The 227,383-nt window shown below is 68.9% G+C and carries 218 protein-coding genes, 4 pseudogenes and 1 riboswitch (2 of these 223 running past the window's edge); of the genes and pseudogenes, 133 read left to right on the forward strand and 89 right to left on the reverse strand.

Annotation, left to right across the window (positions count from 1 at the left end):
- The 5 genes from OHB23_RS05730 to OHB23_RS05750 all read right to left on the reverse strand — a co-directional run.
- On the reverse strand, positions 1 to 6 hold the 5' end (the start) of the coding sequence (locus OHB23_RS05730) for an alpha/beta fold hydrolase (protein WP_222632210.1). 852 nt of this gene lie to the left of the window's left edge; the window shows 6 of its 858 coding nt (coding positions 1-6); it begins with the start codon at positions 4 to 6; its stop codon lies off the left edge, out of view.
- Positions 3 to 608: a TetR/AcrR family transcriptional regulator gene (locus OHB23_RS05735; RefSeq protein ID WP_027506160.1), complete on the reverse strand. Its 606-nt coding sequence runs from the start codon at positions 606 to 608 to the stop codon at positions 3 to 5. Before OHB23_RS05735 ends, OHB23_RS05730 begins: the two co-directional genes overlap by 4 nt.
- Positions 605 to 2,380 (reverse strand): N-acyl-D-amino-acid deacylase family protein, encoded by a 1,776-nt coding sequence (locus tag OHB23_RS05740; RefSeq protein ID WP_328811064.1) that lies wholly within the window; start codon positions 2,378 to 2,380, stop codon positions 605 to 607. The genes OHB23_RS05735 and OHB23_RS05740 overlap by 4 nt, the downstream gene beginning before the upstream one ends.
- A gap of 131 nt (positions 2,381 to 2,511) precedes the next feature.
- Complete coding sequence (gene secA2, locus OHB23_RS05745; protein WP_328811065.1) at positions 2,512 to 4,734, reverse strand: accessory Sec system translocase SecA2; 2,223 nt, start codon at positions 4,732 to 4,734, stop codon at positions 2,512 to 2,514.
- 267 nt (positions 4,735 to 5,001) lie between these two features.
- On the reverse strand, positions 5,002 to 5,460 hold the full coding sequence (locus tag OHB23_RS05750; RefSeq protein ID WP_328811066.1) for an Lrp/AsnC family transcriptional regulator: 459 nt from the start codon (positions 5,458 to 5,460) through the stop codon (positions 5,002 to 5,004).
- A gap of 93 nt (positions 5,461 to 5,553) precedes the next feature.
- Between OHB23_RS05750 and OHB23_RS05755 the strand changes: the two genes are divergently transcribed.
- Positions 5,554 to 5,973: a rhodanese-like domain-containing protein gene (locus tag OHB23_RS05755; RefSeq protein WP_307097175.1), complete on the forward strand. Its 420-nt coding sequence runs from the start codon at positions 5,554 to 5,556 to the stop codon at positions 5,971 to 5,973.
- Here OHB23_RS05755 and OHB23_RS05760 read toward each other — a convergent pair.
- The 3 genes from OHB23_RS05760 to OHB23_RS05770 form a co-directional block, all read right to left on the reverse strand.
- Positions 5,954 to 6,760 carry an alpha/beta fold hydrolase gene (locus tag OHB23_RS05760; RefSeq protein ID WP_328811067.1) on the reverse strand — a complete coding sequence of 269 codons (807 nt, stop codon included), beginning with the start codon at positions 6,758 to 6,760 and terminating at the stop codon, positions 5,954 to 5,956. The two genes, OHB23_RS05755 and OHB23_RS05760, sit on opposite strands and share 20 nt — an antisense overlap.
- Before the next feature lie 26 nt (positions 6,761 to 6,786).
- Positions 6,787 to 8,403 carry an ABC-F family ATP-binding cassette domain-containing protein gene (locus OHB23_RS05765; RefSeq protein WP_328811068.1) on the reverse strand — a complete coding sequence of 539 codons (1,617 nt, stop codon included), beginning with the start codon at positions 8,401 to 8,403 and terminating at the stop codon, positions 6,787 to 6,789.
- A 165-nt stretch (positions 8,404 to 8,568) separates the two neighbouring features.
- Positions 8,569 to 9,246: a hypothetical protein gene (locus tag OHB23_RS05770; RefSeq protein ID WP_328811070.1), complete on the reverse strand. Its 678-nt coding sequence runs from the start codon at positions 9,244 to 9,246 to the stop codon at positions 8,569 to 8,571.
- 132 nt (positions 9,247 to 9,378) lie between these two features.
- Here OHB23_RS05770 and OHB23_RS05775 point away from each other — a divergent pair, with 132 nt between their 5' ends.
- From OHB23_RS05775 to OHB23_RS05785, 3 genes are all read left to right on the forward strand, one after another.
- Positions 9,379 to 11,280, forward strand: coding sequence for a penicillin-binding transpeptidase domain-containing protein (locus OHB23_RS05775; RefSeq protein WP_442973021.1), 1,902 nt, complete (start codon positions 9,379 to 9,381; stop codon positions 11,278 to 11,280).
- Between the two features lie 130 nt (positions 11,281 to 11,410).
- A complete protein-coding gene (locus OHB23_RS05780) occupies positions 11,411 to 13,051 on the forward strand; it encodes a penicillin-binding protein (RefSeq protein WP_328811071.1) in 1,641 nt (546 codons plus the stop codon).
- Between the two features lie 25 nt (positions 13,052 to 13,076).
- Entirely contained in the window at positions 13,077 to 13,814 is a 738-nt protein-coding gene (locus OHB23_RS05785; protein WP_027506168.1) for a sulfite exporter TauE/SafE family protein, read from the forward strand.
- A gap of 13 nt (positions 13,815 to 13,827) precedes the next feature.
- Here the strand turns inward: OHB23_RS05785 and OHB23_RS05790 are convergent, their stop codons facing one another.
- The 4 genes from OHB23_RS05790 to OHB23_RS05805 form a co-directional block, all read right to left on the reverse strand.
- Positions 13,828 to 14,226 carry a DUF3054 domain-containing protein gene (locus OHB23_RS05790; RefSeq protein WP_051613436.1) on the reverse strand — a complete coding sequence of 133 codons (399 nt, stop codon included), beginning with the start codon at positions 14,224 to 14,226 and terminating at the stop codon, positions 13,828 to 13,830.
- Between the two features lie 87 nt (positions 14,227 to 14,313).
- Positions 14,314 to 14,865 carry a YceI family protein gene (locus OHB23_RS05795; RefSeq protein WP_027506170.1) on the reverse strand — a complete coding sequence of 184 codons (552 nt, stop codon included), beginning with the start codon at positions 14,863 to 14,865 and terminating at the stop codon, positions 14,314 to 14,316.
- 63 nt (positions 14,866 to 14,928) lie between these two features.
- Positions 14,929 to 16,074 carry a lysylphosphatidylglycerol synthase transmembrane domain-containing protein gene (locus OHB23_RS05800; protein ID WP_051613437.1) on the reverse strand — a complete coding sequence of 382 codons (1,146 nt, stop codon included), beginning with the start codon at positions 16,072 to 16,074 and terminating at the stop codon, positions 14,929 to 14,931.
- A gap of 30 nt (positions 16,075 to 16,104) precedes the next feature.
- Positions 16,105 to 17,553, reverse strand: coding sequence for an adenylate/guanylate cyclase domain-containing protein (locus OHB23_RS05805; RefSeq protein WP_037186160.1), 1,449 nt, complete (start codon positions 17,551 to 17,553; stop codon positions 16,105 to 16,107).
- Positions 17,554 to 17,656: 103 nt separating this feature from the next.
- Here OHB23_RS05805 and OHB23_RS05810 point away from each other — a divergent pair, with 103 nt between their 5' ends.
- The 5 genes from OHB23_RS05810 to OHB23_RS05830 all read left to right on the forward strand — a co-directional run bounded on the left by OHB23_RS05810 (position 17,657) and on the right by OHB23_RS05830 (position 23,199).
- Positions 17,657 to 18,835: an AI-2E family transporter gene (locus tag OHB23_RS05810; protein ID WP_308123797.1), complete on the forward strand. Its 1,179-nt coding sequence runs from the start codon at positions 17,657 to 17,659 to the stop codon at positions 18,833 to 18,835.
- A complete protein-coding gene (gene macS, locus OHB23_RS05815) occupies positions 18,807 to 19,964 on the forward strand; it encodes a MacS family sensor histidine kinase (protein WP_328811072.1) in 1,158 nt (385 codons plus the stop codon). Before OHB23_RS05810 ends, macS begins: the two co-directional genes overlap by 29 nt.
- Positions 19,922 to 20,596, forward strand: a complete 675-nt coding sequence (locus tag OHB23_RS05820) for a response regulator (protein WP_027506351.1) — start codon at positions 19,922 to 19,924, stop codon at positions 20,594 to 20,596. The genes macS and OHB23_RS05820 overlap by 43 nt, the downstream gene beginning before the upstream one ends.
- A 28-nt stretch (positions 20,597 to 20,624) precedes the next feature.
- Positions 20,625 to 21,281 carry a DUF1707 SHOCT-like domain-containing protein gene (locus tag OHB23_RS05825; RefSeq protein WP_328811073.1) on the forward strand — a complete coding sequence of 219 codons (657 nt, stop codon included), beginning with the start codon at positions 20,625 to 20,627 and terminating at the stop codon, positions 21,279 to 21,281.
- A gap of 88 nt (positions 21,282 to 21,369) precedes the next feature.
- Complete coding sequence (locus OHB23_RS05830; protein ID WP_328811074.1) at positions 21,370 to 23,199, forward strand: DUF2339 domain-containing protein; 1,830 nt, start codon at positions 21,370 to 21,372, stop codon at positions 23,197 to 23,199.
- Here the strand turns inward: OHB23_RS05830 and OHB23_RS05835 are convergent.
- From OHB23_RS05835 to trmB, 3 genes and pseudogenes are all read right to left on the reverse strand, one after another.
- Positions 23,159 to 26,242 (reverse strand): MMPL family transporter, encoded by a 3,084-nt coding sequence (locus OHB23_RS05835; protein WP_442973033.1) that lies wholly within the window; start codon positions 26,240 to 26,242, stop codon positions 23,159 to 23,161. The genes OHB23_RS05830 and OHB23_RS05835 overlap by 41 nt on opposite strands.
- 57 nt (positions 26,243 to 26,299) lie before the next feature.
- Positions 26,300 to 26,992: an NYN domain-containing protein gene (locus OHB23_RS05840; protein WP_027506176.1), complete on the reverse strand. Its 693-nt coding sequence runs from the start codon at positions 26,990 to 26,992 to the stop codon at positions 26,300 to 26,302.
- Positions 26,993 to 27,060: 68 nt separating this feature from the next.
- Positions 27,061 to 27,825, reverse strand: a pseudogene (trmB, locus tag OHB23_RS05845) (tRNA (guanosine(46)-N7)-methyltransferase TrmB); the annotation flags it as partial.
- Positions 27,826 to 27,957: 132 nt separating this feature from the next.
- Between trmB and OHB23_RS05850 the strand changes: the two are divergent.
- The 5 genes from OHB23_RS05850 (at position 27,958) to OHB23_RS05870 (ending at position 32,347) form a co-directional block, all read left to right on the forward strand.
- Positions 27,958 to 28,545, forward strand: a complete 588-nt coding sequence (locus tag OHB23_RS05850; protein WP_328811076.1) for a hypothetical protein — start codon at positions 27,958 to 27,960, stop codon at positions 28,543 to 28,545.
- On the forward strand, positions 28,542 to 29,315 hold the full coding sequence (locus OHB23_RS05855) for a hypothetical protein (protein WP_328811077.1): 774 nt from the start codon (positions 28,542 to 28,544) through the stop codon (positions 29,313 to 29,315). The genes OHB23_RS05850 and OHB23_RS05855 overlap by 4 nt, the downstream gene beginning before the upstream one ends.
- Complete coding sequence (locus OHB23_RS05860) at positions 29,264 to 29,920, forward strand: hypothetical protein (RefSeq protein WP_328811078.1); 657 nt, start codon at positions 29,264 to 29,266, stop codon at positions 29,918 to 29,920. Before OHB23_RS05855 ends, OHB23_RS05860 begins: the two co-directional genes overlap by 52 nt.
- Position 29,921: 1 nt before the next feature.
- Complete coding sequence (locus OHB23_RS05865) at positions 29,922 to 30,239, forward strand: DUF6802 family protein (protein ID WP_051613439.1); 318 nt, start codon at positions 29,922 to 29,924, stop codon at positions 30,237 to 30,239.
- Positions 30,240 to 30,517: 278 nt separating this feature from the next.
- A complete protein-coding gene (locus OHB23_RS05870) occupies positions 30,518 to 32,347 on the forward strand; it encodes a phosphoenolpyruvate carboxykinase (GTP) (RefSeq protein ID WP_027506179.1) in 1,830 nt (609 codons plus the stop codon).
- A 42-nt stretch (positions 32,348 to 32,389) separates the two neighbouring features.
- Here OHB23_RS05870 and OHB23_RS05875 read toward each other — a convergent pair whose 3' ends face one another.
- The 3 genes from OHB23_RS05875 to OHB23_RS05885 are packed head-to-tail and all read right to left on the reverse strand — an operon-like array spanning position 32,390 to position 35,004.
- On the reverse strand, positions 32,390 to 33,310 hold the full coding sequence (locus OHB23_RS05875) for an ROK family protein (protein WP_222632181.1): 921 nt from the start codon (positions 33,308 to 33,310) through the stop codon (positions 32,390 to 32,392).
- A gap of 10 nt (positions 33,311 to 33,320) precedes the next feature.
- Positions 33,321 to 34,130, reverse strand: coding sequence for a class I SAM-dependent methyltransferase (locus OHB23_RS05880; protein ID WP_328811079.1), 810 nt, complete (start codon positions 34,128 to 34,130; stop codon positions 33,321 to 33,323).
- 55 nt (positions 34,131 to 34,185) lie between these two features.
- Entirely contained in the window at positions 34,186 to 35,004 is an 819-nt protein-coding gene (locus tag OHB23_RS05885; RefSeq protein ID WP_328811080.1) for a class I SAM-dependent methyltransferase, read from the reverse strand.
- 123 nt (positions 35,005 to 35,127) lie between these two features.
- On the opposite strand from OHB23_RS05885, the gene OHB23_RS05890 reads away from it, so the two are divergent.
- Positions 35,128 to 36,339 (forward strand): glycosyltransferase family 4 protein, encoded by a 1,212-nt coding sequence (locus OHB23_RS05890; RefSeq protein WP_328811081.1) that lies wholly within the window; start codon positions 35,128 to 35,130, stop codon positions 36,337 to 36,339.
- 30 nt (positions 36,340 to 36,369) lie between these two features.
- On the opposite strand, the gene OHB23_RS05895 is transcribed toward OHB23_RS05890, so the two are convergent.
- Complete coding sequence (locus OHB23_RS05895) at positions 36,370 to 38,091, reverse strand: hypothetical protein (RefSeq protein WP_328811082.1); 1,722 nt, start codon at positions 38,089 to 38,091, stop codon at positions 36,370 to 36,372.
- 6 nt (positions 38,092 to 38,097) lie between these two features.
- On the opposite strand from OHB23_RS05895, the gene OHB23_RS05900 reads away from it, so the two are divergent.
- From OHB23_RS05900 to OHB23_RS05910, 3 genes are read left to right on the forward strand one after another with little or no spacing between them, the layout of a single operon-like run.
- On the forward strand, positions 38,098 to 39,327 hold the full coding sequence (locus tag OHB23_RS05900) for a polysaccharide biosynthesis protein (protein ID WP_222637969.1): 1,230 nt from the start codon (positions 38,098 to 38,100) through the stop codon (positions 39,325 to 39,327).
- Positions 39,324 to 40,286 (forward strand): fumarylacetoacetate hydrolase family protein, encoded by a 963-nt coding sequence (locus OHB23_RS05905; protein ID WP_328811083.1) that lies wholly within the window; start codon positions 39,324 to 39,326, stop codon positions 40,284 to 40,286. The genes OHB23_RS05900 and OHB23_RS05905 overlap by 4 nt, the downstream gene beginning before the upstream one ends.
- A gap of 50 nt (positions 40,287 to 40,336) precedes the next feature.
- Positions 40,337 to 41,314, forward strand: a complete 978-nt coding sequence (locus OHB23_RS05910) for an alcohol dehydrogenase catalytic domain-containing protein (RefSeq protein WP_328811084.1) — start codon at positions 40,337 to 40,339, stop codon at positions 41,312 to 41,314.
- 17 nt (positions 41,315 to 41,331) lie between these two features.
- Here the strand turns inward: OHB23_RS05910 and OHB23_RS05915 are convergent, their stop codons facing one another.
- Positions 41,332 to 42,459, reverse strand: coding sequence for a DUF3068 domain-containing protein (locus OHB23_RS05915; RefSeq protein WP_328811085.1), 1,128 nt, complete (start codon positions 42,457 to 42,459; stop codon positions 41,332 to 41,334).
- A gap of 116 nt (positions 42,460 to 42,575) precedes the next feature.
- On the opposite strand from OHB23_RS05915, the pseudogene OHB23_RS05920 reads away from it, so the two are divergent.
- Positions 42,576 to 43,664, forward strand: a pseudogene (locus tag OHB23_RS05920) (acyltransferase family protein); the annotation flags it as partial.
- Positions 43,665 to 43,681: 17 nt separating this feature from the next.
- Here the strand turns inward: OHB23_RS05920 and OHB23_RS05925 are convergent.
- From OHB23_RS05925 to OHB23_RS05935, 3 genes are all read right to left on the reverse strand, one after another.
- Positions 43,682 to 47,995: an alpha-(1->3)-arabinofuranosyltransferase gene (locus OHB23_RS05925; RefSeq protein ID WP_328811595.1), complete on the reverse strand. Its 4,314-nt coding sequence runs from the start codon at positions 47,993 to 47,995 to the stop codon at positions 43,682 to 43,684.
- Entirely contained in the window at positions 47,992 to 48,153 is a 162-nt protein-coding gene (locus OHB23_RS05930; protein WP_285186808.1) for a DUF2613 domain-containing protein, read from the reverse strand. The genes OHB23_RS05925 and OHB23_RS05930 overlap by 4 nt, the downstream gene beginning before the upstream one ends.
- A 160-nt stretch (positions 48,154 to 48,313) precedes the next feature.
- A complete protein-coding gene (locus OHB23_RS05935) occupies positions 48,314 to 48,781 on the reverse strand; it encodes a universal stress protein (protein ID WP_328811086.1) in 468 nt (155 codons plus the stop codon).
- A gap of 85 nt (positions 48,782 to 48,866) precedes the next feature.
- On the opposite strand from OHB23_RS05935, the gene OHB23_RS05940 reads away from it, so the two are divergent.
- From OHB23_RS05940 to OHB23_RS05990, 11 genes are all read left to right on the forward strand, one after another.
- Positions 48,867 to 50,048: a glycoside hydrolase family 3 N-terminal domain-containing protein gene (locus tag OHB23_RS05940; RefSeq protein ID WP_328811087.1), complete on the forward strand. Its 1,182-nt coding sequence runs from the start codon at positions 48,867 to 48,869 to the stop codon at positions 50,046 to 50,048.
- A gap of 64 nt (positions 50,049 to 50,112) precedes the next feature.
- A complete protein-coding gene (locus OHB23_RS05945) occupies positions 50,113 to 50,697 on the forward strand; it encodes a TetR/AcrR family transcriptional regulator (protein WP_027506190.1) in 585 nt (194 codons plus the stop codon).
- Positions 50,698 to 51,140: 443 nt separating this feature from the next.
- On the forward strand, positions 51,141 to 51,935 hold the full coding sequence (locus OHB23_RS05950) for a WecB/TagA/CpsF family glycosyltransferase (protein ID WP_328811088.1): 795 nt from the start codon (positions 51,141 to 51,143) through the stop codon (positions 51,933 to 51,935).
- Complete coding sequence (locus tag OHB23_RS05955) at positions 51,932 to 52,990, forward strand: Gfo/Idh/MocA family protein (RefSeq protein WP_056441280.1); 1,059 nt, start codon at positions 51,932 to 51,934, stop codon at positions 52,988 to 52,990. The genes OHB23_RS05950 and OHB23_RS05955 overlap by 4 nt, the downstream gene beginning before the upstream one ends.
- Positions 52,987 to 54,000, forward strand: coding sequence for an SDR family NAD(P)-dependent oxidoreductase (locus OHB23_RS05960; protein ID WP_328811089.1), 1,014 nt, complete (start codon positions 52,987 to 52,989; stop codon positions 53,998 to 54,000). Before OHB23_RS05955 ends, OHB23_RS05960 begins: the two co-directional genes overlap by 4 nt.
- The gene (locus OHB23_RS05965; protein ID WP_328811090.1) at positions 53,997 to 55,130 is read left to right on the forward strand and encodes a DegT/DnrJ/EryC1/StrS family aminotransferase; all 1,134 of its coding nucleotides are present in this window, start codon (positions 53,997 to 53,999) and stop codon (positions 55,128 to 55,130) included. Before OHB23_RS05960 ends, OHB23_RS05965 begins: the two co-directional genes overlap by 4 nt.
- A gap of 7 nt (positions 55,131 to 55,137) precedes the next feature.
- On the forward strand, positions 55,138 to 56,595 hold the full coding sequence (locus OHB23_RS05970; RefSeq protein WP_328811091.1) for an oligosaccharide flippase family protein: 1,458 nt from the start codon (positions 55,138 to 55,140) through the stop codon (positions 56,593 to 56,595).
- Complete coding sequence (locus tag OHB23_RS05975) at positions 56,592 to 57,749, forward strand: DegT/DnrJ/EryC1/StrS family aminotransferase (RefSeq protein ID WP_328811092.1); 1,158 nt, start codon at positions 56,592 to 56,594, stop codon at positions 57,747 to 57,749. Before OHB23_RS05970 ends, OHB23_RS05975 begins: the two co-directional genes overlap by 4 nt.
- On the forward strand, positions 57,746 to 58,963 hold the full coding sequence (locus tag OHB23_RS05980) for a rhamnosyltransferase WsaF family glycosyltransferase (RefSeq protein ID WP_328811093.1): 1,218 nt from the start codon (positions 57,746 to 57,748) through the stop codon (positions 58,961 to 58,963). The genes OHB23_RS05975 and OHB23_RS05980 overlap by 4 nt, the downstream gene beginning before the upstream one ends.
- A complete protein-coding gene (locus tag OHB23_RS05985) occupies positions 58,960 to 60,150 on the forward strand; it encodes a glycosyltransferase (protein ID WP_328811094.1) in 1,191 nt (396 codons plus the stop codon). The genes OHB23_RS05980 and OHB23_RS05985 overlap by 4 nt, the downstream gene beginning before the upstream one ends.
- A 58-nt stretch (positions 60,151 to 60,208) precedes the next feature.
- A complete protein-coding gene (locus tag OHB23_RS05990) occupies positions 60,209 to 61,231 on the forward strand; it encodes a glycosyltransferase family 2 protein (RefSeq protein WP_328811095.1) in 1,023 nt (340 codons plus the stop codon).
- Here OHB23_RS05990 and OHB23_RS05995 read toward each other — a convergent pair.
- Entirely contained in the window at positions 61,225 to 62,439 is a 1,215-nt protein-coding gene (locus OHB23_RS05995) for a hypothetical protein (RefSeq protein WP_056441299.1), read from the reverse strand. The two genes, OHB23_RS05990 and OHB23_RS05995, sit on opposite strands and share 7 nt — an antisense overlap.
- Before the next feature lie 19 nt (positions 62,440 to 62,458).
- Positions 62,459 to 63,793 carry an O-antigen ligase family protein gene (locus OHB23_RS06000; RefSeq protein WP_328811096.1) on the reverse strand — a complete coding sequence of 445 codons (1,335 nt, stop codon included), beginning with the start codon at positions 63,791 to 63,793 and terminating at the stop codon, positions 62,459 to 62,461.
- 256 nt (positions 63,794 to 64,049) lie between these two features.
- Between OHB23_RS06000 and OHB23_RS06005 the strand changes: the two genes are divergently transcribed.
- Complete coding sequence (locus OHB23_RS06005; RefSeq protein WP_328811097.1) at positions 64,050 to 65,357, forward strand: hypothetical protein; 1,308 nt, start codon at positions 64,050 to 64,052, stop codon at positions 65,355 to 65,357.
- 17 nt (positions 65,358 to 65,374) lie between these two features.
- Positions 65,375 to 66,280, forward strand: coding sequence for a DUF6492 family protein (locus tag OHB23_RS06010; RefSeq protein WP_328811098.1), 906 nt, complete (start codon positions 65,375 to 65,377; stop codon positions 66,278 to 66,280).
- Here OHB23_RS06010 and opgC read toward each other — a convergent pair.
- The 5 genes from opgC to OHB23_RS06035 form a co-directional block, all read right to left on the reverse strand.
- Entirely contained in the window at positions 66,246 to 67,451 is a 1,206-nt protein-coding gene (gene opgC / locus OHB23_RS06015) for an OpgC domain-containing protein (RefSeq protein WP_328811099.1), read from the reverse strand. The two genes, OHB23_RS06010 and opgC, sit on opposite strands and share 35 nt — an antisense overlap.
- Positions 67,421 to 69,205 carry a glycosyltransferase family 2 protein gene (locus tag OHB23_RS06020; RefSeq protein WP_328811100.1) on the reverse strand — a complete coding sequence of 595 codons (1,785 nt, stop codon included), beginning with the start codon at positions 69,203 to 69,205 and terminating at the stop codon, positions 67,421 to 67,423. Before OHB23_RS06020 ends, opgC begins: the two co-directional genes overlap by 31 nt.
- Positions 69,202 to 69,819, reverse strand: coding sequence for an acyltransferase (locus OHB23_RS06025; protein ID WP_056441315.1), 618 nt, complete (start codon positions 69,817 to 69,819; stop codon positions 69,202 to 69,204). Before OHB23_RS06025 ends, OHB23_RS06020 begins: the two co-directional genes overlap by 4 nt.
- 221 nt (positions 69,820 to 70,040) lie before the next feature.
- Entirely contained in the window at positions 70,041 to 70,922 is an 882-nt protein-coding gene (locus OHB23_RS06030; protein ID WP_328811596.1) for a MaoC/PaaZ C-terminal domain-containing protein, read from the reverse strand.
- A 5-nt stretch (positions 70,923 to 70,927) separates the two neighbouring features.
- On the reverse strand, positions 70,928 to 72,277 hold the full coding sequence (locus OHB23_RS06035) for a 3-oxoacyl-ACP reductase (protein WP_328811101.1): 1,350 nt from the start codon (positions 72,275 to 72,277) through the stop codon (positions 70,928 to 70,930).
- A 127-nt stretch (positions 72,278 to 72,404) separates the two neighbouring features.
- On the opposite strand from OHB23_RS06035, the gene OHB23_RS06040 reads away from it, so the two are divergent.
- The 10 genes from OHB23_RS06040 (at position 72,405) to OHB23_RS06085 (ending at position 84,000) form a co-directional block, all read left to right on the forward strand.
- Complete coding sequence (locus tag OHB23_RS06040) at positions 72,405 to 73,703, forward strand: acetyl-CoA C-acetyltransferase (protein ID WP_056441321.1); 1,299 nt, start codon at positions 72,405 to 72,407, stop codon at positions 73,701 to 73,703.
- Positions 73,704 to 73,984: 281 nt separating this feature from the next.
- Positions 73,985 to 74,989 (forward strand): reverse transcriptase family protein, encoded by a 1,005-nt coding sequence (locus OHB23_RS06045; RefSeq protein ID WP_328811102.1) that lies wholly within the window; start codon positions 73,985 to 73,987, stop codon positions 74,987 to 74,989.
- Positions 74,925 to 75,257, forward strand: coding sequence for a hypothetical protein (locus OHB23_RS06050; RefSeq protein ID WP_328811103.1), 333 nt, complete (start codon positions 74,925 to 74,927; stop codon positions 75,255 to 75,257). Before OHB23_RS06045 ends, OHB23_RS06050 begins: the two co-directional genes overlap by 65 nt.
- 200 nt (positions 75,258 to 75,457) lie before the next feature.
- Positions 75,458 to 77,191 (forward strand): VanW family protein, encoded by a 1,734-nt coding sequence (locus tag OHB23_RS06055; RefSeq protein ID WP_328811104.1) that lies wholly within the window; start codon positions 75,458 to 75,460, stop codon positions 77,189 to 77,191.
- Between the two features lie 108 nt (positions 77,192 to 77,299).
- A complete protein-coding gene (locus OHB23_RS06060; protein WP_328811105.1) occupies positions 77,300 to 77,803 on the forward strand; it encodes a flavin reductase family protein in 504 nt (167 codons plus the stop codon).
- 171 nt (positions 77,804 to 77,974) lie between these two features.
- Entirely contained in the window at positions 77,975 to 79,561 is a 1,587-nt protein-coding gene (locus OHB23_RS06065; RefSeq protein WP_307097675.1) for a carboxyl transferase domain-containing protein, read from the forward strand.
- 5 nt (positions 79,562 to 79,566) lie between these two features.
- Positions 79,567 to 81,561 carry an acetyl/propionyl/methylcrotonyl-CoA carboxylase subunit alpha gene (locus OHB23_RS06070; protein ID WP_328811106.1) on the forward strand — a complete coding sequence of 665 codons (1,995 nt, stop codon included), beginning with the start codon at positions 79,567 to 79,569 and terminating at the stop codon, positions 81,559 to 81,561.
- Complete coding sequence (locus tag OHB23_RS06075; RefSeq protein ID WP_027506197.1) at positions 81,558 to 82,727, forward strand: acyl-CoA dehydrogenase family protein; 1,170 nt, start codon at positions 81,558 to 81,560, stop codon at positions 82,725 to 82,727. The genes OHB23_RS06070 and OHB23_RS06075 overlap by 4 nt, the downstream gene beginning before the upstream one ends.
- Complete coding sequence (locus OHB23_RS06080) at positions 82,724 to 83,203, forward strand: MaoC family dehydratase (protein WP_027506198.1); 480 nt, start codon at positions 82,724 to 82,726, stop codon at positions 83,201 to 83,203. The genes OHB23_RS06075 and OHB23_RS06080 overlap by 4 nt, the downstream gene beginning before the upstream one ends.
- Before the next feature lie 20 nt (positions 83,204 to 83,223).
- Positions 83,224 to 84,000, forward strand: coding sequence for an HpcH/HpaI aldolase/citrate lyase family protein (locus tag OHB23_RS06085; RefSeq protein WP_328811597.1), 777 nt, complete (start codon positions 83,224 to 83,226; stop codon positions 83,998 to 84,000).
- Here the strand turns inward: OHB23_RS06085 and OHB23_RS06090 are convergent.
- The 5 genes from OHB23_RS06090 to OHB23_RS06110 all read right to left on the reverse strand — a co-directional run bounded on the left by OHB23_RS06090 (position 83,997) and on the right by OHB23_RS06110 (position 88,936).
- Positions 83,997 to 84,467 (reverse strand): DUF4383 domain-containing protein, encoded by a 471-nt coding sequence (locus tag OHB23_RS06090; protein ID WP_222632151.1) that lies wholly within the window; start codon positions 84,465 to 84,467, stop codon positions 83,997 to 83,999. The genes OHB23_RS06085 and OHB23_RS06090 overlap by 4 nt on opposite strands.
- 181 nt (positions 84,468 to 84,648) lie before the next feature.
- The gene (locus tag OHB23_RS06095) at positions 84,649 to 86,484 is read right to left on the reverse strand and encodes an acyl-CoA dehydrogenase (RefSeq protein ID WP_027506200.1); all 1,836 of its coding nucleotides are present in this window, start codon (positions 86,482 to 86,484) and stop codon (positions 84,649 to 84,651) included.
- Positions 86,485 to 86,609: 125 nt separating this feature from the next.
- Positions 86,610 to 87,212, reverse strand: coding sequence for a class I SAM-dependent methyltransferase (locus tag OHB23_RS06100; RefSeq protein WP_222649874.1), 603 nt, complete (start codon positions 87,210 to 87,212; stop codon positions 86,610 to 86,612).
- A complete protein-coding gene (locus OHB23_RS06105) occupies positions 87,213 to 88,301 on the reverse strand; it encodes a CaiB/BaiF CoA transferase family protein (protein ID WP_328811107.1) in 1,089 nt (362 codons plus the stop codon). It abuts the gene before it with no gap.
- Between the two features lie 62 nt (positions 88,302 to 88,363).
- Positions 88,364 to 88,936 carry a DinB family protein gene (locus OHB23_RS06110; protein ID WP_222646320.1) on the reverse strand — a complete coding sequence of 191 codons (573 nt, stop codon included), beginning with the start codon at positions 88,934 to 88,936 and terminating at the stop codon, positions 88,364 to 88,366.
- Here OHB23_RS06110 and purT point away from each other — a divergent pair.
- A complete protein-coding gene (gene purT / locus OHB23_RS06115; RefSeq protein ID WP_027506204.1) occupies positions 88,935 to 90,164 on the forward strand; it encodes a formate-dependent phosphoribosylglycinamide formyltransferase in 1,230 nt (409 codons plus the stop codon). The genes OHB23_RS06110 and purT overlap by 2 nt on opposite strands.
- The gene (locus OHB23_RS06120) at positions 90,161 to 90,643 is read left to right on the forward strand and encodes a DUF456 domain-containing protein (RefSeq protein WP_027506205.1); all 483 of its coding nucleotides are present in this window, start codon (positions 90,161 to 90,163) and stop codon (positions 90,641 to 90,643) included. The genes purT and OHB23_RS06120 overlap by 4 nt, the downstream gene beginning before the upstream one ends.
- Here OHB23_RS06120 and OHB23_RS06125 read toward each other — a convergent pair.
- On the reverse strand, positions 90,640 to 91,374 hold the full coding sequence (locus OHB23_RS06125) for an amidohydrolase family protein (RefSeq protein ID WP_328811108.1): 735 nt from the start codon (positions 91,372 to 91,374) through the stop codon (positions 90,640 to 90,642). The genes OHB23_RS06120 and OHB23_RS06125 overlap by 4 nt on opposite strands.
- 77 nt (positions 91,375 to 91,451) lie before the next feature.
- Here OHB23_RS06125 and OHB23_RS06130 point away from each other — a divergent pair, with 77 nt between their 5' ends.
- Entirely contained in the window at positions 91,452 to 92,321 is an 870-nt protein-coding gene (locus OHB23_RS06130) for an SMP-30/gluconolactonase/LRE family protein (protein ID WP_027506207.1), read from the forward strand.
- A gap of 54 nt (positions 92,322 to 92,375) precedes the next feature.
- Here OHB23_RS06130 and OHB23_RS06135 read toward each other — a convergent pair whose 3' ends face one another.
- Entirely contained in the window at positions 92,376 to 93,755 is a 1,380-nt protein-coding gene (locus tag OHB23_RS06135; RefSeq protein WP_027506208.1) for an FAD-dependent oxidoreductase, read from the reverse strand.
- 267 nt (positions 93,756 to 94,022) lie between these two features.
- Here OHB23_RS06135 and OHB23_RS06140 point away from each other — a divergent pair, with 267 nt between their 5' ends.
- Both OHB23_RS06140 and OHB23_RS06145 read left to right on the forward strand, forming a co-directional pair.
- Complete coding sequence (locus tag OHB23_RS06140) at positions 94,023 to 95,102, forward strand: alkene reductase (protein WP_328811109.1); 1,080 nt, start codon at positions 94,023 to 94,025, stop codon at positions 95,100 to 95,102.
- A gap of 27 nt (positions 95,103 to 95,129) precedes the next feature.
- Positions 95,130 to 95,531 (forward strand): Rv0361 family membrane protein, encoded by a 402-nt coding sequence (locus OHB23_RS06145; RefSeq protein WP_051613444.1) that lies wholly within the window; start codon positions 95,130 to 95,132, stop codon positions 95,529 to 95,531.
- Between the two features lie 6 nt (positions 95,532 to 95,537).
- Here OHB23_RS06145 and OHB23_RS06150 read toward each other — a convergent pair whose 3' ends face one another.
- Positions 95,538 to 97,253, reverse strand: coding sequence for an MDR family MFS transporter (locus OHB23_RS06150; protein WP_328811110.1), 1,716 nt, complete (start codon positions 97,251 to 97,253; stop codon positions 95,538 to 95,540).
- An 82-nt stretch (positions 97,254 to 97,335) separates the two neighbouring features.
- On the opposite strand from OHB23_RS06150, the gene OHB23_RS06155 reads away from it, so the two are divergent.
- Positions 97,336 to 97,746, forward strand: a complete 411-nt coding sequence (locus tag OHB23_RS06155) for a rhodanese-like domain-containing protein (protein WP_056441350.1) — start codon at positions 97,336 to 97,338, stop codon at positions 97,744 to 97,746.
- On the forward strand, positions 97,746 to 98,951 hold the full coding sequence (locus tag OHB23_RS06160) for an O-succinylhomoserine sulfhydrylase (RefSeq protein WP_027506211.1): 1,206 nt from the start codon (positions 97,746 to 97,748) through the stop codon (positions 98,949 to 98,951). Before OHB23_RS06155 ends, OHB23_RS06160 begins: the two co-directional genes overlap by 1 nt.
- A gap of 72 nt (positions 98,952 to 99,023) precedes the next feature.
- Here OHB23_RS06160 and OHB23_RS06165 read toward each other — a convergent pair whose 3' ends face one another.
- Positions 99,024 to 100,109, reverse strand: a complete 1,086-nt coding sequence (locus tag OHB23_RS06165) for an isochorismate synthase (protein ID WP_328811111.1) — start codon at positions 100,107 to 100,109, stop codon at positions 99,024 to 99,026.
- On the reverse strand, positions 100,106 to 100,867 hold the full coding sequence (locus OHB23_RS06170; protein ID WP_037186095.1) for an HAD-IIA family hydrolase: 762 nt from the start codon (positions 100,865 to 100,867) through the stop codon (positions 100,106 to 100,108). Before OHB23_RS06170 ends, OHB23_RS06165 begins: the two co-directional genes overlap by 4 nt.
- A gap of 163 nt (positions 100,868 to 101,030) precedes the next feature.
- Here OHB23_RS06170 and OHB23_RS06175 point away from each other — a divergent pair, with 163 nt between their 5' ends.
- The 7 genes from OHB23_RS06175 (at position 101,031) to OHB23_RS06205 (ending at position 108,145) form a co-directional block, all read left to right on the forward strand.
- Positions 101,031 to 101,747, forward strand: a complete 717-nt coding sequence (locus tag OHB23_RS06175) for a GNAT family N-acetyltransferase (protein WP_328811112.1) — start codon at positions 101,031 to 101,033, stop codon at positions 101,745 to 101,747.
- A complete protein-coding gene (locus tag OHB23_RS06180) occupies positions 101,747 to 102,946 on the forward strand; it encodes a GNAT family N-acetyltransferase (protein WP_328811113.1) in 1,200 nt (399 codons plus the stop codon). The genes OHB23_RS06175 and OHB23_RS06180 overlap by 1 nt, the downstream gene beginning before the upstream one ends.
- 97 nt (positions 102,947 to 103,043) lie before the next feature.
- A complete protein-coding gene (locus OHB23_RS06185; RefSeq protein ID WP_328811114.1) occupies positions 103,044 to 103,955 on the forward strand; it encodes an LLM class flavin-dependent oxidoreductase in 912 nt (303 codons plus the stop codon).
- Positions 103,952 to 105,262, forward strand: coding sequence for an LLM class flavin-dependent oxidoreductase (locus OHB23_RS06190; protein WP_328811115.1), 1,311 nt, complete (start codon positions 103,952 to 103,954; stop codon positions 105,260 to 105,262). The genes OHB23_RS06185 and OHB23_RS06190 overlap by 4 nt, the downstream gene beginning before the upstream one ends.
- Positions 105,259 to 106,386, forward strand: a complete 1,128-nt coding sequence (locus OHB23_RS06195) for an LLM class flavin-dependent oxidoreductase (RefSeq protein WP_328811116.1) — start codon at positions 105,259 to 105,261, stop codon at positions 106,384 to 106,386. The genes OHB23_RS06190 and OHB23_RS06195 overlap by 4 nt, the downstream gene beginning before the upstream one ends.
- Complete coding sequence (locus tag OHB23_RS06200) at positions 106,383 to 107,177, forward strand: DUF1684 domain-containing protein (protein ID WP_328811117.1); 795 nt, start codon at positions 106,383 to 106,385, stop codon at positions 107,175 to 107,177. Before OHB23_RS06195 ends, OHB23_RS06200 begins: the two co-directional genes overlap by 4 nt.
- Entirely contained in the window at positions 107,174 to 108,145 is a 972-nt protein-coding gene (locus OHB23_RS06205; RefSeq protein ID WP_328811118.1) for an isopenicillin N synthase family dioxygenase, read from the forward strand. The genes OHB23_RS06200 and OHB23_RS06205 overlap by 4 nt, the downstream gene beginning before the upstream one ends.
- Here the strand turns inward: OHB23_RS06205 and OHB23_RS06210 are convergent.
- Both OHB23_RS06210 and OHB23_RS06215 read right to left on the reverse strand, forming a co-directional pair.
- Entirely contained in the window at positions 108,135 to 108,905 is a 771-nt protein-coding gene (locus tag OHB23_RS06210; protein WP_222646309.1) for a 2-phosphosulfolactate phosphatase, read from the reverse strand. The two genes, OHB23_RS06205 and OHB23_RS06210, sit on opposite strands and share 11 nt — an antisense overlap.
- Positions 108,902 to 109,561 carry a DUF998 domain-containing protein gene (locus OHB23_RS06215; protein WP_328811119.1) on the reverse strand — a complete coding sequence of 220 codons (660 nt, stop codon included), beginning with the start codon at positions 109,559 to 109,561 and terminating at the stop codon, positions 108,902 to 108,904. Before OHB23_RS06215 ends, OHB23_RS06210 begins: the two co-directional genes overlap by 4 nt.
- Before the next feature lie 80 nt (positions 109,562 to 109,641).
- Between OHB23_RS06215 and OHB23_RS06220 the strand changes: the two genes are divergently transcribed.
- Entirely contained in the window at positions 109,642 to 110,988 is a 1,347-nt protein-coding gene (locus OHB23_RS06220; protein WP_328811120.1) for an HNH endonuclease signature motif containing protein, read from the forward strand.
- On the opposite strand, the gene OHB23_RS06225 is transcribed toward OHB23_RS06220, so the two are convergent.
- Positions 110,970 to 112,790 carry an FAD/NAD(P)-binding protein gene (locus OHB23_RS06225; protein WP_328811121.1) on the reverse strand — a complete coding sequence of 607 codons (1,821 nt, stop codon included), beginning with the start codon at positions 112,788 to 112,790 and terminating at the stop codon, positions 110,970 to 110,972. The two genes, OHB23_RS06220 and OHB23_RS06225, sit on opposite strands and share 19 nt — an antisense overlap.
- Positions 112,791 to 113,045: 255 nt before the next feature.
- Between OHB23_RS06225 and fgd the strand changes: the two genes are divergently transcribed.
- A complete protein-coding gene (gene fgd, locus OHB23_RS06230; RefSeq protein WP_027506222.1) occupies positions 113,046 to 114,059 on the forward strand; it encodes a glucose-6-phosphate dehydrogenase (coenzyme-F420) in 1,014 nt (337 codons plus the stop codon).
- Here the strand turns inward: fgd and OHB23_RS06235 are convergent.
- Positions 114,019 to 114,486: a MarR family winged helix-turn-helix transcriptional regulator gene (locus tag OHB23_RS06235; protein ID WP_328811122.1), complete on the reverse strand. Its 468-nt coding sequence runs from the start codon at positions 114,484 to 114,486 to the stop codon at positions 114,019 to 114,021. The two genes, fgd and OHB23_RS06235, sit on opposite strands and share 41 nt — an antisense overlap.
- Entirely contained in the window at positions 114,479 to 115,885 is a 1,407-nt protein-coding gene (locus OHB23_RS06240) for a DHA2 family efflux MFS transporter permease subunit (RefSeq protein ID WP_328811598.1), read from the reverse strand. Before OHB23_RS06240 ends, OHB23_RS06235 begins: the two co-directional genes overlap by 8 nt.
- Before the next feature lie 159 nt (positions 115,886 to 116,044).
- On the opposite strand from OHB23_RS06240, the gene pta reads away from it, so the two are divergent.
- Positions 116,045 to 118,162 (forward strand): phosphate acetyltransferase, encoded by a 2,118-nt coding sequence (pta, locus tag OHB23_RS06245; RefSeq protein ID WP_328811123.1) that lies wholly within the window; start codon positions 116,045 to 116,047, stop codon positions 118,160 to 118,162.
- Positions 118,159 to 119,346, forward strand: coding sequence for an acetate kinase (locus tag OHB23_RS06250; RefSeq protein WP_328811124.1), 1,188 nt, complete (start codon positions 118,159 to 118,161; stop codon positions 119,344 to 119,346). The genes pta and OHB23_RS06250 overlap by 4 nt, the downstream gene beginning before the upstream one ends.
- Here the strand turns inward: OHB23_RS06250 and OHB23_RS06255 are convergent, their stop codons facing one another.
- From OHB23_RS06255 to OHB23_RS06265, 3 genes are read right to left on the reverse strand one after another with little or no spacing between them, the layout of a single operon-like run.
- Entirely contained in the window at positions 119,347 to 121,668 is a 2,322-nt protein-coding gene (locus OHB23_RS06255) for a serine/threonine-protein kinase (RefSeq protein WP_328811125.1), read from the reverse strand.
- Between the two features lie 2 nt (positions 121,669 to 121,670).
- The gene (locus OHB23_RS06260; protein WP_027506227.1) at positions 121,671 to 122,642 is read right to left on the reverse strand and encodes a glutamate ABC transporter substrate-binding protein; all 972 of its coding nucleotides are present in this window, start codon (positions 122,640 to 122,642) and stop codon (positions 121,671 to 121,673) included.
- On the reverse strand, positions 122,642 to 123,952 hold the full coding sequence (locus OHB23_RS06265) for a hypothetical protein (protein WP_051613449.1): 1,311 nt from the start codon (positions 123,950 to 123,952) through the stop codon (positions 122,642 to 122,644). The genes OHB23_RS06260 and OHB23_RS06265 overlap by 1 nt, the downstream gene beginning before the upstream one ends.
- A gap of 118 nt (positions 123,953 to 124,070) precedes the next feature.
- On the opposite strand from OHB23_RS06265, the gene OHB23_RS06270 reads away from it, so the two are divergent.
- The gene (locus OHB23_RS06270) at positions 124,071 to 124,763 is read left to right on the forward strand and encodes an NUDIX hydrolase (protein ID WP_056441389.1); all 693 of its coding nucleotides are present in this window, start codon (positions 124,071 to 124,073) and stop codon (positions 124,761 to 124,763) included.
- A gap of 3 nt (positions 124,764 to 124,766) precedes the next feature.
- Here the strand turns inward: OHB23_RS06270 and thiE are convergent, their stop codons facing one another.
- Positions 124,767 to 125,450 (reverse strand): thiamine phosphate synthase, encoded by a 684-nt coding sequence (thiE, locus tag OHB23_RS06275; RefSeq protein ID WP_328811126.1) that lies wholly within the window; start codon positions 125,448 to 125,450, stop codon positions 124,767 to 124,769.
- A gap of 165 nt (positions 125,451 to 125,615) precedes the next feature.
- Positions 125,616 to 125,723: riboswitch (TPP riboswitch) on the forward strand.
- Between thiE and thiO the strand changes: the two genes are divergently transcribed.
- The 7 genes from thiO to OHB23_RS06310 all read left to right on the forward strand — a co-directional run bounded on the left by thiO (position 125,716) and on the right by OHB23_RS06310 (position 131,995).
- A complete protein-coding gene (thiO, locus tag OHB23_RS06280) occupies positions 125,716 to 126,810 on the forward strand; it encodes a glycine oxidase ThiO (RefSeq protein WP_027506231.1) in 1,095 nt (364 codons plus the stop codon). Its footprint overlaps the riboswitch before it by 8 nt.
- A gap of 9 nt (positions 126,811 to 126,819) precedes the next feature.
- Positions 126,820 to 127,026, forward strand: a complete 207-nt coding sequence (thiS, locus tag OHB23_RS06285) for a sulfur carrier protein ThiS (protein ID WP_027506232.1) — start codon at positions 126,820 to 126,822, stop codon at positions 127,024 to 127,026.
- Positions 127,019 to 127,777 (forward strand): thiazole synthase, encoded by a 759-nt coding sequence (locus OHB23_RS06290; protein ID WP_027506233.1) that lies wholly within the window; start codon positions 127,019 to 127,021, stop codon positions 127,775 to 127,777. Before thiS ends, OHB23_RS06290 begins: the two co-directional genes overlap by 8 nt.
- Before the next feature lie 102 nt (positions 127,778 to 127,879).
- Positions 127,880 to 128,833: an ABC transporter ATP-binding protein gene (locus OHB23_RS06295; protein WP_222638009.1), complete on the forward strand. Its 954-nt coding sequence runs from the start codon at positions 127,880 to 127,882 to the stop codon at positions 128,831 to 128,833.
- Positions 128,830 to 129,624 carry an ABC transporter permease gene (locus OHB23_RS06300; RefSeq protein ID WP_307097280.1) on the forward strand — a complete coding sequence of 265 codons (795 nt, stop codon included), beginning with the start codon at positions 128,830 to 128,832 and terminating at the stop codon, positions 129,622 to 129,624. The genes OHB23_RS06295 and OHB23_RS06300 overlap by 4 nt, the downstream gene beginning before the upstream one ends.
- Positions 129,625 to 129,649: 25 nt before the next feature.
- Positions 129,650 to 131,134: a M28 family peptidase gene (locus OHB23_RS06305; RefSeq protein ID WP_328811127.1), complete on the forward strand. Its 1,485-nt coding sequence runs from the start codon at positions 129,650 to 129,652 to the stop codon at positions 131,132 to 131,134.
- Between the two features lie 42 nt (positions 131,135 to 131,176).
- Positions 131,177 to 131,995: an adenylate/guanylate cyclase domain-containing protein gene (locus OHB23_RS06310; protein ID WP_197027813.1), complete on the forward strand. Its 819-nt coding sequence runs from the start codon at positions 131,177 to 131,179 to the stop codon at positions 131,993 to 131,995.
- Here OHB23_RS06310 and thiD read toward each other — a convergent pair.
- Positions 131,957 to 132,811, reverse strand: coding sequence for a bifunctional hydroxymethylpyrimidine kinase/phosphomethylpyrimidine kinase (gene thiD, locus OHB23_RS06315; protein ID WP_027506237.1), 855 nt, complete (start codon positions 132,809 to 132,811; stop codon positions 131,957 to 131,959). The two genes, OHB23_RS06310 and thiD, sit on opposite strands and share 39 nt — an antisense overlap.
- A 210-nt stretch (positions 132,812 to 133,021) precedes the next feature.
- Between thiD and OHB23_RS06320 the strand changes: the two genes are divergently transcribed.
- Both OHB23_RS06320 and OHB23_RS06325 read left to right on the forward strand, forming a co-directional pair.
- Positions 133,022 to 133,348 carry a GNAT family N-acetyltransferase gene (locus OHB23_RS06320; protein ID WP_056442260.1) on the forward strand — a complete coding sequence of 109 codons (327 nt, stop codon included), beginning with the start codon at positions 133,022 to 133,024 and terminating at the stop codon, positions 133,346 to 133,348.
- Between the two features lie 87 nt (positions 133,349 to 133,435).
- Positions 133,436 to 133,816, forward strand: coding sequence for a GNAT family N-acetyltransferase (locus OHB23_RS06325; RefSeq protein WP_051613451.1), 381 nt, complete (start codon positions 133,436 to 133,438; stop codon positions 133,814 to 133,816).
- On the opposite strand, the gene OHB23_RS06330 is transcribed toward OHB23_RS06325, so the two are convergent.
- From OHB23_RS06330 to OHB23_RS06340, 3 genes and pseudogenes are all read right to left on the reverse strand, one after another.
- Positions 133,723 to 134,556 carry an exodeoxyribonuclease III gene (locus OHB23_RS06330; RefSeq protein WP_222638011.1) on the reverse strand — a complete coding sequence of 278 codons (834 nt, stop codon included), beginning with the start codon at positions 134,554 to 134,556 and terminating at the stop codon, positions 133,723 to 133,725. The genes OHB23_RS06325 and OHB23_RS06330 overlap by 94 nt on opposite strands.
- 154 nt (positions 134,557 to 134,710) lie before the next feature.
- Positions 134,711 to 135,565 (reverse strand): annotated as a pseudogene (locus OHB23_RS06335) (N-acetylglutamate synthase, CG3035 family); the annotation flags it as partial.
- Complete coding sequence (locus OHB23_RS06340) at positions 135,493 to 136,089, reverse strand: peptide deformylase (protein ID WP_027506240.1); 597 nt, start codon at positions 136,087 to 136,089, stop codon at positions 135,493 to 135,495. The pseudogene OHB23_RS06335 and the gene OHB23_RS06340, both read right to left, overlap by 73 nt.
- A gap of 271 nt (positions 136,090 to 136,360) precedes the next feature.
- Between OHB23_RS06340 and OHB23_RS06345 the strand changes: the two genes are divergently transcribed.
- The 4 genes from OHB23_RS06345 to OHB23_RS06360 all read left to right on the forward strand — a co-directional run bounded on the left by OHB23_RS06345 (position 136,361) and on the right by OHB23_RS06360 (position 139,211).
- Positions 136,361 to 136,669 (forward strand): DUF3263 domain-containing protein, encoded by a 309-nt coding sequence (locus OHB23_RS06345; protein ID WP_027506241.1) that lies wholly within the window; start codon positions 136,361 to 136,363, stop codon positions 136,667 to 136,669.
- 129 nt (positions 136,670 to 136,798) lie between these two features.
- Entirely contained in the window at positions 136,799 to 137,275 is a 477-nt protein-coding gene (locus OHB23_RS06350; RefSeq protein ID WP_222632640.1) for a LytR C-terminal domain-containing protein, read from the forward strand.
- Between the two features lie 47 nt (positions 137,276 to 137,322).
- On the forward strand, positions 137,323 to 138,054 hold the full coding sequence (gene sodC / locus OHB23_RS06355) for a superoxide dismutase[Cu-Zn] (RefSeq protein ID WP_027506243.1): 732 nt from the start codon (positions 137,323 to 137,325) through the stop codon (positions 138,052 to 138,054).
- A gap of 41 nt (positions 138,055 to 138,095) precedes the next feature.
- Positions 138,096 to 139,211: a glutamate--cysteine ligase gene (locus OHB23_RS06360; protein WP_037186102.1), complete on the forward strand. Its 1,116-nt coding sequence runs from the start codon at positions 138,096 to 138,098 to the stop codon at positions 139,209 to 139,211.
- 15 nt (positions 139,212 to 139,226) lie between these two features.
- On the opposite strand, the gene mnhG is transcribed toward OHB23_RS06360, so the two are convergent.
- From mnhG to OHB23_RS06390, 6 genes and pseudogenes are all read right to left on the reverse strand, one after another.
- On the reverse strand, positions 139,227 to 139,574 hold the full coding sequence (gene mnhG / locus OHB23_RS06365; protein ID WP_204869188.1) for a monovalent cation/H(+) antiporter subunit G: 348 nt from the start codon (positions 139,572 to 139,574) through the stop codon (positions 139,227 to 139,229).
- Positions 139,575 to 139,669: 95 nt separating this feature from the next.
- A pseudogene (locus OHB23_RS06370) lies at positions 139,670 to 139,921 on the reverse strand (monovalent cation/H+ antiporter complex subunit F); the annotation flags it as partial.
- A complete protein-coding gene (locus OHB23_RS06375; RefSeq protein ID WP_328811129.1) occupies positions 139,918 to 140,550 on the reverse strand; it encodes a Na+/H+ antiporter subunit E in 633 nt (210 codons plus the stop codon). The pseudogene OHB23_RS06370 and the gene OHB23_RS06375, both read right to left, overlap by 4 nt.
- A 5-nt stretch (positions 140,551 to 140,555) precedes the next feature.
- Positions 140,556 to 142,196, reverse strand: a complete 1,641-nt coding sequence (locus OHB23_RS06380; protein WP_328811130.1) for a Na+/H+ antiporter subunit D — start codon at positions 142,194 to 142,196, stop codon at positions 140,556 to 140,558.
- A complete protein-coding gene (locus OHB23_RS06385) occupies positions 142,193 to 142,762 on the reverse strand; it encodes a Na(+)/H(+) antiporter subunit C (RefSeq protein ID WP_328811131.1) in 570 nt (189 codons plus the stop codon). The genes OHB23_RS06380 and OHB23_RS06385 overlap by 4 nt, the downstream gene beginning before the upstream one ends.
- Positions 142,759 to 145,584, reverse strand: a complete 2,826-nt coding sequence (locus tag OHB23_RS06390) for a Na+/H+ antiporter subunit A (RefSeq protein WP_328811132.1) — start codon at positions 145,582 to 145,584, stop codon at positions 142,759 to 142,761. Before OHB23_RS06390 ends, OHB23_RS06385 begins: the two co-directional genes overlap by 4 nt.
- 135 nt (positions 145,585 to 145,719) lie before the next feature.
- Between OHB23_RS06390 and OHB23_RS06395 the strand changes: the two genes are divergently transcribed.
- Positions 145,720 to 146,130 (forward strand): NUDIX hydrolase, encoded by a 411-nt coding sequence (locus OHB23_RS06395; protein ID WP_328811133.1) that lies wholly within the window; start codon positions 145,720 to 145,722, stop codon positions 146,128 to 146,130.
- Positions 146,131 to 146,141: 11 nt separating this feature from the next.
- On the opposite strand, the gene OHB23_RS06400 is transcribed toward OHB23_RS06395, so the two are convergent.
- Both OHB23_RS06400 and OHB23_RS06405 read right to left on the reverse strand, forming a co-directional pair.
- A complete protein-coding gene (locus OHB23_RS06400) occupies positions 146,142 to 147,554 on the reverse strand; it encodes a hypothetical protein (protein ID WP_328811134.1) in 1,413 nt (470 codons plus the stop codon).
- Positions 147,551 to 148,801, reverse strand: coding sequence for a hypothetical protein (locus tag OHB23_RS06405; protein ID WP_328811135.1), 1,251 nt, complete (start codon positions 148,799 to 148,801; stop codon positions 147,551 to 147,553). Before OHB23_RS06405 ends, OHB23_RS06400 begins: the two co-directional genes overlap by 4 nt.
- 67 nt (positions 148,802 to 148,868) lie before the next feature.
- Here OHB23_RS06405 and OHB23_RS06410 point away from each other — a divergent pair, with 67 nt between their 5' ends.
- A complete protein-coding gene (locus OHB23_RS06410; protein WP_328811136.1) occupies positions 148,869 to 149,618 on the forward strand; it encodes an isocitrate lyase/PEP mutase family protein in 750 nt (249 codons plus the stop codon).
- 1 nt (position 149,619) lies between these two features.
- Here OHB23_RS06410 and OHB23_RS06415 read toward each other — a convergent pair whose 3' ends face one another.
- A complete protein-coding gene (locus OHB23_RS06415; protein ID WP_328811137.1) occupies positions 149,620 to 151,812 on the reverse strand; it encodes an AAA family ATPase in 2,193 nt (730 codons plus the stop codon).
- Positions 151,813 to 151,887: 75 nt separating this feature from the next.
- On the opposite strand from OHB23_RS06415, the gene OHB23_RS06420 reads away from it, so the two are divergent.
- The gene (locus tag OHB23_RS06420) at positions 151,888 to 152,598 is read left to right on the forward strand and encodes a type 1 glutamine amidotransferase (protein WP_328811138.1); all 711 of its coding nucleotides are present in this window, start codon (positions 151,888 to 151,890) and stop codon (positions 152,596 to 152,598) included.
- Here the strand turns inward: OHB23_RS06420 and OHB23_RS06425 are convergent.
- From OHB23_RS06425 to OHB23_RS06455, 7 genes are all read right to left on the reverse strand, one after another.
- The gene (locus OHB23_RS06425) at positions 152,595 to 153,449 is read right to left on the reverse strand and encodes a CDP-alcohol phosphatidyltransferase family protein (RefSeq protein WP_231476405.1); all 855 of its coding nucleotides are present in this window, start codon (positions 153,447 to 153,449) and stop codon (positions 152,595 to 152,597) included. The genes OHB23_RS06420 and OHB23_RS06425 overlap by 4 nt on opposite strands.
- Positions 153,450 to 153,532: 83 nt before the next feature.
- The gene (locus OHB23_RS06430) at positions 153,533 to 154,246 is read right to left on the reverse strand and encodes a phosphatidylserine decarboxylase (RefSeq protein ID WP_056441430.1); all 714 of its coding nucleotides are present in this window, start codon (positions 154,244 to 154,246) and stop codon (positions 153,533 to 153,535) included.
- A 110-nt stretch (positions 154,247 to 154,356) separates the two neighbouring features.
- Positions 154,357 to 154,629, reverse strand: a complete 273-nt coding sequence (locus tag OHB23_RS06435; RefSeq protein ID WP_027506256.1) for a GlsB/YeaQ/YmgE family stress response membrane protein — start codon at positions 154,627 to 154,629, stop codon at positions 154,357 to 154,359.
- A gap of 141 nt (positions 154,630 to 154,770) precedes the next feature.
- Positions 154,771 to 155,985, reverse strand: coding sequence for a PQQ-dependent sugar dehydrogenase (locus OHB23_RS06440; RefSeq protein ID WP_328811139.1), 1,215 nt, complete (start codon positions 155,983 to 155,985; stop codon positions 154,771 to 154,773).
- Positions 155,985 to 156,452: an SRPBCC family protein gene (locus OHB23_RS06445; RefSeq protein ID WP_328811140.1), complete on the reverse strand. Its 468-nt coding sequence runs from the start codon at positions 156,450 to 156,452 to the stop codon at positions 155,985 to 155,987. The genes OHB23_RS06440 and OHB23_RS06445 overlap by 1 nt, the downstream gene beginning before the upstream one ends.
- 43 nt (positions 156,453 to 156,495) lie before the next feature.
- On the reverse strand, positions 156,496 to 156,948 hold the full coding sequence (locus OHB23_RS06450; RefSeq protein ID WP_222646293.1) for a hypothetical protein: 453 nt from the start codon (positions 156,946 to 156,948) through the stop codon (positions 156,496 to 156,498).
- Positions 156,939 to 157,478, reverse strand: a complete 540-nt coding sequence (locus tag OHB23_RS06455) for an RNA polymerase sigma factor (protein WP_328811141.1) — start codon at positions 157,476 to 157,478, stop codon at positions 156,939 to 156,941. The genes OHB23_RS06450 and OHB23_RS06455 overlap by 10 nt, the downstream gene beginning before the upstream one ends.
- 122 nt (positions 157,479 to 157,600) lie before the next feature.
- On the opposite strand from OHB23_RS06455, the gene OHB23_RS06460 reads away from it, so the two are divergent.
- From OHB23_RS06460 to OHB23_RS06485, 6 genes are read left to right on the forward strand one after another with little or no spacing between them, the layout of a single operon-like run.
- Positions 157,601 to 158,092, forward strand: coding sequence for an Asp23/Gls24 family envelope stress response protein (locus OHB23_RS06460; RefSeq protein ID WP_328811142.1), 492 nt, complete (start codon positions 157,601 to 157,603; stop codon positions 158,090 to 158,092).
- Positions 158,089 to 158,475 (forward strand): hypothetical protein, encoded by a 387-nt coding sequence (locus tag OHB23_RS06465; protein ID WP_231476392.1) that lies wholly within the window; start codon positions 158,089 to 158,091, stop codon positions 158,473 to 158,475. The genes OHB23_RS06460 and OHB23_RS06465 overlap by 4 nt, the downstream gene beginning before the upstream one ends.
- Positions 158,472 to 158,792, forward strand: a complete 321-nt coding sequence (locus OHB23_RS06470) for a hypothetical protein (protein WP_037186113.1) — start codon at positions 158,472 to 158,474, stop codon at positions 158,790 to 158,792. The genes OHB23_RS06465 and OHB23_RS06470 overlap by 4 nt, the downstream gene beginning before the upstream one ends.
- 23 nt (positions 158,793 to 158,815) lie before the next feature.
- Complete coding sequence (locus tag OHB23_RS06475) at positions 158,816 to 158,995, forward strand: DUF2273 domain-containing protein (protein WP_027506261.1); 180 nt, start codon at positions 158,816 to 158,818, stop codon at positions 158,993 to 158,995.
- A complete protein-coding gene (locus OHB23_RS06480; RefSeq protein WP_222632056.1) occupies positions 158,988 to 159,812 on the forward strand; it encodes an Asp23/Gls24 family envelope stress response protein in 825 nt (274 codons plus the stop codon). The genes OHB23_RS06475 and OHB23_RS06480 overlap by 8 nt, the downstream gene beginning before the upstream one ends.
- On the forward strand, positions 159,809 to 160,360 hold the full coding sequence (locus tag OHB23_RS06485; RefSeq protein WP_328811143.1) for a hypothetical protein: 552 nt from the start codon (positions 159,809 to 159,811) through the stop codon (positions 160,358 to 160,360). Before OHB23_RS06480 ends, OHB23_RS06485 begins: the two co-directional genes overlap by 4 nt.
- Before the next feature lie 10 nt (positions 160,361 to 160,370).
- On the opposite strand, the gene OHB23_RS06490 is transcribed toward OHB23_RS06485, so the two are convergent.
- Positions 160,371 to 160,751: a DUF1304 domain-containing protein gene (locus tag OHB23_RS06490; RefSeq protein WP_027506264.1), complete on the reverse strand. Its 381-nt coding sequence runs from the start codon at positions 160,749 to 160,751 to the stop codon at positions 160,371 to 160,373.
- A gap of 205 nt (positions 160,752 to 160,956) precedes the next feature.
- Between OHB23_RS06490 and OHB23_RS06495 the strand changes: the two genes are divergently transcribed.
- Positions 160,957 to 161,286 (forward strand): hypothetical protein, encoded by a 330-nt coding sequence (locus OHB23_RS06495; RefSeq protein ID WP_155957051.1) that lies wholly within the window; start codon positions 160,957 to 160,959, stop codon positions 161,284 to 161,286.
- Between the two features lie 25 nt (positions 161,287 to 161,311).
- Here OHB23_RS06495 and OHB23_RS06500 read toward each other — a convergent pair whose 3' ends face one another.
- Positions 161,312 to 161,722 carry a DUF5997 family protein gene (locus tag OHB23_RS06500; RefSeq protein ID WP_056441446.1) on the reverse strand — a complete coding sequence of 137 codons (411 nt, stop codon included), beginning with the start codon at positions 161,720 to 161,722 and terminating at the stop codon, positions 161,312 to 161,314.
- Positions 161,723 to 161,932: 210 nt separating this feature from the next.
- Between OHB23_RS06500 and OHB23_RS06505 the strand changes: the two genes are divergently transcribed.
- The 8 genes from OHB23_RS06505 to OHB23_RS06540 all read left to right on the forward strand — a co-directional run bounded on the left by OHB23_RS06505 (position 161,933) and on the right by OHB23_RS06540 (position 169,714).
- Positions 161,933 to 162,859, forward strand: a complete 927-nt coding sequence (locus tag OHB23_RS06505; RefSeq protein ID WP_328811144.1) for a LysR family transcriptional regulator — start codon at positions 161,933 to 161,935, stop codon at positions 162,857 to 162,859.
- Positions 162,860 to 162,897: 38 nt separating this feature from the next.
- A complete protein-coding gene (locus tag OHB23_RS06510; protein WP_328811145.1) occupies positions 162,898 to 164,589 on the forward strand; it encodes an FAD-dependent oxidoreductase in 1,692 nt (563 codons plus the stop codon).
- A gap of 31 nt (positions 164,590 to 164,620) precedes the next feature.
- Entirely contained in the window at positions 164,621 to 166,075 is a 1,455-nt protein-coding gene (locus tag OHB23_RS06515) for an ATP-binding protein (protein WP_056441456.1), read from the forward strand.
- A complete protein-coding gene (locus tag OHB23_RS06520; protein ID WP_056441460.1) occupies positions 166,072 to 166,416 on the forward strand; it encodes a UBP-type zinc finger domain-containing protein in 345 nt (114 codons plus the stop codon). Before OHB23_RS06515 ends, OHB23_RS06520 begins: the two co-directional genes overlap by 4 nt.
- A gap of 75 nt (positions 166,417 to 166,491) precedes the next feature.
- Positions 166,492 to 167,067 (forward strand): DUF6764 family protein, encoded by a 576-nt coding sequence (locus OHB23_RS06525; protein WP_442973022.1) that lies wholly within the window; start codon positions 166,492 to 166,494, stop codon positions 167,065 to 167,067.
- 5 nt (positions 167,068 to 167,072) lie between these two features.
- Positions 167,073 to 167,960 carry a DMT family transporter gene (locus tag OHB23_RS06530; protein ID WP_328811147.1) on the forward strand — a complete coding sequence of 296 codons (888 nt, stop codon included), beginning with the start codon at positions 167,073 to 167,075 and terminating at the stop codon, positions 167,958 to 167,960.
- Between the two features lie 18 nt (positions 167,961 to 167,978).
- On the forward strand, positions 167,979 to 168,773 hold the full coding sequence (locus OHB23_RS06535; RefSeq protein WP_222632042.1) for an HAD-IIA family hydrolase: 795 nt from the start codon (positions 167,979 to 167,981) through the stop codon (positions 168,771 to 168,773).
- On the forward strand, positions 168,773 to 169,714 hold the full coding sequence (locus OHB23_RS06540) for a serine/threonine-protein kinase (RefSeq protein WP_328811148.1): 942 nt from the start codon (positions 168,773 to 168,775) through the stop codon (positions 169,712 to 169,714). Before OHB23_RS06535 ends, OHB23_RS06540 begins: the two co-directional genes overlap by 1 nt.
- Here OHB23_RS06540 and OHB23_RS06545 read toward each other — a convergent pair.
- Positions 169,711 to 171,162: an amino acid permease gene (locus OHB23_RS06545; protein ID WP_197027817.1), complete on the reverse strand. Its 1,452-nt coding sequence runs from the start codon at positions 171,160 to 171,162 to the stop codon at positions 169,711 to 169,713. The genes OHB23_RS06540 and OHB23_RS06545 overlap by 4 nt on opposite strands.
- A 403-nt stretch (positions 171,163 to 171,565) precedes the next feature.
- On the opposite strand from OHB23_RS06545, the gene groL reads away from it, so the two are divergent.
- Together groL and OHB23_RS06555 are read left to right on the forward strand one after the other, a co-directional pair.
- Positions 171,566 to 173,191 carry a chaperonin GroEL gene (groL, locus tag OHB23_RS06550; RefSeq protein WP_027506274.1) on the forward strand — a complete coding sequence of 542 codons (1,626 nt, stop codon included), beginning with the start codon at positions 171,566 to 171,568 and terminating at the stop codon, positions 173,189 to 173,191.
- Between the two features lie 99 nt (positions 173,192 to 173,290).
- On the forward strand, positions 173,291 to 173,782 hold the full coding sequence (locus OHB23_RS06555; protein WP_328811149.1) for an alpha/beta hydrolase: 492 nt from the start codon (positions 173,291 to 173,293) through the stop codon (positions 173,780 to 173,782).
- Positions 173,783 to 173,838: 56 nt separating this feature from the next.
- Here the strand turns inward: OHB23_RS06555 and OHB23_RS06560 are convergent, their stop codons facing one another.
- Positions 173,839 to 174,678 carry a DUF559 domain-containing protein gene (locus OHB23_RS06560; protein ID WP_328811150.1) on the reverse strand — a complete coding sequence of 280 codons (840 nt, stop codon included), beginning with the start codon at positions 174,676 to 174,678 and terminating at the stop codon, positions 173,839 to 173,841.
- A 169-nt stretch (positions 174,679 to 174,847) separates the two neighbouring features.
- Positions 174,848 to 175,762 (reverse strand): oxygenase MpaB family protein, encoded by a 915-nt coding sequence (locus OHB23_RS06565; RefSeq protein WP_328811151.1) that lies wholly within the window; start codon positions 175,760 to 175,762, stop codon positions 174,848 to 174,850.
- 54 nt (positions 175,763 to 175,816) lie between these two features.
- Here OHB23_RS06565 and OHB23_RS06570 point away from each other — a divergent pair, with 54 nt between their 5' ends.
- Positions 175,817 to 176,398, forward strand: a complete 582-nt coding sequence (locus tag OHB23_RS06570) for a TetR/AcrR family transcriptional regulator (protein ID WP_222638034.1) — start codon at positions 175,817 to 175,819, stop codon at positions 176,396 to 176,398.
- An 8-nt stretch (positions 176,399 to 176,406) separates the two neighbouring features.
- Entirely contained in the window at positions 176,407 to 177,306 is a 900-nt protein-coding gene (locus OHB23_RS06575; protein WP_328811152.1) for an alpha/beta fold hydrolase, read from the forward strand.
- On the opposite strand, the gene OHB23_RS06580 is transcribed toward OHB23_RS06575, so the two are convergent.
- The gene (locus tag OHB23_RS06580) at positions 177,303 to 177,623 is read right to left on the reverse strand and encodes a putative quinol monooxygenase (RefSeq protein WP_027506279.1); all 321 of its coding nucleotides are present in this window, start codon (positions 177,621 to 177,623) and stop codon (positions 177,303 to 177,305) included. The genes OHB23_RS06575 and OHB23_RS06580 overlap by 4 nt on opposite strands.
- 72 nt (positions 177,624 to 177,695) lie before the next feature.
- Here OHB23_RS06580 and ligD point away from each other — a divergent pair, with 72 nt between their 5' ends.
- The 5 genes from ligD (at position 177,696) to OHB23_RS06605 (ending at position 182,637) form a co-directional block, all read left to right on the forward strand.
- On the forward strand, positions 177,696 to 178,649 hold the full coding sequence (gene ligD / locus OHB23_RS06585) for a non-homologous end-joining DNA ligase (protein ID WP_328811153.1): 954 nt from the start codon (positions 177,696 to 177,698) through the stop codon (positions 178,647 to 178,649).
- A gap of 202 nt (positions 178,650 to 178,851) precedes the next feature.
- On the forward strand, positions 178,852 to 180,108 hold the full coding sequence (locus OHB23_RS06590; RefSeq protein WP_056442274.1) for a class I SAM-dependent methyltransferase: 1,257 nt from the start codon (positions 178,852 to 178,854) through the stop codon (positions 180,106 to 180,108).
- Entirely contained in the window at positions 180,105 to 180,914 is an 810-nt protein-coding gene (locus OHB23_RS06595) for a glucose-1-phosphate cytidylyltransferase (RefSeq protein ID WP_027506282.1), read from the forward strand. Before OHB23_RS06590 ends, OHB23_RS06595 begins: the two co-directional genes overlap by 4 nt.
- The gene (locus tag OHB23_RS06600; protein ID WP_328811154.1) at positions 180,911 to 181,594 is read left to right on the forward strand and encodes a PIG-L deacetylase family protein; all 684 of its coding nucleotides are present in this window, start codon (positions 180,911 to 180,913) and stop codon (positions 181,592 to 181,594) included. The genes OHB23_RS06595 and OHB23_RS06600 overlap by 4 nt, the downstream gene beginning before the upstream one ends.
- Positions 181,595 to 181,599: 5 nt before the next feature.
- Complete coding sequence (locus OHB23_RS06605) at positions 181,600 to 182,637, forward strand: NAD-dependent epimerase/dehydratase family protein (protein WP_328811599.1); 1,038 nt, start codon at positions 181,600 to 181,602, stop codon at positions 182,635 to 182,637.
- Between the two features lie 4 nt (positions 182,638 to 182,641).
- On the opposite strand, the gene OHB23_RS06610 is transcribed toward OHB23_RS06605, so the two are convergent.
- Entirely contained in the window at positions 182,642 to 183,205 is a 564-nt protein-coding gene (locus OHB23_RS06610) for a dTDP-4-dehydrorhamnose 3,5-epimerase family protein (protein WP_328811155.1), read from the reverse strand.
- A gap of 53 nt (positions 183,206 to 183,258) precedes the next feature.
- On the opposite strand from OHB23_RS06610, the gene OHB23_RS06615 reads away from it, so the two are divergent.
- From OHB23_RS06615 to OHB23_RS06630, 4 genes are read left to right on the forward strand one after another with little or no spacing between them, the layout of a single operon-like run.
- Positions 183,259 to 184,389 (forward strand): class I SAM-dependent methyltransferase, encoded by a 1,131-nt coding sequence (locus OHB23_RS06615; protein ID WP_328811156.1) that lies wholly within the window; start codon positions 183,259 to 183,261, stop codon positions 184,387 to 184,389.
- A complete protein-coding gene (locus OHB23_RS06620) occupies positions 184,386 to 185,219 on the forward strand; it encodes a glycosyltransferase family 2 protein (RefSeq protein ID WP_056441485.1) in 834 nt (277 codons plus the stop codon). The genes OHB23_RS06615 and OHB23_RS06620 overlap by 4 nt, the downstream gene beginning before the upstream one ends.
- Positions 185,219 to 186,475: a lipopolysaccharide biosynthesis protein gene (locus tag OHB23_RS06625; protein ID WP_328811157.1), complete on the forward strand. Its 1,257-nt coding sequence runs from the start codon at positions 185,219 to 185,221 to the stop codon at positions 186,473 to 186,475. The genes OHB23_RS06620 and OHB23_RS06625 overlap by 1 nt, the downstream gene beginning before the upstream one ends.
- Entirely contained in the window at positions 186,472 to 187,812 is a 1,341-nt protein-coding gene (locus tag OHB23_RS06630) for a glutamate-1-semialdehyde 2,1-aminomutase (protein WP_328811158.1), read from the forward strand. The genes OHB23_RS06625 and OHB23_RS06630 overlap by 4 nt, the downstream gene beginning before the upstream one ends.
- On the opposite strand, the gene OHB23_RS06635 is transcribed toward OHB23_RS06630, so the two are convergent.
- The gene (locus tag OHB23_RS06635; RefSeq protein WP_328811159.1) at positions 187,787 to 189,127 is read right to left on the reverse strand and encodes a flavin monoamine oxidase family protein; all 1,341 of its coding nucleotides are present in this window, start codon (positions 189,125 to 189,127) and stop codon (positions 187,787 to 187,789) included. The genes OHB23_RS06630 and OHB23_RS06635 overlap by 26 nt on opposite strands.
- A 34-nt stretch (positions 189,128 to 189,161) precedes the next feature.
- Entirely contained in the window at positions 189,162 to 191,054 is a 1,893-nt protein-coding gene (gene htpG, locus OHB23_RS06640) for a molecular chaperone HtpG (protein WP_442973034.1), read from the reverse strand.
- 167 nt (positions 191,055 to 191,221) lie between these two features.
- Between htpG and OHB23_RS06645 the strand changes: the two genes are divergently transcribed.
- Both OHB23_RS06645 and OHB23_RS06650 read left to right on the forward strand, forming a co-directional pair.
- Positions 191,222 to 191,518: a hypothetical protein gene (locus OHB23_RS06645; RefSeq protein WP_056441499.1), complete on the forward strand. Its 297-nt coding sequence runs from the start codon at positions 191,222 to 191,224 to the stop codon at positions 191,516 to 191,518.
- Positions 191,519 to 191,575: 57 nt separating this feature from the next.
- Positions 191,576 to 192,322, forward strand: coding sequence for a hypothetical protein (locus tag OHB23_RS06650; protein WP_328811161.1), 747 nt, complete (start codon positions 191,576 to 191,578; stop codon positions 192,320 to 192,322).
- 6 nt (positions 192,323 to 192,328) lie between these two features.
- On the opposite strand, the gene OHB23_RS06655 is transcribed toward OHB23_RS06650, so the two are convergent.
- Entirely contained in the window at positions 192,329 to 192,931 is a 603-nt protein-coding gene (locus OHB23_RS06655; RefSeq protein ID WP_328811162.1) for a hypothetical protein, read from the reverse strand.
- A gap of 78 nt (positions 192,932 to 193,009) precedes the next feature.
- On the opposite strand from OHB23_RS06655, the gene OHB23_RS06660 reads away from it, so the two are divergent.
- Positions 193,010 to 194,449: a glucose-6-phosphate dehydrogenase gene (locus OHB23_RS06660; RefSeq protein ID WP_056441505.1), complete on the forward strand. Its 1,440-nt coding sequence runs from the start codon at positions 193,010 to 193,012 to the stop codon at positions 194,447 to 194,449.
- 15 nt (positions 194,450 to 194,464) lie between these two features.
- On the opposite strand, the gene OHB23_RS06665 is transcribed toward OHB23_RS06660, so the two are convergent.
- Positions 194,465 to 194,695 (reverse strand): PspC domain-containing protein, encoded by a 231-nt coding sequence (locus OHB23_RS06665; RefSeq protein ID WP_037186123.1) that lies wholly within the window; start codon positions 194,693 to 194,695, stop codon positions 194,465 to 194,467.
- A 171-nt stretch (positions 194,696 to 194,866) separates the two neighbouring features.
- Between OHB23_RS06665 and ppk2 the strand changes: the two genes are divergently transcribed.
- The gene (gene ppk2 / locus OHB23_RS06670) at positions 194,867 to 195,733 is read left to right on the forward strand and encodes a polyphosphate kinase 2 (protein WP_027506294.1); all 867 of its coding nucleotides are present in this window, start codon (positions 194,867 to 194,869) and stop codon (positions 195,731 to 195,733) included.
- A gap of 1 nt (position 195,734) precedes the next feature.
- On the opposite strand, the gene OHB23_RS06675 is transcribed toward ppk2, so the two are convergent.
- Positions 195,735 to 197,798, reverse strand: a complete 2,064-nt coding sequence (locus OHB23_RS06675; RefSeq protein WP_328811163.1) for a prolyl oligopeptidase family serine peptidase — start codon at positions 197,796 to 197,798, stop codon at positions 195,735 to 195,737.
- 158 nt (positions 197,799 to 197,956) lie between these two features.
- On the opposite strand from OHB23_RS06675, the gene OHB23_RS06680 reads away from it, so the two are divergent.
- Genes OHB23_RS06680 through OHB23_RS06690 form a run of 3 tightly spaced genes read left to right on the forward strand, consistent with a single transcriptional unit; the run spans position 197,957 to position 200,233 of the window.
- Positions 197,957 to 198,649: a hypothetical protein gene (locus OHB23_RS06680; protein ID WP_328811164.1), complete on the forward strand. Its 693-nt coding sequence runs from the start codon at positions 197,957 to 197,959 to the stop codon at positions 198,647 to 198,649.
- A 10-nt stretch (positions 198,650 to 198,659) separates the two neighbouring features.
- Positions 198,660 to 199,277, forward strand: a complete 618-nt coding sequence (locus tag OHB23_RS06685; RefSeq protein WP_222646275.1) for a TMEM175 family protein — start codon at positions 198,660 to 198,662, stop codon at positions 199,275 to 199,277.
- Positions 199,274 to 200,233 carry a dipeptidase gene (locus tag OHB23_RS06690; RefSeq protein ID WP_027506297.1) on the forward strand — a complete coding sequence of 320 codons (960 nt, stop codon included), beginning with the start codon at positions 199,274 to 199,276 and terminating at the stop codon, positions 200,231 to 200,233. The genes OHB23_RS06685 and OHB23_RS06690 overlap by 4 nt, the downstream gene beginning before the upstream one ends.
- A 21-nt stretch (positions 200,234 to 200,254) precedes the next feature.
- Here the strand turns inward: OHB23_RS06690 and OHB23_RS06695 are convergent, their stop codons facing one another.
- On the reverse strand, positions 200,255 to 200,677 hold the full coding sequence (locus OHB23_RS06695) for a nitroreductase/quinone reductase family protein (RefSeq protein WP_027506298.1): 423 nt from the start codon (positions 200,675 to 200,677) through the stop codon (positions 200,255 to 200,257).
- Between the two features lie 179 nt (positions 200,678 to 200,856).
- On the opposite strand from OHB23_RS06695, the gene OHB23_RS06700 reads away from it, so the two are divergent.
- Both OHB23_RS06700 and lpdA read left to right on the forward strand, forming a co-directional pair.
- The gene (locus tag OHB23_RS06700; RefSeq protein WP_027506299.1) at positions 200,857 to 201,705 is read left to right on the forward strand and encodes an aldo/keto reductase; all 849 of its coding nucleotides are present in this window, start codon (positions 200,857 to 200,859) and stop codon (positions 201,703 to 201,705) included.
- A gap of 98 nt (positions 201,706 to 201,803) precedes the next feature.
- A complete protein-coding gene (gene lpdA / locus OHB23_RS06705; RefSeq protein WP_027506300.1) occupies positions 201,804 to 203,207 on the forward strand; it encodes a dihydrolipoyl dehydrogenase in 1,404 nt (467 codons plus the stop codon).
- A gap of 59 nt (positions 203,208 to 203,266) precedes the next feature.
- On the opposite strand, the gene OHB23_RS06710 is transcribed toward lpdA, so the two are convergent.
- Positions 203,267 to 203,803, reverse strand: a complete 537-nt coding sequence (locus OHB23_RS06710; protein WP_027506301.1) for a carboxymuconolactone decarboxylase family protein — start codon at positions 203,801 to 203,803, stop codon at positions 203,267 to 203,269.
- Between the two features lie 92 nt (positions 203,804 to 203,895).
- Here OHB23_RS06710 and OHB23_RS06715 point away from each other — a divergent pair, with 92 nt between their 5' ends.
- Complete coding sequence (locus OHB23_RS06715; RefSeq protein WP_027506302.1) at positions 203,896 to 204,129, forward strand: helix-turn-helix transcriptional regulator; 234 nt, start codon at positions 203,896 to 203,898, stop codon at positions 204,127 to 204,129.
- Positions 204,126 to 204,620, forward strand: a complete 495-nt coding sequence (locus OHB23_RS06720) for a hypothetical protein (RefSeq protein ID WP_027506303.1) — start codon at positions 204,126 to 204,128, stop codon at positions 204,618 to 204,620. The genes OHB23_RS06715 and OHB23_RS06720 overlap by 4 nt, the downstream gene beginning before the upstream one ends.
- A gap of 1 nt (position 204,621) precedes the next feature.
- On the opposite strand, the gene ramB is transcribed toward OHB23_RS06720, so the two are convergent.
- The gene (gene ramB, locus OHB23_RS06725) at positions 204,622 to 206,034 is read right to left on the reverse strand and encodes an acetate metabolism transcriptional regulator RamB (protein ID WP_027506304.1); all 1,413 of its coding nucleotides are present in this window, start codon (positions 206,032 to 206,034) and stop codon (positions 204,622 to 204,624) included.
- Between the two features lie 176 nt (positions 206,035 to 206,210).
- On the opposite strand from ramB, the gene OHB23_RS06730 reads away from it, so the two are divergent.
- The 12 genes from OHB23_RS06730 (at position 206,211) to OHB23_RS06785 (ending at position 217,780) form a co-directional block, all read left to right on the forward strand.
- The gene (locus OHB23_RS06730; RefSeq protein WP_037186125.1) at positions 206,211 to 206,573 is read left to right on the forward strand and encodes an SPW repeat domain-containing protein; all 363 of its coding nucleotides are present in this window, start codon (positions 206,211 to 206,213) and stop codon (positions 206,571 to 206,573) included.
- 351 nt (positions 206,574 to 206,924) lie between these two features.
- The gene (gene aceA, locus OHB23_RS06735; protein WP_027506305.1) at positions 206,925 to 208,214 is read left to right on the forward strand and encodes an isocitrate lyase; all 1,290 of its coding nucleotides are present in this window, start codon (positions 206,925 to 206,927) and stop codon (positions 208,212 to 208,214) included.
- 151 nt (positions 208,215 to 208,365) lie between these two features.
- On the forward strand, positions 208,366 to 209,250 hold the full coding sequence (locus OHB23_RS06740; protein WP_222631992.1) for a 3-hydroxybutyryl-CoA dehydrogenase: 885 nt from the start codon (positions 208,366 to 208,368) through the stop codon (positions 209,248 to 209,250).
- Positions 209,251 to 209,381: 131 nt separating this feature from the next.
- A complete protein-coding gene (locus OHB23_RS06745; protein WP_051613460.1) occupies positions 209,382 to 210,185 on the forward strand; it encodes an MlaE family ABC transporter permease in 804 nt (267 codons plus the stop codon).
- 4 nt (positions 210,186 to 210,189) lie between these two features.
- Entirely contained in the window at positions 210,190 to 211,059 is an 870-nt protein-coding gene (locus OHB23_RS06750; RefSeq protein WP_056441517.1) for an MlaE family ABC transporter permease, read from the forward strand.
- A 6-nt stretch (positions 211,060 to 211,065) separates the two neighbouring features.
- Complete coding sequence (locus OHB23_RS06755; RefSeq protein WP_056441520.1) at positions 211,066 to 212,112, forward strand: MlaD family protein; 1,047 nt, start codon at positions 211,066 to 211,068, stop codon at positions 212,110 to 212,112.
- Entirely contained in the window at positions 212,109 to 213,134 is a 1,026-nt protein-coding gene (locus OHB23_RS06760) for an MlaD family protein (protein ID WP_308123810.1), read from the forward strand. The genes OHB23_RS06755 and OHB23_RS06760 overlap by 4 nt, the downstream gene beginning before the upstream one ends.
- Complete coding sequence (locus tag OHB23_RS06765; protein WP_156380447.1) at positions 213,131 to 214,111, forward strand: MlaD family protein; 981 nt, start codon at positions 213,131 to 213,133, stop codon at positions 214,109 to 214,111. Before OHB23_RS06760 ends, OHB23_RS06765 begins: the two co-directional genes overlap by 4 nt.
- Position 214,112: 1 nt before the next feature.
- Positions 214,113 to 215,177, forward strand: coding sequence for an MCE family protein (locus tag OHB23_RS06770; RefSeq protein WP_056441526.1), 1,065 nt, complete (start codon positions 214,113 to 214,115; stop codon positions 215,175 to 215,177).
- Complete coding sequence (locus OHB23_RS06775) at positions 215,174 to 216,211, forward strand: MlaD family protein (protein ID WP_328811166.1); 1,038 nt, start codon at positions 215,174 to 215,176, stop codon at positions 216,209 to 216,211. Before OHB23_RS06770 ends, OHB23_RS06775 begins: the two co-directional genes overlap by 4 nt.
- On the forward strand, positions 216,208 to 217,158 hold the full coding sequence (locus tag OHB23_RS06780) for an MlaD family protein (RefSeq protein WP_037186130.1): 951 nt from the start codon (positions 216,208 to 216,210) through the stop codon (positions 217,156 to 217,158). The genes OHB23_RS06775 and OHB23_RS06780 overlap by 4 nt, the downstream gene beginning before the upstream one ends.
- Positions 217,159 to 217,198: 40 nt before the next feature.
- The gene (locus OHB23_RS06785) at positions 217,199 to 217,780 is read left to right on the forward strand and encodes a hypothetical protein (protein WP_051613463.1); all 582 of its coding nucleotides are present in this window, start codon (positions 217,199 to 217,201) and stop codon (positions 217,778 to 217,780) included.
- Here OHB23_RS06785 and OHB23_RS06790 read toward each other — a convergent pair.
- Positions 217,753 to 218,580, reverse strand: a complete 828-nt coding sequence (locus tag OHB23_RS06790; RefSeq protein ID WP_328811167.1) for a class I SAM-dependent methyltransferase — start codon at positions 218,578 to 218,580, stop codon at positions 217,753 to 217,755. The genes OHB23_RS06785 and OHB23_RS06790 overlap by 28 nt on opposite strands.
- A gap of 104 nt (positions 218,581 to 218,684) precedes the next feature.
- Between OHB23_RS06790 and OHB23_RS06795 the strand changes: the two genes are divergently transcribed.
- Both OHB23_RS06795 and OHB23_RS06800 read left to right on the forward strand, forming a co-directional pair.
- Entirely contained in the window at positions 218,685 to 218,945 is a 261-nt protein-coding gene (locus OHB23_RS06795; protein ID WP_328811168.1) for a hypothetical protein, read from the forward strand.
- Between the two features lie 64 nt (positions 218,946 to 219,009).
- The gene (locus tag OHB23_RS06800) at positions 219,010 to 220,050 is read left to right on the forward strand and encodes an NAD(P)-dependent alcohol dehydrogenase (RefSeq protein WP_328811169.1); all 1,041 of its coding nucleotides are present in this window, start codon (positions 219,010 to 219,012) and stop codon (positions 220,048 to 220,050) included.
- A 72-nt stretch (positions 220,051 to 220,122) separates the two neighbouring features.
- On the opposite strand, the gene OHB23_RS06805 is transcribed toward OHB23_RS06800, so the two are convergent.
- The 3 genes from OHB23_RS06805 to OHB23_RS06815 are packed head-to-tail and all read right to left on the reverse strand — an operon-like array spanning position 220,123 to position 222,239.
- The gene (locus tag OHB23_RS06805; protein WP_204869114.1) at positions 220,123 to 220,989 is read right to left on the reverse strand and encodes a PPK2 family polyphosphate kinase; all 867 of its coding nucleotides are present in this window, start codon (positions 220,987 to 220,989) and stop codon (positions 220,123 to 220,125) included.
- Positions 220,990 to 221,019: 30 nt separating this feature from the next.
- On the reverse strand, positions 221,020 to 221,811 hold the full coding sequence (locus tag OHB23_RS06810; protein WP_027506315.1) for a SigB/SigF/SigG family RNA polymerase sigma factor: 792 nt from the start codon (positions 221,809 to 221,811) through the stop codon (positions 221,020 to 221,022).
- Positions 221,808 to 222,239, reverse strand: a complete 432-nt coding sequence (locus tag OHB23_RS06815; protein ID WP_027506316.1) for an ATP-binding protein — start codon at positions 222,237 to 222,239, stop codon at positions 221,808 to 221,810. The genes OHB23_RS06810 and OHB23_RS06815 overlap by 4 nt, the downstream gene beginning before the upstream one ends.
- A 347-nt stretch (positions 222,240 to 222,586) precedes the next feature.
- Here OHB23_RS06815 and OHB23_RS06820 point away from each other — a divergent pair, with 347 nt between their 5' ends.
- The 3 genes from OHB23_RS06820 (at position 222,587) to OHB23_RS06830 (ending at position 226,476) form a co-directional block, all read left to right on the forward strand.
- Complete coding sequence (locus tag OHB23_RS06820; RefSeq protein ID WP_037186133.1) at positions 222,587 to 222,952, forward strand: STAS domain-containing protein; 366 nt, start codon at positions 222,587 to 222,589, stop codon at positions 222,950 to 222,952.
- Positions 222,953 to 223,072: 120 nt separating this feature from the next.
- The gene (locus OHB23_RS06825; RefSeq protein WP_328811170.1) at positions 223,073 to 224,107 is read left to right on the forward strand and encodes a PHP domain-containing protein; all 1,035 of its coding nucleotides are present in this window, start codon (positions 223,073 to 223,075) and stop codon (positions 224,105 to 224,107) included.
- A 119-nt stretch (positions 224,108 to 224,226) separates the two neighbouring features.
- Positions 224,227 to 226,476 carry an EAL domain-containing protein gene (locus tag OHB23_RS06830; RefSeq protein WP_328811171.1) on the forward strand — a complete coding sequence of 750 codons (2,250 nt, stop codon included), beginning with the start codon at positions 224,227 to 224,229 and terminating at the stop codon, positions 226,474 to 226,476.
- On the opposite strand, the gene OHB23_RS06835 is transcribed toward OHB23_RS06830, so the two are convergent.
- Positions 226,402 to 227,383, reverse strand: the 3' portion of a protein-coding gene (locus OHB23_RS06835; protein WP_328811172.1) for a sensor domain-containing diguanylate cyclase. It continues 50 nt past the right edge of the window; only the last 982 of its 1,032 coding nucleotides appear in the window; its start codon lies beyond the right edge, outside the window; it ends in the stop codon at positions 226,402 to 226,404. The two genes, OHB23_RS06830 and OHB23_RS06835, sit on opposite strands and share 75 nt — an antisense overlap.

Genomic DNA, 227,383 nt, shown 5'->3' on the forward strand with positions numbered 1-227,383 from the left:
GGTCATCCTGCCTCGCTCCTTCTGTACAGCGACTCTCCTCGGAGCAGTCGCGCGACGAGGTGCAGCCGCACCTCGTCCTGCTCGGGCTGCGGATGCACCACGGCGGAGAGGGCTTCCCCGTCGAGGAGGTGTACCACCGTGAAGAGCACCGTATCGAGTTCCGCCGCGGGAATCGTGCCCGCGATCGGCAGCGAGCGTCCGAGGTCGGTGATCTCCTGGTGGTAGCGCACGGTGAACGGAACGAGACGCTCCCGCAGTGCATCGTCACTCCGGGCGGCGATGAGCAGCTCGTACCAGGCACCGTTGATCGGCGCCCGGCACGCGGCGCGCAGCAACGTCAGGCAGTGCTCGACGGACGCCGAGCCGAAGCCGGACAGCCCGGCGCGGAACTCCTCGAACTGGCGCCTCCGGACCTCGTCCGCCGCGGCCACGACGAGATCGAGACGGGTGGCGAAGTGCCGGAAGAGCGCACCCGACGACACTCCCGCGCGGGTCACCACCTCGTTGACCGTCGTGGCGGCGTAACCCTTCTCGCACAGCGACGCGATGGTCGCGTCGAGGAGTCGCGCGATGGTGTCGGTGCGGCGCTCTTCCTGCGTTCGTCTCACACGGACACGGTAGTGGCCGCAGGTGTCCTCACGCCCGCTCGCAGGAATCGGCCCGCCCGCTCGGACACCCCGAACCAGGAGGCGAATCGGCCCTCGCGATACGCGACTCGTCCGCCGACGAGCGTCGCGGTGACCGCGGTGTCGTTACGGTTGACCATGCGGCTGAGACCCCCGAATTCCGGCATCGTCTCCTCGTTGTACGCGTCGACCTCGTCCGTCAGGCCGGCGGGATTCACCACGACGATGTCGGCGCGATCGCCGAGACGCAGGTGGCCGGCGTCGACGCCGTAGAAGTCGGCGAGCTCGCCGCTGAGCTTGTGAGCCGCCTGGCCGACCGTCAGGAACGACTCGCGGGCGTCGTTCACGCGCCGCAGCAGGCGGATGCCGAAGTTGTAGAACGCCATGTTGCGCAGGTGCGCCCCGGCATCGGAGAACCCCACCGTCACACCGGGCTTCGTGATCAGCTTGTCCATCTGCTTCTGGCGATGATTGGCGATGGTGGTGTGCCAGCGTAGTTTCCGGCCGTGCTCGACCACCAGGTCGAGGAAGGCGTCGACGACGTGGATCCGCTGCTCCCGTGCCAACTCTGCGATGTTCTTGCCGATGACGGACGAGTCGGGGCATTCGGTGATGATGACGTCGCCGAAGTCTCGGTGCCACACACGGGAGGAGAACTTCTTCTCGAAGTCGGCGCGGAACCAGCGTCGATACGCCTCGTCCTTCAGCAGTTCGTTGCGGCCGAGCTCCTCACGCAGGTGCAGAGCTGCTCTGCCGGAACCGAATTCCTCGAAGACGACCAGGTCGATTCCGTCGGAGTAGACGTCGAACGTCGTGGGAAGGTGCTGCCAGCGGAACTGACCCTTGCCCGGTCCGTTCACCGCAGCGGCCAGCGGACCGAAGATGTGGTGGATCCACGGCGAGGCCTTGGCGTCGGCGGCGGCCAGCAGCGAGACCTTCAGTGCGCGTCGGCCGATGCCCGTCGCGGCGCCGAGGAAGAACACCATGTCGTACTTGGTGTTCAGGTTCGGAATGCTCTGCAGCAGACGGCCGCGGCGACGCAGGATCTTGTGCAGACGCCGGAACTCCGACCACGACGCGTAGGACGACGGCAGCGAGCGCGAGCGGTATCGATCCCCGTCCAGCTTGTCCCAGGGATTGGTCATCGTGGACATGCCGAGCATGCCCGCGTCGAGTGCCTTCTCGAGAGCGTCCGCCATCTGCGCCGTCTCCTCGCGCGTCGGTCGCTGGGAGCGGTCGGTCGACCGGTCGAGTCCCATGACGTGGGCGCGCAGGTCCGAGTGCCCCACCAGCGCAGCGATGTTCGGTCCGAGCGGGAGGCGCTCGAGTGCGGCGATGTACTCCTCCGGGCCCGACCAGGTCTTGTGCGTGTCGACGGCCTTGAGCACGTGATCGCGGGGGAGGGCCTCGACGCGGCTGAACAGGTCGGCGATGTCGACGGGAGTGGAGTACAGGGTGGAGAGCGAACAGTTGCCGAGCAGCACCGTCGTCACGCCATGGCGCACAGACTCGCTCAGGCCCGGCCCCACCAGGACCTCCGCGTCGTAGTGAGTGTGCACGTCGACGAATCCCGGAATGACCCACTGGCCGGTGGCGTCGATGACCTCGGTGTCCGGTCCGACGTCGAGCGCGTCCGAGGACACGGCACGGACCACGCCGTCGACGATGCCGACATCGCGGCGAACTCCCGGCCCACCATCTCCGTCGAACACGGTCCCGCCGCTGATCACCACATCGAAGTGCGACTCGTTCATGTGACCTCCATCACTGTGCGATGGGCTCACCGTAACTTAGAGAGTGATCACTCGCAATAGTGGGACTTCGTCCCCCGTGTGCCTTTTGCGCATCTCCGGATACGCAAAGGGCGCACGGGGCCGAAGGCCACTCAGAACGCGAGTGGACGGTGCGACTCGCGAACATAGGTCCAGGTCGAAGACGGACGCACCAGCCCCGCCGACTCGAGGTCCACACCGTCGTCGGTGATCGTCGAGGTCAGGAAGGTGCGGTCGGACTCCTCGAGGGCACGGGACTGCACCTCGGCGAACGCCTCGATCGCGATGCGGTGGTACTCGTCGAGCGGGTTCTGTCGGCCGAGTGCCCGGAGATGAATGCTCTCGCGGACATCGCCGAGGTGCGCCAGGTAGTCGGACCACGCGCGGTCGAGATGGTGGAGAACGATGCGCCGGGCGGCGCGTACGCGGGCGTCGGAGTCGACGGCCTCCAGTTCCGCGGCACGCTCGGGATTGCGGGTGGCCAGCAGGTCCCACGCCTCGTCGGTGTCGAGCAACGCGGCCCGACGCGTGTCGAGGATGTCGCGGTGTTGGGCGGTCAGTTGGTTGTACCGCCAGGTGGACGCGTGGGTGTCGAGCATCGCGCCCTCCGCGACGCGCTGCGCGTGGTCGATGCGCTTGGCCGCGACCTCCGACTCGAGGAAGCCCGTGTCGTCGGGGTGGCCGGGGCGATCGCTCTTCTCCAGGTAGCGCGTCACCAGCGAGTCGTCCCAACTGGCGAAGAACACGGAGCGGCCCGGATCACCCTGTCGCCCTGCGCGTCCCCGTAGTTGGTTGTCGAGGCGCTCGGTGACGTACCGCGCGGTGCCGATCACGAGTAGGCCGCCGAGGTCGGTCACGCCGTCCCCGAGCCTGATGTCGGTGCCGCGGCCGGCGATCTGCGTCGAGACGGTCACCGCATCGCGCAGTCCGGCCCGCGCGATGATCTCGGCCTCCTCCGCGTCGTTCTTCGCGTTGAGGGCGACCACCGGCACTCCGGCGTCCTCGAGCCGGGCGGCCAGAGACTCGGACTCCTCGACGTCGTGCGTCCCCACGAGCACGGGCTGCCCCGTGGCGTGGGCTTCCAGCACCGCGGCGACGACGGCCGCGTTCTTCTCGGGAGCGGTGGCGTACACGCGGTCGACCTCGTCGACGCGGACGAGCGGCTCGTTCGGCTCGACCACCGACACCCCGAGGCCGTAGAACGTCCGAAGCTGTTCTCCTGCTGCGAGAGCCGTTCCGGTCATTCCGCACACGCGGCGGTACCGACCCATCAGGGCCTGCACGGTGATGGTGTCCAGGACCTGCCCGGTCTCCGTGCGCGCCAGGCCTTCCTTCGCTTCGACCGCGGCCTGGAGACCGTCCGGCCAACGCTGCAGCTCCGCGACACGGCCGCGGGAGGCGTTGACCAGCTGTACCCGACCGTCCCGCACGATGTAGTCGACATCCCTGCGTACCAACACCTCTGCGTGCAGGGTGAGATTGACGCGCACCAACGTGGTGCCGACGTGCTCCTCGCTGTACAGATCGATCCCGCCCAGTGCGTCCTCGAGCTTCTCGGCCCCGGCATCGGTCAGGAACACGTTGCGACGTTCGGCATCGACCTCCCAGTCGGTGTCAGCGTCGAGAGACCGCACGGCGTCGAGCACGTCGTCGGCCGACACGTCCTGATCGATCGAGCCGGCGAGAACCAAGGGCACCAGAGCTTCGTCGACGAGCACCGAGTCGGCCTCGTCGACGACGGCGACGTCCGCGGTGGGGGAGACCAGCGTGTCGACGTCGTCGACGAGGTGGTCGCGCAGTACGTCGAAGCCCACCTCGTTGACCGAGGCGTAGGTGACGTCGCACCCGTAGGCAGCGCGCCGCTCGTCCGCCGTCGACTCCGCCGTGATCCACCCGACCGTGACTCCGAGCGCGTCGTAGAACGGGCCCATCCACTCGGCGTCGCGTCGCGCGAGGAAGTCGTTGACCGACACCACGTGCACGTCCCTGCCCTGCAGCACGTAGGCGGCGGCCGCGACGGCGCCGGAGAGCGTCTTCCCCTCACCCGTTGCCATCTCGATGACGTCGCCCTCCAGCAGCCGCACGGCTCCGTAGAGCTGAGTGTCGAAGGGGCGCAGGGACAACGCACGATCGGACGCCTCGCGCGCGAGCGCGAGGAACGCGGGCACGTCGAAGGAGCCGGCTCCGCGCAGACCGTTTGCCGCGGCACGCAGACCGTCCGCGTCGAGGTCGCGGTGGCGGTCCTCGAGCGCCCGGGCGGCATCCACGGCACCTCGCGACCGCGCATGCCCCTTCGCGACCGAACGACCGAGCAGGGACCAGAACCGTGACGCCATGTTCGCCAGGCTACCGACGGGCCCGTAGGTGCGGCCGCAAGCCGTGTGCACACCCCCAGCGGTGAGCGCACACGGTCTGCGGCCGGTGGGGAGGGGTGTGCGGTCACCGGAAGGGGTGCGCACACCCATTGTCGCCGCGCGTCCGACGCGGGAACCGCCTCACCTGAGACGGACGGCTTCGAGAGGACGACGTTCACCATGGTCACCGTGGGCATCGCATGGCTGCGCGACGTGCGTTGTTCGAAGGTCCATGCCACCGACGGGCCGTCACGCAGGAGTGATGCGCCGACTCGGGAGAGGGCTCGAGTACACGACGTTGGTGGTGATGGAGCCGAGGGTGGCGAGCCGGCCGGTGACGCGTTCGAGATCCCGCATCGAGCGGGCGAGGACCTTGATGATGAAGCAGTCGTCACCCGTGACGTGATGCGCCTCGATGATCTCCGGAGTGGATGCCACCAGCGCGTCGAACGGACCGTAGTTGCCCGACGGGTACGCCAGGCGCACGAACGCAGAGACCGTGTAGCCGAGCGCCTCGGTGTCGACGGTGACGGAGTAGCCGGTGATCACGCCGATGTCGGTCAGGCGACGGACGCGGTCGGCCGTCGCGCTCGACGACAGGTTCACCACTCGGGCCAGATGTGCGACGCTCGCGCGCCCGTCGTTCTGCAGCTCGTCCAGGAGTCGCCTGTCGATCTCGTCGACCTCGGGGTGTGGGTTGCGCGGCATATCGGGCACCATACCGGCCGATCCACGCCGAACTGTTTGATTAGCCGGTGATCACCACTTCTCCGAGTCGCCCGAACAGGATTGGCTGAGGGCATGGAACAGACACCGTCCGCCGCCGACTTCTTCGCCGCGAAACTGAGGTTCGAGACCGATCCCGCCGATCTCGCCGCCGAGCGATCGCGCGGTGCCGGGCCGCTGCTGATCGACGTTCGTTCGGACGCGTCCTGGCGTGCAGGACGCATTCCCGGAGCGGTACACATCGTCGGGGCCGATCTGGGCACGCGCCTCGCCGAGGTGGAGCCGGATCGCGACGCCGACATCGTCGTCTACTGCTGGGGACCGGGATGCAACGGCAGCACCCGAGCGGCGCTGACGCTCAGTCGCCTCGGCTACTCCCGCGTGCGGGAGCTGATCGGAGGATTCGAGTACTGGGCACGGGAAGGTTTCGCCGTCGTGTCCGACACCGGCCGTACACGGCGAGCGCCCGATCCGCTCACCGCTCCGACGACGTGACCGTGTCCAGCCACCTGGACACGAGCTCGACGGCCTCCGGGGCGGCGACGGCCGTCGCGTGGTCGTATCCGCGGAGCTCTTCGTACTCGGAGCCGGCGATCAGCGATGCGGTGCAACGGGTGTCGTCGATACGCTGGACGTCGCGGGAGCCGACGTAGAACAGTGTCGGCGCCGTGATGGCGCGGACGGCGTCGTCGGCGATACCGGGATCGTCGTCCGATGCCCGGAAGTAGGCGGCCAACGCTTCGGAGTCGTTGCGCAGGAACGCGGCTCGGGTGCCGGAGTCGACCGGGAAGCCGCGGCGGTTCGCCCACTCGTCGACGAACCCGTCCATTCCCCGTTCGGCGAGGACGTCGGCGCTGCCGTCGAAGAACAGGCTGTCCAGCGCGCCCTTCTGCGGCCCCGATCCGGCTCCGCCCACGACGAGTGATGCGACACGCTGGGGAGTGCGGGTGACCAGATTGAGGCCGGACCGACCGCCGAACGAGTAGCCGACGTAGTGCGCGGCGGACACGTCCGCCGCGTCCAGGACGGCGACCAGATCCTCGCTGACACGGTCCATCGAGTAGGCCTCGACGTCGCGAGGAGCCTCGCTCCGGCCATGTCCACGCTGGTCCACGAGGATCAGGCGGTACCGGTCGCGTAGCGCACGGACGTAGCCGAAGGTGCGCCAGATCTGGTGCGACAACAGGCTGCCGTGCACCAGCATCACCGGCGGGCCGGTGGGGTCACCCGTCACCGACCAGGCGATGCGGGTGCCGTCCACCGGGTTCGTCGCGAAGTCCACGGTGCCATGGTCGCAGGTGGGCGATCTCAGGTGGACGTCGAGGTGAGCCCGTCGGCGGTCAGATCGACCCGCCGCGTGATCCCCAGCGCATCGAGGAACGCCTCGTCGTGGCTGACCACGATCAGGGCTCCCCGATACGACGACAGCGCCGTGCTCAGGTGCGTCCTCGACGCGACATCCAGGTTGTTCGTCGGTTCGTCGAGAATGAGCAGCTGCGGAGCCGGATCGGCCAGCAGCAGCATCGCCAGTGCCGCCCGCACCCGCTCCCCGCCCGACAGCGTGCGCACCACCGCGTCTGCGCGCCGACCGCGGAAGAGGAAGCGAGCGAGCCGAGTTCGGATGTCGGTGTTCGACGTGTCCGGTGCCGCGCGGCGGACGTTCTCCACCACGGACGCGTCGTTGTCGAACACGTCGAGGGATTGCGGCAGCACCGCGGTCGGCACCGACGACGCCAGAGATCTCAGGAGAGTCGTCTTGCCGACTCCGTTGTCCCCGACGAGCGCGATGCGTTCCGGGCCGACGACGGTGAGTTCGACCGTCCTGTCCGGGTACCGACCGTCCAGATCGAGCAGCATCTCGCCCGTCGACGCCACCGACTTCGACGCGTGCACCGCCGTCTCGGGCAGATCCACCACGATCTCGGTGTCGTCACGAATCATCTCGTGCGCCTCGTCGGCGCGGGCGCGGGCATCCGCCACGCGGTCCTCGTGTCCGATGCGGTACTTGGCAGCCGACTCCTGTGCGGCGCTGCGCCGGTTGTGGGCGACGATCTTCGGTACCCGCTTCTCGCGAGATGCCTTCTCTCCCATCCGTCGCCGGTGGGCCACGGTGGTCTGCGCCTCGACCAGATCCCGCTTCTGCCGGCGCAGATCCTGATCGGCCGACCGCGCCGCGGCCCGCGCCGCCTCCTGCTCGCCCTCCACGACGCTCCGGTAGTGCGTCCAGTTGCCGCCGAACATCCGGAGCGACGCGGGCGACGACCGTACCGAGTGGAGTTCGGCGATGTCGTCCATGGTGTCGAGCAGGCCCTGGTCGTGACTCGCGACGACGACGGCGCCGGAGAACTCGTCGAGTACTCGTCCCAGAGCGGATCGAGCTCGTCGGTCCAGGTTGTTCGTCGGTTCGTCGAGAAGCAGGACGGAGGGCCGCCGGATCACCTGACCGACGAGTGCGACGAGCGTCGACTCGCCCCCCGACAGGGTTCTCATCGGTCGATCGAGATCTGCTGCCGTGCCCAGACTCTCGCCGAGGCCGGCCGAGTCGAGCAACGCGAGAGTGCGCTCCTCGACGTCCCAGTCCGTACCGACGACGGTGAAGTCGTCGGGATCGGTGCTGCCGTGCTCGATGCGTGCCAGGGCCCGTCGGACGTCTCCGATGCCGAGGAGATCAGCGACGGTGTCCGAGACGTTCGTGACCACCTGCTGGGGAAGATGGCCGACGGTGCCGGTGACGCGCACGGACCCGCGCTGCGGTCGATACCGCCCGGTGATCAGGTGCAGCAGAGTGGATTTGCCCGCTCCGTTGGTGCCGACGAGGCCGGTCCGGCGCGGCATGAACGATGCGTCCAGGCCGTCGAGGACAGGCCGGCCGTCGGGCCAGGAGAAGGTGAGATCGGAGAGAACGACGGAGGGTGATTCTGACATGGAGCACCTCGAGAGGAGTGTCGTGCCACCGCGACGTGCGCGTCGGTGGGATCCGCACTACTTACGAGAGGAGCAACTGCCTGTCCGTTCGTCGGGGACGATGAACTACCAACTCTAGGTCGGTAGCGCAGAACGGTCAACAGAGATGTCGAATGCGGCTGTGAATCAGTCGGTCTCGTCGTCCTGAGTGTGAGTGTTCCGGACGTCGGGCCCCTGGGCCCGCAGGTCGTCCACCTTCGCCATGGCCTCGCGCAGTTCTGCGAGCCACGGGTCGATGTGGTCTCCGGTCAGGCGTACGGCCCAGGCGAGCGCGTCGGCGCGCGAGCGTGCGACGCCGGCGTCGACGAGGGTGTCGAGCACTTTGCGTTCGGGCTGACGCAGTCGAGTCATGACCGGCACCGCGAGGTGGGTGAAGAGGGTGGTGTCGCCGTCGATGGTGACACCCCAGGCGACCTTGCGGCCGTAGCGTGCCTCGGCCTCGTCGGCGATACGCATGCGATCGTCGCGGGTGGACTCACGGAATCGAGCGATGCGGCCCTCGACGCCGGCATCGGACTCGGGGGCGTTCAGTTCGCCGATCACGACGATCTCCTCGCGGTCGACCTCGACCGTGGCGGTGCCGTCGAACCAGTCGTCGGGCAAGCGGCCGAGGAACCACTGTTCCGCATCGCCTGCGTCGGGTACGTCTTTCTGCTGCCATCCGCCGGGCCGGCCGACGCGTTCGCCGCGCTTCGCGCCGCGACCGCGGCCGTGTCCGTGGGGTCCACCGCGCCGGGGTGCGTCACCTCGACCGAAGGGACTGGAGGGTCGTTCTCCGAAGGGGAAGGTGTCATGGGAATTCATGATGTTCTACTTTCGTCAGTGGCGCGATTACTTGATTACAACGCCGGTGATTACAAGATTACACACGTCGCGCCGAGCGTCAAGAGTTCGTCGCGTCGTGTGACCGACGGATCGGTGGGGCACTATCAGTGCGTGCCTTCGCTGATGTCTCGACCGTCCCGCCGATTCGGCCCCTCCACCAGCAGCGGACTCCGTCTCGCCGCCGCGACCATCGCGGTCGCGCTCGCCGCCACCGCGTGCAGTGCCGACGAGCCCCCGGCGTCCCGTGTGACGGCCGATCGGTTCGCCGAAGCGCTCAGCACACAGAACGTGGGCGCCGCGGCAGAGTTGACCTCGGATCCGGCGGCAGCGACCGCGGTGCTCACCCAGATGTACGACGGACTCGGCGGTGGCGGAACAGTCACGGCGACACCGCGGTTCACGGTGAGCCAGGCAGACGACGAGCAGCAGACGTTCACACTGTCCGCCTCCTGGTCCTTTGCACCGCCCGAGGATGCGGAGGCACCCGCGACCGGCACCGCATCCGCGACGGCGACCACCACGGCAGCTCCCACCACGTCGGCCCCGGCGGACGCGGAATGCGTCTGGACCTACACGACGACCGGATCCGTCGCCGACGGTGGACAGGGGCTGAAGGTCACCTGGAACCCGGGTGTCGTCGTACCGGGCCTGACTCCGGAGACGACGGTTCGGTACACGCCCGTCACCGCGTCGACCGCGCCTGGCGTCGTCGACACCTCGGGAGCGCCACTCATGTCGCAGCAGGTGGTGACGCTGGTGAATCTCGACCAGACCGCCGATCCCGGCGCCGTCGCGGCACTGGTGTCGCCGTTCGCGCCGACGGTCACGGCGGAATCCCTTCGTGACGCGCAGTCGAGCGCTCCGTCGGTGACGGCCGTGAGCCTGCGGCAGGAGGATCTCGCCCCCATCGAGTCCCTGCTCTCCGCCTTGCCCGGCGTCACTCTGGCGCCGCAGACGCGGCTCCTGACCGAGAATCGCGCACTGTCCTCTCCCGCGCTGAACGACGTGGCGCAGCTGTGGCAGGAGCAGCAGGACGCCACCGCCGGGTGGGCCGTGCAGTTGGTGGCCGCCGACGGTTCCGTCGCCCAGCGGGTGACCGGCGTCGAGGCGACCGTCGGCCCGGACATCCAGGTCACGCTCGACACACTGCTGCAGCTCAAGGCGGAGAACGCTCTCGCGTCGACAGCGAACGCCGCGGCCGTCGTGGCGATCCGGCCCTCCACCGGAGACGTCGTGGCCGTCGCGCAGAACTCGGCCGCGGACGCGCAGGGCCCGATCGCCCTCACGGGCCTGTACCCGCCGGGCTCCACCTTCAAGACCGTCACCACCTCGGCGGCATTGCAGGCGGGCACCGTCACCCCCACGACCGTGGTGCCGTGCCCCGGATCCGCGAACATCGAGGGCCGGACCATCCCCAACGACGACAACTTCGACCTCGGATCGGTTCCGCTCCAGACGGCGTTCGCGCGTTCGTGCAACACCACCATGGGTCAGCTGGCCGTCGATCTGCCCGACGACGCGCTGCAGCAGGCGGCCCTGCAGTTCGGGCTCGGCGTCGACTACCTGACACCCGGGCTCACCACCGTGACCGGCAGCGTTCCGCCCGCGACGACGCCGGCCGAGCGCGTCGAGAGCGCGATCGGGCAGGGCACCGTCACCGCGTCCCCGTTCGGCATGGCACTGGTCGCGGCGTCCATCGCGGACGGATCCACCCCGTCGCCGACCATGATCACCGGACGACCCGGTACCGCGGATCGCACCGTCGCAGCCCCGCCGGCGGAGGTGACCGACCAGCTGCGCGCCATGATGCGGGAGACGGTCACCGCGGGTACGGCGACGCAGTTGCAGGACATCGACGGACTGCTCGGTAAGACCGGCACCGCCGAGGTCGCGAGCGGCCCGGCGCACGGCTGGTTCGTCGGCATCCGCGGTGACCTGGCGTTCGCCGTGTTCGTCGAGGGCGGCGACTCCTCCGCGCCGGCGCTGACGGTGGCGGGGTCCTTCCTGCGCTGAGTGGCCTTCGGCCCTGTGCGCCTTTTGCGCACCCCTGGATACGCACAAGGCGCACGGGGTGACCGGATCGTGACCGGTCCGAGTGCTCACCGTGCTGTGTTACTGGTGTGACTCATGTGATTATTGGGGCATGGTTCTGCGTTCCAGGTACGTCGTCGCGCTGCTCGCAGTGTTCGTGTCGCTCGCGACTGTCGCCTCGTTCGTGGTGAACAAGCCTCGCAGTGAGGCGGCGGTGCTGGTGGACCGGTTCGTCGCCGCCCTCGATCAACGTGACGTGGCCGCGGCCGCCGCGCTGACCTCCTACCCCAATGCCGCGGCCCAAACGATCGGCGCCATGTTCGACTCGATGGGGCCCGGAGTCTCGACGAGCCGCATGTCGCAGTACATCGGCCTGGACGACGAGTCCGGCTTCTTCACCGTCGACTCCACCTGGTCGTTCGGCGAACCCCGCGGCCAGGACTCGCGCGAGTGGCGCGTCACCACCCAGGGGTCGACGCGCAAGCTCGGCGTCGGCTGGCGCATCTCGTGGGATCCGTCGATCCTCGCCCCGGAACTGCGTGCCGGTGGGTCCGTCCGCTACGCCCGGACCGATGCACCCGCACCGCGCGTGCTCGACGCCTCGGGCGCCGTGATGATGGCGGAACAGAACGTCGCCTCCGTGCGGCTCGATCCCTCCGCGACCTCCGACCTGGCCGACACGACGTCCCGCCTCGCCGACGTCATCGACGTCGTGGCGCCGCTGATCACGTCCGAGTCGCTCCAGGCCGACGTCGCGGCGGACCCCGGTGCCGTGATCACCGCCGTGAACCTGCGTGCCGACGACTACGCCGTGCTGGAGGACGACCTGCGTGCGATCCCCGGTGTGGTCCTCTACGCGGAACCCAAGCTCATCGCCGGTGACCGGCGGCTGACGTCGCCGGTGCTGGACTCGCTGCGGACCGTGTGGCAGGACTTCCGCGACGCCACCGCGGGCTGGGCTGTCGAGGTCGCGGACACCGACGGCGAGACCACCCGACTGGCAGGTTTCCAGGGTCCGGGATCACCCGACATCACGTCCACTCTCGACCCGGCCGTGCAGCTCGCTGCGGAGACCGCCGCCGTCAGCGTCGGGACCCCGGCCTCGATCGTGGTCATGAAGCCGTCCACCGGCGCCGTCGTCGCCACCGCGCAGAACAGTTACGCCAACGACGAGGGCACGCCGGCGTTCACCGGCCTCTACCCCGCCGGGACGCTCGTGGACGTGATCCAGGCGTCGGCCGATCGCCAGAAGATCGGATTCTCCGACGCCGCACGCCAGTTCGGCTTGGGCACCTCCTTCGACATCCCCGGTCTCGACGCCGTCACCGCCTCGCTCCCCGACGGCCAGTCGGCGGTGGACCAGTTCCGCGGTGTCAGCCGGACGTCCTCCGTCTCCGGCATGACGGTGACACCCTTCGGCCTCGCCGAGATGGCGGCGGCCGTCGCTCGCGGATCGGCACCGGCTCCGATGATCGTCGGCGGCGCACCGGCGACGGTGTCCGGTGCGGGCTCGCCCGTCGCCCCGGCCGTGCTGACCTCGCTGCGGAACACGCTGCGTGACAACGCCCGCAGCGAAGGAGTCAGCGATCCGTCGGTCACCGGGCTTGCCGGGGACAACGGAGACGATCGCTGGTTCCTCGGCACCAAGGGCGATCTGGCCTTCGCGGTCTACATCGAGGACGCCGACGGAACCGATGCCGCGGCGCGCATGACGAACATGCTGATGCGCGAGATGGCCTCGCCGTCGGAGTGATCACCGGCTTGCTACGTTTCACCCCGTGACCGTCACCGAGTTCGTCCTGCTGATCGCGGCGGGCTTCGGTGCCGGAGTCATCGGCTACATCACCGGCCTGGCGTCGCTCGTGTCGTACCCCGCGCTGCTGGCGGTTGGGCTGCCACCGGTCGCGGCCAACGTGACCAACACCGTGGCGCTCGTCGGGGCCGGTGTGGGTGCGACCGCGTCGTCGGTCAAAGAGCTTGCCAAGAGCGGGCGTTCGCTGCTCTGGCTCACCCTGTGGGCCGCGCTGGGCGGCATCGCGGGAGCCGTCGTCCTGCTGCGCGCGCCGGGGGAGACGTTCGAGGCGGTCGTGCCGATCCTGGTCGTTCTCGCATCCGTCGCCATGCTGCTGCAGCCGCGGATCCGCGTCCTCGCCGGTGACCGGACGTTCCCGGTGCTGTATCCGAGCGCGATCTTCCTCGTCGCGATCTACGGCGGCTACTTCGGCGCGGGTGCGGGCGTCATCTTCATGGCCTTGACGCTGATCTGCACGGCCGAACCCGTCTGGCGCGCAACGCTCCTGAAGAGCTACCTGCTGGGTGTGGCCAACCTGGTCGCCGCGGTGATATTCGCGTTCTCCGGCCAGGTGAACTGGCTCGCCGCACTGGCGATGGGAATCGGCACCATCGCCGGGGGAACGCTCGGCCCGCGCATCGTGAGACACCTTCCGCCGAATCCGCTCCGGATCGCCGTGGCGCTGTGCGGGTTCGGCCTCGCAGCGTGGCTGTGGCTGGGCTGAGGAACTGTGTGGGTCAGGCGCGACGACGCTGCGCGAGGCGGGCGACGAGACGCCACCCGAGCAGGAACACCGCCAGCGTCACCGTCGCGACCACGATGAAGCTGAAGGCCGTTCCCTCGCCGGACACCTGCCGCAGCACCATGCCCACGATGACGGCGCCGATCCACGCGAGCACCCCGGTGGGGACCAGGGACACCGCGACGAACTTCTCGCGGTACAGCGCGTAGGTCACCGCCCATCCCACGGCGAGGCCGACGAGGAACGGCCAGGCCGTCGACAGTGTGCCCCCGACGGTCACGCCCTCCTCGTGGCTGCCTCGGCCGATGGCGCTGAAGACGAGGACGAGAACGACGTCGATCACCGCCGGCACTGCGAGGGCCGACAGGGCGGGAGTGCGGGTGCGCGCGGGCATGCCACCAGACTACGAGGCGCCGAGACGCGGAAAGACCCGCACCGGCGCCAGCTGTGCGGGCGTCGAGCGGGTCTTTCCGGGAGGAGATCAGGCCTGGTGGCCGGCCTCGATCTCGAGCAGCAGGCCGATCTTGTCGCCGACGACGGCGCCGCCACCCTCGAGGGGCATGTCGATGCTGATGCCGAAGTCCTTGCGGTTGATCGTGGTGGTGGCCTCGAAGCCGGCGACCGGTCCGTTGCCCATGCCGGCGTTGACACCGTTGAACTCGACGTTCAGATCGATGGACTTGGTCACGCCGTGCAGCGTGAAGTCACCGGTGAGCACGAAGTCGTCGCCCTTGGCCTTGACCGAGGTGGACCGGAAGGTGGCAGTGGGGAACTTCTCGACCTCGAAGAAGTCGGCGGTCTTGAGGTGGCCGTCGCGCTGCGCGTTGTCGGTGGTGATGGAGGCGACATCGATCTCGGCGTCGATGGTGGGCGCGCCGTTCTCGTCGACCGTGATGGTGCCGGTGAAGGTCTGGAAACGGCCACGGACCTTGCTCACCATCAGGTGGCGGACGGTGAACCCGACGGTCGAGTGGGTGGCATCGATGGCCCACGTGCCGGCGGTGAGCTGGGGGACGGACACTGCTGCAGTCATGACGAACTCCTGTGTGGTTGAAGGTTCAAGCCTCACAGTACACAACCGGACCGCGGTCCGCATCTATTCCCGCGGAGGAGAATCCTTGCCGAGCGGGTGGGTGGCCGACGGCTGTTCCGTCCGCTCCCGAAGTTCCGTCCGCTCGCGCTGCTCGACGGCGAGATCGAAGTGCAGGTCCTCGTGCTGATGTTTGCGGAACAGGATCAGGAAGACGACCCAGCCGACGAGTGCCACCAGGATGAAGCTGACCAGGCGATACACCAGTGCGGACGCGACCGCTTGTGACGCGCTGATGCTGGCGGCGGTGGTGAGGGTCGCGATGAGAGTGGCGTCCACGATGACCAGACCACCGGGCGCACCGGGGATGGACCCCACCGTCTTGCTGGCCGAGAAGGCGATGAGGAGCCCGTAGATCTTCGGATCCGCGCCGATGGCGTAGCAGGCGAACCCGAGGCACGCGACGTCCGCGAGGCGGTGCACCGCGGAGAAGCCGAGCGACACCGTGCCGTCGCGGGCACCGAGGCGTACCGACTTCACCTGCTCGACGATCTCGTCCAGCCGGGCCATGCCCGTGTCGGGATCGTTGTTGCGCAGCGAGTTGTACTTCGACAGCCCCCACCGGCCGATGCCCACGATCGACTGGGGGTGGGAGCGGACGTATCGCACGCCGGCGATGAGGGCGATCACGCCGGCGACGGGGACGATCAGTGCGAGGGTGTTGGCGCTGCCGCCGACGAGGAAGGCTCCCGTCACGCCCAGGACAGCCAGCCCGAGCGCGGCGATGACGCCGGAGATGGCGAGCTGCCACGACGCGACCACCGGGCTCGCGCCCCAGCGGCGTGTCTCGCGGTACGTGAACGCTGTGGAGAAGACCTGGCCGGCCGGCAGTGTCAGCGCCATGGCGGTGCTGCCGTAGATGACGGAGAGCGAGCGTCGCTGCGATACGCGGACACCGCCCGCGCGCAGCAACTGCTTCTGGACACGCGCGAACGCGGACAGCGAGATCGCTTGCATCACGACGCAGGCCGCGGCCCATCCCCAGTGGATCTCGGTGAGGGCGCGCCACGACTCGTGCAGGCGCGGCCACAGGTAGACACCCTCACCGACCAGCAACGCCACGAGGGCGACCGCGGCCACCCAGCGCAGCCATCGCCATCTGCCACCGGCGCGGGGCGACCCAGCGGATCGGCCCTGCTCCGGAACTACCACGGCACCGAGAGTAACGAACGGTGCCGACGATCAGCGCGGATAGTCGACCGGGGAGGCCAGGTGCGTCGCGCGCCGCCGTCCGCGCAGCTGCACCTTCTCGCCCAGTTCCCACTCGGACTGCTCGTCCTCGTCGGCGAAGTACAGTGCCGACGTCGACGCGAGAACCCGACTGGGAGTGAACTTCGCGAGTTCCGTCAGGCGCGACGCCTCGTTCACGGGATCACCGATGACGGTGTACTCGAAGCGTTCCTTGGCGCCGATGTTTCCCGCCACCGCCAGTCCGGCCGACACGCCGATGCCGATGTCGAGTCCGGCGATCTCGGTGAGCTCGCTGCGCAGTTCCCGCGCTGCGGACAGTGCAGCGGTGGGTGCGTCCGGGCGATCCAGGGGCGCGCCGAAGATGGCCAGCGCCGCGTCGCCCACGAACTTGTTGACGAAGCCGTGGTGCCGGTCGACCACGTCGACGACGACGCGGAAGAAGTCGTTGAGCAGGTCGACGACCTCGCCGGGCGGACGTTCGGAGGCGGCGGCCGTCGAGCCGACCATGTCGACGAACAGCACCGCGACGAATCGGGTCTCGCCGCCGAGCTCGGTGCCGAACTTGAGGGCGCGCCGCGCGACGTCCTCACCGACGTGCTGCCCGAACAGCTCGCGCAGGACTGCACGCTCCGACGCGTCGGCCATCATCCGGTTGAAGCCGACCTGCAGACGGCCGATCTCACTGCCGTCGAACACCTCGACCTGGACCTCGGTGTGGCCCTCCTGCACCTTCTCGATGGCGCGGCGCAGCTGACGGATGGGATCGGAGATCTGGCTGGCGGTGAGCATCGACAGACAGAACGCCTGAATGATCGCCAGCACGCAGAGCAGGCTGATGGCGATGGCCAGCGAGTCGGGGGAGAAGACCAGGTCGGTGGTCAGCTGGGTCGCGCACAGCAGCAGGATTCCGACGACGGGGATCAGTGTGCCCAGGCCCCACGTCATCGCCATGCGTGTACCCACACCGGGCGTCATCGTGCGGTCGAAACTGCCCTCGCTGAGCGCCTGCGCGGCGACGGGCCGGAGGATGCGTTCGCCCAGCATGTAGGTGAAGCCGAAGGTGATCGCCGCGGACATGGCGACCGTCACCGCGACGGCCACCGCGAGCGACGGCATCTCCGACGCGGTGAGCAGCATGAAGATGACGCCGCCCACGATCCAGAGCACCAGGTGCACGATGGCCTGGCGCAGCGGTGCGTGCAGGGCGGCCATCTGCTCGGATCGACTGGGCGGTCCACCGCGGATCTGCCACCGCATGACACTGCGCAGCATGACGGCGGCGGTCGCGAGGCTGACGACGGCCGCGAAGAGCAGGTACGCCCCGAAGATGAAGACATTGCGCACCCGATCGACGACGATCGACTCGTTCTCGGGAATGGGCAGCCCGTACCGGACGAAGGCGAACACCAGGATCGCGCCGAGCAGATTGGCCAGGAGCATCGACGCGAGGTACAGCGGCCAGCGACTTCTCAGGGTCAACGAGACCGCACGTAGAAGCGTCAGCACGAGGTCAACTTACCGGGTGCTCGGTTAGGCTTCCTCGGTGACGGACGATCCGGCGGAGTCGGTACACCCTGTGGTACGTGTCGGCGCTGCGTGGACGTGGCGTCTGTTGGTGTTGTTCGCCGGTCTCGTGGTGATCGGCATGATCGTGCACCGGCTCGAGAGCGTCGTCGTCCCGGTGGCACTCGCCCTGCTGGCGTCGGCGCTGCTCTCCCCGCTCGTCGACTGGATGCAGCGGCGCGGCATCCCGCGCGTCGTCGCGGTCATCGTCTCGATCCTCGGCAGTCTCGGGCTGCTGGTGGGCATCCTGACGTTCGTCGTCGAGCAGTTCATCGAGGGCGTCCCCGCCCTCACGGATCAGTTCACCGGCAGCGTCACCCAGATCCAGGACTGGCTGACGCAGGGGCCCCTGCACTTCAGCGAGGACCAGATCCGCAGTGCCGGCGACTCGGTGGTCCGGTCGGTGCAGTCGAATCAGGAAGCTCTCACCAGTGGCGCGTTGACCACCGCGGCGGTGATCGGCGAGATGCTCACCGGGGCTCTGCTCGTGCTCTTCACCCTCATCTTCTTCCTCTACGGCGGACAGCAGATCTGGGACTTCGTGTCCCGGATCGTCCCGACGCGGGCGCGCCGCCGGGTCCGGTTGGCAGGCAGCCAGGCGTTCGGCTCGCTGGTGGGGTACGTCCGCGCCACCGTCGCGGTCGCCGCCGTGGACGCCATCGGTATCGGCACGGGACTGGCGATCCTCGGTGTCCCGCTGGCTCTTCCGCTGGCGTCACTGGTGTTCATCGGAGCGTTCATTCCCATCGTGGGTGCGGTGCTCACCGGCTTCGTCGCGGTGCTCGTCGCCCTGGTGACCAAGGGATTCATCACGGCGCTCATCGCACTCGCGATCGTCATCGCCGTGATGCAGGTCGAAGGCCATGTGCTGCAACCACTCCTGCTCGGTCGCGCAGTCCGTGTGCATCCCCTGGCCGTGGTGCTCGCCATCGCCACCGGCATCGTCATGGCGGGCATCATCGGTGGCCTGCTCTCGGTGCCGCTCGTCGCGATGGCCAACACCGCGATCCGCTCACTGCTCGCCGACGATCCCGAGGAGGCGTACGAGGAGATCGCCGACGCGGATCCGTCGGAACCGATGTTCCCGGCCGCGCCGAACAGTCCGCACCCCGAGAACCAGAAGCTGAGCCGTGGCGAGGTCGACGGTCCCGCGAGCTGACGCCACCGGTGTCGCGGAGGCACCGCTGTGGCGCGCCGCGGCAGCGTTCCGACTGGTCACCGTCCTGTACGTGGTCGGGTTCCAGTTGGTCGTCCAGGACCGGTACGACGTACCGCGCCTGAGCTGGCTGTTCGTCGTCGTCACCGTCATCTGGTCCGGAATCGCGGCCGTCGCGACCCTGACGACGCCCGCGCGGCGCCCCGTCGTCGTCGCCGACCAGATGATGACGCCGGCATTGATCTGCAGCACGCTGCTGGTGGCGAGTCCGGCATGGCGCCAGGACCACCAGGTGCTCCCGACGACGATCTGGGTGGCCAACGCCGTGATCGGTGCCGCCGTCCTGGGAGGTCCCCGAGCGGGGCTCGCCTCGGCGGCAGTGATGACCGCCGCCATCGCCGTGGTGCGCGGCACCGTCGACGGCGAGTTGTGGCGCGACTCGACCGGGCCCGTGCTGTTGTCCGTCGGTCTGGCACTGGGGCTCGCGGCGCGGACGGCGCGCCTCGCACGCAGCCGCCTGGACGAGGCGGTGGCCCTGGCCGCGGCGACCGCGGAACGCGAGCGCCTGGCCCGCGAGGTGCACGACGGTGTGCTGCAGGTGCTGGCCATGGTCAGTCGTCGCGGCCACGAGATCGGCGGCGCAGCAGCAGAACTGGCAGATCTCGCCGGCAGCCAGGAGGCTGCGCTCCGCGCCCTGCTGTCCGGGTCGGCCACCGGGCGTACCGACGGCACTGCCGACCTGGCCGCGCTGGTGCGCGCTGCGGTGGGCACGCGCGCCGTGGTCTCGGCGCCGTCCGAGGCCGTCGTTCTCCGGGCGTCGGCCGCGTCGGAGCTCGCGGCCGCGACGCTCGCCGCCGTCGACAACGCGCATCGACACGGCGGGTCCGACGTCCACGTGTTCGTGCTGGTGGAGGACTTGGGGGACGAGGTGATGGTGACGGTGCGCGACGACGGAGCAGGAATGGCACCCGGCCGTCTCGACGAGGCGCGTGCGGAGGGACGGCTCGGCGTCTCCGGCTCGATCGTGGGCCGGACGGCAGCCATCGGTGGGCGTGCGAGGGTGGACAGCAGGCCAGGAGAGGGAACGGAATGGGAACTGACGCTGCCACGGACAGCGCCGACGCCTCGGTGACGGTGATGGTCGTCGACGACCACCCGATGTGGCGTGACGGAGTGGCGCGGGACCTCGACGCGCGGGGCTTCCGTGTGGTGGCCACCGCCGACGGAGTCCGCTCGGCCACCGCGCGTGCGCGGGCGACGTCGCCGCAGGTGGTCGTCATGGACATGGACCTCGGAGACGGAACCGGAGCCGAGGGCACCGCGTCGGTGCTGGCGGTCTCGCCCGACAGTCGGGTACTGGTGCTCTCCGCGTCCGCCGAACGGGACGACGTGCTCGGCGCGGTCAAGGCTGGGGCGACCGGCTACCTCGTGAAGAGCGCCTCCATCGACGATCTGGTGTCCGCCGTACAGGCGACGAGTCGCGGCGATGCGGTGTTCACGCCCGGACTGGCCGGGCTGGTGCTCGGGGAGTACCGGCGCATGGCAGCCGCCCCCACGGCTGCGGAACCGCCTCCCGTGCTGACCGAGCGCGAGACGGAGGTGTTGCGCATGGTCGCGAAAGGGTTGAGCGCCAAGCAGATCGGCGTTCGGCTCGGTATCAGTCACCGCACCGTCGAGAACCACGTGCAGGCGACCCTGCGCAAGCTGCACCTCGCGAATCGTGTCGAACTCACCCGGTGGGCGCTCGAGCAGGGGCTGCAGTGACGGCGTCGTGTTCACTACTCTGGTCGCCATGACCGGAGACGGCACCGACCCCAGGAACATGCGCGTGAGCGACGCCGAACGAGAGCACGTGGGCGGCCTGCTCCAACGCGCCGTCGGACAGGGGATGCTGTCGCTCGGCGAGTTCACCGAGCGGATGGACTCGGTACTGGCGGCCAAGACGCGCGGTGAGCTCAACGCGGTGCTGGTCGACCTGCCGGGCATGACACTGCAGGGCGGCCCACCCCAGCAGGCCGGGCCGCTCGCCGTGGTCCCGAGCGACGCGCTGACGTCGGCACCCGGACACCCGGCCACCGACGGTGCACCCGTGGACATCCGAGCCACGATGTCGACGGTCACCCGTTCCGGTACCTGGACCGCGCCGTCGGCCATCCGGGTCGCGTCGAAGATGGCCACGGTGACCCTCGACTTCAGTTCCGCGGTTCTGACCTCGCGCGAGGTGCGGATCGACGTGGACGACTACTGCAGCACCATCACCGTCGTGGTGCCCGAGGGTGCGTCGGTGGATCTCGACGGCGTCGACACCATGGGCGGCAGTGCGATCAACAAGGTGCGCAGCCGGCCTGTCGAAGGGGGACTGCACGTCGTCGTGCGCGGACGCATCCGCTTCGGATCCGTCACGGCCAAGCACCCGTTCGGGACGTCCATCAAGCGCATGTTCGGGTAGGAACTGCACCCTCGGCTGAGTAGAACGGCGTCGGACTCGAGTAGTTTCCCGTGTTCCCCCGGTCCGCCCCGGCCAGCACGATCGAGGTATGACCACTCCCTCGATAGATCCGCGACTCGTGCACGTGCTGTCCGGTGAGGTCGCCTCCCTGCAGCAGCATCTCGCCCGCGTCGGCCACGACCTGGGTCTCCTCCGACAGCAGCTCGACGGTCCGCCGATGCAGGCCCCGCTGCAGGCGCCCCCTCAGCAGCACCCCGTCTCGAGGCCACAGGTGCAGAGTCCTCCGGTGTCGACTCCCCCGGTACGGCCGATCCCGCGCCCGATGCCCACGCCTCCCCGTGACACCACCCCGTGGTGGCAACGCGACGGTGTCGTCAGTCGTGTGCTCGCCGCCGCGGGCGCTGCGGTGACCGTCATCGGTGTCGTGATGCTGGTGGTGCTCGCGGCGCGGTCGGGCTGGTTCGGGCCCGGTCCTCGTGTCGCCGCGGGTGCGCTGCTGTCCGGAGCGCTCGTCGCCGCCGCGCACCGTGTGGTCGCCCGACCCGGTGGCCGCGTCGGCGCCGTCGCACTCGCCGCGACGGGATTCGCCGGGCTGTATCTCGACCTCGCCGCCGTCACCGCGCTGTACGGGTGGGTGCATCCCGTCGTCGGGCTCGTGGTGGGACTCGGTGTCGCCGCGCTCGGAGTCGCGGTCGCACTGCGCTGGTCGTCGCAGTCACTCGCGGTGATGGTCGTGGCCGGCATCGCGACACTGGCACCCGTCGTCACGGGCGGCATCACGCCGGCACTCCTCGCATTCCTGGTGGTCGTGCAGATCGCCGCCTCGCCGGTCGACGTCCGCGAACAGTGGGTCTGGTTGCGCGTCGTCCGCACCGTCCCGGTCGTCGGAGCGGTGCTGCTCGCCGGGCTGCTCGCCCACGTGGAGACGGTCCCGACCGCCGATCTGCTGCCGCTGCTCGTCGTCGCGGGACTGTCCTTCGGCACTTCTGTCGTCGCCTGGTGGACCACCCTCGCCCACCGCGCCGTGGACCCGGCGTCGCTCGCCTCGATCGCGGCCACCGCCGCCGCGGTCCTCGTCACCGCGACGCTGTTCTCTCGCCCCGTCGCCGGCGGCGTCGACGCTGCGGTCGCGCTCGCCCTGGTGGCGATCCTGGTCGCTCGACGCGAGCTGGTCACCACGGTTCGTCTGGTGCTCACAGCGACGGCTTCGGTGGCGGTGGCGTCGGCGCTGGTGACGGGCACGGCCGATCAGGTCCGCATTCTCGCCCTGCTGCTGGTCGCCACCACGGCGCTTCTCGTCGGCGCCCGGACCCGCTCGGGTGTGTCGGCCGCGGCCGGCGCGTTCTTCGCCCTCCTCGGAACCAGCGCACACTCGCAGATCACCTCGGTCGACTCGCTGAGCAGCCCCGTTCGTGCGCTCGACTCCGGCTGGGCCTCGGTGCCCGCGTCGGTCGCCATGATCGCGATGGCTGTGGCGGGAGTGCTCGCGGCACTGCGCACCATCGGGGACGCGACGCTCCGAACCCTCGCCGCCGGCCTGGCGGGAGTCGCCGGCCTCTTCGGTGCGACGGCGGTGTGCGTGATCACCGGCATCGAGATCGGCGGCCGCACCGGGTTCGTCGTCGGCCACGGCGCAGCGACCATCGTGTGGATGACCGTCGCCGTCGCACTGCTGATGCGTGGTCTGTCCGACGCCACCGGTGCCCGCGCGGTCCTCGCCGCAGGTCTGACCGTCGCGGCCTCGGCCATCGCCAAGCTGTTCCTGTTCGACCTCAGCGCACTCGGTGGACTGCCCCGCGCCGCAGCGTTCCTGGTGGTGGGAGTGATGCTGCTCGGTATCGGCACCCGCTACGCGAGGTCGTTCGCGGACCGCGCCGTCACTGCCGACGCTGGCGGGCCAGCAGCTCGCTCACACTGATGGCACCGGACTGACCGTGGTGACGACCACCCGACTCGTCGTCTCCGTCCCGAGCCCGCCGGCGACCCGATGTGGTCGTCGGCGGTGTCTCGTCGGGCTCGGGGACCTCGGGCGTGGAGGGGTTGTGGGTCTCGGGCTCGGGTGCCGGCCGATCCTCGCGCTCGGGCATGCGCAGACCGGCGATCCAGGAATCGACCTCGGCGCTGGTGCGCGAGCCGTTCCCGTGGGGCCCTCCGTTCCCGTTGCTGTGACCGTTCCCGTTCCCGTTCCCGTTCCCGTTCCCGTTGCCGTTGGAGTGGCCGTTCCCGTTGCTGTCGCCGTTGCGGGGCCGATCGACATCGATGCCGTCGCCCGAGACCGAGCCGTACCGGAACGACGTGGTCTCGTGCCCGTTCGAGCCGTTCGAGCCGTTCGAGCCGTTCGAGCCGTTCGAGCCGTTCGAGCCGTTCGAGCCGTTCGAGCCGTTCGAGCCGTTCGAACGCTGAGCGACCGACGGCGCGCGGAGTTCGGCGAGCCAGCTCTCGATGGGGCGCGGGGCGGGTGCGCCGTTCCGCGGTGCCGGCTCGGCCGACGTCGGCTCGGGACCGGCCGTCGGACGACTCTGCTGATCGTCGGAGGCCCGGGCGGGTCGGGTCTCTGCCGGGCGGGCGACCCGAATCTCCTCCGCGGGCGCGGGTGCGACGGGAGGTGCCGTGGGTTCGACGGCGCGGGGTGCGACGGGCTCCGGCGCGGCGGGCTGCTGCACCGGGGGTTCCTGCACAGCGGGCTTCTGCACGCGCTCGGGAGCCGGACGCGGGGCGACGGGCCGGGGACGATCGGGTGCGACGCGCTCGGGCATTGCACGAGCGGCCGACGGGCCGCTCTGCATGACCCGCGGAATCGGCTGGGTGAGCGGTTCCCGCGTCCGCGCCGGGAGCGGTGCGGACCCGATCGCGACGAGCTCGGGGACATCGGTGGGCATCATCTCGGCGTCGAGGATCGGCTCGCCGAGCCCCAGCTTCTGCTGGATGCGCTTCATCCACTGCGGCGCCCACCAGCAGTCGTCGCCGAGCAGCTTCATCGTCGCCGGGACCAGGAACATGCGGATCAACGTCGCGTCGATGATGAGCGCGGCGATCATGCCGTAGGCGATGTACTTCATCATCACCAGCTCGGAGAAGGCGAAGGCGCCCGTGACGACGATGAGGATCAGTGCGGCCGCGGTGATGATGCGACCGGTGTGCGAGGTACCGACGCGAATGGCCTCGGTCGTACTGGCTCCGCGGGCTCGTGCCTCCACCATGCGGGAGAGCAGGAACACCTCGTAGTCCGTCGACAACCCGAAGATGATCGCGATGATCAGCACCAGGACCGGGGCCATGATCGGCCCGGGAGTGAAGTTCAGCAGACCCGCGCCGTTGCCGTCGACGAAGATGAACGTGAGGATGCCGAGCGTCGCGCCGAGGCCCAGCGTGGTCATCAGGATGGCCTTGAGGGGGAGCACCAGCGACCCGAACGTGAGGAACATCAGCAGCGTCGTGACCAGCACGACGAGCGTCGCCATGAGGGGTAGTCGGTCCACGAGCGCCGCGATCGAGTCCTGCTCGATGGCGGGCGTGCCGCCGACCGACAGGGTCACCCCGTCGGGAACGTCGATGGAGCGGATGTAGTCGATGGCCGGCGACGACACGTTGCGGTCGACCAGTCCCGCCTTGAGCACGGCGACACCGTTCTCGTTACGCTCGATGGAGAACCGTTCGACGAGCCCGGGAGCGTTGGACGCCTCGCGCAGGACCGTGCCCAACTGCGGACCCTCCGCGTTCTCGAGCACGATCTTGAGCGGCTCGGTGCGGTAGGACGGGAAGTTCTCGTCGAACACGTTCTGGGCGACACGGGTGGGGTTGTCCGGCGGCAGGTACGTCTCGTTGATGCCGCCGAACTTGATGGCACCGACCGGCAGCGTGAGGATCAGCAGGCCCAGGACGATAGGCACGCACACCTTGAGCGGGTTCCGCATGACCCAGCGCGTGAGCTTGCCCCACGGCCCGGACTCGATCTCCTCGGTCGTCTTGGTCTTGCGCATGCTCTTCAGTCCGAGAGCGTCGATGCGCGGGCCGAGGATCGACAGGATCGCCGGGAGAATGGTGATGGCGGTCAGGGCCGCCAGCGCGACGGTGGCGATCGCACCGAACGCGACGGACTTGAGGAAGCCCTGCGGGAAGAGCAGCAGACCGCCGAGGCTCGCGACGATCATCGTCGCCGAGAAGACGACCGTGCGGCCCGCGGTCATGACGGAGCGTTGCACGGCCTGCTGTGTCGTGCGGCCGTCGGCCAGTTCCTCTCGGAACCGGCTGACGATGAACAGCGCGTAGTCGATGGCCAACCCGAGACCGATGAGCGAGACGACGGGCGCGACGAAGCTGTTGACCTCGACGAAATTGGTGAACAGCCGGACCATGCCGTTGGCCGCGACCACGGTGAGACCACCGATGATCAGTGGCAATGCCGCAGCCACGACGCCGCCGAACACGAAGAACAGGAGCACGCCCACCACGGGGATGGCGAGGATCTCCATGCGCTTGATGTCGCCGGCCATGGTGTCGTTCAGCGCGTTCGCGATGGGCTGGAGGCCGGCGAGCTGCACGTCGACGCCGTCGATGGCGAACGCGTCCTTCACGTCACGGAAGTTGTTGGTCAGTTCCGTGTCGTTCGCGCCGGCGATCGCGAACGTGGCGATCGCCTTCGTCTTGTCGGGCGAGGCCAGCGCGGGGAGCCGCTGCTGGAAGTAGTTGATGTTGATCTTCGAGATCTTGTCCGAGTGCGCCGCCATCATGGCGTCCTGACCAGCGGTGACGGTCTGCTGGAACGCCGGGTCGTCGACCGTCGATCCCTCGGGTGCGGTGTAGAGGGCGACGACGTCGCCGGTGCTGTCGCGACCGAAGGTGCCGTCCGCGGTGACGGCGGCGTGCACCGACTCCGAGTTCGGGTCGTCCCAGCCGCTCTGACTCAGGTGGTCGTTCAGGCTGAGTCCGTACGCGGCGAGGCCCAGCAGGAACGCGACCATCACACCGATGACGGTGAACCGTGATCGGTGAACCAGATCTCCCCAGCGAGAAAACACTCAGGACACTCCTTGACGCCCGACGAGCAGGGCGGACAGCGGACGGAACGGCTGCAGCCAGGCGCCCTCGTCCGGAAGGGACTCGAGGCTGACCCGCGGCAGTGGTTCGCGGAACACACCGGGGATGTCCTCGAGATCCAGGAACTCGAGAGTCTCCGACGTGACGGCCCAGCTGGCGTGTTCACGGAACCCGAGGATCTGAACGGGCACACCCGTTGCCGCGATGGCTTCGAGTGGGAGTCGGAAGGCCTGGCCGTCCGCGGACGCGACCACCACTCCCGCGAGACCGTGGTCCCGTGAGCGGAGCTCGATGTGATCGAGCATGTCGGAGTCGACGTCGCTGTCCTCGTCGATCTTCGGCTTGGCGAAGACCGCGAAGCCCACGTTACGCAAGGCCTCGACCCAGGGACGAACGACGTCGGCGCTGCCCTGGGCGATGTTCGTGAAGACGGTGGCCTCGGGTTCGAGGCTCGCGGTCTGGTGCGCGGAGAGCTGGGCGGTGCGGCCGAGCAGCCATCGGCCCAGCGCATCGAAGCGCGGGCGGTAGGCGGCGGTGGGTCGTCCGCCCAGGATGGCGCCGAGGCCCATGTCCAGATTGGGCGCATCCCAGACGAGCAGGACCTTCTTGGTATGGCGAGAATCACCGGCGCCGTCGAGCACGGCCGTGTCCGTGTTCTGTTCGTCCACGCTCATCGGAGTGGGTTCTCGCTCTCTCGTCGCGTGATCGTCGCCGCAGCGACGTCGGTCGCTCCGGTGGATGGCCTGCCCCAGACGAACTCGCTCGTCGGCCTGCCGACCTGCTGGGCCTTGCCCTCGAACTTCGTCACCGGACGGTCGACGGACAGGGAGGACCCCTCGACGGTACGTCGTTCGGCATCGAACGGCAGCCGCGTGAGAGCGGGCTCCGCGTCACCGACCTCCTCGATCCACTCCGCGTAGTCGGCGTGGTCGGTGGCGACGTGGAGAATGCCGCCGGGCTCGAGACGGTCCGCCACCAGGGCGAATGTGGCGGCCTTCAGCAGTCGGCGCTTGTGGTGCCGGGCCTTGGGCCAGGGGTCGGGGAAGAAGACTCGGACGCCGGCGAGCGAGCCGGGAGCGACCATGTTCTCGAGCACGTCGGCAGCGTCGCCCCGCAGAATGCGCAGGTTGGAGAGATCTTCTCGCTCGATCCCCTGGACCGTCTGCGCAATTCCCGGTCGGTAGACCTCGACGGCGACGAGGTTCACGTGCGGTTCGGCGGCCGCCATCGCGAGCGCGGCGGTGCCGGTCCCGGAGCCGATCTCGAGAACCACCGGGGCGGTCCGGCCGAACCACGACGCGGCGTCGAGCGGCTCGTCGGCCACCTCGCGGCCGATGCCGGGCCACATCCGGTCCCACGAGGCCTGCTGCGGTTCGGTGAGCGCGCCGCGTCGGGACCGGAAACTGGTCACCCGGGGATACAGCCGGGAACCGCCGGACCGGCTCTCGTCGGCACCGTCGGACAGGCCGTTCTCGGGCGCTGCGTCCACGGCACGGGGGTCGGTCATCCTGTCATTGTCTCCCATGGACGCATTTCGTGACAGCAGGGTCTCGACTTCAGGTCGAGACTCTGGCCTACCGACACCGGGATCGGCGTGTGAGAATCGCCCCGTCGCATCTGCAGAATCGGGGGATCACGGATGCCGGGGACCGAGTCGAGCGCGCTGCACCGCGCGGTGACCGAGCTGGAACGCAGCGTCGACGACGCCGCTCTGCGGCCGGTGATCGAGCGATGGCGTTCCCCGGTGCGTCTCGCCGTCGCGGGACGCCCCGGTACGGGCAAGTCCCGCGTCGTCACGGCGCTGGTCCTTCCCGAGGCGGCCGAGGTGCACGGGGTGGACGCCCCCGACCTTCCTCCTCCCGTCCTGGACCACGACGTTCTCGCGCTCGTCGTCGCTCGGACCGTGAGCGCCGCGGACCTCGAGGTGGTGGCGGCACGGCCCGGCGGTGACACCCTCGTGGTCCTCGGGCGCACCGACCTCCCGATCGACGCGGACGCCGTCGCCGCGGTGCTGCCGGACGGGATGCCCGTGATCGGCGTGGACGACGTCGACACGCTCACCCGTGCCTGGGCGACGGCGGTGTCGCGCGCGGCGAGGTGCCGCGACATCGCCCTGCTCGCCGCGGTCGAGACGGTGGCCGCTCGGAGTGCGCTCGGAAGGTCGTCGATCGAGACGTTTCTACGCGCCCCCGAGGTGGCTCACGTCCGGAGCGGTGCACGCGCGTGAGTCTCGACCTGCCCGCCGACGCGGCCCGAGTGGTGCGGACGTGGAGTCCCGACTCCCTGAGTCGGCTGGGGCGAGGACCCGCACCGGCGCGCACCGTCGCCGTTCTCGCGGCACCGGGTCTCGACCAGGAGGCGGTCGGTGCGGTGGTGACCTCCGCGGGATGGTCCGTCCGTCCCGTCTGCGCGGCCTCGGCCGTGCTCGTCCTGGTGGATCCCGCCCTGCCGCCGGGCGGTGCCCTCGTCCGGGCGGCGCGGTCGATCCCGGCCGATCTTCCGGTGGTGCTCCGGATCGCCGCCGGACCGGACGACGCGCGGCGCGTCCTCGCCCGATGGGCGGCGTCGGTCCCGCGCGCCGACGCGGTGGTGGTGTGCGGTCCCGACGACGATGCAATCGTGGACGCGCTCGCTCGGGCAGCGGACCGGGTGGACCCGGCAGAGGCGGAGCGGACGGCGGTGGACCGTGCGCTGGCCGAGGCCCGCACGGCACTGACAGCGGCGGCCCGACGCGACACGGGCAGCGCGGACCTCGCCGACGCGCGGGAACGCCGGCGCCGGGCCGCGTCGATCGCGACGGACGACGGACTGCTCCTCCGGCGGTCGCGGCCGAGCTGCGCCTCGATCTCGCCCACCGGGTCGGCGTGCATCGGCGGGAGACGGGCGCGCGGGTCGCCGCCGCCGTCGGGGACGCGAGCTTCGCCGACCTCCGACGCCTTCCGTCCGTGGTCGCCGCGGAGATCGATGCGGCGACGGGTCGGCTCGCGGACGAGGTGACCACCGCGCTGACCGCGGTCGGCGCCGTGGACTCCGCACCCCCGGTCGAACGCGCGTCGACGACCCACCAACCGCCCCCGTCGGCCGGGTGGGGAGTCGACGAGGTGGTGGCGGGTGTCGTCGGCGCCTCGGCGGGTGCCGGGGTGGGGCGGGTGGCGGTGTGGGCGGCCTCCCTCGGCGGCGCGTCGGCCGGGTTCGTGACCGTGCTCTGCGCCGCGATGATGGCCGCCGCGGTGGTGCGGACGAGGCTCCTCTCGACGCGCCGCGCGCGCCTGCGCCGATGGGCTGCGGACGTGGTGGCCGATGCCGCCTCCGGCTGGGAACGGGACACCGCGTCCCGTCTCGTGATCGCCGACTCGTGGCTGACCGCGAGACTGTCGGCGCAGGTCAGAGACGCCTCCGCCCGGCGGAACGCGCTGATCGCGGAGATCGACGGCGAGATCCGAGACATCACGTCCCGAGCTGCCTCGCGGGCGGCCGCCTATCAACGGGATCTCGACGTGCTGGACCGCGTCGCCCCCACTTTCGGGCGGCGGGGAACCGTCTCTTCGCTGGATGCGTCCAAGCACGAGGTGGGAACGACAGCGAGGAACACGGGGGACTGAGATGGCCGAGTGGTCGGGATCGTTCGACCCGGACGGGCCGGGTGTCGCGGACGACGGGTTCGACCCCGCCCTCGATCTCGACGGGGACGGCACCGCCGACACGGCGGTGTTGCACGGAGGTCTGTCCGACGTCCACGCGTCGGCATTCCATCGGAGTGCGACGGAGATGACGGTTCTCAGCGATCTCGACGGTGACGGCGACGTCGACCGTGCGACGGTCTTCGAGGCCGACGGCGACTACACCGTGTGGGTGTCCTCCACCGACCTCGCGGACGGTCCCGACGCCGTCTGGCGTGCGTCCGAGCGCGGCTCGCTGTGACGCGATAGACACCAAATGTCCTGACATAGTGCGCTTTACGGCCAGGTCACTGAATCGGTTTTGTGACGGAACGGACATGCCCCGAGTGCCCTGGCCGTTCTTCACAGCGTTAACCTCTAGGTCCAGGACACTCGGGGCCCTGCGATCTGTCGATCGAAGGTCACGGGACTACCCCGCCAACTGGGAACCCATGGTTCGCTCACGCACTTCGGTTCGGCGCCGATCGACGGACCGAGGCGGTGACGGCCACACGTTCCTGCACCACCCCAGGAGACAAGATGACCGCGACCATTCCGGGTCTCAACGGAACCGACGGCACGCCGCCCACCACGCATGCAGGCCTGCTGGCCTGGGTACGTGACGTGGCCGAGCTGACCCAGCCCGACCGGATCGTCTTCGCCGACGGTTCGGACGAGGAGTGGAACCGCCTCACCGACCAGTTGGTCGACGCGGGGACGTTCACTCGGCTGAACGCCGAGAAGAAGCCCAACTCGTTCCTGGGCAACTCCGACCCGTCCGACGTGGCGCGCGTCGAGTCGCGGACCTACATCTGCTCCACTCGGGAGATCGACGCCGGTCCCACCAACAACTGGATGGACCCGGAGGAGATGCGCGGCACGATGCGCGATCTCTACCGCGGATGCATGCGCGGTCGCACCATGTACGTCATCCCGTTCTGCATGGGCCCGCTCGAGGCCGACGACCCCAAGCTGGGTGTCGAGATCACCGACTCCGAGTACGTCGTCGTCTCCATGCGCGTCATGACGCGCATGGGCGCGAAGGTGCTCGAGAAGCTCGGGGACGACGGCTTCTTCGTCAAGGCTCTGCACTCGCTCGGAGCCCCGCTCGACGAGGGTCAGCAGGACGTCCCGTGGCCGTGCAACGACACCAAGTACATCTCGCACTTCCCCGAGGATCGCGAGATCTGGAGCTACGGCTCCGGCTACGGCGGCAACGCGCTGCTGGGCAAGAAGTGCTACTCGCTGCGTATCGCGTCGGCCATGGCCCACGACGAGGGCTGGCTGGCCGAGCACATGCTGATCCTCAAGCTCATCTCGCCGGAGGACAAGGCGTACTACATCGCCGCGGCGTTCCCGTCCGCCTGTGGCAAGACCAACCTCGCGATGATCCAGCCGACCATTCCGGGCTGGCGCGCCGAGACCATCGGTGACGACATCGCGTGGATGCGCTTCGGCAAGGACGGCCGGCTGTACGCGGTCAACCCGGAGTTCGGCTTCTTCGGTGTCGCGCCCGGTACCAACTGGGACTCGAACCCCAACGCGATGCGCACCATCGATCAGGGCAACGCCGTCTTCACCAACGTCGCGCAGACCGACGACGGCGACGTCTGGTGGGAGGGCCTCGAGGGCGACCCCCAGCACCTGATCGACTGGACCGGCAAGGACTGGACGCCGGACTCGGACAGCAATGCGGCGCACCCCAACTCGCGCTACTGCGTGCCGATGTCCCAGTGCCCGTCCATGGCGCCCGAGTGGGACGACCCGCAGGGTGTGCCGATCTCGGCGATCCTCTTCGGTGGCCGTCGCAAGACCACCGTTCCTCTGGTCACCGAGGCTCGCGACTGGCAGCACGGCGTGTTCATGGGCGCCACCGTCGGTTCCGAGCAGACAGCAGCGGCCGAGGGAACCGTCGGCACCATCCGCCGCGACCCGATGGCGATGCTGCCGTTCCTCGGATACAACGTCGGCGACTACTTCCAGCACTGGATCGACCTCGGCAAGAACGCCGACGAGTCCAAGCTCCCGAAGGTGTTCTACGTCAACTGGTTCCGCCGCGGCGACGACAAGCGCTTCCTGTGGCCCGGATTCGGTGAGAACTCCCGCGTGCTGAAGTGGATCGTCGAGCGCATCGAGCACAAGGCCGCCGGTGTCGACACGCCCATCGGTGTGGTGCCCACGGCCGACGCGCTCGACATCGACGGACTCGACGTCGCCACGGCCGATGTGGCCGAGGCGCTCGCGGTGAACGTCGACGAGTGGAAGAAGGAGATCCCGCTCATCGAGGAATGGTTCGACTTCGTCGGCGAGAAGCTCCCCACCGGCATCCAGGACGAGTTCGACGCTCTCAAGCAGCGCCTGAACTCCTGATCCACCACCACTGACGCCCGCTCCCGATCACGGGGGCGGGCGTCAGTGCTGTCTCGGGGTGACCAGTGCGGCCGCTCCTGTGAGAGTCCCGACGGCCCCGAGGGCAGCGGGGACCACCGTGAACGACTCGAGGAAGCCGAGCCGGGCGTGCAACGCGACGGTCTCGCGGATGGGGTTCCACAGCGCCGGGCCGGCCGCGCTGAAGCCACCGCCGAGGACGGCCGTCTCGATGTCGAGCAGCGCCGCGGCGGACGCGATCGCCTGTCCCAGCGCCACGCCGGCCCGCTGGAGCGCAGCGACCGCCACCGGGTCGGCGGCGCGGGCCGACTCGGCGAGGTCGATGCCGGTGGCACCATCCCAGCCGTTCTCGCGGGCCCAACGGACCGCGTTCGGGCCGCTGGCGACCGTCTCGACACAGCCGACCCCGCCGCAGGTGCAGGGTTCGATGGATCCGGGGACAACGATGTGTCCCACGTGCCCGGCGTTGCCGCTGTGGCCGCGAACGATCTCGCCGCCCAGGACCAGGCCGCCGCCGATGCCGGTCGACACCACCATGCCCAGCACGTTCTGCACGTGGCGGGCGGCCCCGAAACGATGCTCGGCCAGGGCCGCGCACGCACCGTCGAGTGCCAGGGTCACGGTGGCGTTCGGAACCACGCCGCGGACGGCCTCCACGAGCCCGAAGCCCTCGTACCACTCCGCGATGTTGATCGGCGCCACGGTGCCGGCAACGGTGTCCACGGGCCCGGCCGACGCGATACCGACGGCCCCGATGTCCTGGAACTCGACCCCTGCCGCGGACACCACCGAGAGGAGAAGCTCCTCGCACGCCGCCCAGACGTTCTCGGTGGGGGTCGGAACGACGACGGGGTCCTGCGGTCGTCCGTCGGCACCCACCACCGCGGCAGTGAACTTGGTGCCACCGATGTCGAGTGCGAGCGATGTTCTCTCGGTCGTCGTCATTCACGCCACCCTAACGGGCGAGCGTGGTCCCGAGTCCGCGGTCGGCGGCGGAGTGCGCGCGGAGCACGACCACGAGGTTGCTCACCGCCAGCTCGCGAAATCCGGGGACGCGGACACACCACCACGCCCAGCGGGGGTGGTACCGCGGGAAGGCCGCGAGGAGTTCGCCGCCCGAAGTCTCTGCAGCCCAACGCAATCCGTGCGAGGCGCGGATCGGGAACAGCGACTCTCCGAAACGGTTCTTCGGTTCGGCGCCGTGCACGCGCGCGTAGCGGCGAGCGGCGCGCTCGCCGCCGAACACGTGCCACGGTCCGGTCTCGTGCCCGCCGAACGGGCCCCACCACATCGTGTAGGACAACACCACCAGTCCGCCGGGCCGCGTCACGCGCAGCATCTCCTCGGCCATGATCCACGGGTGGCGGACATGCTCCGCGACGTTGGAGGAGAGGCAGATGTCGACGCTGTCCGAGCGGACGGGCAGCGCGGTACCGGATCCTCGGACGGACCCGCGGGCGTCGAGCCCCGCGGCGTGCATCTCCGAGGCGTCCGGTTCCACGGAGACGTAGTGGGCACCCGCTTCCGCGAAGGCGTCGGCGAAGTAGCCGGGTCCGCCGCCGACGTCGAGCACCGTCAGTCCGTCGAGAGTCGTTCCCGTGGCCCCGGTCCACAGGTCGTCGATCAGCATCGCTGTGTCGCGAGCCAGCGCCCCGTAGAAGCGCGCGGGATCGGACTGCTCGAACCGGAAGTCCGACACGAGCGAGAGTGACCGTCGAAGGGTGGCCCGTCGAGCGAGTCCGGCGGTGACGGGAGACGAGGGCACGAGTGGAGACTGTAGCGCCCGGTCGACCTGGCTCGCCGGGCTCACGGCCCGCGGGTCAGGCGGCGAAGCGCAGCACCGTGACGGAGGTGCGTCGGTTGCGGAAGAGCGGGCTGTCGGCCACCAGCGGCATGGAGTTGAACTTCCACGCGCCCTTGTGTGCAGGGAACAGGACGTCGGTCGCCGAGGCGACGCCCGGGATCTCGTCGGCGAGCGAACGCCCACGGCTCGACGTCATACTGAAGGGCATGGCCGGCATCGTGTAATGCTCGGTCAGCTTGACCCCTGCGACGGTCTTGCGAGACAACCACTCGGGAATGGAGTCGAAGATCATGCCGCCACCGGGGAAGAGCTCGGCGCACCGGGTGATCAGATCCATCGCGGTGGGTTCGTCGAAGTACATCAACAGTCCCTCTGCGGCGACGAAGACGCCCGGCTCGGGGTCGATGCCGTCGGCCCAGGTCAGATCGAACGCGGAGGCCGCGACGGGAACGATCCGGTCCTCGCGCGGCAGGACGCGGGCACGAAGCTCCATGACCGGTTCGAGGTCCACGGAGTACCACGTGGTGTCCGGCCGCCCGAGTCGCCAGTACGCCGTCTGCAGTCCCTCGCCCAGCGCGACGACGGAGGCGTGGGGCCGCGAGGCGAGGTACGCACTCACCGCGGAGTCGAAGGTGCGGGCACGCAACGCCGCGGCGGCCACGGGGGTTCCGAACTTGGACCAGTCGTACTCGATGGCGTCGCGGACGCGCAGCGCCATGGGGTCGTCGATGACCCTGTCGGGGCCGTCGGCGAAGGCGGCCCGATTGTGGAGCGTGTACAGAGTGGTGGAAGATACGCCGTCGAGAGTGTTGCCATCGATCAACCCGGACGTCATGACATGAGCCTCACTGCAGTGGGTTTTCCCGACCCGAAAAAGAAACTTACCGGTTTTTCGGGGCCGAAACAGCCATTCTGTGTCGTTCGAACGAATGAAAGACTGCCACGGGGGTGACAGCAGATGACGGAGTTACGTGAGGTGCTGCTGCTCTGTTGGCGTGACAGTGGCCATCCACAGGGCGGTGGTAGCGAGCGCTACCTCGAGCACGTGGGGGCAGGGCTGGCGTCGCGAGGCATCAAGGTCACGCTGCGCACGGCCGGTTACCCCGGCGCACCAGCGTCGGACACGATCGACGGTATGCGCGTCAGCCGCGGCGGCGGACGCCTGACGGTCTACCCGCGAGCGCTCGGAGCGCTCCTCGCCGGGCGGCTCGGCTTCGGTCCCCTGGCGGGACTGAAGCCCGACGCGGTGATCGACACGCAGAACGGCATCCCGTTCTTCGCGCGACTCGTGACGGCGGCTCCCGTCACCGTGCTGGTCCACCATTGTCACCGCGAGCAATGGCCGGTGGCCGGTGCGGTCATGGCGCGGCTGGGATGGTGGATCGAGTCCCGGCTGTCGCCGCGGGTCCATCGACGCTCGCAGTACCTGACGGTGTCGCTTCCCTCGGCGGACGAGCTGATCGCCCTCGGTGTGGACCGCGAGAGGGTGGCCGTCGTCCGCAACGGTGTCGACGACATTCCCGGTTCCGTCACGGTGGGCGATCCGGACACGCGTGCGGACGCCCCGACACTGGCCGTCCTGTCCCGGCTCGTCCCGCACAAGCAGATCGAGGACGCGATCGACGTCGTCGCTGCGCTGCGCGATGCGACGCCAGCCCTGCGCCTCGACGTCATCGGCGGTGGATGGTGGGACGACAACCTGCGCGACCACGCCCGCGCGCGTGGCGTGGCCGACGCCGTGACCTTCCACGGTCACGTGTCCGAGACCCGTAAGCACCAGATCCTGTCCCAGTCGTGGATCCACGTGCTCCCGTCTCGGAAGGAGGGGTGGGGACTCGCCGTCGTCGAGGCAGCTCAGCACGGTGTCCCCACCGTCGGCTACCGGCATTCTCGGGGGCTGACCGATTCCGTGGTGGACGGCGTCACCGGCGTCCTGGTGGGCGACGAGTGGCTCAGCCGCGATTCCGACGTCGACGAACTGACCGACGCAGTGCGGACCCTGCTGGACGACGGTGATCTCCGTCGGCAGCTCGGGGAGAAGGCGCGGCTGCGGACCCGGGAGTTCTCGTGGACGTGGTGCGCGCGAGCGGTGGAGTCGGTGCTGCGCGAGCGAGTACACGGCCGAGCGGTGTCCGGGCTGGTCGCGGGTAGGCCGGAGGCCGGTCGGTAGGTGGTCGCGGGAAGGCCGGAGGGTCCGGAGTCAGCGAGTCCGGGTGCGACGCGCTCTCGTGACGGTGACGAACGCCGCGATCAGGACGGCGGCCGCCCACAGCAGATGAGCGACGATCGCCGGCAGACGATCCGAGCGTGCACGAGGAACCGGATCAGCGAGTGAGTACAGCGTGAGATCGGCGTCCGCGTACACGGGTTCCAGGCCCGCGAGGGTGCGTGCGGAGTTCCCGCTCTCGCCCGCCGACCTCTCGACCAGGATCCACCCGACTCCGAGTGCGGCGAGGTCGCTCGCCGGGGCACCGGCCAGGAGCAGGCCTTCGACTCGCCCCGCGACGGTGTTCTCTCCCCGGACGACCGTCCCGCCCACCGGGAGATCTCCGGTGCCGAGCACGTCGGCGTCCAGCAGCCTCGGAGCGGGATCGAGGACCGGTGCCTCGCCCGACCAGTCGAACCGGCGGAAGGTACCTGTCGGCAGGACGGCCACGAGAGCGTCGGACGGTCCGACACCGTCGATCACCGAGGACCACCCGGCGGGGTAGTCGACCGGACGCAGCGCGCCCTGCACCCCCCATGCCAGATCGGGCAGGACGACGAGCAGCGCGGCGACGGCGGACACGGCTGCGAGCCGGGGACGTGTCCCGCCGCGACCGGGTCGATCGACCGCGGCGCCTGCACTCAGGGCGAGTGGCGGCATCCACAGGGCGACCCATTTCTGACCGTCCCGGAACAGCCCGGCGCCGGGTACCGACTCGGCGGCCCATCGGCCGACGTCGAGCCCGATCGGGGTGGCGGCGAGGGCGACGAGCACCACGGACACGGCGCCGGTGAGCAGGAGCGCCGCGACCACGGGCGATGCGGTCCGGCGCAGACGAGGGAGTCCGGCGGCGGCCAGGCCGAGCAGCACGGCGGTGCCGATGACGGCGAACAGGCTGGTTCGGCTGCCGGGAACCGCGTCGGCGTTCCAGATGCCGCCCAGACCGGCGAGCGCTCCGATCGTCCCGAGTCCGGGCTCGGCCCGCGCCGCGAAGGCCGCGACACCCGCCGGATCGGCGCCGGTGCCGGCCCCGGACACGGCGGTGGCCACCAGCCAGGGCAGCGACACGATCACCGTGGTGACAGCCACGACGACGAGCCGCCGTACGCGGCGTGCCCCTCCCGGTGCGGCCAGGACCACCACGGCGAGAACAGCGCAGACCAGCACGCCTGTCGGGGTCAGCCCGGCGATGCCGAGACACAGCGCGAGGGGCGCAGCGGACCGCAGGTCACCGCGGTCGCGGAGCGTCATGGTCGCGACGACCGTCCAGGGGAGAGCCGCGTAGCCGACGAGCAGGCTCCAGTGTCCCTGCAGCAGACGTTCGGCCACATAGGGGTTCCACACGGCCACCGTGGCTGCCACCAGACGCGGGCCGGTCGAGGCGCCGCCGAGCACCCGCGCCGTCATCTGCGCGGCGCCCCACCCGGCGGCGATCAGAGCGAGAGCGAGCAGTCCGACGACCAGTACACCGCCGTCGACGACCGTGGTGGCGACCGCGACGACGGCGTCCTGGGGAACCGCACGCGCCGCCGAGTCGGACAGGCCCAGGGCCGAGTCGGTGAGATACGACCGGGGCGTCGACACCGCGTCACGCAGCAGTAGGTGGCCGCCACCCGGAAGCAGCACACGCAGGAGCGGGCCGAGGACGACACCGGTGAGCACGACGGACCAGGCGAGGGACCACGCCCCGGCTGTCCTGCTCGACCCTGCGATCATGAGGGCATGATCCCTGCGCGCACCTCCACCGTGGTGGCCGGGGTGAGCATCGTGACGGCGGGGTCGATGGCGGCGAACATCGCCTCGTATCTGCTGCACCTCCCGGCCGGGCGTGTGCTCGGGCCGCAGGGCTACGGGGTCTTCGCGTCGCTGCTCGCCGCCCAGCTGGTACTCGCGGTGCCGGCGCTGGCGTTGCAGACCGTCGTGGCGCGTGACCGGGTGCGCGGTCGTTCGGTGGCTGCCTCCCGCAGGCTCGGACACCTGTACGCCGTGGTCGTCGCCGGTCTCGCCGTCGTCGCGACTCCCGTCGTGGCGGCTCTGCTCCACACCGATGTCGTGACCACGGGGGCGGCCGTCGTGACGGCGCCGTTCCTCGTGCTGCTGGCCACGGAACAGGGTCTGCTGCAGGGAGACTCGCGCTTCGGTGCCCTCGGCGGTGTGCTCGCGGCGAGCGGCCTGGCGAAGGTGGTGCCCGCCGTGACCGCCCTGGTGCTGGGCGGAGGTGTGGGACCAGCCCTGGTCGCGGGTGCGGTGGGGACCGCGGTCATGGCGCTGGCCGCGCGCATCGTCGTCGACCGCGCCGAGCAGACGGACGAGCACGACCGGCCCGCCGCGGCCGGGACCTGGCGTGACGTGCTCGCCGCATCGCAGGTCCAACTCGTGATCGTCGCGTTGTCCTCGGTCGACCTCCTGCTCGCCCGACGCGTCCTCGATCCGGAGGCCGCGGGTGTCTACGCGCTCGGCGCCGTCGCCGCGAAGGCCGCCTTCTGGCTCCCGCAGTCGGTCGGCGTGGTGCTGTACCCGAGGATGGCGGATCCGCGTCGGTCGGCGTCGGCGGTCCGCACCGCCCTGCTGGTGCTGCTCGGCGTCGGATCCGTCGTGGTGGTGGGTGCCGCGATCGTCGGGCCGATCGTTCCGCTGGTGATGGGCGCGGACTACGCGCCGGTGCAGTACCTGCTGTGGCTGTTCGCCGCGCAGGGCGCGCTGTTGGCCGTGGTGCAGTGCGGTCTCCTGGCGGCCGTGGCCCGTGGCGACACGCGCTCGGCGCTGGCGGCGTGGACCGTGCTGCTGGTCGAGGCCGTCCTCGTGCTGACGATCGTCGACAGCGCGACGGAGCTCGTCGTCGTGGCCGCGGCATGCGCTGCGGTCGCATCTGTTGTGGTCTCGACCAGCGCGCTCGGGCGTGTCCGTGTGCTTGGATCGGTGGATGACCGAATCCGGGGGGTGGGTCCGTGAGGCTGCGTAGGGGCATGACGGGGATCGACGTGCTGCACGAGACCACGGGAAAGTGGGTCGATCTGAGAGCTGCTGGTGGAGAGGAACTTCCGAGCGGAATCGTCGAGTTCCTCGGTGCCGGTGAGCGTGCTCGCGACGTGGCGCGCGATCTCGTGGACCGGGCCGTCACCGCCGGGACCGCCACTGCGTCGACGTCCTTCGCCTCCCTGCCGTTCGAGCCGCGATCGCTTCGCTGCTTCGCCGGGTGGGACCAGCACTGGCACCAGGCGGCCGAGCAGATGGTGCGGCGCAACCTGCCCGCCGTCGTGCCACTGGCGAAGGCGTTCCAGGCGATCGCGCGGAAGCCGTTCCCGCCTCTGCGGCCGGGCGCCGCGGCAGTCGAGCACCCGATCTACTACACGGGCAATCACCTCTCCGTCGTCGGCGACGGCGAACCCATGTCGTGGCCCGCGTACACCGAGTTGTTGGACTTCGAACTCGAGTTCGGCGCCCTGGTGGTCCGGCCCGTCGTCAGCGCGTCGACGGCCGAGGCGGAAGCGGCGATCGGCGGCTTCGTGGTGTTCAACGACTTCAGCGCGCGCGACGTGCAGTGGGACGAGCAGCGCAACGGTCCCTTCGGACCCGTCGTGAAGACCAAGACGTTCGGTAGTTCCATGAGTGCCGAGGTGGTCACCGCGGACGAGGTCCTGCCGCACCTGACCGATCTGCGCGGCACCGTCACCGTCAACGGCGAGGTGTGGTCGGAGACGTCGACACGAGGCGGCCGGTGGTCGCTGGTGGACGGACTCGCCTACGCCAGCAGGTCCGAGAGCATCGGCCCCGGCGAGCTGCTGACCTCGGGGACCTTGCCGTCGGGGTGCGGGATGGAACTCGACTGCTGGGTGCGGCCGGGCGACGTGGTGCGCCTCGAGGTCGAGCGCATCGGGTCGGTGACCAACACGGTGGCGGAGCCTGCCTAGCTGGGTAGCGGGCAGGCCGGAGGCCGGTCGTTCGACAGTAGTGTCGGTGCATGCGTGCACTGGTGATCGAGGAGTTCGGCCGACCGGGAACCGTGCGGGAGATCGACCGTCCCGACGCGGCTCCCGACGGTGCGGTGATCCGGGTGGCCGCCACCGGGGTGTGCCGGAGTGACTGGCATGCCTGGCAGGGACACGACGGCGACGTGCGACTGCCGTTCGTTCCGGGCCACGAGTTCGCGGGAACGGTCGTCGCCGTGGGTGCGGACGTCGACCGCGACTGGATCGGTCGTCGCGTCACCACCCCCTTCGTGTGTGCGTGTGGGTCGTGCCCGACGTGCGCTGCCGGCGACCACCAGGTGTGTCCCCGTCAGGAACAGCCCGGGTTCACCCACGACGGGTCGTACGCCGAGTTCGTCGCCGTCCGGTACGCCTCGACCAACCTGATCGCGTTGCCGGACGAGGTGTCGTTCGACGCGGCCGCCACTCTGGGATGCCGATACGCGACCGCATGGCGGGCGGTTCATCGCCGCGCCCGCGTGGTGGCAGGCGAGCGCGTCGCCGTCTACGGGTGCGGTGGGCTCGGCCTGTCCGCGGTGATCATCGCGTCCGGGGCCGGCGCGGAAGTGACGGCAGTGGATCGCTCCACCTCGGCGCTGGACCTGGCACGCCGACTGGGAGCAGCTCGGGCGGTGCAGACGCCGGTCGACGACATGCACGTCGCGCTGGAGTGCTCCGGGCATGCCGGGTTGGCGGACGAGGCGATCAGGGGTCTGCGACGGCGCGGTCGGCACGTGCAGATCGGGTTGCTTCCGGGCGGCGGGCACGTGTCGATGGACGTGGTGATCGCACGGGAGATCGACGTGCTCGGCAGCCACGGGCTGGCCGCCCACGAGTACCCCGAACTGTTGCGCACTCTCCCGCACGCCGCCGTGGAATCGATGATCGGAGGCCGCAGACGACTCGAGGACGCCCAGCTCGCGCTGGACGCCCTCGGTGAGTCTGCAGGAGTGACGCTGCTACTTCCCTGACGGGAAGGCCGGAGGCGTCAGTCCTTGCGGAGGTTGGTGCGGGGGATCTCCTCGGTACGGTCCGTCGTCCAGTCGTGGTCCGGTGCGGGTGAACCGGCGCCGGAGGTACGAGGTCCGGTCGTGGGTCCGTCGGCCACCGGACGTGTTCCGCGGGTGGTGCGGCCGCCGCGCAGGAGCAGCACGATGCCGACTGCCAGGAGGATGACGCCCAGAACGCCGGCGACGATCGGCACGGTGCGGCCGATCAGGGCGATCTGGTCCTTGCCGTCCTGTGCGCGACCGAGCTGGTAGGTGACGGTGTTGTCGTCGAAGCCGATGACGGCCTTGACGACGTCCACCTCGGGAGTTCCGGCGCGGCGTGCGTAGTACTGGTGCACGTCCTCCTGGCCCTTGACGATGACGCCGGTGACGGGCTCGACGTAGATGTCCCGGGTGTTCTCGTAGTACCGCGTCATCGTGATCGGCGTGGCGCCGCCGTCGACGCCCCACGTGCTCGCGGGGAGAGCGAGCTTGTTGGCCGGCGAGGGGACGACGGCGGACAGGTCCACCGCGGGGATGGTCTGCGTGTAGTGGTAGACCGTGACACCCTCGATCTGCGTCTCCTCGACGAAGGTCATGTCGTAGCTCTCGCGGGCCACGGTGTCGAAGAAGGGGTAGGTCTGCTTCTGCGAGTCGAACGGGAACTTGTACTGCAGTCCGGTGTGCGGCACTTCCTCGGCCGGCTTGTCGGCCTGGCTCTGGATGGATCCGACCGGGTCGACCGGCATGGAGGACACGCGGTCCAGGCTCACGCGGTCGACGGTCGCGGTGAGCAGACCGGTGTCACCCTGTCGATCGGTGCGTCGCAGCGACGAGCCGGCCTGCACGGTGATGACGTCGGAGTTCGACGGCTCCTCCGTGGTGACGAAGCGCTGGGAGATCAGGGGGACGTTCTGATCCACGATGGCGGAACCCGCTGTGAGCGAACGCGAATCGAGCACCGACCCGGTGCCGGTGGACACGCTGGTGATCTCGAGGTCCAGCGGCGTCTTCTCGAGGCGCCCGACCATGTACAGCGGGATCAGGATCGCGATGACCAGGAAGAAAGCTCCGAGCCCGATGAGGATCGGCGGGATCACACGCGTCGGTGTGGATCTGTTCGCCATACTGGAGGTCCCCTTTGTGCATGTGCACTTGTCAGTGCATACCGGCCGTGATGGGTCGAACACTAACGTATTGGGCCGCTCCGAGTTCGGGTGCGATGCGGCAGACTCTCCTGACGATGACCACTGCAGAGAAGGCCCGCGTCGATCCGCGCATCGGCGGATTCGTGCCCGCGCTCGAGGGGATGCGCGGTCTCGCGGCCGTCGGCGTGCTGCTGACCCACGTCGCGTTCCAGACGGGATCGACGGGCACACCCCTCGTGGGCCCGCTGCTCGGCCGTCTCGATCTCGCGGTGGCCGTGTTCTTCGCGCTCTCGGGGTTCCTGCTGTGGCGACCCCACGCGGCCGCCGCGCGCGGCTCGCGGCCGAGGCCGTCCGTCCGTACCTATCTGGTGCACCGCGCGGCACGCATCCTGCCCGCGTACTGGCTCGTGGTCGTCGTCGTGCTGGCCCTGCTGCCGGGTGCGGGTGGTGGCGTCCGGGTGTGGATCGCCAACCTGACCCTCGTGCAGGTGTTCGTCCCGTTGACGTTGACGCAGGGCATGACCCAGATGTGGTCGCTGTCCGTCGAGGTGGCGTTCTATCTGCTGCTCCCGTTCATCGGGGTTGCCATGGCCGCGCTCCGCGGACCCCGAGCCCGTCTGCGCACGCCGGTGCTGGTCGGGGTGTCCGCCCTGTCGCTCGGGTGGACCTTTCTCCCGATCTCCACTGCGGACGGCGTGAACATCGAGAACTGGCTGCCCGGCTACCTGGCGTGGTTCGCGGCCGGGATGGTGGTGGCCGAGGCTGCTGCCGAGCTGGCACTACGCGAGTCCCGACCTGTCTCCGACCTGCCCGCTGTCCCGCTGGTCGTCCGGATCGCGAGCCGACGATGGTTGCTCACCGGCATCGCGGCGGCGGCCTTCGCGGCGTCGTCGACACCGATCGCGGGCGCGCAGGACCTCACGACGCCGGCGGCATGGCAGTTCGCGGTCAAGGTGGCTTTGGGCGCCGTCGTCGCGTTCTGTCTCATCGCGCCCCTGGCCGTCGGAACGGGTGTCCGTACCCGGTGGCTGTCGGGTCCGTTCGCGCTGATGATCGGCCGGTGGTCCTACGGCATCTTCATCTGGCACCTCGCGGTGCTGGCCGTGGTGTTCCCCGTGCTGGGGGTGTCCCCGTTCGGCGGGCAGTTCCTCCTCGTCGCCGGTGCCACGGTCGTGTTGACGCTGCCGGTCGCCGCGGCGAGCTACGCGCTGGTGGAGGAGCCGGTCCGTGTCGCACTGCGTCGGCGGGAAGCGCGCAGGGCCGACCGGATCCGGGCGAACGAGGGAAGCGCCGCGAGCGCCACGGCGCCGACGGATGCCAGCGCTGCGAGCTGAATGACGGCCGAGTGGCCGACGTACCCGTCGGGATCACGCCAGGGGCCGGTCGACAGCATCGCCCCGGCGACACTGAGTCCGAGCCCCGCGATCGCGACGAGCACACGACCGCGGACACGGGCACCCCAGCGATGGTCGACGGCGGCGACCGCGACGGTGAGAGCCGCCAGCCAGCCGAGTGCGGCGAGCCCACCGATGACCCACACGGCGGCGAACAGCCCCGCGTGGCCGACGAGGGCGGGTTGCCAGGTGGGTGTCGGTGCCGTCGCGGGGTCCGACGGGCGGCGCCGCATCGTCATCACGGCCAGAGCCGCGAGAAGCGCCAGGCCCGCGACGATCGCCGTGCGGTACCAGGTGTCGGCGGGGAACGTCAGGGTCACCTCGCCCGAGAGGCCGGCGGGGAGAATCCACCCCTGCTGCCACCCGTTCACGATCACCGGGGTGAGCACCTCGCCGTCCGGGCGCGTTGCCACCCATCCCGGGTTGGTGCTCTCGGGCACCACGAGAATGCGCTGAGTCGAGGACCCGGTCACGACGACGCGGCGGGAGTCGGCGGTCCACTCGTCCGCGGTGACCGCCACGGGCGTGGGGCCGGCGCCCGGGAACGCAGCGAGTGGTGCCGTGCGCAGCACGACGCTGTCGACGACGAAGGCGTCGCCCGGGTCCACCGACACGGACTGCGAACCCGAGGGCAGCGGAACAGGATTGGAGACGTTCGCCGCGACGGGGACATCGCCCTCGCAGAGAGACGCACGGATCGGTGCGCCGGTGGCCAACGCCCCGGCCGTCGTCGAGACGGCGGTGCGGACGAGCTGATCCGCGATGGTCAGGGTGGGGCCGGTCGCGCACGACGTCACGATCGGGCGGTCGGGATCGAACGCCGCCCCCGCGGACGCGGTACCGGATTCGGAGAGCACCGTGATCTCGGCCAGACCGGGAGGCCGTACCTGGTCGAATCCCAGTGCCGTGCGGTCGAGTACGTCGTCCCAGTCCAGCAGCGAGACGATGATCTGGTCGGTCACCGCCGGTTCGAGGGACACTCTGGTGTCGCCGTCCGCGTCGACGTCGCGGACCTGGGGGCCGGTCCCGAGGTTCACCGCGATCCTGGTCGGATGAGACGGCAGTGCGCCGAGGCTCTGGGCGATATCGAGCCCGTCGACCGAAACAGGTTGCAGCAGTTCGAGAGTGACGGTGGGATACGTTCCGGCCCGGCCCTCGATCGAGTCCTGACTCGCGGTCCAGGACGTGCGGTCGTCGCCGTCCGTGAGGGCGAAGGTCGACCCCCGGACGTCGGTGACCTCGGCCGCACCCCGAGCCTGCGGACGTGTGGCGTCCTGCAGGAGATCCTCCAGCGCGGACGACTGACGCGAGCGCAGCCAGAGTTCGGGGGTCACCGCCGTGCCACTGGGAACCGAGAGCGTGCGCTGGAAACTGTCGAGTTCCTCGGGTTCGACGGCCACGCCACCCGCGCAGCGCACTCGATCGGGCGTGTCGACGCAGCCTGTCCGGCCCGGAAGCTCCTGTGCCAGATTCCATCCCGTCACCGTGACGCCGTCGGCCGGAGCAGGCATCTCCGTGAGGTGCCGGACGACCACCGGTGTCGGTGCATCGGGATCCGTGTAATCGGTGAGGCGAAGGTCGCTGACGCCGAACTGTGCTCCGACCGAACCGTTCTCGGTCTCGGTGGCTGTCACCCGGATCCGCGTCGTCGTGCCGGCAGGCAGTGAGACGGTCACCGGATCGCCCGGTTCGGTGATGCGTGCGGCTGCGGTCCCGTTGTCGGTCTCGATCTCGACCCATTTCACCGGTGACCCCAGAGCGCCGGGGCTGGTGCGGAAGTCGAGCAGGCCGGACTGCACCGGGCGATCGAGGTCGAGCTGGATCCACTGACCGACAGAGCTCTCGAGGCCGTTGCTCACCCAACTCGTCGCGGCGTCGCCGTCGACGGCCGCCGCCGGACCGTTGCCGGGCGAGGCGCCGCCGAACTGGGTGGCGTCCGATGCCGAGGAGGAGACGGACACCCGGGCACCGGACCACGCGCCCTCGACCAGCGGCGCACCGTCGACCGGATAGTCGGGCACGAGATTGAGTGTGCGGCGGGGATCGTCGGATGTGCGCAGGGCGCTGCTGTGATCGTCGACGGAGCCGAAGTCCACCTCGCGGTTCATCGGGGTGTCCGTCACCAGGACGTCGTCGACCGTGAGCCCGGCGGCCCGGGCGTCGCCGTCGAGAAGTACCGGTCCCGCCGGAGTCGGGTCCAGGCCGCCGCGCTCGCGGTGCTCGTTCAGGCGAGCGAGGACCTCGGGCCCGCCCTGCACTCGGGGCACGTCGTCGGCCACCACCGTGTACGGGCCGGCGACGGCGGGGGTGCCGGGAGTCGCCTCGAAAATCTCGATCGCGGGATAGGTGGGGCGCAGGTCGGAGTCGGCGACGATGCCGTCCACCCGTCCGGGCCCGATGTCGTCGCCGAAGGTCGCGACCCGCTCGAGCCCGGGCGAGTTCTCGATGCTCTGGTGCGCCAGCGAGGTCCGGGTCGAACGCGACGTCTCGGGGTCGAGATCGTTGCGCATCACGAGGTAGCGGACGTTCATCGATGCCAGCGTGTCGGCGAGCCCGTCGGACGGTCTGCCGTCCGCGAGAAGCCGCTGCACCGAATCGAGGGCGCGGATCGCGCCGGGCGGCACCAACGGGACCGCGTCACGGACGGCCCACGGCGAGGCCGCCAACGCCTGCAACGGTTCGTCCCGCGTCAGCCCCCACAGCTGAGCGGCCAGGGGCGCACCGGGAACGACGAGCGCGCGGGACTCCTCGGCTCCGGTGCCCGCGTGGTCGGCCAACCAGCCCGCCGCGTCGGACCATTCGGCCGGAACGGCCTCGTACGCGCCCCGCGGCGCGAGCCGCCCGGTCCAGGCCAGCGAGGTCGAGACGGTGAGTGCCACCAGGACGAGTGCGGCGAAAGCGACGAGGGGCTCCCGTTCCGGGTGCGACGCCGCGCGACGCCAGCGAGGCGACGGCACCGAACCCGGCAGCGGCACCTGCGCCAGCAACTGTGCGAGGCCCAGCGCCAACGGCAGTCGGATCACCGGTTCCAGCTTGTGGATGTTGCGCAGCGGCGCACCGGAGGTGTCGAGGAACAGTCGCACCTGCTCGGAGACGGGGGAGGCCAGTCCGCCGACGTACCCGGCGGTCATGCCCACGAGCCCGATCAGCAGCACCAGGGTCAGCCGACCGCGTGCCGGCATCGACCGCATGCAGAGCCCGGCCATTCCCGCCGCGGCCACGACGGCAGAGGCGATCACCGCGGCGGGTTGTGTCACCACCACAGCGCCGGCGATGCGTTCCGGCGAGACGAACGGTGTCCAGCTGCTCGTGCCGCGCAGGACCTCCACCAGCGAGGCCCACTGCGTCGTCGTGCCGGCCGACTCGATGTAGTCGAGGAACGGTGGACTGACGCCGCGCAGGATGAAGAGGGGAACCAGCCACCACGTCGTCGCGGCGACGAGACACCCGATCCACCACAGCGAGAACCGGCGCCACCGGGCGTCCGGCCTGTGCGCGAGCCACCACACGACCGCCACGAGGGTGGCTGCCGCCGTCGCCACGGCGTTCACGGCACCCATCGCCGCGACGGCCAGCGCCGAACACGCGGCGGCGCGCGGAATGCTCACGGCGCGGCCGGAGAAGACGCGGACCAGGGGAATGAGCACCCACGGCGCCAGCATCATCGGCAGCGACTCGGAACTGATCGACCCCAGGGTGGTGATCACCCGCGGAGCGAGGACGAACGCGAGCGCACCCACCACCCGCGACCCGCGGCTCCCGACCCCGAGGGCCTCGCACAAGCGCAGGACACCCCAGAACCCGAGAAAGATCAGCACCGCCCACCACAGGCGCTGCGTCACCCACCCGGGCAGCCCCAGCACGTCACCGAGGGCGAAGAACGACCCGTGCGGGAAGAAGTAGCCGTACGCCTGGTTCTGTACCTGGCCGAAGGTGGCGTCGGACGTCCACAGGTGGGACGCACGCGAGAGGAACCCCAGCGGGTTCTGCGTCAGGTCGTACTTGGTGTCGGCGACGGTCAGGCCGGGAGCCTGCAGGAACGCCAGGATCAGCGCACCGACCGCGGAGAAGAAACGCCACCGGGCCCCTACGGGCGCGGTGACGGGAGCATCGGACGTCAGCGGCTGCCGTACTCGACCTGGTTGAGGAGGGAGGACTCGGCGTTACCGGAACGATCGACCTCGGGGCGGGTGTTGGACGAGGCGGCGGCAGTGGCGCCGAACACCACGGCCACTCCCAGCACGACGCCGATGACGGCACTGATCGCTGCGGATTTCACGAGCAGAACCTATCACTTCGACCGGCCTCCGGCCTGCCCGTTCACCTCGACCGGCCTCCGGCCTGCCCGTTCACCTCGACCGGCCTCCGGCCTGCCCGTTCACCTCGACCGGCCTCCGGCCTGCCCGTTCACCTCGACCGGCCTCCGGCCTGCCCGTCACTCATCTGCCGGGCGGCACGATCAGTACAGGGCGATGGCTGTGCTTGAGCACGAGATCGGCACAGGACGACTGCAGCAGCGACCGCAGACCGGTCCGGCCGCGCGTCCCGGTGACGATGATGTCGGCGTTCACCTCGTCCGCCGTCTCGACGATGGTGGTCCAGATGGCGGAGTGCGACTCCTCGCAGCGCCCGTCGGCGTTGATGCCGGCGCGGACGGCCAGCTCGAGGCCCTCGCTGTTGGTGACCTTCGCGTCGGCGAGTGCGATGTCCTCGGTCTGCTCGTCCGGCAGCCACTCCGGCGCCATCACTCCGGACAGGCCGGACATGCGGGCCGCCTGTCGCACCATCGGTTCCCACGCGGTGAGCACGATGGCGCGTTTCGCCTGGAGGAATCTGCCGGCGTAGTCCACCGCACTGCGCGCATTGTCCGAACCGTCGTACGCGATCAACATGACGTCACACGACATGAGAGCCTCCAGGCTTGTGGCGGTGGCTGACGATCTTACCGTCGCGGTCGGGTTGCGGGGAGACTCACGCGATAACGTTTCGGGTATGTACCTGCGCCGAGTTCTGACCCTGGTCGCGACGTGCGCGATCGCCACGACGGCGTGCGGGACGGGGGACGCGGCGGCTCCCGCACCCACCACCACCGGTGCGGCCACGGCATCGCCCTCGGCTCCCTCGGCGGTCGTGTCGACGTCCGAGATGCCTGCGGTCACGCCCGATGCGTGCGCCACCGCCATCGACGCCATGACGCTGCGGCAGCGGCTCGCCCAGCTGTTGACGGTCGGGGTCACCGGGACCGAGGACGCCGTGGCGGTGGTGGGCGCCGAGCAGGTGGGTGGTGTGTTCGTGGGCAGCTGGACCGACAAGACGATGCTCACCGGCGGCGGCGTCGATCGCATGCAGTCGGCCGCCACCGTGCCCGTCATGGTGACGATCGACGAGGAGGGCGGCCGGGTGTCGCGGGCAGCCGACCTGCTCGGTTCGGTGCCCTCGGCACGCGAGACCGCCGCCACGATGACCCCCGATCAGACGTACGAGATGTGGCTCGAGCGCGGACGTGGACTGAAGGATCTCGGCATCACCGTCGACTTTGCTCCCGACGTGGACGTCAGCAGCCAGCCCGACGACTCGGTGATCGGTGACCGGTCGTACTCGGACGATCCCGCCACCGTCGTCGCGTACGCCGGAGCTGCTGCGCGCGGTCTCCGCGACGCCGGGGTGATGCCCGTGATCAAGCACTTCCCGGGGCACGGCTCCGGATCCGGCGACTCGCACACCGGCGCCGTCACGACACCGCCGCTGTCCGAACTGCAGGCCCGCGACCTGGTTCCGTTCCGCGATCTCGTGTCCACCGGAGTGGGTGCCATGGTCGGACACCTCGACGTTCCGGGCCTGACGACGGAGGGCGTGCCCGCCAGCATCAGTCCCGCCGCGATGGCGCTGCTACGTGACGGCACCGGCTACGGGGCGGCGCCGTTCACCGGCCCGATCTTCACCGACGACCTGTCCGGCATGGCGGCGATCACGTCGCGACTGGGCATCGAGGACGCGGCCCTGGCCGCTCTCGTCGCCGGGGCCGACGTCGCCCTCTGGATCACCACCGACGCGGTGCCGAGCGTCCTCGACCGTCTCGAGGCGGCCGTGGCGTCCGGGGAGTTGAGCGATGCGCGCGTGGACGACGCGGCCCGGACCGTCCTTACGGCCAAGGGAGCCCTCGGCTGCGCCTGACTTGTCCCGCGGACGGTGACGTAGAGTCGGGAGGTCGTACGGCGGACAGCTCCGGGGAGGACGCATGGCAGGCGGAACCAAGCGGTTGCCGCGCGCCGTCCGTGAGCAGCAGATGCTCGACGCCGCCATCGAGGTGTTCTCCGAGAACGGCTTTCACAGCACGTCGATGGACTCCATCGCCGCACGAGCCGAGATCTCGAAACCCATGCTGTACCTGTACTACGGCAGCAAGGACGAGCTCTTCGCCGCGTGCATCCATCGGGAGGGCCTCGAGTTCGTCGCTGCGATGACTCCCGCGGCGGACCCGACGCTCACTCCCCGCGAGCAGTTGCGCAAGGCATTGCTCGGGTTCCTCACGTTCGTGGACGAGCACCGCTCGTCGTGGATGGTGCTCTACCGGCAGGCGATCGGCCAGCAGGCCTTCGCCGGTCAGGTGCAGAGCAGCCGCGATCGGTTGATCAGCCTCACCGCGTCGCTGCTCGAGATGAGCACCAAGGACCCGCGGCCGGAACACAACTTCGGACTGATGGCCGTCGCCCTGGTCGGTGCCGGCGAGGCCGTGGCCGACAGGGTCGCCGGCGGCGAGATCGACGTGCACCAGGCGGTCGACCTTCTCGAGAGCCTCGCGTGGCGGGGGCTTCGGGCCTGACTCGAGTTCGCGGATGCGCGGGCGCAATCACGTGCGTGGTGTGTCTGCGAAATAGATTCGTACATACCGCGATACGGTGTATTTCTCATTCGAACGAATGATTTAGCGAGCAAAAAGCGATTCGTGGACTGTTTCGGCCTACAGTTCGAACCGCACAGTTCGCCGCGAGAACTGTCGTGCTGCTCGCGGCTGAGGGAATCGCTGCAGTCCTGTCGGACGCAGTTCGTCCCCGCGCTCCTGCCGCTCTGCCGCAAGTCCAGTTCGAGGCTGATCATTCGAGGAAGTTCATGAACGGTTCCACGGCGCTCGGGGCGCCGGACGATGCGTCCCTCCCGACTGAACTGCGGCTCACCCCCGCACCCGCACCGCTCCACCAGGGGCAGCGTCTCGTCCGGCCCGGTCCTCCCGGCCGGGTGAACTCGTGTCCGCAACGGACGGCACGCATGATCGTCGCAGGTACTCGCGTCGATCTGTGCGGTTCGCCGCACGTGCTCGACATGGTTCGTGACCGGCTGGCAGGCGGTAAACCGCTGGCGATCGGGTCGGTGAATCTCGACCACATCCACCACTTCGGCGGCATCGAGCGGTCGCGCCTCAACCTGCCGGACGAGCGCCCGACCCACGAGTGGCTACTTCTGGCCGACGGCCAGCCGATCGTCGACAGGGCGAACGACCTGACCGGGACCAAGTGGCCGAGGTTGACGGGATCGGATCTGCTCCCGGACATCCTGCGTGTCGCGGAGACCATGGGCAATTCCGTCGGATTCGTCGGGGGAACTCCTCGGGTGCACGAGTTGCTCGGCAAGCGGCTCCGTCGTGACTACCCGGCACTCGATGTGGTCGGGTACTGGGAACCGGACCGGACGACCGTCGAAAGTCCCACTCTCGCACGGGAGATGGCAGAGCAGGTCCGGACGGCCGGCGCCGACATCGTGGTCGTCAGTCTGGGTAAGCCGACCCAGGAACTCTGGATCGAGGAGTTCGGTGACGTGACCGGTGCGCGGTTGCTGCTCGCCTTCGGTGCCGCCGCGGACTTCATGGCCGGTGAGGTCTCACGAGCGCCGCACTTCTTCAGCGAACACGGGCTCGAATGGTTGTTCCGCCTGGCCATGGAGCCGCGGCGGCTCGCGCGTCGCTACGTCGTCCAGGGTCCGGAAGCATGGTTCCGTCTTCGCGGCGCCTACCTGGTGGCGGACTCGGATCCGTCGACTGAGAAGAAGGGCACCACGGCACGATGACGAGACGTTACGGAGTAGCTGTGATCGGCGCCGGCTACTGGGGACCGAACCTGGCCAGGAACTTTCGGGCACACCCGGCCTGGGATCTGGTCGCCGTATGCGATCGTGACGAGTCCCGAGCGCTCGCCGTGGTCGGCGAGCGGTCGACGGTGGACGTGGAGACCAGTGTCGAGGCCGTCCTGGCGCGCGCCGATGTCGACGCGGTGGCCATCGCCACACCGGCGGCGACGCACGCCAGTATCGCCCTGGCGGCTCTGGACGCGGGAAAGCATGTGCTGGTGGAGAAGCCGCTGGCCCCTGGCTCGGCGGACGCGTCCAAGATGGTGCGGACGGCGAGCGACGCCGGCCTGACCCTGATGATCGACCACACCTACTGCTACACACCGGCCGTGCAGTACATCCACGACGTGATCGCGAAGGGGATGCTCGGCCGCATCCTCTACATCGAGTCCACCAGGATCAATCTCGGACTGATTCAGCCCGACGTCGACGTGTTGTGGGACCTGGCACCGCATGATCTTTCGGTGCTCGACTACATCCTTCCGGGTGGGCTGGCCCCGACTCGGGTGTCGGCCACGGAGTCCGACCCGCTGGGGTCCGGGAAGTCGTGCGTCTCGCACCTCACCGTCGAGATCGGCGACGGTGCGTCCGCGCACATCTCCGTGAACTGGTTGTCACCGACAAAGATTCGTCAGATGGTGATCGGTGGAAGCCACCGCACCCTGGTCTGGGACGACCTCGACCCGATCCGGCGAGTGTCGCTCCACGACCGTGGGGTGACGATGGGACAGCCCAGCCAGGACGACCGTCGACGCGCCGCCGTCTCGTACCGGCTGGGCGACATCACCGTGCCGGCCCTGGCGGAGACGGAAGCCTTGCGGCTCATGGTCGGCGAGTTCGCGGCCGCGATCCGGGAGGATCGGCCCGCTCGCACCGACGGTGCCGCCGGGCTCCGCGTGCTCTCGGTGCTCGAGGCCGCGTCGCACAGCGCCGCTCACCACGGTGAGGCCGTCCGGCCCCGCCACGTCGATTCCGAGACCGGGGACATGGAATGACCGAACTGAACGGTGCCACGGCTGTCGTCACGGGCGGTGCCGGCACGATCGGATCGACCATCGTCGATCAGCTCGTCGATGCCGGGTGCTCTCGAATCATCGCGCTCGACAACCTCACGCGGGGGCGTCGCGAGAACCTGGAGCAATCGCTCGAGGATCCGCGCGTCGAACTCGTCGAAGGCGACATCCGCGATCGCGATCTCGTGAACGACGTGGTGTCGGGCGCAGATGTGGTGTTCCATCAGGCGGCAATCCGGATCACACAGTGTGCCGAGGAGCCTCGGCTCGCACTCGAGGTATTGGTCGACGGGACCTTCACCGTGTTCGAGGCCGCCGCTGCGAACGGCGTCGACAAGATCGTGTCCGCCTCCTCCGCATCGGTGTACGGCCTCGCGGAGACGTTCCCGACCGGGGAGCGTCATCATCACCACAACAACGACACCTTCTACGGCGCGGCGAAGTCTTTCGGCGAGGGCATGCTCCGGAGTTTCCGCGCCATGTACGGCACCGATCACGTGTCCCTGCGGTACTTCAACGTCTACGGACCGAGAATGGACGTCCACGGTCTGTACACCGAGGTGCTCGTTCGGTGGATGGAGCGGATCACCGACGGGCGCTCACCCCTGATCTTCGGAGACGGCACTCAGACGATGGACTTCGCGTACACCGAGGACATCGCACGCGCCAACATTGCTGCCGCATCGTCCTCGATCGTGGACGGCGTCTACAACATCGGCAGTGGTCGTGAGACGAGCCTGCGGGAGCTGGCGGAGGCGTTGCTGCGCGTCATGGGCTCGGATCTTCCGATCGAGTTCGGGCCGGCCCGGACGGTCAACGCCGTGACCCGACGATTGGCCGACACATCCTCCGCAACAGTGGATCTCGGGTACTCGGCATCGGTCGAACTGGAGGACGGTCTGCGAGCACTCGTCGACTGGTGGCGACCGCGTCGACACGCGGTGTCGGGCCTGACGGCGTCCGGTTCCGGTCTGACGGCGTCCACGACGTGACTCGGCTCGACGTCATGCGCCCCTGGCTGGGAGCCGAGGAGATCGCCGCAGTGACGGCGGCGCTCGAGTCCGGCTGGATCGCACAGGGTCCGCGTGTGGCGGAGTTCGAGGCCGCGTTCGCGCGCCGCATGGGCGTGCACCACGCAGTCGCGGTGAGCAGTTGCACGACCGGCCTGCACCTCGCTCTCGTAGTGGCGGGGATCGAACCGGGAGACGACGTCGTCGTGCCGTCGTTCTCCTTCGTCGCGACGGCGAACGCGGTGCGGTACGTCGGGGCTCGACCGGTCTTCGCCGACGTCGACCGGACGACGGGCAACATGGACGCGACCACGCTCGCGGCCGTTCTGACACCTCGGACGCGCGCGGTCGTCGCCGTCGATCAAGGCGGTGTGCCGGTGGCGATCGACCACATCCGGCAAGTCACCGACCCGCTGGGCATCGTGGTCGTCGAGGACGCCGCGTGCGGCGCCGGCGCCACCTACCGGGGTCGCCCCGTGGGTGTCGGTGCGGACATCGCGGCCTGGTCGTTCCACCCCCGCAAGATCCTCACCACCGGGGAGGGCGGGATGGTGACGACAGATCGTGCGGACTGGGCCGACCGTGCGCGGTCACTGCGTGAGCACGCCACCAGCAGATCCGCGGCGTCACGGCACGAGGACACTCTGCCCGCGGCCGAGACCTACACCGAGGTGGCCTACAACTACCGCATGACCGACCTGCAGGCCGCGGTAGGCCTGGTCCAGTTGAGCAGGCTGGACGCCGTCATCGAGCGGCGTCGCGCACTTGCGCAGCGGTACCGGGACGCGTTCGCCGGTGTGCGCGGTCTGCGATGCGTGGCCGATCCCGAGAACGGGGAGGCGAACTTCCAGTCGTTCTGGGTCGAGATCGGACCGGATGCCGCGCGCAGCCGAGACGACTATCTCCGTGATCTGGCGGCCGACGACATCTCGGCGCGCAGGGGCATCATGGCCTCCCACATGCAGCCCGCATATCAGGGCAGCGACGCGGTCGTCGGTGATCTGAGCGTGACGGAGCACCTGACCGCGTCGACGCTGATTCTGCCGCTCTTCCACGCGATGACGGACGACGAGCACCGTCGTGTGGTCACGGTGATGGCGCAGCGCCCGTGAGTGTTCCGTGACGATCACCGACGACCATTCGGTGAAGGGTGCCATCGCCTGGGGCAGTGTGGGATCGATCGGGCTTCGTCTCGGCAGCCTCGGGGTGGGCATCTTCCTGGCACGCATGTTCGTGCCCGAGGACTTCGCCGTGTTCGCGGTCGCCTTGACGGTGTCGACGGTTCTCACCTCGATCGCCGACCTGGGTCTGTCCTCGGGCCTCGTTCGGTCGAAGGACCCGCACGGCGACGCACCGACGACGGCGACCATCAGCCTCGTCGTCGGGTGCGTCTTCGCCCTGGTGCTTCTCGCCGCCGCACCTCTGATCGAGCGCACGTTCGCCGTCGAGGGCTCGGCGGCGGTCGTGGCCGTGCTCGGGCTGTCGATCCCGCTGGCATCGGCGGGCGTCGTCCCGTACGCCTTCCTGTTGCGGCGGTTCGATCAGAAGTCCCTTCTGGCCGCCGCGTCCGCCGACTTCGTCGTCAGTGCGGCGGTGACCGTCGTCCTGGTACTGGCCGATGTGGGACCGATGTCGCTGGCCATCGCCCGGATCGCGGGTCAGCTGTGTGCGACGGGCGTGCAGTTCTTTCGTGCGGACATGCTGCCGCACTTCGGGTTCGACCGGTCGAGACTGCGGCCGGCCCTGGCGTTCGGAGCTCCGATCGCTGCAGCGAACGTGCTGTCGTGGTCGGTCGTGAGCATCGACAACCTCGTGGTGGCGAGAGTCGTCGGGGACGTCGCACTCGGCTTCTACGCACTCGCCTTCAACATCTCCACCTGGCCGACCAATGCGATGGGCACCATCGTGCGCGCGGTGGCTCTACCGTGGTTCGCACGGGAGTCCGAACAGGCCGGGGGTGTGGGCGGACGGCGGGCTGCACTCGCGCGGGCCGGTGCGCTCACCTGGGCAGGCGCTCTTCCGACCGGGGTGCTGCTCGCCGTGATGGCCGCACCCGTCATCTCGGTGCTCTACGGCGACCGCTGGACCGACGCATCAGGAGCCCTGGTGGCCCTCGGAGTGTTCGCGACGCTGCGAGTCATGTTCGATCTCTTCGCGACCTACCTGCTCGCACACGGTGCATCGCGCGTGGTGCTGACGATCCAGGTGCTGTGGATCGGAATCCTGGTGCCGGCGAGCATCGTCGGTGCCCGTGTGGGGGGCATCGAGGGTGTCGGGTGGTCGCACACCGCGGTGGGCCTCGTCGTCGTCCTGCCCCTGTATCTGATCGCAGTGCACCGAGTAGGGGCGGACATCGGCGCGCTGGGTCGTGCGGCGATTCGTCCCCTGATGGCCTTCGTGCCCGCAGCGGCCGCGGCGTTCGCCGCAGTGTCCCTCATCTCGAACCCCTGGCTCGCCGTGGTCACGGGAGGCGGCGCGGCGGCGTGCGTCTACGCCGCAGCCCTGCACGGATGGGTCGTCGCCCTGATGAAAGACGAGAACACCACCGCAGCACCGAGACGAGGAGTAGTTCGATGACGACTGTCGATCAGTCGATCGCCGCAGTTCGCCCTGCAGGAGGCCCGATCCCGCTGGTGGATCTCGGCGCCCAGATCAGCGAGATCCGCGACGAGTTGTGGCCGGCGCTCCGCCGAGTCGTGGACGACACGGCGTTCATCGGTGGGTCTCCGGTCCGGGAGTTCGAGAGTGCGTACGCCGACTATCTCGGCTCCACGCACTGCATCGGAGTGGCGAACGGGACCGACGCGCTCGAGATCGCCCTCCGCAGTGTGGGGGTCGGCCCGGGCGACGAGGTGGTGGTTCCCGCGAACAGCTTCGTCGCGTCCGCCGAGGCGGTCGAGCGAATCGGTGCCGTGACGGTGTTCGCGGACGTCGATCCGGACCATCTGCTTCTCGATCCGGCATCCTGTGCGGAGGTCCTGACACCCCGCACGCGTGCGATCGTTCCCGTGCACCTGTTCGGTCAGGTGGCCCCGGTGGAGAACCTGGTGTCGTCGTGCGCGGCCGCGGGAATCTCGATCGTCGAGGACTGTGCCCAGGCGCAGGGCGCACGGCGGGGTGGACGGACGGCCGGAACGCTGGGCGACGTGTCCGCCACCAGTTTCTATCCTGGCAAGAACCTGGGTGCCGTGGGTGATGCGGGTGCCGTGGTGACGTCGAACGACGAGTTCGCTCGGACTGCGCGCATGCTCGGCGCGCACGGCAGCGTGGCGAAGTATCACCACGAGATTCTCGGTTTCAATTCCCGCCTCGACGCGGTGCAGGCGGTCGTGTTGTCGCTCAAGCTGACTCGGCTCGACGACTGGAACACCCGCCGCAGGTCCGCGGCCGCGCGGTACGAGCAGATGTTGGCCGACGTGCCCGAGGTGGTGACGCCGCAGTCGGCGTCGGGGAACGACGACGTGTGGCACCTCTACGTGGTCCGCGTCCAGGATCGGGATCGTGTCGTCACGCGTCTCGGCGAACTGGGTATCGGTGCGGGAGTGCATTATCCCGTCCCACTGCACCTCACACCCGCCCTCGCGCACCGTGGGCGTGGGGTCGGGGCGCACCCGGTGGCGGAGGCGGCTGCCGGTGAGATCCTGTCGTTGCCGCTGCACCCGCACATCACCGAACAGCAGCAACAGACGGTGGTCGCCGCACTGGTGAGTGCGATCCGGGGGTCGTCGTGACGAGGTCGTCCCGCGTCGGCAGGCTCGTGTCCTCGGGCTCGGTTCACGAGTTGACGCAGCGAGTGGTACGCCGTCTCTACGACCGGACCGGCGCTCACAGACTGGAGTTCCCGATTCGCGTCGGCGACATCGTCGACTCGTCGTCGGTGCGTCTGCCACCGCCGTCCACGAGGCAGATGTCCGACGCGCTGGTGGTCGGATGGGTGTGTTCTCCGCCGGGAGCAGCATCCGGGGGACACGCGACGATGTTCCGGATGGTGGCGGCGCTGGAGGATGCCGGACACGAGTGCCGAATTCTCCTGTACGACCCGCACGGGGTGGATCTGGCGCGGTATCGAGAGACGATCAGGGCCAGGTGGCCACATGTCCGGGCCGCGGTGGAGGACATCGACGCCGGCCTCGGTGTCGCGGACGCGTACGTCGCCACGTCCTGGCAGTCGGCGCACGTCCTCGCCGGCCGGGGTGACATCCCCGGAACGCGACTCTACTTCGTGCAGGACTACGAACCGTACTTCTACCCGCCGGGCAGCGAATACGCACTGGCGGAGGACACCTACCGCTTCGGCTTCCACCTTCTGGCGCTGGGTCACATGGTGCACGACGAGATCCGCACGAACGTGGGAGTCGACAGTTCGGTGATCGAGTTCGGTTGCGACACGGACACGTATCGGGTGCGCGGAGCGACTCCCCGTCACGGGATCGCCTTCTACTCGAGGCCGGACACGGCGCGACGAGGATCGATTCTGGCCGGCGTGGCGCTGGACGAGTTCCACGCCCGACGACCCGATCAGACCATTCACCTGATCGGCCCGCGTCCGTTGTCCATGTCTGCTCCCGCCGTCGAGCACGGTGTGCTCACCCCGGAAGAGCTCGCGGCTCTGTACAACTCGTGTGTCGGCGGAATAGGGCTCTCGTTCACGAACATCTCGCTGGTGGTGGAGGAGATGGCGATGTGCGGCGCCGTTCCCGTCGTCAACGAGTCGCCGCGAGCACGCGCTGATGTGGTGCATCCCGGTGTGGTGTGGGCGCAACCCACACCCGGTGCGCTCGCCACGGCGCTCTGCGACGTCGTCGACCACCACGACGTGACGGGAAGAGCGAGCGCCATGGGGCGCGCGCGCCGTCCGGGGTCCTGGGACCAATCCGGTCGGTCGCTGGTCACAGCACTGACGCTCGCAGTTCGGAACGAGGTCGAGAAAGTGATGACGCCGTGAGAATTCTCGTCATTCCGCACCAGATGTCCATGGGAGGCAGCCAGATCAATGCGATAGAGCTGGCCGCCAAGGTGCGCGACATGGGACACCACGTGGTGCTGTACGCACCGCACGGCGTCCTCGATCCGCTCGTCGACGAGGTCGGGGTGCCCCGCATCGTCAAACGAACCGACGCGGACCTGTCGCCAGGGTCCGTCCGGAGGCTCGTCGACATCGTCCGACGTGAACGTATCGATCTGATCCATGCGTACGAGTGGGGTCCGAGCCTGGAGGCGACGTTCGGGCCGCACCTGAGGTTCGGGGTGCCCGTACTCATGACGGTGCTGTCGATGGTCGTCGACGATTTCCTGCCCCGGCATCTGCCCATGACTCTCAGTACCCGCGAGATGGTGGACCAGAGGCGCGCGGTGCACGAGAGAGTGCTACTCACCGAGCCGCCCATCGACACGGATCTCAACACTGCCGGTGATCGTGCGGCGGCCCGCGCCGTCTTCGGATTCGAGGACGACGAGATCGTGGTGACCACGGTCTGCCGACTGACCTCCGACCTCGAGAAGCTCGAGGGCACACTCGTCGCCCTCGACGTTCTCGGCCGACTCGCGCACGATCGACGCGTGACGATGGTGATCGTGGGAGACGGTACCGGTCTCGACGAGGTCAGGCGACGAGCGGACATCGTCAATGCCGATCACGGCCGCACCGTGATCCACGTGACGGGACAGCTGCTCGATCCGCGGCCGGCGTACGACGCCGCCGACGTCATGATCGGGATGGGCAGCTCGGCCCTGAAGGGTCTCGCGTTCGGGAAGCCTCTGGTGGTGCAGGGTGAGGGCGGTTACTGGAAGCTGCTGACTCCCGACACCGTCGACGAGTTCCTCTACGCGGGATGGTTCGGCCGGGGAGGGCGCGGTGCCGCCGACTTCGAACCGGAGATCGTGCGCGTGCTCGATGACCGGGCCCTGCGCACCGAACTGGGTGTGTACGGCCTCGAACTGGCTCGGCGACGGTACTCGTTGACGGTCCTGGCGTCGGCACTCGAGTCGATGTACGAGGACGTCCTGTCGAGTGCGCCGGGGCGTGAACCACGCGCGCTCGCGCGATCGGCTCGCGAGGTTGCGAAGTTCCTCGCGTACAGGGTCGTACATCCGTCACCGGTCGCGTCGTCCGCCGACGGCCGGACCGCCTGACACCGTGCGTCGGGTCCCGTTCCCGCTCGCGAGTACCGCTGACGGTCGACGAGCGACCGTGTCGGTCGTCGTCCCCTGCTTCGACTACGCGCACTTCCTGCCGTCGGCGGTGATGTCCGTCCTCGACCAGACGGAGGTCGACGTGGAGGTCGTGATCGTCGACGATGCGTCGACGGACGACAGCCTCGCCGTGGCCACCGCTCTGGCGGAACGCTTCTCGATGGTCTCCGTCCTGGCACACACCACCAACCGCGGCCCGGTCGAGACCTTCAACGATGGTCTGGCCCGCGCACGCGGGGAGTTCCTGGTACGCCTGGACGCCGACGACATGCTGACACCCGGCTCGCTCGAGCGGTCCGCACGAGTGCTGCGGGACCGGCCCGGTGTGGGAATGGTGTATGGCCACCCCCTGCACATGTCCGGGGACGTGTGTCCGGCGCCGTCCACCCGGATCAGGGACGTGACCATCTGGTCCGACGGGGAATGGCTGCGCGACCGGTGCGTCGATGCACTCAACGTGGTGACCTCGCCGGAAGTCATGATGCGAATGTCGCTGGTGAACGAGGTCGGAGGTCAGATGCCGCTCGCCCACACCCACGACATGGAGATGTGGTTCAGACTGGCAGCGTTCGCGGACGTCGCCTACATCCGCGGTGTGGATCAGGCCTGGCATCGCGACCACCCCGCCAGTCTGTCCGCCCGCGAGGTGGATCCGATGCGCGACCTGTCGGAGCGGCGCGCGGCCTTCGACACCCTGTTCTCCGGTCCAGCAGGTGAGGTGGACGGCGCCGCGGAGATGTACGCCGCCGCTCGGAACGCTCTCGCTCGCGACGCCCTGCAGCGTGCCCGCGGGGCTTTCGACCGGCGCGCGGTCGATCTCGACCTCGTGGACCGCTGTCGAAGGTTCGCGGCCGGCGTCGACCCGGGCATCATCGGCACGACGGCGTGGGCCACCGTCGACGCGAGAGTGCGCCGCGGAGCGGGATCGGCTGTCCGCCCGTCCTACGTCGCCGACAGGGTCGCCCGCCGACTGCGGTCACAGGCCGCATGGCGGCGGTGGCACCGCGACGGCGTCTACTGACGATCGGCTTCGTCTCGCGTCCGAGCCGAGCGATCGGCCGTGTCTCCGTTCGGTCGCCCGATGCGCGGTGTGGGTCGTACGGAGCTGCCGGTCCGTGACCTGGTGACGGTCGTCGTGGTCGTCTCGTCCGGTGTCCGATGTTGCACGGTCAGAGCCGGTGTGGTGGCCGGTGTCGGCCGACGCGCGGGGATGACCGACGGCATGCTCGGTGGGCGTTGTCTCGTCGAGGTCTTCGGCTCCACGGTGGTCGCGGAGCGTGTGGTGGCGGATTCCCGTGCCGGTACGGGATTCGGTCCGGTGCCGTCGACCCGGTCGATCGGCGTGCCGGTCGGCGTCGTGGTGGGCCGACCGTGCGGCCGCGCCGGGATTCTGGTGGGCGCGGGCGTGGCCGCCGGAGTCTGCGGCCGTGGGGACGGCAGGGACGGTTCGGGAGCCGGCAGAGCCGACACCACGGGTACCGGACGCGTGACCTCCTGATCGTCCGACACGGGTGTCGCGCGACGGAGGTCGAGCGTGCTCGTCGTCCCGTCGTCCGGCCGGGTCCGAGTCGACGGCTCCACCGGGGGCTTCGACGGGGTCCGTCGACGGTCGTCCAGCGCACGGGCCACGGAGATGGCGCCGACCAGCAGCACGATGCCGCCGATTCCGGCCACCGCAGCATTGCGAAGACGGCTCGACACTCGCTCCACGGCTCCGGTGGGGATGTTGATCGGCTGGATCGTGATCATGAACTCCGGGGACGCGCCGTTCACCGACTGAGCGTCCCGTACCTGGACACTCAGCAGTTCGCCCAGTCGTGCAGCGGTCGCGACGGCCACGGCAGGGTCGGGTGCCGACGCGGTGATGGTCAGGATCTGAGCGGTGGTGGCGAGGCCCTGGCCGACAGTGAACTCGGTCGACAGCCCCTCGTTCTCGAGGATCGAACCGACGTCCTCCGACGACAGACGAGTGCGACCGACCTCGAGTACGAGTGTGGGATCGGTGGATCGGAGATACGGATTGTCAGCTCTGGCACCGAGTTCCGGGTCCGCGTCGATCGCGAGATCGCTGGGCAGCGACGGGGTGATCATCGCGTAGGACGACGATGCCTGGTACGCGCGCGGACCGAAGAAGAGCGCTCCCACGACCAGTGCACCGGCGAGCACGGCGAACGGTAGGGCGATGTACTTGTGACGCCACACGATGCGCACGACTGTCATCGGATCCATAGCGAGAGCCTTTCGGTGATCATGAGGGTGCGGCCGATCCGCGAGGTGCCGTGTTCCGAGCGATCATCCAGACCGCTCCGGACAACCCGACGAAGATCGGGAAGACGATGGTGAAGACCGGGAACGACAGCGAGTCGAACACTGCCGAACCGACGGCGGCGACGGCGCACGCGGCCCCGACGCTTGCCGCCAGCAACCGAAGCGACGGCTCACTCGACCAGAACGCCACTCCCACAGCCGCTACGACGGGCGTGAGCATGAAGAGCATCAGTGCGACCACGCCGATGAGCCCGAGTTCGATGGCACTGTTGAGGTATTCGTTGTCCAGGATCTGCAGGGCATTGGTCGGCATGTAGGTTGCCGGTCCGCTACCGAAGAACGGGTGACGTTCGATCATCGCCTGAATTCTCGGGTAGTTGTTCACGCGCGTGAGCAGCGACGGATCCGACTCGGCGTCCGCGAACAGCGTGGCCCGAAGCGTGGCGATCAGACCGGGTACGGACACGAAGAGAACCACCACGACGAAGGGGATGGCGATCGCCGACCAGCGACGCGCGAAACGGGGGAGGAACGGCACCGTGACGATCGCCCCGACGACCAGACCGAGAATGGCTGACCGCGACACCGTGATGACGGAAGCGAATGCAATTGCACCACATTGGGTCCAGTGCACCCAGGCCCGTCCGGACGGGTCGTGGAGCGCCCGCCACACCGCGAGCGGAAGGACCATCGCGAGGACGAGTCCCAGTTCGATCGGAGTGAAGGTGTTGCCGGCGACCCGAGTCAGCAGACCGCGCGCCTGGAAGGTCGTCGCTCCACCGTTGTCCGTCATCCCGACCATCAGAGTGCGGACGTGGTCGAGCGGGTCCGTCTTCATGACGAACTGGTACAGCGCGACGGCCGCACACACCGTCGCCGCGCGAACGAAGGTACGCGACAGTGTCATCGCGTGGTCGAGGGTGCGGACGGTCTCCGCGGTGACGGCGATGAGGGCCGTGATCGCGAACATCGTCAGGATCCACCGATCCGCGGACGCTCGCTGCACCTCGTCGACGTCGGACATGCGGATGTAGGACAGGACGGACGACAGCCACAGTGCTGCGAGTCCGATCCGTGCGGGGTGGCGATGAGGAATGGGGTCGTGTGCGCGCCACACCACGGCAGCGGCCCACACGACGAACATCGCGATGGCAACCAGCATCGCGGCGTATCCCACGGCCCCGATGGGTGCGAACACCATGTTGGCGGGAAGCACCAGAGCCGCCACGACGATGATCCGAAGCAACAGCGGGATCGCACCGACTGACGACTCCGAGCCGGCGCGACGTCCCGGAGGCGCTGTGCTGCTTACCATGTGGTGGTTCCTCGCGATCGGCCGCGCAGAGCGGTGAGGTCGGTCGTGCACCCCCCGATGAACCAACCGTCGTCGATAACATACCGCACGACTGCTCTTCGGGTCCGTTCCGAGGAGAAGGATCGGTCGATCGAATGACACCTTGCCCATCGGTATGGTTTCCGGGTTCGAGAGATGGAACAGTGGGCCCCACAACGAGACACCGCCGCTCGTCGGGTGTGTATTCCGGTGCTCGACTTCCGAGAGGTTCTCCGTCATGAGACGCACACGAGTCGGCACGGTTCTCGCGGTCCTGGTCCTCGCGATCAGCGGGTGCACCGCGATCGAACCGCCGGGGACGTCGGCCGCGTCTCCCACGCCCGTCTCGTCCTCGTCCGTGGTCGTGCGTCAGGTCGACGGTGGTCCCGACTTCTACTCGCGATTCACCGACTCTCTGCCCGACGACCCCGACTTCTTCCCCATGGCGGTGTGGTCCGAGTCGGTGGTCGACGACACGGGGTGGCCCGTGGAGAAGGCCGCCGGCATCAACGTGTATCTCGAGCCGACGGCGGACACGGACCTGCAACGCATCGCCGACAACGGTATGTACGCGATCACGAGCTCGAGCACACCGGAGGGCCCGGTGGCCGGCTACTTCACCGCCGACGAGGCGGACATGTGGGCGGGTCCCGGAAGTGCTGCGGCTACCGGACTCAGGCCGGGCGAAGGGGATGTCTGCGAACCGTCCGACGAGCCGTGCGGGTACTCGGTGATGGCGAAGGCCGCCGAGGACGCGCCGGACGGGGCTCTGCGTTTCACCAACTACGGCAAGGGAGTCGCGTACTGGGAGTCGGACGAGCAGGCCGGCCGCTTCGTGAACGAGTACCAGGACGTGGTGTCCGCGGACGTGTACTGGTTCACCGACCCCTCGGTGTGCGCCGGGACCGAGGGCGGCGGGCTGGTCAACGACGGCGAGACCGTTCCGGACGACAGGTGCCGTCTCGCTGCCAACTACGGGCGGACGGTGGAGCGCGTCCGGTCGCTCGTCGATCCGCCGGGAAGCCGACCGGTGTGGGGATTCGTCGAGGTGGGACATCCGTTCCGTGAGGAGTGGGCCCCCACCATCACGGTGCCGGAGATCCGAGCCGCCGTGTGGAGCAGTCTCATCGCCGGAGCCCGCGGAATCACCTACTTCGTTCACAACTTCGGGGGGCCCTGTCCCACCCAGCACGCGATTCGCGACTGCGGCAGCGAACTGAGGGAGGGAATCGAGAGAACCGGTCGGGAGGTCGCGGAACTCGCCCCGGTCCTGAACTCCCCCTCGGTGGACGGACTGGTGCACCACGACTCCCGGATCGCGACGTCGACCCGCATCCACGGTGATGCGCTCTACATTCTCGCCGGATCCACCGAGCCGGGTCCGGTCGACGCGGAGATCACCGTCGACTGCGCGGTGTCGACGGCGTCGGTGGTCGGCGAGGGTCGCGACGTCCCGATCACCGACGGCCGCATCTCGGACACGTTCGAGGACGGCAACGCCGTCCACATCTACCAGTTGCCGGGCGGCGCAGCATGTCTGACCTGACGCGGACGATCGAGATCGTGACACCGTCCTATGCACCCGATCTGGCGCTCTTCGAGGACCTGCACAGTTCGGTGGTGCGATTCACTGCCGACGAGGTTCGGCACAGGGTGATCGTGCCGCGCCGGGACGAGGCGCTGTTCACGGCGATCGGGTCCTCTCGTCTGGTGGTCTCGACCGTCGACGACGTCCTGCCGACGTCGTTCGTGTCTGTCGCCGCTGTGACCGACATGGTCCGGCGGCTCAGCCGGGTGTCGGCGATAGGAAAGATCCAACAACTGGATCTGACGCGCCCGTGGCTCCCGGTACGGGGATGGATCGTGCAACAGGTCGTGAAGATTGCCATCGCGGCGGAGTCCACGGCATCCGTGGTCCTGCTGGCGGATTCGGACCTGACGTTCGTGTCCACAGTGGCGGCGGACGACTTTCTGCGTGACGGTGTCGTCCGCCTGTACTCGAGAGCAACAGGGGTCCATGCCGGAATGGCGGATCATCTGGATTGGCATCGGTCGGCTCGCCGGTTGCTCGGCCTGGACGAGACTGTGACCCCTCCGTTGCCGGATCACATCTGTGGCCTCGTCGCGTGGGACCCACGCCTCGTGCGCTCGATGGTGGACCACATCGCCGCCGTGGGCGGTCGTCACTGGATCCGCTGTGTCACCGCGGAACGTCATGTGTCCGAGTTCATCCTGTACGGCACGTACGTCGCCGAACTCGCCGATACACGTGACCGATCGTTCCTGTCCGATGATCCGCGGTGCCTCAGCCACTGGAGCACCGACACCTTGACGGAAAGCGACGGGCTCGCGTTCGCGTCGGCGGCACGCCCGTCCGACATCGCCGTCCAGATCCAGTCCACCTCGTGCACGACGCCGGAGACGCGGCGGTATCTCACGAAGTCCGTGATCGCCCGTCTGGCTCGGTGACTCCCGCCGGCGGCACGGGCTGATCCGGCAGTGTCTGCCGTCGTGAGGTGAGATCGTCGCGCAGAGCGGACAGACCTCGTCCCACTCGTCCTCGGGCCAGCGCGACCGGATACATCGCCAGCGCGACGCCGATGCCGGCGATCTGAGCGGCAACAGTAGTCGGGTCCTCGCCGATGGCCAGCGGGAGAACCAGATTGGCCAGACACAGTGCGATGAAGCACGCGAGGCTCCGCGACCCGATGATCCGTACGGCCCGCACCGCTGCAGGGGCACGGGACACGGCCGTTCTGGCGCACTGGTAGAGCACGACGAAGGCACACCACGCGAGAACGATGCGACCGGGACCGCACTCGGCCTTCCCGAACACCACCTCCTGCACGCCGTCGTTCGGCAGGAGGACAGCGATCGCAGCCACCACCGTTCCTGTCACGATCGCAGCAGACAGGGCGCGCGGGCCACGGAGCACTGCGACGACGGTCTGCCATCGCCACCCGAGCACATAGGCGCCCGTGAACAGGAACTGCCAGCAGGCGACATCGAAGAACGCGTCACCGTACGGGCGATTGGGAAGAGCGCCGTGCGTCGACACCGACCCCGCCGTGTACACCAGAGCGCTCAGCACGAGGACGAGCACACCTCGTCTGGCAGCCAGTAACGGCGCACTGACGGCTGTGGAGAGAAGCAGCACGACGTACATGGACAGCATGTCGACGTTGCCGGGATTCACCTGCAGTGTGAGCGTCCAGAAGATCAAGCGGGACAACGACTCGGGTCCTCGATCCGGGAGTCCGTCGAGATGGGCGAGGAATCCGTCGACGATCGCGAGACCCACGATGGCGATGTGGGCGACATAGAGGAGGGCGGTGCGCTTCAGCCGTCGGGTGCGGAGTGCCGCGACACCGTTCGCCCGCGCGGTCCTCCCGTGCACCATGCCCAGGACGAGACCGGACATGAGGACGAAACCCGAGGCACCGTCCACCCAGGGTTGGAAATGCACGATTCTCCACATCGTCGACCCCGACGAGAGGTGCGTCAGAACCATGCTGAGAACGCAGAGGCCCCGGACGACGTCGATGGCATCGTCTCTACCGAGTCTCGGAGAGGGTGAGATCGCAGGCGTCGACATCGAGTACGGTTCGTTCACGTCCTGCTCGTGTCGTCGCGGGCCCATCGGGCGGACGTGCGCCGAGACGCGCGTCGGCCCAGGGCGGCGAAGAGGCAGTACACCGCCGCGTCCAGGAGTGTTCCGGGACCGTGGACGGTACCGGCGACGTGCCGGAGCGTCCCGGTCGAGCTGGTGGTGGCAGGGGCGTCGCGGTTGCCCGAGTAGTTGCGCGACAGCACGGCGATCAAGGCTGCAGGAGTGCGGGGAACGAGCACGACGACGGGATCGGTGTCCACGACGATCTTCTCGTCGGTCGCGAACGCCGCGTCCACCACGACGTCGTCGGCGACCACGTCGGGGAACCGGCCCACCCTCGCGTGACCCTCCTCGGACAGGGCATAGCAGCCCGCGCCCCAGAGGTGGGATCGGACGAGGGGGAGCGAGGACCGCGCGCGGTAGTAACGCCGGACCAGGTGGCCCGCACCCGTCGCGTCGTATCGCGACGCGGGTCGGGCAGCGAGCAGCGTGCCGTCGGCCAGGGCGGTCACCAGATCGACGACGGCCGCAGGTGTGATGACGACGTCGGCATCGAGGTACACGCGTGGCCACAGCTCGGCCACCTCGTCCGCACCGTTCATCGCCGCTGTCTTCGACGCGACGTCCAGGTCGAGAACACGGACACCCGGGCGACCTGCTGCGATGCGAGCGGTGTCGTCGGTGCAGCCGTTGCACGCGACGATCACCTCCACGACACCTCGGGCGGCGAGGTCGGCGAGTGCGTCGAGCGTCCGGGCGATGACGCGGGACTCGTTGTGCGCCGGGATGACGACCGAGCCCATGTCCCGACACTCTGTCGGACGGGGGGTCTCGGCTCGGAGGAGGTTCGACCACTCGTGGCGCCTGGCAACAGCCCGGTAGGTTGCCCTGTGCTTCGATGACCAGCAGCGCACGGCCTCACCGAACAGGGTCACCGCGTGGAACGCGGTGACGAACGACCGTGCGTGATACTTCTGGACGTAGCGAATCTTGTTGACGGTCAGAAGATCTGACAGCGCCTGTGAGCTCCCGGACCCGCCGCCGGTGTGCTCCACCCGGGCCTCGGGAACGTACAGGACGAGTCCGTGGGAACGAAGCCTGCGGAAGTAGTCGGTCTCCTCCGAGTAGAGGAAGAAGCGTTCGTCCCACGGGCCTACCGCGTCGAGCGCTCCCGCCGACATCATCATCGCCGCCCCGGTGGCCCACTCGATGGAATGGGCGCGGTCGTAGACCGCGACGTCGCGGATCGTCTCGCTCGCCCACACAGGCCTGCGAGGCAGGCGGGCGCCCAGCATCGCGTCGACGAGGGTGGCGGGCAGGCGAGGCTCACGTCGGAGAGAGAACGACAGTCGGCCGTCGACGTCGTGCAGACGCGGGACAGCGGCGACCACACCCGGTTCACGCAGGGCGGCACGCAGTGCGGTGACGCACCCCGGCTGCACGACGCAGTCGGGATTGAGGATCAGCACGGCGCGAGTGGCCCCGATGCGTGACCGCGCGACGTTGATCGCGCCCGCGTACCCCAGATTCACCTCTCCGGCGACCACGATGACGTCATCGTGGGCGGCCAGAGTCGACGCCGTGCCGTCTCCGGAGTTGTTGTCGACCACCACTACTCGTATCGACGACACCGCGGCCTCCGACCGCAGACTGTCGACGAGCGTGCTGATCGAGTCCGCATTGCGGTATGTCACGATCACGACGGCGACATCGGCCGTCGACTCGTCCGTGGTGAAGCGATCCTGTCGAACGAGGGAGTCCGGCCGTGCAGGAGGGGCGATCACGGTCGGAGTGGGGTGGCCGAGGGGTACACGCCGTCATCGCGCAGTTCGTGTGCGACCCCGCACTCACACGTGAGGTCCTCCGCGAGACGGGCACCGCATCGGCACACCCATCCGATCTGCCGGGCCGGGTTGCCGACGACGAAAGCGTGGCGCGGCACGTCGCGGTTCACCACTGCTCCGGCTCCGACGAAGGACGATTCCCCGACCGTCACCCCGCACACGACGACGACACCGGCACCCAGCGTCGCACCACGCCGGATCAGAGTGGACGACAACGATTCCCCTGATCGGCTGATGTGAGCGCGCGGGCGCAGATCGTTCGTGAAGGTGACGCCGGGACCCAGGAAGACCTCGTCCTCGACCGTCACGCCGTCGAACAGCAGGACGCGGTTCTTCACGGTGACACCGTCGCCGATCCGTACACCGCCCTCGACGAAGACGTGGTCGCAGATGTTGCAGTCCGAGCCCACGACCGCGCCCGAGAGGATGTGCGCGAAGGCCCAGACCCGGGTGCCGGGACCGACGTGCGTGCTCTCGCACAGCGCGGCAGGATGAACGTACGGTCCGGTCTCACTGTCGGCGTGCTCACGCCGGGCCCCCGTGGCGATGCCCATGTCTCCCCTGACCGCTCACGTCCTCCCCGAAACCGACCTCGATCCTGCTGGAACGGCGTGTCGCGGGTGATGAGTTCGAATCTAGAGTGGCCGAGTCGGTCTGACCAGTCGTTCATACGACTGACCGACTCAGATGTGCCCGACCGACGACCGCACCCCGCCCCGAACCCGCGGAACCGGCGAGTCGAGGAGGGGTGCGGAGGAGGAGTTACGACGAGGAGTCAGCGCAGGGTGCCCGTCAGGAACGGGTAGCCCTTCTTCGGGTGCTTCAGCGCCACGTCCCATTGCCCCGGCCCGACGCCCGTGCCCACCCGCTCGGCGTACACGTTGATCTTGGCGGGCAACACGATCGGCTTGCCGAAGCGCACCGAGTACGTGACACGGTCCTGGATCTTGCCGTCGACGGCGCTGAGTACGGCCGCCGCACTCCACATCCCGTGAGCGATGGTGCGCGGGAAGCCGAAGGCCTTGGCGCCCAGCGACGAGACGTGGATCGGGTTGCGGTCACCACTCACCGCCGCGTAGCGCGAGATGGTCTTCTGGTCCACCCGCAGAGTCGAGGTGGGCGGCGGCGGGACCTCGTCGGCCGGCGGTGCCTCGCGAGGTCCACCGGACAGCGACGTCTTCTGGAGGCTGAGGAAGGTGGACGTCTGACGCCACACCAGCTCTCGGCCCACCGACACGTCGCTGACGACGTCGACGAGCAGTCCCTTCCGGTGCTCGCGGACGATCTCCGCGTGCACCGCGATGTCGAGGGGCTCCGAGGTCCCGATGGGGCGGAAGCTCTCGATCACGTTCTCCGCGTGCACCGATCCCATGGCTGCGAACGGGAAGTCCTTGGACACCATGAGGGACATCACGGTGGGGAACACCAGGGTGAAGGGGTACGTCAGCGGCAGGGTGTCGCTGAGACGGAGGCCGGTCACCTTGGCGTACGTCGCGAGGTTGTCCCGATCGATCCGGATTCCGCCGAGGGTGTACGTCGCGTCCGGTGCCGTCGGCGTGCGCTTGCCGCCGCCGATGATCGGCAGCGAGTCGAGAGCCGCGCGGGTGTAGATGTCGCGGATCCTCGGCGGGCCGTCGAGCGGGATCACCGTGGCCACGTCGCTCACGCTCCGATCAGGGACTGGCCGCACACGCGGACGATCTGACCGGTGACGGCGTTGGAGGCCGGGCTCGCGAAGTACGCGATGGTCTCCGCGACGTCGACGGTCTGGCCGCCCTGCAGCAGCGAGCTCATCCGGCGGCCGGCCTCGCGAGTGGCGAACGGAATGGCCGCGGTCATGGCCGTCTCGATGAAGCCGGGCGCCACCGCGTTGATGGTGATGTCCTTCTTCGCCAGTTCGGGTGCCTCGGCGTGCACCAGGCCGATGACGCCGGCCTTGGACGTGCCGTAGTTTGTCTGGCCGCGGTTGCCGGCGATGCCCGCGATGGAGGACACGTCGATCACGCGGCCGCCGTCGTTCAGCGTGCCGGACGTCACCAGAGCGGTGGTGAGGCGGTGCGGCGCTGCGAGGTTGACGCCGATGACGGAGTTCCACCGGCCGTCGTCCATGTTGGCGAGGAGCTTGTCGCGCGTGATGCCGGCGTTGTGGACGACGATGTCGAGGCCGCCGCTGTGGCGCTCCTTCACGTGCTTCTCGAGCACCTCGGCGGCGTCGGGAGCCGTGACGTCGAGTGCCAGCGACGTGCCGCCGACCTTGTTGGCGGTCTGCGAGAGGGCCTCGCCGGCCGCGGGGATGTCGGCGCAGATGACGTGCGCGCCGTCGCGTGAGAGAACCTCGGCGATGGTGGCGCCGATGCCACGGGCGGCGCCGGTGACCAGAGCGACCTTGCCTTCGAGCGGCCGGTCCCACGAGGCGGGGGCCGTGGACCCGTCCTTGCCGACGGCGATGACCTGACCGGACACGAACGCGGACTTGGCCGAGAGCAGGAAGCGCAGGGTGGACTCGACACCGGACAGGTCCGGCGCGGCGTCGGGGGAGACGTAGACCAGCTGCGCGGTGCCGCCGCGGCGCAGTTCCTTGCCGACGCTGCGGGTGAAGCCCTCGAGCGCGCGCTGAGCGATGTGCTCCTCGATGTCGCCGGTCTCCTCGGGCGTGGTGCCGAGGACGACGACGCGGCTCGACGGTCCGAGGTTTCGGACCGCGGGCTGGAAGAACTGGTACAGCTGCTCGAGCTGCTCGATGTTCTCGATGCCGGTGGCGTCGAACACGAGGCCGCCCAGCTTGTCGTCGTGCGGGCTCGCGGCGGGGTAGTCCGAGAGCAGCACGCGCAGCGGCTCGACGAGGCGACCGCTGCCGCCGATCAGGACCGGGCCGGCGAGCGGAGGCTCACCCGGCTGGTAGCGACGCAGAGTCTCCGGCTTCGGCAGTCCCGCCTGCTTGGCGAGAAACGCGCCGGGAGCAGAGGAGAGGAACTGCGAGTAGAGGTCAGGGGCTCCCTTGGTGGCTGCCATGTTCCTACCTTCGTGTCGGGTATGTCGAACGGTATCGACAAGTAACTTACTCGTGAGTAAGAATAGAGTCCACGACGAAGCGGCCCCGACTGTGGCCGCGCCATCTGCGCACAGGGAGAATCGTTCGATGACCAGCAAAGAGAAGCGCCCCGTCGCGATCCTCGGTGGAAACAGAATACCGTTCGCGCGCTCGAACAAGGTGTACGCCAACGCCTCGAACCAGGACATGTTGACGGCGGCCGTCGACGGTCTCGTCTCCCGCTTCAACCTGCAGGGTGAGCGGCTCGGCCTCGTGGCCGGTGGTGCGGTGCTCAAGCACAGCCGCGACTTCAACCTCACCCGCGAGGTCGTCCTGGGCAGCGCGCTGAGCCCGTACACCCCGGCGTTCGACCTGCAGCAGGCCTGCGGCACGAGCATGCAGACGGTCATCGCCGTCGGCGATGCCATCGCGTCGGGCCGGATCGACGTGGGAATCGGCAGCGGTGTCGACACCACGTCCGACGCGCCCATCAGCGTCAACAACGAGCTGCGCGAGTTCCTGCTCACGCTCAACCGGGCGAAGAGCACCGCCGACCGCCTCAAGCTGCTCGCGGGCGTCCGCCCGTCGATGCTGGGGATCGAGATCCCGAAGAACGGCGAGCCCCGCACCGGCATGTCGATGGGCGAGCACGCCGCCGTCACGGCCAAGGAGTTCGGCGTGCGCCGCGAGGACCAGGACGCCCTCGCCGCGGCCAGCCACCAGAACATGGCGAAGGCCTACGACAGTGGCTTCTTCGACGACCTGGTCACCCCGTACCTCGGTCTGACCCGCGACGACAACCTGCGTCCGGACTCCACGGCCGAGAAGCTGGCCAAGCTGAAGCCCGTGTTCGGCACCTCGCTGGGCGACGCCACGATGACGGCCGGCAACTCGACGCCGCTCACCGACGGCGCGTCCTCCGTGCTGCTGTCCACCGACGAGTGGGCCGCGCAGCACAACCTGCCGGTGCTCGCGCACCTCGTCGACTCGGAGTTCGCGGCCGTGGACTACATCCACGGCAACGGCTCGTACAAGGACGGCCTGCTCATGGCGCCGACGTACGCCATCCCGCGTCTGCTCGAGCGCAACGGCCTGACACTGCAGGACTTCGACTACTACGAGATCCACGAGGCCTTCGCCTCCGTGGTGCTCGCGACGCTGCAGGCCTTCGAGAGCGACGAGTACTGCAAGGAGCGTCTGGGTCTCGACGGTGCGCTGGGATCGATCGATCGCAGCAAGCTGAACGTGAACGGCTCCTCGCTGGCCGCGGGTCACCCGTTCGCGGCGACCGGCGGACGCGTCGTGGCCACGCTCGCGAAGATGTTGGCGCAGAAGGGTTCCGGCCGCGGACTCATCTCCATCTGTGCCGCCGGTGGCCAGGGCATCACGGCCATCGTGGAGGCCTGAGCCTCCCGTACCGAACACGAGGACCCGGCTGCGAGGGGTGGCCGGGTCCTCTGCCGTTTCCCGGACCGAGCGGTCTGCGTCTGGCACAGTGGCGGGGTGCAGCGGTGGCGAGGCGAGAGTGGGTCCTGCGCGACCCTCCTCGAGGGCAACCCTCGGGAACATTCACGGAATCGGGCACTGCGTCCGACGCACCTCGGCACGCTCCGCGTGCTGGAGCGCGACGACGACGAGAGTCTCAGGTCGCCTCGCCCCGCCGCACGTCCCCGGACCACAGCTCGCTGATGTCCGAGTCGTTCTGGCATCACCGCACGGCGCGCATGATCGCACCGCGCCTGGTCGACATCGCGTGGAACAGCACCGAGCTCGGTGAGGTGCTGGCCCGGTTCGAGCACGTCGCGGACGTCGAGACGCTCATCACCAGGCTCCTCGAGCGGCGTAACCATGCGCCCGATTCGACGGAGGTCGCCGCCGAACTCCTCGAGGTCATCGGGTATCCCGGTGATCCGTTCGTCCTCCCCGCGCCGCCCGTCCGTCCCACTCCGGCGGTGCGCTTCGGGGTTCCCGCGTTCGCGACGACCGCCGAGCTCGCCGCGTCACTGGACGTCACCGTCTCCGAACTCGACTGGTTCGCCGACGTCGGCGGCTGGTTGCGTCGGGCGGCTCCGCCGCTGCGCCACTACCGGGCTCGTGAGGTGGCCAAGAGTCGCGGCGGGACGCGCATCCTGGAGATTCCCAAGCCGAGACTGCGCGAGATGCAGCGGCGCGTGCTCCACCGCGTCCTCGATCACGTGGTGCCGCATCCTGCCGCTCACGGTTTCCGGGCCGGTCGGAGTGCCGTGACCTTCGCGCGCCCGCACGAGGGCCGGGACGTCGTCGTCCGGGTCGATCTCGCGGACTTCTTCCCGACGGTGACGAGGCCGCGCGTGCGCGCCGTGTTCGAGGCCTGCGGGTACCCGTACCGGGTGGCGTCGGTCCTCGCCGGCGTCTGCACCACCGCGACGCCGGTCGACGAGGTCGCCGGTCTGGCCCGGACTCAGGCGGCATTGCTGCGCGTCCCGCACCTCCCGCAGGGAGCACCGACCTCGCCCGCGCTCGCCAATCTGGTGTCCCGCGGACTCGACCGGACTCGACCGTCGCGTCGCGGGCCTCGCCCGCGCCCGTGGGCTCGTCTACACCCGCTACGCCGACGACCTGGCGCTGTCGGGCCCGTCGGACACCGATGTGGGCACGATCCTCTGGGCGCTCGACCGCATCGTGCGCGACGAGGGCTTCGTGGTGAACGGTGACAAGACTCACGTCGCGCGTGCACACCGTCGGCAGACGCTGGCCGGGCTGGTGGTGAACGAGAGTGCCGCGGCGCCCCGCGACCGCTACGACGCACTCCGCGCGCTGCTCCACAACAGTGTTCGTACCGGTGCCGCTGCCCAGAATCGTGCAGGTGTACCGGACTTCCGTGCCTCGGTGTACGGGCAGATCGCCTGGATCGGCGAAAGCAGTCCTTCGCGGCGGTCACGACTTCTGGCCATGGCGGAACGAGTCGATTGGGACTCCTGACAGATTCGGGACGTTCGGTCTGATTCGAGTTGTAACGAGTGCGGTCGTCCGGCGATACTCCTCATGGCTCCGCATCGCTGCCTGACCCCCGACCCGGCAGCGGTGCGGAGCCGTCTTCGTGAGGAGTCGGGCTCCGACCCCAGTGGGTAGGCTCGAGCAGAGGGCGAACGCGCCTGTTCAGCACGACGGAAGGGAGCCGGGTGACCGAGGACGTACCGGCGCAGCACGAGCACCGGACCGCCCCCGAGGGCACGCGCTCCACCCGCCGGCGCACGATCGCGCTGTCCGCGGCCGGCGGCGTCGTCGCCGTGGCCGCGCTCCTGTACGCCGCCGACTGGTTCACCTCCACCGGTGACATCCCCCGCGGCGTGACCGTCGCGGGCGTCGAGGTCGGCGGCCGCAGTGTGGCGGAGGCGGACAACCGGCTCCGCGACGCCCTGGGTCCGCGCACCGACGCCCCGGTGGACGTGCGCGCGGACGATGTCGCCGCCACCCTCACCCCGGCCGCCGCCGGTCTCGGAATCGACTGGGCAGCAACCCTCGATCGTGCCGGCGACCAGCCTCTCTCCCCGTTCACCAGGCTCGCGTCGTTCTTCGGCACCCGCGAGATCGGTGTCGTGTCCACTGTCGACGACGCGGCACTCACCGCCGCCGTCGGATCGTTGTCCCCGCAGGTCGACCGCCCCGCGGTGGAGGGCGACGTGGTCATCGAGGCCGGCGTGCCCCGCGCCGTCGGACCCGTTCCCGGACGCACGCTCGACGTACCGGGTGCGGCGTCCGCGTTCCGCACCGACTGGGCCGAGGGCGGTCCGGTGGAGCTCCCCGTCGTCGTCGAGGACGTCGAGGTCGACGCTGCCGCGATCGACGCGGCGATCCAGGACGTGGCGACGCCCGCGGTGTCGGCGCCGGTGGTCGTGACCGGCGAGGACGGTGCGACGACGACGCTCGCACCCGATCGCGTCGGCGAGGTCCTGAGCTTCGAACCGGACGACGACGGCGGTCTGCGGCCGGTGTACGACACGAATGCCGCGATCGGCATCCTCGCGCCCGGGCTGGCGGCCACCGAGACCCGGCCCGTCGACGCGCGCTTCGACTTCTCCGGGGGCCGACCCGTGGTGGTTCCGTCCGTCGACGGCACCGAGGTGCGCTGGCCGGAGACACTGGCCACCCTGCCGGACCTGCTGGCGGCGTCCGGTGACGCGCGCACCACCGTCGCGCAGTACGGACCGCGTCCGGCGGCACTGACCACGGACGCGGCGAACGCTCTCGGAATCCGGGAAGTGATCAGCGAGTACACGACCGGCGGGTTCGAGTACGCGTCGGGTGTCAACATCGGTCTCACGGCGGACATCGTGAACGGCGCCGTGGTGAAGCCGGGCGAGACGTTCTCACTCAACGGCTACACCGGTCCCCGCGGGACGGCGCAGGGGTTCGTCGAGTCGGGCATCATCGACAACGGCCGACCCGATCGCGCCGTCGGCGGAGGCATCAGCCAGTTCGCCACCACCCTGTACAACGCCGGCTACTTCGGCGGCATGGACGACGTCGATCACACCGAACACAGCTACTACATCAGCCGCTACCCCGAGGCCCGCGAGGCGACGGTCTTCGAGGGCGCGATCGATCTGCAGTTCCGGAACCCGGCGTCGACGGGTGTGGTCGTCGAGTCGTTCGCCGACGGATCCTCCGTCACCGTGCGGTTGTGGGGCACCAAGACCGTCGAGGTGGAGTCGATCACCGGCTCCCGCAGCCGACCCACCACGCCGGACACAGTCCGGCTGCCGCGCGGAGAGCAATGTGTCGCGTCGAGCGGAGCGCCCGGCTTCACCACCAGCGACACCCGGATCATCCGCGACGCGGCGACGGGTGCGGAGATCTCGCGGAACACGCGCACGGTGCGCTACGACCCGGTGCCGATCGTCCGCTGCGAGTGAGGCCCGCCGTTGGGCTCGGCGTGATCCGAATCCAGGGGCTGTGACCTTGCCCAGTGCCGGGCCCGCGATGGTGGCGGCGGATGGCGCGCGGCCCTACCGTGGGGTTCCATGAGTCAGACCGCATCCTCCGAGCTCGACCAGGCGACCCTCCGTCAGGCGTACGGCACCTTCCCGAGTGGGGTCGTCGCCATCGCGGCTCGCATCGGCGACGTGCCGGTCGGTCTGGCCGCGAGCAGTTTCGTGTCGGTCTCCCTCGACCCGCCGCTGGTCGCGGTGTGCATCCAGACCACGTCGACCACGTGGCCCAAGTTCCGCGACGCGACGCACATCGGCATCAGCGTTCTCGGCGAGGCTCACGACGTGGCCGCGCGCAGCCTCGCGGCGAAGACGGGTGACCGGTTCGCTGGTCTGACGCTGGAGACGACGCCCGACGGGGCCATCTTCATCGACGGCGCGTCCTCGTGGCTCGACACCACGATCGAGCAGGAGCTGCCGGCGGGTGATCACGCCATCGTCCTGCTGCGCGTGCACGGTCTCGAGGTGCACTCCGACGTCGCGCCCATCGTGTTCCAGGGCAGCCGCTTCCGAAAGCTGGTCGTCGAGCAGCGCTGAGTCTCGTCCTCCGATGTCGAGCGAGAATCCGCGGATCCGCAGATTCCCGAGCGATCGGGTGGCTCCGCACGCGCGCCTGGCGATCCACGCATCCGCCGTGGACTTTCAGTTAATCATCGTTTACTGTCCTGGTTAGTGAGTGTTAACTGACGGACGGGCTGAGCGATGACGATGCTGGACGGTGCTCGAACCGAGCGCACGAGCAGGCGGGACGACCACCTCGCGCTGGTCGACGAGCTGCACCGAGCCATGGCGGCCGCTGCCCGCGGCGGCAGTGACGCCTCCCGTGAGCGCCATGTCTCCCGCGGCAAGCTGCTTCCGCGCGACCGTGTCGACACGCTGCTCGACGACGGCAGCCCGTTCCTCGAGATCGCCCCGCTGGCCGCGAACGGCATGTACGACGATGCGTGCCCGGGCGCCGGTGTGATCGCCGGAATCGGCCGGGTGTCGGGCCGCGAGGTGATGGTCGTGGCCAACGACGCCACGGTCAAGGGCGGCACGTACTACCCGATGACCGTCAAGAAGCATCTGCGCGCGCAGGAGATCGCCCTGCAGAACCGGCTGCCCTGCGTGTACCTCGTCGACTCGGGTGGCGCGTTCCTGCCGATGCAGGACGACGTGTTCCCCGACCGGGAACACTTCGGCCGGATCTTCTTCAACCAGGCGACGATGAGTGCGAAGGGCATCGCCCAGATCGCGGCGGTGATGGGGTCCTGCACCGCCGGTGGCGCGTACGTGCCCGCGATGAGCGACGAGGCGATCATCGTCCGCAACCAGGGCACCATCTTCCTGGGTGGACCGCCGCTGGTGAAGGCGGCCACCGGCGAGGTGGTCACGGCCGAGGACCTCGGTGGCGGCGACGTCCACTCCAAGATCTCGGGCGTGACGGATCACCTCGCGACCGACGATCGTGACGCGCTCCGCCGGGTCCGCGCGATCGTGGCGACCCTCGGCCCCCGCACGCCGTCGCCGTGGGAGGTACGCACACCGCTGCCTGCGAGCGATCAGTCGGAGCTGTACGACGTGGTGCCGACAGATCCGCGCACCCCGTACGACGTGCACGAGGTGATCACCCGCCTGGTGGACGGTGGGCAGTTCCAGGAGTTCAAGGCCGAGTACGGCACCACGCTGGTGACCGGGTTCGCCCACATCGACGGCCACCCGGTAGGCATCGTTGCGAACAACGGTGTGCTGTTCGGTGAGTCCGCAGTGAAGGGCGCCCACTTCATCGAGCTGTGTGACAAGCGCAGCGTCCCGTTGCTGTTCCTGCAGAACATCACCGGCTTCATGGTCGGGCGGGAGTACGAGGCGGGCGGCATCGCCAAGCACGGCGCGAAGATGGTCACCGCGGTGGCGTGTGCCCGGGTACCGAAGCTGACGGTCGTCATCGGCGGGTCCTACGGCGCGGGCAACTACTCGATGTGCGGACGCGCGTACTCGCCGCGCTTCCTGTGGATGTGGCCGAACGCGCGCATCTCCGTCATGGGCGGGGAGCAGGCGGCGTCGGTGCTCGCGACCGTGCGCAGCGATCAGCGGTCCGCGTCCGGCGAGCCGTGGACCGAGGACGAGCAGGAGCGGTTCAAGGAACCCATCCGCCGTCAGTACGAGGAGCAGGGCAACCCGTACCACTCGACGGCGCGGCTGTGGGACGACGGCATCATCGATCCGGCCGACACCAGAACTGTTCTCTCACTTGCTCTGTCGGTGTGCGCCAACGCGCCGCTCGAGCCGGTGTCCTACGGCGTCTTCAGGATGTGAGTGTGATGACCACGATCGACACGGTGCTCGTCGCGAATCGCGGTGAGATCGCCGTCCGGGTGTTCCGGACACTGCGCACCATGGGAATTCGCTCCGTCGCGGTGTACAGCGACGCGGACGCCGACGCGCTGCACGTGCGCTCCGCGGACACCGCGGTACGACTGGGTCCGGCGCCCGCACGCGAGAGCTATCTGAACATCGACAAGGTGATCGACGCGGCTCTCGCCAGCGGCGCCGACGCGATCCACCCCGGATACGGGTTCCTCTCGGAGAATGCGGCATTCGCGGCGGCGTGCGAGAAGAACGGCATCACGTTCATCGGCCCGCCGACACGTGCGATCGAGACCATGGGCGACAAGATCACGGCGAAGAAGGCGGTCTCCGCGTTCGACGTGCCGGTGGTGCCCGGTATCGCGGAACCCGGACTCACGGACGACGAACTGATCGCGGCCGCGGGCGACATCGGCTACCCCGTGCTGATCAAGCCGTCGGCCGGTGGCGGCGGCAAGGGCATGCATCTGGTCGAACGAGCCGAGGACCTGGCGGCGGCACTGGTGCGGGCCAGGCGAGAGGCGGCGTCGTCGTTCGGCGACGACACCCTCTTCCTCGAACGATTCGTGTTGCGTCCCCGGCACATCGAGGTGCAGGTGATGGCGGACGCCCACGGCCACGTGATCCATCTCGGTGAGCGCGAGTGCTCGCTGCAGCGCCGTCACCAGAAGGTGATCGAGGAGGCGCCGTCGCCGTTGCTCGACGAGGTGACGCGGGCGCGGATCGGCGAGGCCGCGTGTGCGACCGCGCGCAGTGTCGACTATGTCGGCGCCGGCACCGTCGAGTTCATCGTCTCCGCCGACGCGCCCGACGACTTCTTCTTCATGGAGATGAACACCCGTCTGCAGGTGGAGCATCCGGTGACCGAGGAGGTCACCGGCATCGATCTCGTGGAGCTGCAGATACGGACGGCAGCGGGCGACACGCTGCCGCTGCAGCAGGAGGATGTGACGTTGACCGGTCACGCGATCGAGGCGCGTGTCTACGCGGAGGATCCGGGCCATGGCTTCCTGCCCACCGGCGGCCGCGTGATCGGACTGCACGAACCGGCGGGCACCGGTGTCCGCGTGGACTCGTCGCTCGCACCGGACACGGTGGTGGGCAGCGACTACGACCCGATGCTGGCCAAGGTCATCGCGCACGGTCGGGACCGCGCCGAGGCACTGCGCATCCTGCGGCGGGCGCTCGGCGAGACGGCGGTGCTCGGCGTGGGCACCAACATCGACTTCCTCTCGTACCTGCTGGCCGATCCCGACGTCACCGCCGGCCGTCTGGACACGGGCCTGCTGGACCGGGTCGCACCCGACTACGCGGCGCCCGTCGCGACGGACGAGGTCATCGCCGCCGCAGCCGTGTTCGACTGGTGCGCAGCCTGGCCCGCGCAGGACGACGGCGCGTGGACCGTTCCGAACGGGTGGCGTCTCGGTGGTCGGAGCGCACCGACGACAGTCCTCGTCGAGGACGCCGGGCGGCAGCGCACCGTCGCGGTGACCGGGTCGCCGAGCGACGCGGCGGTGACCGTCGACGGCGGAGATGCTCGGTCGCTGACGGTGACTCTCGACGGTGCGACTCTCGTGGTCGCGATCGACGGTCGCCGGACGACGTACAGGGCTGCGCGGGACGCGGACGGGCTCTGGCTCGCGGCTTCCGGTGGTGTGTGGCATCTGCGCCCCGCCGCGGAGATCGACCTCGCCGCCGGGGGCGAGATGGAGCTCGAGGACACGGTGCGCAGCCCCATGCCGGGCACCGTGATCGCCGTCGAGGTGGCGAACGGTGACACCGTCACGGCCGGAACCGTTCTCGTGGTCGTGGAGGCCATGAAGATGGAGCACGCCCTCACTGCTCCCGCGGACGGCATCGTCGAGGTGACGGTGGCGACAGGCGACCAGGTCGCCGTGAACCAGGTACTCGCACGCATGACCACGGACCCGAAAGAGGATGCAGCATGAGCACATCGACCGTCGCGGGACACAGCCTGTTGTCCGACGAGCACCAGCAGCTGATCGCCTCGGTGCGCGACTTCGCTCGCACCGTGGTGGCGCCCGTCGCCGCGCAGCACGATCGCGACCACACGTTTCCCTACGAGGTGGTCCGCGGCATGGCGGACATGGGACTGTTCGGACTGCCGTTCCCCGAGGAGTACGGCGGCATGGGCGGCGACTACTTCGCGCTGTGCCTCGCCCTCGAGGAGCTGGGCAAGGTGGATCAGAGCGTCGCGATCACGCTCGAAGCCGGTGTCTCCCTGGGCGCGATGCCCGTGTACCGCTTCGGTACGGACGCGCAGAAGAAGGAGTGGCTCCCCAAGCTGACGTCGGGCCGGGCGCTCGGCGCGTTCGGCCTCACCGAGCCCGGTGCCGGCAGCGACGCCGGCGGTACGCGCACCACCGCGGTGCGCGACGGTGATCACTGGGTGATCAACGGGTCGAAGCAGTTCATCACGAACTCCGGCACCGACATCACCGAGCTGGTGACGGTGACCGCCGTGACCGGAACCGATGCCTCCGGGCGTAAGCAGATCTCCTCGATCATCGTGCCGACGGACACCCCCGGCTTCGAGGCCGGTCCCGCGTACGACAAGGTCGGGTGGAACGCCTCGGACACTCACCCCCTGTCGTTCACCGATGTTCGTGTGCCGCTGGAGAACCTGCTCGGCGACGAGGGCCGTGGTTACGCCGGGTTCCTGCAGATCCTTGACGAGGGCCGTATCGCCATCGCTGCGCTCGCCGTCGGTGTGGCGCAGGGGTGCGTCGACGAGAGTGTGAAGTACGCGAAGGAGCGCGAGGCGTTCGGTACCGCCATCGGCCGGAACCAGGCCATCGCATTCAAGATCGCCCGCATGGAGGCGCGCGCCTACGCCGCCCGGACCGCCTACTACGACGCTGCAGCGCTCATGTCGGCGGGCAAGCCCTTCAAGAAGGAAGCGGCCATCGCCAAGCTGATCTCGTCGGAGGCCGCGATGGACAACGCGCGCGACGCCACGCAGGTGCACGGCGGCTACGGGTTCATGAACGAGTACACGGTCGCGCGGCACTACCGCGACAGCAAGATCCTCGAGATCGGCGAGGGCACCACGGAGGTGCAGCTGATGCTCATCGCGCGCCAGGTGGGGCTGTGACCGAACCGGAGCGCATCGTCCAGCGCGGCCTGTGGTTCGACGAGATGACGGTGGGCACCGTCTACGAGCACCGGCCCGGGCGCACCGTCACCGAGGCGGACAACGTCCTGTTCACCACCCTCACGATGAACACGCAGGCGCTGCATCTCGACGCCGCGTACAGCGTGGACACCGCGTTCGGGGAGCGGCTCGTGAACTCGATGTGGACGCTCTCCACGCTGGTCGGGCTCTCCGTCGCCCAGCTGACGCAGGGCACCATCGTCGCGAACCTCGGGTTCTCGGAGATCAGCTTCCCGAAGCCGATGCTGCACGGTGACACCCTCTACGGCGAGACGGTGATCGCGGACAAGCGAGAGTCGGCGTCGAGACCCGGAGAAGGCGTCGTGACGTTCGAGCACACGGGCCGCAATCAGCACGGCGACGTCGTCGCGCGCGCCGTGCGGAAGACCCTCGTCCGGATGGCTCCCGCGTCGTGACGGGGCTCGGTCCGGTCTGGATGTTCTGCCCGGCCGACAGGCCCGAGCGCTACCGGAAGGCCGCCGCGGCAGCAGACGTGGTGATCCTGGACCTCGAGGACGCGGTGGCCCCCGGTGACAAGGAAGCGGCGCGGCAGGCCGTCGTCGACACCCCACTCGATCCGGACCGCACCGTGATCCGCGTCAACGCGCGATCGACGCCGTACTTCGAGGCTGATCTGGCAGCCCTGTCCGAGACGGTCTACCACCGCGTGATGGTGCCCAAGTGTGAATCGGCGCAGGACGTCTCGGCACTGGCTCCACGATCGGTGGTCGCCCTCGTCGAGACCCCACTCGGGATCCTGCACGCTGCGGATATCTGCGCAGCCGACGGGTGCGAGGGCATGATGTGGGGCGCGGAGGATCTGGTGGCCGCGCTCGGCGGAGCGTCCTCGCGTCGCGGCGACGGGTCGTATCGCGACGTGGCCGTGCACGCACGCTCGACCGCCCTGCTGGCGGCCAAGGCCTTCGGGCGCCAGGCTCTGGACTCGGTGTACCTGGACATCGCCGATCTCGACGGACTGCGCGCCGAGTCGGAGGACGCCGTCGCGGTGGGGTTCGACGCCAAGGTTGCGCTGCACCCGACGCAGGCCGCCGTGATCCGCGAGTGTTACACCCCCACAGCCGATCAGGTGGACTGGGCCCGTCGGGTCGTGGCTGCCGCCGCCACCGAGCGCGGCGTGTTCACCGTCGACGGCAGGATGGTCGACGCGCCGGTGATCCGGCACGCCGACCGCATCCTGCGGGGACTCGGCTAGCGAGTCGGTGTCGCGGTGGTACCCGTGACGACGCGCGGCAACGCGAGACCCAGCCCGATCATGCCGACGCCGAGCACGAGGTGCAGCCAGTTGTCGGCGTCGTTCAGCGGCACGAAGTTGGCGCTGCTCTCGTGGTCGATGACGAGCCCGTACACGAAGAGCACCAGGTAGATGATGCCGCCGCCGATGAGGTACAGCCTCGCCGAGGACGGTGCACGGGCCAGCAGGATCCCGGCGACGCCGAACAACAGGTGCACGATGTTGTGCAGGATCGACACCTCGAAGATGCCCAGGAGCATCGCCCCGCTGTGGTGGCCCGCGAAGGTGAGCATGTCGTAGTCCGTCGTGATGCCCGGGACGAACCCGAGCACACCGACGAGAAGGAACACGACGCCGACGATCAGTGCTCCCCATTGAACCGGTGACCGGCGGACCACGGTACGGCCCGCTCTGTTCGTGTTCGCCATGGTGGATCCTCTCCTGTCGCGAGTGGGCCTGTCCCACTGCGCAACGCGAGGTGTAGCCGGTGGGCGTCGCGATAAACGCGGTGTCGGGCCGACTCCGCGAGAGCGGCCGGGAAGCGCCCCCACCACACAGCACTGCGGCCCGGCTGGAATACCAGCCGGGCCGCAGTGGGGATTCAGCGGATCAGAACGCCGCTTCGTCGAGCTCCATGACGTCGTTGTCCAGGTCGGACAGGATCTGACGGGTGGAGGTCAGGCGGGGCAGGATGTTCTTGGCGAAGAACGACGCTGCGCCGATCTTGCCCTCGTAGAACGCCTTGTCCTTCTCGCCGGCGCCGTTGTCGAGTGCGGCGATGGCGATCTCGGACTGACGCAGCAGCAGCCAGCCGATCATCAGGTCGCCGACGCTCATGAGCAGGCGGACGGATCCGAGGCCGACCTTGTACAGCTCGGTCGGCTGCTCCTGGGCACCCATGAGGTGCTGCGTGAGCGTGGCGACCATGCCCTGCACGTCCTCGAGGGCGGTGTTCAGCAAGGCACGCTCGCTCTTGAGGCGACCGTTGCCCGCCTCGCTGTCGATCCACGTCTTGATCTGGCCGGCGACGTGGGCAAGCGCAACGCCGCGGTCCCGGGCGATCTTGCGGAAGAAGAAGTCCTGCGCCTGGATGGCCGTGGTGCCCTCGTAGAGCGAGTCGATCTTGGCGTCGCGGATGTACTGCTCGATGGGGTAGTCCTGCAGGAAGCCGGAGCCACCGAGCGTCTGGAGGCTCTGCGCCAGCTGCTCGTACGCGACCTCGGAACCCACACCCTTGACGATGGGGAGCAGCAGGTCGTTGACGCGGAACGCGGTGTCCTTGTCGGCGCCCGAGACGTGCAGTGCGGCAACCTCGTCCTGGTGAGCGGCCGTGTAGAGGAACACCGCGCGCAGGCCCTCGGCGTACGCCTTCTGCGTCATCAGCGAGCGACGGACGTCGGGGTGATGCGTGATGGAGACGCGGGGCGCGGCCTTGTCGGTCATCTGCGTCAGGTCAGCACCCTGAATGCGCTGCTTGGCGTAGTCGAGCGCGGTGAGGTACCCGGTGGACAGCGTCGAGATGGCCTTGGTGCCCACCATCATTCGAGCGTGCTCGATGACGTCGAACATCTGCGCGATGCCGTTGTGGACGTCGCCGACGAGCCAGCCCTTGGCCGGGACGCCGTGTCCTCCGAGGGTCAGCTCACAGGTGGCCGAGACCTTGAGGCCCATCTTGTGCTCGACGTTGGTGACGAACACGCCGTTGCGCTCGCCGAGTTCGCCGGTCTCGCTGTCGAAGTGGAACTTCGGGACGAAGAACAGCGACAGTCCCTTGGTGCCCGGCTTGGCGCCCTCGGGGCGAGCGAGCACGAGGTGGAAGATGTTCTCGAAGAGATCGTCCGAGTCGGCCGAGGTGATGAAGCGCTTGACGCCCTCGATGTGCCAGCTGCCGTCGGCCTGCTCGACGGCCTTGGTGCGGCCGGCGCCCACGTCCGAACCCGCGTCGGGCTCGGTGAGGACCATGGTGGCGCCCCAGTTGCGCTCGGAGGCGAGTACGGCCCATTTCTTCTGCTGCTCGTTGCCGTTGTCGGAGAGGATTTGCGCGAAGCCCGGGCCGGCGGAGTACATGAAGGCGGCGGGGTTCGATCCGAGGATCATCTCGGCGACGGCCCAGAACACCTGGCGAGGTACCGGCATGCCGCCGAGTTCCTCGTCGAGGCCCAGGTGATCCCAGCCGGCTTCCTGCAGCGCGCGGTACGACTTCTTGAACGACTCCGGGAGGGTGACGGTGTGCGTCTCGGGGTCGAAGGTCGGCGGGTTGCGGTCGGCGTCGGCGAAGGACTCCGCGAGCGGGCCCTCGGCGAGGCGGCGGACCTCGGAGAGCATGTCACGCACGGTGTCGACGTCGAGATCGCCGAACTGTCCGGACTCGAGCGTCTTGTCCAGGGCGAACAGCTCGAACAGGTTGAACTCGAGATCGCGAAGATTGCTCTTGTAATGACCCATGGTGATGCGTTCTCCGTCTCAGTGGTGCGGTCCGGCCTCGGTACCGCCTGTGTGGCCCGGCGCTACCTACTCGCCAGTAACATACGGCTATGTTACGCCGGATCGGGAACACTGCCAATAGGGGTCTACTCGTCGGTAACTCGTCCCACCACAAGGGCGTCGATCGCTGCGGAATCACCTACGTGCCGCACCCTGTCCTCGGCGACGAGAATGCGCATCCTGTCGCCGATGTCCGCGACCAGATCGTCTGGGCTGTACAGGATCTCGGGATCCTGAGGACCACCGACGCCATTCTTCAGATTGGCAGAATGGTGACCCACGATCACGAGGATTCCCTCATGTTTCAACGCCCGGACGGCAGTCGCGAGGACGTTTTCACGCTCGGTCCGCGATAAATGCAGGTAGGCGATGACAACGAGATCATAATTCCGCTCGGGTGTGAGTGTGGTCACGTCCGCGTGGACCCACCGCACTCGCTCGCGGATCGACGCGGTGGCCGTGGCGGCGATGCGGACCGCCTTGGTCAGCGCCACGCTGCTGAAGTCGACGGCGTCGACACTCCATCCGCGCGTGGCGAGCCAGAGGGCGTTGCGCCCCTCGCCGCACGCGAGATCGAGCGCCCGGCCGCGCGGCAGGGAGGTGCAGAACTCGACGACCATGTCGTTCGGCGGTGCGCCCCAGATGAGTTCGGCGCGTTCGTACTTGGCGTCCCAGGCCGCGGCGTCCACTCAGTTCCAGACCGAGTCGGGGTCGACGGACGAGCGGGCCGGACCCGCCGGCGTGGACGTGGCGGTACGCCCGAAACGCGGCGCCGGGGCGTGCTGGGTGACCGCGTCGATGTCGATGAGGCTGCCGCGTTCGGCCATGTGGCGGTGGCGCGTGGCCTCGTCGAAGGTCAGCACGGGGGTGACGCAGGCGTCCGTGCCGTCGAAGACGGCGGCCCACTCGTCGCGCGTGCGGGAGGCGAACACCTCCGTGAAGGTCGACCGCAGCGTCGGCCACTGCTCGCGGTCGAGCTGGTGCGGCAAGGCCGACGGATCGAGCCCGAGTCCCTGCAGCATCGCGGCGTAGAACTGGGGTTCCAGCGCGCCGACGGCGACGTGCTTGCCGTCGGACGTCTCGTACGTGTCGTAGAACGGGGCACCGGTGTCCAGCAGGTTCGTGCCGCGCTCGTCGGACCACATGCCGATCCCGCGCCACCCCCAGATCATGTGCGACAACGCGACGGTGCCGTCGACCATGGCCGCGTCGATCACCTGGCCCTTCCCGGACCGACCGCGCTCGACCAGCGCTGCGAGAATGCCCATGACGAGGAACATCGATCCACCGCCGAAGTCGCCGACCATGTTCATCGGGGGTACCGGGCGCTCACCCTCGCGTCCGATCGCGTGCAGCACTCCGGTGACCGAGATGTAGTTGATGTCGTGTCCCGCGACCTGCGACCACGGACCCTCCTGGCCCCACCCCGTCATGCGTCCGTAGACCAGACCGGGGTTGCGCTCGGCGACGACGTCGGGTCCGAGACCCATGCGCTCGGTGACCCCCGGACGGAAGCCCTCGATGAGGACGTCGGCGCGGGAGATCAGGTCGAGCACCCGTTCCAGCTCGGCCGGATCCTTCAGGTTCGCCTCGACGATGCGGCGGTTGCGGAGCAGGGGGTCGCCCGGTGATCCCTCGGCCGGCAACGCGCCCGCACGCTGGACGCGCACGACGTCGGCGCCGAGGTCGGCCAGCAGCGTCGCGGTGTGCGGTCCGGGGCCGATGCCCGCGAGTTCCACGACCTTGATTCCGGCGAGAGGTCCACCTGCAGTAGTCATGGCGCGACCCTATCCACCGGAACCTGCCCGACGACAGGACCGGACTGTGCGGGTCGGGAGACTCAGAGGAACTCCGACGCGGCGTCGTCCACCCGCGACCGGTAGTCACCCCACCAGTCGGCGTCACCGTCCGCCAGGTTGGAGTTGCCGGGAGCCAGTCCGGCGCTGCCGTCGGCGAGTTCGCGCACGATGTCGGCGTGGCCGGCATGGCGGTGTGTCTCCGCGATCAGGTGCACCAGGATGTACTCGACGGTCACGGGGTTCTTCGCCGTCCACCACGGCACCGTCCCCTCCGCTCTCGGTCCGAGGGTGCGCACCGTCTCGTCGGCATGGGCGTTCACCCGGCGGTAGAGGTCGACGAGAGAATCGCGGGACTGGTCGGGTGTGGCCCACATGTCGGCATTGAGTTCGAGTGTCGGGTCGGACCACGGGATCGGTTCGGGGAACGGTCGCCCGAACGTGGACCCGAGGTACCCCGCCTCGGTCATGGCCAGGTGTTTCACGATTCCCAGCAGGTTGGTACCGGTCGACGTGAGGGGCCGACGGATGTCGTACTCCGACGCGCCGTCGAGTTTCCACACCACCGCGTCCCGTCCTCGCTGGAGGTAGGTGAGCAGGTCCTCGGTGTCCGCCATGCCCGATAGCATTCCAAGAGTGACGTCCTCCCGCATCGGTACTCCGCTTTCTCCGTCGGCCACCAAGGTGATGCTGCTGGGCTCCGGTGAGCTCGGCAAGGAAGTGATCATCGCGTTCCAGCGCCTGGGCGTCGAGGTGATCGCCGTCGACCGGTACGCGGACGCCCCCGGCCATCAGGTCGCGCACCGCGCCCACACGGTGGACATGAGCGATCCGGACGCCCTGCTCGCCGTCATCGAGTCCGAGGCGCCGCACTTCGTCGTGCCGGAGATCGAGGCCATCGCCACCGAGGCGCTCTCCGTGGTCGAGGACCGCGGGGTCACCACCGTCGTGCCGACGGCGCGCGCGACGCAGCTGACGATGAACCGCGAGGGCATCCGCAGGCTCGCGGCCGAGGAGCTGGGGTTGCCCACGTCGCCGTACGCGTTCGCCGACAGTGTGGACGAGGTTCGCGCGGCGCTCGAGCACACGGGCTTCCCGGCGGTGATCAAGCCGGTGATGTCGTCGTCGGGCAAGGGGCAGTCGGTCGTGACGAGCGACGACGACGTCCAGCGGGCCTGGGACCACGCTCAGGCCGGGGGACGAGTCGCGCTGGGCCGGGTCATCGTCGAGGGCTTCGTCGACTTCGACTACGAGATCACCCAGCTCACCGTCCGCGCGGTCGACGAGAACGGCGCCGACGAGACCTCCTTCTGCGAGCCCATCGGCCACCTCCAGAAGTCCGGCGACTACATCGAGTCGTGGCAGCCCCAGCCCATGTCGGCGGCCGCTCTGCACGCCGCACGCGAGGTCGCCCGCACGGTCACCGCAGCACTCGGCGGCCGCGGCATCTTCGGCGTCGAGCTCTTCGTCAAGGGCGACGACGTGTACTTCTCCGAGGTCAGCCCACGACCGCACGACACGGGCCTGGTCACGCTCGGCACCCAGCGGCTGTCGGAGTTCGAGCTGCACGCGCGCGCCATCCTCGGGCTTCCGGTGGACACCACGCTGCTGACACCCGGCGCGTCCGCGGTGATCTACGGCGGTCTCGACGAGGTGGGCATCGCCTTCGAGGGCGTCGAGCAGGCGCTCCGCGTCCCGGAGACCGACATCCGCCTGTTCGGCAAGCCGGAGAGCTTCGCGAAGCGCCGGATGGGCGTCGCCGTGTCGACCGGTCCGGACGTCGAGACCGCGCGGGAGCGTGCACGCGACGCCGCGAGCCGCGTGCGTCCGGTCTCGGCACGGTGACCGCCGGTGCCGAGGTCCTCGTCGGACTGGTCGTCCTGATCGGCCTGATCGGGATCGTCGTCCCGGTGCTCCCCGGTGTCGTCCTGATCTTCGCCGCGATCGGCGTCTGGGCCTTCGTCGTCGGCACCGCATCGGCGTGGACGGTGTTCGGCATCGCGACGGCGCTGCTGGTGGCATCGGGCGTCGTCAAGTACCTGTGGCCGGGCAGACGACTGAAGACGGCCGGAGTACCCACCCGTTCCATCGTCGCGGGCGGCGTCGTCGGCATCGTCGGATTCTTCGTCGTCCCGGTCGTCGGACTCTTCCTCGGGTTCCCCCTCGGTGTGTACCTGGCGGAACTTCCTCGTGCCCGCACGTCGGGATCCGCCTGGCAGTCGACGGTCCACGCCACCAAGGCGGTGGGCCTGTCGATCCTCGTCGAGCTGTTCGGTGGTCTGCTCGCGGCCGGCGTGTGGGTCGTTGCCGTCATCGTGCTCTAACGCTCCCGGTACCAGGCCCTCGCGTTCCTGAACAGCACCTTCTGGAGATCGCCGCCCACTGCCTCGGTCACCAGGTCGATGTCGGAGGGGACGAAGCGTCGCAGGGAGCGCGTGCCGGGCAGGTCGGTCCCGAACATCAGTGCCTCGGGGTTGACGGCATGGATCCTGCTCATCGCCTCCACCGGGTCGTGGCCGATGCGGCCGAAGCCCGCCGCCTTGACCCGTGCTCCCCTGTCGACGAGATCGAGGAGGTACGGCATGGCGTCCTCGGCCATGCCGAGGTAGTCGATGCTGATGGCCGGCAGTTTGGACAGGACCGGCTCCAGGGACAGCAACAATCCGGCGTCCGCGTAGAACTCGGCGTGCCATCCGGCGATCTCGTGCGCGCGGACGGCCTGCTCGGTGAGGGTCGACACGTCGGTGTCGCCGCGCCGCAGATTGAATCTGAGCGCTCGGACGCCCGCGTCGTCGAGCGCGATGATGTCCTCGTCCTCGGCGTCCCACGGCAGGTGGGTCACGCCCACCCATCCGTCACCGAGTTCGGTCAGCGCCGCGAGCAGAAAGCTCTGGTCGCTGCCCTGGAACGACCCGGCGATGACGGCGCCGCCCACGACCCCCAGTCCGTCGGTCTCCTCGCGATAGTCGTCGGCAGTGAACACGGGGGGTTCGTATCCGCCGTTCGACACGAGAGGGAACCGCGGATCGATGATGTGGACGTGGCTGTCGAACACGTCTGCCAGGATGCCTCATGATGTGATGAGGCGTACGTCACATTCGATCATCCGTCTCGTCGTGCGAGGAGCTACACATGAAGGCAGAGCCGACCGTGGTCCTGGAGGGCTACACCTACTTCGAGTGCCCACGGTGGCGGGAGGGCCGTGTCTGGGTCTCCGACTTCTACACCCACCAGGTGCTGTCGGCGAACGAGGACGGCAGCGACGTCCGGGTGGAGGCCGAGGTGCCGCACCAGCCGTCCGGGCTCGGGTGGCTTCCCGACGGTCGGCTCCTGGTCGTCTCGATGCGAGATCAGACCGTTCTGCGGCGCGAGGAGAACGGCGACCTCGTGGTGCACGCTGACCTGTCCGCGCACGCGACCGGCAACGCCAACGACATGCACGTGGATGCGGACGGGCGCGCCTACGTCGGCAACTTCGGATTCGATCTCATGAACATGGCGCCCATCGAGACGGCCTCCCTGCTGCGTGTCGAGCCCGACGGCAGTGTGCACGAGGACGCCACCGATCTGCACTTCCCGAACGGCATGGCCGTCACCGCAGGCGGCGATCTCCTCGTCGACGAGACGCTCGGCAACCGGATCAGCGCCTTCGCGATCGGCGACGACGGTGTCCTCGGACCGCGCCGCGACTGGGCTGTGCTCGGTCCGATGCCCGAGTCGACGGACATGGCCGAGGGCATCGGCCAGGTGGTGGTGGCGCCCGACGGTTGCGCTCTCGCGCAGGACGGCACGCTGTGGGCGGCCGACGCACTGGGGCAGCGCATCGTGCAGATTCGCGAGGGCGAGGGAGTGGTCGACGAGTTGACCTTCGACACCGGGGTGTTCGCGTGCGGATTCGGCGGCGACGACGGCCGCACCCTGTTCGTCTGCGCCGCACCCGATTTCAACGAGCACGCCCGCAAGGACGAGCGCGAGGGACGGCTGCTGTCCGTCCGGATCTGACACGCACGAAGCCCCGAGGACATCCTCGGGGCTTCGGTGCGTCAGCTGCTGGGGTCAGGCCTTGTCGGGCTCGCTGGCGCGCAGCATGTCCTCGCGCTCGACGACCTTGACGCGCTCTCGGCCCTGCGGCTCGCCGAGGCTGCGCTCGTGCGCGTCGAGGCGGTACCAGCCGTCCCACGTGGTGAACGGGACCTTCTTGTCCTCGAGGAACGCGACGACCGCGTCCTCGGACGGGTCGGTGGCACCCGCGAACGACGGGGCGTCGGCGAGGAGGTTCGCGACGGTCTCGTTGGCGTCACCCTTGGTGTGGCCGATGAGGCCGACGGGTCCGCGCTTGATCCAGCCGGTGACGTACGTGGCGTCGACGGGGGTGCCGTCGTTGTTCTTCACGCGGCCGGCCTCGTTGGGGATGGTGCCCGCGAGGTCGTCGAAGGGGAGGTCGGCGATGTTCTGCGACAGGTAGCCCACCGCGCGGTAGACGGCCTGGACGTCCCAATCGGTGTAGTTGCCGGTGCCCTTGACGTTGCCGGTGCCGTCGAGTTCGGTGCGCTCGGTGCGCAGTCCGACGACCTTGCCGTCCTGGCCGAGCACCTCGTGCGGCGACTCGAAGAAGTGCAGGAACAGCTTGTGCGGGCGGTCGCCGGCATCGCGGATCGCCCAGTCCTGCAGCGTGTTCGCGACCATGTCGACCTGCTTGGACTCGCGGCGGGCCTTCTCCGAGCCCTCGTCGTAGTCGATGTCCTCGGGAGCGACGATGACCTCGATGTTGGGGGAGTGGTCCAGCTCGCGGAGCTCGAGCGGCGTGAACTTGGCCTGGGCGGGGCCGCGGCGGCCGAACACGTGCACCTCGACGGCCTTGTTGGCCTTCAGGCCCTCGTAGACGTTCGCGGGGATCTCGGTGGGCAGCAGCTCGTCGCCCGTCTTGGCCAGTACGCGGGCCACGTCGAGCGCGACGTTGCCGACGCCGAGGACGGCGACCTTCTCGGCGTCGAGGGGCCAGGTGCGTGGCACGTCGGGGTGACCGTCGTACCAGGAGACGAAGTCGGCGGCGCCGTAGCTGCCGTCGAGGTCGATGCCGGGGATGTTCAGCGCGCGGTCCGCGTTGGCGCCGGTGGAGAAGATGACGGCGTCGTAGAAGCGGCGCATCGTCTCGAGGTCGATGTCGGTGCCGTAGTCGATGTTGCCGAGCAGGCGGACCTGCGGCTTGTCGAGCACCTTGTGCAGCGCGGTGATGATGCCCTTGATGCGCGGGTGATCCGGTGCGACGCCATAGCGGATCAGACCGAACGGAGCGGGCATGCGCTCGAAGAGGTCGATGCTCACGCCGGGGCCGGAGACGTTGTGGTCCGACTTCATCAACGCGTCGGCGGCGTAGATGCCGGCCGGGCCTGCACCCACGATGGCCACTCGGAGCGGGCGGGTCTGGTCAGTCATCAGCGTGGATCTACCTAACATCGTCGTCGGCCGGCCGCCCATCGAGCTCGGAGCGGGCGTCGTGGCCGCAGGGAGGCGGACACCCCAGCATAAGTGACGAGGCGGCGCCTCCGGTGCGCCAGGTGGCCGTGACGTGTGCACAGAGAACTGGGTGAACATCGGGATTCCCCCGAGTGATGCGGCCCACAGTCGGGCATGGATCGCGGACCCCTCGGGCTTGAGTCAGAGGACAGCTCGACAGTCAGCACCTTCGAAAGGCCGATCGACGTGACCGAACTCAGTCCCGAATCACCCCTGCTCCAGCCGCTCGAACTCGGCGACATCCACGCCCGCAACCGTGTCTTCATGGCGCCGCTCACGCGCAGCCGCAGTGGTGACGACGGTGTGCCCGGTGACCTCGTCGTCGAGTACTACCGCCAACGTGCGGGTGCCGGCCTCATCGTATCCGAGGGAACGCAGCCTTCCGCCGTCGGCAAGGGCTACACCAACACCCCGGGCCTGCACACCGACGAGCAGCAGGCCGGCTGGGCGAAGATCGCGGACGCGGTGCACGGTGAGGGCGGCAAGATCGTCGTCCAGCTGATGCACGCGGGTCGGGTGTCCCACCCCGACAACTCGGGCCTGGAGGCCATCGCACCGTCCGCCATCGCGCCCGGTATCGAGATGTTCACCAAGGGTGGGTCGAAGGAGATCCCCGCGCCGCGCGAGATCGCCGCGGACGAGATCGCTCGCGTGGTCGACGTGTTCGTCGACGCCTCGACCCGTGCGATCGAGGCCGGTCTCGACGGTGTCGAGCTGCACGCCGCCAACGGCTACCTGCTCCACCAGTTCCTGGCGGACGGCGCGAACCACCGCACCGACTCCTACGGCGGCAGCCCCGAGAACCGTGCGCGCCTCGTCGTGGAGGTCGTGCGCGCCGTCTCCGCCGCCATCGGCGCGGGCCGGGTCGGCATCCGCATCTCGCCCGGAGGCACCGCGAGTGGCATCACCGAGGACGACACGACGGGTGCCTACGAGGCGCTGCTGTCGCAGATCGACGGCCTCGGCCTGGCGTACCTGCACGTGCTCGTCGACGCCAAGGATCCGTTCCTGGGCAAGCTGCGTTCGGCCTGGAGCGGCCCGTTCGTGCTCAACACCGGCTTCGCCGCGATGACCACTCGCGACGAGGCCCAGAAGCTGGTGTCCGACGAGATCGCCGACGCCGTCACGGTGGGTCGGCCGTTCATCGCCAACCCCGACCTGGTGACCCGGTGGACCCACGACACCGAGCTCAACACCCCCGACGAGAGCACCTTCTACGGCGGCGGCGCCGAGGGCTACACCGATTACCCGTCGCTCGAGGGCTGAGCTGCACCGAGCTGACATGATCGGAGCATGAGCTCCGAAGAGGATCCGAGACCCACCACCGCAGCGCCCTTCATCGCGGCCGCTGCGGTGGTGGTCGTCGTGGCGGTGATCATCGCGATCCTGTCGCTGACCGGGTCGCCCGACGAGAACGTCAGCGACAACCAGCGTGTCGGGACCGCCGTCGCCGCCTACGTCGAGGCTGTGAAGTCCGGCGACACCGCCGCTGTCACCGCACTGCAGTGCCCCGGCATCACCGACGCACCGCTGGCGGATGCGGGTACGTCGGTGGATCTCGAGAACATCGAGGAGGTGCGGGTCAAGGGTGACGCCGCCGAGGCCGACGTGCGCGTCAGCCTCGACGGCAGCGAGCAGAGCCTCACGTGGAACGCGGTGCGGTCCGGTGACGACTGGCTGCTCTGCAGTCCCTGACGAGCTCTACTCGGCCGTGTCCCTGCTCGCCGTGCGTTCCGACGCCTGAGCTGCGAGGCCGCCCTGGGTGCGCAACGGGACCTCCTTGTAGAACAGGTTGATCACGAAGGCCAGCGCCAGCACGAACCCGGCCACGACGAAGACCGAGTCCATCGCGTCGGAGAATCCGATCTGGAACGGCGCCGCCACCGCGTCGGGCAGCTTCTGGATGAAGGACGTGTCGTCCAGGATGCCCCCGGCGGCCGACCCGTTGCCCTGCACGAGCCCCTGCGCGAGGCCGGACACCGCGGGATCGGTGCTGGACGCGGCCTGACCCACCGCCTCGCGGAACTCGGGAGTCTCCGCGGCGGAACGCAGAGCCGACGCGATGGCGTCGGTCACGCGCGAGAAGAGCAGGGACAGGAACACCGCGACGCCGATGGTGCCGCCGATCTGCCGGAAGAACGTGGCCGACGAGGTGGAGACGCCCATGTCCTGCGGCGGCAGTGCGTTCTGGATCGCAAGGGTCAGCGGCTGCATCAGATTGCCCAGGCCGAACCCGAAACCGAACATCGCGATCATGATCATCCACAGCGGTGTGTCGTACTCGATGAACGAGAAGGCGAACATGCAGACCGTCATGAGAGTCGTGCCGATGATGGGATACGGACGGTAGTGGCCCGTGCGGGAGATCATCTGGCCGGAGAAGATCGACGCGACCATGATGCCCAGCACCAGCGGGAGCATCTGGAACCCGGCGAGCGTCGGCGACGAGCCCTTGACCACCTGCAGGTACTGGGGGAGCAGCGTGATGCCGCCGAACATCGCCGCACCGGTGATGACCGAGAGCACGAGTCCGACGCTGAACGTCGAGTTGCGGAAGAAGCGCATCGGGATGAGTGCGTTCGTCGTCATCCTGATCTCGATGGCGATGAAGGCCGCGATGCCGAGGACGCCGATGGTGTAACAGATCATGGCCCGCCCGGAGCCCCATCCCCACGTGCGTCCCTGCTCGGCGATGATCAGCAGCGGCACCAGTCCGACGGCCAGCGCCGCGGCGCCGCCCCAGTCGACGACCGCGCTGCCGTGTCGACGCGGCAGATTCAGCACCTTGGCGACGACGAACAGAGCGACGATGCCGATGGGCACGTTGACGAAGAACACCCAGCGCCAGCCGGTGATGTTCAGGATCTCGGACTGGCCCGACAACACGCCGCCGATGACCGGACCGAGCACGCTGGACGTGCCGAACACGGCGAGGAAGTAGCCCTGGTACTTGGCCCGCTCCCGCGGCGGGACGATGTCGCCGACGATGGTCAGTGCGAGCGAGAACAGGCCGCCGGCACCGAGGCCCTGGAACGCGCGGAAGGCCGCGAGTTGGTACATCGACGTGGCGAAGCCGCAGAGCGCCGATCCGATGACGAAGATCGTGATCGCGGTCAGGAAGAACTGTTTGCGCCCGTAGATGTCCGAGAGCTTCCCGTACAGCGGCGTGGAGATGGTGGCCGTGATCAGGTACGCCGTGGTGACCCACGCCTGAACGGAGAAGCCCTGCAGGTCGTCCGCGATGGTGCGGATGGACGTCGAGACGATCGTCTGGTCGAGCGCGGCCAGGAACATGCCGAGCATCAGACCGGAGATGATCGTCATGATCTGGCGATGGGTGAACTGCCCCGTGTCGCCGCTCGTGTCCGGCTGTGGTGAGCCGGCGCCCGTCGCAGGGCGAAGTGTGTCGTCCGTCATCGGCTCATCTTGCCCCCTCGAGGCCGTACGCTGCGACTATCGGACATATCGGGCCGAGCCGACCATGTGAGAAACTGGCGTCGTGAGCTACGCAGGAGACATCACGCCCGAGCAGGCCTGGGAACTTCTCAGCACCGATCCGGAGGCCTCGCTCGTCGACGTCCGCACCCACGCCGAGTGGAGCTACGTGGGTGTCCCGGACATCTCGTCGCTGGACAAGCCGACGGCCTTCGTCGAGTGGGTCGGCTACCCGGACGGCGCGAAGAACGAGAACTTCGTCGACGAGGTCCGTGCCGCCGGGGTCGACAAGGGCCCTGTGGTCTTCCTGTGTCGCTCCGGTCAGCGGTCCATCGGTGCCGCCGAGGCCGCGACCGCTGCGGGGCTCGGACCCGCCTACAACGTGCTCGACGGCTTCGAGGGCGCGACCGACGCCGAGGGACACCGCGGCAGTGCCGGGTGGCGCGCCGTCGGACTGCCCTGGCGGCAGAAGTGATCCCCACCGGCGGCGGGTTCTCCAAGCCCCTGCCCGACGGGGTCGGGCAGGGAACTCTCGGTGTCCGCGGCGGTCTGAACCGCTCGGGGTTCGAGGAGAACGCCGAGGCCCTCTATCTCAGTTCGGGTTTCGTGTACGAGAGTGCCGAGGCCGCCGAGCAGGCGTTCACCGGCGACATCGACCACTTCGTCTACTCGCGCTACGGCAACCCGACCGTCACCATGTTCGAGGAGCGGCTGCGGTTGCTCGACGGCGCCGAGGCGGCCTTCGGCACCTCGAGCGGGATGTCCGCGGTCTTCACCGGGCTCGGAGCGCTGCTGAAGGCCGGCGACCGACTCGTCGCGGCGCGGAGCCTGTTCGGCTCGTGCTTCGTCGTGTGCAACGAGATCCTGCCGCGTTGGGGAGTCGAGACCGTCTTCGTCGACGGCGACGACCTGGACCAGTGGGAACAGGCGCTCGCCGTGCCCACCACCGCGGTGTTCTTCGAGACGCCGTCCAACCCGATGCAGTCGCTCGTCGACGTCCGGCGCGTGACCGAGATGGCGCATGCGGCCGGTGCGAAGGTGGTGCTGGACAACGTCTTCGCGACGCCCGTGCTGCAGCGCAGCTTCGACCTCGGTGCCGACGTGGTGGTGTACTCGGGGACCAAGCACATCGACGGACAGGGGCGCGTGCTCGGGGGCGCCATCCTGGGATCGAAGGAGTACATCGATGGTCCGGTGCAGACGCTCATGCGCCACACCGGTCCCGCGCTCAGCCCGTTCAACGCCTGGACTCTGCTGAAGGGTCTCGAGACGATGCCGCTCCGCGTGCGGCACATGAACGCCTCGGCGCTGGCCGTCGCGGAATTCCTCGAGGCGCAGCCGGGTATCGGATGGGTGAAGTACCCGTACCTGCCGTCGCACCCCCAGCACGATCTCGCGGTCTCGCAGATGAGCGGCGGCGGCACCGTCGTCACGTTCGAGCTCGAGGGCGGCAAGGCGCGCGCCTTCGAGTTCCTGAACAAGCTGCGCATCATCGACATCTCCAACAACCTCGGCGACGCGAAGTCGATGACGACGCACCCCGCCACCACCACCCACCGGGCCATGGGTCCGGAAGGCCGTGCAGCCGTGGGCATCACGGACGGAGTCGTGCGCATCTCCGTGGGCCTGGAGGACCTCGAGGACCTGCTCGGCGATCTGGCGGGAGCGCTCGCCCGGTAGGGCCGAGTGCATCAACGGCCGGCTTCGGTGCGCTGAGCCGCGGTATCCGCGGCTCGGCGCACCGGATCGACGTCAGAGGCCGAAGGGCCTGAGCACCGTCGCGAACTTCGCTGTCGTCTCCTCCAGCTCGGCGCTCGCGTCCGAGGCGGCGACGATGCCGCCACCCGCGGTCGCGACCCCGCTGAGGCCGTCGGCGGCGATGTCCAGGCAGCGGATGGCCACCATCCACTCACCGTCGCCCGACGCGTCGCACCACCCCACCATGCCGGCGTAGAAGTCGCGGTTGCGTCCGGACTCCAGCAGATCGATGGTCTGGAGCGCCAGGTCGGTGGGGCTGCCCGCGACCGCGGGTGTCGGGTGCAGTGCGAGCGCGAGATCCAGTGCCGTGGTGGCGGGGTCGGCCAGTGTCGCGGTGATCGGGGTCGCCAGATGCCACACGGCCGGCGTGCTGGTCAGCGTCGGCCCGTCGGGGACGGACACCTCCGAGCACAGTGGCGCCAGGGCCTCGGCGATGGCGTCGACGACGAAGCGGTGCTCGGCCAGGTTCTTGGCGCTGGCGAGCAGGTCGGCGCCCGCCTGCTCGTCCGCCACCGGATCCTGTTGTCGTGCAGCAGTTCCGGCGAACGGTCGGCAGATCACCTGGGTTCCGGTGCGCCGCACGAGGAGTTCCGGGCTCGAGCCCACCAGATGGCGGCCGAAGTACGGACCACCCGCCGCGGTGAGATCGACGGCGAAACCGTTGTGCATCGGATTCGCCTCGATGAGCGTGTCCGCGAACGCCGTCGGGGACAGCGGGGCATCGAACACCAGCGTGATCGACCGCGCGAGAACCACTTTGCGTAGTGCGGATCCGGGATGGTTCAGCACCGTCAGGGCACGCTGCACCCGCGCGACGTGTTTGTCGGGTGGTGGGTTCTGGGAGGCGATCACAGCTCCGGGCAGGGTGCTCTGCTCCGGTGTCCGCGGCCTGTCGCGCCGGTCGAACGTCGACGGTTCGACGAGTGCACACCGCGTGGACGCATCGAACCCGATGGCCCCCACGAGAACCCGCGCCGACCCGTCCTCGAGAGCCTCGCGCGCGTCGTCGATGTGATCGAACGCCTGCCGGGTGCCCGTCGCCTCGACGCTGCGGTCGGGCCGGGAGTAGACGAATCTCATCCGAACGGGTTCGCGGTGTGCCCGATGAGGTCGGCGACCGACTCGATGACACGGGTGGGGCGGAACGGGAACATCTCGACGCTGGCGGGGGTCGAGATACCGGTGAGCACGAGGATGGTCTGGAGACCGGCTTCGAGCCCGGACACGATGTCGGTGTCCATGCGGTCACCGATCATCAGCGTGTTCTCCGAGTGCGCGCCGATGGCCCGCAGAGCGGACCGCATCATCAGCGCGTTCGGCTTGCCCACGTAGTACGGCTCACGTCCGGTCGCGCGCGTGATGAGCGCGGCGACGGATCCGGTGGCGGGCAGCGATCCCTCGCGTGACGGGCCGGTGGCGTCGGGATTGGTGGCGATGAAACGGGCTCCGCGTTCGACCAGCCGAATGGCGGTGGTGATGGCCTCGAAGGAGTACGTGCGGGTCTCGCCGAGCACCACGTAGTCGGGATCGATGTCCGTGATGATGTAGCCGATGTCGTGCAGGGCCGTCGTCAGGCCGGACTCCCCGACCACGTAGGCGGTACCGTTCGGCCGCTGGTTCCCCAGGAAGGTGGCGGTGGCGAGTGCCGACGTCCAGATCGACTCCTCGGGGATCTCGAGGCCGGTCCGTCGCAGGCGTGCCTGCAGGTCGCGACGGGTGCGGATCGAGTTGTTCGTCAGGACGATGAACGGGGTGTTCGTGTCCTGGAGTTCCTTCAGGAAGCGGTCCGCTCCGGGGACGAGGTGCTCCTCGTGCACCAGGACACCGTCCATGTCCATCAGGTACGTCCACGGGGGTGTCCCCGTCGTGGACGGAGCATCGTCAGGTCGCACGGCGTCGTCAGGACTCACTCTGTCGGGGCTCACGACACCATTCTGCCCCTCCGGAATCGTCGCGAGTACAACGCGCCGCGGCGTCGGAGCCGACCCTTACAGTGGCCTGGTGCAGTGCGACGACCGAGTTCCGGTGATCCCGACCCTCCCCGACGCGCATCCGCTGGACGATCCCATCCGATCGTCCCTCGTCGGCGCCCACTCCCGGTTCGCCGAACGGCGGGGCCGGATCGCGCGTTACCACCCCGAGGTGGCCGGGTTCTTCGGTCACCCCGAGGACATGACGGTGGAGGACTGGGCGGATCTCGGCGTCCTGCTCCCGGTGGGTGAGCAGGCTGCACTGCGGGGCGACGGCATCACCCCGCCCGCCGGGTGGCGCGTTCTCGACCGCATCGGGCTGCTGCAGTTCGACGGATCCGCGCTGGTGGTCGAGCCGGAACCGGCCGCGCAGGTGCTCACCGCCGACGACGTGCCGGAGATGCTCGATCTCGTGCACCGCACCCGGCCGGGACCGTTCCGCTCGCGGACCGTCGAGATGGGCACGTACCTGGGCGTCCGGGACGGGTCGCGGCTCGTCGCCATGGCCGGGGAGCGCATGCATCCCGACGGCTGGACCGAGATCAGCGCCGTGTGCACCGACCCCGAGTACCGAGGGCAGGGCCTGGCCACCCGCCTCATCCGCGCCGTCGGGTACGGCATCCGGGAGCGGGGCGAGGTGCCGTTCCTGCACACGAGTGTGACCAACACCCGCGCCGTCGCGCTCTACGACACCCTCGGATTCGTGCTCCGCCGACAGACCACCCTGACGATCGCCGAGGTCGCCTGATGGTCGACATCCGCATTCTCGAGTCGCGGTCCGACCTGCTGGAATCGCAGCGCGTCTTCCGTGCCGCGATGGTGGGACTGCCCACGCTGCAGGTCACCGAGGACGAGATCGCGAGTCTGCGCGAGCCCGGTCGGACCTACGGCGCCTTCGACGGCGATCGACTCGTCGGGACCACCGATTCGGCCCGCGGAACCCTGACGCTGCCGGGCGGCGCTCGGGTTCCCCACCTGGCCGTCACCCATGTCGGGGTGTTGCCGACCCACACCCGCCGCGGTGTCGTGTCCGCTCTGCTGCGGCGCCAGCTGCGGGACGCGCGCGATGCCGGGGACGTCGTCGCCTCGCTCCGTGCGTCTGAGGCTGTCATCTACGGCCGCTACGGCTACGGCGTCGCCACCTCGTCCGTGTCCGCCGAGGTCGTCACCGCGCGTGCGTCGGTGCGGGACGAGGCCGTGTCCAGCGGCACCGTCCGCCTCGTCGACTACGGGGACGTGTTCGACGTGCAGGCCGGGATCGTCGCGTCGCACCCGTCGAGTCGACCGGGCACCATCACCCGACTGCCCGTCTGGTGGAACGCGTCGAGGCTGCGTGGGCGGACCGACACCGATCCGGTGTGGAACGCGGTGCACTCCACCGGCGGGGTCGACGACGGATACGTCCGGTACCGCCCGCGCGACCCGCGGACGTGGTGGTCCGGGAACGACCGTCGGGCGGTCGTCGAGGACCTCCATGCGCCCGACGACGCGGTGTTCGCCGACCTGGTCCGCTTCCTCCTGCGACTCGACCTCGTCGACCGCATCACGTTTCCCGCACTGCCCGTCGACACCGTGCTGCCACTGCTGATGCACGATCGCCGATCCGTACGGCTCGATCGCACCGAGGACGAGACCTGGCTGCGCATCCTCGACGTGTCAGCGGCGCTGTCCGCGCGCACGTACGGGCCCGGGGACGCTGTGACCATCGCCGTGCAGGACCCGGACCTGCCGGAGAACGCCGGGACCTACGCCGTCGCACCGGACGGCGTGCGGGTGGTCGACGCGGCGCCGGATCTGACGGTGCACGTCCGAGATCTGGCGTCGGTGCTGCTCGGCGGGACGTCGTGGTCCGCTCTGGTGACCGCGGGCCTGGCGCAGGGCGACCCCGCGGCGGCCGATGCTCTGTTCCGGACCGCGTCGGCGCCCTTCGCCGGCGTCGGTTTCTGACGCACATTCCCCTCCGATCTCTGCGATTCCAACCCGTGTGCCGGGTGCGGATCCCTCCTAACCTCGGGTGTCCGGGGGCGATACGAGGGAGCGCACGATGACCAGGACGGTGACACTCGGCTTCGACATCGGGGTCGGTTCGGCCGACGGACGAGCCGTGGCCGCCACGGTGACCGCGGCCGAGAACGCAGGATTCGGCTACGTCACGTTCGACGACGGCGATCTGGCGACGGGTGGTGTCGACGCCGTCACGCGCGCGGCCTTCGTCGCCGCGACCACCAGCACGGTGGGCCTCGTCGCCACCGCCAGCACCACCTACGCGGAGCCGTTCCATCTGTCGTCGCAGCTCGCGTCGTTGGACTACGCGTCCCGCGGCCGGGCGGGTTGGGTGGCATCCCGGTCGCTGGCACCCGACGTCGCGGCAGCATGGGGTCGCGAAGTCGTCTCGGCCGATACCGATCTGGTTCGTGAACAGCGTGATTCGGTGACCGTGGCGCGTGGACTGTGGGACTCGTGGGAGGACGACGCGGTGATCCGCGACTTCCCGACGGGCCGGTTCCTGAACCAGCAGAAGCTGCACTACGTCGACTTCGTCGGGGAGGAGTACTCGGTGAAGGGCCCCGCGATCGTGCCTCGCCCGCCGCAGGGTCAGGTGGTGGTGTTCGGCCGATTCGGCGAGATCGACGCCGATCTGCTCGACGTCGTCCTCGTGGAGAACGAAGCGGACGCGCGCGCGGTGACCGGGGCGCACGTCGTTCTCGACGTCGAGGCCCCCGGAAGCCCGACGGCCGCAGCGGCTCTCGTCGAGCGCATTGCTGCCCTCGACGACGCGATCGGCGGGATCAGGTTGCGTCCTGACCTGATCGACGACGATCTCCGCGTCGCCGCACGCTACGTCCTTCCTCAACTGTTCGAGCGGGACCTGGCCCATCGGCCGGTCCCGGCCACGACGCTGCGTTCCACTCTGGGCCTGGCCCGCCCGGTCAACCGATTCGAGGCTGCGCGATGACCGCTCTCTTCCGTCCCGACGCCACCGTCCACCTGGGTGTCTTCTTCCAGGGCGTCAACCACACGACGATCTGGTCGGACCCGGCCAGTGGCTCGCAGATCGACTTCGAGACGTTCCGTCGGCTGATCACGACCGCCGAGCGCGGACTGTTCGACGCGTTCTTCCTCGGTGAAGGGCTGCGGCTACGCGAGCAGGGCGGCAAGATCCTCGACCTGGACATCGCCGGTCGTCCCGACGCCATCACACAGTTGGCGGCGCTCGCCGGCATCACCACGAACATCGGACTGGTAGCCACCCAGAACACCACCTACAACGAACCGGTGGACCTCGCGCGTCGACTGTCGGGACTGGACGTGCTGTCCGGTGGTCGCGCCGGCTGGAACGTCGTGACGACCGACAACGCGTGGACGGGCGAGAACTTCCGACGCGGCGGCTACCTCGACCACGCGGACCGCTACGTGCGCGCCGGAGAGTTCCTCGACGTCGCCAGAGCCCTGTGGAACGCAGGAGGCACGCCCGACTCCGTGCGCATCCAGTCCTCGCAGTTCGACATCGCCTCTGCTGCACCGATTCCCCGCAGTCCGCAGGACCACCCGGTGATCTTCCAGGCGGGAGATTCCAGCACCGGTCGCGACTTCGCCGCCCAGCACGCCGACGTGATCTTCTCCGCGCACGGCACCCACTTCGACGACGCACTCGACTTCGCGAACGACATCCGCGCGCGACTCGTGGCCCGAGGGAGACCGGACGACGACATCAAGATCCTGCCCGGCACGCAGATCGTCCTCGCGGACCACGAGCGGGACGTGGACGAGAAGGTGCGCTGGGTCAAGGAGGGTCAGTTCACCGGCCCGACGACGCTGTCGATCGCCGGCCAGGTGTGGGGGCGCGATCTGTCCGATCGTGATCCCGACGGACCACTCCCCACCGAGGATCCGATCGTCAGTGGCGTCGTCGGTGCTCGTGGCTCGGCGTTCAACGGCATCGACGTGGATGCACGCGTGCGGGAATGGCGGTCGCTCGCCGAGGCGAAGAACCTGTCGCTGCGGCAGGTCGTCATCGAGACGTCGGCGCGTACCGGATTCGCGGGTACGCCGAGCCAGGTCGCGGACGAGCTCACCCGGTGGGTCCGCGGAGGGGCGAGCGACGGCTTCAACATCACGCCGTACCTCGTGCCGAGCGGGCTCGACGACATCGTCGACAAGCTGGTTCCCGAACTGCAGGAACGTGGTTCGTACCCAGCCGCCTACGGGGGGTCGACCTTGCGGGAGCACCTCGGACTACGTCGACCCAGCAGCGGCGAGTGAGATTCCACTGGTTCCTCCCCACCGGGGGTGACGACGAGAGGCTCGGTGCGCGCTCGCACGGAGTCGCCATCGGCGGTGGGGGCGCCTCGGCAGCGGGTGCGGGACATCGGGACGCGACACTCGACTACCTGACCGAATTGGCCGTGACCGTCGAGGAACTCGGTTTCGAGGCAGTGCTCACTCCGACGGGCGGACACTGCGAGGACGCGTGGTTGGTCACCGCGGCGCTGATCCCGGCGACCACTCGTCTGAAGTTCCTGGTGGCGTTCCGGCCGGGCCAGGTCTCGCCCGTGACGTCGGCGCAGATGGTCAGTACATTCCATCGACTGTCCGGTGGCCGAGTGCTCCTCAACGTGGTGGTCGGGGGCGACGACGTCGAGCAGCGGTCCTACGGCGACCGTCTGGCGAAGGAGGGCCGCTACGCGCGGGCGGGTGAGTTCCTCGGCATCGCGCGCGCCGTCTCCGACGGCCGGCCGGTGCGGCCGTCCGGCGACCACTACGCTGTGGACCGACCGAACGGCGGCGGTTTCGGCGGGCATCCTCCGGTGCCGCTTCCCGACGTCTATCTCGGCGGATCATCGGACGCCGCACTGGATGTCGCCGCCGAGCATGCCGACGTCTTTCTCACGTGGGGCGAGTCTCCCGAGGCGGTGGCCGAGAAGATCTCCCACGTGCGGGAGCGTGCGGCTGCCCGCGGCCGCACCCTGCGTGCCGGACTGCGGATGCACGTGATCACCCGCGAGCGCGCGAAAGATGCGTGGGCTCGAGCCGAGGACCTGATCGCCGATGTCGACGACGCGACCGTCCGGACCCGACAGGCGCAACTGGGCGCCGTGGAATCGGAAGGCCAGCGACGCATGTTGGCGTTGCACGGCGGTGATCGTCGGAACCTGGTGGTGGGCCCCAACCTGTGGGCGGGCATCGGTCTCGTCCGCGGCGGCGCCGGCACCGCGCTGGTCGGCAGCCACGACGAGGTGGTGGCCCGCATCGAGGAGTATCGCGAGGCAGGTGTCGACGAGATCATCCTGTCGGGGTACCCCCATCTCGAGGAGGCACGTCACGTCGGCGACGGTGTCCTCGGCAGAATCGCATCGTCACCGTCCGAGAAGGAGTACGCATCATGACAACATCCGTCACCACGTTCGAGCAGGACTGGGCTGCATGGCATTCCGATCGCGAGGAGTACTTCCGCGATCCGTTGGGCTGGGTCGCGCTCACAGGTCTGTACTGGTTGACCGAGACCGACGCGTCCGTGGGAGATCTGCCCGGTGTGTGGCGCGCCGACGACGACACTCTGCACGTCACCGCGAGCACGGGCGACGGGTTGTCGGTCGACGGGGTGGTCGTGGACGGGACTGTCGCTCTGCACCCCGTCGAGGGGGCTCCCGGCCTCCTCGTGGCCGCCGGTGAGCGGCGCGTCGAGGTGATTCGCCGTACCGGCTCGGTGGCCCTGCGCGTGCACGACCCCGCGGCCCCCACCTTGGCGTCGTTCGGCGGGATCCCCACCTTCGCACCCGACGAGAAGTGGCGCGTGAGTGGCACGTTCACGCCGTACGACTCCGAGCGCACGGTCACCACCGCGGCCGTCGTCGAGGGTCTGGAGCACCACCACGCCGGGCTGGGCGTCATCGACTTCACGCTCGGGAACGCACCGCAACAGTTCGTCGCATTCCGAGGGAAGGCGGACGGCTTCCACATCCTCTTCACCGACGAGACCAGCGGCGTGAGCACCTACCCCGCGTGCCGGTCCCTCGCCGTCGGCGATGCGGACGCCGACGGCCTGGTGACACTGGACTTCAACCGCGCGTCCAACCTGCCGTGCGCCCTCACCGACTACGCGACGTGCCCGGTGGCGCCTCCCGAGAACCGGCTGACCGTCGCGGTGGAGGCCGGCGAGAAGCTTCCGATCAGGTGACAGCTCTGCCCGTTCTCGACATGTCGAGAACGGATGTCGACGGGTTTCGCTCGGCATTGCGCGAGGCCACCCACGACCACGGCTTCTTCCACCTGACCGGTCATGGTGTCGACCCCGAGCTCGTGTCGACGGTCCTGTCGCTGGCGCGCACTTTCTTCGCGCTGCCGGCGGACGCCAAGGACGAGATCAGTCAACTGAACTCGCCCCAGTTCCGCGGCTACAGTCGGCTCGGCGGCGAGCTGACCAACGGCGCCGTCGATTGGCGAGAGCAGATCGACATCGGTCCGGAGCGCGAGGTGATTCCCGCGGCGCAGGGATACTGGAACCTGCAGGGCCCCAACCAGTGGCCGTCCGCGCTACCCGAACTGCGTCCCGCGTTCGAGGCCTGGGACGCCGCCCTGTCGGACGTCGGGCTGCGGCTGCTCCGACACTGGGCAGTCTCCCTCGGCGCGGCCGTGGACACATTCGATGCCGCCTTCGCCGAGCTCCCCGCGACGTTGATCAAGGTGGTGCGGTATCCCGGCAGCACCGAGAACCCGCAGGGGGTGGGCGCGCACAAGGACTCGGGGGTGCTGACGTTGCTTCTCGTGGAGCCGGAGTCGACCGGCTTGCAGGTGGAGCTGCGCGGCGGCGAGTGGATCGACGTACCGCCCGTGGCCGGCGCGTTCATCGTCAACGTCGGGGAACTGCTCGAGGTCGCGACGGGTGGGTACCTGCGTGCCACTCGGCATCGCGTCCTCGCGCCGACGCCTGGCACGGACCGGGTGTCCGTTCCCTACTTCCTCAGCCCCGCACTGGATGCGCGCGTGCCGCTCATCGACCTTCCACCCGAGTTGGCGGCGCGGTCCCGGGGCGTCGACACTGATCCGGACAACCCCCTCTTCCGGACCTACGGCGAGAACGCGTGGAAATCGCGTACCCGTGCACACCCGGACGTGGCCGAGAAGCACCACGGGATCAGGCGCTGAGGCCGCCGCTCGCAGCATCGACGAAGATCCCCTGACGGAGAATCGGAACGCCGGCGCTCTCCCCGACCTCCGCTGCCACCGCGACATCGCCGTCGAATCCGAGGGCGATCAGCTCGCGACCGGAACTGCAGTCACGCAGTGCCGTCGACGGATCATCGGCCACCGCCGTCCAGGCTGCCTGCGCCGCGTCGGCCTCGGGAGACGGGTCGAGAAGACGCCCGACGGCCGCGAGTGCCGCGACGACTGCACCCGCTCCCCAGAAGTCCTCGATCGCGGGGCGTAGCGATCCGTCCGGCCATCTCTCGCCCGCAGCGATGATCGCCACGGAGTCGTCCGGTCCCGCGGTGCGCGCGATCCAGTGCGCGATCGCCGTCGCCGTGCGCAGGGACGCCGCTGCCAGGACGGGTGTCGCCGCCAGCGCCTCGGCGATGGTCGATCCGTTGGGTGACGGAAGAACGAGCCGGGCGGGCACGTCGCGCGCGGACCGGATCGATCCGGGGGACAATGTGATGCGGCCCGGAGCCGATTGCGAGCGGCGGAACGCCACGGACGCGTCGTGACGTCGGGCGACCTCCTCGGTGTCGGCGCCCGCGTGCGGGACGACGCCGATCCCTCGGTCGAGAGCGACACTCACCGTGGTGGTGAACGACAGGACGTCCACGATCACGGCGATGTCGGCGTCCGACGCGATCGCCTCGGCTCCGCGCAGGCCCCAGTCCACCCGGGTGCGATGTCGCCGCTGACGGTGCTCGGGGTTCACGGCTGCTCGGCCAGCTCGGTGCCCCGCAGCTCGTAGGACTTCAGTGCCCAGTACACGCCGAAGGTCATGACTGCGACCGCTTCCACCACCAGTACCGCGAGCGCGCCCTGGCGGAGGACGAGCACCAGGGCGAGCGCCGACGCCGGAGCGACGACGACCACGACCGCCACGACTCGATAGGCTCTGCGGTAGCGGCGGATTCGCCGTTCGGAGTCCCGGGACGGATCCAGGGTGTCGTCCGCGCACCGCCAGACCGACACCGCGAAGCTGACGAAGAAGGCCACGGCGGCGACGGCGTGGACCGTCATACGCAGGCCGAAGTCGCTCTGCCCCGGCGGATCCGTGGGCACGAGCGCGACGACGACGAGGAAGGCGCCGGCCGCGTTCAGCAGTCCGTTCTCGAGCGTCCCGTGACCGCGGTAGCAGATCAACGCGGTACCGGTCCCGGAGAGCACTCCGACGAACACGTCGCGGGCCGGGCTGTAGTAGTACTCGCTCATCGATCCGAGCACGGGAAGGTCGGGATCGAGCAGCGACCAGGCGACGAGCAGGAGAGGCAACCCGACGGCCATGATCGCCATCGCCGCGCGCAACGCGAAATACGTGCCGACGATGTGCTCGGCGAGCGGGTCGGACCAGGCGCGGAGCGGGCTCATGGGCTCGACTCTACGGCGCGCGGAGGGTGTCGGACCCTCGAGTTACCTTCTGCAGGAATCGAGGATCCGGGGGGAGATCGATGAACGACACGGTAGAGCTGCACCCACCGTCGGTGGACGAGATACGGCTGTTCACAGCGCGTTTGGGGCTGGTGGAGGACGGCGGGTCGGCGCGGGAAGGAATCGATGCCGTGACGGCCATCGAAGCCCTGAAGTGCGTGGGCGCGGCGACGCAGGCGGTAGTGACCGCCGGGGTGGCAGCGAGCGTTCGAGCCGATAGGCGTGATCGCGGGCTGCCGAGGAAGCAGTGGGATCTCGGGATCGCGTCACAGGTGGGTCTGGCACGTCGCGAGTCACACCGGCGTGGTGGCACATACCTCGGACTCGCACGGGCACTGGTGCACGAGATGCCGTACACCCTGCAGTCGATGCGCGAAGGCCGCCTGAGCGAGTACCGCGCGATGCTGCTGGTGCGGGAGACGGCGCACCTCACCGTGGCGGACCGGCGGGAGGTCGATCGCCGGTTGTGCGCCGACGCCTCGACGTTGGAAGGGAAGGGCGACAAGCAGGTGGTCGCGCTCGCGGTGGCCGCGGCGGTCGAGCTCGATGCCGCGGCCGTGGTGCGGAGGAACGCGCGTGCGGCTGCGCAGCGCCGCGTGAGCGTGCGTCCGGCTCCGGATTTCATGGGATACGCGACGGCGCTGCTGCCGATGGACAAGGCGGTGTGCGTGTACGCCACGTTGCGCCGAGACGCGGACGCGCTCGTCGCAGCCGGCCGTGCCGAGGGTCGAACGCGTGATCAGGTGATGGCGGACCTGTTGTTCGAGCGTGTGACCGGGGGAGATGCAGCGGCGGGTCCCCCGGTGGCGGTGCAGCTGGTCATGTCCGACGAGTCGTTGCTCGCCGGCGGTGACGAGGCCGCGCACGTTCCCGGCTACGGCATGGTTCCCGCCGAAGTGGCCCGCCGTGCGGTGGCCGACCGCATCGACGGCGGGAGTGTCGGTGCGACCCTGCGGCGGCTCTACGCCGTCCCGTCGACGGGACAGCTCACGGCGATGGACTCGACGGCGCGTGTGTTCCCGGCGGGACTCGGTCACTACATCGACGTCCGCGACCGGACGTGCCGCACACCGTGGTGCGATGCGCCGATCCGACACCACGACCACATACGCCCCTTCAGGTTCGGTGGCCCGACGACGGCGGAGAACGGCATGGGACTGTGCGCCGCCTGCAATTACGCGAAGGACGCGGAGGGGTGGGAGGCCCAGCGGGTCGTCGAGCACGTCGACGGCGGCCACATCGTCAGATTCCGGACGCCGACGGGCCACACCTACGACTCGGCTCCGCCGGCAGTACCGTTGCCGCTTCCCACCACGATGGTGGAGACGCAGCTGTACGAGCTGCTCGTTCAGCGTCGAGCCGGGTGAGACACAGCACGGTGGCCGGCCACGAGATCCGCGGCGATCGCGTCGTTGTGCCGGAAGAAGCCGGCGTCGATGCCGGGCCGGGCGAAGGCGCCGGACCAGGCGTGGCCCGCCACCCACATTCCCACCGCGTACCGATGGGGGTGCGCCGTGCCCGATGCGTCGATCACGCGGGACGAGCCGTCGACGGCCAGTTTGGCCGGACTCGTCGGAGACGCACTCACCTCGCGGACCTCACCGCGCTCGTGCAGCGATCGCAGCAGGGCGTCGGCGCTGCGCGAGATGGACGCGCTGGGCAGTCGGGCTTCGATGAGCGTCCGCGCTCGCACCACGTCGTGGTGCACGTGCGAGGTCGCCCGGAAGCCGTCACCGTCCGCCTCGAACCGCACCTCGGGGCCGAGGTAGCGAATGACTCCGGCGCGGCCGAGTGCGAGCAGCTGCTCCAGGCGCTCGGGCGGGGGACCGCTCGCGAGGAAGCTGAAGAAGGAATGCAGCTGTCCCTCCACCTGCGACGCGACGTCGTCCGGGCGCAGTCGCTCTGTCCGAACGAGCTCTCCCACAGTCCGATACACCGACAGCAGGGCCGAGAACACGGCGGCGTCCGCGCTGAAGCGGGGGTCGCGCCGTCGTGCCAGGTCTGCCTCGATGTAGCGGTGCACCTGCTCTGCGGCATCGGCCGCCGAGTCGAATCGGGCGTGCCGCAGGGGTCGGTCGAGCGTGTCGACGTCGAAGTGGTCCTCGGGATCGGGGACCAGTCGTTCGACCAGTTCACCGACTGCACGGGCGCCGTCACGGCCCAGGGCGGTCTCGAGTTCGATGAACGGCCCGCGGACACGGTCGGGGTGGGAGCGGAACAGCTCGTGATAGTGCGCCCACGCAAGTTCCGCGACCGCGAGAGGCCAGACCGCCGTACGGAAGTCGAGCGTCTCCGTCCCGGGAAAAGCCTCGGGTACGAAGAACCTCGGGAGAGGCGGTGCCGCATCGGCGATGGAGTACGAGATCTTGGCGTGGTACGGAACCCCGCGTCGAGATCCGGCGTACACCAGGGGTTCCCGGCCGGAGGCCGTGTACACCAGGGTGCCGTCACCGGAGCGCGAGAAGGTGCCGCCGCGTGACTCCGCGAGCAGCACCATCCAGTCCACGAAGGCGAGACCGAGGCCCGAGATCAGGACGGGTTCGGCCTCGGGGACCAGCGCCGGGTCGAGGTCGGCTGTGTATCCCGGCCCGATGTACCGGAGATCGTGGGTCTCGGCATGGGCGGCCAATGCCTGGACGTCCGCCGGCGGCAGAGTGTCGGGTTGGCCCTGCGCCAGAACGACATCGGTCACCTCGAGCACGGTGCCGTCGTCGAGGATCAGGCGCTGGTGGACACCCCGATCCTCGATGTCGACGACGCAGGCCCGGTGCACGTGCACTCGAACACGATCCGGCCGCGCCTTCACCGCGCTCTCGAAGACGTGAGCGAGATAGTGGGACTGCAGCGACCGGGACGCGAACGACGACGGGGTGAAACGGAGAATCTCCTCCCGCAGAGCCGGATCCGTGACGAGGGTGTCCCGGTTCGCCGTCACCCACTCCGCGAGGGTGGGACCGCCCGACCCGTCGGGCAGCATGGCCACGTCCGCCGCGACGGAGTTCATCCAGAGCAGGGGGTCCTGGTTCCGTCGCCAGATCCGCCCTGCACCCGGCGGGTGGGGGTCGACGACATGGACGTCGATCGGTTCGGTCAGCTCGTCGGCCCGGCCGACGATCCGCTCGAGGATGCCGGTCGCGCGGGGTCCTCCGCCCACGAACGCGATGCTCACGAGTACGGTCCCGCCGTGAAGCCCGCAGCGCGCCGGGAATCGTCCTCGCCCCACAGCAGTGGTTCAGAACGTTCGTTCTGCACCTCGACACCCACCACAGCCTCCTCGCGCTCGTGCAACCTCCCACGGTGCCGGGCTGCCCACCTCGGTGACAGGGTTGCGCGCACTGCGATTCGAAGGCCTCGGGCGGATCGGAGGCCCCGACTGATAGACATGACGGTGACCGGGGTTCGGCGGTAGACGAGGGAGTTCGGCGTGGCACAGGAACTGAAGCTGGGATACAAGGCGTCGGCCGAGCAGTTCGGTCCACGTGAGCTCGTCGAGATCGCGGTGCAGGCGGAGGCGTCGGGCATGGACTCGGCGACCGTGAGCGACCACTTCCAGCCCTGGCGCCACGAGGGTGGCCACGCACCGTTCTCGCTGGCGTGGATGACTGCGGTCGGTGAGCGCACGAAGACTCTGCAGCTGGGCACGTCGGTGATGACCCCGACGTTCCGCTACAACCCGGCCGTCATCGCGCAGGCCTTCGCGACGATGGCGTGCCTGTACCCGAACCGGATCATGCTCGGAGTGGGTACGGGTGAGGCTCTGAACGAGATCGCCACCGGATTCGACGGTGAGTGGCCGGAGTTCAAGGAGCGGTTCGCGCGTCTGCGCGAGGCTGTGTCGCTGATGCGCGAGCTGTGGCTGGGCGATCGCGTCGACTTCGAGGGCGAGTACTACAAGACCAAGGGCGCCTCGATCTACGACGTTCCCGAGGGTGGGGTCCCGGTGTACGTGGCGGCCGGCGGCCCCGTGGTCGCGCGCTACGCCGGACGCAGCGGCGACGGCTTCATCTGTACGTCCGGCAAGGGTATGGAGCTCTACACCGACAAGTTGATCCCCGCGGTGGCGGAAGGTGCGGAGAAGATGAACCGGTCCGTGGGCGACATCGACCACATGATCGAGATCAAGATCTCGTACGACACCGATGCCGATGCGGCGCTGGAGAACACGCGCTTCTGGGCGCCGCTGTCACTGACGCCGGAGCAGAAGCACTCCATCGACGATCCGATCGAGATGGAGAAGGCCGCGGACGAGCTGCCGATCGAGCAGGTGGCGAAGCGGTGGATCGTCGCCTCCGATCCCGACGAGGCCGTCGAGAAGGTCAAGCCGTACGTCGATGCAGGCCTGAACCACCTGGTCTTCCACGCGCCGGGTCACGATCAGCGTCGGTTCCTGGAGCTGTTCAAGACCGATCTGGAGCCCCGTCTGCGCCGTCTGGGCTGACGACGCCGGAGGACACCGCGCCCGACAGGATCCGGTGCAGCACCGCGGCGTCCTCGTCGCCGAGGTCGGCGAGCGAGTCGGGTACCGGGTCGGTCATCTGCACGCGGTCCATCAGGGCGCGGCCGTCGTCGGTGATCGTGACGCGCTTGCTGCGACGATCGCTGTCGTCGACGGTGCGGCGGACGTAGCCGCGAGACTCGAGTTCGTTGACGCACACCGTGGTCGCCGGCGCGTCCATCGCCGCCGCGGTGGCCACCGCGCTCATCGTCAGCGGTCCGTCGACCAGGCGCCGCAGCACCCGTACCCGGCTGAACGGCATGTCGACCTCGGCCGCCACCCGTCGGCGCCAGGTGTCGCGGTTCTCGAAGACCAGCGAGGTCATCGCGGCCCAGGCCTCGTCTATCGGTCGGCTCCGGCGGTCAGGCACGGGCCGGCTCCGGTGTGCGGAACAGTGCGGCCACGTCGTCCGCGGTCCGCGTGGCCCGCCTGCTGGCGCTGACCAGCCCCAGACCCGCGACGATCACACCGATGGCGGCCAGAGCCCACCAGACCGTGTGTGTGGAGGCGGCGAACCCCGCGTCGATGCCGGCTGCGGCGCCCGCGGTGGTGAGGCTCCCGCACAGCGCGACGCCGATGCTGACACCGATCTGGCGGCTGGTCGACGCGACCGCCGACGCCGCACCCGCGCGATCGCGGGGCATCCCGCCGACGGCCGCGTTGGTGATGGGGGCGTTGACCAGCCCGAAGCCGACCCCGAAGATCGCGAACATGACCAGCAGTGCGCTGACGGGGGTGGTGGCGGAGAGGCGGGTGAGGGTCAGGCCGGCGACGGCGATGACCACACCGGCGATGGTCATCGAGGGGCGGGCACCCCACCGAGCCACCATCCGCCCGGACAGCGGCGAGCAGATCAGCGTGGCGAGTGCGAGCGGTAGGAAGGACGCTCCCGTGCCGATCGCGCTGAAGCCGCGCACCTCCTGCAGGTACAGCGACATGAGGAACAGGAACGCTCCGTATCCGCCGAAGGCGCACACGGCCACGATCGTCGCCGACGAGAACGGGATGCTGCGGAAGAAGCGCAGATCGATGAACGGATCGACGCGCCTGTTCTCGTAGCGGACGAACGCGACGAACGAGGCGGCGGACAGGGCGAACACCGCGAGGGTCATGGGCGACGACCATCCGAGCGAGGGACCCTCGATGAGGCCGAACACCAGGGAGGCCAGCATGACGACACCGAGCAGCTGACCGACCGGATCGAACGCGCGCACGACGGGCGACCGCGACTCGGGGACGAACACGGCGGCGAGAACGAACGCTGCGAGGCAGACCGGGATGTTGATCCAGAAGACGGACCGCCACCCGGAGATCTCGATCAACAGTCCGCCGAGCATGGGACCGAGGGCCATGGAGATGCCGACCACGGCCCCCCACATACCGATCGCCCGGGCACGCTCGGCCTTCCCGGTGAAGACCTGCGTGATGATCGACATGGCGACGGGGTTGAGCATCGACCCACCGATCGCCTGGATCATGCGGGCGAGGATGAGGACCGGGGCGGTGGGGGCGAGGCTGCAGAGCAGCGAGCCGACGGCGAAGCTGACGAGTCCGATCTGGAAGACACGGCGCCGCCCCACACGGTCCGCGGTGGTGCCGGACAGCAGCAGCAGACTGGCGAGCACCAGTGTGTAGACGTCGATGGTCCACTGGAGCTGGGACACGGATGCGCCGAGTTCGGTGCGGATGGCGGGCAGCGCGACGTTCACGATGGTGGCGTCCATCGAGACGATGAGCAGGCTGAGGCAGCACGTGGCCAGCACGATCATCTTGTGACGCTGGTCGAGACCGCCTGACGCGACAGTTGTGGGCACACAAGTATTATGCTTGCGTAGGCTAAGAAAGTGCGGAGTTGTTCCCGGGATCACAGCCCGACCGCGGGACATCGTCTCGGACGCCCGCGGCGGCGCGCCCATTAGGCTGAGACCATGGTCGCCGCGCCCGCAGACACGCCCAGCTCGCCCGTCTCCAGCATCTACATCGCGTCGCCCGAGGGGGACACCGGCAAGTCGACCATCGCGTTGGGGCTGCTGCGCATGCTCGGTGCCTCGACGGCTCGGGTCGGTGTGTTCCGGCCGATCGCTCGGTCGTCGTCCGAGACCGACTACATCCTCGAGCTCATGATCGACCACACCACCGCGGACACCACGTACGAGCAGTCGCTCGGCGTCACCTACGACGAGGTGCACGCGGATCCCGACGCCGCGCTCGCCGAGATCGTGCGCCGCTACCACGACGTCGCGTCCCAGTGCGATGCCGTGGTGATCGTGGGCAGCGACTACACCGACATCGCCAGTCCCAGCGAGCTGGGGTTCAACGCGCGCGTCGCCGTGAACCTGGGCGCCCCGGTGCTCCTCGCGCTGCGTGGCTCCGAACGCACGCCCGAGGAGATCGCCCACCTCGCCGATGTGTGTCGATCGGAACTGTCGACGCACCGCGCCCATCTGGCCGGCATCGTCGCCAACCGGTGCGATCCCGACGCGTTGGACGACGTCATCGCGCAGCTCTCGACAGAGGACGTGCCGGCGTGGGCTCTGCCCGAGGTACCGCTGCTGGTCGCACCGACCATGGACGAACTGCTGCACGCGATGAAGGGCGAACTTTACAGCGGCGATGCCGAACTGCTGCAACGGGAGGCCCTGCGCTTGATGGTCGGCGGCATGACGGCCGAGCACATTCTCGAGCGACTCACCGAGGGAGTCGTCGTCATCGCTCCGGCCGACCGCTCCGACGTCGTGCTCGCGCTCGTCAACGCCCACGAGGCCGAGGGGTTTCCGTCGCTCGCCGGCATCGTCATGAACGGCGGACTGACACCGCATCCCATGATCGCCAAGCTCATCGAGGGTCTGCAGCCCCGCCTACCGATCCTCACCACCGAACTCGGAACCTTCGACACCGCGAGTGTGGCCGCGTCCACTCGCGGGCGGGTGGCCGTCGGATCGCAACGCAAGGTCGACACGGCGCTGGCGCTCATGGAACGCCACGTCGACGCCGCCGAGATCCTGGGCCGCCTCGACGTCGCGATGCCGTCGGTGGTGACGCCGCAGATGTTCGAGTACCAGCTCATCGACCGGGCCCGCGCCGACCGCAAGCACATCGTGTTGCCCGAGGGGTCGGACGACCGGATCCTGCGCGCGGCCGGACGACTGCTGCAACGGCAGGTCGCGGACCTGACCATCCTCGGTGACGAGGCGGCGATCACGCGCAGGGCCGGGGAACTGGGGGTGGACCTGTCCGAGGCCACCGTGCTGGATCCGACGAACTCGGAGTACACGGACGACTTCGTCGCGGAGTACGTCGAGCTGCGCAAGCACAAGGGCATGACCGAGGACAAGGCCCGCGAGATCATGTCCGACATCTCGTACTTCGGAACCATGATGGTGCACAAGGGCATTGCCGACGGCATGGTCTCGGGCGCCGCGCACACCACGGCGCACACGATCAAGCCGTCCTTCGAGATCATCAAGACCATGGACGGGGTCTCGACGGTCTCGAGCATCTTCCTGATGTGTCTCGCGGACAAGGTGCTCGCCTACGGCGACTGCGCCGTGGTTCCCGACCCCACGTCGGAACAGCTCGCCGACATCGCCGTCTCGTCCGCGGCCACCGCGTCGATGTTCGGCATCGAGCCGCGGGTGGCGATGCTGAGCTACTCCACCGGCGATTCCGGATCGGGTGCCGACGTGGACAAGGTCCGGACGGCGACCGACCTCGTCCGCGACCGGGCGCCGGATCTGCTGGTGGAGGGACCGATCCAGTACGACGCGGCCATCGACCCGTCGGTGGCGAAGTCCAAACTGCCCGACTCCGAGGTGGCGGGCCGGGCGACCGTGTTCGTCTTCCCCGACCTCAACACCGGCAACAACACGTACAAGGCGGTGCAGCGCAGCGCCAACGCCGTGGCCGTGGGACCGGTCCTGCAGGGACTGCGCAAGCCCGTCAACGATCTCAGTCGAGGAGCCCTGGTGCAGGACATCGTGAACACCGTGGCGATCACCGCCATCCAGGCCCAGTCCGGTACCGACGGTCTGGAGGTCGCGAAGTGAGCACGGTGCTGGTCGTCAACTCGGGATCGTCGTCGGTGAAGTTCCAGGTGGTGGACCCCGACTCGGGACACAGCGTCCTGCAGGGCATCGTCGAGCGCATCGGGGACGCCGACGGGCGCGTGGCCGTCACCCGCGGCGACGACACGACGGAGAAGACGACCGACATCCCCGATCACGTCACGGGCCTCCGGCTGGCGTTCGAGATGATGGCCGACGCGGGACTGCCCCTGGCGGAGGCGGGCATCACGGCAGTGGGACATCGAGTGGTGCACGGCGGCACCGTCTTCAGCGAGCCCACCCTCATCGACGACTCGGTCGTGGCCACCATCGACGAGCTCAGTGCGCTGGCGCCCCTGCACAATCCGGCCAACCTGCGTGGGATCGAGGTGGCGCGCCGGGAGCTGCCCGACGTGCCGCAGGTCGCCGTGTTCGACACGGCGTTCTTCCACACCCTCCCCGCCGCCGCCTCGACGTACGCCATCGATGCGGCCACCGCCGCCGAACACGACATCAAGCGGTACGGGATGCACGGCACGTCCCACGAGTACGTGAGTGGCCGTGTGGCAGAGCATCTGGGACGGTCGCCGTCGGACGTGAACCAGATCGTGCTGCACCTCGGCAACGGCGCCTCGGCATCGGCCGTGCGCGGCGGCGTCGCGGTGGACACGTCCATGGGCCTCACCCCGCTCGAGGGGCTCGTGATGGGAACCCGCAGCGGCGACATCGATCCCGGCATCGTGATGCACCTGCGGCGCAGTGCCGACATGGACGTCGATGCCATCGACGAACTGCTCAACCGCCGCTCCGGTATCAAGGGATTGAGTGGTGTCACCGACTTCCGTGAGCTCCGGCGCCTCATCGACGACGGTGACGAGGCCGCGGCCCTGGCCTTCGACGTGTACGTCCATCGCCTGCGGCGCTATCTCGGCGCGTACATGATCGAGCTGGGCCACGTGGATGTCGTCACGTTCACCGCCGGCGTGGGCGAGAATTCGGCCGAGGTGCGCGCAGCGGCCCTGGCGGACCTCGAGATGTACGGGATCGAGCTGGACGAGGAGCGTAATGCCGAGTGCGGCAAGGGAATCCGTGTCATCTCGACGGACGATTCCCCGGTGACGGTCCTCGTGGTACCCACCAACGAGGAGTTGGCCATCGCCCGCGCCGCGGTGGCCCTGATCGGCTGATCAGAAGAGGGACTTGGGCCGCACCGCGTTGGCCAGGTCCACCAGGGCGAAGCGGTGCGACCGGGTGCGCGCGGTCCGGGCGAGGGATCGCAGGGCGGTCTCGGCGCCCGTACGGAGGCCGTCCCGCGTGAAGGGCACGCCGAGCAGCGGCACCGTGGACTCGGGCGTGTGCCCGGATTCCATCCATTCGAGCGCGGTGCCCAGGACGACCGTCCGCAGTTGCAGCGCACGGGGTTCGCGCGCCGGCAGCGCCTCGACGCGCCGCGCCGCCTCGTAGAGCGCACCCTCGTCCATGTCGGCCGCGGAGCCGGAGAGCAGTGTGAGTACGCCGGTCATCCGTGCCATCGAGTAGTGCCGTGACGTGGCGGGCACCAGATCGAGAGTCATGATGGCGTCGAGCAGCGCACCCCGTTCCGCGAGCCTGCGGGCGAGACCGAACGCGGCGCTGACGATGGTGCGATCGGTCCGCCACACCGTGGTGTACATCGTCTCGGCCAGGGCGCACCACGTGTCGTGGCCGTCGTCGGAGGTCTGCTGCGCCAACAGTTCCGCCGTCGCCGCGAGCGCGAGCTTGGGTGCGACCTCGCCGGGCATCGCGGAGAGCACCGAGTCGAACTTGTCGGCGGCGTCGACGAAGTTACGGCACAGCAGCGCGATGGTGCCGCGGTGCCAGTCGACACGCCAGTTGCCCGTCACGTCGTCCAGCCTGCGCATCACCTCCGCGGCCGAATCTCCCTCGCCCAGATCGAGATACGCGCGGGCCTCGGTCAGCACCGCTTCCACGGACCCGACGGAGTCGTCGCCCACGGTGCGATCGAGGCCGTTCTCGCGGGCAAGGCGCAGCGAGTCGAGCGTCTGGTGCGGTTCGCTGTGCACGGCCGCGGCGATGAGCTGCGCGCTCGGGTCCGACGTGTCGATCAGGGGGACCGGAAGCGCGGCCACCACGTCGCGCGGATCCAGCCTGGCCACGCGGTGCCGTCCGTCGATGTACACGTCGGTGACGGCGACCTGCTCGTCGGTGCCGAAGGTGGTGCGCTGCGGGCTGAACACCGACGAGAGCGACGGGTGGCTGTCACCCGTCTGCTGCGAGAGGATTTCGCGCAGAACACCACTGAGCTGACTCGCCGCCTCGTCGGCGCTGCGGAACCGGGTGAGCGGGTCGGCGGCCGTCGCGCGTCGGAGAAGCCGGGCGAAGAACTGGTACTCCTGCAGGACGGGCGCGTCCTCCGGGATGCCGTCCACGTACCGCCCGTGCTCCGAGGCGATCTCGAGCGTCAGGACCGCGAGAGTGCGCCCCACGGTGAAGATGTCGGACGCCACCGTGGGTCCGGTCCGCACGATCTCCGGTGCCTGGTATCCGGCCGTGCCGTAGAGGTACCCGTAGTCCTCGAGCTGGCTCACCGCGCCCAGGTCGATCAGCTTGATCTGGTCCTGCGTCACCATGACGTTCTCGGGTTTCAGATCGTTGTACGCCAGACCGATGGAGTGCAGGTAGGCCAGCGCGGGCATCACCTCGAGGAGGTAGGCGATGGCTTCCTGCACAGGCAGTTTCGTGCGCGTCGGGTTGTCGGTCATGATCTGGCGCAGCGTGCGACCGCCGACGTACTCCATGACGATGTACCCCGTCGACGACGGCGCCTCCTGCGAGCCGGGCGCGAGGGGGCGGGGGTGCTCCACGAAGTTGTAGATCTTGACGATGCCGGGGTGGGTCACCTCGGCGAGGAACTGGCGTTCCGCCATCGCCACCGCGTGTGCCTCGGCGTTGCCGAAGTGCAGCAGGCCCTTGAGCACGACCCAGCGATCGCTGACGTTGCGATCGATGGCGAGGTAGATCCACCCGAGTCCGCCGTGCGCGATACACCCCTGCACCTCGTACTGCCCGGCCACCATCTCACCGGGTTCGAGCAGCGGGGAGAAGTCGAAATGCGTTCCGCACCTGTCGCAGTCACCCGACGGATGGGCGGGCCGGCCGTCGACGCTCCGCCCGACGGGGGCGTTGCACTTCCAGCAGAACCGCTTGCTCTCCGGGACGCGGGGGTCCGACATGACAGCGGTCGCGGGATCGACCTCGGGAATGCGCGGCAGTTCCACCAGCCCACCACCGAGGCGACGACGCTTACCGGTCCGTACCCGGCGGCTCGGCCGGGAGGTGCGCCCGGTGGTGTCCTCGCGCAGCGCGGCCCGCGTCGCGTCGTCCTCCTCCGGGCGCACCGAGGCCCTCGTCGCGTCGGAGTCGTGCTCGCGCAGGGCGGCGCGGGTGGCGTCGGGATCCTCGTCGCGCAACGAGGCCCGGGTCGCCTCGAGATCGGGTTCGGTACTCATGATCAGCCGTTGTAGACGGGAAAGGGCGCGCCGGGAGACGGGCCGAGGACGGACAACCACTGGGTGTAGATGCGGTTCCAGGTGCCGTCGCCGCGAATGCGTTCGAGCGTCCTGTTGACGACGCGCACGAGGTCGTCGTGACCCAGCGTCACGCCGATCCCGTACGGCTCCGCGGCGATGGAGAACCCGACGATCTCCAGGTACGGATCCTGGGCGGCGAGTCCGGCGAGGATCGCGTCGTCGGTGCTGACGGCGTCGACACCGCCCTGCTGCAGCACCACGAGACAGTCCGCCCAGCTGGGCACGCTGACGATCTGGGCACTGGGCTGCAGACGCTGGATGCGCAGCAACGACGTGGTGCCCGCCGCGGCGCACACGCGCCGACCGCCGAGGTCACCGACACCCGTGATGCCCGAGCCCTTGACGGCCAGAACCCGTTGATCCGCCTGGTAGTACACGGTGGAGAAGGTCACCCGTTCGCGCCGGGCACACGTGATGGTCATGGTCTTGACGACGATGTCGACCTCGCCCTCGGCCAGGGCGTCGATCCGCTCGGCGGACGCGAGGATGCGGTACTCCAGCCGGTCCGGGTCCCCGAACAGATCGCGGGCGACCTCGCGGGCGATGTCGACGTCGAAGCCGACGATCTCACCGCTCACGGGATCGCGGAAGCTGAACAGATTGCTGCCGGTGTCCAGCCCGACGACGAGGCGCCCGCGGGCGCGGATCGCGTCGACGTTCGGAGCGGGTACGGGTGCGCCGTCGGGCGCGGCGTAGTTGGGCCGCAGGCTCGCACGGGGGTCGCCGCAGTCCTCCGCCGGTGGCATCGGTGCGCCCGGGGTGACGCCGGTGGCCCCGTCGGGCAGCGGTTCGGCGACAGTGGCGCGGTCCGGCGCCTCCGGCACCGGCGTGGTGTCCGCGCAGCCGGTCAGGACGAGGATGAGCGCGGCGGCGATCACGGCCGCGCGGCGCATCACAGGTACTCCCGGATACGCGACCACATACCGCCCACGACGGCGAGCACGGCCAGGCCGCACACGATGCCGGTGCCCACGGTGAGGCCGGCCAGCACGCCCGACGCACGCTGGACGTCGTCTCGCAGGGACGCGCGGGACGCCTCGATCTCCTCGACGAGAGCCGAGTCGAGCCGACCGAACACGTCGCTGGAGTCGCCGGCAGCCGTTCCGGTGGCGATGGTGACCGCCGTGTCGAAGTCGCCGACGTCCAGCGAGGCGTTCATCCGGTCGTGCGAGCTGGTCCAGAGCGACACCAGCGCACGGGCGTCGTCCATCCGGGGACTGTGCGTGTCGTCGTCGTGCGCGAGTGTGCCGAGGGTGTCGGCGAGGCCGGACACCGCGTCGGAGTACGACTTCTCGTAGTCGGCGAAGCCGCCGCGCCGCGTCATGCCGATGGTCTCGTCGGCGCGAGCCTGCTGGGCGAGGATCCGGCTGGTGGTGAGCAGGTCCAGGGGCTCCGCGCCGCGCACCAGAGCGCGGTCGGTGGCGGTCGAGGAGATGAGCCCCGCGACGAGCATCCAGCCGAGCAGCAGTACGACGCCCACCGTGGCACCCGCGAAACCGACGTTGACGGTGCGCTTGGTCTTCCGGCTCAGGAACATCTGCGCGCCGACGAGCACGAGCACGGTGATGCCCAGCACGACGAACGCCGACCAGGGTGGTGTCGCGAACTGGCGCTGCGCATCCGACACGTCACCGGACTTCTCCGCGTGCAGTTCCTCGGCCCACGGCAGGATCGTGTTCTGCATGAGGGTCGACGCCTCGGCCAGATACGCGGAACCCACCGGATTGCCGACGCGGTTGTTCGTCCGCGCGGTCTCGATGATGCCGGCGTACAGCGGCAGGTTCGTGGAGATCGTCGCCAGCAGTTGCCGCGACGTCGCGTCGTCGCTCGCGAGTCCGGTGGACGCGCGGACCACCTCGCCCGCCGCCGCTCCGAGCGAGTCCGTGTACCGACCACGGACGTCACCGGGTTCCAGACCGCCCGAGAGGAAGGCCGTCGCCGCCGTCGCGTCCGCGACCGACAGCTGCACGTACAGGTTCTGCGCCGCATCGGACAAAGGCTCGGTGCGCGCGAGCAGAAGTTCGAGGGTGCGCTGGCGGTCCGACACCGACAGCGTCGTCACGAGAGCGGTGGTCACGAGCGTCGCGACCACCAGCAGACCCACCGCCAACAGCCGGACGGGAGTGGAACGGAGGAACTCCGACCGTTCGGAGCGGGTGTCGACGGGCGCGCGCAGAGTCAGCGCACTCGTCTGCTGTGACACCTCGACCCCTTCCCGCGCGATCGGTCGCCCTCATGTCCGGATTCGAGCATAGGCCCACCGTGGTCCGAGCACAGGCAACGCGAGGAGCAATAAGGTGGGGGAATGCGGACGGTGAACCATGCGCGGTGACGGGGACGGCTGGGTCTTCAGCAGCGACGGGAGCCGGCACTGGGGACGACACGGCGCGGCCGGTCTGCTGTTGCGGGCTCCGACCGGGTCGGCGGGCTCCGTGGTGTTGCTGCAGCACCGTGCGGCCTGGAGTCATCAGGGCGGGACGTGGGCGCTGCCCGGTGGTGCCAGGGACAGTCACGAGAGCGCCGTCCACGCGGCCGTACGCGAGGCCGGCGAGGAGGCGGGCATCACCGACGACCTGCTGACCGTGCGGGACGAGCACGTCACCAAGGTCGAGGACTCGGGGTGGTCCTACACCACTGTGATCGCCGATGCGGAGCGCGAACTCGACACGGTTCCCAACGGTGAGAGCACCGAACTGCGCTGGGTCGCCGAGCACGAGGTGGACTCGCTGCCGCTGCACCCCGCCTTCGCCGAGAGTTGGCCGTCGCTGCGCACCGTGCCCGTCCGCGCCGTCCTGGCCGCCGACGCCCCCGACGACCTCCCGGCGCGCACCGTACGACTCGCCGTCGGCAGCTTCGGGTGGATCGTCGACACCGTGCGGGCCGAGAACGTGGACGCGGCGCTCGCCGCCGTCCGGAACGACACCGACCTGCGCGTCGTCGTCGTGACGGCCGACGACGCAGTGCGCTCGGCGGTTCCCGCCGACGTCACCGTCCTGTCGCCGGACGGACTCTGACGGTCAGACCGACGGCAGCAGATCGAGCAGTCGACGGGCCGCCGCCTCGGGGTCGCGAGCCTGCGTGATCGCCCGCACCACCGCGATGCGGGACGCGCCCGCCTCGAGCGCCTGCGCGACGTTGTTCTCCTCGACCCCGCCGATGACGAACCACGGCCGGGTGGGATGCGATTCGGCGACCTCACGCACGACGTCCAGGCCCGCGGCCGAACGGTTCGGCTTGGTGGGAGTCGCCCACACCGGTCCCGTGGCGAAGTAGTCGACGCCGTCCTCGATGTCGGCGAGCGTGGCCTGTGCCCGGTTCTGCGTGGAGCGCCCGATGACGACGTCCGGGCCCACGATGCGGCGCGCGTAGTGCACCGGCAGATCGTTCTGGCCGAGGTGCAGCACGTCGGCGCCCGAGGCGAGCGCCAGATCGGCACGATCGTTGACGGCCATCAGCGCGCCGTGACGGCGGCACGCGGCGGAGATGACCGCGAAAGCGGCGAGCTCGTCCTTCGCCTCGATGGCGCCGTACTTCTTCTCGCCCGCCGACCCCTTGTCGCGGAGCTGCACGATGTCGACGCCCCCGGACAGCGCCGCGTCCACGAACTTGGCCAGGTCGCCGGTGTCTCGGCGGGCGTCGGTGCAGAGGTACAGACGAGCGGTGGCGAGCCGCTCGCGGGCGGTGGTCCTCGAAGTCGTCACGAGTGTGAATGTAGTACCACCCAGTACTGCGGGAAGGCCGGAGGCCGGTCGGGTGGTGGCGGGAAGGCCGGAGGCCGGTCGGGTGATGGCGGGAAGGCCGGAGGCCGGTCGGGTGATGGCGGGAAGGCCGGAGGCCGGTCGGGTCATCAGCCGGTTAGGGTGAAGGGGAACGAACACGGGAGTCCCGGACGGGGCTGAGAGTGGGCGAGGCCGCCCAGACCGTAACCACCTGACCCGGGTCATGCCGGCGGAGGAAGTGAGTTTCATGCAGCGATCCGTCTCCGTCGTGGGCGGTGGGGTGATCGGCCTCTTCTGCGCCCGCGCCGCCGCGGCGGCGGGATGGTCCGTCACCCTGCACGACCCGACGTTCGGTGCACGCGCTGTCGGCGACGGCGCCGCCAGCTGGGTGGCGGGCGGCATGCTCGCGCCGCTGTCCGAGGGCTGGCCCGGCGAACACGCACTCCTGGCACTCGGTTCCGCGTCGCTGCGGCGGTGGCACGATCCGGTGCTGCGCGCGGACCTGGAGGGTCGGGGCGTCGTCGTGTCGAGTGGATCGTTGACCGTCGCGTTCGACTCGGCCGACGCTGCGGACCTGCGCACTGTCGCCGACTGGGTGGGTGCGCAGGGCCACGATCTCGAGATCCTCTCGCGCAGCGAGGTGCGCACCCTGGAGCCGTCACTCTCGCCGCGCGTTCGTCTGGGCCTGTCGGCGCCGGGGGAGTTGTCGGTGGACAACCGGGCGTTGGTGCTCGCGTTGGAGTCCGCGGTCCGCGACCGGGGAGTGCGGATCGAGCGTGCTCCCGTCACCGACCTCGACGCGCTCGCCACCGATCGTGTGGTGGTCGCCGCGGGGTGGTCGACGTCCCGTCTGCTGCCGGACGTCCCGGTGCGGCCGGTGAAGGGCGAGATCCTGCGCCTGCGTGCGCGCCCCGGCTCGGCGAGCGCGCCGACGCGTACCGTCCGCGCGAGCGTCAACGGTCGCGCGGTGTACCTGGTCCCCCGTGGCGACGGTCTGGTGGTCGGTGCGACGCAGTACGAGCACGGTGACGACACCGCCGTGACCGTCGCCGGCGTCCGCGACCTCCTCGCGGACGCCGAGGCCGTGTTCCCGGCCGTCGGTGACTACGAGTTGGCGGAGACGGCGGCGGGCCTGCGGCCGGGGAGCCCCGACAACATCCCCGTGGTCGGGCGGTGGGACGACCGCGTGATCGTCGCCGCCGGGCACGGTCGCAACGGGGTGCTGCTCGCGCCCGTCACGGCGGACGCCGTGGTGGCAGAACTGGAGGGCGAGCCGTTGACGGAAGCGGCATGCGCTCTCCCCGAACGGTTTTCGAGTCTCACGCGGACTCGGGCACGGTAGGAGACGAACATGACCGCAGTGGGTGTCACCGTCAACGGTGCGGATCACGACCTCGAGCCCGGCACGACGGTGCAGGACATGCTGACCCAGCTGGGTCTTCCCGAGAAGGGCATCGCCGTGGCGGTGGACGGAATCGTGCTGCCGCGCTCGCGGTGGGGCGAGGACGTGGGCCGCGGCTGGACCATCGAGGTGCTGACGGCGGTGCAGGGTGGCTGATCAGCTGACCATCGCCGACCGTACCTTCACCTCTCGCCTGATCATGGGGACCGGGGGCGCTGCCAACCTCGCGGTGCTGGAGGAGGCCCTCGTCGCATCGGGGACGGAACTCACCACCGTCGCCCTGCGCCGCGTCGACGCCTCGGGCGGCACCGGGGTGCTCGATCTCCTCACGCGCCTCGGCATCGCCCTGCTGCCCAACACGGCGGGATGTCGCGGCGCCGCCGAGGCCGTGCTCACCGCGCAGTTGGCACGAGAGGCGCTGGAGACCGACTGGATCAAGCTCGAGGTGATCGCGGACGAGCGGACCCTCCTGCCCGACGCCATCGAGCTGGTGCGCGCCGCGGAGCAACTCGTCGACGACGATTTCGTCGTGTTGCCCTACACCACCGACGATCCGGTGCTCGCGCGTCGCCTCGAGGACGTGGGGTGCGCAGCGGTCATGCCGCTCGGATCGCCCATCGGGACGGGGCTGGGCATCGCGAATCCGCACAACATAGAGATGATCACCTCGGCCGCAGGGGTTCCCGTGGTGCTCGACGCCGGCATCGGCACGGCGAGCGACGCGGCACTCGCCATGGAGCTGGGGTGCTCGGCGGTGCTGCTCGCCACCGCGGTGACACGCGCTCGTGATCCGCGAATGATGGCCTCCGCCATGGCCGATGCGGTGCGCGGCGGACGATCGGCGGCGCTGGCGGGCCGGATCCCGAAACGGTTCTGGGCGCAGGCGTCCTCGCCCGACGTCGACTGACCACCCCGGGGGCGGCTCAGGGTCGCGTCATCCCTTCGGATGACCCGGGTCGAGACCCGGGAGCGATGTGGTCGGTGGTCCCGCTCGGGCATCCTGATGCACATGATCGAAGTGACAGGTTTGACCAAACAGTTCGGCGCGAAGAAAGCCGTGGACGATCTCTCCTTCACGGTGCGCCCGGGTATCGTGACGGGCTTCCTCGGCCCCAACGGTGCCGGCAAGTCCACCACGATGCGGATGATCCTCGGGCTCGATCAGCCCACGTCCGGAACGGCACTCATCGAGGGTCGGCCCTACCGTGAGCTGAAGAATCCCATTCGCACCGTCGGCGCTCTGCTCGACGCGAAGTGGGTGCACCCCAACAGATCCGCGCGCGCTCACCTGCAGTGGATGGCGGCCTCCAACGGCATCGCCTCGTCCCGCGTCGACGAGGTGCTCCGCCTCGTCGGTCTGTCCGAGGTGGCCAAGCAGAAGGCCGGCGGGTTCTCCCTCGGCATGTCGCAGCGACTCGGTCTGGCCGGTGCGTTGCTCGGTGACCCAAAGGTCCTGATGTTCGACGAGCCGGTCAACGGACTCGATCCCGAGGGCATCGTCTGGATCCGCAAGTTCATGCAGCGCCTCGCCGCCGAGGGGCGGACCGTGCTGGTGTCCTCGCACCTGCTCTCCGAGATGGCGCTCACCGCAGAGCAACTGATCGTCATCGGCCGCGGTCGGCTCATCTCGGACTCGTCCGTGCAGGAGTTCGTCGACCGCGCCTCGGAGGCGTCGGTCCGCGTCCGCAGCCCCCAGCTCGACGCCCTGCGCAGCGCGCTCACGTCGGCAGGTCTGACGGTCAAGGAGCCCAGCAGCCTCGATCAGGTGCATCCGACTCTCGTGGTGGCCGAGTCCACCACGGAGGCGATCGGCGAGATCGCCGCGCGCCACAACATCGTCCTGCACGAGCTGGCGTCCCAGCACGGTTCGCTCGAGGACGCGTTCATGAAACTCACCGGTGACGACGTGCAGTACCACGGCGCCGGTACCGACAACAACGCGATGGGAGGGGCACTGCGATGAGTGTGCTTGCAGCGGAACGAATCAAACTCACCTCGACGAAGTCGCCGTGGTGGTGCACCGTCATCATCGTGGCGCTCGGGCTGGGTATCGGTGCCGTCATCGGCATCACGGCCAAGTCGACGGTCACCACCGTGCAGAACGACATCGCCGCCGGAAACGACCCCGGCTTCGAGCCGTACCTGCCGACCCTCGCGGACGCCGTCGCCGGCGTCAGCGGGTTCGGCGTTCTCGTGCTCATGATTCTCGCGGCGCTGTCGATCACCAGCGAGTATCGCTTCGGCATCATCCGGACCACGTTCCAGGCCATCCCCAGCCGCGCCTCGGTACTCGGCGTGAAGGCACTGCTCATCGGCGTCTTCGGTGCGGTGTTGTCCCTGGTGCTCACGCTGGGCGCGTTCTACATCGCGAAGGCCGCGGCCGGTCCCGATGCGGGCGCCGCACTCGTGCTCGAGGGTTCGGACGCGTGGCGTGCCATCTACGGTGTCCCGATCTACGCCTTCCTGTGCGTCGTCCTCGCCGTGGGAGTCGGTGCGCTGCTGCGACAGTCGGCCGCCGCGATCGCACTGCTGCTCCTGTGGCCGCTGTTGATCGAGTCGCTGTTCAACCTGTTCGGCAGCATCGGGCGCGACATCATGCCCTTCCTCCCGTTCATGAACGCGAACAACTTCCTCGGCTCGCCCGGCGGAGTGGAGTACCACTGGGGACCGTGGGGCAGCCTGGCCTACTTCGCGGCCTTCGTCGCCGTCGTCTTCGGCGCCGCAGTGGTGGTGGTGAACAAGCGAGACGCGTGACCGCTCTTTCGTTAGGGTGACGTTCATGCGGACGACACGATCGACCCTGTCCATCGCGATCTGTGCGGCGGGAGTGCTCGCGCTGTCGTCCTGCTCCTCCGGCTCGTCCGGTGAGGAAGCCACCCCGTCCGAGGAACCCGTGGCCGCACCGGTCACGGGTTCCTCGCTGTCCGAGGCCGTCACCCTCGACGCGGTGGTGAGCCACCTGCAGGAGCTCTCCGACATCGCCGACGCGCACGACGGGAATCGCGCCGCCGGCACCGCCGGATACGACGCCAGCGTCGACTACGTGGCCGGCGCACTGCGGGACGCGGGCTTCGACGTCGAGACGCCCGAGTTCTCGTTCGACAGCTACACCCTCGACTCGGTGGCGCTGCGCGCTGCCGACCGCGACGTGCCGGTGAGCGCGTTCACGTACTCACCGGCCACGCCCGCCGGTGGGGTCTCCGGTCCGATCGTGGCAGCACCTGCCGACGACTCACCCGGCTGCGAGGCCACCGACTACGACGGCCTCACGCTGACCGGCGCGGTCGCTCTGGTCCCGCGCGGGGTGTGCTCTTTCGCGCAGAAGGGGCAGATCGCCGCCGAGCGCGGCGCCGCCGCGATCATCGTGTCCAACAACGAGGACGGTCCGCTCGACGCCGGCACGCTCGGCGCGAAGGAGGATGCCCGCATCCCGTCGGTGGGTGTCAGCCGCGAGGACGGTGCCGCTCTGGCCGCGGCCCCGACCACCGCGCAGATCACGCTCGCCGCGGAGACCGAGACCACGACCAGCCGCAACATTCTCGCGCAGACCACGACGGGATCCACCGAGAACGTCGTCATGGCGGGAGCGCATCTCGACTCGGTCCCCGAGGGCCCGGGCATCAACGACAACGGCACCGGTACCGCCGCTGTGCTCGAGTCCGCTCTGCAGATGGGTGGCTCGCCGGACGTGACCAACGCCGTGCGGTTCGGGTTCTGGGGCGCGGAGGAACTCGGTCTGGTCGGATCCACGAAGTACGTCGAGGGACTGTCCGACGAGGACAAGGCCGCGATCGCGCTCTACCTGAACTTCGACATGGTCGGGTCGAACAACGCCGGCTACCTCGTCTACGACGGAGACGACTCGGATCAGGTCGGCGAGCCTGCCGGCCCCACCGGCTCGGACGCGATCGAGCGAGTCTTCGAGGAGCAGCTCACGACGCAGGACGCCGACGGCACCGACTTCGACGGGCGCTCGGACTACGGCCCCTTCATCGAGGTCGGCATCCCCTCGGGCGGCGTCTTCAGCGGCGCGGACGACGTGAAGACCGAGGAGCAGGCCGCGCGCTGGGGCGGGACGGCGAACGAGCCCTTCGACCCGAATTACCACACCGCCGAGGACACGCTCGAGAACGTCGACCGGGAGGCTCTCGGCATCAACTCGAAGGCCGTCGCCTACGGCATCGGCACGTACGCCGAGTCGGTGACGGGCCCGAACGGCGTCCCCGTGGGTGCCGATCGAGACGCTGCCCGTCAGGCCGAGTGACGTTTACTGTCACTCGGAGTAACGACAAGATAAGGTCGAGCGGTGAAGATCAGCGCAGGTGACGCCGCCCGTCGGGCCGCCGACGCTGCCCGCACCGTCAACCGGACGCCGCGGGTGGTCGAACTGGTCCGCCGCGTACGCGGAGTGCTGCCCGGTGATCCGTCGTTCGGCGATCCGCTCTCGACGGCCGGACCCGGAGCCGCGCGCATGGTCGCGCGGGTCACCGACCGGCTGCAGGGCGACGCTCCCGGCGCCTCGAAGGAACTCTCGCTGGGCGCGCTGCAGGTGTGGCAGGCGGTGCTCGAACGCGCGGGTCGCGGGCGGGGCGAGCGCGAGGTCACCATCGTCTTCACCGATCTCGTCGGTTTCTCCACGTGGTCGCTGTCCGCCGGTGACGCCACCACGCTGGTGCTGCTCAAGCAGGTGGCCCGTGCGGTCGAGCGGCCGATGCTCGATCGCGGCGGTCACATCGTCAAACGCCTGGGGGACGGGCTGATGGCCGTCTTCCCCAGCGCGGACAACGCGGTGCGGGCCGTCTTCGAGGCGCAGACTGCTCTGGCGCGTGTCGACGTGAACGGCTACACCCCGCGGATGCGCGTCGGCATCCACACCGGCTGTCCGCGCGCCGTCGGGTCGGACTGGCTCGGCGTCGACGTCACCGTGGCCGCGCGCGTCATGCAGACCGGTGCCGACGGCAACGTCATGATCTCGAACGCCGCGCTGGATCTGGTGTCACCCGAGGTGCTGGACACCGTCGGGCTGGCCACCAAGCCCTACCGGCGCGGGTTGTTCTCGCCGAAGCTGACCGGTGTTCCCGAGGATCTACGCATCAGCCGACTGGTGCAGTCGCCAGAGCGGTGAGACCGGGCCGTGCCCGTGGCCGAGGTCGTACGCGGCCTCGAGCGACTTCGTGACCCACTCCTTCGCGAACTCGAACGCGTCCGGCACCGCGTAGCCGTGGGCGAGGGCGCACGCCAGCGCTGCGGCGAGGGTGTCGCCGCCGCCGTGATCGTTGCCCGTGTCGATACGAGGGTTCGTGAACTCGAGCATCCGCTCACCGTCGAAGAGCAGATCGGTGCTCGACGACGAGGTCCGCAGGTGCCCACCCTTGACGACGGCCCACTGGGCGCCGAGAGCGTGCAGTGCCTCGGCGGCCCGTCGCGCCGTCACCTCGTCCTCGACGTCGATCCCGGTGAGCAGTCGGACCTCGTCGAGGTTGGGCGTGACGATCGTGGCGAGGGGAATGAGTCTGGTGCGCAGCGCATCCAGAGCATCGGCGTGCAGGAGGGAATCGCCGTGCATCGACGCCGAGACCGGGTCCACGACGAGCGGTACCGAGCCACCGCGGCCGATCCCGACCTCGGTGCACACGTCGGTGACGGCCTCGATGATGGCGGTGGACGCCAGCATGCCGGTCTTGGCCGCGCCGATGCCGATGTCCGACACCACCGTTCGCACCTGGTCGGCCACCACGGCGGGTGGGATCTCGTGAAAACCGCTGACTCCCACCGTGTTCTGCACCGTCACGGCGGCGACCGCGACGCAGGCATGCAGTCCGCACAGAGCGATGGTGCGCGAGTCGGCCTGGATTCCGGCGCCGCCGCCGGAGTCGGTGCCGGCGATGGTGAGGACGCGCAGTGGCGTCGTCCCGGAAGGTGCCAGAGGCAGCGTTGTCACACGCCGAACTGTACTCGAGCGCTTTTCCCGTGAGTTCGCCACATATTCACCGGCTCCCCCGGCGAAGACGCGAATCCTGTGCAATAGTGGTCTACGTCACATGCACCCATGTGATGCACACGACCGCGGCGACGAGGCTGCTCGTGTCCCGCCCCGCGCCCGGGTTCGCACAGGAACCGGGTGAGCCCCACGGCCGCCAGGAGAAGAATGATGCTGTCGGATGCGCCCGTCACCGATGTGACAGACAACCCGCACCAGAACCGGTTCGAGCTCCGGCTCAACGGTGACCTCGTCGGGATCGTCGGGTACTTCCCCGTCGACTCCGTCGGACGCGGTGCGCGTCGTCAGCCCGTCGTCAGCTTCATGCACGCCGTCATCACCGAGGACTTCGGGCATCGCGGCCTCGCCGCCATCATGGTCCGCAACTCCCTCGACGCTGCTCGCGGCTACGGCTGGAAGGTGAAGCCGGTCTGCACCTACGTGCAGCGCTTCGTCGCCGAGAACCCCGAGTACCGCGACATGGTGACCGCCGACTGATCTCGACACCGTGACGACTTCGTCGCGATTGCGCATCAACAGTCACAGGAACACCATCCGTCACAACATCGGTGATGAACTGTTGTCATGGACACCAGTCTTGTGTCGGACGATCCGAGCAACTCGCGCTTCGTCCTGACCGTCGGCGATGCGCTCGTCGGCATCCTCGCGTACGAGGTCGCCCCCGACAGCGACACGGTCGTGCTCCAGCACACCGTCGTCAAGGAGGAGTTCGGCGACCACGGGTGGGCAGCGGTCCTCGTGCGCGGCGCCCTCGACATCCTGCGTATCGGTGACCTGTCGATCTGGCCCCAGTGTTCCTACGTGCGTCGATTCATCGGCGCGAACATCGAGTACCTCGACATGGTGGCCGATCAGGCCCCGGCCGGCTCGGTCACCGCGGCGTCCCCGCCCAGCTCGACGACGACCGGCGCGTGGTCGCTGGCGCCCTTCCCCTTACGCTCCTGACGATCGATCGAGGCGTCGGTGACCTGCGCCGCGAGTGCGGGTGAGGCCAGTACGAAGTCGATGCGGAGCCCTTCGCGGCGCGGGAAACGCAGCTGCGTGTAGTCCCAGTAGGTGTAGACACCGGGGCCGGGGGTGAACGGTCGCACCACGTCCGCGAATCCTTCGTCGACGATGGCTCGGAACGCGTCGCGCTCCGGTCCCGAGGTGTGCGTGCGGCCCTCGAACAGCGCCGGGTCCCAGACGTCGTCGTCGGTGGGGGCCACGTTCCAGTCACCGACCAACGCGATGCGTGCCTGCGGATCGGCGGCGAGCCACGACCGGGCGTCGTCGCGCAGGGTCGCGAGCCAGTCGAGCTTGTAGCGGTAGTGCGGGTCCTCGAGGGACCGTCCGTTGGGGACGTACAGGCTCCAGACGCGTACGCCCCCGCAGGTCGCGCCGATGGCCCGGGCCTCGTCGGCGGGCGGGACCTCCGGGTCCTTGCTGAACCCCGGCTGGTTCTCGAACCCGATCTGCACGTCGTCGAGCCCGACGCGTGACGCGATGGCGACACCGTTCCACTGACTCGTGCCCACGTGCGCGACCTGGTACCCGATGTCGGTGAAACGCTGGTACGGGAACTGATCGTCCTTGCACTTCGTCTCTTGAATCGCGAGAACGTCGACGTCGGAGCGCTCGAGCCAGTCGACGATGCGGTCGACTCGCGAGCGGACGGAGTTCACGTTCCAGGTAGCCAGGCGCACGGTGAGCGACCCTAGCCCGGGGCGGTGACACCCTCCGGGCTCGCGTAGCGGTAGCGATGATGCTCCGTGAAGCCGAGGCGCTCGTACAGCGATCGCGCCTCGCCTCGTCGTTGTCCACCTCGACCTGGACGTAGGCGTGCGTCGCGCCGTGGTCGGCACCCCACCGCATCGCTTCGGCACACACCGCGGACCCGTGACCGCGCCGACGCTCGTCGGGTCGAGTGGCCACCGCGGTGATGCCGACCCAGCGTCGTCCGGTCGGCGATGCGGTGACGGCAGCGCGGGCGACCGCGGTGTCGCCTCGTCGGAGAAAGGTCACGACACCGTCGTGGACCGCGGTGAGGAGGTCCGGACGATGCCGGTAGCGGGGATGGTGCGCCAGCCATCGGTCGTCGGGCGCGGCGATGCGCTCGGTGTCCGTGTCCGTGTCCGGCCCGGTCGACGACGGGATCGGCAGCGTCAGCACCAGTGCCTCGGCCGACAGGCTCCATCCCGCCGGCGCCCCGAGAAGTCGGTCCGGCAACGACAGCGAGGGTTGCAGGTCCCGGTCGCGGTACCAGGCGGCGACGGCCGGCAGGTCGACGGCGGACGCGTCGGGACGCAGGGGGCTCGCCGAATTGCCTCGTCGGGTCACGCCGGCGCCGGCGCGGAGCAGCCATCCACCGATCCACTCCTGCTCGAGGCCCGGCCACGCATCGGCCGCCGCACTCTCGAGACCGCGGATCTCCGAATTGCGGACGGGCCGAGGTGCCAACGCCTTGAGTGCGACGATGCGCTCGGCCGGCACGGTCACCGGGTCGCCGGACTCCGGCTGCACGGTCACCGCGGTGCCGGACGCCGCGAGGATGCCGATCACGTCGGTGAACGGCGGGGTCGACCCGTCCGGCAGGCGGTACCGCAGCACCACCCGCGAGCCCGGAACCGGGGCGTCCCGAGTCACTCGTCGTCGTCGTGGCCGAACGGATCCGCGACGGTGCCGGGGATCCAGCTCAGCCCGGGTACGCCCCACCCGTTCTTCTTGATGGCCTTCTTCGCCGCCCGCGCGTTGCGTCCGACCAGCACGTCGACGTAGAGGAAACCGTCGAGGTGGCCCACCTCGTGCTGCAGCATGCGCGCGAAGAAACCGTGCCCCTCGATGTCGACGGGCTCACCCTTCGCATCGGTTCCGGTGACACGCGCCCACTCGGCCCGACCCGTCGGGTGCTGCTCGCCGGGAACCGAGAGGCACCCCTCGTCGTCGTCGTCCGGATCGGGCATCGTCTCGGGAATCTCCGACGTCTCGAGAACCGGGTTGATCACCTCGCCGCGGCGGCGCGTCACCGTGCCGTCCTCGCTGTGGTCGGGGCAGTCGTAGATGAACAGTCGGAGCGGTTCACCCACCTGGTTGGCGGCCAGTCCGACACCCTTGGCGGCCTCGAGCGTGTCGTACATGTCCGCGATCAACGTCTCGAGTTCCGCGGGCGACGCCGTGACCTGCTGGGTGGGGGTGTGCAGCACCGGGTCACCGACGATACGGATGGGGAGAATTGCCATGGTCCAGAAGGATACTGCCCGCCCGGTGGACGATTTCTGGTCCGGTCGGCCGGGCCGAGACGCGCCGCGGTGTCGCCGCATCCCGGAGCCCGGTCCGTGGTTAGATTGGCGGCGAACGACACGGATGTGATTCACCGCCGTGCGCGGACCTCTTCGGGTCCGGGGGACGCGCGAGAACACGGTCACGGCCGGGTTCACACGGCACAGCCCGAGGTCGACGGCAGAGCTCGCGAGACGCGATGCCGAGGGCGGCACAGACGACAGGAGTGAGATGGACAGCGCTGCAGCGCGAAGTCACGGGCGAGCCGACGGGGCCGACGAGCCGAGTGACGGACTCTCCCGCCGGGAACACGACATTCTCTCGTTCGAGCGCCAATGGTGGAAGTACGCCGGCGCGAAGGAAGAAGCGATCAAGGAACTGTTCGACATGTCGGCGACCCGCTACTACCAGGTGCTCAACGCCCTGGTGGACAAGCCGGAGGCGCTGGCCGCGGACCCGATGCTCGTGAAGCGCCTGCGACGTCTGCGCGCGAGCCGGCAGAAGGCACGCGCTGCGCGTCGACTCGGCTTCGAGATCTGACGGGTGTCGTCCCGCGCCGCCCCGGGTCACCCGGTTCGGCCGAGTCGCTAGGCTCGCAGCGTGACTGATCAGACCCCCGCGAGCACTCCGACCCCGGACTCGTCCGGCCCACCGTTGCGAGCGCTGGCCATGGTTCTGCTGTCGCTGGCCGTCGTCTTCGCAGGTCTCGGCTTCTTCTCCCTCACGGGCTCGGACGAGGACACGCCCACCTCCACCGCAGCGGCCGTGACCACCACCGCCGCTGCCGCAGCACCCGCCGCGCCGCAGTCCGACGCGAGCGCCGGGTCGGCCGCCACGACGACGACCAGTGCGCCGTCCTCCACCACGGCCGCGGCACAGTCGTTGCGCGTCCTCAACAACAGCAATGTCAGCGGACTGGCCGCCGAGGTGGCGCAGACGCTCGAGTCGGCCGGTTTCACGGTCGGCGAGACCGGCAACTACAGCAGCGGCACCATCGCGGCCTCCACGGTCTACTACGACCCGTCGGTGTCCGGTCAGCAGGCCGAGGCCGAACGCATCGCGACCACACTGGGCTTCGGTGTCGAACCACGTTTCGAGGGCATCGAGTCCTCCACGCCCGGCATCATCGTCATCGTCACCGGGTGACTAGAGTTCAGGTCAGCACGTCCCCACACATCTAGGAGACCTTCACCATGGCCAGCTGGAAGCGCAGCCGAGTCGCACCTCGCACCCTCGTCGTGGCGCCTCTCGCCGCAGTAGCCCTGTTCGGCATGGTGGCCTGCAGCAACGGCGAGGAAGCCAGCGACGTCGCCGGCACGACTCCGCCCGTCTTCACCAGCTCCGCCGCACCCGCGGGTTCCGAGCACGGCGAGGAGTCCCACAGCGCGGGCGGCGAGGGTTCCGAGGGCGGGGGCTCGGCGACCGAGGCCGCAATGACCGGCGACCTGCGCAGCCCCGAGGGCGAGACCATGGGCACGGTCTCCTTCGCCGAGGTCGACGGGCACCTCGAGGTCACCGTCGAGGCAGAGGGTCTGACCCCCGGCTTCCACGGCCTGCACATGCATCAGAACCCCGTGTGCGAGCCCGATTCGGTCGCTCCCACAGGCGGCGAGCCCGGCGCATTCCTGTCCGCCGGCGGTCACCTGCAGGTGAACGGCAACACCGGCCATCCGGCCAGCGGCGACCTGACCTCGCTGCAGGTGCGTGAGGACGGCACCGCCGACCTCACGACGACGACCGACTCGGTCACGCTCGACGACCTGCGCGGCGGCGTAGCCGTCATCGTCCACTCGGGCGCCGACAACTTCGCCAACATCCCGACGCGCTACACGCTGCCCGACGGCCAGCCCGTTCCCGACGCGACGACCCTCAGCACGGGCGACGCCGGCAGCCGCGTCGCCTGCGCGGTCGTCGAGTCCGAGTAGACGGGCACGTCCCCCTGAAGAACGAGTCGAGATCGACCACGGTGCCGTTCGCCGGGTCGGAGCGTCCGACCATCGGCGTCGAGTGGGAGATCGCGCTCGTCGACCGCGTGTCGCGGGATCTGTCGAACACCGCGTCCGAGGTGATGGACGGCGTCGTGGAACTCGCTGGAGCGCACACTCCGCGCGTGACGAAGGAACTCCTGCGCAACACGGTCGAGTTGGTGACCGACATCTGCGACACCGTCGGTGAAGCGATCGACGATCTGAGCGAGTCGCTGGATCTGGTGCGCCGCGCCGCGGATCCGTTGGGAGTCGACCTGTTCTGCGCCGGGACACACCCGTTCGCCGAGTGGTCGTCGCAACAGCTCACCGCGGCCCCGCACTACGACGAGCTGATCGAGCGCACACAGTGGTGGGGTCGGCAGATGCTGATCTGGGGCGTCCACGTCCACGTCGGACTCCGCTCGGCCGACCGGGTCTTCCCGATTCTCAACTCGATCCTGCTGCAGTACCCGCACCTGCTCGCGCTGTCCGCGTCGTCCCCGATGTGGGCCGGGTCGGACACCGGCTACGCCAGCAACCGCGCGCTCATGTTCCAGCAGCTCCCCACCGCGGGACTGCCGTTCCAGTTCGAGACCTGGTCGCAGTTCGAGGGTTTCGTGCACGACCAGATGAAGACCGGCGTCATCTCGCAGCTCGGCGGCATGCACTGGGACATCCGTCCCGTGCCGCGGCTCGGCACCATCGAGATCAGAGTGTGCGACGGGGTGTCCACCAAGCGTGAGCTCGGTGCCCTGGTCGCCCTGATCCACTGCCTCGTGGTGTATCTCGACGAACGGCTCGATGCCGGCGAGCCGTTGCTCACGATCCCGCCGTGGCACGTGCAGGAGAACAAGTGGCGCGCCGCGCGGTACGGGCTGGACGCCGAGATCGTGCTCGACGCCGACAGCAACGAGCGGCTCATGACCGACGACCTGTTCGACCTGCTGGAAAAGCTCACCCCGATCGCCGTACGGCTGGGGTGCGCGGACGAGCTGGGCCGCGTCGCGGACATCCCGCGCCAGGGTGCGTCGTATCAGCGTCAGCGTGCCGTGGCGGAGAGGTCGGGGGGCGACCTCATCGCCGTCGTCGACTCGCTCATCTCCGAACTCCGCTGACCAGAACGTCGCTGATCAGGCCCGGTCGTTGCGCTCGTCGTCGCGGAGATCGTCGACCATGAAGAGGTCGTCCCGGCTGCTGTGCTCGCGGTAGGCGACCTGGCCCACGGTGTGCGCGATGATCGGCGCCGTGAGCACCGTGAAGACGCCCACAAGGAAGATCATCCAGATGTCGACGTTGCCGCGCAGGCTGATGAACGCGCCGATGAGAATCAGAATCAACCCCACCACCTGAGGCTTGGTGGCGGCGTGCATGCGGGACAACGTGTCCGGGAAGCGGACGACTCCGATCGCCGCGGTGAGCGCGAGGATCGATCCCAGGATGATCATCGTTCCGCTGATGATGTCGGCGACGAGCTTCATCACTTCTCCTGCCGTCTGTCGCGGGATTCGGTGTCGCGTGGGGGATGAGGCGTGCGTGCTGCGGCAGCGGCGGCGGCCTTCCGCTTCTCCGGAGTGTCGGAGACGCGGAATCGTGCGACGCTGACGGAGCCGACGAAGCCGACGACGGACAGCGCGACGATGGACGGCACCAATGTGGTGTCCCGGCTGTAGACGGACCAGACCATGACACCGCACACCGTCAGCGCGATGATGGTGTCCACTGCCACGAGTCGGTCCAAGGAGTCGGGCCCGGCCAGCAAGCGGTACGCGGTGATCACGGCGGCCGCGAGGAGCATGACCCCCGAGATGGTGAGAACGACGGTCACGGGCGGTCCTTCTTCCGGGAGTCACCGGTCGTCTCGGAGTAATCCGCGGAGATGTCGTCGATCGTGTCGGCCACGGAGTCGACGTCACTGTCGTCCGTCGCCACGACGATGCTTGCTGGATGCCACTCGAGGTCACGCTCGAATGCGGCGATGAAGGCCGACTCGTAGGTGCGGACAATGGTGCGGAACTGGTCCACGGCATCAGGTTTGCCGACATCGAGGACGTGAATGTAGAGGACTCGATCCTCGCGGTCGATGTCCAGCACCATCGTGCCCGGAACCATGTTCAACGCGTCGACCATGAACGTGAGCACGAGATCCGACTTGATCTCCACGGGATATCGCAACACCGCGTTCACCGGCGGTGGACCGGGACGGATCGCCGCCCACGCGACCTGAACACTGGACTGAGCGGCGTAGTAGACGAGGACGACCACCAGTCGGACCACCGACAGCGGGTGCACCCGGCCCTCGACCGGAACCCTCGGCAGCGCCAGGACTGTCATCACGAAGAGTCCGACCACGATCCCGCCGAGAACGTTCGCAGCGGAGAGGTTGCCCCACAACAACACCCACACCCCGGTGAGCCACGCCAGAAGCGCAGCCTTGAGGGCTATGTCACGACCCATGACGGTCATCGTCCCCCCTCCGACGTGTCGCGTCCGTCCGCGTAGGTGACGGGATCCTCGACGGTGCCCAGAACAGCGGTGATGTAGACGTTCCGATCGCGGAGGTCCTCCGCGGCCCGATCACTGATGCCGATGAACGGGCCGGCGAAGACGGTCAGCGACAGGCCGACAGCGACCAGGCCGATCGTCGGGACGAGCATTCCCACCGGCATGCGGCCCGGGTCGACGCGCGAGTCGAAATCCACGTCGCTGGCGTTGTCCAGTAGTGCGGTCGGAGAGTCGTCGGACACGCCACCTTCCGGCGCGTCGGCGCGCGCCCGCCAGAACGCCTTGGTCCACACACGGGCCACGACGTAGAGGGTGAGGAGGCTGGTGACCGTGCCACCGGCGACCAGTATCCAGGCGAGGGAGCTCGCCTTGTCCGCGCCGGCCTGTAGTAGTGCGACCTTGCCGATGAAACCGGAGAACGGCGGAATGCCACCGAGATTGAGAGCGGGAACGAGGAACAGGATGGCCAACAACGGGCTCGCGGCAGCCAGACCGCCCAGGCGACGCAGGGACGACGATCCGGCCTGACGCTCGATGAGGCCGACGACGAGGAACAGCGTGGTCTGCACGAGGATGTGGTGCGCCACGTAGTACACGGAGCCGGACAGCCCTGCCTTGGTGGACAGCGCGACACCGAAGATCATGTAGCCGATGTGCGAGACCAGCGTGAACGAGAGCAGACGCTTGATCTCGCTCTGCGCGATCGCGCCGAAGATGCCGATCACCATGGTGAGCAACCCGGCGACGAGGAGCACGTTGTCCATCGCACCGTCCGGGAACAGCAGCGTGTGGGTGCGCATGATGGCGTACACACCCACCTTGGTGAGCAGGCCAGCGAACACAGCGGTGACCGGCGCGGGCGCTGTCGGGTACGAGTCGGGGAGCCAGGCCGACAGCGGGAAGACCGCGGCCTTGATGCCGAACGCGACGAGGAGGATCGAGAAGATCGCGAGCCGCGTGCCCTGCGGGATGTCGTCGAAACGCAGCGCGAGCTGGGCGAAGTTCAGGGTGCCCGTGGCCGCGTACGTGGCGGCGATACCCGCCAGGAAGATCATCGACGAGACGACGGAGACCATGACGTACGAGACGCCCGCTCGCACGCGTTCGGCGCTGGCGCCGAGCGTCAGCAACACGAACGATGCGACGAGCAGTACCTCGAAACCGACGTACAGGTTGAACAGATCGCCGGCCAGGAACGCATTGCTGACGCCCGCGGTGAGGGCGAGGTAGGTGGGCAGGAAGATCGAGACGGGCTGATTCGCGTCGCCGTCCCGGATGCCCTGGCCCACTGCGTAGACGATGACCGCCAGCAGGACGATGGACGACACGACGAGCATCAGCGCGGACAGCCGATCGACCACCAGCGTGATGCCCATCGGGGCCTCCCACCCGCCGACCTGCAGAGCCGTGGTGCCGTCTCGGTCGGCAAGATAGAGGAGCACGCACGAGACGGCCGTGACCGCGACGAGCGCCGCGATGGTGACCACTCGCTGAGCGCGCGGCTTGCGACCCAGGACGAGGCACAGCGCCGCAGCGAGAAGTGGTATCACGACGGGGAGGGGCGTGAGGGTCCCGATGATCGTCGGCGACAGCGTCATCGGGAGTCACCCGCCGGCGAGGAGACGTCGTCACGGTCGCGGAACTTGCCCTCGTGGAGATCCTCGTAGCACTCGAGGTCCTCACGGTTGGCGATCTGGTCGAGAGGAATCGGGTTTCCGTCCTTGTCGAAGGCGTCTCCGGCCTCGCCGGGCTCGCCGGTGATCGGATCGTCGGACTTGTCGCGGTCGGGAGCGTCCGCGAGGCTGCGACGCGTGAGGACCTTGGTGTCCTCGGGGTCGTTCTCGACGACGTCCGCGACGTTGATCGTGTACGACCGGTAGGCCAGGGCCAGCACGAAGGCGGCAATGCCCATCGTGATGACGATGGCCGTCAGGATCAACGCCTGGGCCAGCGGATCGGCGTCGCCCTCGGCGACCTCGGACACGCGTCCCACTACCGGCGGATTTCCCGGGCCGCCGCCGGCTGTGAGGATCAGGAGATTCACTCCGTTGCCGACCAGCAGCAGGCCCAGGAGCATGCGGATGATGCTGCGCTCGATCAACAGGTAGACGCCGGCGGCGATGAGTCCTGCGATGACGACGAGCATTCCGATGTTGGCGGTCACTGGCGACTCAATTCGATCTGGGCGTCGAGACGCGCGCCGAGGCTGCGGAGGACGTCGAGGACGAGGCCGACGACGATCAGGTAGACACCGAGGTCGAAGAACAGAGCGGTGACCATCTTGATGTCACCGAGAATGGGCACCGTCACTTCGAAGGTGGCCGACGAGAGAATGGGCGCCCCCAGGAAGAGGGATGCCACGGCGGTTCCGCCTGCGAACAGGAGACCGATGCCGAGAATCTTCCCGGCATCGAACGGGAGGGTCTCGCCCAGTTCGTAGCGACCACCGGCGAGGTACCGGAGCACGAGTGCGAGACCGGCGGTCAGTCCGCCTGCGAACCCGCCACCGGGGGCGTTGTGTCCGGCGAAGAAGAAGTAGATGGACAGCATCATCACCGTCGGGAACACCAGTCGGGTGGTGATCTCCAGGACCAGGACGCGGTGCCTGGGGTCGATCAGATCGCTGCCGCTGAGCCAGGTGATCTCGGATGCTGCCTGGGCGCTGTCCATCGCAGACGGTGCATCGGACACACGCGGGGCACTACCGAAGCGCCGGTTGCGGAAGACCAGACTGGCGACCCCGGTCGCGGCGACGAGCAGGACCGAGATTTCTCCGAAGGTGTCCCAGGCACGAATGTCGACGAGGATCACGTTGACGACGTTGCTGCCGTCTCCGAAGTCGTACGCCAGATCCGGGAGCAGTTCGGCGATGGGTCTGGTCGAGCGGGCATTCATCGCGTAGGCACCGACGAGCGTGACCGTGATGCCGACGAGCGCGGCCAGGGCGGCGCGGGCCGGCTTGCGACCGAACGAACGACCCTCGTCGATCTCGGCAGGCAGTTTGCGGAGCACCAGGACGAACACGACGAGCGTCAAGGTCTCGACGAGGAACTGTGTCAACGCCAGGTCCGGCGCACCGTGGACCGCGAAGATCAGACCGCAGCCGTAGCCGGTGACACCGACGAGCAGCACCGCCGCGAGTCGGTTGCGCATGATCGTGGCGCCGATGGCCGCCGCGACCATGATGCCGCCCACGATGATCTGGTACGGCGAGTCCGCGAGACGGATGTCGACGCCGTCGCGGGTGTAGACGATCAGCGAGATCAGCGGAAACAGTGCCAACGTCGCGAGAACTGTCGCCAGAGTGCCGGGGAGCGAACCGCGCTGGGTGGTTCCGGTGAGGCGCAGCGACAGCAGGTCCATCAGGTAGAGGACGCGGTCGTACACCCGGTCGGCGTTCAGCGGCACGGCCGGGACCGTCCGCGCGATCGCCTTGTGCACCCGGTAGAGCAGGACGCCGACCAGGATGACGACGACGGTCAGACCCAGCGGGAGGTTGACGCCGTGCCACAGCGCGAGGTGGTAGTCCTCCGCGCCGTAGGACGGCAGGGTCTTGCTGTACGGCGCGATCAGGGTGTCGACGACCGGCGCGGCGAGGCCGGCCACCAGTCCGAGGACGGCGAGCAGCACGGGCGGGAAGAGGAAGAACCATCCCGGTGCGTGCATCGAGGCGACGGCGGCGCTGGGCTGCCGCAGCTTCTTGCGACCGAAGGCGCCCCACACGAAGCGCAGGCTGTAGGCGACGGTCAGGATCGAGCCGACGACCATCGCGGCCAGCACCAGCGCAGACGAGAGCGGACCCATCGCGTCCGAGTCGAGCGTCGACTCGAACGCGGTCTCCTTGCCGATGAAACCGAGGAACGGCGGAAGGCCCGCCATGCTCGCCGCTGCGATCACGGCCGTCGCGGCGAGAACGGGTGACCGGTCCCCGAGATGCGCGAGCTTGCGCACGTCTCGGGTGCCGGTCGAGTGGTCGATGATGCCCACCACCATGAACAGCGCGGCCTTGAAGAAGCCGTGGGCGAGGACCATCGCGAGGCCCGCGAGCATCGCCGTCCGCGAACCGATGCCGACGATGGCGACGAGGAAGCCGAGCTGGCTCACCGTGCCGAAGGCGAGCACGAGCTTGAGGTCGTATGCACGCAGTGCGCGGTAGCCGCCGACGAGCATCGACGCCAGACCGAGCGTGAGGATGGTGAAGCGCCAGGGCCCGGCGTCGGCGAAGCCCGGTGCGAGACGCGCCACCAGGTAGATGCCGGCCTTGACCATCGCCGCGGCGTGCAGGTACCCGCTGACGGGTGTCGGCGCGGCCATGGCGCCGGGCAACCAGAAGTGCAGAGGAACGATGGCCGACTTGCTCAGCGCACCGACCAGGACCAGGACCAGGGCGGTGCCCGCCAACCAGCCGCGCGGAGCCGCCTCGATGACGTCGGAGAGGTTGTAGCTGCCCACCATCTGGCCCAGCACGATGATGCCGACCAGCATGGCGAGACCGCCGGCCGTGGTGACCAGCAGAGCCTGCGTCGCGGCACGTCGACTCGAGGCGCGCTCGGCGTAGTGCCCCACCAACAGGAACGACAGCACCGTCGTCAGTTCCCAGAAGATGTAGAGCATCAGCATGTTGTCGCTGGTGACCAGCGCGAACATGACTCCGGCGAACGCGACGAGCTCCGCGGCGAAGATGCCCAGACGGGGCTCGTCGTCCTCGAAGTAGCGAGCGCAGTAGAGCAGGATCAGTGCGCCGATGCCGAGCACCAGCGTGGACATGACCGCGGCCAGGGAATCGAAGCGCAGATCGATGTTCATGGAGAGTCCGGGGACCCACTCGATGGACAGTCGCTGCTCGGTGTTCCAGTTCGCGGCCACCCACACGAGCGAGGCGGCCGGCACCGCGGCGAGCGGAAGAAAAGCCTGTCGTCCCCACAGACGCACGAGAAGCGGCGCGATCAGCGCGGCCACCGTGTGGGCAACGAGAATGGAAAGCAAGAGGCACTCCGTCGTGGACGTCGGGGCGGCGGGGTGTCGGACGCACGAGACGTCGTCCACTCCATACTACCGGTGCGGGTCCACGCCCTCTCGGTCAGCGATACCCACCCCCGGTACGGGTATGGTCACCGGGCGATGACCGAACCACTGCGCACCGCCGCCCTCGCCCTCGTCCGTGACGGCCGGATGCTGCAGGCCCGGTCGGTCGGCAAGCGTGCGTTCTACATGGTCGGCGGCAAGATCGATCCCGGTGAGACACCACTCCAGGCGCTGCACCGCGAGGTGCGAGAGGAACTGGGCGTCGACGTCGTCGAGTCGTCGGTGCACCTGCTGTGCGTGGTCGAGTGCCCGGCGTTCGGCGACCCCCTCGGCCGTGATCTGCACATGACGTGCTTCTCCGCCGACCTCACCGGCGAACCTCGGGCCACCAGCGAGATCGCTGATCTGCGGTGGTTCACCGTCGCCGAGTACGCCGCCATGCCGGACGTCGCGCCGGGATCGATGCGTGTCTTCCGGCACCTCCGGGCGCAGGGCCTGGTGATCTGAGGAACCCGTGCTCACGCATGGGGTGCAGGGGGCTCGGCGTCCGGCTCGGGGGCATCTGTGCGCCGGGACAGCCACACGATGCGCAGCGTGCAGAGCGCGGCGACCCCGAGCAGGAGGTAGGCGGAGGTGAGGTCGGTGGACGTGTACTCGGCCATGACAGTGTCGAGGTCGCCGATCACCGACAGGCTCCCCGTGTACGCGTCGCCGGTGGGCTGGTCGGACCCGATCGACAGCTGATTCAGCCACTCGGGGTCGAGTGTCTGCGCCGGTACCGGCGCCGCCGCAGCGACGAGGATCGCGAGCCCGGGCAGCGCCGCCGCCAATGGCCGCACCGTCGCGTGCGGATCCGCGGTGACGGCGGTCAGGGCGATCGGAATGAGCGCGGCCACCACCCCGAGTGATGCCGCAGACACCTCGTCGACGCTCACGAGGGCAGCGCCCATCGGCAGCGCGGTGAGTGCCAGGGCGGTGAGCCACGATGCGATGCGTCCGACCGGGAGCCGCCAGGCCAGGACGGCGCCGAGGACCAGTCCGCCCACGCCCACCACGGTGAGCAGCCGGGAGTCGAGCAGGGTGCGGGCGCCCACGTTCCACATCGCGACGGCAGCGGCGGTGACGAGGATCGCGACCAGCACCGTTCGTGCATCGGCCGACTCCCACCGTGCGGCGACGCGGTCCACGACGACGAGTGCCACGATCAGCACGACGATCGCCTTCCACAGTGCGTACTCGCCGGTGCCGACGATCTCGACACCCACGCGGCAGACGACGGCGACGATCACCGCGTAGACGGTGAGCCGCACCAATTCGCGGGCGGTCGGGTCGTCGTCGGGATCAGCGGCCGGTCGATGCAGAACGGCGGCGACGATGCACGCCGCGAACGCGGAGCCGATCAACCACCAGGCCGGTTCGCCGAACACGCTGGTGCTGTCGAGACGCGTCGCCACGAAGGCGGCGGACGCGGCGGTCGTTCCGACGGAGGCGAGCAGCGTTCCGCCGAGCACGCCGGTCGCGAGGGCCACCCATCCGGCGGCGGATCGCCGGGTGGCGTGCAGGACGAGGCCGACCAGGACGCCGGCCACGAACGACTTGAGAATGTGCAGTGCGGTGAAGACGGCCAGGCTCGCCGCTTCGGGAATCGCGACCTTGGTGAAGGCGAGCACCACGACCAGCAGGGCCGCACACACCCAGGGGGCGATGCGTGTCGGCATCCGCAGTCCGACGGCCAGCGCGACGGTGACCACCACCAGCACCTGCCCGACCACGGTGGCGGTGGACTGGGTGGACGACCACCCGATCAGATCGTCGACGGTGGCCGCGAACGGCCACGTGTCGCTGCGGGGGCCGGACCACGCGAGAGCGCCGAGAGCTCCGACGAGCGCGGCTGCGAGGAGGGAGGCGGCGAGGGCGATGTGGTGTCTCACCCGCGGCGCCGTCGGATCAGTTCGGCGCCGACGGCGCACAGAGCGAGGCAGGTCACCGTCACCAGTGTCCCTGCCGTGGGCTCGGTGAGGGTGACGGACCCCGACTGCAGGGTGAGGGGCGTGTACGCCGTCCAGCCGAAGTCCGCCGAGATCGGGGACGAGGGCATGGTCGTCAGAGCGAGGGGGACGAGCAGGCCGGCGCCGACGACGGTTGCGGGTGACGGCACGTCGCCGGACGCGGCGCCGGCCCCGACGACGGCGCCGGTCGCGAGCGCCGCCGCGATGACGGCCACTCCGGTGAAGGACGTCCCGAGGTGGATCGCCGCCACCACGGCCGCGCAGCACAGGATGGCCAGCGGTGTGCCCACCGCGGGTCGTGCACGGGCGCCTGCCGCGGCGCCCACGGCGCAGGCGAGTGCGACCCCGACGACGAGGAGAAGGGGGAGGGCCGTGGTGCCCGCCGTCGTGAGGACGACGACGGAGGCCGGCCGCGTCGACAACCACAGCACGGTGCCAGCGACTACGAGGACGCCGCCGCTCGGCAGTGCCAGAGCGACACCGACGAGCACCAGCGTGACGACGATCGTCGACACCGACCACGCGGCCGTCGTGGTCACCGCGCCCAGCCCGGCTGCTCCGGCGGCGGCCGTCAGGTTCGTGACCAGCACCGGGACGAGTCCGACGAGGGCGACGATCACTGCCGTCAGGGCGGTGCGAGTCGAGGAACTCCGGGACGAGCGCTGCGTCCTCGACTGCAGACCGATCGCGAGCACTGTCACCACCATCGCGGCGACGAGTGCGATGGTGCGGGACGTCGTCGTGTCGGTGTCGACGTAGGAGGCGTAGCGCCGCGGTATCGCGACGACGGTGATGCTCAGGACCAGAGAGACGGTCGACGCGACTCCGAACGCGGCGACCCACAGGCGTCGGACCGAGGCGAGGACCGCGAGCACGCCGAGGACGACGCCACTGCCGAGCGCCCCCAGCAGGGACAGGGCGGCCGAGGATCCGAGAGTGCCCAGAACCAGCGCTGCGCCGCCGACGGCAGCGAGGACCGCGGGTGCGGCTCTGCTCGATCGCCCCGTGAGCAGCGCGGCCACGGCCACGGCTGCCACCACCGCTGCGGGGCCGTTGCCGGTGTCGGCGACGAGATCGGGCGACGTCACGGCATGCACGGCGGTGCCCGCACCGACGACGAGGGCGATCGGCGTCGACACGGCGTCGAGACGTCCACCGGATGCGCTCACGCGGCGAACCTATCGGTCTTCATCCGGTTTCGGGAATCGACAGCGGCCCCCCTCGGTTGCCCCGAGCATGACACTCGCAACGAAGGCCACGACCCTCCTCGAACTGCACGTCCTCGGAAACCCGGTGATCCTTCCGACCGTCTGGGACGCCTGGTCGGCGAACCTCGCGGTGAGCGCGGGTTTCACTGCCCTGACCGTCGGCTCGCACCCGGTGTCCGACTCGATCGGCAAGCCGGACAACGAGGGCATCACCTTCGACGAGTTGCTCACTCGCATCCGCCAGATCACTGCCGCCGTCGACGTGCCGATCTCCGTCGACATCGAGTCGGGCTACGGCGAGGACCCGAAGCGTCTCATCGAGGGACTGATCGACGCGGGTGCGGTGGGCCTGAACATCGAGGACACCGTGCACAGCGAGGGCGGCCGTCTGCGTGAGGCGCAGGAGCACGCCGACTTCGTCGGTGCACTGCGCGCAGCCTCGGATGCCACCGACGTCCACGTGGTGATCAATGCCCGTACCGACCTCTTCGTCAAGCAGATCGGTGACGAGAACGATCGCGTGGATCGCGCCATCGCCCGCCTGAAGCTGGCGGCCGCTGCCGGTGCCGACGTGCTCTACCCGGTCGGCTTCCACAGCGACGACGATCAGAAGCGACTCACCGCGGAGCTCCCGTTGCCGGTCAACGCCATCGGCCACCCGGTGAAGAACTCGAAGTCCGCCCTCGCGCAGCTGGGTGTCGGTCGTGTCAGCTTCGGCCCCATCTTCCAGATGGTGCTCGCCGAGCGCGCGAACGAGGTGCTCGCCGACTGGGCGTGACCTAGTCCCTCGTGCTGTAGGCCTCGAGAGCGGCCACCTGCACCGGATCGAGTGACGGCCGGACGGCGTCGCGCGCGGTCGCGACGTTGTCCGCTGTCACGACGGCGGTGTCGACGTCGCGGCGCATCGCGGCGAGAGCCGCCTCGCGCAGCAGTGCCGCACAGTCCGCTGCGGAGTACCCGTCGAGATCCTCGGCCAGGGAGTCGAGATCGACGTCGTCCGCCAGCGGCACCGAGGCTCCGGCCGTCGCGAGGATCGCGCGACGCGCCTCGGCGTCGGGCGGCGGTACGAACACCAACTTCTCCAGTCGTCCGGGCCTCAGCAGTGCCGGGTCGATGAGCTCGGGCCTGTTGGTCGCGCCGAGGATCACGACGTCCTGCAGCGGCTCGACACCGTCCATCTCCGTGAGCAACGCGGCCACCACGCGATCTCCGACGCCGGAATCGCTGCTCTGCCCGCGGCGCGGTGCCAGGGCGTCGACCTCGTCGAGAAAGATGAGCGACGGTGCCGAGTCTCGTGCTCGCCGGAACAGTTCGCGGACGGCCTTCTCCGACGAGCCGACCCACTTGTCCATCAACTCCGCGCCTTTGACGGCGTGCACGCTGAGTTGCCCCGAGCTGGCGAGTGCCCGGACGACGAACGTCTTGCCGCACCCCGGCGGGCCGTAGAGCAACACGCCCCGCGGCGGCTCGACACCGAGCCGCGCGAAGGAGTCGGGATGGCGTAGCGGCCACAACACCGCTTCGGTCAGCGCCCGCTTCGTCTCCACCATGTCGCCGACGTCGTCGAGGGTCAGGCTGCCGACCGCGAGTTCCTCGGTGCCCGACCGGGAGAGTGGCCGGATGACCGACAAGGCCCCGACCAGATCGTCCTGTGTGAGAACGGGCTCGGCCGAGTCCCGGTGGGCACGCACCGCGGCCCGGACGGCTGCCTCCCGGCACAGGGCTGCGAGGTCCGCGACGACGAATCCGGGTGTGCGCAGGGCGATCTCGGCTGGGATGATCTTCCGGGTCGGAACATCACGTAGCAGCGCTTCGAGCAACGCGGCGCGCTCGACCGACCCCGGAAGCGGGAGTGCGAGCTCGCGATCGCACAGATCAGGTCCGCGCAGACGCGGATCAGCGGCGTCCGGCCGTGACGTCGTGCAGATCAGGACGGTCCCCGGTGTCTGCACCACCTGTCGCAGGCGATCGAGGACGAGAGTCGACACCGGATCCGCCGCAGAGCCCCGTCCGTCGGCGGACAGGGGGAGCAGCGCATCCACGTTACCGACGAGAAGCACTGCACCGGTGGGGCAGTCGGTCAGTCGATCGGCCGCGGCGACCACCGCGGCCAACCGGTCCTCGGGGGCGAGCGACCCGACCGACGGACCGTCGATCTCCACCAGCCTGCGACCGGCGGCGACGGCGCGGACGAAGGTGGACTTGCCCACGCCGCCCGGCCCGGTGACCAGGACGCCGAGCTGGGCCGACGCGCCGAGAGTGCGGAGCAGCTCGGGGCGATCGAGCGAGAGTTCGAGCCACTCCGTCAGTTTCGCCGCCTGGTCGCGTACGCCGACCAGGTCGTCCACCGGAATCACGGGCTGGGGCGGAGCCTCGACAGGTTGGGGTGTCGCGCGGTCGTTCGACTGTCCGCGGGCAGCGGCGCCGCGCGTCACGGCCGTCGTGGGCTGGATGCTGACGATGCCGGCCGGGTCGGTCGACGTGACGGTGAGCAGTTCGGTGGTCCACGCGACACCGACCGTGCGCGAGAGCGTCTGCGAGACCGACGCGGTGGAGGTGCCCGGCCCCAGGTCGCGGGGCAGGAGCGACACGGCGTCGCCCGCGACGACCACCTTTCCCAGCAATGCTCGGCGCAGCGTCGCGTCGTCGAGCGCGGTGGTCGTCGCGGATCCGTGCACCAGGACGGTGCGTGCCGCCTGCACCGAGACGGGAGCGACGACGACCGACGCGTTCTCCGTCAGTCCCGCGTTCGACATCGTCACGTCGTCGAGCAGCACGGTCCCCGTGGGCGTTCCGGCCGGTGCCTGTGCCACCACGGTGGCGGTACGCCTCGCGCCGATCAACTCGACGGCGTCCCACTCGCGCAGTCCGAGCGCGGTGAGCACCTCCGCGTGCACACGGACCACCCCGCGGCGGGCATCGGCGGCGGAGGTGGTGAGGCGAACGGTCAGGGCGAGATCGGGGGTGCTCACTCCCCGAGCCTATCGAGCCGACCGGCCCGGGCTCTCGCTCCAGCGTGTGCAGCCTGGCCCGTTTATGCTGCGCGCATGACCCGTGCCGCCCTCGTCTTCCACGAACGTGATCACGCCCTCGGCGTCCGGAACGTCGGCTCGATCGGCCCGGCTCTCCGCGATCGTGGGTTCGAGACGACGACCTTCTCGTTCGAGGGTGACAGCCGCGACGCGGACCGGCCCACGGCCTCGTCGTTCGACCTGATCGTGCTGATGGGCTCACCCGACGCCGCCTACGACGATGCGCTCCCGTGGCTGGCGGAGGAGATCACCTGGCTCGGTGACGCTGTCGCGCAGCGCGTTCCGGTTCTCGGTGTGTGCTTCGGTGGTCAGCTGCTCGCGCGGGTGCTCGGCGGGACCGTCACGCGTGCGGCCGAGTCGGAGCACGGATTCGTGACCGTGCGGACGGAGTCCGACGAGCTGATCCCCCAGGGTCCGTGGATGCAGTTCCACGACGACACGTTCACGCTCCCGCCGGGCGCCGAGCCGCTCGCGACCACGGCGGCCGCACTGCAGGCCTTCGTCTCGGGACCGCACATCGGTCTGCAGTTCCACCCGGAGATCACGGTCGATGTGTTCGAGTCGTGGATCGAGGGGTGGGACGCACGGGGAGTGCGGGCGGAGGTGGAGGCGAGTGTGGACGTCCCCGCGATCCGCGCGGAGGTCGCGCGCCGGGAGCAGGCCTCCATCGAGGCCTGCTCCCGGTTGATCGACGCGGTCCTCGCTCGTGCGGGAGTGGCCCGCTAGATCTCGTCGCGGGGCGGGACGTCGGCTGCTCGGGCGCTCGGTGACCGGAGTCGGAGCCGAGCCGAACTCGCCGTGGCGCGGGCGGGACGACGCCGCCGGGCGATACCGGTGCGTGCCGGGCGGTCCTTGCGCATCGCTCGTCGTACGGCCCGTCGCTCGGCGGGCTTGGCCTCCCACGTCTCGGGCCGCGCGGCCACCCATCGCTGCGACCGCACCGCGAACGGGATGTGGAGCAGATACAACACGATCAGGACCATGAGCAGCACGAACGGGAACGTGATCAGTGCCGCGCCCGCCAGGCCGACGAGGATCAGCAGCAACGTCGCCATTCTCGGCGGAACCGAGACGGTCTTGAACGCCATCGTCGGGATACGGCTGACGATGAGTAGGGCCGACAGCACCACCCAGGTGGCGACGACGTAGTACGAGGACCACCAGCCGTTGCCCCACTGCTCCTCCGCAGCGAGCGGGAGGAGTGTGACCAGGGCCCCCGCCGGAGCGGGGACACCCACGAAGTACTCGCCGGCGAACGCGGGCCGGGAGTCGTCGTCGAGAAGTGTGTTGAACCGGGCGAGGCGCAGCACGATGCTCACCGCGTAGATGAGGGCGATGACCCACCCGCCGCTGCTGCCCTCGAGGAGCGTCACGTACAGCACCAGGGCCGGCGCGACGCCGAAGGAGATGGCGTCGGCGAGCGAGTCGAGCTCGGCTCCCATCCGGCTGGTCGCGTCGAGCATGCGTGCGATGCGACCGTCGAGGGCGTCGAAGACGGCGGCTGCGCCGATCATGGCCAGCGACAACCCGAGTCGACCGTCGAGCGCGAACTTCACGGCGGACAGTCCTGCGCACATCGCCAGCACCGTGACGGCGCTGGGCAACAGGCGGACCGCGCCCTGGCGGCCGGTGGACTCGTCGGCCTGCTCGCGTGCCGCGCTCACGGAAGCTCGGCCAGAACCGTCTCGGCTCCGATGGCGCGCTGCCCGACGATCACCGCCGTCCGCGACCCCTCCGGGAAGTAGGTGTCGACGCGCGAACCGAAGCGGATCAGTCCGTAGGTGTCGCCGATGGTGAGCGAGTCGCCCACGGACGTGGTGTTGACGATGCGTCGCGCGAGCAGTCCGGCGATCTGTACGACCGCCAGGTCGTGACCCGACGGTGTGCGCAGATGCATGCTGGTGCGTTCGTTGACCTCGCTGGCGTCCGCGAGGTCGGCCGACAGGAACTGTCCGGCCTTGTGCACCACGGCCTCGACCGTGCCGGACACCGGGACGCGCTGGACGTGGACGTCGAGCACGGACAGGAAGATGCTGACCCGCGGCAGCGGAGCGGTGCCGAGGTTCAACTCGGCGGGCGGCACCGCGTGGTCGACGAGTGCGACCTCACCGTCGGCGGGGGCCACGACAACCCCGGCCCGATTCGGCGGGACGCGCGGAGGGTGGCGGAAGAAGCCCGCCATGGCTCCCGCGGTGAGCAGCGAGGCGGTGCGGACGACCCGGTGGCGGCGGCCGAGTCCGGCGAGCGCCAACGGCACCGCGACGAACGGGGCACCGGCGGGATGCAGCGGCGGAATACTGCGCCGCACCAGGTCCACGATGTGTCCTGCTCCGGTCGGTTCAGGCGTACCAGGGGGGACAGGTCTGCGGGCCACGGGCTCCTCTTACGTCGATTCGGGCGGACTCTCACGGCCCGAGGGGAGTGCGGACACGACTCGGGGCCCCTCACAGATTACGTGAGGGGCCCCGAGAGGTGGGGTCTGCGTCAGACGCGCGAACCGCGTCCCGTGACTGCCTTGACGATGAACAGCAGGATGCACGCGCCGATGAGGCACGTGACGAAGCTGAAGATGATGCCGCCGCCCTGGACGTCGACGCCGAACGCGCGGAGCAGGAATCCACCCAGCAGGCCGCCGATGATGCCGACGACGATGTTGAGGATGATGCCCTGCTGCGCATCCGTCTTCATGATCTTGCTGCCGATCCATCCGGCGAGTCCGCCGATGATGATCCAACCGATGATGCCCAGACCCAACATGATGGAACCTCTTTCAGATCAGCTTTGCTGCCCGTGGACCGGGCATGACTACTGACCTTCTGTACCCGGCCCCGATACTCAGCAAACGTTAAGCCGACCGTCGGCACATCACGATCCGGCCTCGACTGTGTGACGGCGGAACTACTGCGGTGTGACCAGCAGGATCTGGTCGGTGTCGCCGTTGTCGGTCGTCACGAGCAGCGTCCCGTCCGGTTGTGCCGACACCGTGCGGATGCGGCCGTACTCGCTGAGAGCGGGAATCGTCGACTGCGCGTCCACCGTGGTGCCGTCGTCGGAGAGATCGAGGAGCAGGACCTCCTGGCCCTTCTGCACGCCGACGGCGAGCATGCCGTTCCACGCGCCCCAGGCGTCACCGTCGAGGAACGTGGCCGACGCGGTGGCGATAGTGCTCGGGCCCGAGCTCCACACCGCGTTCCGGGCGCCGGGTACACGCTCCGGATCGGTCATCGCGACGGACTCGTCGTAGCCGCCGCCGCGGTCCGGGCGGTACCCGTAGTTGCCGCCCGCCGCGAGGAGGTTCACCTCGTCGTCCCGCGACGTGCCCTGTTCGACGGAGAAGATCTGATCGGTGCCGGGCCGGGCGGCCAGTCCCTGGACGTTGCGGTGGCCGAGTGTGAAGACCGGGCTCGCGGGGTCGGGATTGCCTGCGGCCGATGCGCCCGTGGCGGCGTCGACCCGGAGGACCTTGCCGCCGAGCGACGTCGGGTCCTGCGGAACGGTGCCCTGAGCCGAGTCGCCGGTGCCGATGAACAGGGTGCCGTCGGCGTTCGCCAGCACCCGGCATCCGCCGTGGCGACCGGAGGTGACCGGGAACCCGGAGACGACGGTGCGCTCACGCGTGAGGCTCGCGTAGTCGTCGGCCACGGTCCATGCGACCACGCCGATGGTGGGGTCGTCGCCTCGAATGCCCTGGCAGGAGTACAGGGTCCGATCGGTCTCGAAGGTCGGTGACAGTGCGAGGCCCATCAGACCGGTCTCCGATCCGACGAACAGATCGCCGAGATCGGCGCTGATCGGTGTCGGCTCACCACCGGGCCGGATCGCGGTGAAGCGGCCGGGGCGCTCGTCGAAGATCACGGTGCCGTCCGGCGCCCGGACCACGTCCCACGGGTGATCGAGCCCGGTGGCCAGTGAGGAGACGACGACGTTCGGGACGGCGTCCGCGGCGTCCGCGGACATCGGTCCCGGTGTCGTTGCCTGCGATGTCGGCGATTCGGGGGTGCCGGCCGCGGGGGAGGCGTCGGACTCGGTCGTGGTCGAGCACGCCGTCGTCGCCAGAGCAGCGGACAGGGCGAGGCCGGCGAGGGCGCGGGTAGTGCGGGCGCGAGGGGTCATCACTTCACGGTACGAGCAGAACTCTCGGCCGCGTCCTTGATCTTCGCCAGGGTGGACGCCATGCCCCGCTCGAGTTCGGCCTCGAAGTTGCGTGTGCCGCCCAGCACCAGTCGCACCGCGGTGTCGGAGACCTTGGTGGTGCCGCCGGGTGCCTCGCGACGCTCGGTCACGCGTGTGCCCGTCTCGGTCGGTTCCAGGAAGTAGGACCACACCGTGTGGTTCTCGGTGATGCGGAACGCGAGCAGTCGCTCGGGCTCGAGGTGCACGACCCGCGACGTCGTGGGCCACACGAGGGGTCCGCGCCGATTGACGTTGAGCGTGCGGGTGCCCACGCGCAGCGGGCCGAACACCTTCATCACCGCGCACTGGGGGCTCCACTCACCCATGCGCTTCAGGTCGGACACCACGGACCAGACCGCGCTCGGCGGTGCATCGATGTCGACGCTGACGGACAGGGGTGTGGCCATGGAGTTCTCCCGGTGTGTTCAGGCAGGCTGGGTGGTGACGCCGTCAGGGTAGTAGGACGTCCACGACGTGCACCGCGACGTCCTCCGCCGTGAGAGCGGTGCCGAGCGTGGTGTTCACCGCGTCGGCCGTCCTCCCGGTCAGTGTCACCGCCAGCGCGGCCATGTCCTGGCCGTACGTCACGGCGATGTCCAGGGACACCCCGGTACACCGGCGTCCGTCGACGTCGAGCTCGATGCCCTTGACCCCGCAGGGCAGTTCCGACAGGGCGTGGGCGATGGACAGGAGCACCAGGTGGTCGCCCACCCGCAGCGAGTCGCCGTCGACGAAACCCGGGTGCGAGGCGTCCAGCGCGCGTGTCCGCCGAGCCGTCGCGCGGAGTGCGGCGAGGATCGCCGTGCTGGCCTCGACCCAGGACGGCACCTCCTCGTCGCGCAGTTCCTGTGCGGCGCGGCTGAGCACGGGATCGTCCGGCTCGTCCGCCGTGTCTAACGCCATGACGCCATCCTCTCGCTCAGAGTGGTTCGTGCGCGGGTGACCTGACCGCGCACCGCGGACGGCGACATGGACAGGATCTCCCCGATCTCGACATGAGTCATTCCCTCGACCTCGCGGAGCAACCAGCACGAGCGCTGCAGCTGTGGCAGTGCCCCGAGGGCCACGCGCAGCTCGGCGAGGAACCCCGATTCCGTCGCCCGTACCTCCGGATCGTCCGACACGTCGCTGACGGCGTCGTCGAACAGCCACTCCTCGTGCGGACGGGGGATGCGGCGCCGCGTGGCGTCGATGGCCTTGTGTGCGGTGATACCGAACAGCCATGTGCGCAGCGCCGAGTCGGACCGGTAGTTGCCGAGGCTCTTCCAGGCCGCGACGAACGCGTCCTGGACCACCTCCTCCGCGACGCCGTCGTCACGCAACATGTTGCGGGCGTACCGGAACATCGCGGGACCGTGCGTGCGGACGATCTCCTCGAACGCGTTGCGGTCACCGATGACCGCAGCGTCGACGAGAGCCGCGTCGCTGTCCACGGAGCAGATTCGAACCAGCGGGTGTGAAACGACAGTGGTGTGGCATACATCACATCCGCATACGTTTTCCTCGGTCCGCCTCGACCTACTCCCGACACAACGAACCCGAAAGGATGACGTAGATGACGACAGCACAGGGATCCACCACGTCCACCACCGCCACCGCCACCGGCTCGAACGGTGCGCTGGACAAGAAGACCGACTCCACCGGTGCACTGGTCGCGTCCGACGGCCGCACCACCATCGCGGACGTCGTCGTGTCCAAGATCGCCGGCATCGCCACCCGTGAGGTCCAGGGCGTGCACGACGTGGGCGGCGGCGCGACCCGCGCCATCGGTGCACTGCGCGAGCGCATCCCCGGCGCCCGGGTCAACCACTCGCAGGGCGTGTCCGTGGAGGTCGGCGAGAGTCAGGCAGCCGTCGACATCGACATCCTGGCCGACTACGGCGTGTCCATCGCGGATCTCGCGGCGGGCATCCGTCGCAACGTGATCGACGCGGTCGAGCGGATGACCGGCCTGCAGGTCACCGAGGTCAACATCACCGTGCACGACGTCTTCCTGTTCGAGGAAGAAGACGAGCGCGACGACGCAGCACCCGCACGCGTTCGATGAGCCCCGCGGCACCGTCGGGCAGCGATCGCGCCGATCTCGTCGCGGACGCGGTCGTCGCGGTGGACGGAGTCGCCTCGTTGCACGGCGGGATGTTCGGCGAGATCGGCACCTACCTTCCCGGCAGGCGCGTCGCCGGGGTCGCGATCCGGGACGACGGGACCGAGATCCACATCGCCGTGACCCCGGACGCCGTCGTACGCGAGACGGCCGACGCGGTTCGCCGCGCCGTCCGTGCGGTGGTCGATGCCCCGGTGCACGTCGTGGTCGAGGACGTGGCGTCGCCGTCGGACGGCGGCGCCGACACAGGGTCCTCCGGACCGGAACCGACCGAGTCCTCCGAGCCGGGGTCGACCTCGGCTCCCGGGGGTACTCTCCGCCCGTGACCCAGCCTCGTCCGCCGCACGCCGACCCCGCCTATCGCGAGGCTCGGCGTGCGGCGGCGAGAGCGCACCATCCCGACGCCGGGGGCGACGCCGAGTCGCTCATCCGTGCGTTGCGCGACATCGACGCGAAGTTCTCCCGTGGGACCGTCGCGACGCAGGTGGTCGTCGGCGTCTCCCGACGACGGCTCGCCGTTCGACGCCTGTCCCGGGTCCGTCGACTGCTGCCCACGCGGCGCACCTACGTCGACCTGCCCACGAGCTCGGCCGACCGGCCACCCAGACCCACGGACCCACGTTCTCCCTCCCGGGAGAACTGACCGCTCTCCACGATCGGAGCACCATGACTTCCTCGACCATCGGCCTTCTCGCCGGCCTCCTTCTGGCAGTCGCTGCCGCAGCCGGCGGATTCACCGGATTCCTCGTCGCTCTCGTCCTGGGTGCGATCGGGTTCGCCGTCGGCGCGTACCGCGACGGAAACTTCGACCCCGAGGCACTCCTGCGAGGTCGCGGCCGTGGCTGACACCGCCCCGAGCGACACGGCGGACGGAGCGGACACCGTCTCGAAAGACCTGTCCGACAGGCCCGACCCCGGGACGATCGACCCCGCGCAGCGTGGGTCGCTCACAGTCCTCGATCGCGCGGTCGAGTCCATCGCCGACGCCTCCCTCGGTCGCACCGACGGTGTCGTCACCTCCGGCGGGAGCTTCGGCCGCAAACCGTCCCGTGTGAAGGTGACGAAGCAGGACGACCGCGTACGCGCCGCCGTCGACGTGACCGTGGCGTGGCCGCGCTCGGCGGCGTCCGTCGCCGACGATCTCCGCCGCGACATCGCGCGCGGCATGACCGACTCGGGCCTGCGCACGGATTCCGTCGACGTACACGTCGGCGACTTCGGTTCCGTGTCCTCGTCCGCCGCGCCGGCGTCGGGCGCGACTCCGGCGCCGACCACCCGGCCGCTCGCGGCTCCGGCCGCGACCCCGATCGCGATCGTGGTGTCGCTGCTGCTCCTCGCCGGGGCCGGTGTGCTGATCCGCGACGCGCTGGTCGGATTCTCCGTCATCAGCGGTCGAGAGTGGACGGCGAGCGCACTCGACTGGATCGACGGACTCACACCCCTGTCCTGGATGTTCCCCGCGGGCATCGCCGTGGCGGTCGTCGGAGTTCTGGTCGTCCTGGCCTCGCTCAAGTGGCGCGCCCGTCGGTACCGGTCCAGCGGGATCGCGGACGACGTGTGGGTGCACAAGGCCGACCTGGCGAAGGTGACCGAGCCGGAACCCACGGTGGCGGCCGCACCCGAGACCACGGCCACCCCGACTGTCGCAGGAGGCGAGAAATGAAGCGGACCACGGTGTTCTTCGACCGCCTCGGTGTCCTGATCATCGGACTCGCGCTCGTGGCCGTCGGCGGTGGCGCCGCACTGTGGCAGCGCGATCGACTCCCGTTCGAACTCACCGAGGTCGACGCGTCGGTGGTGACCGACGCGCAGGACCAGCAGTGGTGGCCGTGGGCTCTCCTCGGCGCCGGAGTGCTGATCGCGCTGCTCGTGGTGTTCTCACTGGTACGAAGGCTGCCGTCCTCAGCGGGGCGCACCCTGTCGCTGCCGGTCACCGGCGATCCCGACGGCCGCGTGACCGTCGATCTGCGATCGGTCGCTCACAGGGCGGCCGACACCGCCCGCGAGGTCGACGGGGTGAAGTCCGCGCGTGCGCGTCTGCGTCACGAGCGGTCCGACGGTCGCCGTGTCCCGGTGATCACCGTGGTGGTGCGGGCCGAGGAGTCCGCATCGCTGCGCACCGTGGCGGAGAAGTTGACGAACGTGCGCAGCGCGGTCGCGTCGGTCGTCGGCGACGGTGCCGTCGGCGTTCGGGTACTGCTCTCGGCCTGACCCTCGCGGCTCAGAGCGCGAGTGCGGTGGCCACGACGGCCAGTCCTGCCGGGACGATCTGCACGAGCGCGCCCTTCATCATCCGACGGTCGGTGCCGAGCAGAACACTGCCGGCGCCGACCATCGATCCCGCGGACACGAACACCAGGACGGCGCCGACGGTGTGATTCCCCGCCGCCAGGTTCACCGCGCCGACCGCGGCACCCACCGCGAGGAACAGGTTGTAGAAGCCCTGGTTGAAGGCCCACCGCTCGACGACGTCGACGTGGGAGTCCTCCCGCACGCCGAAGACGTGACGGCCCTTGGTGCGGAAGACCAAGGACTCCAGAACGAAGATGTACACGTGGAGCGCGGCGGCGAGAGCGGCCAGAACAGCAGCGACGGCGGTCATGCCGGTCAGTATGCGCCGCACCTGCCACACGGCACGGGACCAGCACCAGTTGTGTTTTCTCACGAAGTTGTCACAGGAGCCCCGGGACCCTCGTCCGGCGCGTACGCTTCGGCCCACGGACGAGATGGTGTATCGCTCCACGATCCCGCTTCGTTACACACAGATTCGGCGTCGTGTCGACGCCCCTCGTGTCGGGGAGAACCACATGCACGACCTTCTGGCGCACCGCTCACACGCGGTCAACACCGGCCACACCGAGATGATCCGCGCGGTCTTCTGCGACGAGTTCGAGATCGGCGTGGACCAGGACGTCCTGACCACCATCTCGTGCGGCGACATCGGGCAGTGGGTGTCCGATCTGCGGTTCACCGGCCTGTTCCTGCCGGGTGAGATCGAGGCCATCGAGCGCCAGTGGAACACCGACCCCGCAGGTCTGGTCGCCGCGCTCATGGGCGGCATCGACGAGGTCGGGCGGCGCCGCTCGGCGCATCAGGCTCCGCAGGTCGACGTGGTCGCCCAGCGCTTCGTCGGCTGACCCGGCTCGCCGGGCCGCGCGTCCGTCAGCGGTTCTTCGGGGGCCTGTTGGTCTGCGCCCGGCGCGCCTCTTCCTTCTCCTTCACGCGGACGGCCTCGCGCTGCACCTCCGCGTAGTTCTCGCGTTCGGCCTTCAGCCAGTCCGGTTCCTCGGCGGACAGCGCGTCGATCTCGGCCTGCGTCATCGAGTCGGACACGTCGTTGCGCGCCAGTGCGGTGTTGGTGACGCCGAGTTTGCGCGCCACGACGTCGCGGGGGAACGGCCCCGCCGTCCACAGATCGCTCAACCACTGCGGCGGGTTCTGGCGCAGAGCCTCGAGGTCGCCTCGCGTGATGGGCTGGGAGCGGAACTCCTCCGGCGCCGCCGGCAGGAAGATCCCGAGCTTGGCAGCAGCCGTCAGAGGCTTCATCGTCTGGGCGTTCAGGTCCTGGCTCACCGCGCCAGCGTAGCGCCCGCACGGCCGACCACGGCCGAGCGCAGCGGGAAGTCGGCCGAGCGCAGCGGGAAGTCGGCCGAGCGCAGCGGGAAGTCGGCCGAGCGCAGCGGGAAGTCGGCCGAGCGCAGCGGGAAGTCGGCCGAGCGCAGCGGGAAGTCGGCCGAGCGCAGCGGGAAGTCGGCCGAGCGCAGCGGGGACTACGCTGGCCCGGTGAACGATGCGACCGTCCTGCGCTGGTACATCGAGGTCGCCGAGACGCTCGCGTTCGGGCGCGCGGCGAAGGCGCTGAACATCTCCCGGCTCCGACTGAGTGCCGCGGTCAAGGAACTCCAGGACGAGGTCGGCGAACCCCTGTTCGTTCCGGGCGACGGGCCCACCGAACTCACCGAGGCCGGACGGGCTCTGCTCGACCGGGCCCGCGACATCGTGGCGGAGGACGATCGCCGCCGCGCCGAGGAGGCTGCGGCAGCGCCGGCGCGGCCGACGCTGCGGGTCGGTTTCGTTCCGGGAGTGACGGTCACGAAATGGACCCGGATCTGGGCGGATCGCCACCCCGGCACCGACCTGCAGACGGTCGTCGTCGAGGAGTCGGACCAGCTCGACGCGCTGCGGACGGGTGTGGTCGACATGTGCTTCGTGCGGGAGCCCGCCGAGCGGGAGGGGCTGCACTGCGTCCCGCTGTACTCCGAGGTCGCCGTCGTGGTGGTGCCCAAGGACCATCCGGCCGCGGCCTACGACGCCGTCACGCTCGGTGATCTCGAGGGCGAGTCGCTGCAGGACGGCTCCGACCGATCCGAGGCGACGCTGCCGACGACGCTCGAGATGGTGGCCGCAGGTGTCGGCCCGGTGCTCGTGCCGCACTCGTTGGCCCGACTGCACAGTCGCAAGGACCTGCTCTACCGGCCCGTCACCGACGCGGACCCCACCCGGATCTTCCTGGCCTGGCCCCCATCGGTCGCCGCACCCGAGGAGGGAACACTCGACCTGCCGCAGGAGTTCCTGGGGGTGGTGCGCGGACGGGCCGCGCACAGTTCGCGTACCGAGTCCGAACGCGGGACACCGCCGAGGAAGAAGAAGAAGGCAGCTGCTCCGGGGCCGGCCGCCAAGCGAAGTCAGGCGCCCCGCCGACGACGCTGACATACTGTCGCCGTCGTGACGAGTGGAAAGGCGGGTTCGTGAGCGACCCAGCTCCCCGAAGTTCGGCCGGCGCGAGCAAGCCGGCCATCCTCACAGTGGACGACGATCCCGGGGTGTCCCGCGCCGTCGCCCGCGATCTGCGGCGCAAGTACGGCGAGAAGTACCGCATCATCCGGGCGGAGTCCGGCGAGTCCGCCCTGGAGGCGTTGCGAGAGATCGCGTTGCGCGGTGACCAGGTCGCGGTATTGCTCGCGGACTACCGCATGCCGTCGATGAGCGGTCTCGAGTTCCTCGAGCAGGCCATGGACATCTTCCCGTTCGCGCGCCGCGTGCTCCTCACGGCGTACGCGGACACCGACGCCGCCATCGAGGCGATCAATGTCGTAGACCTCGACTACTACCTGCTCAAGCCGTGGGATCCGCCGGAGGAGAAGCTGTACCCGGTGGTGGACACGCTGCTCGACGCGTGGCACGCCGCCGACATCCGGCCCATCCTGGAGACCAAGATCATCGCGGGTCGGTGGGCGTCTCGATCGTCGGAGATGCGCGAGTTCCTCGCCCGCAACAGGCTGCCGTACCGGTGGTACCTCGCGGACGAGCCCGAGGGAGCGCGTCTGTTGGCGGCGGCGGGTCACGACGATCGCACGCTGCCGGTGGTGGTGTGCGCGGACGGGTCGTGTCTGCTCGACCCCACCGACACCGAGTTGGCCGAGTACTTCGGTCTGGGCACCACGCCGACGGAGGACTTCTACGACCTCGTCGTCGTGGGCGGCGGGCCCGCCGGCCTGGGCGCGGCCGTCTACGGCGCGTCCGAGGGTCTCCGGACGGTCCTCGTCGAGCGCACCGCGACGGGTGGGCAGGCGGGCCAGAGCTCGCGCATCGAGAACTACCTCGGTTTCCCGGACGGGGTGTCCGGCGCACAGCTGGCCGAGCGTGCACGTCGGCAGGCCGAGAAGTTCGGCGCCGAACTCGTCACCACCCGCGAGGTCGCGGGTGTCGAGGTCGACGGGCCGGCGCGCGTGGTGCGTCTGACCGACGGCAGTGCGATCGCCGCGCACTCGATCATCCTCGCCACGGGTGTCTCCTACCGCCGGCATCCGGCGCCGGGGGTCGACGAGTTCGCCGGTCGCGGCGTCTTCTACGGCTCCGCGGTCACCGAGGCGGTCGGCTGTACCGATCAGGACGTGTACATCGTGGGCGGTGCGAACTCCGCCGGTCAGGCAGCGATGTACCTGTCGAAGTGGGCGCGGTCGGTGACCATCGTGGTGCGCGCCGAGTCGCTGGAAGCCTCCATGTCGTACTACCTCGTGCAGCAGATCGAGAAGAACCCTGTCATCTCCGTCCGCCCCTGCACCGAGGTGACCGCCGCGCACGGCGACGGCCACCTCGAACAGATCACCCTGCGCGACAAGGTCTCCGGCGACGAGGAGACCGTCGACACGGGCTACCTGTTCCTCTTCATCGGGGCGGCGCCGCGGACCGAGTGGCTGGACGGCGTGGTGGTGCGCGACCGCCACGGCTTCGTCGTCTCGGGTCAGGACCTCACGGTCGACGGGGCCCGCCCGCCGGGCTGGTCGGTCGACCGTGCACCGCACCATCTCGAGACCAGCGTGCCCGGCATCTTCGCGGCGGGCGACGTGCGCGCGGACTCCGCCAAGCGCGTCGCGTCGGCCGTCGGTGAGGGTGCGATGGCCGTCATGCTCGTCCACCGCTATCTCGCCCAACCCTGACCACCGCACGCGTCCCGGAAGCTGGATCATCATGACCGAACTCGACTGCAGCACCGAGGAACTGAAGACGCTGTTCCTCTTCGAGTCGCTCGACGACGAGCAGCTCGAGCAACTGTGTGCCAACGGGCACGTGGAGATGATCGAGGCCGGTCCCGTGTTCGCGGAGGGCGACGACGCCACGTGCTTCTACGTGCTCCTCGACGGGGAACTGGTGCTGACCAAGATGTCCGGCGGCGAGAAGATCGAGGTGAACCGCACGTCGTCGCGGGGCGTCTACGCGGGTGCGTGGCAGGCGTACCTCGGGGACCGCGCCCCGCAGAAGTACATGTCGGGCATGGACGTGACGCGTCCGTCCCGGTTCTTCGTGCTCGACGCCGAGCGGTTCGGAGACCTGGTTCGAGAGTGGTTCCCCATGGCGGTCCACATGCTCGAGGGACTGTTCTTCGGTCAGCAGAGCAGCAAGCAGGTCATCGACCAGCGGGAGCGGTTGCTGGCGCTGGGGTCGCTGTCGGCCGGTCTGACACACGAGCTGAACAACCCGGCCGCCGCGGCGGTCCGTGCGACGGCGGCGCTGCGGGACCGGGTGTCGCACATGCGCCGCAAACTCGGCGTCATCGCGTCGGGCGTCTACGACACCGACTCCCTGACGGGTCTGATCCGCCTGCAGGACGAGGCCGCCGAACTGGTGGGCAAGGCGCCGGAGCTCACTCCCATGGAGGCCTCCGACCGGGAGGACGCGCTGGGGGAGTGGTTCGAGGACCACGGCATCTCCGACGGGTGGGACCTCGCCCCGACCTTCGTGCAGGCCGGCATCGAGGCCGACTGGCTCGAGCGCGTCGCCGCGGACACGGGGGCGGAGCTTCTCGAGAGCACGATCCGCTGGCTGAACTACACCATCGAGACCGAACTGCTCATGAACGAGATCTCCGACTCCACCACACGGGTGTCGACGCTGGTCAACGCCGCGAAGCAGTACTCGCAGATGGACCGTGCGCCGTTCCAGAAGGTGGATCTGCGGGTCCTCCTCAAGAGCACCCTGGTGATGCTCGGCCGCAAGATCGGCGACGACATCACGGTGGTCAAGGACTTCGACCCGGCGCTGCCTCCCGTCGCGGCGTACGCCGCGGAGCTCAACCAGGTGTGGACCAACCTCATCGACAACGCCGTACAGGCCATGGACGGCCGAGGAACGCTCACTCTGCGCACCGCGCGGGAGAACGACACGGCCCTCATCGAGATCGGGGACACCGGCCCGGGCGTTCCCGAGGCGATCCGGTCCCGCATCTTCGAACCGTTCTTCACCACCAAGCCCGTGGGCGAGGGCACCGGTCTGGGCCTCGACATCTCGTGGCGGATCGTGGTGAAGAAGCACGGCGGCGACCTACGGTTGCTGTCGGAGCCGGGAGACACCCGGTTCCAGGTACGGATACCGATCGACGGCCCGGCCGGGGCGCCCATGCCGATCGCAGAGGAGGAAGTCGGATGAGCACGAACGGAATCGACACCGCGGTACCGCCCAGCGGCACGGGCTGCGTGGAGTGCGACGCCACCGACGGGTGGTGGGTGCACCTGCGTCGGTGCGCTCAGTGCGGCCACGTCGGATGCTGTGACTCCTCACCGTCGCAGCACGCGAGTGCCCATGCCGCGACCAGCGGTCATCCCGTCGTGCAGTCGTTCGAACCCGGGGAGACGTGGTTCTGGAACTACGTCACCGAGGAGGGCTTCGACGGGCCCGAACTCGCTGCGCCACAGCATCATCCGATGGACCAGACGGTGCCCGGACCGTCGTCTCGGGTCCCCTGGGACTGGCAGCGCCACGTCCGCTGAACCCAACATCGAATCGTTATGGAGTTACCCGCCGGTAGGGACGAGCGGGCGGTAAGGTCTGCGGTGCATTGCACGATGCATTCTCTCGCACAGCCTCAGGAGCCGTCCGTGTCGTTCATCCCCACCTCGTCCTTCTTCTCCAACGCCACGCGCTCGGATCGAAGTTCCTCTCGTGCAACGCGATTCGGCGCAGCCGTCGCGGTCGGCGCCACCATCGCCGCAGGGGCGATCCTCGGTACCGGGGTGGCGTCCGCGGCTCCGGTCACCTGCGTGTCCCCGCCCGCGGCCAACGACATCCAGGTGAGCGCCACGGCCAGCTGCGGAGCCAAGGCCACCGGCGCCGGCGTCGCCACGTCGTCGGCGTCCGAGAGCGGTACCGCGGTCAGCGTCGCCGACGGCGGGCGCTCGACGTCGAACGCCACCGGCTTCGGCACCGCGCTGAGTGCCGTTCTGGGAGCGGGTACCTCGTACTCGTACTCCCTCGGTGGCGGCATCTCGCAGTCCTTCGCCACGAACGGAGCCACCTCCGTCGCCATCGCCGGGTACGGCGGCGGCGCGACGGCCAGCACGGTCACGGGCGTGAACTGCGCCGGTCTCAACTCCTTCGCTCTCGACCTCTCCACCGGGCGGTCCTGCATCGCCGGTCTGTAACCGTCGTGAACGCCACCGTCCTGGCGGTGCTCTGCGCCGTCGGGGCGGCGGTGTGCATCGCTGTCGGTACCGTCGTCCGCCAGCGGTCGGCGGCGTCGATTCCCGACGAGTCCGTCGGTCGGCTGGGACCCATCACCACGCTGATCCGCGAGCCGCTGTGGTGGATCGGCACGGTCGTCGGCATCGGCGGCTACGGCCTGCAGGCGGCGGCGTTGGGGCTCGGATCCCTTCTCCTGGTGCAGCCGCTCCTCGTGTTGTCCCTGCTGTTCGCGCTGCCGCTGGGTGCTCGGTTCTCCGGCCGCACCGTGTCGGCGAAGGACTGGCTGTGGGCTGCCGCGCTGACGGCGGCCATCGCGGTCCTCGTCGTCGTGGGCGATCCGCGGCCCGGCGTGGAACGCGCCGAGACGCGGCACTGGGTCGTCGTTCTCTGCGTCGGAATCCCGTTCGTTCTCGCCTGTGTTCTCGGCGCGCGCAGCGGCTCCCGGTCCCGGCGCGCCCTGCTGCTGGGACTGGCCGGCGGTGCGCTGTTCGGCGTCGCGGCCGTGCTGACGAAGAGTGTCGTCCACCTCGCCGGACGCGGACCGCAGCCGCTGCTGACCTCGTTCGAGCCGTACGCGCTCGTGGCCGTGGCCGTGGTCGCGATCTCGCTGCAGCAGTCGGCCTTCCAGGTGGGTGCGTTGCAGGCCTCGCTGCCCGCGACGACCGTGATGGAACCGATGGTCGCGTCGCTGCTGGGATTCGTCGTGCTGGGCGAGTACCTCGACGCCGATCGTGAGGTCACGGTGGTGCTGGTCGTCGCCCTGATTCTCGTGGTGGTCTCGGCGGTGGCCCTGGCCCGGTCCGCGGGCGCGGCCGAGAACGTCGAACCCGCCCATCCTGCCCCGAACCCGTAGCGGCACTAGGCTCGTCGCATGAGTCCGATCGGTGGGGTGCTGTTCGACATCGACGGTGTGCTCATGACCAGTTGGCGTCCCGTGCCCGGGGCCGCGGAGACGGTGAGCACGCTGCGCAGCAACGACGTGGCGTGCGCGTTCCTGACCAACACCACGTCGAAGACGCGGGAGCAGATCTCCGAGGCGCTCACCGATGCGGGCATCGAGGTGCACGCCGACGAGATCGTCACCGCGGCCACTCTCACCGCCGACCACCTGAGGACGCGGTACCCCGGTGCGCGGTGCGTCCTCCTCAACAGCGGCCGGATCGCCGACGATCTGCCCGGCGTGGAGTGGGTCGACAGCGATCCGGACGTGGTGGTGCTCGGCGGCGCCGGCGAGCAGTTCACTCACGAGGCGCTCAGCCGGGTCTACGACTGGATGTGTCAGGGCGTGCCCGTCGTCGCGATGCACCGCAGCCTCATGTGGACCACGGCCGAGGGGCTGCGCATCGACACGGGCATGTATTTGACGGGCATGGAATCGGCGTCCGGCCGCACGGCGACGGCCGTCGGCAAGCCGGCGCCGCTCGGTTTCCAGACGTCGGCGGAACGCATGGGCGTCGATCCGGACCTGGTGGTGATGGTCGGGGACGATCTCGACAACGACGTGCTCGCCGCCCAGGTCGTCGGCATGCGCGGCATGTTGGTCCGCACGGGCAAGTTCCGTCAGGAACGCCTCGACCGGCACGCACGCGACCAGTACGCGATGCAACCGGCGTTCGTCGTCGACTCCGTCGCGGACCTGCCGGCGGTGCTGGAGATCGGTCGGTAGTGGTCCTGCGGCCGGGATCCGAGTTCGCGGGGTTCCGCGTCGAGAGACTGCTCGGTCACGGCGGCACCGCCGAGGTGTATCTCGCCCGACGTGGATCGGCACCGCCGGAGACCCTGAAGATCCTGCGTGCGGACGCCCCGCGGGACGCGTTCGCGGCCGAGGTGCGGATCGGGGCCCTGCTGCAGCACCCGAACATCGTCGCGGCGCACGATCACGGCGAGTTCCGCGGGCGGCCGTGGATGTCGATGTCGCACGTCGACGGGTACAGCGCCGCCCGCCTCGTCGCGCGCGGACAGATCCCACTCGACGTCCACCGAGCCGCCCGCATCGTCGACGGCGTGGCGAGAGCCCTCGATCACGCGCACGGGCTCGGGATCGTCCACCGGGACGTCAAGCCGGCCAACATCCTGCTCGCGAGTGTCGCCGATGCGGACACCCGGGAGCAGATTCTGCTGTCCGACTGGGGAATCGCGCGGCTGACGACCTCGCCGACACCGCTGGTGTCGGACGACGGGACGGTGCTGACATCGATCGGCTACGCGGCACCCGAACTGCTGCGGGGCGGCACGCTCACCGCCCGCACCGACATTTACGCGCTCGGTGCCACCCTCGTCGAACTGCTCACGGGACGGCCGCCGTTCCCGCTGGCCACTCCGTTCGCCGTCATGGACGCCCAGCTGAGGCGGACCCCGCCGTCCGTCAGCTCGCGTCGGGCCGACCTGCCGACCCGCCTCGACGCCGTCGTGCAGCGCGCGCTGGCCAAGGAGCCGCCGGACCGGTTCGCGTCGTGCCACGACCTGAGCGTGGCGGTGGCGCGGGCCCTGAGGGACCACACGCCACCTGAGCCCGGCCGGCCTCCGGCCTCCCCGCCACCTGAGCCCGGCCGGCCTCCGGCCTCCCCGCCACCTGTGCCCGGTCGGCCCTGGTACCGACGTCGCTAGTCGCTCGGCGTCTCGGGATCCGTCGGCCGGTTCGCGACGACGGGGTACTTGCCCGTGTAGCCCATCCGCTCCTCGGCGACGCTGAGGACGCGGGCCCGGACGAGGAACCAGCCGCCGATGAGCATCGGCACGATGACGACGAGTGTGGCGACGGTCCACGTCCCGATCGGCGCGTCGAGCGCCATGAGAACCAGCACCGCGGCGAGGAACGCGAGCGTCGCGTAGCTCGTGTACGGCGCCCCGAAGAGCCGGAACGACGGCCGTTCGAGGATGCCCTTGCGGCTCCACCGGTAGAGCTGCAGCTGGCAGAGCACGATGGTCGCCCACGAGGCGATGATGCCGAGGGCCGACATGTTGAGCACGATCTCGAACGCCTCGCCGGGCTTGAACGCGTTGAGCGCCACGCCGAGGAGTGTCAGGGCGCCGGTGAGCAGGATGCCGCCGTAGGGGACACCGTTTCGGCTCATCCGCGCCGTGAACGACGGCGCGCTGCCGTTCATCGCCATCGACCGCAGGATGCGGCCCGTGGAGTACAGCCCGGCGTTGAGGCTGGACAGCGCCGCGGTGACCACGACGATGTTCATGATCGTGCCGGCGCCGTCGACGCCGATGCGGGAGAAGAACGTGACGAAGGGGCTCTCCCCGGCCCGGTAAGTCGTGTACGGCAACAGCAGCGCCAGCAGGATCAGCGATCCCACGTAGAACACCGCGATGCGGAAGATGACGGAGTTGATGGCCCGCGGCATCACCTTCGCCGGGTTCTCGGTCTCTCCGGCCGCGGTCCCGACCAGCTCGACGGCCGCGTAGGCGAAGACGACACCCGACGTGACGATGACCAGCGGCCACGCCCCGGTGGGGAAGAGGCCGCCGTTGCCCGAGATGACGCCGAAGCCGGTCGACTGGCCGTCGACGTCGAACCGACCGGCGAGGAAGACGGTGCCCACGACCAGGAAGGTCACCAGCGCCGCGACCTTGATCATGGCCGCCCAGAACTCCATCTCGCCGAACCACTTCACCGACACCAGGTTCACGGCGAGCACGATGGCCAGTGCGATCAGGGCGATGGTCCATTGCGGGATGCCCTTGAAGGCACCCCAGTAGTGCATGTACGTCGCGACGGCCGTGACGTCGACGATCGCCGTCATCGCCCAGTTGAGGAAGTACATCCACCCGGCCGCGTAGGCGGCCTTCTCGCCGTAGAACTCGCGGGCGTAGGAGACGAACGATCCGGAGGACGGGCGGTGGAGCACCAGCTCGCCGAGCGCTCGGAGGATGAAGAAGACGAAGACGCCGCAGACGGCGTAGATGATGAACAGGCCCGGGCCCGCGGACTCGAGGCGGCCGCCCGCGCCGAGGAACAGGCCGGTGCCGATCGCGCCGCCGATGGCGATCATCTGCAGTTGCCGAGGCTTCAGGCCCTTGTCGTAGCCCTCCTCCTCGTGTGCCATCGCCGAGTTGTCGTAACCAGTGTCGACTGCATCGGACACGATGTGGTCCTTTCGTCCGCAGGGGTGGGCGGGTGTATATGTCCGATTCGCGTGGATTCTGTTGTGGCGCGCGACAACTGGTCGCGTCACACATTCTTCTCACGCGTGAGTCGGTCGTCGTTCCGGCACGTGAACACCGTGTGAATCGCGACCGCTCGACGACGACCTTGCACTCGACCACCTCGACTGCTAGAAATCTGGTTGGCACTCGCGTACTGTGAGTGCCAGGTCGAAGAGGTGAGATCGGGAATCATCGACACCCCTGGTCGTCCGTCGCGGGCACCGACTCGGCCGGATGTGGAAAGGGAGCGACCCACCCGCGGTCGCTTCGTGTGTCACCCCCAATCCGGAGGATCACTTCGCAATGGCCAAGATCATCGCGTTCGACGAAGAGGCACGCCGTGGCCTCGAACGGGGCTTGAACAGCCTCGCCGACGCAGTCAAGGTGACGTTGGGCCCCAAGGGTCGCAACGTCGTACTCGAGAAGAAGTGGGGCGCCCCCACGATCACCAACGATGGTGTGTCCATCGCCAAGGAGATCGAGCTGGAGGACCCGTACGAGAAGATCGGCGCAGAGCTGGTCAAAGAGGTCGCCAAGAAGACCGACGACGTCGCAGGTGACGGCACCACCACCGCGACCGTTCTCGCTCAGGCACTCGTCCGCGAAGGCCTGCGCAACGTCGCAGCCGGCGCGAACCCGCTCGGCCTCAAGCGCGGCATCGAGGCAGCCGTCGCCGCTGTCACCGAGTCCCTGCTGAAGTCCGCCAAGGAGATCGACACCAAGGAGCAGATCGCTGCGACCGCTGGTATCTCCGCAGGCGACGCGTCCATCGGCGAGCTCATCGCCGAGGCCATGGACAAGGTCGGCAAGGAAGGCGTCATCACGGTCGAGGAGTCCAACACCTTCGGCCTGCAGCTCGAGCTCACCGAGGGCATGCGCTTCGACAAGGGCTACATCTCGGGATACTTCGTCACCGACGCCGAGCGTCAGGAAGCCGTCCTCGAGGACGCGTACATCCTGCTCGTCAGCTCGAAGGTCTCCACCGTCAAGGACCTGCTGCCCCTGCTGGAGAAGGTCATCCAGTCCGGCAAGCCGCTCCTGATCATCGCCGAGGACGTCGAGGGCGAAGCGCTCTCCACCCTCGTCGTGAACAAGATCCGTGGCACCTTCAAGTCCGTCGCCGTCAAGGCACCGGGCTTCGGTGACCGTCGCAAGGCGCAGCTCGCCGACATCGCCATCCTCACCGGTGGCGAGGTCATCAGCGAAGAGGTCGGCCTCTCCCTCGAGGGTGCCGGACTCGAGCTGCTCGGCCAGGCTCGCAAGGTCGTCGTGACCAAGGACGAGACCACCATCATCGAGGGCTCCGGCGACGCCGACGCCATCGCGGGTCGTGTCTCGCAGATCCGTTCCGAGATCGAGAACTCCGACTCGGACTACGACCGTGAGAAGCTGCAGGAGCGCCTGGCCAAGCTGGCCGGTGGCGTTGCAGTCATCAAGGCCGGTGCCGCCACCGAGGTCGAGCTCAAGGAGCGCAAGCACCGCATCGAAGATGCCGTGCGCAACGCCAAGGCAGCTGTCGAGGAGGGCATCGTCGCCGGTGGTGGCGTCGCGCTGCTGCAGTCGGCTCCCGCACTCGAGAACCTCAACCTCACGGGCGACGAGGCCACCGGCGCGAACATCGTTCGCGTCGCCCTCGAGGCACCGCTGAAGCAGATCGCGTTCAACGCCGGCCTCGAGCCCGGCGTCGTCGCGGAGAAGGTGCGCAACCTCCCCCTCGGCCACGGCCTCAACGCCGCGACCAACGAGTACGAGGACCTGCTCGCCGCCGGCATCAACGACCCGGTCAAGGTCACCCGCTCGGCACTGCAGAACGCAGCGTCGATCGCGGCTCTGTTCCTCACCACCGAGGCCGTCGTCGCCGACAAGCCGGAGAAGGCCGGAGCGCCCGCGGGCGATCCGACCGGCGGCATGGGCGGCATGGACTTCTGAGTCCCGCTCCCTGATCGCACGAGAGCCGGTCACCCTCACGGGTGGCCGGCTCTCGGCGTTCCGCGGTGAGTTCCGGCGCCCCGTCGAGTCGGTATCGGTATGACGAGACTGCTGTTCGTCCACGGCGCCGGCGGCGAGGACGACGACGAGCCGATGGCGGAGGAGTTCGGCGCGCTGCTCGGCGCGACGGTCGACATGCCCCGCATCCCGAGCGACGACATGAGCGTCGAGGCGTGGGCAGGACCGATACGCCGCAGCCTCGAGGCGAGTCCCGACGTCGTGATCGCGCACTCCTTCGGCGCCACCGTCCTGCTGCACGTGCTCGCTTCGGTCCCGGTTCCCGCCGCCACGTTGCTCGCGATGCCCGACTGGAGTGCCGCGGGCTGGGACGTCCACCAGTACGAGTGGCCGACCGTCCCGCCGGACGTCTCCCTGACGCTGCACCACTGCCGCGACGACGACGTGGTCCCCTTCTCGCACCTGGCACTGGCCTCCGCGCGGCTCCCGGGCGCTCGGGTGGTCGAGCACCAGCGGGGTGGGCACCAGTTCGAGAGTGCTGTCGGGGAGGTGGTGGCGTCGATGCGGCTGTAGCCACACGATCGTCGACGATTCCGCGCATCCGCAGAATCACCGGTGATCGTGTGCGCTCACCCTCGCGCGAGCGATCGTCGCCGGCGCACCGTCTCGATGATCTCGTCCGCGACTGCAGCCACGCTCGCCTTCACCGTGACAGCGGAGTATCTCAGAACCAGCCAGCCGTCCAACACCAGTGCGTTCTGTCTGCGACGATCGCTGGTGAAGACGTCTGCAGCCGTGTGGAACTCACGCCCATCGATCTCCACCACCACGCGCCCGCGCCGGTCCACCAGATCTCCGTAGTACGGGCCGACCTTGCCATTGATCTCCAGGTGCATGTTGCGGGCGGTGAGAGCTCGCGCCACCATGCGCTCGGGTTCGGACAGTGTGTGCGGGCAGGCTCGACGCAACTGTTCGCGCAGCATCCGCATGCCTGTCTTCCCGGCCGCCTCGTCGCAGAGCTGCGCAAGGGAACGCCAGCTCACGGCCCGTGACAGCGCACTGTCGATCACCTTCTCGAACTGCGGCCGGGTCAACGTGCCGGCGACGTCGAGGATCGCGTGTTCGAGGGACACGACAGGTGTGTCCCCCAACCATCTGACGTTCGTCAGAGCCCGGCGATGAACACGCACCCAATTCGGGCCACCCGCGTACCCCGTCGGCGGCACCGTCACGTGGACCATGGAGGGTTCCGCGGGCAGCAGCCCCCAGATCCAGGCTGCGGTGTCGTGACTCGCGACGGCGTGCGGTTTCCACAGTCGGACCGCCGCACACCTGTCCTCGTACGTGGGTGGTTCGGTGGAGTACACGCCGGGCAGCAGTCGGTGCAGTTCGCCGCGCGCTGCTCTGCGATCGACGGTCGCGCCGCTGATGCCCCCGGCGATCAGCTGTCGTCTGGTGTGGACTCCCATCGGCCGAGTGTGAGTTGCTCGCGTGCTGTCGAGGTCTGGCGGTGGTCCGCGCCTGTTGACGAAGCGCTCGTTCGTGCACAACGAGATCCACCAGCTTGCGTGTGGAGCCACACGATGTTGATCGATGTCGCGGTTCTGCACAATCGAGGGCGATTCCGACGACTCAGCCTCAGCGCCCGGGAACGTAGTGCCGCGGGTTCTGCCGACGACCCGCGGGCGGGAGGTTGCGGTCCGGGGTCTCCACCAGCGGGGCGGTGGCGAGGATCCGGCCGGCGGCGCGGTCCAGTCCGGCGCGCGCACGCGGATGCTTGCGCCGCCGCGCCGGCACGGCCCGGAACGCCACGTTCACCAGGAAACCCAGCCGCCGCAGCCAGCGCTCGTCCCGATCGGTCCAGGTGTAGCCCAGCAGGTCTCGGACCGCCGGGTCGTAGAGCCCGACGGTGATGCGCCGGAAGGTGCGGTCGACGACCGGGCGCATACGGGCCCACAGCCACTCGGGTAGTGGCAGGAACGGTGGCACCGGCACGGACGACATGTCGAGGACCAGGCGCGCGGCCGGGGTGTCCTCCAGAACGGTGCGGCACATCCGGTCCCAGTACGCCTGGAAGTCGGACCACGTCTCGGGCACGGGGCGCATGCTCATGCCGTACAGGCCGTACCACCGTCGGTGCTCGTCGAACAGTTGCTCTCGCTCGGCCTCGGTGATGCCGCCCATGAAGTACTCGGCGGTGCGCATGGTGCCCACGAAGAACGTGGCGTGCGCCCAGTAGAAGATGTCGGGATCGAGGGCGTGGTAGGGCCGACCGTGAGCATCGAGACCGCTGATGTCGTTGTGGTAGCGCCTGATTCGATCCGCGGTCTCGGGTGCGCGGTCACCGTCGAACACGACGCCGCCGATGGGATAGAGCGAGCGCATGACGCGCTCCCAGCGCTCGACCTCGAACGTCGAGTGCTCGCTGACGGCCGCGCCGAGACCCGGGTGCATGTTCTGCATCGAGCCGGCCCACGGTCCCTGCAGGATCCCGCGCCAGTCCCCGAACCATCGCCAGGTGAGGGAGTCGGGGCCGAGCGTTTGACTACGCATGTTGTCACCGTAGAGTCGAGCGAGCACGGCAGTCAACAGTGAGGTGTCATCGACGTGACCACGCTCGAGGCGCGACGCGAGCAGCGGCGCGCGGCACTGCTCACGGCCGGGATCGATCTGCTGGGAGCGGTCGGTGGTCCCGCTGTGAGTGTGCGGGCGGTGTGCTCGCGGGCGTCGTTGACCGAGCGCTACTTCTACGAGAACTTCGGCGACCGTGACTCGTTCGTCCGCACGGTGTACACCGCGGTGGCCGAGGAGGGGCGCGATGCACTGGTCCGCGCGGTGGGTCAGGCCCGCCGCCCGGAGGAGCGCGCACGCCGCGCCGTCACCGCGTTCGTCGAGCTCATGATCGACCGTCCCGAACACGGCCGAGTGCTGTTGTCGGCGCCGTTCGCCGATCCGGCGCTGAGCACCTGGGGGCGGCGCACCATGCCGATCTTCGTCGCGCTCATCGGCGACAACCTGCCCGCCGAGTCGAACGACGTCGACCGCCTGCTGACTGCGACCGGTGTCGTCGGGTCGCTGACCGCCCTGTTCACGGCGTACCTCGACGGCGAGATCGTGGTGGAACGGCAGCACTTCGTCGACCACTGCACGGCCCTGGTGCTGTCTGCGAGCAACCGACGCACGGCATGATGGCGGGCATGGAGCTGGTGCGCGCAGGAGTGCTCGACGCGGGCGTCGAGCGGTACGGAGACCCGAGCGGCCCGTCGGTCGTGTTGCTGCACGGGTTTCCGTACGACACCCGGTCCTACGACGACGTCGCCCGACTGCTGGCCGACACGGGTGCCGACGTGGTGGTGCCGTACCTGCGCGGCTTCGGGCCCACGCGGTTCGTCGAGGACTCCACGATGCGGTCGGGAGAGCAGGCCGCGTTGGCGCACGATCTGCACGACCTCATCGGGGCGATGGCACTCGACCGTCCGATCGTCGCCGGCTACGACTGGGGTGGCCGCGCGGCGTGCGCGGTGGCGGCGCTGTGGCCCGAGTCGGTGTCGGGTCTGGTCAGCGTGTCCGGCTACCTGGTGCAGGACATCGAGGCTGCCGTGACGACGCCGGCACCGCCGCACCTCGAGAAGCGGTACTGGTACCAGTACTACCTGCACTCGGAGCGCGGCCGCGCCGGCCTCGCTGCCTACCGCGCGGAGATCGCGCAGACGTTGTGGACCGACTGGTCGCCGACGTGGCGGTTCGGAGACTCCGAATTCGCCGCCACCGCAGCATCGTTCGACAACCCGGACTTCGTCGACGTCGCGGTGCACTCGTATCGACACCGGTACGGACTCGCGGCGGGGGACCCGCGGTACGCGGCCACGCAGGACGCGCTCGCCGGGCAGCCGTCGATCACGGTGCCGACCGTCGTCCTCGATCCGACGGAGGACACGGTCGCCGCCCTGTACGGATCGCCCGACCACGGCGCGCACTTCACGGATCTCGTCGACGTGCGTGCGGTCGACGCCGGCCACAACCCGCCGCAGGAACTGCCGGGGGTGTTCGCCGACGCCGTCCGCACGCTCGCCGAGATCGTGGACGCGCGGAACTAGACCGCGAGTTCGCCGAGCTCCGACCAGTCGGTGCCCTCCACCTCGGTGCTGACGATCTTCGGAGTCTCCTGCAGGTACGGCGGGAGATCCTTCTGCGCCTGCTTGAAGTGGTCCGACTGCACGTGTGTCGCACCGGCATCCGGGTCGCGGAAGGCCTCGACGAGGACGTACTCGGTGGGATCGTCGAGTGTGCGCGACCAGAAGTACCAGAGGCATCCCTCCTCCGCCTGGCAGGCCTCGGTGAAGGCTCGCGAGATCTCGGGCCAGTCGTCCGCGTGCTCTGCCTTCACTCGGAACTTGGCGGTGATGAAGATCAAGGGGTGCTCCTTCGCTCGTACGAACTCCGACGTGTTCCTGTGTACCCCCTCGGGCCGCACTAGTATCGCGTCATGGCAGCCACGTCACCGGCGATCGAACTCGAGGTCAGCGGACGCACGGTGCGGGTGTCCAACCCCGACCGCGTGTACTTCCCGGCGAGCGGAGCCACCAAGCGTGATCTCGTCGAGTACTACCTGTCTGTCGGCGACGGCATCGTGCGCGCGCTGCGGGAGCGGCCCTGCATGATGCACCGGTTCCCCGACGGTCTCGCCGGGGAGAAGGTGCACCAGAAGCGGTTGCCGAAAGGCGCTCCGGACTGGATGGAGACGGTGCGGGTCACCTTCCCGCGCTACAACCGCACCGCGGACGAACTCTGCGTCACCGAACTGGCGCACGTGATCTGGGCCGTGCAGATGTCGACGGTGGAGTTCCATCCGTGGAACAGCCGGCGCGCCGACGTGGAGAGTCCGGACGAGTGGCGCATCGATCTGGATCCGATGCCGGACTGCTCCTTCGACCGGGTGCGCCGGGTGGCGGCGGTGACGCGCGAGGTGCTCGACGAACTCGGTGCCGTCGGGTGGCCGAAGACGTCGGGCGGCAACGGGTTGCACGTGTACGTGCGTATCGCGCCGGAGCAGGGCTTCGCCGATGTCCGCAGGGCCGCACTGGCGTTCGCTCGGGAAGTGGAGCGGCGCGCGCCGGACGACGTGACCACGACGTGGTGGCGCAAGGACCGCGACCCGACGAAGTTGTTCGTCGACTACAACCAGAACGCCCGCGACCACACCATCGCGAGCGCGTACTCCGTGCGCGGCAATCAGGACGCGACGGTGTCGACGCCGATCACGTGGGACGAGAGCGCCGACGTGGAGCCGCGGGACCTCACCATGTACACGGTGCCGTCCCGATTCGCGGATCTCGGTGATCTGCACGCAGGAATCGACGATGCCGTGTACTCGATCGCCCCGCTGATCGAGTGGGCCGAGCGCGACGAGAGGGCGGGGCTCACCGAACCCGAGGAGTGACCGGATCGTTCCCTGTGGCCCGTGTGTTCTCACAACACGCAGCGGAGGTGAGATGTAGTTTGAGCGAATGATTTGGAGCCGGAAACCGGCACAGAGTATTTTTCTGTGGCAGAATACGTGCAAATCGTACAAAGCAGCGCGTTCGGTCCACCCCGTCGGCGGGGCCCGACACGGACGCGCGGCCTGCCAGTGAGGAATGCTCATGCACTGCCGTCTCTGCGGATCCGCCGACCTCGAGAGTGTCCTCGACCTGGGCGCGACACCGCCGTGCGAATCGTTCCTCACCGCAGCGCAGCTCGACGATCCGGAGCCCACCTTCCCCCTGCACCTGCGTCTCTGCCGAGAGTGCCTGCTGTTGCAGATTCCGGCTCTCGTGTCGCCGGCCGAGACGTTCACCGAGTACGCGTACTTCTCGTCGTTCTCGAGCAGCTGGGTCGACCATGCCCGGACGTTCGTGCAGGAGTCCGTGCGCCGCCTGGATCTGTCCGACGAGTCGTTCGTGGTCGAGGTGGCGAGCAACGACGGCTATCTCCTGCAGCACGTCGTGGACGCCGGAATCCGCTGCCTCGGTATCGAGCCGAGCGTGAACGTCGGTGCGGCAGCGCGTGAGTCCGGTGTTCCGACGGAGACAGCGTTCCTCGATCCGACGACCGCGGCGCAGGTGCGTGCCGCGCACGGGCCGGCGGACCTCGTCGTCGCGAACAACGTGTACGCCCACATCCCGGACGTCGCGGGATTCACCGAGGGGCTGCGCACGCTGGTGTCGGACCACGGCATGGTCAGCATCGAGGTGCACCACGCCCTCCACCTGGTGGCCGACGCACAGTTCGACACGGTCTACCACGAGCACTTCCAGTACTGGACGGTCCTGACGGCGACGAGGGCGCTCGCCCGAGGCGACCTGACCGTCGTGGACGTCGAGGAACTGTCCACCCACGGTGGTTCCATCCGGATCTGGGCGACACCGTCCGCGAACGCCGGCCCGCCCAGCGAGCGCACCCTCGACCTGCTCGCGGCCGAGCAGCGCGCGGGGCTGCATCACGTGGTCGGCTATCGCGGGCTCGAGAAGGCGGCGCGCGGGGTCCGAGCGACGTTGCTCGAGTTCCTCCTCGACTGTCGCCGGCGGGGTGAACGCGTGGTCGGATACGGCGCGCCGGGCAAGGGCAACACCCTGCTCAACTACTGCGGCATCCGAACGGACCTGGTGGAGTACACCGTCGATCGCAATCCCTACAAGCACGGTCGGTTCACACCGGGGACGCGAATCCCGGTGCACCATCCCGATCGCATCGCGGCGGATCGTCCGGACGTGGTCCTGGTCCTGCCGTGGAATCTCGAGAGCGAGCTCACCGAGCAGCTGAGCTACGTCGCCGAGTGGGGTGGGCGCGTCGTGTTCCCACTCCCCGTTCTCCACACCGCCGACATCGGGCGGCTCGACACATCGGAGGCTCTGGCATGAAGGTCGTACTGTTCTGTGGCGGTTACGGAATGCGCATGCGCAACGACCGCAACGACGACATCCCGAAGCCCTTGCAGATGGTCGGGCCCCGTCCGCTCCTCTGGCACATCATGAAGTACTACGCACACTACGGCCACAAGGACTTCGTGCTGTGCCTCGGCTACGGCGCGGCAGCGATCAAGCAGTTCTTCCTGGACTATCACGAGGAGCAGTCCAACGACTTCGTCATGCGCGACGGCAAGGTCGAGTTGCTGAGCACGGACATGAGCGACTGGTCGATCACGTTCGTGGACACCGGCGTCGAGTCGCCCATCGGCGAGAGGTTGCGGCGCGTCCGTGACCACCTTGACGGCGATCCGTACTTCCTCGCCAACTACTCGGACGTGTTGACCGACGCCCCGCTGGACACGATGATCGAGCGCTATCACGAGTCGGGCGCCGTGGCGTCCATGCTGGTGGTGCCGCCGCAGTCGAGCTTCCACTGCGTGGACGTGTCGGAGGCCGGCGAGATCAAGGACATCGTTCCGGTGAGCCGCTTTCCCATCTGGGAGAACGGCGGGTACTTCGTGCTCAGTCAGGAGGTCTTCGACCACATTCCGGAGGGGGGCGATCTGGTCGGCGATGCGTGTATGACACTGGCGGGCCGCGGGGAACTGTTCGGATACCGGCACGAGGGATTCTGGAAGCCGGCCGACACCTTCAAGGAGCGTGCGGAACTCGACAACGACTACGGGCGCGGCATTCGCCCGTGGGCGGTGTGGGAGGGCGATCGGAATCGACCGCCACTGTCGAGCGTCGTCGCGTGATTGGCCTGTCCCCCAGCCGTATCCGCTCGGTGGCGGTGCTCGGGGCGCATCCGGACGACATCGCCATCGGCGCCGGAGGAACGCTCCTCGACCTCACCCGTGGGGGAGATGTCGAGGTGCACGCTCTGGTGTCGTCGGGCGGCGGCACCGAGCGGGAAGCCGAGGAGCGAAAGGCACTGTCGGACTTCTGTTCGGACGGACCGGTGTCGCTCACCGTGCTCGACGTGCCGGACGGCCGCTCCCCTGATCACTGGAGCGCGGTGAAGAACGGACTCGAACAGTTCCGGCGTACGTGCGAGCCTGACGTCGTACTCGCACCGCAGCGGCGCGACGCGCACCAGGATCACCGCCTGCTGGCGGAGCTGGTTCCCACCGTCTTTCGCGACCATCTGGTGCTGGGCTACGAGATCGTCAAGTGGGAGTCCGATCTTCCGACACCCGGTCTCTATTATCCGCTCGCCGACGACGTGGCGGTGCGCAAGGCGGAGCTGCTGTCGCGGCACTACCCCTCGCAGCATCACCACGACTGGTACGACTCCGAGACCTTTCTCGGGCTGGCGCGCGTGCGAGGAGTGCAGTGCCGCAGCAGATATGCCGAGGCGTTCGTCGTGGAGAAGATACTCCTGCACACGGAGAACCTGCGGTCGGACCGTCCGGCACCGCAGACGAAAGGGTCGTGAACAGCATGCGTGTACTCGTCACCGGACACCAGGGATACCTCGGTACCGTCATGGTTCCGCTCCTGCAGGAGCGTGGTCACACCGTGGTGGGGCTCGACAGCGGCCTGTTCGCGGACTGCGTTCTCGGTGACGCACCCGCGAATCCGGTCACCCTGGCCACGGATCTGCGCGACGTCGTAGCCGCCGATCTCACGGGTGTCGACGCGGTGGTGCACCTCGCCGCACTGTCGAACGATCCGCTCGGCACGCTGGCGCCGGAGATCACGCACGACATCAATCACCATGCCTCCGTGCGTCTCGCACGTGCCGCGAAGGATGCGGGGGTGGGCCGGTTCCTGTACGCGTCCACCTGTTCGGTCTACGGCGCCGCCGGTCAGGACGCGGTCACGGAGGACGCGGTGCTGAGGCCCCTCACCCCCTACGCCGTGAGCAAGGTGCGCGTCGAGGACGACGTCGCGGCCATGGCGGACGACAGCTTCGCGCCGGTGTTCCTCCGCAACGCGACGGCCTTCGGCTACTCACCGCGGCTGCGGGCGGACATCGTGGTCAACGATCTCACGGCGTCGGCGTTCCTCACCGGACGCATCGTCGTCAAGTCCGACGGCACGCCGTGGCGACCCCTCGTGCACGCGCGGGACATCGCGTACGCCTTCGCGGCCGCACTCGAGGCGCCGGTCGACCGAATTCGGAACCGGGCGTTGAACATCGGCACCGAGGCGAACAACGTGACGGTGCGCGACATCGCCGAGACGGTCGCCGACGTGACGGGTGCCGAGGTGGTGGTCACCGGAGAATACGGCGCCGACCCGCGGTCCTACCGCGTCGACTTCTCCGCGGCGCGAGAGGTGTTGCCCGCCTTCGTCCCCGAGTGGAGTGTCCGAGCCGGCGCTGAAGAACTGGTCGCCGCATACGCCCGCCACGGTCTCACCGCGGACGCACTGGCGCAGCGCTTCACGCGTCTGGCCCGCGTCACCGAGCTCCAGCGGACCGGCGCGATCGACGAGAACCTCCGCAGGACGCGGGTGGGTGTCGGCAGTGCGTGAGAGATCACCCGCCGGCGACGAGGTCGCGCCAGGACCGCGCCCCCGCGTCCCGGTCGCTCACGATGCTCGGCGTCCCGCGCCAGCGGATCGCCAGATCCGCGTCGTCCCAGCGGACGCCCACGTCCTCGGAGGGTTCGTGCGGACGGTCGATCCGGTAGCACACGTCTGCGGTCTCGCCCAGGGTGAGGAAGCCGTGCAGGAAGCCGGGGGGCACGAACAGGTGCGCGCACTCCACGTCGTCGAGCACGACGTCGAACCACTGACCGAAGGTGGGCGACTCCGTTCTGGTGTCCACCAGGACGTCCTGGACGGCGCCGCGGGCGCACCGCACCAACTTGGCCTCGCCTCGGCCTCCTCGCCCGTGCAGGCCACGCAGAACGCCGCCGGCGGAACGGGACTGGGAGTCCTGACGGAAATCAGCGGCTCTCGTGGACAGGGTCGTGTGCTCGGCGATCGCCGCGTCGAAGATCTCGGTGTCGAAGGTCCTCGTGAAGAAACCCCGATCGTCGCGATGCGGGGTGGGCAGGAAGAGCAGGACGTCTCGCAGAGGTGTGGTCTCGACGCGCATGAGTCCAGTGTCGCCGACGGGTGCTCCCCGCGTACGACGAGCCGGAGAATCTCATGAGTTCGTGCAGAGCCTGCGCCTCGGCGACGGTGTCCACGGTGCTCGATCTCGGCCTCGTGCCGGCCGCGGACAGTTTCCCGACGGCCGAGTCCTCTCCCGAGGGCGACGAGATGCATGCTCTCGCGATGGGCCTGTGCACGACGTGCGGCCTGGCACAGCTCCTGGACGACGACACCCGCGCGGACGAACCGCGTGGAGTGGAGCCGGAGGCGTTGACGCGAGCCGCTTCTCGGGCGATGGACGAGATCGTGCGACGCGGGTGGCTCCCCGACGGCGCCGTGGTCCGCGAGTACGGAAGCCCCCACGGTGGGTCCTGGATCCCCGACGTGAGATCCCGTGGCGTCGCGGATGCCGGTCCGGCCGTGGCGGGTTCGCGCTCCGCCGACCTCGTCGTCGACGGTTTCGGGCTGATGCACGAGCCGGACCAGGCGGCCGCTCTGCGTGAACGTCGGGCGCTGCTCGGCGACGGCGGCGTACTGGTGCTGCAGGTCCACTCCTTCATGACCATCGTGCGGGATCGCCAGTGGACGGCGCTCCGCCACGGACACTTCGCCTACTGGTCGTCGACCGCGCTCGAGACCGCTCTGTGGGCAGCGGGTCTGATGCCCACCGGGTGTTGGGAGTCGGACCTCTACGGCGGGACTCTCCTGGTCTCGGCGATGCGCGACGACTCGGTGCGCCTCCCGGTGTGGGAGGACGACCTCGTGACGGCACGGCGCGTGCGGGAAGCCGAGGCTGCCGCCGCCGTCACCGATCCCACCGTCGTGTCGTCCCTCGGAGCAGCCGCCGTCGCCGAGGTCGAGGCGGTGCGGGCGAGACTCGGCGCGTCGTCTCGCGCGGGTGTGACGCTCGCCGCGTACGGAGCGGCGTCGCGCGCGGTCGCTCTGTTCGCGATGGCGGGGGTGACCACGGAGACGTTCGGCGCGGTCGTCGATGCGTCCCCGGCGAAATGGGGCCGCCGCATGCCGGGTACGGACGTTCCCATCGTCGGCCCGGAATGGCTGTACACCCATCGTCCCGACCGTGTGGTGGTGACCGTCCCGGATCTCCTCCCGGAGGTCGCTGCGGCGCATCCGGAGATGTCGTTCGTCGATCTCGACTCGGCCACGGAAGGACTCCGCTCATGACCGCTCCGCTCTCGGTGTGCATCCCGGCCTACGAGGCCGCGCGCACCCTGGAGACCACACTGGCCTCCGTCCTGGACCAGGACGAGGACATGGAGGTCCTGGTGCTCGACAACGCGAGCACCGACGCGACCGGCGACATCGCCCGCTCCTTCCGCGACGAGCGCGTCCGGATCGTGCGGAACGACCGGGTGCTCGCCATCGGGGACAACTGGAACGCGGCCGTGCGGGCCTCGACGGGCCGGCTCGTCAAGGTGGTGTGCGCCGACGACGTGCTCCGTCCCGGTGCGCTGGCGGGACAGCAGGCCGTACTGGACGATCCCGGGATCGCGGTGGTCTCGTCCAAGTTCGAGGTGATCGACGAGCAGGGGTCGGTGAAGGAGACCGGGCTCGGCCTCCCCGGCCTGCTCGGTCGACGCCCGGGCAAGGACCTCGCGGGCATCATCGTGCGCCGCGGTCCCGCCGAGTTCGGGCCGACCGCGGCCACCACCTTCCGCAGGGATCTGTTCGACCGGGTCGGCGGTTTCCGCGGCGACCTGGTGTTCCCGATGGACGTCGATCTGTTCGCTCGCATGGGCGCTCACGGGGACTTCCACGGCGTCTCCACCATCGACGCAGCGTGGCGCGACTCGACCTTCAACCTGTGCAGCCGGACGTCGAGCTACAGCAAGCTCAGCGAGTCGGTCCGGCTGCATCACCGTCTCGCACGCGAACTCCCGGCTCTGGTCTCCACCGGCGACGTCCTCGCCGGAGACGGACGCATTCTCGGCGCCGTGCTCACCCGGTTACGTGCGCGAGCCGGCGACGTGGCCGACCGCCTCCTGCGGCGCTGATGCTGCGGCTCGCCCGAGACGTCCTGCTCGTGGGCTTCGGCACCTACGGTCAGTTCCTCGTCACGCTCGTCACCCTGCCGCTGACAGCCCGGCTGCTCGGAACCGAAGGAGCCGGGCTCGTCGCGGTGGGGATGTCGGCGTACTTCCTCGGCTCGGTTCTCGTCGATCTCGGTGCCACGCAGTACTTCGCTGCGCGCGTCGACGACCCCGACATCACGCAGGTGCGTGGCGCGTACGCGGTGGTGCGGTGCGGACTCTTCGCCGTGCTCGTCGTCGCGGCGCTGGTCGGGTGGGCCGCCGGTGTGGACGGTGCCGCCCGGATGATCCTGCTCGGGGCGGTCGCCGGGGGTGTCTGGTCACTGTCGGAGGACTGGCTGCTGATCGGTCGTGGCCGCTTCGGTGCCTCCACCGCCTACCAGGCCGCCGGACGTGTGGCATACCTGCTGGCGCTGGTAGTTCTGCTGCCGCAGTTCCCGTCGCCCGAGGTCGCGCTGGCTTGTCTGGGCGGCTCGTCCATCGTCACCGTGATCGCCACCGGCGTGGACGCCGACCGGCACTTCGGACGCCTCGTTCCCTCGTGGCGGGTCGGTGACACTCTGAGAACGGCGGCACCGGTGCTCGCGTCGCGGCTCCTGCTGACCGGCTACGGACAGGGCGGCGCGGCGGCGTACTCCACGGTGCTCGACGCGGTCTCCCTGGGCCTGTTCTCGGCCGCGGACCGGCTGGTCCGAGCGGGACAGTCGGTTCTCGATCCGATCGGGTTCGCGCTGCTCCCGCGGATGACCCGAATTCGGGACGGCCAGGCCTTCCGGGCGCGGACGATGCAGGGTGCGGCGGGGTGTCTCGCACTCGCGGTCGTCGCCGCGGCAGGGCTGACGCTCGTGGCCCCCCTGGTGATCCGCATCGTCTACGGCACCGAGTTCGCCCAGGCGACCGACCTGTTGCGCATCCTCGCCTGGATCCTCCCAGCCACCACGCTCACGTCCTACGTCGCCACCGCCGTGCTGCCGGCGCAGGGTCGGACGTCCACGGTCCTCGGCGGCGCCGTCCTCGGCGTCACCCTCGCGGCGTCGGCTCTGCTGATCACCTCGGTCACCGGATCGGTCGTGACCATGGTCGTCGGGGTGCTCGTCTCCGAGTGGGCGGTGGCGCTGTGGTTCGTCGCCACGACCGCGCGGACCGTCCTGCGGCGCGAGGCGGACCACCCTGACGTCACCCGTCTCTCCCACGACGACCGCCGAGAGGCCACGCGATGACACACGAGAGATCCTCGGAACTCCAGGAACGTCTGCACCGCCTCGTCCCCGGTGGAAGTCACACGTACGCAAGGGGTTCGGATCAGTACCCGGAGCACCTCACCCCGATCCTCACGCACGGGGTCGGCGCCCGTGTGTGGGACGTCGACGACAACGAGTACGTCGAGTACGGGAGTGGTCTGCGCTCGGTCACACTGGGACACGGGTACCGTCCCGTGGTCGACGCCGTGGCGGACGCGGTCGCCAGGGGAACCAACTTCTCGAGGCCGACCGAGCTCGAAGTGCTCGCGGCGGAGGACTTCCTGAGGACCGTTCCCACCGCGGAGATGGTGAAGTTCGCGAAGAACGGCTCCGATGCGACCACCGCGGCCGTCCGCCTGTCGCGTGCGGTCACCGGGCGTACCGAGATCGCGGTCTGTGCGCAGCCGTTCTTCTCGGTCGACGACTGGTTCATCGGGACGACGGAGATGAACGCGGGAATCCCGCACGGCGCGGTGCATCGGTTCCCGTTCGACGACACCCCTGCGCTGGAACGGATCCTGGCCGATCACGACATCGCGTGCGTCGTCATGGAGGCAGCCGGTGCGCTGGCCGAACCGTCACCGGGGTATCTCGAGGCCGTCCGCGCAGCCTGTGATCGACACGGGACCGTTCTCGTGTTCGACGAGATGATCACCGGGTTCCGATGGTCGTCCGCGGGTGCGCAGGGTGTGTACGGCGTGACTCCCGATCTGTCGTGTTGGGGCAAGGCCATGGGCAACGGACTCCCGGTGTCCGCGCTCGCCGGCCGCCGCGATCTGATGGAACTAGGCGGTCTGCGCACGGACTCCGACCGAGTCTTCCTGCTGTCGACGACGCACGGACCGGAGACGACGGGGCTCGCCGCGTTTCGTGCCGTCGTCCGGGCGTACGAGACGGAGGACCCCGTGGGCGCCATGGAGCGCGCCGGCGCCCGGTTGCGTGACGCCGTGACCGAGGTGGCGTTCGATGCCGGTGTCGGGGAGCACCTTCGGGTCCTCGGACGCCCCAGCTGCCTGGTGTTCGCCACCGCGGATGCCGACGGGGTTCCCTCGCAGGCCTACCGGACTCTCTTCCTGCAGGAGATGCTGTCCCGCGGTGTCCTCGGTCAGTCGTTCGTCGTGTCCGCGGCGCACACGGACTCGGACATCGACCACACGGTCGATGCTGTGCGGGAGACGGTCCTCGTCTACCGGAAGGCCCTCGAGGCGGGCACCACCGAGGGGCTTCTCCGAGGCCGACCGGTGGCACCGGCTCTGCGTCGGCTCGCGGCACCGCGGAGACTGCCCGATCTCAGACGGTCCCACCTCGAGACGTAGTCAGGATCTCACGTGCCGCTCGCCGACCGGAACGCACGGCCCCGTCGAGGTAGCCGGGCCAGCGATCGGCCAGATCCGTTCCTGCCCAGTGCACGCGGTCCGTGGTCAGGTCCTGATGGTGGAAGACGCCTCCGTACGGCGGGATCGCGGTGGGCGCCCCACCCAGCCAGGGTTGCGCCGACCAGGTGATGTCGTCGACACGACGAGGTGACCGCGCCCGAGGGCCGAACAGCCGCACCAGCTCGGCGACGACGATGTCACGGCGATCTGTGCGGGAGAACAGGTCTGCCGCGGCTCGACCGCCACTGAAGGCGACCAGGATGCCGGGCGAGTCCCGTCCGGCGTTGCCGTCGACGATCATCTGGACCGGGCCGTCGACGTCGAGTGCCGTTCCGGTGAGTCCGTTCTCGCGCCACCACGGACTGTCGTACACGACGATGGTCTTCGCGTACTCGCCCATGCGGGAGGTGCGCATCCGGTCCCCGAGTCCGGCGGGGAGCGCGCCGTCGATGTCGGCGGCGCGGGGGAGGGGAACCGCGAGAACCACCGAGGATGCGCGGACTGTGCCGTCCGCGGTGACCACGTCGACTCCGGAGGTGTCCGGCCGGATCGCGATGACGGGTCGAGACGTTTCCGGCGGGGCGGAGAGGTGCTGTGCCACAGCTGAGATCAGCGATGCGGTGCCGTCCACGAAGTAGCGTTCCTGCGCTCCGTCACGCACCTCGGCGATCGCCCGCAGGCTGCCGGCCGCGCGCAGGTACTCGAGTGCGGCTCGGGCGGGGACCTCGTCCGGGTCGGCGCCGAAGATCAGCCGGAAGAAACACGTGAGGATGTCGCGGCCGTAGGCGGAGGGAAACATCCGACGCGCGAGAACGTCGGACATCTCGTGATCTCCGGGCCGCCAGGTCGACAGCAGCGGCACCGCGCGGTCGACGGTGCGGACCGCCAGGTCGAGGCGCGCGATACCCGAACCGACGGGGAGCCACTCGCGAACGGGGATGCGCGGCACCTGACCGTGATAGCGGTGGACGCGGCCGGCGGCCGCGAACACTTCGTCCGCACCGCGTCGCCGTCGCGGTTCGGGAGCCGTGTCGACACCGAACTCGGCGGCGAGTGCGCGCACCGCGGTCTGGTCTCCACCGATCCAGTGGGCGCCGTGATCGACGTGGTGACCTTCGGTGTCGACGGTGAGAACCTTGCCGCCGATCCGGTCGGCGGCCTCGAGGACGATGACCGAGCGCCCCGCCCTGGTCAGGTCGAGTGCTGCCACCAACCCGCTGAGCCCCGCCCCGATCACGACCACGTCCCCCGACATATGCCCACCCTACGGGTGGGCATATATCCTCAGGTCACATCGTGCGTGTCAGCCTCTCCGCCAACAACTTCGCGAACGACGCCGGGTCGTCCAGCTCGCCACCCTCGGCGAGCAGGGCTGTGCCGTAGAGCAGCTTGGCGGTCTCGGCCAGCGCCATCTCGTCCTTCTTCTCCGCATGGGCCTTCTCCAGCGCGGTGACCAGCGCGTGGTCCGGGTTGAGCTCGAGGATGCGCTTGGTCTTGGGGACCGGCTGGCCGGAGGCGCGGTACATCTTCTCGAGCTGCGGGCTCAGGGAGAAGTCGTCGCCCACGATGCACGCGGGTGAGGTGGTCAGGCGTGAGGACAGGCGGACCTCCTTCACGTCGTCGGACAGCGTCTCGGCCATCCACGAGGTGAGGTCGGCGAACTGCGCCTTTCGTGCGTCCTTCTCCTCGGTCTCCGCCTCGTCGTCACCCAGGTCCACGGCACCCTTCGCGATGGAGCGGAACGGCTTCCCGTCGAACTCGGGGACGGACCCGGTCCACATCTCGTCGACGGCGTCGGTGAGGATCAGCACCTCGAGCCCCTTGGCGGTGAACGCCTCCATGTGCGGAGAGTTCTCCACCTGCTGACGCGATTCACCGGTCATGTAGTAGATCGCGTCCTGGCCGTCCTTCATGCGAGAGACATACTCCGCCAACGTGGTCGGCTTCTCGTCGCTCTGCGTCGTTGCGAAGGACGACAGCCCGAGGATGGTCTCCTGGTTGTCGTGGTCGGACAGCAGCCCTTCTTTGAGGGCACGGCCGAACTCGGTCCAGAACGTGCTGTACTTCTCCGGCTCGTTCGCCTGGAGATCCTTGACTGTGCTCAGCACCTTCTTCGTCAGGCGGCGCCGGATGGCGCGGATCTGGCGATCCTGCTGCAGGATCTCGCGAGAGACGTTGAGGGACAGGTCCGCCGCGTCGACGACACCCTTGACGAAGCGCAGGTACTCGGGCACCAGCTCCTCGCAGTCGTCCATGATGAACACGCGCTTCACGTACAGCTGGATGCCGATCTTCGACTCCCGCATGAAGAGGTCGAACGGTGCGCGCGACGGAATGAACAGCAGCGCTTGGTATTCGAAGGTGCCCTCGGCCTTCATGGGGATGACCTCGAGCGGCTCGTCCCATGCATGGCTGACGTGGCGGTAGAACTCGGTGTACTCCTCGTCCGAGACCTCGTCCTTCGAGCGCGTCCACAGCGCCTTCATCGAGTTGACCGTCTCGTCCTCGAGCACCGTCGTGGCGTCGTCGCCCTCGCCGGTGGTCTTCTCGACCTGCATGCGGATGGGCCACGCGATGAAGTCCGAGTACCGCTTCACCAGTTCGCGGATCTTGTGCTCGGAGGTGTAGTCGTAGAGGTGATCCTCGTCGTCGGCCGGCTTCAGGTGCAGGGTCACGGCGCTACCCTGAGGCGCGTCGGACACCTCCTCGATGGTGTACGTGCCCTCACCGCTGGACTCCCAGCGCGTCGCGGTGTCCTCACCCGCGCGCCGGGTCACGAGGGTGACCTTGTCGGCCACCATGAACGTGGAGTAGAAGCCGATGCCGAACTGGCCGATGAGCTCCTCGGACGCGGCCGCGTCCTTCGCTTCCTTCAGCTTCGCGCGGACCTCGGCGGTGCCCGACTTCGCGAGCGTGCCGATGAGATCGACGACCTCGTCGCGCGACATGCCGATGCCGTTGTCCCGCACGGTGAGGGTGCGGTTCTCCTTGTCGATCTCCAGGTCGATGTGGAGATCGGAGGTGTCGGCGCCGAGATCCTTGTTCTGGAACGACTCGAGTCGCAGCTTGTCCAGCGCGTCCGACGAGTTGGACACCAACTCGCGGAGGAACGAGTCCTTGTTGGAGTAGACCGAGTGGATCATCAGATCCAACAGCTGCCGGGTCTCGGCCTGGAACTGCATTTCTTCGACGTGCGCGGTCACGTGACTCCCCTGATCGAAACAAGTGCCTGGTGGACCCTCGTATTTTACGGCAACCGTGCCTGCGTTCCCGCATGCCTCTTCCCCCGTAACAGTCCGCACGGTACGGTTTTCGAAGGCCGGGGCTCTCCCATCGGAAGGTGTGTGTCATGGTGCGAATCGGACTACGGCGAGTGGTCGGTGGAGTGCTCGCCGCCGGAGCCGTCACGGCGGGATCGGTGCTGGCAGGGGCGGGAACCGCCTCTGCGGAGCCGACCTACGTCGGGCCGCTGTACTACGAGGTGGTGCCGGGGATCTTCCCCACGTGTCCGGACGTCGCTGCTGCGGAGCGCGCCAAGGGCACCACGATCCTGGTCGACTGCATTCGCTGGTTCGGACCTCAGCGTGGTTTCTCGCTGACTCCGTACCAACTCATCGCCGGCATCGCACCCCTCGACGGCAGTTAGCCGGCTCGTGTCCTGATCGTGACGTGAGTACAGGTAACGACGCCACGAAAGAGACCGATGGGTATGTCAGAGGGGGCGGCGATCGGCCGGCTCCGGACAGGAGTCGACATGTCGTTCTCGATGAGCACACGGGCTGCCGTCGCGGCCACCCTGGTCGCCGGCGCCGCGGTGCTGGGGGCATGTTCGGCTCCGGACCAGGTGACGTCGGCGACGGCGGTTCCGGCGCCCGCTGACACCTCGGTCGTGACGCCGACGGGGACATCGGTCGTGGCGCCGATCGAGCCGCCCACCGGTGCAGCGTCGGATCAGCCGGGCGCAGAGGAACAGCCGGTCGAGCAGTCGCCGTCGGCAGAGTCGGCAGACCCGGCGGACGCACTCCCGCGTCCGGGGTCGCAGGAGGTGTCGGTGGATCCCGAGCTCTTCCGCGACAATGGCGGGGCGGGTGAGGGGTACTACTTCCGGACGCCGTCGGGGAATGTGTCGTGTGGGCTCTTCCCGAACGGAACCTCGGTCGGATTCCTGGGATGCCAGGCCGTGTCCAGTGTCGCTCCCGACGAGGGCGAGGTCTGCTCGAACGGTGCCACCAGCAAGTACGCCGTCCGCGTGGAGAGCGCCGGGCCGATCCACTACTGCACGAATCAGGGCTATTTCACCGGCTCTGAGAACATCCGCACACTGCAGTACGGCGAGGTGATCAACACGGGGCAGAGCTTCTGCGTCTCTCGGGAGGACGGAGTCGCGTGCGCCCGCGTCGGCTCGAACGCGTTCTTCCTCTCCCGTGACGAGAACACCACCCTGCGGTGACCTCGGTCAGCGGTGGTCGATCGTCGTGCGTATCCGCGTCGACGACGGGGCCGCGGGTGTGGACCCGAATCCGAATCGCACCGGCGGCTCCACCGGCGACAGGTGTCCCAGATCGTCGCCCTTCCACGATGCCGTCGCGCCGACGATGCTGCGCTGCCCTCGCGCTCCGTAGTATTCGCGCCGCCCACCGCCGGCGGTGCCCCTGGTCCGCACGCCGCGCATCACGACCCGCGCGATTGGGTCGCTCACCGTACAGAACCAGGGTGCGGTTACCACCGACGTTGGTGCGAGGGTGAGCAGTCGACCCAGCAGTGTCGGGCCGCCGATCTGGAAGGACACCTCGAGATCACCCGCGGAGACGCCGACTCGGTCACCTCGGCGGTGATACGAGACGTCGGTGATGGTCGTCGTGTCGAAGTGGTAGGTCGCGGTGACGAACTCGCGGACCGCGTCGGACGGTGCCAGCAGAAGGCGCTCGCCGTCCGCGAACTCGACCATGACATCGGTGAAGTCGCCCAGCGGCGACGACGTCCAGTGGCCGACGACGATCCTGGTTCCGCTGGAGGTCCCGAGACCGGCGATGTCGCCGTCGAAGATCGATCGTGTCACCGGCTCGACAGTAGCGTCGACGCGGCACTGTGAGGCGATCGAGGTTCGGGGGAGCCCCCGACTGGGCATCATGGAGGCATGGCTGACACTGCGACATCCGAATCCGGCGGGGCTCCGACCATCTTCGTGCTCTTCGGGGCGACGGGAGACCTTGCCAAGCGCATGGTGCTGCCGGCGTTCTACGAACTTGCGCAGGAAGGACTGCTGCCCGAGCAGTGGGCGTTGGTGGGCAACGGTCGAGGTGAGAAGACCGACGACGAGTTCCGCGAGCACATCCGCGCGGCGCTCGAGGAGTTCGGTCCCGGGGAGGGTGTCGACAGCATCGACGAGAAGGTGTGGTCGTCGTTCGCGGACCGTGTTCGCTTCGCGGGCAACGGATTCACCGCCGACGATCCGGGTGACCTGCCGTCGGTCATCGGAGACGTGAAGGACGAGCTGGGCGGCGACGTGCAGCTCGTGCACTACATCGCGCTGCCGCCCTCGACCTTCATCGACTACACCGAGGCGCTCGGCGCACACGATCTCGCCGAGGGCGCGCGGGTGGTCTACGAGAAGCCGTTCGGCACGTCGCAGGAGAACTTCGAGAAGCTCGACGAGGCGGTCCATGCCATCGTCGACGAGAAGCAGGTCTATCGGATCGACCACTTCCTCGGCAAGGAGAACACCCAGAACCTGCACATCCTGCGCTTCGCGAACGGGATGATCGAGGGGATCTGGAACCGGGAACACGTGGAGCAGGTGCAGATCGACGTGCCGGAGACGCTGGACATCGACGACCGTGCCGAGTTCTACGACGCCACGGGTGCCGTGCTCGACATGTTGGTGACGCACCTGTTCCAGGTCGCGGCGGAGGTGGCCATGGAGCCCCCACTCAGCCTCGGTGCGGACGACCTGCAGACTGCCCGCGAGTCGGTCATCGCGGCGTTCCGCCCGCTCGACACGTCCGAGGTGGTCCTCGGTCAGTACCGCGGCTACCAGGACGTCGAGGGGATCGCGGACGATTCGTCGACCGACACGTTCGTCGCCGCACGCATGTGGGTCGACACCGACCGGTGGCGCGACGTTCCCTTCGTCCTGCGCACCGGCAAGATGCTGGGAACCAGCACGCAGCGGGTGTCGCTGGTGTTCCGTCGCCCCGAGGGACCGGTGAAGCACCTGCCGGCCGACGGCGCCGTGCTGACGTTCGACCTGTCGGGCGACGGCCGAGTGGACATCGCCATGACGGTCAAGGAGCCCGGCCCCGGCGAGGACCTCGGGATCGGTCGGATGTCGCTCGACCTGTCGACGGTGTCGGACGCCGAGCCGCTGTCGCCCTATTCACGACTCATTCTCGACGTACTCGACGGTGACCGGTCGTTGTTCACCCGTCCCGACGGACTGGCTCACGTGTGGGAGGTCGCCGCACCGTTGTTGACCTCTCCGCCGGCCGTGCTCCCGTACGAGCCCGGCTCGATGGGACCCGAGGCAGCGAACGACTTGGCCTCTCCCTGTGGTTGGTTGGTGACCGGAGGCAAGTGACCGAACTCGCGATGGTCATGCTCGGGGAACGAGCATGACCATCGCGAGGTAGAGCAGGGCGACGGTGCCGAACGAGACGAGGGCGCCGACCACGGTGAGGGCGCGCACCAGGCTGGGATCCCATCCGGTGTACGCGGCGACACCGCCGCAGACCCCGGCGATCCAGGCGTCGTCTCGGCTTCGCGTCAGCTGCGTGGTGTGGTTCGGGTTCGGGTGGACGGTGGAGTTGCTCTCGTGGAATGTCATGTCTCCATCCTGAGTTCCGCCCGCGCGCTGCACCATCGGTGACCACCCCGAGACGTACCCTGAAACTCCGCCTGTCACGGCATCTGCTGTTCACCCCGTGATCACCGTCCCGTCTCCGGCGGCTCGTAGGTTCCTGGCGTGACCGCTCTCGATGACTTCGCCCTGTCCCGGATCGTGGACCTCTCGGACACCTCGTCGTTCAGCGTGCGGGACGACGACGACGACGACCCCGTGTTGCTGACCGGTGACGGAGTCCCGGTGGACACCTGGCGCCAGGCGTACCCGTACGACGAACGGATGCCGCGCGCGGAATACGAAGGTACGAAACGTCTTCTGCAGATCGAGTTGCTGAAGCTGCAGATGTGGATCAAGGAGACCGGTGGCCGCCACGTCATCGTCTTCGAAGGTCGCGACGCCGCAGGCAAGGGCGGCACGATCAAGCGCTTCATGGAGCATCTCAACCCTCGCGGCGCGCGGGTGGTGGCACTCGAGAAGCCGTCGCCACGCGAGTCGACGGAGTGGTACTTCCAGAGGTACGTCACCCACCTACCGGCTGCCGGAGAGCTGGTCCTGTTCGACCGCTCCTGGTACAACCGGGCCGGCGTGGAACGTGTGATGGGATTCTGCAGCGACGAGCAGTATCACCGATTCCTCCACCAGGCACCGTTGTTCGAGCAGATGCTCGTCGACGACGGAGTGCAGCTGACCAAGTTCTGGTTCTCGGTGTCCCAGCTCGAACAGCGGACGCGCTTCGCCATCCGCCAGGTCGATCCGGTACGGCAGTGGAAGCTCTCGCCCATGGACCTCGCCTCCCTGGACAAGTGGGACGCGTACACGAGGGCCAAGGAGGACATGATCCGGTTCACCCACACCGATCACGCCCCCTGGACGACGGTGAAGAGCAACGACAAGAAACGCGCCCGCCTCGAGGCGATGCGCTTCGTGCTGAACAGCTTCGACTACTCGAACAAGGACCACGAGGTGGTGGGGCGCCCGGATCCGTCCATCGTCGGACTTGCGGAACCGGACACCGACTGACCTAGCGGGTACCGCCCCCGAGCGTCCGCCACAGGAACGTGTACGCCAGCGCGGACTTGAATGCGGCCTGCGCGTTGTCGGCCGCACCGCCGTGGCCGCCCTCGATGTTCTCGTAGTAGGAGACGTCGTACCCGTACTCCTCGAGGAGGGCGTCCATCTTGCGCGCGTGCCCGGGGTGCACACGGTCGTCCCTCGTCGACGTCGTGATGAGGATCGGCGGATACACACCGATCGAGTTCCCCGGCGGTGAGACGTTCTGGTACGGGCTGTACTCGGAGATGAAGGCCCACTCGTCGGGATCGTCGGGATCTCCGTACTCGGCCATCCACGACGCCCCGGCCAGCAGGCGGTGATACCGCTTCATGTCCAGGAGCGGCACCTGACACACGATGGCGCCGAACGACTCCGGGTACTTGGTGAGCATGATGCCCATGAGCAGGCCGCCGTTGCTGCCGCCCTGCGCGCCCAACTGGTCCGGGGTGGTGATGCCGCGCTCCACCAGATCGCTCGCGACCGCCGCGAAGTCCTCGTGCACCTTGTGTCGACCGGACTTCAGCACCTCGGTGTGCCACGACGGCCCGTACTCGCCGCCGCCGCGGATGTTCGCCACCACGTAGGTACCGCCCCGAGCCAGCCAGGCCGCGCCGACCACGCCGCTGTAGGAGGGGGTGAGTGAGACCTCGAAACCGCCGTATCCGTAGAGGAGGGTGGGGCCTGCGGCCGTCGGACGGTCCTGCGTTCCGGGGTTCCGTACGACGAAGTAGGGCACGCGTGTGCCGTCGAGTGAGGTGGCGAAGTACTGCTCGACCGCGAGGCCCGTGGTGTCGAAGAACGCGGGAGCGGACTTCAGGACCTCGGGTTCGGTCCCGACGGTGCCCACCAGAAGAGTGGACGGAGTGAGGTGGCCGCTCGCGTCGAGGAAGTATTCGTCACCGCCGAACTCGGGGTCGGTGCCGATGACGGTGACGTCGACGGCGTCCGGGAGCCCCTGCAGGCGTTCGGAGGTGACCGTGTCGCCCAGCGTCACCACGTGCACGCTGGAGCGGACGTCCTCGAGCAGCACCATCAGCAGATGGTTCTCGGTCCACGCGTACTGGTGCAGCGACGTGCGGGCGTCGGGAGCGAAGACGACGACCAGATCCCTTGCACCGGAGAGGAACTCGTCGATCTTCGCGGCCACCAGCGACCCTGCGGCGTACTCGGTGCCGTCGACGGTCCATGCGGTCGTCAGGCGAACGGTCAACCAGTTCTCGTGCAGGGACACCGAGGCATCGGTGGGCACGTCGAGGACCGTGGTCGATCCGTCGTCGTGAAGAATGGAGGTGACGGCATTGAAGAAGTCGGTGGCGCGCTGGACCAGGCTGCGCTCGAAGCCGGGCGTCGCATCGTGCGAGGCGGACACCGCGACGTCGGTCTGCTCACCCTCGTACACGACGGGAGCCTCCGCGAGAGGAGTTCCACGGAGCCACCGGTGTGCGCGCCGGGGGTACCCGGAATCGGTGAGCGACCCGGGTCCGAGATCCGTGCCGACGAAGACCGTGTCCGCGTCGATCCAGTCGATGTCCGTCTTGGCCTCGGGGACGACGAAGCCACCCTCGTCGGGTGCGACGAAGGAGCGGGACGTGAGCGAGTACTCGCGGATCACCGATGCGTCCGCGCCGCCGCGCGACAGGGAGATCAGCGCGCGGTCGAACGACGGACGGAGCACCTGCGCGCTCTTCCACACCCAGTTCTCGCCCTCGGCCTCGGCGAGAGCATCGAGATCGATGATGACGTCCCAGGCGGGACTGTCCTTCCGGTACTCCTCCATGGTGGTGCGCCGCCACAGCCCGCGGGGGTGCGACGCGTCCTTCCAGAAGTTGTAGAGGTGGTCGCCGCGCCTGCGCGCGTACGGGATGCGCGCGTCGGTGTCGAGAATGCTCCGGATGTCGGTCTCGAGCGTCCGGAACTCGTCGTTCGCGGTGAACTCGTCGACCGTGCGCTCGTTACGGGCACGCACCCACTCGAGGGCGGCGTCGCCGGTCACGTCTTCGAGCCACTCGTACTTGTCGGTCACACGCACCATTCTGCCCGTGGGGCGACACCGCCGCCGCGTGCGGAAACAGCGCGTGGAGGAATCGTAGTGGCATCAAAACAAGATCGCGGTATGTTTATAGGGTAGTATCACGCCACAAAGGACGGAAAGAGTCCGTATTCGGTCGGGGAGACCATCACAGGGAGTGGATGATGACCGTGTCGATCCAGAGCGACGGCGTCGGAGCCGTGACGAACCACGATGTGGCGGGCCACGGTGTGACGGGTTCCAGGAGCCGTGTCCACGGCACCTCGGCTCGGGGAACCGACTACGCCGGCGTGCACGTCGTGTACCTCGGTCACCGATCGGCGGTGGTCACGGCAGCGATGCGCCTGATCCTGCCCGGCGCCGAGGTGACCTTCGTCGAGGCGGATCGTCTGCACGAGCTGTCCGTCGACGGTGAGGCGATCGTCCTGATGGACGGGTCGCACGACCCGGCCGACGTCCCCGCTCTCCTCGAGGCCGCGGCGCGCCGCAGTGTCGGCATGGTGGTGGGATCGCGCAGCACGACGGGTGGTCGAGACGGATCGTCCGCGCTGCGTCGCGTGGGCACGAGAGTGGCGAACGCGCTGATCCGGCACACCGCAGACCTGCCGCTGCGCGACGTCACCTCCAGCTTCCGCGTGTACACGGGCGACGCCTGGCGATCCATCGGCGGCGCCGCGGCACTTCGCGGAGGTCTCCTCCCGTCCCTCGTCACCTCCGCCCACGCCGTGCACCATCAGCGCTGGATCATCGCCGAGGTGCCGGTGAGCACGCGGCCGCTGTCGGGCACTGCGCGACCGAACGTCGGATCACTCGTGCGCACGGTCGTCGTTCTCGCGAGGCGCCGCCGGGCCTAGAGTCGTCCGGGTGACCGAACCCGACACCGAGGTGCGCTCTCAGCAGGGGCTGGACCGCATCGTGTTCTTCTCCGACGCGGTGGTGGCGATCGCCATCACGCTCGTCGTGCTCCCCCTCGTGGACAGTGCCCGCGACACCCCGGAGGGTGCGGGAGCGTTCCTGCGGGAGAACGGCTACGCACTCGTGGCCGCGGGCATCAGTTTCGCGGTCATCGCGGGGTTCTGGCGCGATCATCACGCGCTCTTCACTCGTGTCACGGGGTACGACGAGGTCGTCGTGCGGCTCAACCTCCTGTGGCTCGCCGGCATCGTGCTGATGCCCGTGGCGACCGTGCTGGAGGTCGCGGCTCCCCACGGGGACCCGTTGTCGGTGGGGCTGTACCTCGGGGTCATCGCCGTGACCATGATCGTGTCCCGTCTCCTCGCAGCACGCGTGCGCGCTGCGGGCTTCCTTCGTGGAGATCTGCGTCCCGGTGTGCGCGGCGCGGCGGTGCCCTGGGTTCCGGTCGCTCTGTTCCTGGTGGTCTCCGCGGTGGCGCTGCTCGTCCCGTCGGTGGGCCTCTACGCACTGCTCGCGATGCTGTTCGCCCCGTTGCTCTCTCGCGCGCTGGCCGGGGGTGCGCGGTGACTGCGCTGTGGGAGCAGCACACCTGCCTGCCGCTGTACGCGGACACCGACATCACCGAACTGGCGCGGTACGAGGCGGGGAGTTACCTCTCCGTCAACGTCGGCTACTCGCCCCACACGAAGGCGTCGGCGACGGAGTTGGCCACGACGTGGAGTGCGCGGGCACTCGCGGACGGTCGCTTCCTTCCGGCGCGGAGCGTGGCCGACATCGACGAGGCCCGACGACGGGGACTGCGTGCCCTCGCCTTCGACCTCGAAGACTCCGCTCCTCTCGACGGCGACCTCGACAACGTGCGCTACTTCGTCGAACTGGGCGTGCGCTCGATGCTGCCCACCTACAACCATGCGAACGCCGCGGGATGCGGATGCCTCGACGCCGTCGACACGGGTCTCACCGCCCACGGACGCGACCTGATCCGGGCGATGAACGAGGCGGGCATGGCAGCGGACGGGTCGCACTGTTCCCGGCGGACGGGGCTCGACATCGCCGCGACGACGTCCCGGCCGATGATCTACAGTCATTCCAATTTCGCTGCGCTGTGGGAACATCCGCGGAACATCACCGACGAGCAGGCGCGTGCGTGCGCCGACACCGGCGGCGTGGTCGGCATCAACGGGGTGGGCATCTTCCTCGGCGTCAACGAACCCGAACGTCGCGCGGATCGGGTGCGCGCCATGGCCGACCACGTCGAGTACGGAGTCGACCTTGTCGGGATCGATCACATCGGTGTCGGCAGCGACTACTCCTTCGACCACGAGGACTTCAACACCGAGTTGGCACTCCACCCCGAGGCGTTCTCCGAGGAGTACACGAGATACGGGGCACTGCAGTGGGTTCCGCCCGAGGACACCCACACGCTCCCGGCCGTGCTCGCCGAGCGCGGCTGGGACGAGAGTGCGGTGGCGGCTGTGTTCGGCGGCAACTTCCGCCGCGTGGCCGACGCCGTGTGGACCTGACGCCGGCTGGACCCGACCCTGTCAGGCGGGCGTCAGGCGGAAGATCGGGAACTGTCGCCCCTCCGCCGTCGTCGTGTACTCGAGGAAGCCGGGGGACGCCGAGGTGAACTTCGCCCAGTGAGTCTCCCATTCGTCGTCGGGCACCTCGGTGACGTCGACGGCGATGGTGCGTACGGTCGCGTCGTCGCCGGGGACCTCCATGTCGATGCGTGGGTGAGCCCGGAGGTTGTGCACCCATGCGGGATCCTTCACCGCCCCGGCCGCGGAGCCCACCACCAACCAGGTGCCGTTCTCGGAGATCGCGAAGAGCGGGTTGAGCCGCACCTCGCCGCTGCGTGCACCGATCGAGTGCAGCACCACGAGGTTGTCGCCGAACCCGGCTGTCGCCACGTGTCCACCGTTGTCGCGGAACTCCGCGATGACCATCGAGTTGAAGTCGCTCATGGTGGTCATTCTGGTGTCCTCGTCGTCGCGACGACCATCGATCCGGAATAACGATTCGACACACCCGTTGCACCAGAGGAGCGGGGCGCCCGCGGGTGGCTTCACCGCCCCCGTCGCGGGGTACTCCGCGCACACGAGCACGAACTCGGATCACGAACAACGAACAGGAGTTCACGCACATGAGCCACGTTCCTTCCCTCTCCCTCAACGACGGCCGGTCCATCCCCCAGCTGGGTTTCGGCGTCTTCCAGATCGAGCCGGAGAAGACCGCCGATGCCGTCCGCACCGCGATCGAGGTGGGCTACCGCCACTTGGACACCGCGCAGATGTACGGCAACGAGAAGGAGACCGGCCAGGGAGTGAAGGACTCGGGCGTCTCCCGTGACGACGTCTGGATCACCAGCAAGCTGAACAACGGCTTCCACCGCCCCGACGACGCCCGTCGCTCGTTCGACGAGACACTCGAGAAGTTGGGCACCGACTACATCGACCTGTTCCTCATCCACTGGCCGCTGCCGACGCAGTACGACGGTGACTACGTCTCCACCTGGAAGGTGCTCGAGGAGTTCACGAAAGACGGACGGGCGCGCAGCATCGGTGTCTCGAACTTCCAGGTGCCGCACCTCGAGAAGCTGGCGCAGGAGACCGAGACCGTCCCGTCGGTCAACCAGATCGAGGTCCACCCGTACTTCTCGAACTACCAGGTGCGCGCGTACGGCGCGGAGCACGGCATCGCCACCGAGGCGTGGTCACCCATCGCGCAGGGCAAGGTTCTCGGTGACCCCGAGCTCGAGCGCATCGCGAAGGACGTCGGCAAGACCACCGCGCAGGTCACCCTCCGCTGGCACATCCAGCGCGGCGACATCATCTTCCCGAAGTCGGTCACGCGGGAGCGCGTCGAGGCGAACTTCGACATCTTCGACTTCGAACTCGACGACCGTCAGATCGCCGACATCTCGGCGCTGGACAAGGGCGAGGACGGCCGCACCGGCCCGAACCCCGACACCTTCGACATGATCCCCGACTGAGTAGAGCCGCTGAAATAAAGACACGAAAGGTCCGGTTACCAGCCAGTAGCCGGACCTTTCGATATGTGTCCGGATCGACGGGACTAAGGTGGACAACCGTGACCTCACACTATGACGTCGTCGTTCTCGGAGCCGGACCCGGTGGGTACGTCGCAGCCATCCGCGCGGCGCAACTGGGCCTGAAAACCGCCATCATCGAGCAGAAGTACTGGGGCGGTGTCTGCCTCAACGTGGGCTGCATCCCGTCCAAGGCTCTGCTGCGCAACGCTGAACTGGCGCACCTGTTCACCAAGGAAGCCAAGCAGTTCGGCATCTCCGGTGACGTGTCGTTCGACTTCGGCGCTGCCTACGATCGCAGCCGCAAGGTCGCGGACGGCCGCGTCAAGGGCATCCACTTCCTGATGAAGAAGAACAAGATCGACCAGCTCGACGGCAAGGGGTCGTTCACCGACGCCAACACCATCGAGGTGGAGCTGACGAAGGGTGGCAGCGAGACCGTCACCTTCGACAACGCGATCATCTCCACCGGCAGCACCACGAAGCTGCTGCCCGGAACGTCGCTGAGCGAGAACGTCGTGACCTACGAAGAGCAGATCATGACGAAGGAGCTCCCGGGCTCCATCCTCATCGTCGGCGCGGGCGCCATCGGCATGGAGTTCGGGTACGTCCTGAAGAATTACGGCGTCGACGTCACCATCGTCGAGTTCCTCGATCGCGCGCTCCCGAACGAGGACGAGGACGTCTCCAAGGAGATCGCCAAGCAGTACAAGAAGCTCGGCGTGAAGATCATGACCGGCGCCGCGGTGCAGAGCATCGACGACGACGGCAGCAAGGTCACCGTCGCGATCAAGAACAACAAGAGCGGCGAGACCGAGACGGTCACCGTCGACAAGGTCATGCAGTCCGTCGGATTCGCTCCTCGTGTCGAGGGATTCGGGCTCGACAAGACGGGCGTCGAGGTCACCGATCGCGGGGCCATCGCCATCGACTCGGTCATGCGCACCAACGTGCCGCACATCTACGCGATCGGTGACGTGACGGCGAAGCTGCAGCTCGCCCACGTCGCCGAGGCACAGGGTGTCGTGGCGGCCGAGACCATCGGCGGCGCCGAGACACTTCCCATCGACGATTACCGCTTCATGCCGCGCGCGACCTTCTGCCAGCCCCAGGTGGCCAGCTTCGGTCTCACCGAGCAGCAGGCCAAGGACGCCGGCCACGACATCAAGGTCGCGACGTTCCCCATGACGGCGAACGGCAAGGCACACGGACTCGGCGATCCCACCGGCTTCGTCAAGCTCATCGCCGACACGAAGCACGGCGAGCTGCTCGGCGGGCACCTCATCGGACCCGACGTCTCGGAGCTCCTCCCGGAGCTGACGCTCGCGCAGAAGTGGGACCTGACGGCCACCGAACTCGCGCGCAACGTACACACGCACCCGACGCTGTCCGAGGCACTGCAGGAGGCCATCCACGGCCTCGCAGGGCACATGATCAACTTCTGATCTTCCGACGAGAACACCCCGGCCGCTCACGAGCGACCGGGGTGTTCTCGTCTGTGCAGCTACTGGTAGTCGCGGGGGATGCGCAGTGTCGTGATCGTGGTGGCGAGTCCGTCGTACTGGGTCACCAGCAGCACGAACTCGATGAGCGATCGGGACGACCAGACGGTCGTCAGCTCGGTCCACGTGGCGTCGGACAGATCGCGGGTCGACACCAGCTCGTCCACCGCCCGCAGGATCAGGGCGGTCCGACTGTCGAGTCCTGGAGCGTCGGGACCGGCGGCGATGGCGTCGGCGAGGGCGTCGTCGATGCCGGCGCGCGCGCCCAGACGGAGGTGATGGTCCTGTTCGTACCGGCAGTCGCGGAGTGCGGCGACCCGCAGGATCACCGTCTCGGTGTCCTTGCGGGGCAACCCACCGAACGGCATCAGGCGGCCGCTGTAGAACAGCCAGGCGCGGAACAGGCCGCCCGTCTGTCCCAGAGTGGAGAACAGGTGCATGTCGCCGGTGCGGGTGACCGCGCCGGCCAGTCGGGCGATGCCCCAGTTGACGGGACGCAGTGAGCGGAGGGTGGCCGGAGGGGTGCGGTGTCCTGTCACGTCGCTGAGGCTAACACCCGAGTCGTCCGCCTCTTGGTGATCTGATGTCAAGAAATCTTGACACGTAATGACAAGTGGAGTTGACTCGGATCATGGTCGTGACGAACCGGGTGCGGGAGTTCCGTAAGTCGTCGCGCCTGACCCAGGCGGAACTGGGGCGGGCGTGCGGAGTGAGCCGGCAGTCGATCGTCTCGGTCGAGGGTGGCGACTATTCGCCCAGCGTGTACCTGGCCCTGAAGCTGGCGGGAGCGCTCGACTCGACGGTCGAGGATCTCTTCCCGCTCACCCCCGATGATCGGCTCGAACCTGAGGAGGAATCGACATGAGCATCTTCACCTCGTCAATGCGAATGGTCGGCGATCTGGACAGCGAGTTCTATGACGACGAGCGTCAGAGAGACGTGTGGAACGAGGCAGCCGCCGTGGGTCTGCAATTGCACATCTTCGGCGGGCTGATCGCCGCCGCCGTCCTCCCATGGGTTGCCGGTCCGACAGGTGCGTGGATCGCGTTGGGCATCATCGTCTTCGGTGCGGTCGTGAACTACGCGACCATCGGGTACGCCAAGTCCAAAAACGTCGACCTGTTCGCAGAGTCGCGGTGGTTCACGGCGCGCGCCAACGTGACTGCCGCGTTGATGCTCGTCGCATTCGTCGGCATCGGCGTGACGCTCGCTCCCGACAAGTACCTGCCGAGCCGCGCGGGAGCCGACACGTGGGCGGGCCTGGTGGTCGGGGGGATCGTCGGCGGCGGAGCGGTGGCGCTGATGATCCGGCGCAGCCGCCGTCGCAAGCAGCAGTTCGAAACCGAAGAGGACTGAGTCAGCGAATAGTGTACGGCGACACCGAGCTTCGATGTTCGTCGATGTCGAGTTCCTTGCCCAGCGGCGGGAACGCACGCTGCGGGCAGTGGGCACGCTCGCACACGCGGCATCCGGCGCCGATCGGCGTCGCCACGGAGGATCCGTCCAACTCCAGGCCGTCGGCGTAGACCAACCTATTCCCGTGACGCACTTCGCATCCCAGACCGATGGCGAAGGTCTTGCCGGGTTCGCCGTAGCGCGCCGCTCGCCGCTCCACCGTGCGCGCGATCCACAGGTAGCGCCGACCGTCGGGCATCTCGGCGATCTGGGTCATGATCTTGCCCGGGTAGGCGAACGTCTCGTACACGTTCCACAGCGGGCACGTGCCGCCGCTCGACGAGAAGTGGAACCCGGTGGCCGACTGGCGTTTGGACATGTTGCCGGCACGGTCGACCCGGACGAACGAGAACGGGACCCCGCGGAGCGACGGCCGCTGCAGCGTCGAGAGCCGGTGACAGATGGTCTCGTAACTCACCGCGTAGTAGGCGGAGAGTCGTTCGATGTCGTACCGGAAATCCTCCGCCACCTCGTGGAAGCGCGCGTACGGAAGCACGGTCGCCGCGGCGAAGTAGTTGGCGAAGCCGAGTCGTGCGAGTGCCCGCGACTCCGCGCCGGTGAAGCCCCCGTCCTCGACCATGCTGCGGATCAGGTCGCCGTTCTCCAGGTACGCGAGTTCGGCCGCGAAGCGGAACACCTTCTGGCCGGCCGACAGTCGCGGGGAGATCTCGAGAACACGGGTCCGCGCGTCGAAGCGGTGCAGGACGTTCTCGCCCAGGTCGATGCGCTCGATGACCTGGACGTCGTACAGATTGCGGAGCCGTTTGGCTATCTCGGCCGCGACGTCCGCCCGGTGGAAACGCAATCGGTTCGCCAGGTCCTCGGCCGCACGATCGAGTGCGTCGAGGTAGTTCTGGCGTTGGTAGAAGTAGTCGCGGACCTCCTCGTGCGGTTTCGAGATGGATCCGCTGCCGCTGCCGTCGGCGAAGCGGTCCTCGGTCGCCGCCGCGAGTTGGGCGGTGGTGTTGCGGTACCGGCGATGCATGGTGACCATCGCTCGCGCCATCGCCGGGTGGTCGGCCACGAGTTCGGCCAGCTCGTCGATGTCCGCGTCGACTCCGACGTCCTGGTCCAGGGTCACCTCGCGGAGTTCGGCGACGAGCCTCGTGTCGTCCTGGGTGGAGAAGAACGTGGTGTCGACTCCGAACACTGCGGTGATGCGCGTCAACACCGCTGACGACAGCGGTCGGACGTCGTGCTCGATCTGGTTGAGGTAGCTGGCCGAGATCGCGAGCTGCTTGGCGAGCGCCGCTTGGCTCAACCCTCGCTCGACCCTCAGTTGGCGAAGCCGGCCGCCGACGTAGGTCCGTGCCATGCGGACAGTCTAGGACGCCCCCGGCATTACCCTGTCCTTGCCAGGTCCTTGCAGGTGAGACGGGTTTCAGGTCTGGTCTGTCACACACGGGCGCGCCGGGGAAGACGGGCGCACACTGGGCGTTGCAGGGGGCGGATGTGCAGTGCACGTGAGAGACGACTGTGAGGAGAAGCGAGATGGCCCACTCGGTACGACAGGAAATTGCCCGCGACGCGGTGGTGCTGGTGGCAGGCACCGTTCTGGTGTTGTCGACGCTCTGGCTCCCGGTGCCCCACCGCAGCGAGGTGGCCGGCGCCATCCTCGTGCTGGGTCTGCTGGCGGCATTCTCGGCGCTGTGGGCCATGGGCAGTGCATCGCGCTCGAGCCATTGGGCCCACGTCGTACTCGGTGTCGTGCTGGCGACGTCACCCGTCGTCCTCGCATTCCCCGCCGGTGCGAGCACGGCGGACTACTACGCGCTCGTCGGCGGCGTCGTGATCGCGGCGATGGGTGTCCTGGGAGTGCTGACCGAGCGTCGTCGGGTCGCTGCGACGGCCTGACGCACCAGAAAACAGTACGAACGTACGGTGACGGTGGTCACAGCCGGCCGCGGGCGGACGCCGGGAGTGAGCGTGTCGCACGGCGATCTCGTCGGTGTTCGGCATTGCGTGCATTTCGTTCCCGAACTGCGGTTATCAGGTTACTGACGGGTACGGAGTCGCCACGACACTCGCGACGTTCTTCGCAAGATTCGCAGAACGCGCGTACTGCTTAGCGTAGATTTACAGTCTCAGCAGGTAGACACCACTTTTTCTCTGTGCCATCGTGGGGTCGTACATCCGATATGCCTGGCAAGCCTGCGAAGCACGAGCACGCTGCCGACGCAGACGCAACAGAGACGGAGCTTTTCGATGTCGACCACCGGCACACCGAAGACCACGGAAGAGATCCAGAAGGACTGGGACACCAATCCCCGCTGGAAGGGCGTCACCCGCAACTTCACCGCACAGCAGGTGTCCGACCTGCAGGGCAGCGTCGTGGAGGAAGCCACGCTCGCGCGTCGCGGCTCGGAGATCCTCTGGGATCTCGTGAACAACGAGGACTACATCAACTCGCTGGGCGCCCTCACCGGCAACCAGGCCGTGCAGCAGGTGCGCGCCGGCCTCCAGGCCATCTACCTCTCCGGCTGGCAGGTCGCCGGTGATGCCAACCTCTCCGGCCACACCTACCCGGACCAGAGCCTCTACCCGGCCAACTCGGTTCCGAGCGTCGTGCGTCGCATCAACAACGCTCTTCTGCGCGCCGACGAGATCGCCAAGGTCGAGGGTGACTCGTCCGTGAAGAACTGGCTCGCGCCCGTCGTCGCGGACGCCGAGGCCGGCTTCGGTGGCGCGCTCAACGCCTACGAGCTGCAGAAGGCCATGATCGCGGCCGGCGCCGCAGGCGTGCACTGGGAGGACCAGCTCGCCTCGGAGAAGAAGTGCGGCCACCTCGGTGGCAAGGTGCTCATCCCCACCCAGCAGCACATCCGCACCCTGACCTCCGCGCGTCTCGCGTCGGACGTGGCCGACGTGCCGTCCGTCATCATCGCCCGCACCGACGCCGAGGCAGCCACGCTGATCACCTCGGACGTCGACGAGCGCGACCAGGAGTTCCTGGACGGAACCCGCACCGCCGAGGGCTTCTTCGGCGTGAAGAACGGCATCGAGCCCTGCATCGCCCGTGCGAAGGCCTACGCCCCGTACGCCGACCTCATCTGGATGGAGACCGGCGTGCCGGATCTCGAGGTCGCCAAGAAGTTCTCCGAGTCGGTCCGCAGCGAGTTCCCCGACCAGCTGCTCGCCTACAACTGCTCGCCCTCCTTCAACTGGAAGGCGCACCTGGACGACGCGACCATCGCGAAGTTCCAGAAGGAGCTCGGCGCGATGGGCTTCAAGTTCCAGTTCATCACCCTCGCCGGCTTCCACTCGCTCAACTACGGCATGTTCGATCTGGCGCACGGCTACGCCCGCGAGGGCATGACGGCGTTCGTCGACCTGCAGGAGCGCGAGTTCAAGGCGGCCGAGGAGCGTGGCTTCACCGCCATCAAGCACCAGCGTGAGGTCGGCGCCGGCTACTTCGACCGCATCGCCACCACCGTCGACCCCAACACGTCGACCGCAGCCCTGAAGGGCTCGACCGAAGAGGGCCAGTTTCATTAACCCCCACTCGGCGCTTTCTGCGCACTAGTCAGGCGGCTCGCAGCTTTCGTTGCGGGCCGCCTGTCTCGTACTCGGTGGGTTCGCCCGTCCCCCAGCAGAGTTACCCCCGCCTCGCCTTCGCGCGGGGAATCGTGAATCGTGAAGGAGAAACGTGAGCAGCGAGAAGATCGAGCGCGTCGGGATCGTCGGCGCCGGACAGATGGGGGCCGGAATCGCCGAGGTGTGCGCACGCGCCCACGTCGACGTGATCGTGTTCGAGCAGACACGCGAACTGGCTGCCGCGGGCAAGGCGCGCATCCTGAAGTCGCTCGACCGCGGCGTCAGCAGCGGCAAGATCACCGAGCGCGAACGTGAGCAGGCCGCCGCACGGTTGACCTTCACGTCCGAGCTGTCCGACTTCGCCGATCGCGAGATCGTCGTCGAGGCCGTGCTCGAGGACGAGGGGATCAAGACGGCTCTCTTCGTCGAGCTCGACAGAGTGGTCACGGATCCCGACGCGGTGCTCGCCTCCAACACCTCGTCGATCCCGATCATGAAGCTCGGCGTGGCCACGACCCGCCCCGAGCGGGTCATCGGCATGCACTTCTTCAACCCGGTGCCGGTTCTTCCTCTCGTGGAACTCATCTCGTCGCTGAAGACGTCCGATGCCGTCCTGGCACGCGCGGAACGTTTCGCGGCCGACGTCCTCGGCAAGCAGGTCGTCCGCGCGGCGGACAGGTCCGGCTTCGTCGTCAACGCTCTGCTGGTGCCGTACCTCCTCTCGGCGATCCGCATGGTCGAGTCGGGCTTCGCCACGCGCGACGACATCGACAAGGCCACGGTGCTGGGCCTCGCGCATCCCATGGGCCCGCTCGCACTGTCGGACCTCATCGGGCTCGACACCGTGAAGTCGATCGCCGACTCGATGTACGCCGAGTACAAGGAACCGCTGTACGCGCCGCCGCCTCTCCTGCTCCGCATGGTCGAGGCCGGCCTGCTGGGCAAGAAGACCAGTGCCGGGTTCTACGAGTACGTCAACGGTCGCATCGCGACCTAGTCCGGGGCCCGATGTTTGTCAGGCGTCACTGAACTCCCGAGAAACCGACTCGATCCCCGTTCTGCCGCGCTAGTTTTCAGCGCGGCGCACCACCTGCGTCCGACTGACTCGAGACGTACGGGGGGATCGACATGGCGCGCAGCATGCCGCTCGTCTCCCGCGTCACCACGGGCACCCGCACGCTGGGTCGTTTCGCCGACCTCGTGGTCGCTGCGTTCGGTCACCTGGTGCGGGACCTGGTCGGCTTGCGCTTCGCCTGGCGCGAGTTCCTCGACCAGGCGTGGTTCATGGTCACGGTCACCGTGCTTCCCGCCGTGCTCGTCTCGGTGCCGTTCGGTGTCATCGTCTCGGTCCAGGTGGGCAGCCTGACCAACCAGATCGGTGCCACGTCCATCGCGGGCGCCGCGGGCGGCCTCGGAGTCATCCGCCAGGGAGCGCCCATCGTGACCGCGCTGTTGCTGGGCGGCGCAGCAGGATCCGCGATCGCGGCCGATCTCGGTGCCCGCACGGTGCGCGAGGAGATCGACGCGATGCGCGTCATGGGCATCGACCCGGTGCGTCGGCTCGCGACCCCCCGGCTCGCCGCCATGCTCGTCGTCGCACCGCTGCTGTGCTCGCTGGTCATCTTCATGGGTCTGGTGTCCGGGTACGTCGTCAACGTCGGGTTCCAGGGCGGTACGCCGGGCAGCTACCTGTCCTCCTTCGCGTCCTTCGCCTCGACCACCGATCTGGTCGTCGCGATGGTGAAGGCCGAGATCTTCGGCATCATCGTGGTTCTCGTCGCGTGCCAGCGCGGATTCGAGGCCACGTCGGGCCCTCGCGGTGTCGCGAACGCGGTGAACGCCTCGGTCGTCGTCGGTGTGCTGTCGGCCTTCATCGTCAACGTCCTCGCCACCCAGTTGGTGTCGATGTTCCTTCCGCAGCGGCTCGGGTGACGCCATGACCGTCGCCCGCTACACCCCGCCCGGCACCGCGCCGCTCGTCCGCGGCGGCAAGCGCATCGCTCGCGTACCGCTCGGGCTGGTCGAGCACCTCGGGCATCAGCTCACCTTCGTGTGGCAGGTGCTCGTCGCGATCCCGCACACCCTGCGTGCCTACCGGCGCCAGACCATGATCGTGCTCACCGACATCACCTGGGGCAGCGGTAATCTCGTGGTCGGCGGCGGTACCGTCTCGGTGCTGGTCATCCTCGGCGTGGCCGTGGGGTCGTCCATCGGGATCGAGGGTTACAACGCCCTGAATCTCGTCGGCATGGGTCCTCTCACGGGCTTCATCTCGGCCTACGCCAGCACGCGGGAACTCGCCCCGATGATCGCCGCGATCGGGTTCGCCTCCCAGGCGGGATGCCGCATGACGGCGGAGATCGGTGCGATGCGCATCTCCGAGGAGATCGACGCGCTCGAGGTGGTGGGGATCCGCTCGATCCCGTTCGTCGTCACCACGCGCGTCATCGCCGGCGTGGTCACGATCATCCCGCTGTACCTGCTCACGCTGATCCTGAGCTACGTCTCGTGTGCGTTCATCGTCGCCGCGTTCGGCGATCAGTCGTCGGGGACGTACGACCACTACTTCTCGGCGTTCCTGCAGCCGTCGGATCTGCTGTACTCGCTGCTCAAGGCCACCATCTTCGTCGGCGCCGTCATCATGATCCACGGCTACCAGGGCTACTACGCGACGGGCGGACCCGAGGGTGTCGGCCGTGCGTCGGGCCGCGCGATCCGCGCGTCGCTCATCGTCATCGTCGTCCTCGACATGATCCTCACCGTGGTCATCTGGGGAGTCGACGTCGGCATCAGGATCTCGGGGTAGGGGATCATGGCAGTCTTCGACGATCTGTCCCGCAGATCCGCGGGCCCTCGCTCGCTCCGGGTACGTGGCCTCGTGGTGGCCGTCGTGCTCGTGGTCCTCGGCGTGGTGCTCGGCAAGTACGCCACCGGTGACTTCGAGTCCCGTTTCGATCTCACGATCGACAGCACCGCCGTCGGTGACGGCCTCGCGGTCGGGTCGGACATCAAGTACCGCGGACTCCCCATAGGCCGTGTCGACGAGATCGAGCCGCTCGGGTTCGGATCGCAGCGAGTGCACGCCCACATCGAGCCGGCCGTCGCCTCGGTCCTGACCGACGACGTCACCGCGCGGTTCTCCTCCGCGACGGTCTTCGGAGCGACGGTCATCGAATTGTACTCGGAGGGAGAGGGATCCCCGCTGCGCGAGGACACCGTCCTGGCGCTGGGCGACGACACCGAGACGGCGACGGTCACCGGCGTCTTCCGCCGACTCGCCGATCTGACCGACGTGCTGGACGCGGACAACACCGAGCGGGTGCTCGACCTGGCGTCCCGCGTGTCGTCGGAGTTCGGCGACAGCCTGAAGCCCTTCTTCGACACCGCGCAGATGATGGCCGAGACCCAGCGTGCGCCGCTCGCCTGGAAGCTGCACCGCGGTGGTGAGTTGGCGGACGGGCTGGGCGCCTCCATCGGACCGGTCACCGACGTGATCGACCAGGTCGTCACCAGCAGTGAGTACTTCGAGAATCCGGAGAACAGTGCGCGGGCGATCAAGGCCATGTCCGGACTCGGATCCGGCCTCTCGATCCCACTGGGAGATCTGTTGCGCGACAACGGTCCGTACCTCCGCCCGCTGCTCGACACCCTGCTGGACGTGTTGCTGCCGGTGGCGCTCTCGGCGGGAACGCTCGCGCCGGCATACCAGCGTGTGCCCGACGTGATCTCCGGCGTCGAGGACGCTTTCCCGAACGTCGACGGCCGGACCCAGCTGCAACTTCAGGTGATCGTGAAGAACATGCCCGCCATGGCCGGTCCGGCGGAAGCCTTCGCGGCGCGACTGGGCGGTGTGCTGTGACGCGCTCGTCGGTGGTGGGGACGCCGGTGGCGACCCTGGTGAAGCTCGGTGCGTTCGCGCTCGTGGCCGTGTTGTGTCTCGTCCTCGTGGGCGGCGCGCTGCGCAACGGCGGCGGCGACGACCGGTCGACGTTCGACGCGCGTTTCGACGATGTCTCCGGTCTCTACGCCGGTGACGACGTCCGCCTCTCGGGCGTGCTCGTGGGGTCGGTGAACGACATCGAACTCGACGGGAACCGGGCCAGGGTGTCCTTCGAGGTCGACTCCGACCGGCCGGTGCTCACGACCACGAAAGCTGCTGTGCGCTACCAGAACCTGTTGGGTCAGCGGTATCTCGAGCTCATCAGCACCGACGACTCGGGATCCGAGTTGGCACCGGGGTCCTCGCTGGCGGACGACATGACCGTGCCGTCGTTCGACATCACGACGCTCTTCGACGGGTTCCAGCCCATCTTCGAGACCATCGACACCGACCAGGTGAACCGGTTCGCGCAGAACGTGCTCGATCTCGTGCAGGGCGACGGGTCGGGCCTCGGGCCGGTCCTGCGTGACCTGGACGGGCTGACCACCTATGCCTCGCAGCGCGAGGACCTCATCGTGCTCCTCATCCGCAACCTGGGCGCCATCTCCGGTGTGGTGGCCGAGCGCTCGGAGCAACTGGGTCGACTGTTCGCCGAACTCGACCGCGTGGTGTCGACGTTCGCCGACAGGGCCGACACCCTGCTCTCGTCCGTCGACGACATCAATTCCGGTCAGGGACCGTTCATCTCGATCGGGGAGCAGTTGCGCGACACCTACGACTCCGAGTACGGCCCGGTGGATTCGGCGTTCAAGCGGCTCGTGCCGGGAGCTCAGCAACTGGTGGACCTGCTCGCGATGGTGCCCAGTCTGCTGCGCGGTGTCGACCAGACGGTGCGCAACGCCCCCGAGGGGCAGGTCTCCGCGTGCTCGGCCGGCGACACAGAGATTCCCGGCATCGGCTCGGTCGTGCTCGGAACCCAGCGCCTGGTGGTCTGCCGATGAGCTCCGTGCGTCAGGGAAGCCAGACCGTCTGGGGAATCGTGGGTGTGCTCGCGCTCGTCGTCGCCGTGGTGGCCGCCGTCGTCGTGTACTCGCTTCCCATCGGGCATCGCACGTACACAGCTGCATTCGAGACGACCGGCGGAGCGCACGCCGGGGACGACGTCCGCATCGCCGGTATCTCGGTGGGATCGGTGACGTCGATGAAGCTGGACGGCGACCACGTCCAGGTGGCCTTCGAGGTGGACGAGAACGTCGAACTGGGCGACGCGACGTCGCTCGGGGTGCGCCTGCTGACGCCGGTGGGGGGCCACTACTTCTCGCTGACTCCCGGCGGTACCGGAGAGCTGCAGGACGGGGAGATCCCGCTCGAGCACACCCGCGTGCCGTTTTCGCTGTCCGACACGGTCGAGGCGGCGACGCCGATCCTCCGCGATCTGGACGGAACGTCGTTGCGGCAGAACATCGCCGAGATCGATCGGGCCGTGCAGGCTCAGCCGGAGTCGATCCGTGACATCACCACGACCCTGACGTCCATGACCGGTGCGATCGCCGATCGCCAGGACGATCTCGACCGGAGCCTCGACGTGGCCGACGAGTACATCGGCGAACTGGCGACCGATCGCGAGATCCTGCTGGGGCTGCTGAAGCAGATCGGCATCATCACCTCCAAGCTGGGCGCGAAGCGCGCCGACGTCGCCGCGGCCGCCGACAAGCTCTACCGGCTGTTCTCGCTCCTGCACCGACCGATCATGGCGCTCGACGAGGGGCTCGGCCCCACGATCGACGAGGTCGAGAATCTCGTGGCGTCGCTGAAGGAGCGCACGGGGTCCATCGACGACGCGATCTCCGCGGGCCGCGAGTTCTCCGAGTCCATGGCCGGCCTTCTCGACACCGGCGCCGGGCCCGTCATCGACCGCAGTGCCGCCGTCGTCACCGGATCGACGCTGTGTGTCCCGGTTCCCGGAAAGGTGTGCTGACGTGGCCGCTCGCAGCAAGGTGGTGGCAGTGGCCGTCGCCGCCGTCGTCCTGGTCGGCGCCGGGACCGCGGCGTCGTCCGCAGCCCAGCTCGTCGGGACCCCGCGCTCGGATCTGTGCGCCGAGATGACCGATTCGGTCGGTCTCTACGAGGGGAACGACGTCACGCTCCTCGGCATCCCCGTGGGCGAGGTGACCGGCATCGAGCCTCGCGGCGACCACGTCCGGGTCACGATGTCCGTCGAGGACTCGCTCACGTTGCCGGCCGACGTGGGTGCGGTGACGATGTCGGACTCCATCGTCACCGATCGCCGGCTCGAACTGACCACGCCGTATCGCGACGGCGTGCCCCTCGATCGCGACGAGTGCATCCCGCTCGAGCGCACCCGCACCCCCATCGGGATCAGCGACACCCTCGAGGCGGTGAACAAGCTCGGCGCGGAGCTTCTCGGAACGACGTCGACGACCGATCCGGACAACCCGCGGCCGCCGGACGAGGAGATTCTCGGCGACACCCTGCGCTCGCTCGACACCGCACTCGACGGCAGCGGGGAGCAACTCGGGACCGCGCTGTCCCAGGTCTCCGATCTGGTCGGCAATCCGGCGAACAAGGACACCCAGGTGCGCCGCATGGTCGACAACGTCGACACGCTGACGGCGACCCTGGTGGACCGGTGGCCGGACATCACCCTGCTGATCGAGAACCTGAAGCAGGGGCTCGGGGCCGCGGGCGACTTCTCGGAGCGGTTCGCCCAGGCGATCGACCTGACGGTCGAGTTTCTCCCCGTCCTCGAGAAGACGCTGCCGAAGTTCGCACCCACGCTCTACCGCGTGCTCGACGTCGTCGTCCCGATCGTGGCGATCATCGTCAGCAGAGTCGGCGACATCGCGAGCATCCTGTCGCGGGTGCCGAAGCAGACGGAACAGCTCGCCTCCCTCCAGGATCCGGACACGCAGGCCGCCCGGCTGACGTTCGCACCTCCGCAGTTCGCGGTGCCCGTCGCGGGTGGGTCCACCGTGAACGTCGATCTGGTCCCGCTCGTGCTCGGATCGGCAGGGTCCCGGTGAAGCGGCTCCTGGCGGCGCTGACCGTGGCGGCAGCGGCCGTGACGGCGTCGGGCTGCGGTGCCTCGATCGCCGACCTGCCCGTGCCGGGCAGTTACGTTCCGGGCCCGACCTACCGGGTCGACATCGAGTTCTCGAGTGTGCTGAATCTGCCGGCGAGGGCCAAGGTGGTCCTCGACGGTGTGGACGTCGGGCTCCTGGAGTCGGTCACCCTCACCGGCTCGACCGCCGTCGCCGCCGTGAACGTCGATCGCACCGTCGCACTGCCGGCGCTCACGCGAGCGGAACTGCGCCAGGGCACGATCCTGGGCGAGATCTACGTCGCGTTGCAGCGTCCGGAGGACGGATCCGACACCTCGGGTGCCACCCTGCAGGACGGCGACGTCATCCCGCTCGAGCGGACGACGCCGGCGGACAACGTCGAAGACGTGCTGCGCGGGCTCTCCGAGGTGGTGGCCGGCGGGCACATCGTCGACTTCCAGCGGTCCATCGATCGGTTCAACCGGGCGATCCCGCCGGATCCGGCGACGGTCGACCTCATCAACGACAAGGCCCGAGAGGCGTTGCGGGACCTGGCGACCAACACGACGGAGCTCGACCGCATCCTGGGCGGCGCCGAGGCGGTGACCCGGTCGTTCGCCGAGAAGACGGACACGCTCGACACCATCCTGACGAGTGGTCCGGAACGTGTCGCGGGACTCGCGGACGCCCTGTTGGTCGTGGTCGACGCCCTGATCGATCTGGGGTACATGTCGCGGAACATCGGTGCCGTGATCAACCCGGTGGCGGGAGATCTGCACGACGTGATCGCCACTCTGCAACCCATGATCCGCACTCTCGCCACGGCCGATCTGACGGCGCCGATGCTGGCGTCCCGCATGGACGCCCTGCTGCGCGAGAAGCTGGTGCCGTTCTTCACGTCGTCGCCGAACGTCCGCATCGCCTCCGTCTCGGGCGACACGCCCGCGGGAGAAGCACCCGTCGATCGAGCCGACGAGATGATTCAGGTTCTGCGATCGATCGGATTCGTGCGATGAGGGGTTCGATCCTGTCCGCCACGGCGCTCGCGGCGGTCGCCGTGCTGGGTGTCGGATACCTGTCGTTGAACGTCCTGGACATCGATCCGCGACGCGACCACGCCGAGATCACCGTGCCGCTCACGACGTCCGGCGGCCTGATCGACACCTCTCAGGTGACGTTGCGAGGATTCGCCATCGGCAGGGTCGAGCGGATCGACGTCGAGGGCGGTGGACTCCGTGCCGTCGTCAGAGTGGATGCCGCGCAGAAGATTCCGGTCGACACCGAGGTGCGGGTCTCGAATCTCTCCGCGGCGGGCGAACAGTTCCTCGACTTCCGTCCGCACTCGGACTCCGGGCCGTACCTGGCGGACGGGGACGTGGTGGACGCGGCGGACGTCTCGGTCGCTCCCAGCGTCAGCGACACCCTCGCGGTCGCCGAGGCACTCACGCGCGAGATCGACACCGATGCGCTGGGCGGCATCGTCGACACGGTCGACACCGCCACGCGGGGCCGGGAGTCGGACATCGACAACGTCGTCGAGGTGTTGCGGCTGCTGTCCCTCACGTTGGCCGACAAGAAGGACGAGATCCGGCGGCTGTATCGCAACCTGCAGGTGCTCGGCGAGAACGCGTACGCCGATGCGCTGGGCCCGCGGCTCGCGGACGCGGTTCCCGAACTGAACGCCTCCGGAGCAGGTCTCGACCACCTGATCGGTTCGTACCAGGACTACTCGTACGTCGGCGAGACCGTGTGGGACGGCGAACTGGCCCGGTTGGTGCCCAAGATCGACGAGTACCTCAGTCAGTTGTCGCCGGACCTCGGCTTCATCGCCACCGTGCTGCGCCCGGTCACACAGCCGATCCGCCCGCTCCGGGTCGATGCCGGCGCCCTGGTGACGATGCTCGAGCAGGTCTTCCCGCGCGGCGGACCGGCTCGGGTGGCCGTGACCCTGCCCGGCAACTGACGTACCCCTCCTGCATCAGACGGACGACGAAAAGGCCATCATGACAACAGAACTCGACACCACCTCGACCGAGGACGACGCGGCGCCGGACACGGCGGTGCCCGCGGTGTCGTCCCGGACGCGCCTCGTGGCGATCGTCGCCACCGTGGTCGCCGTGCTCGCGACCGTCGCTGCCGTGGTGGCAGGAGTGCAGTGGCAGTCCGCCCACTCGGCCCTGGCCGCGGAACGCGGAGCCGATGCCGACCGCGCCACCGCCGAGAACACGGCGCGGGCGTACACGGAGCGGTCGTTGACCTACGACCACACGGACATCGACGGCTTCTTCGGGGGCGTCGAGGAGGGCACCACCGACGCTCTGCGTGAGCGCTTCGACGGTGTGCGCGAGGTGCTCACGCAGATCATGACCGACTCGCAGGTGGTGGCGTCGGGTCGGGTGAACGCAGCGACGGTCACGGCGCAGGAGGGCGACACCTACACGGTGTCGGTCTTCGCGACCCAGACCACGCAGAACCTGCAGCAGCCCGAACCCGGTGCCGTGCCGACGCTTCTGACGGTGACCGTCGAGCACACCGGCGACGAGTGGTTGGTCTCGGACTACGGAGCCGACACCGGCACGTCCTGATCGCTGCGGCTCAGCCGCCCGGTGACGAACTGGGCTGCGCCGTGGATGCGCTGCTCCACATGCTCGACCCCGCGTTCCCGCAGGACGTCGGTGATGTCGTCGCGTCGGAACATCTCCAGTCCCACGGTGCTCGCTGCCGCGGCGGTGACCGCCCCGACCGGCTGTGGGCCGCGCCGCACCGTCGTCATGAGCGCGATGCGGCCGCCCGGTCGCAGCACCCGGATCATCTCGTCGAGGACCCGGTACGGCTCCGGCACCAGGTACAGCGCGGCGTAGCAGCACACCGCGTCCACGGCGTCGTCCTCGAACGGGATCTCTCGCGCGTCCCCGAGCAGGTAGGCGACGTGCTCGTCGTCGTCGGTGTCCGCCGACGCGCGGGCGATCATCGGCTCCGACGCGTCCAGGCCGATGACGAGAGGCCGACCGTGCGCTCCGGTGAGCATGGCCTCGGCCAGCGATCGCGAGAAGTTGCCGGGTCCGCACGCGACGTCCAGGACGACCGACACGTCGGGGGACACGAGACCGAGGTCACGCACCGCGTAGGCCCGCTGTTCCTCCACGGAGGGCCCGCCGGCGCCCATCCACAGGCGGAACAGAGGCCGCCACGCGCGTTCGTAGACGGCCGCGAGGGGGGAGAAGGTCATCAGGCGCCCGGCGACGGACGATGCGGAGGCGGGGGACGCCTCTCGCGCTGTGGAGTCCGTCACCCGGACGTCGAGCACTCCGCGCATCGGCGACGACGCGTCGACACCCGTTCGGAGCAGTTCTCGGGTCCGCCCTACCGCGGGTGTCTCGGCCATACCGACCACGCTAGCGCGACCACGCCCACGGCGGTGCGGACGTTGCTACTGTGACCGACGGGGTCCGGTCGGACCCGTTCGCGTACAGGGGAGGACGTCACGTCATGGCTTCGATCACGGTGCCCACCATCGCTGGAATCGGTCTCGCTGCAACAGGTGCCGCGCACTTCGTGGCGCCCGACGCCTTCCGCTCGATCACCGAGCCGGCGTTCCCGAAGGACACTCGTACGTGGACCTACCGCAACGGTGCGTCAGAGTTCGTGATCGGCACCGCCATCGCCGTCCCGGCCACGCGCAAGGTCGGTCTCGTCGCGCTCGCGGGGTACCTCGGCTTCCTCGGGTACCGGATGGCCACCGCTCGCTGATCCGTCGCCGGGGACGAACCGGACATGGTTTACGAGTCAACGATGCACGGGTAGACATGTGTACATGTCCACAGCAACCGCATACGCCGCCACCGCACCCGACGCACCGCTCGAGAAGACCACCATCGAGCGACGAGAGCTCGGTCCGAACGACATCCTGATCGACGTCAGGTTCGCCGGTATCTGCCACTCGGACATCCACACCGCCCGCAACGAGTGGGGCGGCACCACGTACCCCGTCGTCCCCGGCCACGAGATCGCCGGCATCGTCGCCGAGGTCGGTTCCGACGTCACCAGCCGCAAGGTCGGCGATCGCGTCGGCGTCGGCTGCTTCGTCGACTCCTGCGGCACCTGTGAGGCCTGCAAGGACGGCGACGAGCAGTACTGCACCAAGGGCGTCGTCCAGACGTACAACTCGAAGACCTACGAGGGTGAGTTCACCCACGGTGGCTACTCGACGCAGATCGTCGTCACCGAGAAGTTCGTGCTGGGCATCCCCGAGGGCGTCGAGCTCGACGTCGCCGCGCCGCTGCTGTGCGCCGGCATCACCCTCTACTCGCCGCTGAAGCACTGGGGCGCGGGCCCCGACAAGAAGGTCGCCATCATCGGCATGGGCGGACTGGGCCACGTCGGCGTCAAGATCGCCCACGCGCTCGGCGCTCACGTCACCGTGCTCAGCCAGACGCTGAGCAAGGAGGAGGACGGCAAGCGACTCGGAGCCGACGAGTACTACGCCACGAAGGACACCACCGCGCTGAAGGACCTGCGCGGCAAGTTCGACCTCATCCTCAACACCGTCTCCGCGAACCTGCCGATGGGCGACTACCTCGGCCTGCTCGCCCGCAACGGCACGCTCGTCGAGTTGGGCGTTCCCGAGAAGCCCCTCGAGGTCCCGGCCTTCAACCTGCTGGCGAACCGTCGTTCGTTCGCGGGCTCCATGGTCGGCGGCATCGCCGAGACCCAGGAGATGCTGGACTTCTGCGCCGAGCACCACATCGGCGCCGAGATCGAGGTCATCTCCGGCGACCAGATCAACGAGGCGTACGACCGCGTCGTCAAGTCGGACGTGCGCTACCGCTTCGTGATCGACACCGCCACCCTCTGATCCACAGGCGCAGCGCCACAGCTGCGAACACCACCTTCGGGCGCCGACCTCGCGGTCGGCGCCCGTCGGCGTTCACGGCCGCGGCAGGGACGCCAGACGCTGCTTCTCGTGCTCCACGTCGAAGTCCGCGGGCGGCCACTGCAGGTCCAACGACGTCAGTGCTCCCGTCAGCAGCTCCGTGACGGCGAGGCGGCTGTACCACTTGTGATCGGACGGCACCACGTACCAGGGCGCCCACTCCGTGTCGGTGCGATCCAGGACCGCCTGGTACGCCTCCTGGTAGGCGACCCACTTCTCGCGCGCCTCGATGTCGCTCGGGTCGTACTTCCAGTACTTGTCCGGCCGGCGCAGTCGACGAGCGAGACGCTTGCCCTGCTGCTCCCACGACAGCGCCATGGCCACCTTGACGATGGTGGTGCCGCTCTCGACCACGCGGCGCTCGAAGTCGTTGATCTCGTCGTAGCGCGTGCGCCACACGCTGGGAGGAGCGAGTTCGTTCACACGGACGATGAGGACGTCCTCGTAGTGGGACCGATCGAAGACCCCGATCTGGCCCGGTCGCGGCAGCTTCTTCTCCACGCGCCACAGGAACGGGTGCGCCCGCTCCTCCTCCGTCGGGGTGCCGAAGGTCGCGTGATCGACACCCTGGGGCTCGACCATGCCGAGCACGTGCCGGACCATGCCGCCCTTGCCCGAGGTGTCCATCCCCTGCAGCACGAGCAGGACCGACCGGTGGTCGCCGCTCTTGCCGCAGGCGTACAGACGCTCCTGAAGTTCCGACAGGATCTTGCCGCGCGCCGACATCAACTCCTTGCCGGCGTCCTTGTCGCGATCGAAACCGGGCGTCGACGCGGCGTCCACCGTCGACCACGACGTGCCCGACGCGGCCAGGGCCGCGGGCAGATTCGTGGTGAAGCCGGGCGACGGTGAGCTGCTCATCCCGCGAGCGTAGGCGTACGCCCCGCTTCTCTAGTGCAGTTCCTCGCGGAGTTGGGCGAGTGTCCGGGCGAGGAGACGCGAGACGTGCATCTGCGAGATCCCCATCTTCTCGGCGATCTGCGTCTGCGTCATGTTGCCGAAGAAGCGCAGCAGCAGCACGTTGCGCTCACGCTCGGGGAGCTTCTCGAGCAGGGGACGGAGAGCCTCGTGGTTCTCGACGTTCTCCATCTCCTTGTCGTAGTCGCCGAGGGTGTCCGCCAACGACAGGCCCTCGGAATCGCTTCCGCTGGAAGCACTGTCGACCGAGAGTGTCTGGTAGGCGTTGCCGGCGGTGAGCCCCATCGCGACCTCGTCGCGGTCCAGGTCGAGATACTCGGCCAACTCGGAGACGGTCGGTGACCGCCCCTGCGTCTGCGACAGATCCGCGATGGCACGGGAGAGCTGCAGGTGCAGTTCCTTCATGCGCCGAGGGACGCGGACGGCCCATCCCGCGTCACGGAAGTGCCGGCGTACCTCGCCCATGATCGTGGGTACCGCGAAGGACACGAAATCGGATCCGCGTTCGACGTCGAAGCGATCGACCGCGTTGACCAGCCCGACGCGGGCGACCTGCACCAGATCGTCGTGCGCCTCACCGCGGCCGTCGAATCGGCGGGCGATGTGTTCGGCGAGTGGCAGGCACCGCGTCACCAGCTCGTCGCGCAGCTTGCCTCGCAGGGGATCGCCCTCGGGCAGCGTGCGGATGCGGGTGAAGCGCTCGGCGACGTCGGCGTACTCGTCCGCCGAGCGCCGTGACTTCGGCTTGCGTTCGCTTGTCGTCACTCGTCCCAGCCGTGCTTGCTCTTGGTGAACTCGATGGTGGTCGAGACGACACCGCGCTCGTCCTCGGACTGCGACGTCGACACGGAGTCGGTCAGGGCGTTGAGAACGTGCCAGCCGAAACCGCTGGCGTCCAGATCGGCGCCGGCCTCGGTCGTCGTCGTCACCGACACGTGGAGAGCGTCGTCCGCGGTGAGGAAACGGCACACCATGCGGGCACCCGGGGTGGCACGCACGATGAGGCGGCTGCAGGACTCGTCGATGGCGAGCCGGATGTCGGCGATGCTGTCCAGATCGAAGTCGTCCTGGGCGGCGAGTGTCGCGGCCACGGCGCGAGTGACCGACAGCTGGCTCGCGTCGGCGTGGACACCGAGCTCGATGGTGGCGTCGGCCCCCTCCGTGTTCGGCTCCGTCGTGATGGCCCGTGTCATGAGGTCTCCCACTTCTTCGTGTCGCGTGTCGGTTCAGACGAACCTCGTACGTGTTCGACCGGTCGAGATTACCCGGGGGCCGTCGTCGCAAAACGTGCACCGTACCGGCGGCGTCTCCCGCGGCGTCGCTCGATGTTCACCAGGATCCTCACCGAAGTGGTTGGCAGACCGCTCCGGGTAGCGTAGGTTCAGAGACAGGTTGAGTCAGCAGCCGACGTACGAAGCACCGTCGATGGTCGCTCGGACTCCTTTCCACCAACCGCCACTCATTCTGCAGTCGCGGACGGGTTCTTTCACCTGCAGCACCATTGCTCTGCTTCTCCAGCTAGATCGGCATTTGGAGAATCATGACTGTTTCGACTTCACACGCATCCACCACCACCACTCTCGGCGACGACGTCGTCATGCTCGGCGGACTCATCTCCGTCGTGCGTACCGACTCGGAGACCACGTACCGCGTCACCGGCAGTGTGGACCTGTCCAACTCGTCCACCTTCTCGGACGTCGTGAGCAACGACGTCGAGGCGGGACGAAGCATCGTGCTCGATTTGTCCGGAGTCGACTTCTTCGGCACCGCAGCACTTTCCGTCGTGGCGGGTCTCGACGACCGCAGCGCGGCGAACGGTTCCCACCTGACCCTCGTGGTCGGCGACGCGGTCACCCGCGTCATGGGTGCCGCTCGGTGGGAGCCCACCGCACGCGTGGTCCGCTGACCACGCTGCACCGAAACTCGGCGTGATCCGGTTCGTCCGGGTCGTCGCTCCCCCCTGCCCCTGTCGCCGGTTCCCGGTGGCAGGGGCAGTGTCATGTCCGGGGCCGTAGGCTCTGACGGCATGGAACCTGTTGCCGCACTGCGAGAGGTGGCGTTCTGGCTTGAGCGGTCGCGGGCCGAGACGCGCCGGGTCAAGGCCTACCGCACCGCCGCCGACGTCCTGGCCGCACTGGACGCCGACAGGGTGGCCGAGCTCGCTCGCACCGACGGCTGGACCACCCTGCGCGGCATCGGTCCGAAGACCTCCGCGGTCGCCGCGGCGGCCGCGGCCGGCGAGGTTCCCGAGTACCTCCTGCAACTGCGCGCCGAGGCACAGCCCATCGGTGTCGGCGGCGAGGAACTGCGAACAGCTCTGCGCGGGGATCTGCACACGCACTCCGACTGGTCGGACGGGGGAAGTCCGATCGAGGAGATGGCGGAGACCGCGCGCAGGATCGGGCACGAGTACTGGGTGCTCACCGACCATTCACCGCGTCTGACCGTCGCCCACGGGCTCTCCGCCGACCGACTTCGCGCCCAGCTCGAGGTCATCGACGAGGTGCAGCGACGGTTCGAGACCGACGGCGGGCGGCCGATGCGGGTGCTGACCGGCATCGAGGTCGACATCCTCGACGACGGGTCGCTGGACCAGGAGCCGGAGCTGCTCGACGACCTCGACATCGTCGTCGCGAGCGTCCACTCCCACCTGCGCGCGGACAGCGCCACGATGACGGCGCGCATGATCGCCGCGGTGACGAACCCGCAGGTCGACGTTCTCGGCCACTGCACCGGCCGTCTCGTCGAGGGCGGACGCGGCACCCGCCCCGAGTCGACGTTCGACGCCCGTGCCGTGTTCGAGGCGTGCCGTGACCACGGGACCGCGGTGGAGATCAACGCGCGTCCCGAGCGCCGGGACCCGCCGGAGCGGTTGATGGAGCTCGCTCTGGAGATCGGCTGCCTGTTCAGCATCGACACCGACGCGCACGCCCCCGGCCAACTGGACTGGCTCGGCCACGGTTGTGCACGTGCCACCGCGGTGGGCGTTCCGCCGGACCGTATCGTCACCACCTGGCCGGTCGACCGGTTGCTGGACTGGGCGTCGTCGGACGGAGCGTGACGCGGGCAGGTACCGGTCCCCGAGAGGAAAAGCGGGCAAAGAACGGGCAGAGTGCGTCGAAGGTGGAACAATCGCGAGGTGTTGCTGGGGGCGGAAACGGGTCTGGGGGCGGAGACGTGGTGACGGGAAGCCTGAACTCGGGTGGCCTGAACTCTGGTGGTTCGGACTCGGGCGACGCCGGCGACAGGCGCACCGTTCTGGCAGCGCTGACGGCGATCTCCGAGTCGTCCCAGGACGGCGTCGTGGTCTTCGATCGCAACACCTCCGTGCGGTACGCCAATGCCGCCGCCCGCACCATCCTCGAGTTCCCGGCCCACGAGAACCCGTCCGCGCGAGACCTCGTCGCGGACACGGCCGCCTCGACACTCGACCTCATTCTCGCCGAGCTGAACGCCACGGGAGCCTGGACCGGTCGGATCGCGGTGGGAACTCCGGCCCGACCGATCCTGGTGTCCGCCTGGGTACTCGGGCCCACCGACGGCCACGAGGTCGTGGTCGCGACACTCGTGGACGGCTCCGAGCGGCAGGAGCGCGAGGAGGAGCTCGTCGACGCCCTCACCGCCGTCCGCCGCCGAGCGCGCGAGCAGCGCATCGTCGCCGGGCTCAACCGTGCGGCGCTCACCGGATCCTTCGACGACCTCGTGGCCACCGCTCTGCAGTCCATCGTGGACCTTGTCGGTGCCACGCACGCCGTGGTGTTCCGCCGACGCGGTGCGGACCGCCTGGCCGTCCACGCGGCCACCTTCGAGCCGCCGGACGAGGAGACCCTGCCCTCGGGCACCGCGACGCTGGCCGGCTACGCGCTCGAGCGCGAGGAGGTGATCGTGTGCGCGGACACCCGCGACGAGACCCGCTTCGACGTCACCCTGCTGGAGGACCACGACCTCCGCAGCGGTATCGCGGCTCCCGTCCGCGGGGGCGATGGCACGTGGGGTGTCCTCGTCGTCTATCGCACCGAGCCGCACACGCCGTCGGCCGACACGCTGTCCTTCGTCGTCACGGTGGCCGCGGTGCTGGCGTCCGCCGTGCGCCGGTCCGACCTCGAACGCGAGCTGCGATACCGCAGCCTGCACGACCCGCTGACGCAGTTGGCGAATCGCACGCTCGCGTACCAACGCATCGATTCCGCGCTCGGAGTCTCGCGCGAGGACGGCACGCTCACCGCGGTGATCCTGGTGGACCTCCACGACTTCCGCACCATCAACGACAGCTTCGGCCACGGGGCGGGGGACGCGGTGCTCACGGCGGTGGCGCCGATGCTCACCCGCACCGTCAGGCCCTCCGACACCGTCGCCCGCTTCGGCGGCGACGAGTTCCTGCTCGTGTGCCCGGGCCTGCGCAGCACCTTCGACGCCATCGGCGTCGCCCAGGGTGTGCTGGCTATGTTCCGCCGTCCGCTCACCATCGGGAACCGGACGACGACCGTCACCGCCTGCATGGGCATCTCGGTCGGGTACGGCGAGCACACCGCCGCGGAGATGGTCCGCCAGGCGGACGTCGCCATGGGCGGCGCGAAGAAGGAGGGGCCGGGGAGCTACGAGCTGTACGACAAGGTGCAGGGCGGAGAAGCGTTGCGGCGCTTGACCATCGCCTCGGAGCTCCGGTCTGCGATCGAGAACGACGACCTCGACGTGGCGTACCAACCCGTGTTCGACATCCGATCCGGACGCATGACCGGGGTCGAGGCGCTCGCGCGGTGGACCACGTCGAGTCTCGGCGTCGTCGGGCCCGACGAGTTCGTTCCCGCCGCCGAACGCGCGGGCCTGATCGGGCCGCTCGGCAGCTGGGTGCTGCGCCGGGCGTGCACCGAGGCCGCGCGCTGGCAGACTGGTGATCCGGTGGAACTTCGCGTCAACGTCAGTCCGCTGCAGCTTCGTCAGCGCACGTTCGCGTCGTCCCTCGCCGACACGCTCGAGCGGACCGGTCTCGCCCCGGATCTGCTGGGCATCGAGATCACCGAGACCCTGTGGCTCGAGGACACGTCCGCCGTGAAGAACAACCTCGACGAGCTGCACCGGATGGGCATCAAGATCCTGCTGGACGACTTCGGTGTCGGCCACAGCTCGCTGGACTACCTGACGCGCTTCCCGATTCTCGACGCCATCAAGATCGATCGATCGTTCGTCGCCGACCTGCCGACCGAGCAGTCGGAGGCGGTCATCCGCGCCGTCGTGTCGGTGGCCGACGCGTTCGGTCTCGACGTGGTGGGCGAGGGTGTGGAGACCACGGCCCAACTCGACAGCCTCGTCCGGTGCGGATGCGGCTACGCCCAGGGCTACCTGATGGCGCGACCACTACCGCCGGGCGACGTGACCGCCCTGGTGGCGTCCGGGGGTCGGATGAATGTCGATGCCGGACCTGCTCGGTGACCGACGCTTCGACACGTACATGTTCTCGTCCGCGAGCGACCACGACGCGGTGATGCTGCCGGCCTCGGTGACCGTGCTCCAGCCGACCGACATCGGCACGTCCGCCGCGTGGGCGGAGGACTCCAGGGCCGTGAGCATGCCGTCGACGTCGGTGGCGTCGCGGTCGAACACCAGGACTCCGAACTCGTCGCCGCCGAGACGGGCCACGACGTCCGACTCGTGAGCCCACGCCCGCAGCAGTTCGGCGGCGCGTCGGATCACCCGATCTCCCGCGGCATGGCCGTGCCGGTCGTTCACCTGCTTCATCCCGTCGAGGTCGACGACCACCACGGCGCCGGGGTCGGCGAAGCGAGTCCAGCGCGCGTCCTCGGGCTCGAGCACCCGGTTCCATCCCCGCCTGTTGAAGAGTCCGGTGAGAGGGTCGGTCTCCGCCTCGCGCCGAGCCAGTTCGGCGGACCGCTCCGCGACCGCGCGGGCGTGGTCGGTCTCGAACACCGTGGTGAGCAGCCCGGACAGAAGATCGAGCAGCGCGGTCATGCCGGCGGGCAGCGGCCCGCTGATCGGCCGCGAGCCGAAACCGCACATCGTGCCGAACAGCGAGCCGTCCGCCCGCCGGATGGGCACACCGATGTACGACCGGACCGGGTCGTGCCCGGGAACGCCGATGCGCGGAATGCCCGCGTCGTCGAGGTCCTCCACGACGGACGGGACCTCGCCCTCGGTCATCGAATGGCACAGCGACTCGTTCCACCCCACGACGAGGCCGGTGTCGATCCCCAGGCCGTTGGTGTTGGTGCGCAGGAAGATCTGCTTGTCGTCGACGACGCGCGAGACGGCCCAGGCCGTCGCGGGAAGGATGCTGTCGAGATACGCGACGACGGCCGCGCCCGCGGCGTCGAAGGTGGAG

The organism is Rhodococcus sp. NBC_00294, from assembly GCF_036163995.1.
GTDB lineage: Bacteria > Actinomycetota > Actinomycetes > Mycobacteriales > Mycobacteriaceae > Rhodococcoides.

What these genes read in the sequence shown, in the direction of transcription:
- OHB23_RS05740 (WP_328811064.1), bottom strand. Translation starts at nt 2,380, where the DNA reads ATGAACGAGTCGCACTTCGATGTGGTGATCAGCGGCGGGACCGTGTTC.
- secA2 (WP_328811065.1), bottom strand. Translation starts at nt 4,734, where the DNA reads ATGGCGTCACGGTTCTGGTCCCTGCTCGGTCGTTCGGTCGCGAAGGGG.
- OHB23_RS05750 (WP_328811066.1), bottom strand. Translation starts at nt 5,460, where the DNA reads ATGCCGCGCAACCCACACCCCGAGGTCGACGAGATCGACAGGCGACTC.
- OHB23_RS05755 (WP_307097175.1), top strand. Translation starts at nt 5,554, where the DNA reads ATGGAACAGACACCGTCCGCCGCCGACTTCTTCGCCGCGAAACTGAGG.
- OHB23_RS05765 (WP_328811068.1), bottom strand. Translation starts at nt 8,403, where the DNA reads ATGTCAGAATCACCCTCCGTCGTTCTCTCCGATCTCACCTTCTCCTGG.
- OHB23_RS05770 (WP_328811070.1), bottom strand. Translation starts at nt 9,246, where the DNA reads ATGAATTCCCATGACACCTTCCCCTTCGGAGAACGACCCTCCAGTCCC.
- OHB23_RS05780 (WP_328811071.1), top strand. Translation starts at nt 11,411, where the DNA reads ATGGTTCTGCGTTCCAGGTACGTCGTCGCGCTGCTCGCAGTGTTCGTG.
- OHB23_RS05790 (WP_051613436.1), bottom strand. Translation starts at nt 14,226, where the DNA reads ATGCCCGCGCGCACCCGCACTCCCGCCCTGTCGGCCCTCGCAGTGCCG.
- OHB23_RS05795 (WP_027506170.1), bottom strand. Translation starts at nt 14,865, where the DNA reads ATGACTGCAGCAGTGTCCGTCCCCCAGCTCACCGCCGGCACGTGGGCC.
- OHB23_RS05805 (WP_037186160.1), bottom strand. Translation starts at nt 17,553, where the DNA reads ATGCTCCTGGCCAATCTGCTCGGCGCGATCCTGGTGTTCGCCTTCGTC.
- OHB23_RS05820 (WP_027506351.1), top strand. Translation starts at nt 19,922, where the DNA reads ATGGGAACTGACGCTGCCACGGACAGCGCCGACGCCTCGGTGACGGTG.
- OHB23_RS05825 (WP_328811073.1), top strand. Translation starts at nt 20,625, where the DNA reads ATGACCGGAGACGGCACCGACCCCAGGAACATGCGCGTGAGCGACGCC.
- OHB23_RS05830 (WP_328811074.1), top strand. Translation starts at nt 21,370, where the DNA reads ATGACCACTCCCTCGATAGATCCGCGACTCGTGCACGTGCTGTCCGGT.
- OHB23_RS05835 (WP_442973033.1), bottom strand. Translation starts at nt 26,242, where the DNA reads ATGGTCGCGTTCCTGCTGGGCCTCGCCGCGTACGGACTCAGCCTGAAC.
- OHB23_RS05840 (WP_027506176.1), bottom strand. Translation starts at nt 26,992, where the DNA reads ATGAGCGTGGACGAACAGAACACGGACACGGCCGTGCTCGACGGCGCC.
- OHB23_RS05850 (WP_328811076.1), top strand. Translation starts at nt 27,958, where the DNA reads ATGCCGGGGACCGAGTCGAGCGCGCTGCACCGCGCGGTGACCGAGCTG.
- OHB23_RS05865 (WP_051613439.1), top strand. Translation starts at nt 29,922, where the DNA reads ATGGCCGAGTGGTCGGGATCGTTCGACCCGGACGGGCCGGGTGTCGCG.
- OHB23_RS05870 (WP_027506179.1), top strand. Translation starts at nt 30,518, where the DNA reads ATGACCGCGACCATTCCGGGTCTCAACGGAACCGACGGCACGCCGCCC.
- OHB23_RS05875 (WP_222632181.1), bottom strand. Translation starts at nt 33,310, where the DNA reads ATGACGACGACCGAGAGAACATCGCTCGCACTCGACATCGGTGGCACC.
- OHB23_RS05885 (WP_328811080.1), bottom strand. Translation starts at nt 35,004, where the DNA reads ATGACGTCCGGGTTGATCGATGGCAACACTCTCGACGGCGTATCTTCC.
- OHB23_RS05890 (WP_328811081.1), top strand. Translation starts at nt 35,128, where the DNA reads ATGACGGAGTTACGTGAGGTGCTGCTGCTCTGTTGGCGTGACAGTGGC.
- OHB23_RS05895 (WP_328811082.1), bottom strand. Translation starts at nt 38,091, where the DNA reads ATGATCGCAGGGTCGAGCAGGACAGCCGGGGCGTGGTCCCTCGCCTGG.
- OHB23_RS05900 (WP_222637969.1), top strand. Translation starts at nt 38,098, where the DNA reads ATGATCCCTGCGCGCACCTCCACCGTGGTGGCCGGGGTGAGCATCGTG.
- OHB23_RS05910 (WP_328811084.1), top strand. Translation starts at nt 40,337, where the DNA reads ATGCGTGCACTGGTGATCGAGGAGTTCGGCCGACCGGGAACCGTGCGG.
- OHB23_RS05915 (WP_328811085.1), bottom strand. Translation starts at nt 42,459, where the DNA reads ATGGCGAACAGATCCACACCGACGCGTGTGATCCCGCCGATCCTCATC.
- OHB23_RS05935 (WP_328811086.1), bottom strand. Translation starts at nt 48,781, where the DNA reads ATGTCGTGTGACGTCATGTTGATCGCGTACGACGGTTCGGACAATGCG.
- OHB23_RS05940 (WP_328811087.1), top strand. Translation starts at nt 48,867, where the DNA reads ATGTACCTGCGCCGAGTTCTGACCCTGGTCGCGACGTGCGCGATCGCC.
- OHB23_RS05945 (WP_027506190.1), top strand. Translation starts at nt 50,113, where the DNA reads ATGGCAGGCGGAACCAAGCGGTTGCCGCGCGCCGTCCGTGAGCAGCAG.
- OHB23_RS05950 (WP_328811088.1), top strand. Translation starts at nt 51,141, where the DNA reads ATGATCGTCGCAGGTACTCGCGTCGATCTGTGCGGTTCGCCGCACGTG.
- OHB23_RS05955 (WP_056441280.1), top strand. Translation starts at nt 51,932, where the DNA reads ATGACGAGACGTTACGGAGTAGCTGTGATCGGCGCCGGCTACTGGGGA.
- OHB23_RS05960 (WP_328811089.1), top strand. Translation starts at nt 52,987, where the DNA reads ATGACCGAACTGAACGGTGCCACGGCTGTCGTCACGGGCGGTGCCGGC.
- OHB23_RS05975 (WP_328811092.1), top strand. Translation starts at nt 56,592, where the DNA reads ATGACGACTGTCGATCAGTCGATCGCCGCAGTTCGCCCTGCAGGAGGC.
- OHB23_RS05995 (WP_056441299.1), bottom strand. Translation starts at nt 62,439, where the DNA reads ATGGATCCGATGACAGTCGTGCGCATCGTGTGGCGTCACAAGTACATC.
- OHB23_RS06000 (WP_328811096.1), bottom strand. Translation starts at nt 63,793, where the DNA reads ATGGTAAGCAGCACAGCGCCTCCGGGACGTCGCGCCGGCTCGGAGTCG.
- OHB23_RS06005 (WP_328811097.1), top strand. Translation starts at nt 64,050, where the DNA reads ATGAGACGCACACGAGTCGGCACGGTTCTCGCGGTCCTGGTCCTCGCG.
- opgC (WP_328811099.1), bottom strand. Translation starts at nt 67,451, where the DNA reads ATGGGCCCGCGACGACACGAGCAGGACGTGAACGAACCGTACTCGATG.
- OHB23_RS06025 (WP_056441315.1), bottom strand. Translation starts at nt 69,819, where the DNA reads ATGGGCATCGCCACGGGGGCCCGGCGTGAGCACGCCGACAGTGAGACC.
- OHB23_RS06035 (WP_328811101.1), bottom strand. Translation starts at nt 72,277, where the DNA reads ATGGCAGCCACCAAGGGAGCCCCTGACCTCTACTCGCAGTTCCTCTCC.
- OHB23_RS06040 (WP_056441321.1), top strand. Translation starts at nt 72,405, where the DNA reads ATGACCAGCAAAGAGAAGCGCCCCGTCGCGATCCTCGGTGGAAACAGA.
- OHB23_RS06045 (WP_328811102.1), top strand. Translation starts at nt 73,985, where the DNA reads ATGTCCGAGTCGTTCTGGCATCACCGCACGGCGCGCATGATCGCACCG.
- OHB23_RS06060 (WP_328811105.1), top strand. Translation starts at nt 77,300, where the DNA reads ATGAGTCAGACCGCATCCTCCGAGCTCGACCAGGCGACCCTCCGTCAG.
- OHB23_RS06065 (WP_307097675.1), top strand. Translation starts at nt 77,975, where the DNA reads ATGCTGGACGGTGCTCGAACCGAGCGCACGAGCAGGCGGGACGACCAC.
- OHB23_RS06070 (WP_328811106.1), top strand. Translation starts at nt 79,567, where the DNA reads ATGACCACGATCGACACGGTGCTCGTCGCGAATCGCGGTGAGATCGCC.
- OHB23_RS06075 (WP_027506197.1), top strand. Translation starts at nt 81,558, where the DNA reads ATGAGCACATCGACCGTCGCGGGACACAGCCTGTTGTCCGACGAGCAC.
- OHB23_RS06085 (WP_328811597.1), top strand. Translation starts at nt 83,224, where the DNA reads ATGTTCTGCCCGGCCGACAGGCCCGAGCGCTACCGGAAGGCCGCCGCG.
- OHB23_RS06090 (WP_222632151.1), bottom strand. Translation starts at nt 84,467, where the DNA reads ATGGCGAACACGAACAGAGCGGGCCGTACCGTGGTCCGCCGGTCACCG.
- OHB23_RS06095 (WP_027506200.1), bottom strand. Translation starts at nt 86,484, where the DNA reads ATGGGTCATTACAAGAGCAATCTTCGCGATCTCGAGTTCAACCTGTTC.
- OHB23_RS06105 (WP_328811107.1), bottom strand. Translation starts at nt 88,301, where the DNA reads ATGACTACTGCAGGTGGACCTCTCGCCGGAATCAAGGTCGTGGAACTC.
- purT (WP_027506204.1), top strand. Translation starts at nt 88,935, where the DNA reads ATGCCCGATAGCATTCCAAGAGTGACGTCCTCCCGCATCGGTACTCCG.
- OHB23_RS06110 (WP_222646320.1), bottom strand. Translation starts at nt 88,936, where the DNA reads ATGGCGGACACCGAGGACCTGCTCACCTACCTCCAGCGAGGACGGGAC.
- OHB23_RS06130 (WP_027506207.1), top strand. Translation starts at nt 91,452, where the DNA reads ATGAAGGCAGAGCCGACCGTGGTCCTGGAGGGCTACACCTACTTCGAG.
- OHB23_RS06135 (WP_027506208.1), bottom strand. Translation starts at nt 93,755, where the DNA reads ATGACTGACCAGACCCGCCCGCTCCGAGTGGCCATCGTGGGTGCAGGC.
- OHB23_RS06145 (WP_051613444.1), top strand. Translation starts at nt 95,130, where the DNA reads ATGAGCTCCGAAGAGGATCCGAGACCCACCACCGCAGCGCCCTTCATC.
- OHB23_RS06150 (WP_328811110.1), bottom strand. Translation starts at nt 97,253, where the DNA reads ATGACGGACGACACACTTCGCCCTGCGACGGGCGCCGGCTCACCACAG.
- OHB23_RS06165 (WP_328811111.1), bottom strand. Translation starts at nt 100,109, where the DNA reads ATGAGATTCGTCTACTCCCGGCCCGACCGCAGCGTCGAGGCGACGGGC.
- OHB23_RS06170 (WP_037186095.1), bottom strand. Translation starts at nt 100,867, where the DNA reads ATGGACATGGACGGTGTCCTGGTGCACGAGGAGCACCTCGTCCCCGGA.
- OHB23_RS06180 (WP_328811113.1), top strand. Translation starts at nt 101,747, where the DNA reads ATGGTCGACATCCGCATTCTCGAGTCGCGGTCCGACCTGCTGGAATCG.
- OHB23_RS06185 (WP_328811114.1), top strand. Translation starts at nt 103,044, where the DNA reads ATGACCAGGACGGTGACACTCGGCTTCGACATCGGGGTCGGTTCGGCC.
- OHB23_RS06190 (WP_328811115.1), top strand. Translation starts at nt 103,952, where the DNA reads ATGACCGCTCTCTTCCGTCCCGACGCCACCGTCCACCTGGGTGTCTTC.
- OHB23_RS06200 (WP_328811117.1), top strand. Translation starts at nt 106,383, where the DNA reads ATGACAACATCCGTCACCACGTTCGAGCAGGACTGGGCTGCATGGCAT.
- OHB23_RS06215 (WP_328811119.1), bottom strand. Translation starts at nt 109,561, where the DNA reads ATGAGCCCGCTCCGCGCCTGGTCCGACCCGCTCGCCGAGCACATCGTC.
- OHB23_RS06220 (WP_328811120.1), top strand. Translation starts at nt 109,642, where the DNA reads ATGAACGACACGGTAGAGCTGCACCCACCGTCGGTGGACGAGATACGG.
- OHB23_RS06240 (WP_328811598.1), bottom strand. Translation starts at nt 115,885, where the DNA reads ATGATCGTGCTGGCCACGTGCTGCCTCAGCCTGCTCATCGTCTCGATG.
- pta (WP_328811123.1), top strand. Translation starts at nt 116,045, where the DNA reads ATGGTCGCCGCGCCCGCAGACACGCCCAGCTCGCCCGTCTCCAGCATC.
- OHB23_RS06255 (WP_328811125.1), bottom strand. Translation starts at nt 121,668, where the DNA reads ATGAGTACCGAACCCGATCTCGAGGCGACCCGGGCCTCGTTGCGCGAC.
- OHB23_RS06260 (WP_027506227.1), bottom strand. Translation starts at nt 122,642, where the DNA reads ATGCGCCGCGCGGCCGTGATCGCCGCCGCGCTCATCCTCGTCCTGACC.
- OHB23_RS06270 (WP_056441389.1), top strand. Translation starts at nt 124,071, where the DNA reads ATGCGCGGTGACGGGGACGGCTGGGTCTTCAGCAGCGACGGGAGCCGG.
- thiO (WP_027506231.1), top strand. Translation starts at nt 125,716, where the DNA reads ATGCAGCGATCCGTCTCCGTCGTGGGCGGTGGGGTGATCGGCCTCTTC.
- thiS (WP_027506232.1), top strand. Translation starts at nt 126,820, where the DNA reads ATGACCGCAGTGGGTGTCACCGTCAACGGTGCGGATCACGACCTCGAG.
- OHB23_RS06295 (WP_222638009.1), top strand. Translation starts at nt 127,880, where the DNA reads ATGATCGAAGTGACAGGTTTGACCAAACAGTTCGGCGCGAAGAAAGCC.
- OHB23_RS06300 (WP_307097280.1), top strand. Translation starts at nt 128,830, where the DNA reads ATGAGTGTGCTTGCAGCGGAACGAATCAAACTCACCTCGACGAAGTCG.
- OHB23_RS06305 (WP_328811127.1), top strand. Translation starts at nt 129,650, where the DNA reads ATGCGGACGACACGATCGACCCTGTCCATCGCGATCTGTGCGGCGGGA.
- OHB23_RS06320 (WP_056442260.1), top strand. Translation starts at nt 133,022, where the DNA reads ATGCTGTCGGATGCGCCCGTCACCGATGTGACAGACAACCCGCACCAG.
- OHB23_RS06325 (WP_051613451.1), top strand. Translation starts at nt 133,436, where the DNA reads ATGGACACCAGTCTTGTGTCGGACGATCCGAGCAACTCGCGCTTCGTC.
- OHB23_RS06340 (WP_027506240.1), bottom strand. Translation starts at nt 136,089, where the DNA reads ATGGCAATTCTCCCCATCCGTATCGTCGGTGACCCGGTGCTGCACACC.
- OHB23_RS06345 (WP_027506241.1), top strand. Translation starts at nt 136,361, where the DNA reads ATGGACAGCGCTGCAGCGCGAAGTCACGGGCGAGCCGACGGGGCCGAC.
- OHB23_RS06350 (WP_222632640.1), top strand. Translation starts at nt 136,799, where the DNA reads ATGGTTCTGCTGTCGCTGGCCGTCGTCTTCGCAGGTCTCGGCTTCTTC.
- sodC (WP_027506243.1), top strand. Translation starts at nt 137,323, where the DNA reads ATGGCCAGCTGGAAGCGCAGCCGAGTCGCACCTCGCACCCTCGTCGTG.
- mnhG (WP_204869188.1), bottom strand. Translation starts at nt 139,574, where the DNA reads ATGAAGCTCGTCGCCGACATCATCAGCGGAACGATGATCATCCTGGGA.
- OHB23_RS06375 (WP_328811129.1), bottom strand. Translation starts at nt 140,550, where the DNA reads ATGGGTCGTGACATAGCCCTCAAGGCTGCGCTTCTGGCGTGGCTCACC.
- OHB23_RS06380 (WP_328811130.1), bottom strand. Translation starts at nt 142,196, where the DNA reads ATGACGCTGTCGCCGACGATCATCGGGACCCTCACGCCCCTCCCCGTC.
- OHB23_RS06395 (WP_328811133.1), top strand. Translation starts at nt 145,720, where the DNA reads ATGACCGAACCACTGCGCACCGCCGCCCTCGCCCTCGTCCGTGACGGC.
- OHB23_RS06410 (WP_328811136.1), top strand. Translation starts at nt 148,869, where the DNA reads ATGACACTCGCAACGAAGGCCACGACCCTCCTCGAACTGCACGTCCTC.
- OHB23_RS06420 (WP_328811138.1), top strand. Translation starts at nt 151,888, where the DNA reads ATGACCCGTGCCGCCCTCGTCTTCCACGAACGTGATCACGCCCTCGGC.
- OHB23_RS06425 (WP_231476405.1), bottom strand. Translation starts at nt 153,449, where the DNA reads ATGTGCGCAGGACTGTCCGCCGTGAAGTTCGCGCTCGACGGTCGACTC.
- OHB23_RS06435 (WP_027506256.1), bottom strand. Translation starts at nt 154,629, where the DNA reads ATGTTGGGTCTGGGCATCATCGGTTGGATCATCATCGGCGGACTCGCC.
- OHB23_RS06440 (WP_328811139.1), bottom strand. Translation starts at nt 155,985, where the DNA reads ATGACCCCTCGCGCCCGCACTACCCGCGCCCTCGCCGGCCTCGCCCTG.
- OHB23_RS06445 (WP_328811140.1), bottom strand. Translation starts at nt 156,452, where the DNA reads ATGGCCACACCCCTGTCCGTCAGCGTCGACATCGATGCACCGCCGAGC.
- OHB23_RS06450 (WP_222646293.1), bottom strand. Translation starts at nt 156,948, where the DNA reads ATGGCGTTAGACACGGCGGACGAGCCGGACGATCCCGTGCTCAGCCGC.
- OHB23_RS06460 (WP_328811142.1), top strand. Translation starts at nt 157,601, where the DNA reads ATGACGACAGCACAGGGATCCACCACGTCCACCACCGCCACCGCCACC.
- OHB23_RS06465 (WP_231476392.1), top strand. Translation starts at nt 158,089, where the DNA reads ATGAGCCCCGCGGCACCGTCGGGCAGCGATCGCGCCGATCTCGTCGCG.
- OHB23_RS06475 (WP_027506261.1), top strand. Translation starts at nt 158,816, where the DNA reads ATGACTTCCTCGACCATCGGCCTTCTCGCCGGCCTCCTTCTGGCAGTC.
- OHB23_RS06485 (WP_328811143.1), top strand. Translation starts at nt 159,809, where the DNA reads ATGAAGCGGACCACGGTGTTCTTCGACCGCCTCGGTGTCCTGATCATC.
- OHB23_RS06490 (WP_027506264.1), bottom strand. Translation starts at nt 160,751, where the DNA reads ATGACCGCCGTCGCTGCTGTTCTGGCCGCTCTCGCCGCCGCGCTCCAC.
- OHB23_RS06495 (WP_155957051.1), top strand. Translation starts at nt 160,957, where the DNA reads ATGCACGACCTTCTGGCGCACCGCTCACACGCGGTCAACACCGGCCAC.
- OHB23_RS06515 (WP_056441456.1), top strand. Translation starts at nt 164,621, where the DNA reads ATGACCGAACTCGACTGCAGCACCGAGGAACTGAAGACGCTGTTCCTC.
- OHB23_RS06520 (WP_056441460.1), top strand. Translation starts at nt 166,072, where the DNA reads ATGAGCACGAACGGAATCGACACCGCGGTACCGCCCAGCGGCACGGGC.
- OHB23_RS06525 (WP_442973022.1), top strand. Translation starts at nt 166,492, where the DNA reads ATGCATTCTCTCGCACAGCCTCAGGAGCCGTCCGTGTCGTTCATCCCC.
- OHB23_RS06535 (WP_222632042.1), top strand. Translation starts at nt 167,979, where the DNA reads ATGAGTCCGATCGGTGGGGTGCTGTTCGACATCGACGGTGTGCTCATG.
- OHB23_RS06545 (WP_197027817.1), bottom strand. Translation starts at nt 171,162, where the DNA reads ATGGCACACGAGGAGGAGGGCTACGACAAGGGCCTGAAGCCTCGGCAA.
- groL (WP_027506274.1), top strand. Translation starts at nt 171,566, where the DNA reads ATGGCCAAGATCATCGCGTTCGACGAAGAGGCACGCCGTGGCCTCGAA.
- OHB23_RS06555 (WP_328811149.1), top strand. Translation starts at nt 173,291, where the DNA reads ATGACGAGACTGCTGTTCGTCCACGGCGCCGGCGGCGAGGACGACGAC.
- OHB23_RS06560 (WP_328811150.1), bottom strand. Translation starts at nt 174,678, where the DNA reads ATGGGAGTCCACACCAGACGACAGCTGATCGCCGGGGGCATCAGCGGC.
- OHB23_RS06565 (WP_328811151.1), bottom strand. Translation starts at nt 175,762, where the DNA reads ATGCGTAGTCAAACGCTCGGCCCCGACTCCCTCACCTGGCGATGGTTC.
- OHB23_RS06575 (WP_328811152.1), top strand. Translation starts at nt 176,407, where the DNA reads ATGGAGCTGGTGCGCGCAGGAGTGCTCGACGCGGGCGTCGAGCGGTAC.
- ligD (WP_328811153.1), top strand. Translation starts at nt 177,696, where the DNA reads ATGGCAGCCACGTCACCGGCGATCGAACTCGAGGTCAGCGGACGCACG.
- OHB23_RS06590 (WP_056442274.1), top strand. Translation starts at nt 178,852, where the DNA reads ATGCACTGCCGTCTCTGCGGATCCGCCGACCTCGAGAGTGTCCTCGAC.
- OHB23_RS06595 (WP_027506282.1), top strand. Translation starts at nt 180,105, where the DNA reads ATGAAGGTCGTACTGTTCTGTGGCGGTTACGGAATGCGCATGCGCAAC.
- OHB23_RS06605 (WP_328811599.1), top strand. Translation starts at nt 181,600, where the DNA reads ATGCGTGTACTCGTCACCGGACACCAGGGATACCTCGGTACCGTCATG.
- OHB23_RS06610 (WP_328811155.1), bottom strand. Translation starts at nt 183,205, where the DNA reads ATGCGCGTCGAGACCACACCTCTGCGAGACGTCCTGCTCTTCCTGCCC.
- OHB23_RS06615 (WP_328811156.1), top strand. Translation starts at nt 183,259, where the DNA reads ATGAGTTCGTGCAGAGCCTGCGCCTCGGCGACGGTGTCCACGGTGCTC.
- OHB23_RS06620 (WP_056441485.1), top strand. Translation starts at nt 184,386, where the DNA reads ATGACCGCTCCGCTCTCGGTGTGCATCCCGGCCTACGAGGCCGCGCGC.
- OHB23_RS06625 (WP_328811157.1), top strand. Translation starts at nt 185,219, where the DNA reads ATGCTGCGGCTCGCCCGAGACGTCCTGCTCGTGGGCTTCGGCACCTAC.
- OHB23_RS06630 (WP_328811158.1), top strand. Translation starts at nt 186,472, where the DNA reads ATGACACACGAGAGATCCTCGGAACTCCAGGAACGTCTGCACCGCCTC.
- OHB23_RS06635 (WP_328811159.1), bottom strand. Translation starts at nt 189,127, where the DNA reads ATGTCGGGGGACGTGGTCGTGATCGGGGCGGGGCTCAGCGGGTTGGTG.
- htpG (WP_442973034.1), bottom strand. Translation starts at nt 191,054, where the DNA reads ATGCAGTTCCAGGCCGAGACCCGGCAGCTGTTGGATCTGATGATCCAC.
- OHB23_RS06645 (WP_056441499.1), top strand. Translation starts at nt 191,222, where the DNA reads ATGGTGCGAATCGGACTACGGCGAGTGGTCGGTGGAGTGCTCGCCGCC.
- OHB23_RS06650 (WP_328811161.1), top strand. Translation starts at nt 191,576, where the DNA reads ATGGGTATGTCAGAGGGGGCGGCGATCGGCCGGCTCCGGACAGGAGTC.
- OHB23_RS06660 (WP_056441505.1), top strand. Translation starts at nt 193,010, where the DNA reads ATGGCTGACACTGCGACATCCGAATCCGGCGGGGCTCCGACCATCTTC.
- OHB23_RS06665 (WP_037186123.1), bottom strand. Translation starts at nt 194,695, where the DNA reads ATGACATTCCACGAGAGCAACTCCACCGTCCACCCGAACCCGAACCAC.
- OHB23_RS06675 (WP_328811163.1), bottom strand. Translation starts at nt 197,798, where the DNA reads ATGGTGCGTGTGACCGACAAGTACGAGTGGCTCGAAGACGTGACCGGC.
- OHB23_RS06680 (WP_328811164.1), top strand. Translation starts at nt 197,957, where the DNA reads ATGATGACCGTGTCGATCCAGAGCGACGGCGTCGGAGCCGTGACGAAC.
- OHB23_RS06695 (WP_027506298.1), bottom strand. Translation starts at nt 200,677, where the DNA reads ATGAGCGACTTCAACTCGATGGTCATCGCGGAGTTCCGCGACAACGGT.
- OHB23_RS06700 (WP_027506299.1), top strand. Translation starts at nt 200,857, where the DNA reads ATGAGCCACGTTCCTTCCCTCTCCCTCAACGACGGCCGGTCCATCCCC.
- OHB23_RS06715 (WP_027506302.1), top strand. Translation starts at nt 203,896, where the DNA reads ATGGTCGTGACGAACCGGGTGCGGGAGTTCCGTAAGTCGTCGCGCCTG.
- OHB23_RS06720 (WP_027506303.1), top strand. Translation starts at nt 204,126, where the DNA reads ATGAGCATCTTCACCTCGTCAATGCGAATGGTCGGCGATCTGGACAGC.
- ramB (WP_027506304.1), bottom strand. Translation starts at nt 206,034, where the DNA reads ATGGCACGGACCTACGTCGGCGGCCGGCTTCGCCAACTGAGGGTCGAG.
- OHB23_RS06730 (WP_037186125.1), top strand. Translation starts at nt 206,211, where the DNA reads ATGGCCCACTCGGTACGACAGGAAATTGCCCGCGACGCGGTGGTGCTG.
- aceA (WP_027506305.1), top strand. Translation starts at nt 206,925, where the DNA reads ATGTCGACCACCGGCACACCGAAGACCACGGAAGAGATCCAGAAGGAC.
- OHB23_RS06745 (WP_051613460.1), top strand. Translation starts at nt 209,382, where the DNA reads ATGGCGCGCAGCATGCCGCTCGTCTCCCGCGTCACCACGGGCACCCGC.
- OHB23_RS06750 (WP_056441517.1), top strand. Translation starts at nt 210,190, where the DNA reads ATGACCGTCGCCCGCTACACCCCGCCCGGCACCGCGCCGCTCGTCCGC.
- OHB23_RS06755 (WP_056441520.1), top strand. Translation starts at nt 211,066, where the DNA reads ATGGCAGTCTTCGACGATCTGTCCCGCAGATCCGCGGGCCCTCGCTCG.
- OHB23_RS06765 (WP_156380447.1), top strand. Translation starts at nt 213,131, where the DNA reads ATGAGCTCCGTGCGTCAGGGAAGCCAGACCGTCTGGGGAATCGTGGGT.
- OHB23_RS06780 (WP_037186130.1), top strand. Translation starts at nt 216,208, where the DNA reads ATGAGGGGTTCGATCCTGTCCGCCACGGCGCTCGCGGCGGTCGCCGTG.
- OHB23_RS06785 (WP_051613463.1), top strand. Translation starts at nt 217,199, where the DNA reads ATGACAACAGAACTCGACACCACCTCGACCGAGGACGACGCGGCGCCG.
- OHB23_RS06790 (WP_328811167.1), bottom strand. Translation starts at nt 218,580, where the DNA reads ATGGCCGAGACACCCGCGGTAGGGCGGACCCGAGAACTGCTCCGAACG.
- OHB23_RS06795 (WP_328811168.1), top strand. Translation starts at nt 218,685, where the DNA reads ATGGCTTCGATCACGGTGCCCACCATCGCTGGAATCGGTCTCGCTGCA.
- OHB23_RS06800 (WP_328811169.1), top strand. Translation starts at nt 219,010, where the DNA reads ATGTCCACAGCAACCGCATACGCCGCCACCGCACCCGACGCACCGCTC.
- OHB23_RS06805 (WP_204869114.1), bottom strand. Translation starts at nt 220,989, where the DNA reads ATGAGCAGCTCACCGTCGCCCGGCTTCACCACGAATCTGCCCGCGGCC.
- OHB23_RS06815 (WP_027506316.1), bottom strand. Translation starts at nt 222,239, where the DNA reads ATGACACGGGCCATCACGACGGAGCCGAACACGGAGGGGGCCGACGCC.
- OHB23_RS06820 (WP_037186133.1), top strand. Translation starts at nt 222,587, where the DNA reads ATGACTGTTTCGACTTCACACGCATCCACCACCACCACTCTCGGCGAC.
- OHB23_RS06825 (WP_328811170.1), top strand. Translation starts at nt 223,073, where the DNA reads ATGGAACCTGTTGCCGCACTGCGAGAGGTGGCGTTCTGGCTTGAGCGG.